Below are 165,918 nucleotides of genomic sequence, written 5' to 3' on the forward strand. Positions count from 1 at the left end.
GCTGAGACTATGATTTGCCATGAGAGCAGTGGTTTAGTTTTTGGGTTTGGTCGCACAAACACAATAACTCTTCCTTACTGCTCTCTTGCGTTTACGGCATGCTCATCCCGGCAATCCGTGAAGAACCTTATTTTTTCGCGCTCAGGCACGTCTTCATGAAGGCTTTGCGGTCGTCGCCTTTCATGCCTTCCGCATCCTTGTTGCAGGACTTCATCTTGTCCTGCTGCGTGGCCGGGGCGGAAGCGGCTGCCGAGGCGGGTTTGTTGCTCAGGCACTCTTTCATGAACGCTTTGCGTTCATCGCCTTTCTTGCCTTCCGCATCCTTGTTGCAAGTCACCATCTTGCTTTGCTGGGCAGTTTTCGGCGCGGAGGCGGCGGCCGACGCGGATGCCGAAGCGGACGCGGCGGCAAAGACCGACGACGAACACAGGGCGGCAACAGCGGTCAGCGCGGCAAGGGCGGATACGGCGATCAGTTTTTTCATGGCAAGAATTCCTGTTCTGTAAAAGGTGCGATCCGAATTACTATACGACAAGTTTGATCTCTGTCATGTCCAGAAACGCCTGCCCGTTGCTGCCGGTTGACATGGGTCAACTACGGATTGACGTCAACTGCCCCGGTATGTCGAATACGCCCACGGCGACACCACCAGCGGCACGTGGTAGTTTTGCCCCGCATCGGCAATGCCGAACGCAATCGTCACCTGGTCGATAAAGCGCGGCTCCGGCACGCTGGCGCCCTGGGCGGCAAAGTAATCGCCGGCGTCGAACACCAGTTCGAATTTGCCTGTTCTCATGGCGGCGCCTTCCAGCAGCGGCGTGTTGCAGCGGCCGTCACTGTTCGTCACATCGTTTTTCACCAGCACGCGGCCTTGCGGCAGGATTTCATACAGCGCGACCTTGACGCCGGCGCCGGGTTTGCCGGCCGTGGTATCCAATACGTGGGTACTGAGTTTGCCCATTGGAATACTCCTATATAGGTTGGGAAAGAGACGATATCGTGCAAATCTTATACTGACGTCGTTATCGACATATATTATTGGAGAAATAAACATCTAAAGAGACATGATGAGCACTTACGATAACTACCCACGCGACATGATCGGCTACGGCCGCACTCCACCCCACCCGCAATGGCCGAACGGCGCCCGCGTGGCGTTGCAATTCGTGCTCAATTATGAGGAGGGTGCGGAAAACAACGTGCTGCACGGTGATCCCGCGTCGGAAACCTTCCTGTCGGAAATTATCGGCGCCCAGGCATTCCCGACCCGCCACCTGTCGATGGAAACCATTTATGAATATGGTTCCCGCGCCGGGCTGTGGCGTTTGATCCGCATGTTCGAAGACCGCAAGCTGCCGCTGACTATCTTCGGCGTATCGATGGCGCTGAAGCGCAACCCGGAAGCCGTGGCGGCCTTCATGGAACTGGGCCACGAAATCGCTTGCCACGGCTTGCGCTGGATTTCGTACCAGAATGCCGATGAAGCCACCGAACGCGCCCACATGAAGGAAGCGGTGGAAATCATCAAGGAACTGACGGGGGCCAACCCGCAAGGCTGGTACACGGGCCGCGATTCCCCCAATACGCACCGCCTCGTGATGGAACACGGCGGTTTCCGCTACGACGCCGACCACTATGGCGACGATTTGCCGTTCTGGATGCAGATCGAGCACAAGGACCCTGAAAGCGGCCTGACGGTCGTGAAGCCGCAGCTCATCGTGCCTTACACGCTCGATACCAATGACATGCGCTTTGCTGCCATGCAAGGTTTCAATTCCGGCACGCAATTCTTCGATTACCTGAAGGATGCGTTCGACACGCTGTACGCGGAAGGCGATCCGGAAGGCTTGAATGCACCGAAGATGCTGTCGATCGGCTTGCACTGCCGCCTGGTCGGCCGTCCCGCCCGCGCCGCAGCGCTGGCCCGCTTCCTTGATTACGTGCAGAGCCACGACAAAGTCTGGATCACGCGCCGCATCGATATCGCGGAACACTGGCATAAACATCATCCCTTTGTAGAATGAAGTAAGCTGCGAACGACCTGTCCGGTTTTTCTATTGACAATGGCTGATGTAGAACATCAGCCATTTCATATATGGGCCGTGATGGGGAACTGATAGTCTTGTATGTACTCAGGGGGGGCGAGGCTACAATGTCAGAACCGATTCGTTTTTACTATCGCGGCGCCGTACACACGGTGGACGGCGTCTCCCCGACGCAAACGGTGCTGCAGCATTTGCGCGAAGACTTGCATTGCACTGGCACCAAGGAAGGTTGCGCGGAAGGCGATTGCGGCGCCTGCACGGTCGTGCTGGGCGCGCTGGTGGATGGCCATGTCGAACTGAAAACAGTCAACTCCTGCATCCAATTCACGCCCACCCTCGATGGCAAAGCCCTGTTCACGGTTGAAGACGTGCAGCAGGCCGACGGCGCCTTGCATCCGGTCCAGCAGGCGCTGGTGGAATGCCACGGTTCCCAGTGCGGGTTTTGCACGCCGGGGTTCGTCATGTCGCTGTGGGGGCTGTACCTGAACCACGACGCGCAACCGTGCAGCCGCAAGCAGATCGACGATGCGCTGTCCGGCAACCTGTGCCGCTGCACCGGCTACCGCCCCATCATCGAAGCGGTGCAGCGCATGACGGAATTGCCGCGCGCGCCATTCGACCGCGCCGCGCTGGCCACGGCGCTGCAAGGCTTGCAGCGCAGCCAGGGCATGACCTACAGCGTTGAAGGCCGCCATTTCCACGCACCCCGCACGCTGGCCGAACTGGTCGAACTGCGCACCAGCCGTCCGCAGGCGCTGATGCTGGCCGGCTCCACCGACGTCGGCCTGTGGGTCACGAAGCAGATGCGCGAGCTGAATGACATCATTTACCTCGGTAACGTGGCGGAACTGCAAGCCATCACTACCGATGGCGCCATGCTGGAAATCGGGGCCGGCGTTACGCTGAACGATGCCTATGGCACGCTGTGCCGGCACTACCCGCAGCTGGGCGAAATGCGGCAGCGCTTCGCGTCGCTGCCGATCCGCAATGCCGGTACGCTGGGCGGCAATGTCGCCAACGGATCGCCGATCGGCGACTCGATGCCGTGGCTGATCGCACTGGGCAGCGAAGTCGTGCTGCGCTCGCAGGCGGGCCGCCGTGTGCTGGCGCTGGACGCGTTCTACCTCGATTACATGAAAAAGGATTTGCAGCCGGGCGAATTCGTGGAAGCCGTGCGCATCCCGCTGCCGCGCGCCAATGTACTGTTCCGTACCTATAAACTGGCCAAGCGCTTCGACCAGGATATTTCCGCCGTATGCGCCGCCTTTGCCTTTGAGCTCGACGGCGGTACGGTCAGACAGGCGCGCATCGCGTTTGGCGGCATGGCGGCCACGGCCAAACGCGCACCGCAGGCGGAAGCGGTGTTGAACGGCCAGCCATGGGACGAAGCGCACCTGGCGGACGCGATGGCGGCGCTGGCGCGCGACTATACGCCGCTGTCCGATATGCGCGCTTCCAGCGATTACCGGATGACGTCCGCGCAAAACCTGTTGCGCCGATTCTGGTTTGAAACGCGGGCCGATGCGCCGCTGGCAGCCCGCGATGTGAATGTGTGGGAGGTGGTATGAACTATCCTGCTGCATCGGAATTGCAAGCCATGGCGTGGAGCGGCGTGGGGCTCGGCAAACCGCACGAATCCGCGGAATTGCACGTGCTGGGCCAGGCCACGTACACGGACGATATCCCTGAATTGCAGGGCACCTTGCATGCGGCGCTGGGGCTATCCGCCAAGCCGCACGCCAGGCTGTCCGCCATCGACCTCGACGCCGTGCGCGCGTCGCCCGGCGTGCAAGCGGTCTACCTGGCGCGGGACATCCCCGGCGTCAACGATTGCGGCCCCATCATCCACGATGATCCCATCCTCGCGGACGGCAAGGTCGAATACGTGGGCCAGCCGATATTCATCGTCGTGGCCGATACGCACGACAATGCGCGCCGCGCGGCCAGGCGCGCTGCCATCACCTATGACGAATTGCCCGCGATCCTGACGCCGCAAGCGGCCAAGGCGGCGCAATCGTACGTGCTGCCGCCGATGCATTTGAAGCGGGGCGATTTCCAGGCCGCGTTCGACGCGGCGCCCCGCAAGCTGAAAAGCACGTTATACGTAGGCGGCCAGGAACAGTTTTATCTCGAAGGGCAGATTGCCTATGCGATTCCCAAAGAGTCCAACGGCATGCACGTCTACTGCTCGACGCAGCACCCCAGCGAAATGCAGCACGTGATCGCCCACGCATTGCACGTGCGTTCGCACCACGTGCTGGTGGAGTGCCGCCGCATGGGCGGCGGTTTCGGCGGCAAGGAATCGCAATCGGCGCTGTGGGCGTCGTGCGCCGCGATCGCCGCAAAAAAATTGAACCGCCCCGTGAAGTTGCGGGCCGACCGCGATGACGACATGCTGGTCACGGGCAAACGCCACTGCTTTTACTATGAATACGAAGTGGGCTACGACGACGAGGGCCGCATCCTCGGTGCGAAAGTCGACATGGTGTCGCGCGCCGGCTTTTCCGCCGACCTGTCCGGCCCCGTCGCCACCCGCGCCGTGTGCCACTTCGACAATGCGTATTACCTGTCCGACACGGATATCCGCGCCTGCTGCGGCAAGACCAATACGCAATCGAACACGGCGTTCCGTGGCTTTGGCGGTCCGCAAGGCGCGATCGCCATTGAAAACATCATCGACGAGATTGCCCGCGACCTCGGCAAGGATGCGCTCGATGTGCGCAAGCTGAATTTCTATGGCAAGCATGACCGCAACGTCACGCCGTATGGCCAGGTGGTGGAAGACAATGTCATCCACGAGTTGGCGGCGGAGCTGGAAGCGTCCAGCGAATACCGCGCGCGCCGCGCCGCCATCAATGCGTTCAATGCGACCAGCCTCGTTCTGAAGAAAGGCCTGGCGTTCACGCCCGTGAAATTCGGCATCGCGTTCAATGTCACGCACCTGAACCAGGCGGGCGCGCTGGTCCACGTCTATGTGGACGGTTCCATCCTCGTCAATCATGGCGGGACGGAAATGGGGCAGGGCATCAATACCAAGGTGGCGCAAGTCGTCGCGCATGAACTGGGCCGCGATTTGTCATATGTCCGGGTGACGGCGACCGATACCAGCAAGGTGTCGAATACGTCCGCCACCGCCGCATCGACGGGCGCGGACTTGAACGGCAAGGCGGCGCAGGATGCGGCGGGCCAGATCCGCAACCGCCTGGCGCAATTTGCCGCCAGCCTGCATGGCGGCACGGCGGAGCAGGTGCAGTTTTACGACGACAAGGTGCACGTCAACGGCCACGCGGTCCCGTTCGAAGAACTGGTGCAAAAAGCTTACCTGGCCCGCGTGCAATTGTGGTCGGACGGTTTTTACTCGACGCCGGGCTTGTCGTGGGACCCGAAAACCATGACGGGCCACCCGTTCTTCTACTATGCGTACGGCGCCGCTGTCGCCGAAGTGGCGGTCGATACCCTGACGGGCGAATGGAAACTGTTGCGCGCCGATGCGCTGTATGACGCGGGCAATTCGCTCAATCCCGCCATCGATATCGGCCAGGTGGAAGGCGCGTTCATCCAGGGCATGGGCTGGCTGACCACCGAGGAATTGTGGTGGAACGCGGGCGGCAAGCTGATGACGCATGCGCCGTCGACGTACAAGATCCCGGGCGTGTCGGACTGCCCGCAGGATTTCCGCTGCAAGTTGTTCGACAACCGCAACGTGGCCGACAGCATCCACCGTTCGAAAGCCGTGGGCGAACCGCCGCTGTTGCTGCCGTTCTCCGTGTTCTTCGCCATCCGCGATGCGGTTTCCGCGGCGGGCAACCATCAAACCCAGCCGCCGCTGAATGCGCCGGCGACTTCCGAATCCATTTTGAAGGCCATTGCCGCTGTAACAGGCGCGATGCAATAACATGACTGACTGGCTCACTGACCCCGCGGCGCCTGCCGTTTTGATCACCGTTGCGAAAGTGGAGGGCTCCGGCCCGCGCGAAACGGGCGCGAAGATGCTGATTACCGCAAACGGCGAATTCGACACCATCGGCGGCGGCCACCTGGAAATGCGCGCCATCGATATCGCGCGCGACATGGTGAAGCAGCACAGCGGTCCGGCCGTGCGCTATGAGCGCTTTGCGCTGGGCCCCAGCCTGGGCCAGTGCTGCGGCGGTGTGGTCTACCTGCTGTTTGAAAAAATCGACGCCCGCCTGGCGCCCGTGATGGACCAGTTGCGCAAGCGTTTGCGCGAGGATAGCTGGCGCCTCACGGCCCTCGATGGCCCGGCCGCATCCGCGCTGTTCGACGCGCAGGGGCAGCCGCTGACGGTGTCCGAATTCGGCGCGCCCAGATTCGACAGCAAGCAGCCGGCCCATTTGATGACGGACGACGCGGGCCGCCGCTGGCTGGTCGATCCGGTGCTGGCGCCCCGCGCGCATTTGACGCTGTTCGGCGCCGGCCACGTGGGCGCCGCCATCGTGCGCGCATTGGCGGACTTGCCGTGCACCGTCACGTGGGTCGACGAGCGGGAAGACATGTTCCCGGCAGATATTCCCGCCAACGTGCTGGTGGAAGCATCCGAAGTGCCTGAAATGTGCGTGGCCGACGCACCTGCCAATTCCAGCTACCTGGTCATGACGCACAACCACGCGCTGGATCAGCGCCTGACGGAAACCATCATGCGCCGCAACGACGTGTACTGGTTCGGTTTGATCGGCTCGAAAACCAAGCGCATGCAGTTCGAACACCGCTTGCAGGCCAGGGGTTTCGAGCAGGCCCGGATCGACGCCATGGTGTGCCCGATCGGCATTGCCGGCATCACGAACAAGGCGCCGGCCGTGATCGCCGCGTCCGTCGTGGCGCAATTGCTGGGCGTATGGGAACAGCAGGAAATGGAGCGCATGCCGCGCAAACTGTCGCAAACCATGACGATGCTGCGCGCGGCGGGCAGTTCCCGCTGACCATGGCGTGCATGCGTCACCGCAGCATCAGCATGGAGGAACCGCCGCATGCCAGCCAATATCCAAGCCTTCCGCAGCAGCCTGCTGCACTTCACCGCCGACCCGGCCGCCAGCCCGGACGCCCACCACTGGCACCAAGACGGCCTGCTGGTCGTGGAAGGCGGCAAGGTCAAGGCGGCAGGCGACTACGCCGCGCTGCACCCGACCCTGCCGCCGGACACCCCCGTCACCGATTACCGGGGCAAACTGATCACTCCCGGCTTCATCGACACCCACATCCACTACCCGCAAACCGACATGATCGCCTCGCCCGCCCCGGGCTTGCTGCCATGGCTGGATAATTTCACGTTCCCCACCGAACGCCGTTTCGAAGACCCCGCGCACGCGGCGGCGGTGGCGGAATTCTTCCTCGATGAATTGCTGCGCAACGGCACCACCACCGCCCTCGTGTATTGCACCGTCCACCCGCAATCGGTCGATGCGTTTTTTGACGCCAGCAGCAAACGGGGTTTGCGCATGGCGGCCGGCAAGGTGCTGATGGACCGCCATTGCCCGGACTTCCTGCAGGATTGCGCGGAGACGGGAGGGCGCGACAGCGAAGCATTGATACGCCGCTGGCATGGCAAGGCGCGCCAGCTTTATGCGCTGACACCCCGTTTCGCTCCCACGTCGACCGAAGCGCAATTGCAGGTGGCGGGGGAGCTGGCGCGCGCTTATCCGGACGTCTATGTGCAGAGCCACGTGTCGGAAAATCAGGATGAATGCCGCTGGGCGATGGACCTGTTCCCCGGCGCCCGCAGTTACCTCGACGTGTACGACCGCTATGGCTTGCTGCGTCCCCGCGCCGTCTATGGACACTGCATCTGGCTCGATGACGACGACCGCGCGCGCATGGCGGCCACCGGGACGGCGGCGGCCATCTGCCCGACGTCGAACCTGTTCCTCGGCAGCGGCCTGTTTGATTTTGCCAAAGCGGACCAGGCCGGCATGCTGCTGTCGCTGGCAACCGACGTTGGCGCCGGCACGTCATTCTCGATGTTGCAAACGATGAATGAAGCCTATAAAGTAGCGCGCTTACAGGGCAGCTACCTGCCGGCCCTGCGCATGTTTTACCTCGCCACGCTGGGCGCCGCCCGCAGCCTGCAGTTGCAAGGCACGATCGGCAATTTCGCCACCGGCGTGGAAGCGGATTTCATCGTGCTCGATCCCCAGGCGACGCCGCTGCTGGCGCGCCGCACCAGTCATTGCAACAGCCTGGAAGAATGGCTGTTCGCGCTGGCGCTGCTGGGCGACGACCGCGCCGTGGCCGCGAGCTATGCGCAGGGGCGACTGGTGCATGAGCGCGTAGCGGAGGCTGCCCCGGACTAACTTACCAGGGCTCTCCATGCACAAGAATTTCCCGAAACTGTTGATCGCGGCAGCCGCCGTGGCTGCCACTCTCGCGACGCCGGCCCGCGCGGCGGGCAATGAAGATATCGTCAAACGCCATTTCGCGTCGCTGGTGGCAGGTGGCCAGCCGAAGCTGGCGGAACTGACGCTGTTCTTCACGATGATGCCGAAGGGCGGCGACCTGCACCACCACTATTCGGGCGCCATCTATGCGGAACAGTTCCTGGACTGGGTCGACCGCCAAAAGTATTGCGTCAACAAGGCCACGTTCCGCATCGAGACCGATGCCGCCCTCAACGACGCGCAGCGCAGCCTGGCGGTGAAAGACCGCACGTGCCTGACGGGCGCCGATACGCTGCTGGACAACACGGTGCTGGCGGAAGTGCTGCAGCGCTGGGCGACCAAGGATTTCTACAACCACAGCGGCCAGCAAACGCCGCCGGACCGCACGTTCTTCGACACCTTCCCGTATTTCGGCCCGGTATCGTCCACCAACACGGCCGACGGCTTGCGCACGCTGAAGCAGCGCGCCATCAATGAAAACGTCGCGTATATCGAGACTGTGTTCGAGATCGCGCCGCTGGCGCAATATGCGGACTTCGACAAGGCGGTGCTGGCCCAGGGGACGGACCTGGACACGCAATTCGAATCGCTGATGGCCGCGCTGGACAAGGATGGCGCCTGGAATGGCTGGATTGGCGCGTATGACACGAACGTCAAGACGGCCAGCGCCGGTATCGACGATGCGCAATTCACGATGCGCTACCAGCCGTTCGTGCTGCGCTTCCTGTCGCCGTCGCAAGTGTTTTCCGGCATGGTGTCCGGCTTCAAGCTGGCGCGCATGAACCCGAAAGTGGTGGGCGTAAATATCGTCGGCCAGGAAAGCACGTATGTATCGATGCGCGATTACACGCTGCACATGCAGATGTTCGCTTTCCTGAAAAAGAAATTCCCGGACGTGAAACTGTCGCTGCACGCCGGTGAACTGTCGCTGGGCATGGTGCCGCCGGAAGGCCTGCAGTCGCATATCGCCGAAGCCATTAATACCGCGGGCGCCGCGCGCATCGGCCACGGGATGGATATCGCGCATGAACGCAACGCGCCGGCGGTGATGAAGGCCATGCGCGACAAGGGCATTCCCGTCGAAGTGAACCTGACCAGCAATGAATTCATCCTCGGCATCAAGGGCGAACAGCATCCTGTCACCTTGTACCGCAAATACGGCGTGCCGTTCGTGCTGGCCACGGACGATGCGGGCGTGTCGCGCAATAACCTGTCGAATGAATACGTGCTGTTTGCAAGCCGTTACAAGACCGATTACGCGGAAGTGAAACGACTTTCTTATGACAGCATCCGCTATGCATTCCTGGCCAGCGACGACAAACAACGCCTGCTGAAAGCGCTGGATGCACGCTTTGTGAAATTCGAAGCCGATGTTGCGGCTTTGCTGCATTCGGCAAAAAAATAACAGCTCATCCATGCGCCGGCGGCATGGCCGCCGGCGCGATGTTTTTCGTATAATTGTGTGGCTGGCATGCTACAAGAGCAAAATTTTTGTGCGTTTAGTATGCTTTTTCCACATGAATCCTATTCAAGCACTCTTATAATCCCGCCTTAATCCCTCATTCCGGCCAACCTCGGTCGACTAAAACTAGCGGATTTATACATTTAGCGTCTCAATTCGAGAAGAAAATCGAATTTGTCATGCATTTTTGCTTCGTGCATAGTGGTTTTCAACGTCGCAAAATGTTGGTTTTGCAATTGGATTCCGTCGGAATTCAGTAGTTTCTTGTGTGTCACTGTATTGAAACATTGCAAAGTTAGACTCATTCGTAGCTCAGCAGAATAAAGTACGGCGCCACGTTCGCTTTACAACAAGTTTGCAGCAAAAGTAAAAGAGGAAGCACGGATGGCCGGCCAGGTGGACGGCCGCCAGTGCTTTCATGAATATTTGTCTTTTTTGGGGTTATACAATGATGAATCATCCACGGCTCCGGTTGACGCAGATTGCGCTCAGCCTGTCTATCGCGCTTGCGGCAGCACCGTCGTTCGCACAGAACACCACCTCGGCAATCGGCGGCCGCATCTCGGGCGCGGACGGCAAGCCTGCCGCCGGTGCTACCGTGACGATCGTGCACAACGAATCCGGTTCGGTCAGCAATGTGACGACCGATGCGGATGGCCGCTATGTGGCCCGCGGCCTGCGCGTAGGTGGTCCGTACACGATCACCATCACGAAAAACGGCGTGTCCGAAAAGCGTGAAGACGTCTACACGAACCTGGCGGAAACGTCGAGCGTGGATGCAACCCTGGGTGCGCCGGCAGCCATCCAGACCGTGACGATCGCGGGCGTGGCCGGCGGCCGTTCGGAAAAATTCTCCAAGACGTCGATGGGCGCGGGCACCAGCGTGTCGGCCACCGAACTGGCGATCCAGGGTTCGATCAACCGTAACCTGCAAGACTATGCCCGTTCCGACCCACGCGTTTCGCAGACCGACAAAGAGCGCGGCGAAATGTCCGTGGCCGGCCAGAACAGCCGCTACAACTCGCTGACCATTGACGGCGTCTCCGTCAACGACACGTTCGGCCTGGAAGCCAGCGGCTCGCCAACGTCGAAACAGCCCATCTCGATCGAAGCGATCCAGTCGGTACAGGTCAACGTCGCCAACTACGACGTGACGCAAAAGGGCTACACGGGCGGCAACATCAACGCCGTGACCAAGTCCGGCACCAACAAGGTCAAGGGCAGCGTCTACTACGTGTTCCGTAACGACAGCCTGGCCGGCGAACGCTTCAACTCGACCAACAACACGTACTTCGACCCGGCCCCATTCAGGGAAACCACCAAGGGCTTCACCCTGGGCGCGCCGCTGATCAAAGACAAGCTGTTCATCTTCGCCAACTACGAAAAACTGCAATCGACCCGTACCGCGCCTGCGTTCGGCCCGATCGGCAGCGACAAGACCAACGTCGGCGTGACCACCGGCGCGATTGCTGCCGCAACGCAGATCGCCAAGGACCGTTACGGCCTCGATATCGGCACGTCCGAAGTGCCGGCCGGCACCAAGCTGGATGTGACGGACAAGCTGGTCAAGCTGGACTGGAACGTCAACGACGACCACCGCGTGATGGTGCGTTACGCGAAAACCGAGCAAGCGGACCCGATCTTCCCGCTGCTGAGCGCAACCGGTGTTTCGCTGAACTCGACCTGGTACAGCCAGGAAAAAGCCATTGAGACCAAAGTCGCGCAGTGGACCGCCGACTGGACCCCGAACTTCTCGACCGAATTGAAATTCTCGCAGCGCAATTATGATTCGGTACCGCGCGTGAATTCGCAGATGCCGCTGGTCGGCCTGCAATTCTCCGGCGCCCTGCCGGCCGGTGCGCCAGCCGGCCTGTCGACCGGTAACCGCTTCATCAACTTCGGTACGGAAAACAGCCGCCAGCGCAACATCCTGGGCACCAAGACCGACGACGTCTACCTGGGCGCGAACTGGAGCCATGGCGACCACGAAATCAAGTTCGGCGGCGACTACCAGAACAACAAGATCTACAACGCGTTCCTGCAAAACGTCTACGGCAACTACACGTTCGCGTGCCTCCCGAACATTGGCTACAAGACCGTGACCGGTTTCGCCACGGATGCCGCCATCCCGGATTGCAGCAAGTTGACGGCTGCCCAGCATGAGCAAGCCGTGCTGGAAAACTTCAGCCGCGGCCGCCCATTGTCGTATCAGACCCAGATTGCCAATGCCGGCAAGACGATGGAAGACGCGGTGGCCAAGTTCAGCATGAAGAACACCGGCCTGTTCCTGCAAGATACGTGGACTGTCAACCAGCGCCTGACCTTGAACGGTGGCGTGCGTATCGACATGAACACGATGGATGACCGTCCACTGGCCAACGCGGCCGTGCTGGCGCCGACCGTCGCGCGCACCACGGCAACCGGCCGCCAGACCGGCGGTTATGGCCTGGACAACACCAACACGTTCGACGGCCAGAAACTGTGGCAGCCGCGTGTAGGTTTCAACTACCAGTTCGACAGCGCACGTCCAATGCAGTTGCGTGGTGGCGCCGGCCTGTTCCAGGGCGCGGCAGCGACCGTGTGGGTATCGAATGCCTTCTCGAACCCGGGCGTGGTCACCAAGACTGTGGGTTGCGGCATCAGCGGCTATTCGGCTTGCAACAACGCTGCCGGCCAGCCTGCCATCTTCAGCCCGGACATCAACAACCAGCCGACTTTCAGCGGTACGCCGCCGGCAGCCAACGTCGATATCCTGGCGCCAGGCTTGCGCCAACCATCGGTATGGAAAGCCAACATCGCGTTTGACCATGAATTGCCATGGTACGGCGTGGTATTCGCTGCCGAGTTCCTGAAGCTCGACGTCAAAGACGGTATCTACTACCAGAACTTGAACCTGGGCGCGCCAACCCGCATGGGTAGCGATGGCCGTGAGCTGTACTACACGGATCAGGCTTACCTCCAGGCATGCTGGAACGCCACCGGCGGTTCCATTACGTCCGGCGCCACTTGCACGGGCCTGCGCGCGAAATCCGGCTCGAACTCCGCGTTCAACAACGTGATCCTGGCGCAAAAGACCAGCAAGGGCGGTTCGAACCTGATGACGCTGTCGCTGTCGCGTCCGCTGACCGCCGGCTTCGGCTGGTCCGTGGCGTACACCTACACGGAAGCGAAGGAAGTGTCGCCGCTGACGTCGTCGACGTCGAACTCGAACTGGTCCGGCCGTTCCGTGTTCAACCCGAACGAAGAAGTCAACGCGAACTCCAGCTACCTGGTGAAAGACCGTATCAATGCGGTGGTCAACTTCCAGAAGAAGTTCTTCGGCACGTATAACACCCGCTTCGGCCTGTTCTACGAAGGCCGCTCCGGCAAGCCATACAGCTGGACCATCAACAATGACTTGAACGGTGACGGCCTGGCCGGTAACGACCTGATGTACATCCCTTCGGCGCCAGGTTCGGGCGAAGTGGTCTTCAAGGGCGATACCGCGACCAACCACGCCAACGAAGACAAATTCTGGTCCATCGTGAACCAGAATGGCGTGTTGAAGCGTGCTGCCGGCAAAGTGGTGGAGCGTAACAGCGACTTCGCTCCATGGACCAACAGCTTCGACGTGCGCGTTGCCCAGGAAATCCCAAGCTTCTTCAACGGTCATAAAGCCACCTTCACGCTGGATATTTTCAACGTGGGCAACCTGATCAACAAGAAGTGGGGCCGTATCAACGAAGTGGGCTTCCAGTCCGCTGGTGCGCAGGCACGTAGCTTCGTGGACTACGCCGGTATGCAAGATGGCAAGTACGTCTACCAGCTGCGCGACAAGGTGGAAGACTTGAACGTGCGCCAGGAAAAAGGCGAGTCCCAGTGGGCGATCCAGGCTACCCTGAAGTACGAGTTCTAAGCGTTCTCGATTTGAGCTAGCCATATCAAGCGGCCGGTGGCGACACCGGCCGCTTTTTTTTGTAACGCACCGTTTCGCCGGTGCGGCTGTGCGCCGGATGGCAGTTGCCCGGCGCTACAATAACGGCACTCGTAACAATCAACCTGCAATGAAGCCACATCTGATTTTTCGCTCGGTCCTGCTCGCCGCACTGCTGTCCGGCTGCGCTACGCAGAAGCCAACAGACCAGGCCATCGCCACCATCCAGTTGGCGACGCTGAACGATTTCCACGGCCACCTCGAACCAAGCAAGGTGACGTATACCGATCTCGCGGGCAAAGAGCGCACGGTGACAGCCGGCGGCGCGGCCATGATTGCCGGCGCGCTCAATACGTGGCGCAGGGAAGATCCGGAATTGCTGCTGGTGGCCGCCGGCGACCTGATTGGGGCCAGCCCCGCGCTGTCGCTGATGTGGGCCGACGAACCGACCCTGGCGGCGATGGACCGCCTGGGCCTGCGCGCCAGTTCCGTCGGCAACCATGAATTCGACGCGGGCCGGGTCGAATTGCTGCGCCAGCAAAAGGGCGGTTGCGCATCGCCCCGTCCGGACAAGGCTTGCCGCTTCGATGGCGCGTGGCCGGGCGCGAAGTTCCAGTACCTAGCGGCCAACGTGTTCGACATGGTCACCAATAAACCGTTCCTGCCCGCGTACCACATCGAGCAGGTGCGCGGCGTGAAAGTCGCCTTTATCGGCGCCGTATTGAAAGACGCCACGTCCACCATCCTGGCGTCCGGCGTGGCGGGCCTGAATTTTGCCGATGAAGCGCAATCGATCAACCGCGTGCTGCCGGAATTGCGCGCGCAGGGCGTCAATGCCTTCGTCGTGCTGATTCATGAAGGCGGCCGTACGCCGTCGGCGCCGCAAAAGACCGACTGCGCGGACTTGCGCGGCCCCATCGTCGACGTGGTGAGAAAGCTCGATCCCGCCATCCGTGTGGTCATCAGCGGCCATTCGCACAAGGGCTACCTGTGCCGCGTGGACGGGCGCCTGGTGACCCAGGCGGAAATGGGCGGGCACGTGATGTCGCGCATTGCCATCGATATCGACCGCGCCACCGGCAGGGTGGTGGGCGAGCGCGCCAGCAACGTGGTGCTGGAGCAGGGGACGTTCCAGCCAGACGTCGCCATGGAATCCTTCCTCCAATCCGTGCGCGCGCGCAGCGACCAGGCGCTGGCGCGTCCCGTGGCGCGGCTGGCGGTGGACACGCTGGAACGGCCCACCGATGACTATGTCGACGAATCCGCGCTGGGCGATCTGATCGCCGATTCCATGCTGTATGGCGCCCGCTCGTATGGCGCGCAAATCGCGTTCATGAACCGGGGCGGCATCCGCACGTCGCTGCGCACCGGCGCGGGCAATGTGGCGAACCTGGGCCACCTGCAAGCCGTGCTGCCATTCGGGAATACGCTGGAAATCGTGAACATGACGGGCGCGCAAATCTACGCCGTGCTGGAAGAACAGTTCATTGCCAACCGCCGCGTCACGCGCGGCTTGCTGCAAGTCTCGGACGGTTTTACTTACCAGTGGAACCCGGCCCGCCCGGAAGGCATGCGCGTGGTGGACAAGAGTGTGCTGCTGCATGGTGTGCAGATCGAAAAGGACAGCACGTACCGCGTCGCCATCAACCACTTCCTGGCCGAAGGGGGCGACTCCTTCCCGACGTTCACGCGCGCGACCAATGCCGCGCCGACCAATATCCGCGACATCGATGCGCTGGTCGATTTCCTCACCAGCCGCGACCGCGCAGGCAAACCCGCCGGCGCCGCATCGAATGCAGGCCGGATCACCCGGACCGGGCCAAGCAAATAACCTGAGGTGCTTATCATGCGCAAACTGCTACTCGTTTCCCTGCTCGCCGCATCGACCTGCGCGCGCGCGGACTTTTCCATTCCCGGCTACGAGCTGGTGCTGACCAACCCGTCGGAAACCGCGCTGCCGAATCCGGATTTGCGCGACCCCGCCACCGTGTGGAGCGAATTGTTCGACAACGCGAAAAAGGAAATCGTCATCGGCCAGTTCTACGCGGTGGTGAAACCCGGCTCGCCGTTCGAGCGCGTGTTCGAGCGGCTGGAAGCGGCTGGGAAGCGGGGAGTGAAAATCCGCTTCCTGCTCGACAAGAAGGGCATCAACCTGTCGGAGGCGCCCACCATCGAACGCCTGAAAGCCATTCCGAACCTGGAGCTGCGCATCCTCGATTACAGCCAGCTGACGGGCAACGGCATCATCCACGCCAAATACCTGGCGGTCGATGGCCAGGTGGCGTACATGGGCAGCCAGAACTTCGACTGGCGCTCGTTTACGCACATCCATGAAACAGGCCTGCGCATCACGGACCCGAAAGTCGTGGCGAACATCCAGGCGATCTTTGACCAGGACTGGCGTGCGCAGGCGCAGCTGGCGCAAGGCAAGTCCGTGGCGCCCATCGCACATGCGTCCAGCAGCGCCAACTACGCGCCCGATGCGTTCCTGATGGCCAGCCCGTATGCCTACAATCCGGTGGGCGTGGCCGATTCCGAGCGCGGTTTGCCGGCCATGCTGGCGGAAGCGCAAAGCGAAGTGCGGGTGCAATTGCTTGACTACGCGCCGCTGTCGTATGGTCCGAAAGGCACGCGCCCGTATTACCCGGTGATCGACAACGCGGTGCGCGCTGCCGCGCAGCGGGGCGTGAAGATCAAGTTGATGGTGTCGAACTGGAATACGGAAAAGCCCGCCATCGATTACCTGAAAAGCCTGGCCATGGTGCCGAACGTGGAAATCCGCGTGGTGACGTTGCCGCAATCGTCGGAAGGGTTTATTCCGTTTGCCCGCGTCATCCACAGCAAGACCATGAGCATCGATGGCAAGCTGGCGTGGGTGGGGACCAGCAACTGGGCGGGCGGTTATTTCGACATGTCGCGCAACCTGGAAATGGTGCTGCGCAATCCCGCCATGGCGCAGCGCGTGGCGGCCTTGCATGAACAATTGTGGACGTCGCAGTATGCGGCGCCGCTGGACGTCAACAAGCAATACCCGAAACCGGTCAAGGCGAAAGAAGAATGACGCGGCTGAAGCGGTTGACCAGGGCGGCGGTGCTCGGCGCCGCCTCGCTGTGCGCATCGTCCGCGGCCTGGGCGTGGGGCTATGACGGCCACCGCACGGTGGGCGCCATCGCCGACCAGCTGCTGCGTGGCAGTAACGCGGAAATGCAGGTGCGCGCCTTGCTGTTGCCGGGCGAAAGCCTGGAAAAGGCGGCAGTGTGGATGGATTGCGTGAAAGGCGATGCATGCGGCCCGCAAACGCAGGAAATGCTGGCGTACGTGCAGGCCAATCCACAGCACATCGAATATCACTTCACCAACGTGCCGTTCCAGGCGCTGGAATACCAGCAGCGCGCAGTGGGCGCCAGGGGGCACGACATCGTGCAATCGATGCGCCAGGCGGTCTGGGTCTTGCAGGGCAAGGATGGCGCGGCAGTCAATCCGCACAAATTCACCAGGCGGCAAGCCTTGCTGTTGCTGGCGCACCTGGCGGGCGACGTGCACCAGCCGCTCCATGTCGGTAATGCTTACCTGGACAAAAATGGCGCGTACGTGGTGCCGGTGAAGGCGGAGCAGGTCGATGACGTGGCCGTGTTCAGCGCCGTGGGCGGCAATGCGCTGCTGCTGGAAGCGAACCGCTCGCTGCACAATTACTGGGACTACCCGCTGGTCGACTATGCCATGAAGCGCGTGGAAGCACAGACGCCGGAGCAGTATGCGCGTATGGCGCTGGCGGGCAAACCGGTGGTGGCGGAATTCGATGGCGACCCCGCAGAGTGGGCGCCGTTGCTGGCGGCGGAATCGCTGGCTGTGTCAAAGCGCGCCTATGCCGGCCTGAAGGTGGGGGCAATGCAGCCGGTGCCGACCAAGGAATCGAAGGTGTCGTGGCCGGTGACGGCGCCGGACGATTATGCGGTGACGGCGTCTGCTATCGCCAAAGAACAGCTGGCCAGGGCGGGGATACGGCTCGCTGCCATCTTGCAGGCCATCTGGCCATAGTTCTATTTTCCGCCCGGTGAATACCATAACTCCGGGCGGTTCAGCGGCGTATCGGGTAAGCCGGGATTGGCCAATGTCAGCAGGCGCCGCCGGTCCAGGTGCAGTGGTTCGATGACACCGCTTTTGTGCTGCCGGAACAGCGCATCGAGCGTCCCATCCTGCACCATGGTTTCCAGTCCCGCTTTCAGGCGGCGTGCCAGCGATTCGCCTTCCGCGTCGCGCCGCACGAACAGGTAGCGGGGCAGCGGATAGCGCAGCAGCAAGGTCGGCTCGATGGCCATCTGCGGATAGCGCGCCCCGTATTCCTTGATTTCCCACTGCGCTTCATCGACGCCCCGCGCGAAATAATCAAAGCGCTTGGCCATCAGCATCGCATACAGGTTTTCGTGGGCGGAACCCTCCACCACGGGCAAGCCCGCATGGGCCAGGATGGCGACATCGGCCCAGCCCTTGCCCATGCCGGCGCGCAGCTTGCGCAAATCCTGCAGGCTGCGCACCTGGGCGAAGCGGGACAAATCATCCTTGCGCACCAGCAGCACGCGGTAGCCCAGCAAGCCCTTGTCGATGGGAATGCGGATGGTCAGGAAATCGCGTTCGAAAGCCGGCGCGGCGGCGCGCGCCATGACGTTGACTCGGCCATGGGGCAGCGCCAGTTCCTGCGCCACGCGCTGCGGCGACATGGCTTCGGAAAACTGCTTCATCTCAAACGGGCCGTGCGACGCGGCGGTTTTTTCCAGCGCCGTGCGCAGCACCAGCCAGTCGTAGTCATAGCGGGCGTCATACGTGCCAAGGTGCAGAGGGTAAATGACGGTGGCGCCTTTGGCCGGCGGGGATTTGGATGCGGCCGGGCGCGCCACGCCGCAGGCTGCAACAGACAGCGCGGCGGCGAGGCAATATCGGCGGGTGGGGGCCATGATGGAGCCAGTGTGCCACCGGCATCCGATTGCAGCAAGCTAGTGTTGTTGTATGGCTATGCGCTGGCGAGGTGGACGCCAATCAGCAACCACAGCACGGCAAGCATGCCATTGCTGATGGCAAACGCCGTCAGCCGGTGCACGACATGGTTGTACGTCAGGTGAATGATGCTGTGGACGATGCGCAGCGCGACGTAGAGCCACGCCAGCACGACGGCAACATGCGTGACGCCGGCCGTCACAAACAGCACGAGGCACGCCACATAAAACAGCATGGGCGCTTCCAGCAGGTTCATGTAATTGCGGTTCGGAATGCACACGTCCGGCGGCACGGCGGGCGATTCGCCGTACTTGAAATCCTCCACCTGGATCTGGCGCCGGGCACCGGCGCGGAAACGGGCGAATGCAATGGCGATCTGGACCAGCAGGGTCCATAGGGTGAGGACGATGACGGGGTAAAAGATGGACTTCATGGCCTGACTGGCGTGCGTGGCAAAGCGCGCAGTATAGGCCAAAAACCATGCTATGCCGCAGCCGGCCGTATGACCACGTCGTCCGCCGAGCGCGTGAACGGGCCGTGGAAGACGGCTTCGATGTTATTGCCGTCCGGGTCGATGACAAAGGCCGCGTAATAGCCGGGGTGGTAAGGACGCTCACCCGGGGCGCCATGGTCCGAACCGCCCGCGCCCAGCGCCGCCTTGTAAAACGCTTCCACCATCGCACGGTCCTTGGCCTGGAACGCCACGTGCACGCGCGTGACGTAATCGTCGGCCGCGTTGACATACAGTTCATCGACGTAAAAGAAGTCCGGCCCTTCGACCAGCGCTTCGGGCATGCCCAGCGCGGTGAGGACCGCTTGATAAAATCGCTTGCTGGCATTCAAGTCAGCCACGCGCAGATGCACGTGGTCGATCAGCCGGCCCCGGTGAAATTCCATCGCCATCGCCATAGCTGGCCTCCTTGGTCGTGGGAAGAGGCGAGTATAGGACGGGATACGGCGTGGCGGCGCACCATAGGTGACTGCCGGGTTCAGTCGCCGCCACCGCCGCCGCAACCGCCGCCGCCGCATCCACCGCCGCCATCCGAGCCGCCACCGTCAGCGCCGCCGTCTGAACCGCCATCGCTGGACGAGTCGCCGCCGCAGCCGCTGCCGCCACCCCCGCAGCCGGACAAGTCGGCGCCGCAATACACGGTGCCATCGACGCCGCGCAGGGTGGCGCAATCGAGCGCATAAATGAACCCGCCGGCGATACTCAGCTTGGCGTCCAGCGCAAACAGCAGCGGCAGGCGGGTCGGCGATTTCGGGTTGATATTCTCTTCCAGGCACGCATAGCGCCAGCAGCGGCGGATACCCGCGTTATTGCGTTTGGCCTTGTCCAGCACTTCGGCCGGCGTGTGGTGCAGGAAGCGGCCAAAGGCGTGGTGGCAGAATTGTTCGTAATTCTTCGTGTACAGGATGAATTCGTGCCACAGGTCATCCGCCGCCTGTGACGGCATCGATACATACTGCCGTCCCGACTTCAGGTGCGCGAGGAAGAATTGCCGCAAGCCGTGCGAGACCAGTTGGCAGTCGCGCAGGGTCAGGTGCGGGTGGCGCTTGGTGAGTTTGTCGAAGATGCCTTTGGGCAGGTCGAACGTGCGGATATGGCTTTCCCGCTTCAGCCGTACATTGCGGCGCCAGAAGTGGAGACTGATGCCCGCAAACAGCAGGCAGGCCAGCAGGGCAGGGAAAGCCATGGGAACACCTCGCTTAAGGTTTTGCCGCTTCCATCACCGTCAGTTTGCTATCGGCCACGCCAGTGTAAACCACCACCAGCTTGACCGGTCCGGCACCCACATTGCGGCCATTGTGCAAGGTGTTGACCACTTCCGCCAGCATGTCGCCCGCCTTCAGCCGCTTGACGGAACCGTCTTTCAGGTGCACTTCCAGGTCGCCCTCAGTCACCATGGCAAACGACGGCACCGTATGCAAATGCCAGCCGGTTTCGCCGCCGGGCGCGATTTCAATCAGCATGCCGGTCACCTGTGCCTGGCCTTGCGGATAAGCCAGCGCTTTGCCATCCCAGCTGTTCTGGGTCTTCAGCACGGTGCTGGCCTTGACGGCGGCGGATTGGTCGAGCGCGTACGCTTGCGGCAGCAGCAGGGCGGCCAGCAAGGCGGCGGTGATTTTTTTCATTGGTTTGGTCTCCGTGAACGATGCCGCAGGGCGCGGCGCGCGGCCATTATGGGGGGCATGGGTAAGACAAGGCAATGCCTCCTCCGCATGGCGGATATCAGCGCACCCGGGGCGCAGGTCAGGTCGGGGAAGCAGCAACGGAGTCAAACTCTCCCATCGCAGGAAATTTTGAGCGCATAATCCAGCAATTATTACCGGTTCTGCGCTGGGAAAGGAGGATGCTTGAAGCTGATGCGGTTGCTGCGACTGGCCAGCCTCTGGGCCGGCATGGTACTGGGCGCTCCGGCATTTGCCGCCGACCGGCCCGTGATGCATTTTGCCACCGAGGAATGGCCGCCGTTTTTCAGTAACGCATTGCCGGGTAACGGCTTGACGGGGGCGCTGCTGGAGGCAGTGCTGGGCCAAATGGGTTATGGCCTGAAAATCGATTATTTTCCCTGGAAGCGCGCCATGGAGGTTGGTTTGCACGATCCCCGCTATGTCGGTGTGGTGGCGATGTTTCGCACGCCGGAGCGCGAAGCGCTGTGCCATTTTTCCGATCCCGTCGGCAGCCGCCAGACCATCGTGGCCTTTTTGGCGGACAAGCCGGTCGCTGCCGCCACGCTGAATGAATTACACGGCATACGGCTGGGGACTGTCAGCGGCTATTCTTATGGCGAGCAATTCGATGGCATGGTCCGTTCCGGCCAACTGAAGGTCGAAGCCGGCGTCAATGACGAGGCCAATCTGCGCAAGTTGCTGCATTTGCGCTTCAGCGCCATCGTCATTGAAAAGCGCATGCTGAGCTACCTGCTGGCCAGCGGCCGCTATACGCCGGCCGAGCGCCATCGCATTGCCATCGCCGATCACTTGTTCAGCGAGCGCGCCGTGCACGTGTGCTTCCAGCACACGGCGGAAGGCTTGCAACTGCAGCAAGCGTTCAGCAAGGCGGCGCGCGGCGTCGACCTGGCCAGGATCGAGCGTGACTACTGGCGCGGCATCGGCGAAACGGGACTGCCGCTGGCCCGGCCCTAAAACGTCACATAGGCGGACAGGTACGCGGCCCGGCCGTCGCCCGGCGCATGGCGCGTCTGGTCATTGATCCACACGTATTCATAGTAGCGGTTCGCGAGGTTCTTCAACTGCAATTCCAGCCGGACAGCGGGTGACAACTTCCAGCTTGCACTGGCGTTCAGCAATACAAACCCCCCGTATTTACCGCCGCTATTGGCGCTGGTCAGGTAATAGTTGCCCTGGCCATTGCCCCAGGCAGAGAATTTCAGCGCCGGCGTGGCCTGAAAATCCAGCCCCGCCGAATACACATGGCGCGGCACATGGTCGATCTCATGGTTGATGGTGGCTGGAGCGGCAGGGTCGGGCCGGACGATGGCCGCCCGTTGCCACGCATAAGCCAGCCAGGTGACGATGCGTTGGCCCGGCCTCAGGTTGACTTGCACATCGACGCCGCGCCGCAGCGTCTCGCCGACGTTTTCAGAGTCGCCGGTCGGGTCATTGAGGCGCCGTTTGACTTCATCCGAAGCGCGTTGCCGCCACAGCGCGATGCGGCCATCGATCCAATCGGCCGGCGCCAGTTTGATCCCGGCTTCCACACCATTGTTGACCGATGGACGCAGCCTGGTAAGCGTGGATTGAAACGCGGCGGCGCCGGCCCCGACCTGGAACGTCCTGCCCCAGTTTGCATACAGGCTGGCCTCCGGCGATGGTGCATACACGGCGCTGAATTTCGGTTGTTTGATGAGTCCATAATCCTGGACCGGATAGGCGACGCCCCTGGATGGATCGGTAAAGTGGCCGTCGATCTTGTCGACCCGGAATCCCGGGATGATCTTCAGCGATGGAACCGGGCGGATGACCGCTTGCACGTAAGCGCCCAGCGTGTCGAACCTGAAATGATGGTCACGCGTGGTGGCCACCCGGACCTGGCCGGCCGTGTTGTAGCGTGGGCTGTGGTCGTGCTGGCGCTCGGCACTGACGCCGCCTTCGATCGCATAACCGCCGCCCGGCGCGGCAGGTTGCGGCCGGTAGGTCAGGGTGCCAAGCACACCGACGTGGGTTTCATGGATGATCCGTTCCTGTTGCGACGCGGTGACGGCAAAGCGCAGCCAGCGCTGGTCGTCGATGGTGTTGGCATAGGCTTTGGCGGACAGCGATAAGCCGTCAACTGGTTCGCTGTCCAGATGCAGTCCGGCCTGGGTCAGCTGGCGGTTGCCGCCATCGCTCTGCGCGTAGGGATAGGAAGCGGCAGGCGTGCGATAAGCGTCGGCCGCCACCAGGTAGCCTGGTTCCTGCGCCTTGCTTTCCGCGTGACGCGCACTCAGGCCAATGCGCGTGCGGCCATCGCCGGTGGTGTAGAACCATTTGCCGGCCAGTGTCAGATTGTGGCTGCGGGCATGGTCGCGGTAGCCGCCGATATCCTGGTAGGCGAACACATAATTCTGCGACCAGTGGCCATCGTCCATGCCCTTGACCAGCTGGAGTTGCCTGGTGTCGAAGCTGCCGTAGGCCAATCGCGCTTCGCCGTCATTGCCGCCGGTGCGGGTGACGATATTGGCGTTGCCTGCGATATTGTGCAGGCCAAAACGCGGGTCATTGGTGCCGCGCACCACTTCGATCCGCTGGATTTCCAGCGGCGCGACGGCAACCAGCATCGGCATGCCGCCGGCATTGTCATTGGAGGGGATGCCGTCGATCAGCAGCTTGACGGCATTGACTTCGCCTTCGCCATTAAATCCGCGGAACGATAATTTGCCGGATTCATTGCCTTGCCCGAATGGGGTCAGCATGACGCCAGGAGCGCGGGCAAACAATTCCCATGCATTCCTGACTTGCTGGCTGTGCAGCAAGTCGGCGCCGATCATGTCGACGGAACTCAGTACATTGCGGGTGGAAAGCTGGCCGGTACGCTGGCCGGGAATTTCTATGATGGTGCCGACGGCCAGGGCGGCGTCGCCTGGCGCATCGGTTTGTGCGGAGACCGGCCCACAGCAGGTGGCGCCGATGAGGGCGGCTGCGACAACGGCATTTGCGGGAAGGGGCACTTTGCCTCCGTTGTAAATGCCGCCAGCGGCGGCGCTGAGCCATTATGCGGGGACGCTGGCCCGGAAGACAATGCGCCGGCTTAGGCGGTCCTGCGGAATGCTTCGATCTGTCTGAAAACGTCGACAGCGGCGCGCTCCGACAAACCGGAGCCGAATCGCACCTTGCCAATGCGGGTTACCAGCAGCAATCTACCGTCATCAATGCCCAGCCACGCCATTTTTCCGTCAAAGGAATGCAGGTCCGGGCTGGGTAGCAGCCGGATCGCCGTCAATTCGCGACAATCGATGATGGCGCCATCGGTTGCCGATATCTCGGCGCCGTGTTTGACCAGTGTGAGCACCTCTGTGCCGAACAGGTTGCGGTAAAGGATGCAGCCGAGCAACAATAGCATGAGCAGCGCGATGCCCAGATTGAACAACGCGCCCGGTTGCAGGACAAACCATCGTTCGGGATGGTTTATCCATGACGTCAGCACAACTGCGGCGCCAAACAGCGACACGCCGATGGCTCCCGCCCGCATCGGGGCAGGCGAACGGATCGTCAGGCTATACGCCGGCTGATCCATCCGCTCAGCGCGACTTCACAAACGGTACACCGATGGCTTTCGGCGCCACCGACTTGGCCATCAGGCCGGCCAGCACCACCACGGTCACGACGTACGGCACCATCTGGATCAGTGCGCCCGGGATGCGGCCGATCACCGGCAAGTCAACGCCTTCCAGCTGGATTTGCACGGCGCCGAAAAAGCCGAACATCAGGCACCCGAGGAAGGTGTACACGGGACGCCAGTTGCCGAACACCATGGCGGTCAGCGCCAGGTAGCCGGCGCCGGCCGACATGTCGCGCAGGAAGAAGCCGCTTTGCACGATGGCGAGATAGGCCCCCGAGAACGAGCACAGGACGCCGGCAATGATCATGGCGCGGTAGCGGGTCCATTCCACCGATACGCCGGCGGCGTCCGCCGCGTGCGGGTTTTCACCGCACGCGCGCAGGCGCAGGCCGAAACTGGTGTGGTACAGCACCCAGTGCACCAGCGGCACCAGCGCGAACGCCAGGTACACCAGCACGGAGTGGCCGCCGATCAATTTCGTATAAAACCAGCCCAGGAATGGGATATCGGCAACCGCCGCGCTGCCCGGCAGCACCACGTCGAACAGGCGCGCTTCGCCCAGGTCCGGCGTGCGGCCGCCTTGCTGGAAGAAGAACTGCGCCACCACGAACGTCAAGCCGCTCATCGCGATATTGATGGCAATGCCGCCCACCAGCTGGTTACCCTTTTGCGTGATGGCCACGTAGCCTTGCAGGGTGGCCAGCACGACGGACACCGCCACGCCCGCCGCCACGCCGGCCCACGGGTTTTTCGTGGCGAACGCCACCGCGGCCGACACGAACGCGGACGCCAGGATCTTGCCTTCCAGTCCGATGTCGATGACGCCGGAGCGTTCGGCAAACAGGCCGGCCATGGCGGCGAAAATCAGCACCGGCGCATTGCGCACGGTCGATACCAGGATGCTGCCGATATGCAAGTCTTCAAAGGTCATGGCGTTACCCCTTCTTGGCCAGTTTGACGATGACGGGCGCGTACAGGTTTTCCATCGCGCCGCAGAACAGGATGATCAAGCCCTGGATGAAGATGAACGTCTCGGTCGGGATGTTCGGTTTTTCCAGCGACAGGTCGAAGCCGCCCTGGATCAGCGCGCCGAACAGCACGGACGACAGGAAAATGCCGACCGGATGCTGGCGGCCCATCAGGGCAATCGCGATACCGACGAAGCCCGCGCCGCCGACAAAATTCAGCGACAGATAGTGCGTCGAACCCATGATGGAGTTGACGGAACCCAGGCCCGCCAGCGCACCGGAAATCGCCATCACGGCGATGATCATGCCGGAGATTTTCACGCCCGCGTAGTGCGCCGCATGTTTATTGAGGCCCGTGGCGCGCAGCTTGTAGCCCCACGGCGAACGCCACACCATGACGCCGTAAATCGCCAGCGCGGCAATCGCGAACAGGAAGCTGACGTTGAGCGGCGTGTCGCCCAGCACGGGGAACCACGTGTTCAGGCGCGGCATCTCGGCGGCGGCGGAGAATACGCGCGACGCCGTGTTTTGTTCGCCTGGTGGAATCAGGTATTTGACGATGATGAAGTTCATCAGCGATGCCGCGATGAAGTTGAACATGATCGTCGTCACCACGATGTGGCTGCCGCGCTTGGCCTGCAGATAGCCGGGCAGGAAGGCCCACAACGCGCCAAACACTGCGGCGCCGAGGATGCCGACCGGGATCAGCAGCCACCACGGCAGCGAAGCGTCCAGCGCCAGCATGGCCAGGGTCAAACCGAGGCCGCCGAAATACATCTGGCCTTCCGAACCGATGTTGAACAGGCCGGCCTGCATGGCGATCGACACGGACAGACCCGTGAAGACAAACGTCGATGCGTAGAACAGCGTATAGCTCAAGCCTTCCGGATTGACGATGGCGCTGTTGACGAGGATGCGCATCGAATCGACCGGGTCTTCGCCCAGTAAATGGATCACCAGCGCGGCCACCAGCAGCGCGGACAACAGGTTCAGGACGGGCAGGACAAAGGCAGTCGCCCAGCGTGGCATATCGTTAGTCGTCATGATTTATGCATGCCCCCCATCAGCAGACCGATGCGAGTCGTGTCGAATTCGTCGATTTTCAATTCCCCCGTGATGCTGCCGCCGCACATCACGAGGATGCGGTCGGCCAGCGCGCGCACTTCTTCCAGTTCCACGGACACCAGCAGGATGGCCATGCCGGCATCGCGCAGCGCCAGCAACTGCCGGTGGATCGCTTCGATGGTGCCGATGTCCACGCCGCGCGTGGGCTGGCCCACCAGCATCAGCTTGGGATTGGCCAGCACTTCGCGGGCAATCACCACTTTTTGCTGGTTACCGCCGGACAGCAGGCCGATACGCAAGTCCGGATTGGCCGGGCGCACGTCGAATGTCTTCAGCAAGCCGGCGCAGCGCTCGGCAATGCCCTTGAAGTCGATCAGGCCCCAGCGGTTCTTCAGCGCCTTGTCGTCCTGGTGGCCGAAGAATGTGTTGTGCATGACGGAGAAACCCTTGATGACGCCGTCGCGCAAGCGGTCTTCCGGCACATGGCCGATGCCCAGTTCGCGGAACGTGCGGGGCAAGCCGTCGGCATCGCTCCGTCCCGCGAAGGGCAGGGCCTTGCCTTCGAAATCAATTTGTCCCGAGGTCGGCAGGCGCATACCGGACAGGATTTCCATCAATTCGCTTTGGCCATTGCCGGACACGCCGGCAATGGCGACGATCTCGCCCGCGCGCAGCGTGAAATTGAGCTTGTTCAGCAGGGCGACGCCGTTGTCGTCCCGGAGTTCCAGGTCGCGCACTTCCAGCACCGGCTTGCCGGGGTTATAGGCGGCGCGCGGCAGGTTGTTTTCGATCGGGCGGCCCACCATCATGTTGGCCAGTTCTTCCTTCGACGTTTGCGCCGTCTGCACCGCGCCCACGACTTTCCCGCCCCGCATCACGGTCACGGTATCCGTGATGTCCATGATTTCCTGCAGCTTGTGCGTGATGAGGATGATGGTTTTGCCCTGTTCCTTAAACAGGCGCAGGATCTCGAACAGCGACTCGGTTTCCTGCGCCGTCAGCACGGCGGTCGGTTCGTCCAGGATCAGGATATTGGCGCTGCGGTAAATCTGCTTGAGGATTTCCACGCGCTGCTGCGCACCCACCGACAGATCCTGGATGGTCGCCAGCGGATCGACGTCGAGCCGGTAGCGCGTGCAGATGTCGCGCAGCGTCGCTTCCACGCCCGCGCGCTGGCCGGCCAGCTTGAAGCCGCCTTCGGCGCCCAGCATCACGTTGTCCAGCACCGTCATGTTTTCAACCAGCATGAAGTGCTGGTGCACCATACCGATGCCGAGCCGGATCGCTTCGTGGGAACTGTGGATGGACTGGACTTGCCCGTCGAGCAGGATATCGCCGCTGTCGGCGCGGTAGTATCCGTACAGGATGCTCATCAGGGTCGATTTGCCGGCGCCATTCTCGCCCACGAGGCCGTGGATGGCCCCCTTGGCAATCGAAAAGCTGACGTCCGTGTTCGCTTTCACCGCCCCAAATTGCTTGGAAATGCCGCGAAATTCTACTGCTGGGTGCATAGGATCACTGGAATGGGTTGGGGATTAAAAAACGCGCCGAACGGGAAGACCCCGCCGGCGCGTTCTCTTGTGTTACATGATCAGGCTGGGCAGTTGGCGCCAGTGCGGATGTCGATGACCTTGACTTTGCCATCGATAATATCCTTGCGTGCAGCCGTGACCTTTTTCTCGATCTCAGGCGTGATCAGCTTGCGGTTGTGTTCGTCGAGCGCCCAGTCCACGCCGCCTTCCTTCAAGCCCTTGGCGGTGACGCCCGCTTGCCACGTGCCATTCTTTTGCTGCATGAACGAGTCGTACACCGCGTTACCGACGTTCTTGACCATGGAGGTCAGCACGGAACCTGGATACAGGCCGTTCTGGTTCGAGTCCACGCCGATCGACAGCTTGCCTTTTTCCTTGGCCGTTTGCAGCACGCCGTTGCCGGAACCGCCGGCCACGGCGAACACCACGTCGACGCCGCGTTCAAATTGCGAGCGCGCCAGTTCGCCGCCCTTGGCCGGGTCGTTCCAGGCGGCGGCAGTGGTGCCGACCATGTTCTGGATGACTTCGGATTTCTTGTCGACGGACTTCGCGCCCTGCGCATAGCCGCAGGCGAACGTGCGGATCAGCGGGATGTCGATGCCGCCGATGAAGCCCAGCTTCTTGGTTTTCGACGCCATGGCGCCGGCCACGCCGGCCAGGTACGAACCTTCTTCTTCCTTGAAGGTGATCGAGTTGACGTTGGCGCCTTGCGCCACGCCGTCGATCAGAACGAAGCGTACTTTCGGGAATTCCTTGGCAACCTTTTGCACCGCCTGGGTTTGCGCGAAACCGATGGACGCGATCAAGTCCAGGTTCTTGCGGGCCAGGCCGCGCAGTACCTGCTCAGCCTGCGTATCGCTGCTGGCCTGTACTTCGATGAATTTGATACCGGTTTCTTTCTGGAAGCGCGACGCACCTTCGAAAGCGGACTGGTTGAACGACTTGTCGAACTTGCCGCCAGCATCGTAGACGATGCCCAGCTTCGGGTCTGCGGCGAATGCGCCGGCAGTCACGCACAAAGCGGCAACGGCTACGGAGAGTTGTTTGATTTTCATGATCATGAGTTGGCTCCCTGGAAGTTCGGTATTGTATATTTTTTGGGGCTGGAAAAATCTCTTTTAAGAGCTTTTGCCACGCCAAACGCCTGATTTATAGTGATTTTTTTATCTATTTAGCACGCCCGTGCCAAAGTTGCGGATTTGGCTGCGGTTACCGCGGTTACGTAATATCTACTTTTGGTTAAATTGTTTCAGGGGCATGTGGTGCCGATGCAACAATTTTGAAACAATTTTTATTCCAGTGTTTGTGGCTTTTTTACAAATCCCCTATTTTCGTGATAGTAAATCGACACGAAAAACAGGTGCATTATTGTCGCCACCTGCGCCGCTTTTCCCGCCCTCACAAGCCGTTCTCCTCTGAGGAAACTTCCATCTAGCATTTTCCGGGCGCGCTGCATAGCGCTTGGGCAGTCCCTTACTATGCATGAGCGCATATATGTATGGCAAATACGTTTTTCGTTAGTTATTTATATGTTGAAAATATAAATAAGAAAGGGATTTCCGTAATTTTCCGTCAAAACATTTCGTGCTAGGATGCGCCCTTACGTCGTTTTTTCTTTGCTTTTTGCAAAGCTTTGCGAGGTATTGAACGGAACACCCAACGTTTCGCATGCCGCACACCGCCGAAGGTGTGGTTTGCGGCGGCAGCGTTATCGGACCCACGAAGTCCGCTTACAGAATTTTTAAAAACTGGTGTTGCACCCCCCACAAGGAGTTGGTTTATGACGAAGACGTACACGTACGCGAGCCGTACGCTGATCGCACTGGCAGTCGCCGCTGCATTCCCCCTGCACGCCGCTTACGCGGATGAAGGACAGGGCCAGGAAGCCACCGCGCCGGCCGCCGCACCTGCTGCCGCGAAAAAGACGGACGGCCAGCTGGAAACTGTGATCGTGACGGCGCAGCGCCGCGCCGAAAATATTAAAGACGTGCCGATGGCCATTGCTTCCGTCAAGGGCGAGAAGCTGGAGGTGTTGACTTCCGGCGGCCAGGATATCCGCTTCCTGGCGGGCCGTTCCCCATCGCTGAACGTGGAATCGGACTTTGGCCGTACCTTCCCGCGCTTTTACATCCGCGGCCTGGGCAACACCGACTTCGACTTGAACGCATCCCAGCCTGTGGGCTACGTGATGGACGACATCGTGATGGAAAACCCGATGCTGAAGGGTTTCCCCGTGTTCGACGTGGACCAGGTCGAAGTGCTGCGCGGCCCGCAGGGCACGCTGTTCGGCCGTAACTCGCCGGCCGGCGTGATCAAGCTCGATTCCGCCAAGCCCGTGTTCAAGACCGAAGGCTACGCCAACGTCGGCTTCGGCAAGGATAGCGTGCGCAACATCGAAGGCGCCTTCAACGTGCCGCTCTCCGATACCGTGGCCATGCGCTTCTCCGGCCAGACCCAGCACCGCGACGACCGCGTGCACAACCCGCGTCCGACCGGTACCCAGGATTTCGAAGGCTATGACGACAGTGCGGCCCGCATCCAGGTGCTGGTCAAGCCGACCAAGGACTTCAGCGCCCTGTTCAACGTGCATGCGCGCACCATGAACGGCAGCGCCACGCTGTTCCGCGCCAACATCCTGAAAAAAGGCACCAACGACCTGGTCGATGGCTTTGACTACAACAGCTATCCAACCGACGGCGTCAACGAACAGTGGCTGCGCACCCGTGGCGCCAACGCTCGCCTGCGCTGGGATCTGCCGGGCGTGACGCTGCACTCGATCACCGGCTATGAAACCCTGAAGCTGTTCAGCCGCGCCGACGTGGATGGCGGCTACGGCGCGTCGTACGCGCTGCCGATGGGCCCGGGATTCATCCCGTTCCTGGTTGAAACCGCCGACCTGATGCCGAACCACCGCCAGTTCTCGCAAGAGTTCCGCGCCGAATCGCAGATCGCCGGCCCGCTGCAGTGGATCGCAGGCGCCTACTACTTCAACGAAGGCATCCAGATCGATTCGATCAGCTTCGACTCGCTGGGCAAAGGCAATCCGCAGAACCCGTACTATGCGCGCCAGTTCCAGAACACGGAATCGTATGCGCTGTTCGGTACGCTGAACTACACCGTGTCCGACCGCCTGAAAGTGCGCGGCGGCCTGCGCTACACCAAGGACAAGAAAGACTTCCTGGCGCTGCGCGTGGAAAACCGCACCGCATCGCACGGCTTGAACAGCGACTCCACCAACCTGAGCTGGGATGTCAGCGGCACCTACACGGTGGACAAGGACACCAACGTGTTCGCCCGCGTAGCGACCGGCTACCGCGCCCCTTCCATGCAGGGCCGCCTGTTCGGCCTGGACAGCCTGCCAACCATGGCTGGCGCGGAAAAAGCGCTGTCGTTTGAAGCGGGTGTGAAGGAAGACTTGTTCGACCGCCGCGCGCGCCTGTCGGCCACCGTGTTCCACTACCGCGTGAAAGACAAGCAGCTGACCGCCGGTTCGGGCAGCGTCAACCAGAACGTGCTGGTCAACGCCGACAAGGCCATCGGCCAGGGTATCGAACTGGATATGCAGGCTAACCTGGGCGGGGGCTTCACCGGCAGCTTCGGTTCCAGCTACAACGACACCGAGATCAAGGACGCCGGCCTGTTCGTATCGCCATGCGGCGCTCCATGCACCGTGACCAATCCGACCGCGATCCGCAACGGTTCGACCGTGGCTTTCGTCAACGGCAACCCGCTGCCGCGCGCACCGAAGTGGCAGCACAACTTCACGCTGAAGTATTCGACCGACCTGGGTAACGGCGAGCTGTATGCGTACACCGACTGGACCTACCGCAGCACCTACAACATGTTCCTGTACTCCGCCAAGGAATACACCGCCAAGGCCCTGACCGAAGGCGGCCTGCGCGTGGGCTACAAGTGGGACAAGTATGAAATCGCTGCTTACGGCCGCAACATCACGAACCGTATCCAGTCCGTCGCCGCGATCGACTTCGACAACCTGACCGGTATCGTCAACGAACCGCGCACCTACGGCGTGCAGTTCAAGGCAACGTTCTAAACGTGTAGTTGCCGCCATGCGTGCACGATGGCGGCAGTTGAACATAGTCGCGCCGCGCGCACGACCGCATTCCGAGCCTGCACATCGCAACATGTGCAGGCTTTTTTTATGCGCAGGCTGCGTTACCATATGCGCTCCCCACATAAGGAGACGTCATGCAGTCAGCAGTGAACTTATGGCCCTTGCTGGGCGTGGCCGTGATCGTACTGGGATTCGTGCTGCGCGCGCATCCGATCCTGGTGGTGGTGGCCGCCTGTTTCACGACGGGACTGGCGGCGGCCATGCCGATGGAGGCCCTGCTGGCGTCGCTGGGCAAGGCGTTCATCAAGACCCGCAATCTCCCCCTGATTTACTTATTGCCGCTGGCGGCCATCGGCTTGCTGGAGCGGTTCGGCTTGCGCGAACATGCGCAGGCCGTGATCGCCAAAGTGCGCGGCGCCACGGCGGGCCGTATCCTGATGGTCTACCTGACCGTGCGGGAAGCGGCCGCCGCGCTGGGGTTGACGAGCCTGGGCGGCCACCCGAACATGGTGCGTCCGCTGGTGGCGCCGATGGCGGAAGGGGCGGCCGAATTGCGCCACCCCGGCATCAGCGAACGGCTGCGGTTCAAGGTTCGGGCGATGGCGGCCGCCACCGATAACGTGGGGCTGTTCTTTGGCGAAGATATCTTCGTCGCCTTCGGCGCCATCGTGCTGATGCAAACCATCCTGCGCGGCGAGGGTATCGAAGTCAACCCGCTGCACATCGCCGTCTGGGGCATTCCGACGGCCGTCTGCGCGTGGGTGATCCACGCGTGGAATTTGCGGCGGCTGGACCGGGAACTGGAGCGGGAAATGGTGGCCGCCGCCCAGTCGGCCGTGGCCGGCGCACAGCAAGGGAGCGCGCTGTGATCTTCAAGCTCGATTACTTTTATGTGCTGCTGGGCGCCATGCTGGCGTTGCTGTCCGTGTTGACCGTGCTGGATAAAACCAATCCCCGCCGCTGGAGCACCGCGCTGTTCTGGGTGCTGTACGCCACGGCGTACCTGGGTGGCGAAGTATTGCCGCCCGTGTGGGCGGGCGCGCTGATGGTGGCGATGGCGCTGCTGGCGGGGTTCGGCGGCGTGCGCATGGGCAAGCCGTCCGTGTTGCCCGAATCCGAGCGGCGCGCCAGTGCGCAACGCCTCGGGCACAGGCTGTTCATCCCGGCGTTGATTATCCCGGCCGTCACGATGGCGTGTTCGACCCTGCTGAAAGACGTGAAAATCAATGGCCTGTTCCTGTTCGACCAGAAGCACCTGACGTTGGCCGCGCTGGGCGTGGCGTCCGTGATCGCGCTGGCCATTGCGTGCCGCACCTTGCGCACCACGCCGCTGCAGGGCGCGCGGGAATTCCGCCGGCTGGTCGATGCAATGGGCTGGGCCATCGTGCTGCCGCACATGCTGGCGGTACTGGGGTTGCTGTTTTCCGAAGCGGGCGTGGGCAAGGCCGTGGCGCACGTCAGCACGTCGTACATCAACATGGACTGGAAACTGGTGGCGGTGTCCGTCTATTGCGGCGGCATGGCGCTGTTCACGATCGTGATGGGCAATGGTTTTGCCGCCTTCCCCGTGATGGCGGGCGGTGTCGGCATTCCCGTGCTGGTGGGCGTCTACCATGGCAATCCCGCCGTGATGGCGGCGATCGGCATGTTTTCCGGTTATTGCGGAACCCTGATGACGCCGATGGCCGCCAATTTCAACGTGGTGCCGGCGGCGCTGCTGGATTTGCCGGACCGGCATGCCGTCATCAAGGCGCAAATCCCCACGGCGCTGCCGCTGCTGGCGGCGAATATACTGCTGCTGTATTTCCTGATGTGATAGCGAGCCTGCCATGACGAAAAAGACTGTATTGCTGACCGGTTTCGAGCCGTTCAATAAAGAACCCATCAATCCCGCGTGGGAAGCTGTGCGGTCGCTGGCTGGCTGGGGAGAGGAGGGCTTCACGGTGGAAGCGCGCCAACTGGCCTGCGTGTTTGGCCAGTCGATCGCGGAAATGGCGGCCGCCGTCAATGAATACAATCCTTCCATCGTGATCGCGGTGGGGCAGGCGGGCGGGCGCTGCGACCTATCGGTCGAACGCGTGGCCATCAATGTCGACGATGCGCCGATCCCCGACAACCTGCAGCGCCAGCTGGTCGACCAGCCGGTGATACCGGATGGTCCGGCGGCCTATTTTTCCACGTTGCCCATCAAGGCTATCGTGCATGAATTGCGCGCGGCCGGCTTGCCGGCCTCCGTGTCGCAGACAGCCGGCACGTTTGTCTGCAACCACGTGTTTTATGGCTTGATGCACATTGCCGCCACGCGCCAGAAGGCGGGTGGCTTTGCGCCGATGCGGGGCGGGTTCATCCACATTCCCTACCTGCCACAGCAGGCGGCGCGCCATCCGGGCGCGCCCAGCATGGCGCTGGACGATGTGGTGGAGGGATTGAAGATTGCGGTCAAGACCGCGCTGACGGTGGATTTGGATGTGCGGGAGTTTGGCGGCGCCACGCACTGAGCGTATCAGGGCCGGGTGGTGGTGGTTTTCGTAATCGGCTCCGCAGCGGTTGCATCGCTGACCAATTTTCCGTTCAGGGAGTACCAGTTAGGGATACCTAATTGACGATTTCTGGCCTGCGCCTCCCGGACCGCTTCGTTGCCTATACGGGCGAAGTGGGCTGACCATCGTTCATTCTTATTAGTCTTCATGACTTACTTCCTCGGTTAGTGCTGAGAATTTTGCCCACATGTTAGCATCATAAATCTCCCAGTTATCGTTTTCTGACTCGGCAACGATCAGGAAGGATTCACCGCCATTAAAAACGATTAAGCTGCGGTCTGAAAGTGGACGATAATGTTGCCAAAAAACGGGGAACACACGGCGAAATCTTCTGCGCACGTCAGCTTCCGGCACATCGTGTCCTCCTTGAGCAACTCGCTCACTGATTCTTCGAAGGCATAGCTCTTCGCTATCCAGGAAAACCAGAATGCTGGTGGTTTCGTATCCGGTTGTGCGTGCCTTGGCAAGGCTACGGGCCAAGCTCGCTCCCGCCAATGTCGATTCAATAACAAGTGACTGCCTGCTTGCCAACGCATGAGAAAGTCGGCGGCTGAATTCTCGTCCGGCTGCGACTCTTACCGTAAATGGATCAGCTGGAGATAGTTCAAATGCAATGTCGTCAGCGCCGAGATACGGGATGCCTACCTTTTCCGCATAGCTGCGAGCAAACGTTGATTTTCCAGATCCGTTTGGTCCGCCTACGACGACCAGTTGAGGATGAGTATCCATAGGGTGTCGAGCAGTGAATCGCTAAAACGACATCATAGCAGGCAGCCCTAAATTAAGGCGCTTGTTGGTGTTATGCCGTCGGCGGCTTCAGGATGTTCAGGAATGCCCGCACCACCGGCGCATCGTCCAAGGTGGTGTACGTGATGTAGAGGTTGGCGGAAGGCGGATCGGTGCGGATCGGTACGAACACCACGCCCGGCCAGCCGATGCGGCTGGTGGTTTCCGGCAGCAGCGCCACGCCCAGTCCCGCGCCCACCATGGCCAGCAAGGTTTGCGGCTCGTTGGCTTCCTGGAAGATTTGCGGCTGGAAGCCGGCTTTCACGCAGCACTGGATCAGGTAGCGGGGGAAGGCCGACTTGTCCAGCGCCAGGGTCAGCATCGGTTCGTCCGCGATGTCCATCATCTCGATGGCGTCCATCTTGGCCAGCGGGTGGTGCTCGTTGATGGCCACGCAGATGTTTTCGCGGAAGCACAGTTCCTGGCGCAGGTTATCGTTTTTGAGGTCGTCTTCGTCCAGCTTGGGTTCGCGCCAGAAGCCGACGTCGATCTGCTTGGCGCGCAGCGCGTCGTACTGCACGGTGGGACCGTATTCGTGGATGGTCCACGTGACGCGCGGGTATTTGCTCTGGAATTCTTCCAGCATGGTGGGGATCGGGCCCCACATGGCCGAACCCACGATACCGACCCGCAGGCGGCCCACTTCGCCGCGGTCGATCTGGCGGATGGTGTCGATCGTCATGCGCATTTTCGACAGCAAATCCGCCGCTTCATTCATCAGCGCCTTGCCCGCCACGGTCAACTCGAATGTGCGCGTGGTGCGGGCGAACAATTTCACACCCAGTTCGCTCTCGAGTTTCATGATCTGTTGCGACAGCGGCGGCTGCGAAATGTGCAGCCGTTCCGCGGCGCGGCTGAAACTCTTTTCTTCTGCGACGGCGAGGAAGTAGCGTAACTGTTTCAGGTCGATGGACATGATGGAACTCGGCTTATGTTACGGGATGCTCCAGCAGGGCTCGGGCCAGTTCCGCACCCACCCTGGCATTGTTTTTCACCAGCGCGATATTGGTGGCCAGGCTGCGGCCCGACGTCAGCTGCTTGATACGGGCCAGCAGGAACGGGGTGACTTTCTTGCCCGCCACGCCCTGGTCGCGCGCTTCGTTCAACGCCTGGGCAATGATGGCGTCGATTTCATCTTTCGGCATGGCTTCGTGGGCTGGAACCGGGGCGCTGACGACGATGCCGCCCTTCAAGCCCAACTGCCACTTGGTGTGGATGAAGGCTGCCTGTTCGGCCGGCGTATCGAGCTGGAAGTCGCCGTGATAGCCGCTTTCGCGCGTGAAGAACGCGGGGAAGCCGGGCTGGCCCACGGTCACCACCGGCACGCCATGCGTTTCCAGGTATTCCAGGGTCAGGCCGATGTCGAGGATGGATTTCACGCCCGCGCACACGACGGCGACGGACGTTTGCGCCAGTTCCTGCAAGTCGGCGGAAATATCGAACGACGTCTCGGCGCCACGGTGCACGCCGCCGATACCGCCCGTGACGAACACGGGAATGTTCGCCAGTTCCGCGCAAATCATGGTGGCGGCCACCGTGGTGGCGCCCAGCTTGCCGGTCGACAGCACGTACGGCAAATCGCGGCGCGACACTTTCATCGCGTCCGGTGAATTGCCCAGCGTTTCCAGTTGGTCGTCCGACAGGCCGATGCAGATCTTGCCGCCGATGATGGCGATGGTTGCCGGCACGGCGCCCGCGTCGCGGATCAGTTGTTCCACTTCGCGCGCCGTCTGCACGTTTTGCGGATAGGGCATGCCGTGCGAAATGATGGTCGATTCCAGCGCGACGATCGGCTTGCCGGCCGCGCGGGCATTGGCGACTTCGGGCGAGAACAAAAGGAACTGGTGCATGGCGTTAATCCTGGAGCAGGGGTGTGAATTCGTTGATTTCGTCGAGGATGTCGGCGGCCAGCAACGGCGACACGGTATCCGGGCTTTCCAGGGTCATCGCGGCGACTTTCAGGCCACGGCGGCAAGCCAGCGACAAATCGCCGTTGCCCTGGTACAGCGACCAGCATACGCCGGCGGAAAACGCATCACCGGCGCCGGTGACATCGATGACGTCCACTTGCGGCGCAGGCAGCCAGGCCACGCCATCTTTGTGAGTGTAGTACACGCCTTCGCCGCCGCACGTGACGATCACGTCCTGCGCGCCTTGCGCCTGCACGTCGCGGCACGCCTGGCCGACGTCGTTTTCATCGGCCAGCTTGCGCCCCACGCGGGTTTCCAGTTCCGCGCGGTTCAGGATCAGCAGGCGGCAGCCGTGCAAATCCTGCGGCAGGCGCGCCATTTTCGGCTGCGAAACGGCGACGATGACCAGCGGCGCGGCGCCGACACGGGCGTCTTCCAGCAAGGTGGCGACACTGTCGACCGGCAGGTTCAGGTCGGCGACCACCATGGCGGCGGCGGTGCGCTGCGGTGCGCGGCTGGCAATGAAGCCGGGCGTCAACTGGTCGAACAGCGCCATATCGGCCAGGCCGAGCAGCAGTTCTCCACGTTCGTCGAGCACGGCGGTATAGGTGCCGCTGTACGTATTGGCGAGTTTCAGCGTGCCGCGCGTATCGATACCCGCATCTTCACCATGTTGTAACAGAGACAGTCCGGCGCCATCGTCGCCAATGGCCGTCAACAGGGAAGAGGGCAAGCCCAGGCGGGCTAGATTTTCTGCGATATTGCGCGCCACGCCGCCAAATACTTCTTCAGCGGTGGCAGGGTTGGAAGTCCCCATTTGCAGGGGGGCAATCGAGCGGAGTTTGCGGTCCAGGCAGGCGGCGCCGATGCACATGACCGGACGTTTGTCCGGCAATACGTAGGCACGGCCAAGCAGGCGGCGTTCACGGATAAGGCTGGCAATGTGGCCTGCCACGGCGGACCGTGACAGGCGCAGTTCGACCGCCAGGTCTTGCTGCGATACAAAGGGGTTGGCCCGTATCAGCTCGTATAACTGTTCCTTTTTGGATAGGTCGTTCACGGCAGTCTTCATGTTGGGTAAACATTTGTCGATCATTGTGGACAAATGTCCGCCGCGTGTCAATCGGTGTCTAATTGAGTATTTCCACTAATACGGTACCACCTATTTATACTTCGTTCGTATAAATGATGAAGAAAAATGGTATTTGCCATACATATAGCCAATACTGCATAGTAACGCTTCACTCGAAATCCATGCTGGCGCAAGCCGTTGCGCGCAACAGCACGTATATACCAACATCCATAACGAGGAACCCATGTCTAACAACGCTCCATTCCAGGCCGCCGCCCTTGTCCGTTCCCGCATGCCGGCGAACTTCCAGCCACGTCTCGCACTGGTGCTGGGCTCCGGCCTTGGCGTGCTGGCCGAGCAGATGCAGGATGCGGTGACGATTCCGTTCGATGAATTGCCAGGTTTCCCGATCAGCACCGTGCACGGCCACGCCGGCGCGATGGTGCTGGGCACCCTGTCCGGTGTACAAGTCGTGTGCCTGAAGGGCCGCGGCCACTTCTACGAAGGCTATGGCCTGGGCGTGATGACGTCCGCCGTGCGGACCCTGAAACTGCTGGGTGTGGACTTCCTGTTTGTGACCAATGCCGCCGGTTCGCTGCGTCCGGAAGTGGATGCGGGTTCGCTGGTGGCGCTGACCGACCATATCAACCTGTTGCCGGGCACGCCGATGATCGGCCCGAACGACGAGCGTTTCGGCCCGCGCTTCTTCTCGATGTCGAATTGCTACGACGCCGACCTGCGCAACCAGCTGAAAGCCACGGCGGCGGAAACCGGCATCACGCTGCACGACGGCGTGTACATCGCGTACTCCGGCCCGAACTTTGAAACCGCTGCGGAAATCCGCGCCTTTAAAGTACTGGGCGCCGACGTGGTTGGCATGTCCGTGGTACCGGAAGTCATTCCGGCCCGCCACTGTGGCCTGAAAGTCATGGGCGTCTCCGTGGTGACCAACCTGGCCGAAGGCATGTCGCCATTCCAGCTGTCGCACGAGCAAACGCTGAAATACGCGGCCATCGGCGCGGAAAGCCTGGTGAAACTGATCCTGGCCTTCCTGGCCAACGTGGCGAAAACGCCGCGCGCATAACGCGGCAGCAAGCAGAAAAAGAGCGGCTCGACCGCTCTTTTGCATTGCATGGCCTACACTGAATTCTCTTAACTTAACCGACGAGCACCATCATGTCACGCGCCTTCATTCTCCTGCTGGATTCCTTCGGCCTCGGCGCCACGCCGGACGCCGACAAGTATGGCGACGCCGCCACCAACACCTTTGGCCATATTGCCGCCTGGGCGGCAAAAGAAGGCAAGCCGATGGACTTGCCGAACCTGGAAAAACTGGGTCTGGCCGCCGCCGCCCATACCGCTTGCGGCGAATGGGCCGCGGGTTTCAGCCGGCGCGATGGGTTTACCGCTGCCTATGGCGCCGCACGCGAGCAATCGACGGGCAAGGATACGCAATCGGGCCACTGGGAAATCGCCGGCGTGCCGGTGCTGTTCGACTGGGGCTACTTCCCGAAAACCGTGCCGTCGTTCCCGCAAGAGTTGACGGACAAATTGCAGGCGCTGACCGGCGTGCCGGGCTTCCTCGGCAATTGCCACGCTTCCGGCACCACCATCATCAATGAGCTGGGCGACGAGCACGTGGCGACCGGCAAGCCGATCCTGTACACGTCGGCCGACTCGGTCTTGCAGATCGCGTGCCACGAACAGCACTTCGGGCTGGAGCGTTTGTACGACATGTGCGAAAAGGCCTATGAACTCGTCAAACCGTACAACATCGGCCGCATCATCGCCCGTCCGTTCGTCGGTGAAAACGGTAACTACAAGCGCACGTCGAACCGCCACGATTACGCGGTGCCGCCGCATGCGCCGACCCTGCTGGACCACGTGAAAAACGAAGGCGGCGAAGTGATCGCGCTGGGCAAGATCAGCGATATCTATGCGGGGCAGGGCGTGTCCCGCGTCGTCAAGGGCCCGGACAATATGGCGCTGTTCGACGCGCTGCTGAAAGTACAGGACGAAGCGGGCGACAAGTCGCTGACGTTCGTGAACTTCGTCGACTTCGACCAGGCGTTCGGCCATCGCCGCGACGTGGCCGGCTACTCGAACGCGCTGCATGAAATGGATGCGCGCCTGCCGGAATTCTTCGCGAAGATGAAGGACGGCGACCTGTGCGTCATCACGGCCGATCACGGCTGCGATCCGACGTCGCCAGGCTCCGACCATACGCGCGAACATATCCCCGTGATCTTCTTCGGCCCGGGTGTCCAGGGCCGCGCCCTCGGCATCTCCGACACGTTCTCGGATATCGGCCAGACCATTGCCCACCACCTCGGCGTGCAACCCCTTTCCAACGGAAATAATCTCTTATGACCATCGATCATTTCAAGCGCAATGAGGCGATGCCGCTCGACCTGGGCTGGCTGAACCATATCCACGTGAACAAAGCCGCGGCCGACCGCCGGGCTCAATCGCTGGCCAACCGCCGTACCGTCAAGAAGGAATACCAGGCCGCGTGGCTGGTCAAGGCGATCGAACTGATCGACCTGACCACGCTGGCCGGCGACGATACGCCGGGCCGCGTCGAGCGCCTGTGCATGAAGGCCATGCGTCCGCTGCGCAGCGACCTGGTGGAGGCGTTGGGCCTGCAGGACCGCAACCTGATGACGGGCGCCGTGTGCGTGTACCACGAAATGATCCAGCACGCCGATAAAGTGCTGAAAGGCCGTTTGCCGATCGCCGCCGTGTCGACCGGCTTCCCCGCCGGTTTGACCAGCATGGAAACCAAGGTGCGCGAAATCGAATTGTCGGTGGCGGCCGGCGCGAAGGAAATCGATATCGTCATCACGCGCCAGCACGTCCTGACGGGCAACTGGCAAGCGCTGTACGATGAAATGCTGGCTTACCGCAAGGCGTGCGGCGAAGCGCACGTGAAAGCCATCCTGGCCACCGGCGACCTGGTGACGCTGGAAAACGTGGCGAAGGCATCGTGGGTCTGCATGATGGCCGGCGCCGATTTCATCAAGACCTCGACCGGTAAAGAGGGTGTCAACGCCACCATCCCCGTGTCGCTGGTGATGGTGCGCGCGATCCGCGAATACCATGAACGCACGGGTTTCCAGATCGGCTACAAGCCGGCCGGCGGCGTCGGCACGGCCAAGGCCGCGCTGCAATACATGACCGTGATGAAAGAAGAACTGGGCAATGAATGGCTGGAACCGCATCTGTTCCGTATCGGCGCATCGAGCCTGCTGACTGACATCGAGCGCCAGCTCGAACATTATGTCACCGGCAATTACTCGGCCGCCCACCGTCACGCGCAACCCTAAGGATCCATTCATGCCAACTATCAACGACATCCTGAAGACCATGGAATACGGCCCCGCACCAGAAAGCCAGAAAGAAGCGCAAGCATGGCTGGACCAGCAAGGCCGCAAATTCGGCCTGTTCATCGACAACGCGTGGAGCGAGCCGGGTGAACTGTTTGCTTCGAACAATCCCGCCGACGGCAAGCAACTGGCGGAACTGACGCAGGCCACGACGGACGACGTGAACCGCGCCGTCGACGCCGCGCGCCGCGCGCAACCGGCATGGCAAGGCCTGGGCGGCCACGGCCGCGCAAAAATCCTGTACGCGATTGCGCGCCTGATGCAAAAGCATGCGCGCCTGTTCGCCGTGCTGGAAACGCTGGACAATGGCAAGACCATCCGCGAAACCCGCGATGCCGACTTGCCGCTGGTGGCGCGCCACTTTTACTACCACGCGGGCTGGGCCCAGCTGCAGGACGAGGAATTCGCAGGCCACCGCCCGGTCGGCGTGGTGGGCCAGATCGTGCCATGGAACTTCCCGCTGCTGATGCTGGCATGGAAAGTCGCGCCGGCACTGGCTGCCGGCAACACCATCGTGTTCAAGCCGGCGGAATTCACGTCGCTGACCGCGATGCTGTTTGCGCACATTTGCGTGCAGGCCGGCGTGCCGGCCGGTGTCGTCAATATCGTGACCGGCGACGGCCGCGTGGGCGAAGCCATCGTCAAGCATGAAGGCATCGACAAGCTGGCATTCACCGGCTCGACCGAAGTGGGCCGCATCATCCGCGAAGCCACCGCCGGTTCGGGCAAGAAGCTGTCGCTGGAACTGGGCGGCAAGTCGCCGTTCATCGTGTTCGAAGATGCGGACCTGGACGCGGCGGTCGAAGGCCTGGTCGATTCGATCTGGTTCAACCAGGGGCAGGTCTGCTGCGCCGGTTCGCGCCTGCTGGTGCAGGAATCGGTCGAGGAACGCTTCCTGGCGAAGCTGCGCGCCCGCATGGATAACCTGCGCCTCGGTTCGCCGCTGGACAAGTCGATGGATATCGGTGCGCTGGTCGACCCGATCCAGCGCCAGCGCATCGCCGGCCTGGTGGAAGCGGCCCGCTGCGAAGGTTGCGACGTGTACCAGCCGGCCGGCTGCGTGATCCCGACCGATGGTTCGTGGTTCCCGCCGACGCTGATCACGGGCGCGTCGACGTCCGCCGCCGTGGCGCAGGCTGAAATCTTTGGCCCCGTGCTGGTGGCGATGAGCTTCCGTACCCCGGCCGAAGCCGTGCAACTGGCCAACAACACCGTGTATGGCCTGGCATCGTGCGTGTGGACTGAAAACATTTCGCTGGCGCTGGACGTCGCGCCCGCCATCAAGGCCGGTGTGGTGTGGATCAACACCGCCAACCAGTTCGACGCCGCTTGCGGCTTCGGCGGTTACCGCGAATCCGGCTATGGCCGTGAAGGCGGCCGCGAAGGCATGTATGAATACCTGGTACCGCTGTCGGAAGACCAGCGTCCGGCCGCGCCGATCGCGGCAGACAAGGGCAAGGCGAAAGCCGCCGCGCCGTCGGCCGATCCGTTCGCCATCGACCGTACCGCCAAGCTGTACATCGGCGGCAAGCAGGCCCGCCCTGACGGCGCCTACAGCCGCGCGATCACTGGCTTTGATGGCAAGTTCCTCGGCGAAGTCGGCGAGGGCAACCGCAAGGATATCCGTAACGCGGTAGAAGCTGCGCACAAGGCCACCGGCTGGACCAAGGCCACGGCGCACAACCGCGCACAGGTGCTGTTCTACATCGCTGAAAACCTGGCGGCGCGCGGCGCGGAATTCGCCGAGCGTATTGCGGCGCAGACCGGCGCGAAGAATGCTGAAAAAGAAGTGCAGGCCGCCGTCGAGCGCCTGTTCTACTGGGCCGCGTGGGCCGACAAATACGACGGCTTGGCGCACCAGCCGCCGATGCACGGCATCACCGTGGCGCTGAACGAAGCGATTGGCGTGATCGGCATCGTGGCGCCGAATGAAAACCCGCTGCTGGGCTTCATTTCGCTGGTGGCGCCGGCCATTGCCGTGGGCAACCGCGTGGTCGTGGTGCCGTCGGAAGCGCATCCGCTGACGGCGACCGACCTGTACCAGGTGTTCGACACGTCCGACCTGCCGGGCGGCGTCGTGAACATCGTGACCGGCTCGGCGGACGAACTGGCGCGCACGCTGGCAACGCACTCGGACGTCGACGCCATCTGGCGCCACGACGGTTCCGCCGCCGGCTGCGCCGAAGTGGAACGCCTGTCGGCAGGTTCGCTGAAGCGCACGTGGACCGGCGGCGCAAAAGGCCGCGACTGGTTCAGCACCGCGCAAGCGGGCGGCCGCACGGTGCTGGCGCATGCCTCGCAAGTGAAAAACATCTGGATTCCATACGGCGTATAAATAACGCCATACGGGAATTGCAATAGCAGGGGCCGCATGTCCGTATCGGACATGCGGCCCGAATACCTTACAAGACAACACTCCAAGAGACCGACAATGTTCCTGACCCAAGAAATCATCCGCAAAAAACGCGACAAGGGGGCGCTGACGCCGGAAGAAATCCAGTTCTTCGTGCGCGGCATCACGGACGGCAGCGTCAGCGAAGGGCAGATTGCCGCGCTGGCCATGGCCGTGTATTTCAACGACATGAACATGGACGAGCGCGTTGCATTCACGCTGGCCATGCGCGATTCCGGCGCGGTGCTGGACTGGTCGGGCCTGAACCTGCCTGGTCCGGTGGTCGACAAGCATTCCACGGGCGGCGTGGGCGATGTGGTGTCGCTGCTGCTGGGCCCCATGGTGGCGGCCTGCGGCGGCTATGTGCCGATGATTTCCGGCCGTGGCCTGGGCCACACGGGCGGCACGCTGGACAAGTTCGATTCCATCCCCGGCTACAACACGGTGCCGGACAATGACTTGTTCCGTAAAGTGGTGAAGGAAGTGGGCGTGGCCATCATCGGCCAGACGTCGAACCTGGCGCCGTCGGACAAGCGCTTCTACAGCATCCGCGACGTGACGGCGACGGTGGAATCGGTGGCCATGATCACCGGTTCCATCCTGTCGAAGAAACTGTCGGCGGGCTTGCAGGCGCTGGTGATGGATGTGAAAGCCGGCACCGGCGCCTTCATGCCGACCTACGACAAATCCGTGGAACTGGCGGAATCCATCGTCAAGGTGGGCAATGGCGCGGGCATGATGACGTCCGCCATCCTGACGGACATGAATGAATCGCTGGCGCCGTATGCCGGCAACGCCGTGGAAGTGCGGGGCGCGATCGATTACCTGACGGGCAAATCCCGTCCCGCGCGCCTGCACGAAGTGACGATGGCGCTGTGCGCGGAAATGCTGGTGCTGGGCAAGCTGGCGGCCGACGAAGTGGAAGCGCGCCAGAAGCTGCAGGCGGCGCTGGACACGGGCGCGGCCACCGAACGCTTTGCGCGCATGGTGGTGGCGCTGGGCGGCCCGGCCAACCTGGTCGAGAATCCGGACCAGTACCTGGCGAAAGCGCCGATTCTGGTGCCGGCGCCCGCGCTGAAATCCGGCTATGCGGCGGCCACCAATTGCCGCGGTATCGGCCTGTCGGTCGTGAGCCTGGGCGGCGGCCGCCGCCGTCCGACCGATGCCATCGATTTCGCCGTGGGCCTGACGGACCTGGCCGGACTGGGCGACCGCATCGAAGCGGGCCAGCCGCTGGCCATGGTGCACGCACGCACGGAGGCGGCCGCCGCGCAGGCGATCGCGGAAATCCAGGCGGCCTACACCATCGCGGAAGACAAGCCGGCTGCCAACCCGGTCATTTACCGCACGATCCGTCCATAACGGGAGCAACATGAACAATGAACAACTGATCGCCGAAGCGGCTGCCGCGCGGCTGAAGGCGTACACCCCTTACTCGAACTTCAAGGTCGGCGCGGCCTTGTTGTGCAACGATGGCCGCGTGTTCCACGGCTGTAACGTGGAAAACGCATCGTATGGCTTGTGCAATTGCGCTGAACGCACGGCGTTTTTCAGCGCGGTGGCGCACGGCTACAAGCCGGGCGACTTCGACCGGCTCGCCGTCATCGGCGACACCGACGGTCCCATCGCACCCTGCGGCGCATGCCGCCAGGTGGTGCTAGAACTGGGCGGCAATGAATTGCCCGTGGTGTTGTCCAACCTGAAGGGCGACGTGTTTGAAACCACTGCGGCCGAGCAGCTTCCCAACGCGTTCGGCGGCGCGGACTTAAAAAAGAAGTGAAGAAGGTCATCGATGTGCAGGCGGCGGTGGCGGTCGCCGCCAGTGAAGCCATTTCCGCCAAGGCGCAGGGCACGTTCGGCGTCGGCGGCATCATGGTGGACGCCTCCGGCGCCGTGCTGAAAGCGCTGCACAACAATGTGATCCGCGACGGCCTGGTGTTCGATCCCACCGCGCATGGCGAGCGGCAATTGATCGACTGGTACTTCGAAGAGCGGGCGCAGGGTACCGAATTGCCCGAGCCGCACGAGATCACCATCGTCACGTCGCTGGACCCGTGCTGCATGTGCACGGGCGCCATCCTGGCGTCCGGTTTCAATGTGGTGGTTGCCGCCACGGACGCCAACGCCGGCATCAATTACGATGGCAGCGCCACCTTCGATGCGTTGCCGGCAGGCTTGCGGGAACAGGCCCGTTCCACGTTTTCCTATCCGGCCGTGCTGGGCCAGTCGGCTTATGCGCGGGAAGCCAGGGGCGCGCCGGTCAAACCGTTCTTCATCGGTAAAAACATTGCCGAACCGACGGAAGCATTGTGTTCGCTGGTGTTCGAAGCGACGTCGAAAGGCGCGATGGCGCTATTCGATGCGGACCCGCCCCGCGACCAGTTGAAAGACCCGGCGACGCTGTCGTCGCGCCATGCGATTGCCGTCGCCTTGCGCAAGGCGTTTCCCGAAGCGCTGACGGCGCGCTGCGATCCGCAACGTCCCGACGCCAGCCTGGCGCCCGCGCTGTTGCAGGCGATCGCGCGCGACAAGGTGATGGGGGGCGACGGCGATGCCGTGGCCTTGCTGGATGCGTTCGGCAACCTGTTGCTGTGCATGCCGGGACGGCGCAACAAATCCGGCATCCGTACCGCCTTCATGGAGTGCACGCGGGCCTATGCGCAATTGCGCTACAAGCTGATGGAAGGCGCCACGCCGCAACCGCGTGACGAAATCCGCCAATACCTGGGACATCCGAAAGATGGCACGTTTGTCTTTGCCCGGGGACCGGCCAGCGGTGCGCTGAGCTTCATGGAACTGGGCGCGTACGGGTCGACCATGGAAGGGCCGTTGCCGGCATCGAATCCGCGCCAGTTCCAGTACGTGCTGCCGTCGCAGCCGCAGAACGAACTGGAGGCAATGTGCGCGGCCATGCCGCCGCTATACCGCCACACGATCCGCATCGGTCCCACGCAGGTCGATGACGAGGAATTGATCGCGGCGCTGGCGGCGCAGGCATAGGAGCCGCTCAAATTTTTTCACGGCTCCTTAACCGTCGCTCATCGCGTCGGTGACGGGCGCCAGCAGATTGGCGTCGCGCGCCAGTTGCCACTGGCCTGCGCCATTGCGGCGGAACACGGACAAGGTGTGGCCCGCGCGCCGCACCGCCACGCCGCCACCCAGCGGCTCCACGCGGATTTCCAGCCGCGTTCGGCTATAGGCGAGGTCGCCGGAAACGACGACTTCCTCCACCACGCTGTCCGGCATGACGCGGTGCGTGTGCGCCATGCGGCGCATGCCTTCGGCAAAGCTGTCGCGCCCCGTCATGGGCGCTTGTCCCGGTAACAGGAATACCACGTCTTCCGTCATCAGCGGCAGGATGGCCGCGACATCGCCCTGGCGCGTCGCCTCCAGCCAGCGCGCGATCACGCCGCGGATCGCCTGTTCATCGTTCGTGTTCACCATGGATCGTACGTTCCTATACTCCAGAGATTGCCTTCCGGGTCGCGGCACGTGAAGCCGCGCCCGCCGTAGTCTTCATCTTGCAATGGCATTTCTATCACAGCGCCGGCCTCGACCGCGCGCGCATGGACTGCATCGGCATCGTTGACGACCAGGTAGCTGCACTGTGTCACACGCATGCCGGTTTCCGACGGATGCGCCATCAGGCGCCCGAATTCCGTATCAAAAATGGAACTGAGCATGATCATGCCGTTACCGTAGCCGAGCTGGGCGTGGGCGATGGTGCCGTCGTCGTTCGGCACCACCAGTATTTCGGAAAAGCCCAGCGTATCGCACAGCCATGCAATGGCGGCCGGCGCGTCTCGGTAGCGCAGGCAGGGAATGATGGTGGCGCGGGTATCCTTCGGTATGCTCGTCATCTGCCCCTCCTGTCGATGTCATCCCGACAATATAGTTCAGCACACCGGCAGGGGCAAGCTGAGCTACATCTGCTGGAACAGGTGGGTGTTGCCCCGGCTGACTTCCAGCTCTTCGTCGAAGTTGCGCACGCGTACCATTTGCCGTCCCCGCAAATCGCGCCGCACTTCGGCAATCGCATCGACCCGCACCAGGGTGGAGCGGTGGATGCGCCAGAATTCATCGGGATCCAGTTCGTCTTCCAGTTCCTTCAAGGTCTTGCGGATCAATACTTCGCCTTGCAGGGTTTGCACGCGCGTGTATTTTTCATCGGCGCGGAAGAACAGTACTTCTTTCGTTGAAATCATGCGCAGGCTGTTGCCCACCATGGCCTGGATCCAGCGCAGGTATTCCTGAGGCCTGGCGGCCGGCGAACCACGGTTGGCGCCGCCGACGCCTTGCAGCAATTGCGCCAGCTGGCGTTCGATGTTGGCGGGCGATTTGCCCAACCGTTCCTGCAGGCGCGCACACGTGGTCTTCAGGCGCTCGCCGCCCGCCGGTTTCAGCAAATAATCCAGCGCCCCCTGTTCGAACGCTTCAATCGCATATTGGTCGTAAGCCGTGACGAACACGATATGGCAGCGGTTGAACAGCATGCGCGCCGCCTCGATGCCGGACAGGCCCGGCATGCGGATATCGAGGAACACGATGTCCGGCTGGTGCAGGCCCGTCAGCGCGATGGCTTCGATGCCGTTGGCCGCTTCCGCCACGATCCGCAATTGCGGCCACACTTCCTGCAAGCGTGCCCGCAGCAACTGGCGCATCGGTTCTTCATCGTCCGCGATCAGCGCGGTGGGACCGGCCGCAGGGGTTTCAGTGCTCACAGTTTGCTCCCTGCGAAAATATCCGGTGTGAAGGGCAGGCGGATGATGACCCGGGCGCCCCCATCATGGGGTGTTTCGATGATCAGTTGCGCGCGGTTGCCGTGCAGTAGGCGCAGGCGTTCGCGGATATTGGCCAGTCCCACGCCTTCGCCCGCATGGACATCGAAACCGATGCCGTCATCGTGCACTTCCACGTCGAGCATGTTGCCGCCGGGGCCGGTCGACGTGGTGGCGCGGATATCGATGCGGCCGCCCTCGATCTTCGGTTCCAGCCCGTGCTTGATGGCGTTTTCAATCAGGGTTTGCAGCATCATGGGCGGGAACGACGCGCTCAGCAGTTCCGGCGCCACGTCGATGTAGACGGCCAGCCGTTCTTTCATGCGGGCTTGCATGATGGCCAAGTAGGCGCGCGACATTTCCACCTGGCGGCCCAGCGTGTTATTGCTGCGCGAACGCATTTGCGGCATGGTGGCGCGCAGGTAATCGATCAAGTGCGCATGGACCTTGGCGGCCTGCTGCTGGTCCGTCTCGATCAGTTGCCCGATCAGGGCCAGCGTGTTGAACAGGAAATGCGGTTCGACCTGCGCCTGCAGCGCCGCCAGTTGCGCTTCGGCCAAGCGGCGTTCCAGGCTTTCCGTGCCCGCGTGCGCGGTGGCTTCCTTGGCTTCGACTTCCGCGCGCCGCTTGCCGCCGGCGAGGATTTTCAGGCAGAACGACAGGAAGACAAACCACCCGCCCACCTGGCCGGCCCGGAACATGCCCAGCACGATCAGCACCAGGATATCGATGACCACCAGCTTGCGCCATTCGACCATGGCCAGCCAGTCGAAGAATTCCCACCACAAGGTGCGGGCGGTTTCCCCGATTTCGCGGACGAAGGCCAGGGCGCTGCGGGTCCCCTGCTTGGTGCGGGCAAAAGCCATGTCAAACGTCCTTGTGCGGGGTGTAGTCGCCGCGGCGCTTCTTGTACTGGTAGCCGGCCACCAGCGCAATGGCGATCTTGGCCAGCAGGAATACGGCAAACAACGTCAGCGCCAGCGGCAGGATGGTCAGCAGGATCGCCAGCATGATGCAGCTGGCCAGCAGCGCAGGCCACGACATGCGCGACAGCGTGCGCATGAAGTAGCGGCCGATATGGCTGGCGGCGGCGCCGACTTCGCGGAATACGTCGCCGATGCTGTGATTGACGGTTTTCATTGATGCCTCCGAGAGTGTGGATGGCGCTAATGTACCAAGCGCTTTCCCGGCAGGGGAGTGCTATCCGACGAATTGCCGTTTATCGGGGGCAAGCTGCATTTGAGCGGCGTCAATGGTATGCGCCGATTGTGCATGATGCACCACAATGTTTTTTCTTAAGCAACTTTTTGCTGTCCGGCTTCCCAGTCGGCGCGCAGCAAGCCAAAGAAATCCGTGTCGCACACTTCGCCCGCCACGATCCAGCGCTGCCGCAGGTGGCCTTCATGCACAAAATGCAAGCGTTCCAGCAACTGGGTGGAGGCGCTGTTGCGCGGGTCGACATCGGCCTCGATGCGCAGCATGTCGAGGGCGCCGAAGGCGTGGCCGATCAGCGCCGCCAGCGCTTCCCGGGCATAGCCTTTGCCCCAGTGGGCACGGTCCAGGATATAGCCGATTTCACAGCGGCGGTTTTGTGCGCTGAATTTCGACAGGCGGCATTTGCCGATCATCTCGCCGCTGCCGGCCAGCGTGATGGCGAAGGTCAGCACGCTGCCGTCGGCGTAGGCCGCCAGCGTCTCGCGCACGTTTTCTTCGGCCTGGGCCACGTCGGTCCAGGGCGCAAAACTCCAGTAGCGCAATGCTTCCGGGTCGGTAAACAGGCGGTAAATCGCGCCGGCGTCATCCGGCTGCACGAAGCGCAGGACCAGCCTGCCGGTTTTCAAGGTAACAGGTGTAAAGGTGTTCATTTGAACAATACTATCCCACTTTCTGTCTGTTTGCCTGCGCCAGGGCCACGCAGCGCCGCGCCAGGATATCGGTCGGATCGAGCAGCGCGACGCTTTTGCCGGCAATGGCGAAGGCGCGATGCTGCGGCAATAGCAGCGGCAATTCCGTGCAGCCCAGGATGATGACCGTGGCGCCCCGTTCAGCCAGGTGGGCGGCGGCGCGCAGCAGGGCCGCTTTACCCGGTCCTTCGGTATGGCCGGCCTTCACGCCATGTTCGCCATAAATCGCTTCCATCACGTCTTGCTGGTGGCGCGCGTCCGGCACGATCAGGCTGAAACCGCTGCCCTGGGCTGCCGCATGGTAGACGCCGCTGCTGACGGTGCCGGTGGTGGCCAGCAAGCCGACGGTAGCGTGACCCGCATGGTGGCGGCCGATATGGCGGATGGTCTCTTCCAGCATGTTCACGATCGGCACCGCCAGGTTGTCCTGTATCCGCGCAATATAGGCGTGGGCGGTGTTGCATGGCATCGCGATCAGCGCCGCGCCATTTTCTTCCAGCCGCTTGCAGGCGGAATACAGCGCCAGTGTCGGATCGTCGCCATTGCCGACCAGGTTGGCGGTACGGTCTGGAATTTGCGGATTGTGCTCGACAATCAGGCGCACGTGTTCCTGGTCGCGCGCCGCATCCGTATTGCGGACGATCTTGTGCATGAAGTCGACCGTGGCGGCCGGCCCGATGCCGCCCACGATGCCCAGCTTGAAGGGCGCCTGGTGCAGCGCGGCGTCCTGCGCCAGCACATGCATGGCATAGATGTGGTGGCTGTCGACCACGGCATGGCCGGCAACTTGCAGCGGCCTGGCCAGCGCGGCAAATTCACTGGCGCCGGGGATGATCAGTTGGGCGCCTTGCCGCTCCAGGTCCGCGCATGCCTGGCGCAAGTGGGCGCACACCTGGTGGTCCGCCTGCGCCAGCACGTTGCCGTCGGCGCCATACAGTGCGCGCATGACGCAGTCGCGCTGGATGGCCGGCTGCGGATAAACCAGTTCCGCATGGGGGAAGTAGCGTTCGAACAGGCGCTGTTCGCGCACGTAAGTGGAGCACAGCACGCCGATGCGCAGCGGCGCATCGCCCACATGGGCCGCCAGTGCCGCCATCATGTCAAATACCCGTACGCCCAGCTCCGCCTGCAATTGATCGAGGAACGTGTGGCTGATAAAGCAAGGCAGCAGGACGCCGTCGGCGCGCGTTGCCTCGAAGCGGTGGATACGGTCATACAGGTACAGCTTGCGCGGCAGCAGCGCGTCGCCGCCGGCGCGGGTGCCGCACGGCTGACGGTCCAGGCTCAGGCGATAGCGGCCCAGGCCGTCCGTGGTTTCTCCGCGCGCTTCGATTGCACCGGCCAGCTTGCTGTACAAGTCCTGGCTGGCCAGTGTCCCCAGGCCGCCGATGATGGCGAGGTGCCGGACGGGCCGCTGCGGTGCAATGGTGGATGGCATGGCGTGAATTCTCCGTGGACGCGTATCGATGGCGTTACGATAAGGCGGCGCTGCGGCGCCGTTATGCGGATTTGCACTGGAACCATGCGTTTCCGGTATAGGCGCGGATGGCTGAACTACTTAGAATGAAGTAACACACGATACTTGGGGGAAAAATGGACATCAAATGGCTGGATGATTTCCTGAGCCTGGCGCAGACCCGCAATTTTTCCCGGTCGGCGGAAGACCGCAGCGTGACGCAATCGGCGTTGAGCCGCCGCATCCAGTCACTGGAAGCCTGGGTGGGCGCCGACCTGGTGGACCGCAGCACGTATCCGCTGGTGTTGACGCCGGCCGGCAAGATGTTCAGCGTCGCGGCCAGCGAAGCCATGCGCTTGCTGAACGATGCGCGCGCCATGCTGCGGGTACAGGAAACCAGCGACCAGGTATTGCGGGTGTCGGCCGGCCACGCGCTGTCGCTGAATTTTTTCCCCGGCTGGCTGGCGGGAGTGCAGGCGCGCATCGGCCCCCAGGCCATGCTGAGGGCGCGCATCCTGCCAGCCAACGTGCACGATTCCGTGCTGTCGCTGATTGAAGGTAATTGCGATTTACTGCTGTGTTACCACCATGCCGACTTGCCGATCGAACTGGACGCCTCCCGCTTCGAATATGTGCACCTGGGGGATGAAGTGGTGATGCCGGTATGTACCCCCAACCGGGCCGGTTCGCCCGCCTACAGCCTGCCCGGCAGCAAGGCGCAGCCATTGCCATGCCTGGCCTATACCGCCACGTCGTATTTCGGCCGGGTGGTACAGCGTATCGTGTCGCGCATCGGCCAGGCCGGTTGTTTCCAGAATTGCTATGAAAGCGATATGGCGGAATTGTTGAAGACCATGGCGCTGGCAGGCCAGGGCCTGGCCTGGCTGCCGGAAAGTTCGATTGCACGCGAACTGGCGGAAGGAAAACTGGTGCGCGCCGGCAGCGAGCAATGGACGATGAAGCTGGAAATCCGCCTGTTCCGCGCCAGGGGCAACGACAAGCCGATGGTCGACATGTTGTGGAATGCGCTGCAGTGAGGCTCTTGCACCGATCGCATCAATCTATGTGTGATCGGAATAGTTTGCGGTAGCCCTGTTTCTAGAATGAATCGGTCGTTTCTGACACCCATACATTCTACAAGGACCTACCATGCCAACCTCCATGCCCGGCGAGCGCACGCTGCTCCCGGAAAACTTCCCCGTCAATGGCGTTCCCTCAAGCCGCCGCGCCAGCCTGCTTCCGAAACACAGGATACTCATGGCCGCACTGTTGGCCGGCAGTTCGTCGTTCGCCTGTGCCCAATCGTCGGTCACCATCTACGGCGTCGCCGACGCCGGCCTCGTGCTGGAGCGGGGCGGCGCCGCCGGCAACGTGACCGCCGTCAGCAGCGGCGTCGCTTCCGGCAACCGCCTCGGCTTCAAGGGCCGCGAAGACCTCGGGGGCGGGCTGGCCGCCATCTTCAACCTGGAAAACGGTTATGGCATCGACACCGGCGCGGCCGGGCAGGGCGGTTTGCTGTTTGGCCGCCAGGCCTATGCCGGACTGGCGGGCGCCGCAGGCACAGTGACGCTGGGCCGCCAGTATTCGCCGTGGTACAAGGCGATCCGCGACGTGGCCGATCCGTTCGGCATCGGCATGGCGGGCAATGCCATCAATGTCATGGTCGGTAATACGCGGGTCGACAACATGGTGGAATTCCAGAGCGTGCGTTACGCCGGCTGGTCGGCCGACGTGGCCTATGGCGCGGGTGAAACCGCGGGCGGCGCGGCGCGCAACCGCAGCCTGGGCGCGGGGCTGTCGTACCAGCATGGCGCGCTGCAAGCCGTCCTGGTTTTTCACCGGCGCGACAATGCCGCCGCAACCGATCACGCTGCCTATGGGATGGCGGTGGTGAAATATGATTTTGGCGTGCTGTGCGCCAGCCTGGCGCATGCGCGCAATCGCGGCCTGGCCGGCGCCGACAGCCACGACACGTTGCTGGGCATGACGGCGCCGCTGGGAACCGGCAAGTTGCTGGCATCGGTGATTTCCCACCGGGATGAAAGCAGCGCCGCACGCCACGCGCTGCAATGGGCCGCCGGGTATTCGTACACGCTGTCGAAGCGCTCCGACCTGTATGCGGCATATGGCCACATCATCAATGACAATGGCGCCGCGTTCAAGGCCGGCAATGGCACCGATGCCGGCAGCGGACCGACCGCCATCAACCTGGGCTTGCGCCACGTGTTCTGATATTACGCGGTACAAGGGGCGCCGCGGCGCCCCTTGCTGTATCAATAATTTGGCGTGTTGTTCGGCGCCTTCAGCAATTTCTTCATGGCGTCCCCCATCGGGAATTTCATTTTGGAGGACAGGAACCACCTGGCATACACCTTGTCGAATTCGCCGCTGGCCGCCAGGCTGGCCAGCGTGCGGTTGGCAATCGCGTGCAGGCGGACATCCTGCTTGCGCATCATGATGCCGAGCGGATCGACCGACAGCGCTTCGCCCACCACCGCATAGTCTTGCGGGTGGCTGGACCTGGCGAGAAATTCCGCAAACTGGATATCGTCGCTGACGAATGCCGCCGCGCGTCCGCTTTCCAGCGCGTCAAATCCCTCTTTGAAATCCTTGACGCGCACGTACTGGATGCCGAGTGCGCGCTCACGGTCGATGCCGCTCAGCAGCGGCGCCACGCTGGCGCCCTGTGCGATGGCGACTCTTTGCCCCTTCAGCGTGGCGATATCGCGCACGGGCGAATCCACGCGCGCCAGGATGCGGCTGGAGGTGACGAAAATCGTGTTGGAAAACGTCACCTGCGCCGCGCGTTCGCGCGTGTTGGTGGTGGAGCCGCATTCGATATCGATTTCGCCATCCGTCAGCTTTTGAATCCGGTCGCTGGATTTCACTTCCACGTAGGCGACGGCGAGGTCCGGCATGGCCAGTTCCTTGCGCACGCTGTCGATGATGCGGGCGCACAGGTCCAGGGTATAGCCGGTGGGCGGCGCGCTGCCTTCACGCATGGAGAATGGCACGGAGGCGGCGCGGTAGCCCACCTTGATGGGCGTGCCGGCCTTGATTTTTTGCAGCGTGTCGTCGTGCGCCTGCGCGTGGCAGGACAAAGGGAGCAGGGTGCACAGCAAGGTTGCCAGGGTGGTTTTGGTGATCATGATGAACTCCATCGGTTAAAAAAAAGCGCCGGTACAGGACCGGCGCATCAAGGGGAGAGGGCAAGCGGGAAAACCGGTGACGTCAGGCGGCGGCGCGTTCGCCGTGCAGCGGGGTGGCATGGCTGGCGCCGGCGCCCTCCCATTTCGCCACCACCGCGGTGGCGATGCCGTTGCCCAGCACATTGGTGCCGGTGCGCGCCATATCGAACAACTGGTCGACGCCCATGATCAGCAACAGGCCCGCTTCCGGCAGCCCAAACATCGGCAAGACGGCGGCCACTACCACCAGCGAACCGCGCGGCACGCCAGCCATGCCTTTGCTGCTGACCATCAGTACCAGCAGCATGGTCAATTGCTGGGTCAACGACATGTCGATGTGGTAAGCCTGCGCAATGAACAGCGCGGCGAACGCCTGGTACAGCATCGAACCATCGAGGTTGAACGAATAGCCCAGCGGCAGCACGAAGCCGGCGATCTTGTTATTGACGCCAAATTTCTCCAACTGCGTCAGCAGTTTCGGATACGCGGATTCGCTGCTGGCGGTGGAAAATCCCAGCATGATGGGTTCGCGCAGCAACTTCAGCAGCGTGAATACGCGCGGCCCGAGGAACAGGGCGCCGGCGCCAATCAGCACGGCCCACAGCGTCGCCAGCGCCAGCACAAAGCTGCCCAGCAGCTTGCCATAGGTGGTCAGCACGCCGAAGCCTTGCACGGTGATGGCGGCGGCCAGCGCGGCGAATACGCCGACCGGGGCGAAGCGCATCACGTAGCCGGTGACGGTCAGCATGATGTGGACCAGTTCATCGCACAGGTTGACGACGTTGAGCGCACCGCCGCGTCGCGCGGCGGCTGCCGCCACGCCGAAAAACAGGGAAAACACGAGGATTTGCAGGATTTCATTGTTGGCCATGGCTTCGGCGAAGCTCCTGGGGACCAGGTGCGTGATGAAATCCTTCAGGCTGAAACTGCCGGTGGCGAGCTTGGTGGCGGCGCCGCTGTCAGGCAACGCCAGTCCCAGCATCTGGCCGGGCTGGAACAGGTTGGAAAACAGCAGTCCGAGGAACAGCGAAATGAACGACGCGGTGACGAACCAGCCGAATGCCTTGACGCCGACGCGTCCCAACGTGGCGCCGTCATTCATGCTGGCGATGCCCGACACCAGCGTCGCAAACACCAGTGGTGCGATGATCATTTTGATCAGCCGCAGGAAGATATCGGTCAGCAGTGAAAAGTAAGCGGCGATTTCCTTGGCAGCGGCGGGATCGGGCGCTTGCGCATGGCATAGCGCGCCGACTGCGACCCCCAGGACCATGCCGGCCATGATCCAGGTGGTGAGTTTGATGTTGCGCATTGTGTCTCCTTGAGAGTTTGGGAACTCTCCGGAGTCTAGGCGCGCGTTGCCGGGCGTTTATGCGGCTTTGGTATGACCCTATTCCGTTTGCGCATGATGATGCGGCCAGGCCTGCAGGCTGATGGCCGCCATCACCATGCGCACGATGGTTTCCTCGCCGTCGTCGTAATCCTTGCGCGTCAGTTGCTTGCGCCCCAGCACCAGCGCCATTTGCGCGGAAAAATCCGCATACGATTGCGTCATGGCCCAGATCATGAAGATCAGATGCGTGGCGTTGACGGGCGCGATGCGGCCGGCCGCGATCCACTTTTCAAACACGTCGATATCCTTGCGCAGCAGCGGCACCACGCGGTCGTGGATCTGTTCCCCATACAGCTTGGCGCCGCCGATGACTTCCATCGCATACACGCGCGACGCCCACGGGTGTTCGCGCGAAAAGCGCACCTTGGCCTGGATATAAGCGCGCAGCACGTTGTGCGGGTCTTGCTCTTCATGGGCCAGGCTGTCCATGCGGGCCAGCCAGTCGTCCAGCACGTCGTCCAGCACGCGCTCATACAGCGCCTGCTTGGTGGGGTAGTAATACATGAGGTTTTGCTTGGACAGGCCGGCCGCTTCGGCAATCGCGGCGATCGACGTGCCTTCATAGCCGCATTCGGCGAAGATGCGTACGGCCACTTCCGCGATGTCCGCTTCCAGCCGGTCGCGGTTGATGACGCGCCGCTTGATGCGCGTGGGGGCGGCGGCCAGTCCGATCTTGGGAGGCATCTTTAGCTCCTTCAGCGAGGTCGTACGGATTGCAGGAAAGTGCGCAACTGCGGGCTGTCGCTGTATGCGCAATTGAAGCGGAACCAGACGGTGTCGCTGGGGCGCAGCATGAAGAATTCGTTCGGCGACAGCAGGATGCCCGCCTTCAGCGCCTGATCGGCAATCGCCTTGCCATTGAATTCCGCCGTCGGCGCCGCATCCCACCCGGCTGACACGAACATGCCGCCCCGGGGCGTGGCCAGCGGTTTTAATCCCGCCAGCGCCAGGTTTTCCATGGTACGGGCGCGGCCCGCTTCCAGCTGCGACGCCAGCCGTTCCACCATGCGTTTATAGGGCCGCGCGGTAATCGCATGGAACACGGCCCGTTCATTGATTTCCGACGTGGTCAGTCCCGCCAGCATCTTGACGCGCAACAGTTCCGGCAACAGGGAATTCGACGCGGAAATCGATCCCACGCGCAGCACCGGCGACAGGGTCTTGGAAAAACTGCCGACGCGGATCACGCGCCGCAAGCCATCCATGGCGGCCAGCGACGGGAAGCTGGCCCCGTGCGGCGCCAGTTCGCGGTAGATGTCGTCTTCCACCAGCCAGAAATCATATTGCTCCGCCAATGCCAGCAAGCGGTGCGCCTGCGCGTGCGTCAGCGACGTGCCCAGCGGGTTTTGCAGCACCGTGTTGACGAACATGAGCTTGGGCTGCATGGCCTTGGCCCGCTCCGCCAGCACCTCCATATCCAGTCCGTTTTCGCCACGGGGGATGCCGACCGGGATGCAGCCATGGTGGCGGATCAGCGACAGCAAATTACTGTAGCCCGGGTCTTCCACCAACACCGCGTCGCCCGGTTTGGTGAGGGTGCGCAGCACCAGGTCGAAAGCGTGCGTGGCGCCATGCGTCAATACGATCTGGTCCGGCTCCACCGGGTACAGGTCGCCCGTCAGCAGGGCGGCCATGTGCTGGCGCAGCGTGGGGAAACCCATCGGATGGCCATAGCCGCGCAAGCGGTTGGCGGGGATGCGCATCGCCTGCCGCACCGCATCGAGGATCGTGTCTTCGCCATACCATTCGGGCGGCAGCCAGCCGGCGCCCACGGGCAGCGCTTCGGACACGCCGGAATACAAGTCCGGCGTCAGCGCATCGATGGCGGCAGGCGCGGCGGTGTGGGTGTGGGGCGGCAACAACGTCGCCGGCACTTCCTGGCGCGCGACAAAATAGCCGGAACCGCGCCGCGAGGACAGCAAGCCCAGCGTGACAAGGCGGTCGTAGGCTTCCACAACTGTAAAGGTGGACACGCCATTACACTTGGCGAACTGGCGCACGGAAGGCATTTTTGTGCCGACACGCAACTCACGGCGCGCCACTAGGCCCGTAATGGCGGCCACGATCTGGTCGACCAGGCGGATTTTGCCCGCCGTCCGCTCGATGGCCAGCATGGGCCAGCCACCCTGGCCACATTCCTGTTCGACAATTGCCGCTGCCTGTTGCATACCCCTGAATCCTCTGAAAAGCCAGCCAGCCAACTGTATCGTTTTTGTTACCTGTACGGTTGGTGAGTTTTGCTATTTGTGTATCTGTGCCATAGTGGAACCGCTGTCTATTATTGCATCATCATTTTGCCAACTGGTAAAGATTTTTACGGGTTGTAAAAAAAGGAGAGTTGCATGAACGAGTCCAGGCCAGCATCCATGAATTCCTTCTGGATGCCGTTTACGAATAACCGCGACTTCAAGGCCAACCCACGGCTGCTGGTGTCCGCGGAGGGCGTGTACTACAAGGACGTGGATGGCAATCCCATCCTCGACGGTACCGCCGGGCTGTGGTGCGTCCCCTGCGGCCACGCGCAGCCGAAGATCGTCGCCGCCGTGCGCGAAATGATCGGCCAGCTCGATTTCGCGCCGACCTTCCAGATGGGCCATCCGGCCGCCTTCGACCTCGCTGAAAAGCTGATGGAGTACAGCAACCACCGCTTCGGCCACGTGTTCTATACGAACTCGGGCTCGGAAGCCGTGGACACGGCGCTCAAAATCGCGCTGGCGTACCACAAGGCGCGGGGAGAGGCGAGCCGCACGCGCCTGATCGGCCGCGAGCGCGCTTACCACGGCGTGGGCTTTGGCGGCATTTCCGTTGGCGGCATCGCAGGCAACCGCAAGCCGTACGGCGTGATGCTGCCAGGCGTCGACCACCTGCCGCACACGCACAATCCGGAAAAGAACGCCTTCACCAGGGGCGAGCCGGAACATGGCATGAACCTGGCCGACGAACTGGAACGCATCGTCGCCCTGCACGACGCTTCCACCATTGCCGCCGTCATCGTCGAACCGGTGGCCGGCTCCACCGGCGTGCTGGTGCCGCCCAAGGGCTATTTGAAGCGCTTGCGCGAACTGTGCACCAAGCACGGCATCCTGCTGATCTTCGATGAAGTCATCACCGGCTTCGGCCGTTTGACGACGCCATTCGCGTCCGATTACTTCGACGTGGAACCGGACATGATGACCACGGCCAAGGGCCTGACCAACGGCGTGATCCCGATGGGCGCCGTGTTCAGCAAGAAGTTCATCCACGATGCGTTCATGGAGGCGCCGCCCGGCATCGAACTGTTCCACGGCTACACGTATTCCGGCCACCCGGTGGCGTGCGCGGCGTCGCTGGCCACGCTGGAAGTGTTCAGGGAGCAGAACATCCTCGACAACGCGAAAGCCATCCAGCCGTACTGGGAAGACGCGGTGCATGCGCTGAAGGGATTGCCCCACGTGATCGATATCCGCACCATCGGCCTGGTGGCGGGGATCGAACTGGCGCCCATTGCCGGCAAGCCCGGTGCGCGCGCCTACGCCGCGTTCAAAAAAATGTTCGCGGACGGCGTGTTGATCCGCGTGACGGGCGACATCATCGCGCTGTCGCCGCCGCTGACGTTCGAGAAGAAGCACATCGATGAATTGTTCGGGAAATTGACGACGGTATTGAAGACATTGGAGTAGGGCAGCTTTTACAAAGCCGCCACGCCGGAGCAGCCCACAAGGCTAACCTGCACCACATAACAAGGAGACCCACCATGTTAGTAGGCGTACCGAAAGAGATCAAAAACCAGGAATCGCGCGTCGGCATGACCCCGGCCAGCGTCAAGGAACTGACGCTGCGCGGCCACAAGGTCATGGTGCAGAAAAACGCGGGTGCGGCCATCGGCCTGACCGACGCGATGTATATGGCGGCCGGCGCCGCCATCGTCGACACGGCGGAGGAAATCTTCGCGACCGCGGACATGATCGTCAAGGTCAAGGAACCGCAGCCGCAGGAATGCGCGATGCTGCGGGAAAACCAGATCCTGTACACGTACCTGCACCTGGCGCCGGACCCGGAACAGACGGCGGCGCTGGTGAAATCCGGCGCGGTCTGCATCGCCTACGAAACCATCACGGGCCCGAACGGCGGCTTGCCGCTGCTGGCGCCCATGAGTGAAGTGGCGGGCCGCATGTCGATCCAGGCGGGCGCCGCGCACCTGGAGAAATCCAAGGGCGGCATGGGCTTGCTGCTGGGCGGCGTGCCGGGCGTGGCGCCGGGCCACATCGCCATCATCGGCGCCGGCGTGGTCGGCACCAATGCGCTGCAAATGGCGGTCGGCATCGGCGCGCGCGTCACCATCATCGACAAGAACGTGGACCGGCTGCGCCAGCTGGACCTGGTCTATGGCAACCGCGTGACGACACTGTATTCGAATGCCGCCAGCATCGAGGAAACCGTGCTGGATGCGGACCTGGTGATCGGCGGCGTGCTGGTGCCCGGCGCGGCGGCGCCCAAGCTGGTCACCAGGGACATGATTTCGAAGATGAAGCAGGGCGCCGTGGTGGTCGACGTGGCGATCGACCAGGGCGGTTGCTTTGAAACCTCGCATGCGACCACGCATGAAAAGCCCACCTACGTGGTCGATGGCGTCGTGCATTACTGCGTGGCCAACATGCCGGGCGCCGTGGCGCGCACGTCCACCTTTGCATTGAATAACGCCACCATCGGCCACGCGGTGGCGCTGGCCGACCGTGGCTGGAAAGCCGCCATGAGCAATCCCCATTTGAAAGCGGGGCTGAACGTTTGCCAGGGCAATGTCACGTATGAAGCGGTGGCCCGCGACCTGGGCTACCCGTATGTCTCGGCCGACTCGCTGTTGGCCTCACCGGAACAAGGACGATCCTGAACATGAGCAATTTAGACACCATCACACATTTCATCAACGGCGAAAAAGTCGACACGCGCGGCGGCCGTTATGGCGATGTGTACAACCCGGCGCTGGGCGAGCCGGTCGCGCGCGTGGCGCTGGGCACGACGGACGAAGTCGACGCGGCCGTGCAAGCCGCCGCCGCCGCGTTCCCCACCTGGTCCGCCACGCCGCCGCTGACCCGTGCGCGCGTGCTGTTCAAGTATCTGCAGCTGTGCCAGCAGCATACCGACGAATTTGCCGCGATGCTGACGCGCGAGCACGGCAAGACGTTTTCCGACGCGCAGGGCGAAGTGGGACGCGGCATCGAGATGGTGGAATTCGCCGTCGGTATCCCGCAAATGCTGAAGGGCGAATTCACCGATCAAATCGCGCGCGGTATCGATGCGTGGTCGATGCGCCAGCCGCTGGGCGTGGTGGCCGGCATCACGCCGTTCAACTTCCCCGTGATGGTGCCGATGTGGATGTTCCCCGTCGCTATCGCGTGCGGCAACACCTTTGTATTGAAGCCTTCCGAGCGCGATCCGTCGCCATCCTTGCTGCACGCGAAACTGTTGAAGGAAGCCGGCTTGCCGGATGGCGTGTTCAACGTCGTACAGGGCGACAAGACCGCTGTCGATGCCTTGCTGGATCACCCGGAAGTGCAGGCCATCAGCTTTGTCGGCTCGACCCCGATTGCCGAATACATTTATGCGCGGGGCAGTGCGCACGGCAAGCGGGTGCAGGCATTGGGCGGCGCGAAGAATCACATGGTCGTGATGCCGGATGCCGACATGGACATGGCGGTCGATGCGCTGATGGGCGCCGCGTACGGTTCGGCCGGCGAACGCTGCATGGCAATCTCGGTGGCCGTCGCCATCGGCGATGCGGGCGACAAGCTGGTGGCTGCACTGAAAACGCGCGCCGCCGCACTGAAAGTATGCGACGGCATGGAAGCAGGCGCTGAAATGGGGCCGGTGGTGACGCAGGCTGCCAAGCAGCGCATCGAAGGCTTGATCGGCACGGGCGTGGAACAGGGCGCGACGCTGGTGGTCGATGGCCGCAACTACAAGGTGGCAGGCCGTGAAAACGGCTTCTTCATTGGCGGCACCCTGTTCGACCACGTGACGCCGGACATGACGATCTACAAGGAAGAAATCTTCGGCCCCGTGCTGTGCGTGGTGCGCCTGCCGGACATCGGCCACGCGGTGGAACTGATCAACGCCAATGAATTCGGCAATGGCGTGGCGGTGTTTACGCGCGATGGCGGTGTGGCGCGCGAATTCGTGCGGCAAATCCAGGTCGGCATGGTGGGCGTCAATGTACCGCTGCCGGTGCCGATGGCGTTCAACAGTTTCGGCGGCTGGAAGCGCAGCCTGTTCGGCGACCACCACGCTTATGGTCCCGAAGGCGTGCGTTTCTACACGCGCCATAAGGCCGTGATGCAGCGCTGGCCGAATACGGCAAGCGCTGGTGCGGAATTTGCATTCCCACAGATGAAATAAACGTAGGGCGGATTGGCACAGCCAAGCCGCCGGCATGACCAAGCGAACCAAGCCAGGGATAAAAAATGATAGCCTCACTCCAGCACCTGCCACAGCCCAAGGCGTCCAGCGCCGAGCTGGGCGAACAGTTCACCGACCTGGCTCCGCCACTCAATGCGCGCCAGGCTGCCATTGAAAGCGCGCGCTGCCTGTATTGCTACGATGCGCCCTGTACCCGCATCTGCCCGTCGGAAATCGACGTGGCCAGCTTTATCCGCAATATCCACGAGCAGAATATCAACGGCGCGGCGGCCGGCATCCTGAAACAGAATATTCTGGGCGGCAGCTGCTCGCGCGTCTGCCCGACGGAAATCCTGTGCGAAGACGCGTGCGTGCGCAACCACGATGCGGAAGGCCAGCCGGTGAAGATCGGCTTGCTGCAGCGCTATGCGCTGGACCACATGACGTTCACCGAACATCCCTTCCAGCGCGCGGCGTCCACCGGCAAGAAAATCGCCGTGGTGGGCGGCGGTCCGGCAGGCCTGTCGTGCGCGCACCGTCTGGCCATGCTGGGCAACGACGTGGTGATTTACGAAGCGCTGGAAAAAACCGGCGGCCTCAATGAATACGGCATCGCCAAGTACAAGCTGACGGACGACTTCGCGCAAAAGGAAGTGGACTTCCTGCTGGGTATCGGCGGCATCGAAGTGCGCCACGGCCAGCGCCTGGGCGACAACCTGCAGCTGAAAGACTTGCATGCGCAATATGACGCGGTCTTCCTCGGCATCGGCCTGGGCGCGTCGCGCCGGCTGGGCCTGACGGGCGAAGATGCGCCCGGCCTGATGGCGGCCGTCGACTACATCGCGGAATTGCGCCAGGCATCCGACCTGGCCAAGCTGCCGGTGCCGCGCCGCGCCGTCGTGATTGGCGCGGGCAATACCGCCATCGATATGGCCGTGCAAATCCAGCGCCTCGGTGCGGAAGAAGTCACGCTGGTCTATCGCCGCGGTTTCGGCGACATGAGCGCCACCCGCCACGAACAGGACATCGCCAAAGCCAACCAGGTGCGCATGCGCACATGGGCCGCGCCGAAGCAGGTGTTGCTGGATGACGGAGGCAAGGTATGCGGCATGCGCTTTGAAAACACCAAGCTCGATGGCGCGAAACTGGTGGGGACTGGCGTGACGTTCGATATCCCCGCCGACGCGGTCTTCAAGGCCATCGGCCAGGGCATGGACGATACCAGCCTGTCCGATGCGATGGCTGCCACGGTCCAGCGCGACGGCGAAAAGATCCACGTCGACTCGCATTTCCGCACATCGGTGCCCGGCATTTATGCGGGCGGCGATTGCGTGGCGCCGGGGCAGGACCTGACGGTGCAGGCGGTACAGCACGGCAAACTTGCCGCACTGGCCATTCATCAAGACATCCTTTCCAAAGTGGAGGCTGCATAATGGCCGATCTGAGCATCAATTTCTGCGGCATCAAGGCGCCTAACCCGTTCTGGCTGGCCTCCGCGCCGCCGACCGACAAGGCGTATAACGTGGTGCGCGCATTCGAAGCGGGATGGGGCGGCGTGGTCTGGAAAACCCTCGGCGAAGACCCTCCCGCCGTCAACGTGTCGTCGCGCTATTCCGCGCACCACGGCAAGAACCGCGAAGTCCTGGGCTTCAACAATATCGAGCTGATCACGGACCGCGACCTCGACATCAACCTGCGCGAAATCACGGAAGTCAAGAAAGCATGGCCGGACCGCGCCATCGTGGTGTCGCTGATGCTGCCATGCGAAGAAGCCGCATGGGCAGACATCCTGCCGAAAATCGAGGCGACCGGCGCCGATGGCATCGAACTGAATTTCGGCTGCCCGCACGGCATGCCGGAGCGGGGCATGGGTTCCGCCGTGGGCCAGGTGCCGGATTACGTGGAAATGGTGACGCGCTGGTGCAAGCAGCACACGAAACTGCCGGTGATCGTCAAGCTGACGCCGAACATCACGGACATCCGCATGCCGGCCCGCGCCGCGCACAAGGGCGGCGCCGATGCGGTGTCGCTGATTAACACGATCAACTCCATCACGCACCTGGACCTGGACCGCATGGTGGCGTTCCCCGCCGTGGGCAACGCCAGCACGCACGGCGGCTATTGCGGCTCGGCCGTGAAACCCATCGCGCTGAACATGGTGGCGGAAATCGCCCGCGATCCGCAAACCAAGGGCTTGCCGATTTCCGGCATAGGCGGCATCGGCAGCTGGCGCGACGCGGCGGAATTCATTGCGCTGGGCGCCGGCTGCGTTCAGGTGTGCACGGCGGCCATGTTGCACGGCTTCCGCATCGTCGAAGAAATGAAGGATGGCTTGTCGCGCTGGATGGATGAAAAGGGCTACAAGTCGCTGGACGATTTCATGGGCAAGGCGGTGCCGAATACGACGGACTGGAAATACCTGGACATGAATTACAAGGTCATTGCCCAGATCAACCAGGACGACTGCATCAAGTGCGGCCGCTGCTACGTGGCGTGCGAAGACACGTCGCACCAGTCGATTGCGCAAACCATCGACGCGGCCGGCGTGCGCACCTATGAAGTCATCAAGGATGAATGCGTGGGCTGCAACCTGTGTGAAATCACGTGTCCGGTGCAGGGCTGCATCACGATGGTGCCGCAGGATACCGGCAAGCCGTACATGAACTGGACGCAGGATCCGCGTAATCCGCGCAGGGAGGTCAAGGCGGCTTGATCCAGCAGCATGTTGGCAAGTGCAATCCCGTCGTCATCCCCGCGAAAGCCGGGATGACGATCGCGTTTGCGGCAGTTGGCAAGTTCATTCCCGTTCCACCCGATATTGGAGAGATGCAGTGAATAACGACCTGTCCGGCAATACCCAGCTCTGGAACGAAGACCTCGCGCCCACCAGCGCTGCCCAGCGCACGTGGCGCTGGTATCACTTTGCCGCCCTGTGGGTCGGCATGGTGATGTGCATCCCCGCTTACACCTTGTCCGCCAGCTTGATCGAGGGCGGCATGTCGGCCTGGCAAGCCGTGTTCACGGTCTTCCTCGCCAACGCCATCGTGCTGTTGCCGATGCTGGCCATCGGCCACGCGGGCACCAAGTACGGCATTCCGTACGCGGTGCTGGCGCGCGCGTCGTTCGGCACGTCCGGGGCCCGCTTGCCTGCGCTGATGCGCGCGATCGTGGCGTGCGGCTGGTATGGCATCCAGACGTGGTTTGGCGGCCAGATGATTTACACGCTGATCGGCGTGATGCTGGGCGGCGAGATCGGCGGCGCGAAGATTTCCGGCCTCGGCATCAATGGCATGCAATTCCTGTGCTTCCTGGCGTTCTGGGGCATCCAGTTCTGGTACATCGTGCACGGCATGGATGCGATCCGCAAACTGGAAACCTACACGGCGCCGCTGAAAATCATCATCTGCTTCGTGCTGCTGGGCTGGGTCTACCAGAAAGCCGGCGGCTTCGGCCCGCTGCTGGAGCAGCCGTCGCAATTCGTCGACGGCGGCAAGAAGGCCGGGCAATTCTGGAATACGTTCTGGCCATCGCTGACGGCCATGGTGGGTTTCTGGGCCACGCTGGCGCTGAACATCCCCGATTTCACCCGCTTTGCCAAGTCGCAGCGCGACCAGGTGCTGGGCCAGACCGTCGGCTTGCCGGTGCCGATGGGTTTATTGGCCGCGCTGGCCGTGATCGTGACGTCCGCCACCGTTGTCCTGTATGGCAAGGCGCTGTGGGATCCGGTCGACCTGGCCAGCCGCATGACCGGCGTGGCGGTGCTGGTGGCGCTGGTGATCCTGCTGATCGATACCGTCAGCGTCAACCTGGCGGCCAACCTGGTGGGGCCCGCGTATGACTTTTCCGCGCTGGCGCCACGGCACATCAGCTACCGCATGGGCGGCTACATCACCGCGTCGATCGCCATCCTGATGCTGCCATGGAAACTGCTGGAATCCACGCAGGGTTACATCTTCACGTGGCTGATCGGCTATTCCGCGCTGCTGGGTCCCATCGCGGGCATCCTGATCATCGATTACTACCTGGTGCGCAAGACGGAACTGAACGTGGAACAGCTGTACCGCAACGACGGCATCTATTCGTACGGCAGCGGCTGGAACGTGGCCGCCATCGTGGCCTTCGTGGTGGGCGTGGCGCCGAATATTCCGGGCTTCCTGAATGCGGCATTCCCGGCGTCGTTTCCCGGCGTCGCCGATGGCTTTAAAACGATTTATACCTATGCGTGGTTCGTCGGCATTGCGATTTCCGCGCTGGTGTATGGCGTCATGATGAAAGGGAAGGCGGCGCCCGCGCTGCGTCCCGCCACGCAACGATAATCAATCCGGAGACATACAGCATGAGCATACTTATCCGTGGCGGCACCGTCGTCAATGCAGACCGCGCGTTCCGGGCCGATGTGCTGACCGATGGCGACAAGGTGGTGGCGGTCGGAACCAGCCTGGAGGCCCCTAGCGGCGCGAGGATCATCGACGCGGGCGGCCAGTACGTGATGCCGGGCGGGATCGATCCGCACACGCACATGAATTTGCCGTTCATGGGCACGGTCACGCAAGACGATTTCTTCACGGGCACGGCGGCGGGCCTGGCCGGCGGCAACACGACCATCATTGATTTCGTCATCCCCAACCCGCAGCAAAATCTGATCGAAGCGTACCAACAATGGCGCGGCTGGGCGCAAAAGGCGGCGGGCGACTACACCTTCCACGTCGCCATCACGTGGTGGGACGACACCGTGCACCGCGACATGGGCATCCTCGTGCGCGACCATGGCGTCAACAGTTTCAAGCACTTCATGGCGTACAAGAACGCCATCATGGCGGACGATGAAACCCTCGTGAAAAGCTTCCGCCGCGCGCTGGAACTGGGGGCAATCCCCACCGTGCATGCGGAAAACGGCGAACTGGTCTACCAGCTGCAGCAGGACTTATTGAAACGGGGCTTGACGGGACCGTCGTCGCACCCGTTGTCTCGGCCGCCGATGGTGGAAGCGGAAGCGGCCAACCGCGCCATCGCCATTGCCGGTGTGTTGGGCACGCCCGTGTATATCGTGCACGTGTCGTGCGCGGAATCGCTGGAAGCCATCACGCGCGCGCGGGCCAACGGGCAGCGCGTGTATGGCGAAGCGCTGGCGGGCCACCTGATCGTCGACGACAGCGTGTACGCCAGTCCCGACTTCGACTTCGCGGCGGGCCACGTCATGAGCCCGCCGTTCCGCAGCAAGCATCACCAGGATGCGCTGTGGCACGGCCTGCAGGGCGGCAACCTGCACACGACGGCCACCGATCACTGCACGTTCTGCGCGGAGCAAAAGGCGGCGGGCAAGAACGACTTCACGAAAATCCCGAATGGCTGCGCCGGCGTGGAAGACCGCATGGCCGTGATCTGGGATGCGGGCGTCAATACGGGACGCCTGACGCCGTCGGAATTCGTCAAGGTCACGTCCGCCAACGCGGCGCAAATCTTCAACATTTATCCCCGCAAGGGCGTGGTGGCCGTGGGCGCCGACGCGGATATCGTCGTGTGGGACCCGGAAGGTTCGCGCACGATTTCCGCCAGGACCCAGCACAACAAGGGCGGCTTCAATGTCTTCGAAGGCCGCACCGTGAAGGGGATTCCCACGACGACCGTCGCCGCCGGCAAGGTGGTCTGGCGTGGCGGCCAATTGATGGCGGTGGAGGGCGCGGGCCGGCATATCGACCGCCCCGCATTCGTCCCCGTCAGCGCAAAATAAGCAGGAGCAGCGAACATGAACGATTTACATATCAACGGCGACCGCCTGTGGTCATCCCTGATGGAACTGGCAAAGATCGGCGCCACGGAAAAGGGCGGCGTCAAGCGCCTGACGCTGACAGACCTCGACAAGCAGGGCCGCGACCTGGTCACCGGCTGGGCGCGTGACGCGGGATTGAGCATCACGATCGACCAGATCGGCAATGTCTTCATGCGCCGCGATGGCGAAGACAATACGCTGCCGCCCGTCATGACGGGCAGCCATATCGACACCCAGCCCACGGGCGGCAAGTTCGATGGCAATTACGGCGTGCTGGCCGGGCTGGAAGTGGTGCGCACGCTGAACGACAAGGGCATCAAGACCCGGGCGCCGATCGAAGTGGCGTTCTGGACCAACGAGGAGGGATCCCGCTTCGTGCCCGTGATGATGGGCTCCGGCGTGTTTTGCGGCGCGTTCACGCTGGACCATGCGTATGCGGCCAAGGATGTCGAAGGCAAGACCGTCAAGGGCGAGCTGGAACGGATCGGCTACAAAGGCGACCAGGTGCCGGGCCAGCATCCGATCGGCGCGTATTTCGAAGCGCACATCGAGCAGGGCCCCGTGCTGGAGGATGCGGACAAGGTGATCGGTGTGGTGCCTGCCGTGATGGGTTTGTCGTGGTACGACTGCACGGTGACGGGCATGGAAGCCCACGCGGGTCCCACGCCCATGCATTTGCGCAAGGATGCGATGCAAGTGTCGACCCGCATCATCCAGGAAGTGGTGGCCATCGCCAACCGCTATCCGCCCTATGGCCGAGGCACGGTGGGCATGATGCAAGTGTTCCCCAACAGCCGCAACGTGATTCCCGGCGAAGTAAAATTCAGTATCGACCTGCGTAACGTCAACGATGCGTTGCTGAATACCATGCACGAGGAAATGCTGGCGTTCGTGGAAAAAACGCGCCAGGAAACCGGCTTGGGCATCCAGATCGAGCGCGTGTCATATTACCCGCCATGCCCGTTCCACCCGGATTGTGTGGATGCCGTACGCAAGGCCACGGCGAAGCTCGGGTACTCCACGATGGATGTGGTGTCCGGCGCCGGCCACGACGCGATTTACGCGGCCCGCGTGGCGCCGGCCGGCATGATTTTCGTGCCGTGCAAGGATGGCATCAGCCACAATGAAATCGAAGATGCCAAAGCGGAACATCTGGAAGCCGGGTGCAACGTGTTGCTGCATGCGATGCTGGAGCGGGCGGGCGTGGCATAGCGTCGCGTAGCGGCGACGGCGCATGGGTATAATCGGTTATCGCAGTCCGACTACCCATGGGCACAAACCGATGAGCGACGACACACGCGTGCAGCAACTGGAACAGGATGCACAGCGGTTGGGCGCGCGCCTGACCGCCACCTTGGAAAGCATTTCCGATGCTTTCCTGATGCTGGACCGTGACTGGCGCCTGACGTTCATCAACCGCGAAGCGGAACGCTTGCTGCACTGCCAGCGCGCGCAAGTGCTGGGTGTCAACGTCTGGGACGTTTTTCCGGAAGCGGTGGGCGGGCCGTATTACCGTGCCTACCATCAGGCCGTTGAAACAGGGCAAGTAGCGTGGTTCGAGGAATATTACGAACCGCTGAACTTGTGGACGGAAGTGCGGGCCTACCCCGGCGACGATGGCCTGGCGATTTATTTCCTCGATATCAGCCAGCGCAAGGCGCAGGAAGCGGAGTTGCACCGCCTGGCATTCCATGACCGCCTCACCGGTCTGCCCAACCGCCAGTTGCTGGCCGAGCGTATCGGCCATGCGCTGCAGCGGCACCGGCAATCGGGCGAAACGGGCGCCATGCTGTTTCTCGACCTCGATCACTTCAAGATCGTCAACGATGCCCATGGGCATGAAAAAGGCGATCACTTGCTGCGCCTCGTGGGCGAACGCTTGCAAGGCCTGGTCAGCGAAGCGGATACCGTGGCGCGTTTTGGCGGCGATGAATTCGTCATGTTGCTGGAAGACCTGGGGACGGATGTGCAGGCCGCCGCGCAGCGTGCGCAGGCAGTGGCGTCCCGGGTGCTGCAATCGTTCAGCGCACCGTTTGTCATGGACGGCATCTACCAATACAGCACGCCCAGCGTGGGGCTGACGATGCTGGACGGGAGCGGCGCCAGCGTCGACCAGCTGGTCAGGCGGGCCGACCTCGCGATGTACCATGCCAAGGCGGCAGGGCGGAATATGGCGTGCTGGTTCGAACCGGACATGGAGCAGCGGGTCGCCGTGCGGGCGGCGCTGGAAGCGGATTTGCGCCACGCGCTGAACCAGGGCCAGTTTGAACTGTATTACCAGCCCCAGTGCGATATGCAGGGACGCATGACCGGTGTGGAAGCGCTGGTGCGCTGGAATCACCCGCAACGGGGCCTGGTGCCGCCAGTGGAATTCATCCCGGTGACGGAGGAAACGGGCTTGATCGTGCCGCTGGGACGGTGGGTGCTGGAAACCGCGTGCACGCTGCTGGCGCAATGGGCGGGCGCGCCGCGCACGGCGGGTTTGCGGGTGGCGGTCAATGTCAGCGCGCAGCAATTCCAGCGGCCTGATTTTGTCGAGCAAGTACTGGCGGTGCTGGCTGCGACCGGGGCGCCGCCGCAGCGGCTGATGCTGGAATTGACGGAAAGCCTGCTGTTGACGGATGTGGAAGGGACGGTCGGCAAAATGGCGCGGTTGCGCGACGCGGGTGTCGGCTGCGCGCTGGATGATTTCGGCACCGGCTATTCATCGCTGGCGTACCTGCACCGCCTGCCGCTGGCGGAATTGAAAATCGACCGCTCATTCATCTGGGACGCGGACAATGAGCGCCATGGCGGCGCCATCGTGCACACGATCGCGGGACTAGGTAAGGCCATGTGCCTGGATGTGATGGCCGAAGGCGTGGAAACGGAACGCCAGCGCGCCTTCATCGCGGCGGCGGGCTGCCATGGCTACCAGGGGTATTTGTACTGCAGGCCGATGCCGATGCCGCAACTGGCGGAATGGATGTCAAAACACCAAGCTCCACTCAGTTGAGCAACTTTCACGTATCATGCAGGCTGACCCAAGCCAGCGTGACACCGTGTACCGATATGACCTGATCAGCTGCCATGATTGCGGCGTGCTGCATCGCCGCCGCCTCCTGGCTCCCCGCGACAAGGCGCGCTGCGTGCGCTGCCGCTCCGTCCTGTACCGGGGCGTGGATCCCGACTTGAACCGCATCGCCGCCATTACGCTGGGCGCGCTGATTATCTTTATCATTGCGCAGCTGTCGCCCATCGTGCGGCTGGAAATGAATGGCAACAGTTCCACCTCCACGCTGCCGGGCGCGATTGCTATCATGTGGGGGCAGGGCATGCGCGCGGTTTCCGTGTGCGTGGCGCTGTTTACCATTGTTTTCCCCGCCATCGAACTGTGTTCCGTGCTGTACGTGGCGCTGGGTTTGCGCGGCGGGGTTCGTCCGCCCGGCATGGACTGGCTGCTGCGGGCCGTGCGCAAGGCGCGCGAATGGGGCATGACGGAAGTGCTGATGATCGGCATCCTGATTGGCCTGATCAAGATGACCAGCATGTCGAAGGTGATCATCCAGCCCGGATTGCTGGCGTTTGGCGCATTGACCCTGATGATGGCGGTGGAAGCGTCGCTCGATCCGCGCCTGCTGTGGAATGCCGGCGACCGGCTGGGCGCCGGCGTGCCGCTGGCGCAGGCCGAACGCGATGCGCTGGACAACAAGGCGCCCATGCTGGCTTGCCACGATTGCGGGCTGGTGGCGGCCGACCGTGGCCGCGATGGGCAGCGCTGCCAGCGTTGCGGCTGCAAGCTGCATCGCCGCAAACCGGACAGCATCATGCGCACCTGGGCCTACCTGATCGCCGCCGCCATCCTGTATATTCCCGCCAACCTGCTGCCCGTGCTGAACACGGATTCCCTGTATGGCAACAAGGACGACACGATTATTTCCGGCGTGGTGTATTTCTGGGATACGGGGGCGCCGGAACTGGCCGTGATTATTTTCGTGGCCAGTATCGTGGTGCCGATGCTGAAGCTGGCCGCATTGTCGCTGCTGGCGTGGACCGCGCAGCGCCGCTCGCACTGGCGGCCCATGCAGCGCACGGTGCTGTACCGGATGGTGGAATTCATCGGCCGCTGGTCGATGCTGGATATTTTTGTGATTACCGTCAGCGTGGCGCTGGTGCGCTTCGATGCCATGGCGATGATGACGCCGCGCCCCGGTGCGCTGGCGTTTTGCTCCGTGGTGGTGCTGACCATGTTTGCGGCGCTGGAATTCGATCCCCGCCTGATCTGGGATCCGATCAAGAACAAGAATGGAGTACGACATGTCTGAACAGGAAGGCTTGCCGGAGCCGAACGTCGATAAAAAAGGCCGCTACCTGCCGTCGCTGGTGTGGCTGGTGCCGCTGCTGGCCGCGCTGATCGGCCTGGTGCTGGTGGTGCAGGCGGTATTGGACCAGGGCCCGACCGTGGTGGTCAGCTTCCGCAGCGGTGACGGGCTGGAAGCGGGCAAGACGCGCGTCAAATACAAGGACGTCGACATCGGCCTGGTGCGCTCGATCGCGCTGGACCCGGATTTGTCGAAGGTGCTGGTCACCATTGAAATGAGCAAGGAAGCGAAGCGCTTCACGGCGGCCGATACGCGTTTCTGGGTGGTGCGTCCGCGCGTGGGCGCAAGCGGTGTGTCGGGGCTGGGCACCTTGCTGTCGGGCGCCTACATCGGTGTCGACGCCGGCAAGGGGGCGCTGGGCCATACGCAATTCACGGGGCTGGAACGGGCGCCGCCGGTCACGGTGGACCAGAAGGGCACGGTCTTCAGCCTGCACGCGGAAAGCCTGGGATCGGTCGACGTGGGGGCGCCCGTGTTTTACCGCCGCATCCCGGTGGGGCAGGTGACGGATTACGTGCTGGACCCGGAAGGAATGGGCGTGTCGATGCGCGTTTTTGTGAATGCGCCATATGACCAGTACGTGGGCAGGAATACGCGCTGGTGGCACGCGAGCGGTGTCGATGTCCGGCTCGACTCCAGCGGCTTCAAGGTCAACACGCAATCGCTGGCGGCGCTGCTGGTGGGCGGCATTGCCTTTGAAACGCCGGGCGGGCGCAAGCCGGAAGCGGCGGCATCGGCCGGCGCGCATTTCCTGCTGGCGGAAGACCAGGCCAGCGCGCTGCGCGAACCGGATGGCGAAGCGATTACCAGCGTGTTTTACTTCGACCAGTCGCTGCGCGGGCTGGCGGTGGGGGCGCCGGTGGACTTCCGGGGCATCGTGCTGGGCGAAGTGCGCTCGGTGGGCGTGGAATACGACCCGGCCAAGAAGAGTTTCCGCATGCCGGTCACGGTGGACATGTATCCGGCCCGCCTCGGCAAGCGCTTCCGCCAGGCGCTGGCGGCGGACCCGGACAAGGTGGGGCCGGAAGTACTGGAGCGCCTGGTCAGCCGTGGCTTGCGTGCGCAACTGCGCACCGGAAACCTGTTGACGGGACAGCTGTATATCGCGCTGGACTTCTTCCCGAATTCGCCGTCCGTCAAGCTGGACATCGAGCAATCGCCGCTGGAGTTGCCGACCATCCCGAACAGCCTGGACGAATTGCAGACGCAGCTGGCCAGCATTGCGCGCAAGCTGGACAAGGTGCCGTTCGACCAGATTGGCGACAACCTGAACACCACGCTGAAAAATGCCAATGCGCTGCTGCGCCAGCTGGACAAGGAAACCATGCCGGAAATGAAGTCGACGCTGGCGTCGGCCAAGCAAACGTTCGCGGCGGCCGAGCAATTGCTGCAAAAGGATGCGCCGGTGCAGGCTGACTTGCGCGAAGCGCTGCAGCAACTGACGCAAACCATGCAATCGCTGAATGCCTTGTCCGATTACCTGGAGCGGCATCCGGAATCGCTGTTGCGCGGCAAGAAAGGGGACAACAAGTGAAATCGATATTGACCATGCTGTTATCCGCCGCCGCGCTGGCGGGCTGCGCGCATTCGACGCCGCCGGAACGTTTTTACAGCCTCAGTTCCGGCATGCCTGCGGCGGCGCCGGCGAGTGCCGCGTCGCGCGCGCCGCTGTATTTCGAGCTGGCTGCCGTGGCCGTGCCGCAGCAGGTGAACCGCAGCCAGCTGGTGGTGACGGTGGGCGAGGGACGGGTGGAATTGCTGGAACAGCAGCGCTGGTCCGCGCCGCTGTCATCGGAAATCGGCCAGGTGCTGTCGCTGGGCATCACCACGGAACTGGGCGCCGTGGACGTGTACCGCACGGCGGCGCCGGACGCCGCTCCCGTCTACCGCATCAGCGCCAGCATCCAGCGCTTCGAATCGGCGCCGGGCAAATCGGCATTGATCGACGCCGTCTGGAGCGTGCGCCGCGCGGGACAGACCAAGGTACTGGCGTGCCGCACGGTGGCGGAAGAGCCGGTGCCCGACAACTATGACGCGCTGGTTGCCGGTCACCGCCGCGCCATGGCGCGCATCGCGGCCGCCGTCTCGAAGGGCGTGCTGGCACTGGCCGCCGGCGGCAACGCCTGCCCCTGAGCGGCAACCCCTACGGGGTTTTCAGCGATTCGACCAGCTCGCGCGCGTAGCCGGGCAGGGCGTCGACTTCCCGTACGCAGATCAGTAATTTGCGGACGGCCCAGGCGTCCGTCAGCTTGACGTGGCGGATCGTCATCGCGCCCTGCGCGCGCAGGACCGCTGATTCGGGCAGGACCGCCACACCGGCGCCGCCGGCCGCCATGCGGCAGACAGCGTCCAGGCTGCGCAGGCGGACGCGGTAGGCCAACCGCTTGCCGGTCTTCGCCGCCTGTTCCGCCACGTATTTTTGCAGCGCGCTGTCGCCCGCCAGACCGATGAATTCATACCCCAGCGCTTCTTCAAAGGCGGCGCTGCGGCGGCGCTTCAGTTGCAGCGCCAGCGGGTGGCCGGGCGACATGGCCAGCACCAGCTGGTCGTCGCGGAACGGGAACGTTTGCAATCCGCTGTAGTCGACCGAGTCGGCAATCACGCCGATATCGGCCAGGCCGTCGCGCATGGCCTGCACGATGTCGTAGGACAGCCGCTCTTCCAGGTCGATATTGACTTGCGGGTGCGACGCCATGAAACCCGCCAGTGCCTCGGGCAGGAATTCGGCCAGCGCCGACGTATTGCACAGCACACGGATCTGCCCTTTCAGCCCGGAGGCATGCTGCCCCAGGTCGGCCCGCATGCGCTGCATTTGCTGCGTGATGACGCGTGCATGGTGCAGCAAGGTGCGGCCCGCATCGGTGGGTTCCACGCCGCGCCGGTCCCGCTCCAGCAGCGGCACGCCCAGCACGTCTTCCATGCCCCGGATGCGCGCACTGGCCGACGCCAGCGCCAGGTGCGTCAGCTCGGCCCCGGCCGTGATGCTGCCGCTTTCCGCCACGGCCAGGAACAGTTTCAAGTCGGTGAGATCGAACCGCATGGATGGCCTGCCTTCGGATAATACGAAACCAGCCTGAGTATATGCCACATTTCCACGGCTTGTCCCGCATGCCAGACTGCATCCATGGACAACATCATCTACATCACGCTGGTTTTCGTACTGGCAGGCGCCGTCAAAGGCATGACCGGCATGGGCTTGCCCACGGTCGCGGTGGCCTTGCTCAGCCTGGTCATGCGGCCGATGGAGGCGGCGGCGCTGCTGGTCGTGCCTTCGCTTTTAACGAATGTATGGCAATTGCTGTCCGGCGCGCCGGTGTTGCCGCTGCTGCGCCGGCTGTGGCCCATGATGGCGGGCATTTGCATCGGCACGCTGCTGGCCGGCGCCGCGGCGCTGGATGCGCCGTGGGCGGTGGGCGCGCTGGGAATGGCGCTGGTGGCCTATGCCTTGCTGGGATTGACGGCGGTGCGCTGGCGCGTGGCGCCGGCCATGGAAGGCGTGCTGTCGCCGTTGGCGGGCGCCATGACGGGGGCTCTGTCGGCCGCCACCGGCGTGTTCGTGGTGCCGGCCGTGCCATATTTGCAGTCGCTGGAACTGGACAAGGATGAATTGGTGCAGGCGATGGGGCTGTCGTTCACGGTGTCGACGGTGGCGCTGGCCGTGGCGCTGGCGGCGCGCGACGCGTGGCAGCCGGCCATGGCGGGCATGTCGTTCCTGGCCCAGTTGCCGGCGCTGGCGGGCATGCTGATCGGCCAGCGGTTGCGCGACCGCATGCGGCCCGCGCTGTTCCGGCGCTGCTTCCTGCTGGCGCTGGTGGTGCTGGGCATGCACCTGGCGCTGCAGTGGGCGTGGCACTAGGGCGTCAGGGCGGCAGCAGGCGGATCACGTCGGCGATCCGTTCCCGCAGCCACATGTGGGCGGGATCGTGATCCACGTTGGCGTGCCAGTATAAATGGTTGTCGATCGACGGCAGCGGCAGCGGCAGCGGCAGGATCTGGTGATTGAATTGCTGGTTCAGCACGCGGCCATAGCGGGCCGGCATGGTCAGCAGAAAATCTGTCTGACTGACCACGCTGCACGCCGTGAAATAGTGCTGGCAGCGCATGCGGATGCGGCGCTGCAAGCCGCGCCGCGACAATTCCACGTCTTCCAGGCTGGGGCCGCTGCGCCGCGCGCTGACCTGAATATGCTGCTGGCGCAGGTACAGGTCCAGGTCCAGTTCACCCTGCACTGACGGGTGGCCTCGGCGCGCAAAGACCACGGTGTCGTCGCCTGGCAGGCGCAGCATGCGGATGTGTTCGGACAGCGGCAACAGCACGTCGATGCCCGCATCCACCGTGCCGGCCGCCAGTTCACTTTCCAGTTCCGTACGCGCCATGCGCAGCACGTTGACGCCCACCATCGGCGCCTGCGCGGCAATGGCCGCCATCAGCGGCGGCAGCAGGTTCGGTTCCACCACGTCGCGCATGGCCAGCGTGAAGGTCCGCTCGCTGGAGGCGGGATCGAAGCGTTCGGCACTGTTGACCGTCAATTCCAGCCCCCGCAGCGCGTTGCGCACCTGGCTGACGATATTGCGCGCCAGCGGCGTCGGCGCCATTTCGTGACCCTGGCGCTCGAACAGGGGATCGCCCAGCAACTGGCGCAAACGGCCCAGCGCGTGGCTGACGGCGGGCTGCGTCAAGTTCATTTTCTGGCTGGCGCGCGTCAGGCTGCGTTCCGTGTAGATCGCGTCAAACACGACGAACAGGTTCAGGTCAACCTTGGATATATGCATGGCATTAATTCCGTCGCATAAAAACTATTCATTTGATGAATTCTACAGTGCGCGATAAGCTGGAAGCTAATCAATTGCAGTCGGGAGCACAGCATGGGACAGATTTACCTGGTACGCCACGGACAGGCATCGTTTGGTTCCGCCAATTACGACCAGTTATCCGCGCTGGGGTTCGAGCAGGCGCGCCTGCTGGGCCAGTGGTTCGGCAATAACCACCAATCGTTCGGGCGGGTGGTCTGCGGCGGCATGGTGCGCCACCGGCAGACCGCCGACACGTGCCTGGGCGCGATGCCGCGCCAGGCGCTGGTGGACACCGAATGGGTGACCGATCCGGGTTTCGCGGAATTCAATCACGTGGAAGTCATCGTCAAGCATTGCCCGGAGTTTGCCAGCCCGGAGCAATTCAAGGCATATGCCGCGCAACAGCCGGACCAGAAGCGCGTGTTTGAACAGGTGTTCGTGGCGGCCATGGAGCGCTGGATGAGCGGCCGGCACGATGGCGATTACTCGGAAACGTGGCAGGGCTTCCAGGACCGCTGCGTGGCGGCGTTGAAGCGCTTGACGGACGAAGCGGAAACCGCGGAATCGTCGACCATCGTGTTTACGTCCGGCGGTGTGATTTCCGTGCTGTGTAAGGAATTGCTGGGACTGCCGGATCGCAAGACCATGGAGCTGAACTGGACCATTGCCAACGGTTCCGTCACCAAGCTGCAGCACCGCCGCAGCGGCACCAGGGTGTCGTACTTCAATAACTTCGCGCACCTGGAGTGGCTGGGAGAAAACGGCAGCGTAACCTATCGCTAACCACGCGAACGATAGTGCTTTTGGGGCCAGGCCCCAAATTGTCGAGTGCTTTGTTGCAGGCGAAAAAAAACCGGACCTCTGTCGAGTCCGGTTTTTTGTTGGGGAAGCAGAAACTTACGCTTTGGCCTTGAAGTTACGCAGGAAGTGCAACAGCGCCAGCGCGCCCAGTTCCGCGTCGTCGGCGGTCATGGTTTCCAGCGGGTTGTGGCTGATGCCGCCATTGCCGCAGCGGGTGAACAGCATGGCCTGGTCGCACAGGTGGGCGATCGCCATTGCATCGTGGCCGGCGCCGGACAGCAGGTCGAAGCGCGGCAAGCCCGTGGTTTCCACCGCGGCGCCCAGTTGGTCCATCAGCCATGGCGCGCACGGTGCGGCGTTGGCTTCCACGACTTTTTCCAATTTGACTTCGATGAAACGGCGTTCGCAGATTTCGTTGATGCCGTCCAGGATGTCTTTCACGGCGGCTTCGCGCACCTTGTCGTCGGCAGCGCGGATGTCCAGCGACAGCTTGCAGGCGCCAGGAATCACGTTGACGGAACCGTTCGGTACTTGCAACTGGCCGACGGTGCCCACCAGCGATTCGATGTTGGCGCAGCGTTTTTCCACCAGCAGCACGATTTCCGCGGCGGCGGCGGCAGCATCCTTGCGCATGTACATTGGCGTGGTGCCGGCGTGCGATGCCAGGCCTTTCAGTTCCACCAGGTAGCGCGAGCTGCCCGCAATCGCGGTCACCACGCCCAGCGGCAAGCCTTTACCGACCAGTACCGGACCCTGTTCGATGTGCACTTCCACGAACGCGGCAATTTTCGAAGGATCGCGCGCGATGCCGGGAATGTTGGCGACATTGTGGCCGGCAGCTTCGATGGCTTCACGCATGGTGACGCCGTCCGCATCTTTCGCGTCCAGCAGGTTCAGGTCGAAGCGGCCGGTAATCGCGTTGGAGCCGAGGAAGGTCGAACGGAAACGCACGCCTTCTTCTTCCGCGAAACCAATGATTTCAAAGTCGAACGGCAGTTTTTCGCCTTGCTGGTTCAAGTGCTTGACGATGGCGATCGGCAGCAGGATGCCCAGACGGCCGTCGTACTTGCCGCCATTGCGCACGGTATCGTAGTGCGAGCCGGTCAGCAGGGTCTTGGCGTTCGGGTTGCCGGACAGGTAGCGGCCCACCACGTTGCCCACGTCGTCGATGTGCACTTGCATGCCCGCTTCGCGCATCCACGACGCCAGTTGTTCCGCCGATTTGCGGTGCGCATCGGTCATGTAGGCGCACGTCAGGCCGCCGTCCTCGTCGCTCCACTGCGCCAGGTCTTCCGACCATTGCATGATGGTGGGGCCGAAGTCCAGCTTGTTGCCGGTCAGGTCGTTGATGCGCATTTCCGCGATGCGGTGGATCTGGCGCAGGCACTCGTGCAGCTCGTCGTCGCGCTGGTTGCGCGAACGGCGCGTGAACGTGGCGATGATTTGCTGGCGGTTCAAGCCTTTGCCGGTCGGGCCTTTGACGGCCAGGATGAAGGGGAAGCCGAACTTCGCGTTGTAGTCGGCGTTGAGCTTTTGCAGCGTGGCGAATTCTTCCGCGCTGCACTGGTTCAGGCCGGAAGTGGCCTGTTCGTTGGTCGATTCCGCCGTCAGTTCACCACGGACGGCGGCCTTGCCTGCCAATTCCGGGTGGGCGCGGATCAGGCCCAGTTGTTCGTCCAGCGAGGCGTTCGTGACTTCCGCCTGCAACGCCTGCTTCAGCGCGGTCACAGTGGCAAACGGACGCTTGGCCGCCGCACGCTGAGGAATCCATGGCGAATGTTCATAGATGCCGTGCAGGCGTTCGGTGAAGGTGCTGACGTCGCAGCTATTCAGTTCGGAGAGTGTAGTCATCGTTATATCCATCCTTGGAGCTTCGATGATATAACCGCCCGTTTAAGCGAGATATAGTTACTTTCCTATGAGCTTTATACGTACAGTCATACCGACCGTGTGCGTTACTTGCCGAGCGCCTTGGCGGCCGCGCTGACCTGGTCGCGCAGCCATTTGTGTTCCGGCGCCTGGTGCACCCGCTCGTGCCACAACTGGTAAAAGCGCAGCGGCGGGAATTTGATCGGCACATTGTAGATCTTCAGCGGCAGCGATTTTTCATGGAAGCGCAGGAACTGGCGGCCGGTGGTCAGCACCAGGTCCGTTTGCGTGACCATATACGGAATCAGGCCGAAATACGCGGATTCCACCAGCACATTGCGGCGCATGCCCTGGCGCTCCAGGAATTCATCGATGACGCCATGATAACCCGGCAGCAATTGCGACGGCGCCACGTGCGGCAGCGCCAGGTAGTCTTCCACCGTCATGGCGTCGTTTTCCGTGCGGCGCGCATACGGGCTGTTGGCATTCATCGCGCACACGATCGGGTCTTCGAACAGCTTCGACATGTGCAAGTGTTCCGGCGGTTCTTCCCAGTTGGCGATCACCAGGTCCATGTCGCCGTCGGACAACAGCCGCACGTAATCGACGTCCGGCCCCAGGTTGTGGATCACCACGCGGCTCAGCGGCGAACCGCGGCGCAGCATGCAAACGATGCTGGGCAGGAATTGCGTGTCGAGGTAATCCGGTGCGGCAATGTGGAAAGTGCGCGCTTCTTCCTGTGGCACGAACGGCGTTTTCTTGACGAACAGGCTCTCCGTTTCATCGAGGATGCGCTTGGCCGGTTTCAACAGGCTTTCGCCGTGCTGGGTCGGCACCATGCCGCGCGCACCGCGCACCAGCAGGGGATCGCCCGTCAATTCGCGCAGCTTGCGCAGCGACGCGGAAATCGATGGTTGCGGCTGATTCAGTTTGAGGGCCACCCGCGAAACATTTTTTTCCACCAACAGCAGGTAGAGGATGCGGATCAGGTGGAGGTCGAGGTTTTTTGGCAAGCTGTTCATGCGCACCCCTTTATATCGGATCGAATATGTTAAATATACGATATATTTCACGGACGTGGCACGAAAACCGTTTATTGTCGGTAAATTGCCGCTAATCCATATCTGAGGAATCCATGGACGCCTTCGCCTATCTGATCCCTTACGGCCTTGAATGGCTGAACTTGATCGTCCGCTGGCTGCACATCATCACGGGCATCGCATGGATCGGCGCATCGTTTTACTTCGTCTGGCTGGATAACTCGATCCGCCCGCCATCGCCCGGTTCCGAACTGGCCAAGAAAGGCGTGTCCGGCGAACTGTGGGCCGTGCACGGCGGCGGCTTCTACAACCCGCAAAAATATCTCGTCGCCCCCAAGGAATTACCGGCCGAACTGCACTGGTTCAAATGGGAAGCGTATACCACCTGGCTGTCCGGCATCGCACTGCTGACCATCGCGTATTACTTCAACGCGGAAGCCATGATGGTCGACAAGAGCGTGGCGAACCTGACGGGCTTGCAGGCGGTCGGCATCGGCATCGCGTCGCTGGTGATTGGCTGGACCGTATATGACGTGCTGTGCCGCTCGCCGCTGGGCAAGCACGACGCGGCGTTCGGTGTTGTGATTTTCCTGTTGCTGACCTTTGCCTGCTGGGTGCTGACGCACTTCCTCAGCGGCCGCGCCGCTTACATCCACGTGGGCGCCATGATCGGCACCATCATGGTGGGCAACGTCCTGATGTCGATCATTCCCGGCCAGCGCCGCATGGTGGAAGCCATGCGCGCGGGCGGCTTGCCGGACCCGGTGCATGGCATCAAGGCCAAGCAGCGCAGCGTCCACAATAATTACTTCACGCTGCCGGTGCTGTTCATCATGATCAGCAACCACTATGCGATGACGTACCGCAGCGACAAGGCGTGGCTGGTGCTGGCGCTGATCATGGCTGCCGCCGTGTTCATCCGCCACTTCTTCAACCTGCGCCACAAGGAGCGCATCGAACCGATCTACCCGCTGATCGGCGTGGCCCTGCTGCTGGTGGTGGCCGTCATGATCGCGCCGCAAAAGCCGGCCGCTCCCGCCGCCGGCGCCGACCCGGCCGCGCAATTTGCGAAAGTGCAGGGCGTCATTGCACAGCGCTGCGCCACCTGTCACTCCGCCACGCCGACCCAGCCGGGATTCGCCACCGCGCCATCGGGCATCACGCTGGATAACGAAGCGCAAATCCGCCAGAACGCGGAAAAAATCTACAAGCAAGCCGTGCAACTGAAGGCCATGCCGATCGGGAATCTCACCAATATGACCGATGCGGAACGGGCTGTCGTGGCCACCTGGTATGAAGGCGGAGCCAAATAAGCGGCGCCAAATAAGGAGAAAGCTCAATGAGCAATGAAGAAAAGCTGATCAAGTGGATCGACGACCACTTCGACGAGGAAGTGGCGTTCATGCAGCAAGTGCTGCGCGTGCCGACCGACACCCCGCCCGGCAACAACGCGCCGCATGCCGACATGATCGCGGAAGCCGTCAAAGCCTATGGCTGGACCGCGGAAAAACACGTGGTGCCGGAACAGGTGGTGCGCGACTATGGCATGGAAGCCATCACCAACCTGATCATCCGCCGCCCGTATGCGGAGAGCGGCCCGACCGTGGCGCTCAACGCCCATGGCGACGTGGTGCCGCCCGGCGATGGCTGGACCTATCCACCCTATGGCGGCGTGATCGACAATGGCTACATTTATGGCCGCGCGGCCGCCGTGTCGAAATGCGACTTCGCGACCTACATCTTTGCCGTGCGCGCACTCGAAGCGCTCGGCGTGCCATTGAAAGGCAAGCTGGAACTGCATTTCACGTATGACGAGGAATTCGGCGGCTTGCTGGGGCCGGGCTGGATCCTGCAACAGAAATTGACGAAGCCGGACTTCGTGATCGCGGCCGGTTTCAGTTACGCCATCGTCACGGCGCACAACGCGTGCCTGCAATTTGAAATCACGGTCAATGGCAAATCCGGCCACGGCGCCATGCCGGAAACGGGCCACGACGCGCTGCAAGCGGCGGCGAAAATTCTCAATGCGCTGTACGGCCAGTTGCCGGAACTGAAAAAGATCAAGTCCAAGGTGCCGGGCATCGACAGCCCGACCATGCTGGTGGGGCGCATCGATGGCGGCACCAACACCAATGTGGTGCCGGGCAAGGTCGTCATGAAAATGGACCGCCGCATGATCCCGGAAGAAGATCCGGTGGCGGTGGAAGCGCAAGTGCGCGCACTGATCGAAGACGCGGTGCGGGGCGAACCCGGCATCACGGTCGACATCCGCCGCATCCTGCTGTCGCATGCGCTGCGCCCGCAACCGGGCACGGACAAGCTGGTCGCCAACCTGCAGAAAAACGCGAAAACCATCCTGGGCGAAGATATCCCGGCGGTCGGTACGCCGCTGTATGCCGATGCGCGCCTGTATGGCGAGCAGGGCATCCCGGCCGTGCTGTATGGCGCGGGACCCCGCTCGGTGCCGGAATCGAATGCGAAGAAGGCCGACGAGCGGTTGGCGCTGGATGATTTGCGCAAGGCTACCAAGATTGTGGCGATGACCTTGGCGGATTTTTTGGCGTGACGAGAGATGTGGAAGCTTTAAGGATCAACTAAGTTGCATCGACGAAAGTTGCCATATCTGAACTTTGCGGAGTGGCAATGCTTTCTTCGATCCTGCAGCGCCTGGCGCTGGCTGCCATCCGTGTTTACCAGCGCTGGCTGTCGCCCCATAAAGGGTTTGTCTGCGCATTCCGGGTCCATACCGGACGCGACAGTTGTTCCGCATATGGTTACCGGGTGATCAGCCGGTATGGCGTGCCGGCCGGCATGGCGTTGTTGCGGCGGCGGCTTGCTGATTGCGGTACGCAGCACCGGTTGCATGCTCCGGCCCGCCTGCCGCAAAAAGGGTTGCGGCAACAGCACGGGTTTTGCGATCTGCCGTGCGATGTGCTGGCGTGTGACTTGCCGTTCAATGCGGTGCCATTGGACTTGGCCTGCAGTACCGCGGAGTGCGGTTGCGATATTGCCCGGATATGGGACAGAAGGAAGAATGAACGCTCGTAGCAGAGGTCGCGCTCCCAAAAACAAACGGCCGGGCCGCTTGAGGGCAGTCCGGCCGTTCTGCTGAAAGCGGTGCGTTACTTCTTCAGCGTGCTTTCAAACAGCTTGTAAATGCGGCGGTACTGGTCATACCAGCTCTCCGGCTGCACGTACGCGTGGCGCTCGAGCGGGTAGCTGGCCAGTTCCCAGTTGTCTTTTTTCAGCTCGATGAAGCGCTGCGCCATGCGCACGGAATCCTGGTAGAACACGTTGTCGTCCACCATGCCGTGGGCAATCAGCAGGTTGCCTTTCAGGTTTTCCGCATATTCGATCGGCGACGATTTTTTATACGCTTCCGGGTCCACGTCCGGGGTGTTCAGGATGTTGGCCGTATATTCGTGGTTGTACGTGGTCCAGTCCGTCACGGGACGCAGCGCCGCGCCGGCCTTGAACAATTCCGGCTGGCGCAGCAGCGCCATGAACGTCATGAAGCCGCCATAGCTGCCGCCATAGATGCCGACCTTGTCGATGTCGCCCTGGTGGTTGGCCGCCATCCAGTGCGCGCCATCGACGTAGTCGTCCAGTTCCGGGTGGCCCATCTGGCGGTAAATCGCCGTACGCCAGTCGCGCCCGTAACCTTTCGATGCGCGGTAATCCATGTCCAGCACGATGTAGCCTTTTTCCACCAGCAGGTTGTGGAACATCTGTTCGCGGAAATAGTTCGGGAAACGGTTGGTGGTGTTTTGCAGGTAGCCGGCGCCATGCACGAACAGCACGACCGGGTATTTCCTGCCCGGCTCCAGGTTCGCAGGGCGGTACAGCTTGGACCAGATCGGACCGCCGCCATGCGTGGATGGCACGGCCACCATTTGGGGTTCGATCCACGTGCGCGCCTTGTAATCCGGCGTACGGGTGTCGGTGAGCTTGACGGTCGCGCCGCCCTGCACGGCTACCGTGGCCAGCTGCGCCGGCGTGTACGACGACGAATAATGCACCAGCAGCTTGCGCTCGTCCGGCGACAACGTGAATTGTTCGACGCCGCCATTGAGCGCCGTCGCTTCGCGCACGGCCGCGGTTTTCGCCTCGACCGCGCACACTTCATAGGTACCCGGCGTCTTGCGGTTGCACAGCAGGTAAGCGGTGGCGCCGTCGGCCGACCATTTCACGGCGGATGCTTCCCAGTTGCCGGACGTCAGCGCGCGCTGCTTGCCGTCGGCGCCCAGCGTGTACAGGTGCGAATAGCCCGTTTCCTCGGACAGGAACCACAGCGTCTGGTTGTCCGGCAGCCAGCCGAATTCGTTGTAGCTGTAATTGGTCCAGGCCACATCCGACAGGCGGTGTACCGGCTTCAGCTTGCCATCGGCCAGGCCGACGGTGGCGATCCAGCGGTCCTTGTTGTCGACCGCGCGCAGCATGACGGCGACCTGGGCGCCGTTGTCGGTCCACGCGATATCGTCGTCCACGCGCACGGCGCGGTTGCCTTTCAGCGCCGGCAGTTTCTGCGCCTCGCGCAGCGCCGCCAGCGGATCAACGGTGACGCCAGGCAAAACGTCATAGCTCAGATCGGTAATCTTGCGGGTTTGCAGGTCCACCAGTTTCAGCGATTGCTGCTTCGGCAAGTCGCGGCCCACGCGGGTGCGCTCGTCGTCGAACTCCTCGTAACCGGATTCCGTCACGTAACGGGGCATCTTGCCGACGCGGCCCTTGTCGCCCTTGGGCGACGTGATGACCAGCAGGTAGCGGCCATCCGGCGACAGCGACGTCAAGTCGATGCCTTCCTTGTCGCCCAGGTATACCGGGCCCGGCGCGCGCGTGGCGTCGGCGCGGCGTTCCTGCTCGGCGCGTTCGCGCAACGCTTCCTTGTCATCCTTTTGCCGTTTCAGCGTGGCGATCAGGCGCAACTGCATGTCGCGCAGCGCATTGTCTGACTGCGCCGCGTCCGGCGTGGCGGCCGGGTCCTTGGCTGCCCGCACCAGCGCCAGCGGCGTCACCAGGCGGTCCGTGCGGTTCCAGCCGTACCAGTCCGTACCCTGGCGGAATTGCACGGATTTGCCATCGGCCGCATAGCGGGCGAACGACGCGGGCGGCGTGGCGCCGCGCGTAATCTGCGTCAGCGCGCCGGTTTTCAAATCGCGTTCGAACAGGTCGCCGCTGCGGAACAGGATGGCGCGCGTATGGTCGCGGTTGTAGATGACGGTCGCCGAGTCCTGGCTGGCCAGCTCCGCGTCGCCCACCTGGCGTGCCTTGGCGCTGGCCGATGTGCCTGCTTCAAAGGTATCGCGCAGCGGCGAACCGGTGCGCTTTTGCTTGTAAAACACGCGCTTGCCGTCCCAGCTCCACCAAGCGGTTTCAACGGGATTGCCGATCCAGTCCGGGTGGGACATGGCCTGGTCCAGCGTGATCGGAGTTTGTGCCGCGGCCGGGATCGCCAGCGCTGCGCACAGTGCCGCGCCCAGCGCGGTAAGGGAAAAAATTCGCATCGGAAGTATGGTTCGTTACGAGGAGGGGGCGAGGGGTGCCGGCCCGGATCGGGCATTCTAGCGCAAGAGCCTGCCGGCAAATGTATAAGCATGTAACAGCGTGGTGTCGGGAATTTTCGCAATCCGGCCGGCGCGGATGCCGGCGCCGGAGTGGAGAAGCAGGCTTTACGGGGGAAATACGGGATGGCATGCGAAATGCACCGTGACGGGAGTTGTCACCACCACGGAAAGGAACCGTCATGCGTACCATCCCGTTCACCCTGGCTGCCATGTTGCTGGCGCTGCTGGCGTCCACGCTGGCCTTGCCCAGTTGGGCGTTTTGCCCGAAAAATGGCTTGCTATGCGCCGTCACGGCCAAGTCGTCCGGCAGCCTGACACACCAGGACATTACCCAGCGCGCCATCGAAGCGCTCGACAAACGCTACTTCGGTGTCGGAAAACTGACCAAGCCGATGCAGACCGCGCTGGACCAGATCATCGAAGCCAACGCCAAGGTCGACGATGACCAGGTCACGTCCGCCAAGCATTTCGATGGTGAAAATGGCGCGGGCGGCCAAGCGCGGCTGGCGATCCTGAAGGCCAACGTGATTGCCGCCCTGCAGGCCGATCCGATCAACGCCACCGGCGCGCGCGCCAACCTGGGCAGTGCGCTGCACACCATCCAGGATTTTTATTCGCACAGCAACTGGGTCGAGCAGGGCAATGCCGGTGCGCATCCCGGTGTCGGCCGGCCCGGCGCGCTGGCGTTTGCCGGGCCGCTGGCCACCACGTGTTCCGGTTTCACCAATCCGGGCGCCTTCTGCGCGAATTCGTCCAACCTGGCGACGGATTTGCTGACCAGCGGCTATTACGGCGGCGAAGACCGCATCAAGCCGGGCGCCTTCAAGTGCAGCCATGGCGGGCCGCTGGATAAAAGTTCGCCGTCCAGCGATCCGCTCGGCTACTTCAGGGAAGGCATCAACAAGGACACCCGCTATTGCGACATCTCGCCGCACAGCGGTTTCCACAACGCGGCTGCCACCGCCGCCATTGCGGGCACCCAGCAATTCGTCGAAGACATCAAGGCGATGATCACCGTGACGCAACTGAAAGCGCTGCTGGGCGCCGGGCCGACGCTGGCATTCGCCATCGACACCACAGGCAGCATGGGCGGCATCATTGCCGGCGTCCGCAACTCCGCCATCAACATCGTCGACCGGCGGCTGGGTACGGATGAAGAACCGCTGCAATATGTGCTGGCGCCATTCAACGATCCGTTCACGGGCCCCACCACGTCCACCACGGACGCCGCCGCGTTCAAGGCATCGATCAGTGGCCTGGGCGCGTCCGGTGGCGGCGATTGTCCGGAACTGGCCATGACGGGCATGTACAACGGGCTGTCGCTGTCCAATCCCAGCGGCAGCCTGTTCATGTACACGGATGCGTCCGCCAAGGATGCGGGACTGGCGGGCGCCGTCATCGGGCTGGCCAAGGCCAAGGAAATCAAGGTCTTCGCCATCCTGTTCGGCAGTTGTTCGCCGATCGAACCGGGCTACCTGCAACTGGCGACGGAAACGGGCGGACAGGCGATTTCCCTGTTTTCGTCGGAAGCGGAAAGCGTGACCACCCTGGCCGATTTGCTGGGACGGAACAATGCCGTGCAAATCCTGTCCGTCAACGACAGTTATCCGGCGTTGAAAACGCATACCTTCCCCGTCGACGCCAGCATGACGAGACTGACGGTTTCCGTCAGCAGCATCGATTACATGACGCCGGCCGTGACGCTGATCCGGCCCGACGGCGTCACGGTGCAGCCAGCCGATGCGTCGACTTACCTGACACTGACAGGCGGCGTCATCATTTCCATCGATACGCCGATGCGGGGCCGCTGGCAATTGCAGGTGGCCGGTTCGCCCGGCTTGACTTATGTGAATGTGGGCGGCACGGCGGACCTGGCATTCAGCTCGTTCAAACTGGCCACCTTTGCGGGGCAGCCGCCGCACCAGGGCTTGTTTGCACTGGATGGCGAACCGGGGCCGGGCCAGAAACTGTATGCACTGGCTTCGCTGACGCCGGGCGCCGCCGATGCCGCCTTCACACTGCGCCGCAAGGATTACACGTCCGTCATGCCGCTGCCATTGGAGCGCGACGAAACGGATGCGAATAAATGGTTCGGTCCGCTGACCGTGCCGGCCGAACCGTTCCTCGCGTACGTGACGGGCATGGACAGCGCGGGCACGGAATACCAGCGTGTCGTCAGCCTGATGGTGTCGCCGCAACAGGTCGCGATCCAGGCGCCGCCACCGCAAGACTTACGGCCCGGCATCCTGACATCGCTGGTGTTCCAGGTGCGTAACCTCGGGGCTCCTGATACCTTCAACTTTGCCGCCACGGATGACCAGCATTTCATCGTCGGGGTCTCACCGGCGTCGCTGACATTGGACACGGGCGCGACCGCCAACGTCATGGTGCAGGTGCAGCCGCCGGCCGGCACGGCGGCGGGCGTGGCCGACACCATCACGGCCGCCGTGCAAAGCGCGTCCAACGCACTGTCGCGCAACAGCGCCACGCTGACCAGCTTTGTCACGGGCGAAGCGCAGGTGGCGGGACGGCCTGACTTCATTGCCGATATCGTGGGGCAGGAAACCGTGGCGCCCGGCGTCACGGCGGTCGACCTGCGCTTTACCAACACCGGTGTCGGCACGGCGCGCAGCATGACCTTGTCCGCACTGCGGCTGCGCACACTGGCTGGCACGGGCACGGCGACACTGAATACGGCCTTGTCGCCGCCGTTGCCGTTCGTGACGCCGAACGTGGACGTGGGTAATTACTTCACGGTGCGGCTGACATTCAATACGCCGCCGGGCTTGCAGCGTTTTTCCATCAATGAAACCGGCACGGTGTCGGATATCAACGGCGCCACGTATGCGTATTCGCATGCGCAGGCTGTGACGCCACGCTGAAGGGGAGGACAACTCATGAAATCCATCAAATCATTGCTGGCGGCGGCACTGTGCGCCTTGCTGCTGTCGCCCTCCGCCCATGCGCTGCCATTCACCTTCACTTTCGGGTTGTTACCGCCCGGTGCTGTCGTGACCGGTGCGCCGGGCCAGCTGGTCGGCTGGGGTTACGAGCTGGCCAATACCGATGCCGCCAACTGGTTCGTGCCGACGCAATTGAGCGCGTCGTCGTTCGCGCTGGGCGCCCCCGATGCGAGTTATTTCGACTTTCCCATTCTGGCGCCGGGGCTGGGCGCGGCATTGGCCTTCAACCCGGGCACGGGACAAGGCTTGTTGGGCTTGCAGTTGCATCCGGGTGCACTGCCGGGGCAAAGCGAAAGCGGGCAATTTACGCTCGCCGGTGAATGGTGGAACGGCGATCCGCTGGGTGGTGGCGTGTTGCTGCAGCCCAGCGACCGGGTATCGGCGCCCTTTGTGGTGCAAGTGACGGGCGGCGCCGTGCCGGAACCCGCGACCTTGCCGTTGCTGGGGGCCGGGTTGCTGTGGCTGTTGCTGATGTTGCGGCATTTTCGGCCGCCATCGCATTTCACTGGCGAGTAACGGGAGGTGAATCGCCCTCAAACGATGCGGCGCACGGCGGGCAGCCACTGCGCCAGGTCGTCGGCCAGCGCGGCGGCGGCCGATGGCGATGGCGCTGACGGCCGGATGTCCCAGTAAAAGCCGGGGCCGGTGCGGCCCAGCAGGCGAAATGCCTTGCCATGGCGGCGCCGCGCATGGACTTGCACGATGGCCAGCGCGGTACCAGCCGCATGGGCAGCCAGGTGCACGAGGAATTGCGTGCTGTACTCGCCGGCGCCGCCATCGGGCCAGTAATAATCTTCATCTGGCAGCAACAGCACGTCATGGCGGCGCTGGCTGCGCGGCAGCGCCAGCCATGCCTCCAGCTCCCCGCCAGGCGCGTCGCGCAGCATATCGTCCGGCGGGAACAGCGGCGTATCGAACGGCACCGCCAGCCGGTAGCGGCGGCGGCGCGGGTGCGCATGCGGCAGGTGTCCAATCGCGGCCATCAGCGCTTGCTGCACGGCTGCCGGCGGCATGGCCACCGCCAATATGTCCACCATCATCGGCACAGCCGGAGGCATGGCTTGCGCCAATGCCGCCGACAGGAATACCGGCGCGTGCATGGCCACCGGCAATGCGGCAATGAGGCGCAACAGTGTGCGGCGGCAATTTGTCCTGGCCAGTTCCATACCGCCATGCTACGCCGGCGCAGCGAAGGCGCTTGTCCGCAGCGCAGAGTCCCACGTAATTGCCTAAGGCAAAGTTCAAGTGACTAGCATGACGGCAGCGTGGTGTTGCTTTTGTTGTTGGGCAACAGTTGGCGTTTGCCCGGCGTATTGATTTTGTGTAACCTTGAACGGTTCATTTCCCGCAAGTTAACTTACTTGCGAGTTGCATGCTACATGGGGAGGGCCGTGTGCTGGACAGGACCCTGCAACGCCGGTTGATTTCGCTGGTGCTGGCTGCCGCCGTGGCTGCCGCTGGTATCTACGCATGGCGGGAAGGCGGGTCTTCATCCCTGCCGCCGGAAACCGTCGTCATTGCCATCAGCGCCAGCTATGTGGGCAGCTGTCCCGTGGTGGCTGCGCAGGAACGGGGTTTTTTTTCGCGCGCCGGTGTAAACGCGCAATTGCAGCCGCATCCCAGCGGCAAGTCCGCACTGGCGGCATCCATGCAGGGCAAAGCCCAGCTGGCGACTGCGGCAGACATCCCCATCATGTTTGCCATCATGGAGCAAGAGCCCGTGTCGGTGATTGCCACCATTTTCAAGTCGGACCGGGACCATGGCTTGCTGGCGCGGCCGGGCAGCGGTGTTACCGGACCGGCCAGCCTGAAAGGAAAGCGCATCGGCGTCAGTTTCGGCACGTCCGCGCACTTCGTCCTGAATGCCATACTGAACCGGCAGTTGCTGGCGACCACCGATGTCACATTGCGCAACATGCAGGCCGACCAGTTCGCCGCCGCGCTGGACAAGGGGGAGGTCGATGTGGTGTCCACGTGGGAACCGTACCTGGGCACGGTGCAGAGCCAGTTGGGCGGCAAGGGCACGGTGTTTTATGCGGAAGACTTGTATGAAATTCCCTATAACCTGGCGGGCAGCCGCGAATACGTGGTCAGCCACCCGGAAACGCTGAAAAAGGTATTGCGCGCGGTGATACAGGGCGCCACGTGGTGCCGCGACGAACCGGCTGCCGCCCAGGCGCTGGTGGCCAAGCTGATGAAACCGCAGGGCGAGCAATGGCGGGCGCTGTGGCCCACGTACCGTTTCGGCGTCAGCCTGGACCAGGGTTTGCTGCTGGCGCTGGAAGATGAAACGCGCTGGGCGCTGGCCAACAAGCTGGCCAGCGGGCCGATGCCGAATTACCTGAACGCCATTGATTTCAAACCGTTGAAAGCGGTCGCTCCCGGCGCCGTCACCATCATCCACTAGCGGAGACACTATGCGGCTGGCGACGCGCTTCAAGCTGATGGGCCTGCTGTCCGCCGCGATTGTCGCCATGGCTGTGGCGATCTTGTTGATTAGCGCCCAGCGCGTGCGGCAGGAATTGCAGCGCAATGAAATGGCTGGCGAGATGGTCAGTGCGATTACCGGCCTGCGCTTCCTGACCATGGAATATGTATTGAAGCACGAGGAGCGCACGCGCACGCAGTGGCGCATGCGCTGTACGTCATTGGCGCAGTTGCTGGCTGACGTGGCAGCCATGGACCATCGGAGCGACGCCGCCGTGGTGGCCGGCTTACAAATCACGCTCAGCAGTATCGACAACCAGTTTGGCGTGTTGTCGGCGCCGCGTTCTTACACGCGCAATGGGGCCGAGCAAGCCGTGGCGGCGGAGTTTGAAGCGCGCCTGTCCGGCCAGATCACCAACCGCATGCAGGGCATGATCGCGGATGCCATGCGGCTGTCCGCCGCCAGCCGCGAAGGCGTGCTGGTAGCGCAGCGGCAGGAACAGGCGGCAATGCTGGGCTTTGGCGGCCTGGTGATGCTGGTGGTGGCGGCAACGGCGTGGCTGGGTTACCGCAGCGTGGTGCAGTCGCTGCAACGTTTACGCGAGGGCACGCAGCGGGTTGGCGCGGGCGACCTGGCCTACCGTGTCGACATTATGGAACGCGACGAAATCGGTGACCTGGCGCGGGCGTTCGACGGCATGACGGCGCGGCTGATGGAGACCAGCGTCTCGCGCAACGAATTGGCTGCCAGCAATGCCGCCTTGCAGTCGGAAATCCGCGAACGCCAGCAAGCCGAAGCGCGCAACCTGGAACAATTGGCGCGCCTGCGCTTGTTGCATCAGATCACCCGGTCCATCGGCGACCGGCAAGATTTACGCAGCATTTTTCAGGTCGTGCTACGCTGCCTCGAAGACCAGTTGCCTATTGCGTTTGGCTGCGCGTGCCTGTATGACAGGGACAGCGGCCATTTGATGGTCAATTGTATCGGCATGCACAGTGCTGCGGCGGGGCATCCGCTGCATGAACGGACCATGATCGAGCTCGACGGCGCCGCGCTGACGCGCTGCGTCCAGGGAGAATTCGTGTACGAAACCGATATCGCCGAAGCGGATACGCCGTTTGCCAGGTCGCTGGCCGCCTGCGGCTTGCGCTCGCTGGTGCTGGCCCCGTTGCCCGTGGATGGGCGGGTGGCCGGTATCCTGGCGGCGGCACGGCGCGCGCCCGACGGCTTTTCCAGCGGCGAATGCGATTTCCTGCAACAGTTGAGCGAACACGTGGCGCTGGCCGTGCACCAGGGCGAACTGTATGCGGCGCTGCAACGCGCCTATGACGATATGCGCCAGGCCCAGCAAAAATTCCTGCAACAGGAACGCTTGCGCGCACTGGGGCAGATGGCCAGCGGTATCGCGCACGACATCAATAACGCGATTTCTCCCGTTGCGCTGTACACGGAATACTTGCTGGAAGGTGAGGCCGGGCTGAGTCCCCACGCGCGCCATTGCCTGGAAGTCGTTCGGCGCGCCGTCGATGACGTGGCGGCCACCGTGGCGCGCATGCGCGAGTTTTACCGCATGCGCGATGCGCACCTGGCGCAGGCGCCGGTGGCCGCCGGGGAAGTGCTGCAACAGGTGGCGGACCTGACGCGCGCCAGCTGGAACGACATGCCGCAGCAGCGTGGCGCGACGATCCGCCTGACAGTGGAAGCCATGCCGGATTTGCCGCCGTTCATGGGAGTGGAAAGCGATATCCGCGAAGCGTTGACCAACCTGGTGCTCAATGCCGTCGACGCGATGCCGGATGGCGGCCACCTGACCTTGCGTGCCCGCCAGCTGGAATTGGGCGAGCAGGAAGGGCAGGGGGTGCGCCGCATCAGCATTGAAGTCAGCGATACCGGCATCGGCATGGATGAAGCGACCCAGCGCCGTTGCCTGGAGCCATTCTTCACCACCAAGGGGGAACGGGGCACGGGACTGGGGCTGGCCATGGTGTATGGCATGGCCGAGCGCCATGGCGGTTATATTGATATCGTCACCGCACCGGGCAAAGGCACGACGGTGCGCCTGGGATTTGACGCCCCGTCCGCGGCGCCGGCGCCGGTGGCCAGCAAGGCTGGTACGCGGGCAGGGCAATTGCGCATTCTTGCGGTGGATGACGACCCGCAACTGCTCGATTCGCTGCGGGTGATCCTGGAGCGGGATGGCCACCGCGTGACGGAGGCCGATGGCGGCCAGGCCGGCATCGACTTGTTCCGCGACGCGCATGCCAGCGGCGAGCCATATGGGCTGGTGGTGACGGACCTGGGCATGCCTTATGTCGACGGGCGCAAGGTGGCGCAGGCGGTCAAGGCATTGTCGCCCGCCACACCGGTGTTGCTGCTGACCGGGTGGGGGCAGCGTATGGCGGCGGAAAACGACGCTCCGCCGTACGTGGACAAGGTGTTGGGCAAACCGCCCAGGCTGGAAGAATTGCGGATGGCGCTGGCGGAGTGTTGCGGCGAGGAGGCATGAATGACTGTACGGATCTTGATTGTCGACGATGAACCGGCGCAGATGCGCGCGCTGTGCGACACGCTGGGCGCGCATGGCTATGAAACCATCGGACGCAGTTCCAGCGAGGCGGCGTTGCAGGCGTTGCGGGCCGATTCGTACCACCTGCTGCTGGCCGATCTGATGTTGCCTGGCATGGACGGCATCGCGCTGGTGCAGGCCGCGCGTGCGCTGGATCCCGACCTGGCGTGCGTGATCATGACGGGAGAGGGTTCGATTTCTTCCGCGGTGCAGGCCATGCAGGTGGGGGCGCTCGACTATATTTTGAAACCGTTCCGCGTGTCCGTGATCTTGCCGGTTTTGTCGCGCGCACTGGAAACGCGCCGCCTGCGCATCCAGAATGTGCTGCTGGAAGCGCGGCTGCGCGAACATGCGGTGCAGCTGGTCCGGATGAACGACGATTTGCGCACGGCGCAGCAGCAGGCCGACCGCGCCAACCAAGCCAAGTCCGCCTTCCTGTCGCACCTCAGCCATGAGTTGCGCACGCCGCTGAACGCCATCCTGGGGTTTGCGCAAATCCTGCTGTCGGAAAAACTCGCGTCGACGGAGGCGCAAAAAAAGCAATTCGTCGGCAATATCCTGACGGGCGCCCGCCATTTGCTGAAGCTGTCCAATGAAGTGCTGGACCTGGCCAAGATCGAATCGGGGCGGCTCGAGCTGCACCTGGAAGCGGTGCCGGTGGGCGACGTGCTGGAAGAGTGCCGCACGCTGGTGGATCCGCAGGCGCGGCTGCGCGGCATCGGCATGCGCTGTACAAGTGCCGAGCACCTGTGCGTGCGGGCCGACCGCATGCGGCTCAAGCAGGTGCTGATCAATTTGCTGTCGAACGCCGTCAAGTACAACCGCGACCACGGCGCCATCAGCGTGCAATGCACGGAATCCGGGCATGACACGGTGCGTATCGCCGTGCAGGATACCGGTTGCGGGCTGTCGGCGGAACAGCAGGCCGCGTTGTACCAGCCGTTCAACCGGCTGGGGCAGGAGAGCGGCAGCCAGGATGGTTGCGGCCTGGGCTTGGTGCTGACCAAGCATTTGGTGGAAAAGATGGGCGGTGAACTGGGCCTGGTCAGCACGGTGGGATTGGGCAGTACGTTCTGGCTGACCTTGCCGCTGGCCGTGGCGCCGGTCGTGATTCCGTCACTGGCGGTCTTGCCCACGACCCATGAGGAACCGGCGCAGTCTGTCACGCCGGCGGCAGGCAGTACCGCCGTTGCCGACTGAGCCGGTGCGCTGCCCGGGCGGGGGGAATATTGGCTGGTTATACATACAGTATAATGCCAGCCGACGTTCCCAACTTTCCCTGGCAAACCCGTGTCATCCACTGCTGGCTTTATCCTGACCCGCCATTGGCGCGACATTTGGCACAACGGCCGGCAAGGCACGGAAATCGAGTTCTGGGTGGCGACCGATGACGGTCCCCGCAAGATCCGCCTGACGGAACAGGTATCGGTGGCGTTTGCCGAAGCGGCGCTGCGCGGCGCCATCGAAGCGCAACTGGCGCCCAATGCCGCCATTGCGCTGCGCGAGCTGCCGCTGAAAACCTTCAGCGGCGAACCCGTGGTCGGCCTCTATGCGAGCCAGTACCGCCAATTGACCGCGCTCGAACGCACGTTGCGCGATCACGGCATCAAGCTCTACGAAGCGGACGTGCGCCCGCCGGAGCGCTACCTGATGGAGCGCTTCATTACGGCCGGGGTGCGCATCGAGGGCGGAACGGTGCAAGGCCAGGTCATCACGGATTGCAAGCTGAAGCCGGAACCGGATTACCGTCCCGCCCTGAAGCTGGTGTCGCTCGACATTGAAACCAGCGCGTATGAAGACCTGTATTCGATTGCGCTGGAAGGTTGCGGCCAGCGCCACGTGTACATGCTGGGGCAGGCCCCCGAGCAGCAGCCGGAACTGGATTTCACGCTGGAATACTGCGCCACGCCGCGCCAGCTGATCGAACAGCTCAACGCGTGGTTCCAGCGCCATGACCCGGACGTCATCATCGGCTGGAGTGTCGTACAGTTCGACTTGCGCGTGCTGCAAAAGAATGCGGACAAATACAAAGTACCGCTGCTGCTGGGCCGCGAAGGCAAAGCCATCGACTGGCGCACGCACCAGGCTCGCGACGGCTATGTGTTTGCCTCCGTTCCGGGGCGTATCGCCATCGACGGCATCGAAGCGCTGCGCGCGGCATCGTGGACGTTCCCGTCGTTCAGCCTGGAAAACGTGGCGCAAACCATGCTGGGCGAAGGCAAGGACATCGGCGACGCGTACGACAAGATGGCGGAAATCGAACGACGTTTCCGCGACGACAAGCCGGGCCTCGCGTATTACAACTTGCGCGATTGCGAACTGGTTACGCGCATCTTCGCCAAGGCGCGGCTGATGGCATTCATGCTGGAGCGGGCCCACGTGACGGGCTTGCAGGCCGACCACATGGGCGGTTCCATTGCCGCGTTTTCCCACCATTATTTGCCGCGCATGCACCGCGAAGGCTACGTGGCGCCGAATACGGGCGACGTGCCGTTCAGCCCGTCGCCGGGCGGCTTCGTCATGGATTCCAAGCCGGGCCTGTATGACTCGGTGGTGGTGCTGGACTATAAAAGCCTGTATCCGTCCATCATCCGCACGTTCCAGGTCGACCCGGTCGGCATGATCGAAGGCCTGGCGGGCGATGCCGGGGCGGCGATCCCCGGTTTCCGCGGCGCGCTGTTTTCGCGCGAGCACCACTGCCTGCCCGCCATCACCACGCAATTGTGGCAAGGGCGCGATGCGGCCAAGCGGGAAAAAAACGAGCCGCTGTCGCAGGCGCTGAAGCTGCTGATGAATTCGTTTTGCGGCGTGCTGGGCTCGCCGGATTGCCGCTTTTACGATCCCCGCCTGGTGTCATCGGTGACCATGCGCGGCCATGAAATGATGCGGCTGACGCGGGAACTGGTGGAAGCCGAAGGTTACGACGTGATTTACGGCGACACCGATTCGATTTTCATCTGGCTCAAGCGTTCCTATGCCAACGAGGAAGCCATCGCCATTGGTGACGGGCTGGCGCGCAAGATCAATGCGTGGTGGCAGGCGCGGTTGCGCAATGACTTTGGTCTCGACAGTTGCCTGGAAATCGAATTCGATACGCACTTCCAGCGTTTCTTCATGCCGACCATCCGCGGCACGGACATGGGCAGCAAGAAGCGTTATGCGGGCTTGATGATCAACGGCAAGGGCAGCGAGGAAGTGATTTACCGGGGGCTGGAAGTGGCCCGCAGCGACTGGACGCCGCTGGCCCAGCAATTCCAGCAAGGCTTGTTTACCCGCATCTTCAAATCCGAGCCGTATGAACAATATGTGCGGGATTACGTGCGCCGCACCGCCAGCGGCGAGCTCGATGAGTTGCTGGTGTACCGCAAACGCCTGCGGCAGCGGCTCGATGAATACCAGGTCAATGTGCCGCCGCAAGTGCGGGCGGCCCGCATTGCGGATGAGTTGAACCGTTCATTGAAACGGCCGCTGCGCTACCAGAATGGCGGCTGGATCAGCTATGTGATGACCGTGAACGGTCCGGAACCGCTGGAAGCGCTGCGGTCGAAAATCGATTACGACCACTACCTCGGCAAACAATTGCAGCCCATTGCCGATTCCATCCTGCTGCCGCTGCACAGCAGCTTTGCGCGGCTGACGACGCGCCAGGCGGACCTGTTCTGACAGGCCCGCCCGTTCAACCTCTTATTTGCCCAGCGCAGCTTTTTCTTCAGCGGTCAGGCGCTTGGCGCTGACGACCACCACAGCCGGGATATCGTCTTGCTGAATGGTTTCGATGTAAGCCGTTGGAGCCAGCGGAGCCATCAAAGCAGGAACGGCTGCGGTTGCCGCGGCGGAAGCACCGATCAGTGCCAGGGCGCCGAGGAAGATGAATTCCATGTGTTTGCTGAGGTTCATGCTGTTCTCCTTTTGAAAATGTTCTCTGTTGAAAACATTATGCGGCGACGCAGCATATAACTCCAATTTTAAGTTTCGATAAATATGATTCACAAATCATATTTCTTATGCAAAAACTTTAATATGAGTTATGCGATTATGAAATATCTTTGTATGTCAGGCGGGGCCGGTTGGCCGCAGGCGGAACGAATTGAGCATGTCATCCCACAGCTTGATGGCTTGCTGGTCGGTCAGCGTGGTTTGCTGCGGATTGCCATTGCTGTCCTGGTGACCGGTGGTCAGTTCGATCTTGATGGCCGGCGTATCCAGCGTGCCATCGCCCTGCGTTTCCCAAACGAAGGCGTGGCCGCGCATGCCGCCGCTGTCCGGCGCGGACGCCAGGTGTTCCTGGCCTTTATACGGGCCGATCTGGCGGTCCCCTTTGCGCAGCACACGCACCGATGTGACGAGGTTGCCCAGCGCCTGCGCGATCCCGCCCATGCGCTCCAGCAGCGGCCGGTCTTTCTTGTGGCTGGCGAGTGGATAGATCCAGACCGACACGAAGGCGTCGGGGTGGCCGGCGATATCGATGTCGACTCCGGCCTCTTCATTGCGCCAGCGTGAATTCGCGATGAAACCGCCGGCGAAGCAGTAGCCGGGGGCGGTGGGGATTTCGGTGTCAGCGCGGGGGCGGAGACGAGATAAAGCGTCTTGCATGCGGCTCAAACCTGATTCTTGCCTGTTATTGGATACCTCGCCTTTTAGCTGGAAGCCATTGCCGTTGATCCATCGATACCCTTCAATATTGACCACGCTCGTAACGACATCCTCTTCCCAGAATGCCAGTATCCTCGTGTCTTGTTGCGGTCGAAGACTCGACCGCAACAGACTCGGATCAACCTCGTGTTTTGTTGTACCGAGCTTCGTTTCCTTCCCGTCGACATCTTCCTCAAACTCTGCACGACTCGTCGCTTTTACCGGTTCTATGCCAAGAAAATCATATTTGTAATTCCCGCCACTAAGCTTTGATCCAGCCGGTACGTCAACCAGGAAACGGCCTATGCAGAACGTGGAGATGGTTGGGGAAGGCGCCGCATGGGCGCTGGATGCCGTCATAATTGATGGTTCTGCAGTGGAGGGGGCCGCTGTGCCGATACTCCATCCTGCTGACAGGGCTGCACACAGGGCAAATTTCCCAAAACTGCCCCTTGCCGACGGTTGAATCATTTTTGGACGTCTGCTGCCAAGCCGCGCCAATTCATTACTCAACGAAAGTCCCTATCGTCGCAATCAGCGTGGCGCCGCAACTGGTTTTATGTCCCGCGTACGCCACCGGGATGCCATCGATGGTGTGGACTGCACTGCCTTCTGCAATCACGCATATGTCGTGGCCTTTCACCGGGCAAATGCAGGTATCGCCCACCCGCGCGACTGCGATGCCATCGACAGTAAAGTGAGAGGCGGAGACACTGACGACTTTGCCGCCGTGCGAGGTAGGATCGCCTAAGCGAATGACATTGGGCATGAACCGACTTTCGTATCCTGATGGTTGATTGCGTTATCCGTCGCGGCGCGCATCCGCGTTCACGTTATGGCCAGCCTTGGCCACGGCCGGATTTGTGTCGGCCTCGTCGTAGTCGACCAGTTTCCATAGTGTCGCTGTGCGGTGGGATGGCCGTTCGCCTTTGAGTTTTTGCCACACGGACGATGCACCAAGCAACACGACGTCGGGCATTTGGTCGCCAGCTGTAAAGCGCTTCCGGCGGCCGCCCGCTATTTCTCCGGCCTCGACTGTCTGCCACCATCCGGTCTGCGGGCACGCGCGGCCGGTCGCGACCAGTTCGCCGAGCGGAAGCAGCGGTTGTGGTTCGGGCGCCAATGCGCTGGTTTTGACGGGGCCGGTCGGCCGCAGGCGGAACGAATTGAGAATGTCGTCCCACAGCTTGATGGCTTGCTGGTCGGTCAGCGTGGTTTGCTGCGGATTGCCATTGCTGTCCTGGTGACCGGTGGTCAGTTCGATCTTGATGGCCGGCGTATCCAGCGTGCCATCGCCCTGCGTTTCCCAGACGAAGGCATGGCCGCGCATGCCGCCGCTGTTCGGTGCGGACGCCAGGTGTTCCTGGCCTTTGTACGGGCCGATCTGGCGGTCCCCTTTGCGCAGCACATGGACCGACGTGGCGAGATTGCCGAGCGCCTGCGCGATCCCGCCCATGCGCTCCAGCAGCGGCCTGTCTTTCTTGTGGCTGGCGAGTGGATAGATCCAGACCGACACGAAGGCATCGGGGTGGCCGGCGATATCGATGTCGACTCCGGCCTCTTCATTGCGCCAGCGCGGGTTGGCGATGAAACCGCCGGCGAAGCAGTAGCCGGGGTCGGTGGGGATTTCTGTGTCAGCGCGGGGGCGGAGATGTAAGAGTGTGTCACGCATGCCCTCAATTCCCAAATCTCGCTTGTCGTCGTCAACAATGTCTTCCAATAGGAATTGACTGCTATCGATCCAACGATAACCAGAAATCTTGATCTGAGCGGTGCTGGCTTCTACTTCCCAGGAAGCTAATATCCTGGTGTTCTTATCTGGTTGAACCGATCGCAGCAACATGCTTTGTTTTGTGCGATTGTTTCTGGCCGAGTTCAACTTCGATTCGTGTTTTGCCACTTCTTTCTCAAATTCCTCGAAGGCCATCGGCTTGGAGGGAGCGATGGAGGCGAAGTCGTATTTGTAGTTTCCTCCGCTAAGCTTGGAACCTGACGGAGCTTCAATCAGAAAGCGTCCCACGCAAAACGTCGATATGGTTGCAGAAGTCGCGATTTGGGCAATGTGATTCGTCATAGTCGGTAATCCGGAATGATTGGGGGCTGCAACGCAGGCACTCAATCCCAGCGTCAGGGCTGTGAGCGCGGTAGGCAGCGAGCAATACGGTTTCATGTTCTTGATAAATTTTGTTGCAGCCAATCTGATTCAGCTACGATTTTAACGATGGAGTATAGCGTCGCCGCCTGGGCGATTTTTGCGTTGTACGAGTTCTGGTGGTCGTAGCTCTCATGTCCTTTATCCTTGCCTTCGTGTCGGAAGATCTGGACCACATGAGGAGTAGGCGCCGAGCCGGACTCCTCAGGTACCGTGCCGTCACCCGGGCCTTTCGCCTTTTGAATTTGGAAACGATACTTGCTCTTTTCCTCAAAAGATCGATTTAACCGCCCGTTAACCTGGACGACATTGGGTTCAATAAATGAGTCAGGTGTGCTGTGGATTGGTTCTTGGTGCGGTTGAACACGTAACTTGTCCGAACCCGTTTCGACAACGGTTAGCTTCACTGTGCCGTTGGAATCATCGTCGCTCAGAAGGGCCGCTTTGATGTCACCGCCAATCGCTTCATCGCTCTTCCAGTGAACTTCATTCCAAGCTTGTTGCTTAGGGTCGGCTGCGTAGTATGCGTAGGTGTTGGCGTGATATTTATCCTGAATCAAATCATGAAGCTCGTTGGCCACATCCATATTTCTCTTAAATTTCTTGAAATCAGATTGCTTTCTATTTTCCTCAACAACTTCCTTCCCCTCCCGCTTCGCCTTCTCCCGCTCCGCCCGCGCCGCCGGATCAATCAACTCCTCCTTCACCAACTTCCACCAGCTCTCGCTATTGTTCAAATAAATATCCGCATAAGGATCGCCATCGCCCAGCAACACGTCCTGCTCCTGCTGCTGGCCTTCCGAATTCATAGCCGTATAGCTGGCGCGTAACCAGTGGCGGGTTCCCTGGCCGGTTTTTGTTTTGTACTGCGCCGTGGGGAGCAGTTCCAGCGGTCCCGGCGCGTTCGCCATGACGGCCGTGCAGTCGGCGGCGTTGCGTCCCAGGATGACTTGTTCGGCGCCTTCGAAGCCGGCACGGATGCGCTTGTACGTTGCCGGTGCGCCGATTGCGGGCATGACGCCGTGCACGATGCCGAGAATGCGGTCGGCCATGCCGGGCACTTGCGCGCACGCGCGTCCCACTAGCCCGCCCATGCTGTGCGTGACGATGATGACTTTATCGCAGGTCTTCCCTTTGCTGCGGTAATGGGCGGTAATCCGTTCGATTTCCCGCGCCAGCCGTTCGCCGGAATTCTTGTTACTTTGCAGCCAGTTGTAGCCGACTCCGTGCACCGGGTACAGCACATCGGCCGCATTGCGCAACTGGGTTTCCTCCAATGGCGCAAAGGGCTTTTGCGCGCCGAGTTTGGCGGCGTCCTGCTGCGCCATGACTAACGTGGACCAGGTGGTGGACAGTTGCGTTCCCTGACTGGCCGGGTCGAATATCAATGCCAGTGTGTTCTCCAGCAAGGAAAGAATCCCGCCGTAGCTGGCGCCGTACACCTGGCCCCAGCCACGCCACTTGGCGCGTTCGGCGTCGGTCTTGCCCTCGGCGATCGCCAGCAGCGCCTTGCTGGACTCATCCGGATGTGCCGGGCCATTGTCGTCAACCTCGGTATTGTTGGGATCCAGCAGCTTTTGCCGTTCCGCGGCGGATTTGTTCAGATGCTTCAGCAGCAGCACGATGGCGTCCCATTTTCCTTCCGGAGGAAACCATGCGGAGCCCTTGTCGCGGTTTTTGATCTTCAGCCGCGTTCCCATGATGCCCGGCACAAACAAGAGCGGCACCACCAGGTCCGGTGCGGTCAGGCACAATGCGCGCACCTTCAGGTTGGTGCTGGTGAGGGCGGACTGCGCCGTTTCATTGCCGTGTTCATTCCAGCCCATGCCCACGAGGCGGGTGGCTTCCGCCGCAGGGGCGGTAATTGTTTCCGTGTCGCTCATGCTTTACTCTTTTAACAGCGTCAGGCGCGCGATCCTCAGCGCCATGTCTTGTGTCAATTCCGTGTGTCCCTGCTGGTTCGTCACGCCTTCAATGGTGCGGCCATCATCCAGTTCGATCCGGTAGCGCTGATTCGCGTGGGGACGGCCGCTGCCCCGGCGCGCCAGGATGAATTTCTCGTCGGTCTGCATGGCGCTGGTCGGCAGCTCCAGCCCCGGCACGTTGCCGCCGCCCGGGCCGAGATGCGCGAATTTCGAGGATTTGATGGTGTGCGCGCCGCTGCTTTGCTGGGTGATGGCGCCGCCGCCCAGGTCGACTTGCGCGCCTTGCGCCACCACACGCACTTTTGGCGCTTGCAGCACGATTTCATCGGCGGCAGAGAGCACGATGCGTTTGGCGGACGTGACCTCGATGTCGCCGCCGTGGGTTTGTATGTCGAGCTTGCCACTGGCGGCGATCAGTTTGATGCCGAGCGTGTGGGCAAACAGGCTGATGCCTTCCGAGACCCGCGCCTTCAGTTTTTTGCCGACCGACAGCTGCGTGTTGCCGATACTGACCAGGTCGACATGGGTTTGCGCACCGATCGCGATGTTTTCCTGGCTGGTGACGGCAATCCCGGCCGGGGCGGACAGCGCCATGACAGGTTTTCCGCCGTCGGTGGCGCTTGCCTCGCCGGCATTGGCGCCCGCGTCCCACTGCCGCAAATAGCCGATCAGTTGGCTGAGCGCCTGGTCGTCAGTGTCGTCGGCCAAGTGTTTAACGGACAGCTCTGATAATTGTTTCTGCACGCCTTGCAGCGCTTCGGCCAAGCCCATCAGCTCGGCGCGATCAAGTTGCTTGCCGCTTGCTTGCGGGCGCGCGTCTGCGCTGATCAGCACGCCTTGCCCGCCGCGCACGGCAACGGCGCCGTCGCTGCGTAGTTCCGCCCCTTCGCCACGCGCCTGGCCCCGGCCTTCGCTGCGCGGATGCGTCAGCCAGCCCAGGTTCAATTCACTGTGGCCGTGCTGCGAAGATAATTGCGCATTGATCTGTGCCGGCGTGTCGTCGAACCGCAGCTGGTTGTAGCGGTTCCCGTGCACTTCCTTGCTCTTCATGCCCGCCAGGTACTTGTTTCCAGGCAGGGCGCCGGCATGGCTGAACGTCGGAGGCGGCGCTTTGCCGCCATAGACCTGCGATACGATGATGGGCTTGTCGGGATCGCCGCCAAGGAAGTCCACGATGACTTCGTCGCCCACGCGGGGCAGGGTAATCGTGCCCCATTGATTGCCGGCCCATGTGCTGGCGACCCGTACCCAGGCGGAGTCGCGGTCGCTGTCGCTGGCGCCCGCGTCCTGGGCATGGCGATGGTCTTGCGCCCGCGTGCCGGGAAAGCGTACCTTGACCCGTCCATATGCGTCGCAGTGCACTTCTTCGCCGGCCGGACCGACCACCAGCGCGCTTTGCAGGCGCGGCTGCGGCAGGTCGGTACGGGGATCAAACGCGGGGACGATCGGGACGCCGCGGCGGACGCACGAAAAACGATTGGTGTAGCGCATGCCGCGCTCGTCGCTGGCTTGTTTCAGCACGTTGGCGGCCGGCGCATCGTCCCACCGGCTGAGCTCAAACAGGCGCCGGATGCGGTCGTCGAGCGCCTTGGGCAAATTGTTTTCCGCATCGACCTCCAGCCGCGTGATGACAAATTCGCGTTCCTGGCCAGGGTGGGTATCGATTTCGGGATGGCCGGCCAGGCCGATCCATTGCCCGACACACAGCGTGCGCACGCTGCCTTCGCCGACAAAACACTTGGATTCGTATTCATGGCGTTTCATGCGCAACTGGCCCAGCGTGCGGTAATCGTCGCCATCATCGCCGGCATGCGGCATGTCGATCTGGTAATCGTCCAGGCTGGCGGCAAACAGGTTGCCCATGGTTCCCTGGTCCATCAGGGCCGGCACCTCGCTGGTCATCGGCTGGCCTTGCAGGTAATCCCAGCTGTGCCGCGTTACGGCGCCTGGCTTGAGCACGCGCACGGGACTCCAGGCGGTAATGCTGTCCCGCTGTTCGGTGCCGCTGTCCCGGTGGTAGCGGACCGTACCTGCGGCGTTCCGCGGCAGCGTAAAACCATCGTCGAACAACACCAGCGCATGGGCCGGCGTGTCGGAACTGTTGGGTTCGCTGGCTTGCCCCGGCCGCATGAACCATGCAATGCCGCGCCGCTTCCATAAGCGGCGCAGGAAGCCGGCATCGGATTCATTGTGCTGCATGGTGAATTCGCGTGGCGGATAGGTTCCCGTCACATGCGACCAGTCGGCGTCGAATGCCTTGGCCAGCACGGGATTGTGCTGGCGCCACTCGCTCACGATGGTCTCGGTGATTTCCAGCTCGTTCTGATTGCGGAAGACGCGGGTATTGGTACGCTGTTCCATCAGCGCCAGCGCATCGCGAAGGACCAGCTGGTACGTGGCCAGGCCGCCATCGCTCTGGCCGGCCGCCGCTTGCGCAACGATGCCGCACACGGCGCGCAGGTCGCCGCTGTCGGTGACGAATTGCAGTTCGGCCGGCAGCGCCATGAATTCCTTCAACGGAAGGTCGGCGCGCGCCGATACGCACAGCAACCGGTATTCGAGGCCACCGCACAGTGTTTCATGTCCGGTGACACGCTTTACCATCAGCACGTCATCGAGCACGCCATCTTCCCCAGACAGCCGCAACCGGATAGGGCGATTCACCTCGGACAAGCCAGTCACGATGTGCGTCAAATCCTCGAAGTTCATTCCGCCGTCCTTGCTGCATCTGCTCGCATTGCGCCTCGATTTCGTAGTTGCTTATTTTGCATGAAATTATTATATCGAAACATTTACAACAGGTCGGCGCGATTGAATCGGCGGAAAAGTTCTTGCAATCAGCATGCGATCGTCTTATAGTTTCTGTACCGATCGGTACATTGTGTTCCGATGGGTACACAAGAGGAGAATGCGATGTCTACCCGTCCACCACTGCCACCCTTTACCCGTGAAACCGCAATCGAGAAAGTACGCCTGGCTGAAAACGGCTGGAATACGCGCGATGCTGAAAAGGTCGCGCTTGCCTATACCGAAGACAGCTGGTGGCGCAATCGTGGCGAATTCGTGCAGGGCCGCGAAGCCATTGTTGGACTGCTCAAGCGCAAATGGACGCGCGAACTCGACTATCGCCTGATCAAGGAGTTGTGGGCTTTCGACGGCGCCCGCATTGCCGTGCGCTTCGCCTACGAATACCACGACGATTCGGGCCAGTGGTATCGTGCTTACGGCAATGAGAACTGGGAATTCGACGAGCGTGGCTTGATGCACCACCGTCACGCCAGCATCAACGAACATCCGATCAAGGCGGAAGACCGCAAGTTCTTCTGGGATGCGAGCGGCCCTCGTCCCGCTGATCACCCGGGCCTGAGTGATTTTGGTTTTTAAGGAAGCGACATGGCAAGAATCGTTGCGGAACGGGAGGATGTGGTCCCGCTGTTGGCGGAAGTTTTCCGCACCTATGGTTTCGAAGGCGCCAGCCTGGCCCGGATCACGGAAGGCACGAAACTGGGGAAGGGCAGCATTTACCACTTTTTCCCGGGCGGCAAGGAGGAAATGGCTGAAGCCGTGTTGGCCCACGTTGATGCGTGGTTCAAACGAAACGTGTTTGAATCGCTCAGCGCACATGCGGATCCTCACGAAGGTATCAACGCCATGTTCGACGAAGTCGGGCGCTATTTCCGCTCTGGCCGCAGGGTCTGCCTGGTCGGCGTATTCGCGCTTGGAAATGAGCGCGACCGATTTGCCGCCAGGGTCCGCGATTATTTTGCCGCCTGGATTGATGCGCTTGCCGCCGCACTGGTGCGCATTGGGCGCGAACCGAAGGAGGCCGCCGCCTTGTCACACGAAGTCGTGGGGGGAATCCAGGGTGCCCTGGTCTTGGCGCGTGCTTTCGATCGAACCGATGTTTTCGAGGAGACTCTACAGCGTCTCCGCAAGCGCGCGTTGGGTTGATTGGGCCTGATGGTCGGGGTGAGAGGATTCGAACCTCCGGCCTCTACGTCCCGAACGTAGCGCTCTACCGGGCTAAGCTACACCCCGACGGTGTACATAGGCTCATGGATGCACATTGTAAGCAAAACTGATTTTCGTTGGCAAGTTGACAGTGTTAATTGTTGCTCAGCCAGCGCACCCCCTCACTTCGATTTAACAAGCCGTGGCTTTTTATGGACAGGACAGTCGATATTGCAAACCGCCAATTTCTTTTTGAGTAGAATGAACTGGCAGCGTCAGAAGGTTCTTACCCTACGAAAGAAGATTCCCATTGAGCTCACTTCTGGACAGTTCTGGCGGCCGTCTTTACCCGGCCGCTCTCGCAATCGCAGGCGCTTTGATGGCGCTGTTCTGGCCCGGCGCAGGTTGGCTGGGGATGTTGGGGGCCCTCGCATTCATCGGTGTCGGCGTGGCCGCGTGGCTACAGCTGGGCGTGTCGGCGCCGGCGGGGCGCGACGATATTCCGGCTTATCTCGAACAACGCCAGGCGTTCAGTGAAGCGGTGACGCCGGTGTGGTGCCGCCATATCGAATCGTCACGCAGCCAGATGGAAGACGCGGTGGCGGAACTGGCCACGCGCTTTTCCGGCATCGTCGACAAGCTCGATGCGGCGCTGCATTTGTCGAGCGCGACCGACCACGGCGAAGCGTCGTTGTCGCAAGTGTTTTCCCACAGTGAATCCCAGCTGGGCGAAGTGGTCGCCACCATGAAAGCGGCGCTGCAATCCAAGCACGCGATGCTGGCGCGGATCCGCGAGCTGGAACAATTTACGCGCGAATTGCGCGACATGGCGGAAGGCGTGGCCAGCATTGCCGCGCAGACTAATTTGCTGGCGCTGAACGCGGCCATTGAAGCGGCGCGCGCCGGTCCGGCCGGACGCGGTTTCGCCGTGGTGGCGCAGGAAGTGCGGCACCTGTCGAATCGCTCGGCAGAGACCGGCCGCAGCATCAGCGATCGCGTCGGCAAAATCAGCACAGCCATTGTGTCGGCATGCCATGCCGCGACCGAATCGAGCGCCGCGGAAGATGAAGCTATGCGATCTTCGGAAGGCACGATCGACAACGTGTTGCGTGAATTCCGCAACCTCACGGATGCCATGGCACAATCGTCTGAATTGCTGAAACAGGAAAGCGTGGCCATCAAAGGGGAAGTGGGCGAGGCGCTGGTACAACTGCAATTCCAGGACCGCGTCAGCCAGATGCTGGGGCACGTGCACCACAACATGGAAATGCTGCCAGTGGTGCTCGACGAAAACCGGCGCAACTATGAAGCCGGCGCCGGATTGCAGGCGCCCGATGCGCAAGTGCTGCTGGGCGAGCTGGAAAAAACGTATGCAATGGCGGAGGAGCACGCCATCCACCGTGGCGAAATGGTTACGGCCAAAGCCTCCGATGAAGTCACCTTTTTCTAGGAATACACTATGGCCAAAACCATCATGGTGATCGACGATTCCGCTTCCCTGCGCCAGGTCGTCGGCATCGCGCTCAAAGGCGCGGGCTACGACGTGGTTGAAGCGATGGACGGCAAGGATGCGCTGTCCAAGCTCACCGGGCAAAAAATCAACCTGGTCGTGTGCGACGTCAACATGCCGAACATGGACGGCATCACCTTCGTCAAAGAAATCAAGCAACTGCCGAACTACAAGTTCACGCCGGTGATCATGCTGACCACGGAATCCCAGGAAGGCAAGAAGAAGGAAGGCCAGGCCGCTGGCGCCAAGGCGTGGGTGGTCAAGCCGTTCAAACCCGAAGTCTTGCTGGGCGCCGTGGCGAAACTGGTGCTGCCATGAGCACGGGCCGTGTCGCCATCGACGGCGAACTCAACATTTATCGCGCGGCGGATTTGAAGACGCTGCTGCAAGGCGAACTGGCGCGCAGCAATGTGCTGGAAGTGGACCTGGCGGGCGTGACGGAAGTCGACAGTGCGGGCTTGCAGGTACTGATGCTGGCCAAGCAAACGGCCCGCGCGGAAAACCGCGAGCTGCGCCTGGTCGGCCATAGTCCGGCCGTGCTGGAAGTGTTTGAATTGCTGGATCTGGGCGCGTGGTTTGGCGACGCCCTGGTGATCGGCCCCCGGGCTGCCTGAACAGGCTGTAATCCCGACTCTGGAGGAATGCGATGGATCTGGACCTGGCGCTGCAAACATTTATCCTGGAAAGCCGCGAACTGCTGGAAGACATGGAAAACGCGCTGCTCAATGCCGAGCAGGCGGGCGGCCATGAATCCGTCCACGCGATCTTCCGTGCCGCCCACACCATCAAGGGCTCGGCAGGCTTGTTCGGGCTGGACCATATCGTCGCGTTCACCCACGTGGTGGAAAGCTTGCTGGACGATGTGCGGGACGGCAAGCTGGCCATGACGGATGAGTTGATCGTGCTGCTGCTGTCGTGCTGCGACCATTTGTCCGGCATGATCAATGCGATCGATGCGGGGCAGACCGAGCCCGACCCGGACATGCAAGCCGCCGGCGCACCGCTGCTGGTGCAATTGCGCGCATACATGGGCGAGTCGGAACAGACCAGTCATGGCGCCCAGTCCGCCAGCGCGCTGGTGGCGGAACCCGAGCATCCAGGCGTGGAGCGCATCGGCGAACCCGGTGGCGGTTCCAGCGATGCGTGGCACTTGTCGCTGCGCTTCGGTCCCGACGTGCTGCGCGACGGCATGGACCCGTTGTCGTTCATTCGCTACCTGGGGCAGATTGGCCGCATTGTCGGCATCGTCACCCTGGCGGACGCGATTCCGGCGGCGGACAAGATGGACCCGGAAACCTGCTACCTGGGCTTTGAAATCGCGCTGGAAACCGAAGCCGACAAAGCCGCCATCGAAGGCGTGTTTGAATTCGTGGCCGACAATTGCACGCTGCGCATCTTGCCGCCGCGCAGCCGTATCGATGAGTATGTGCGCCTGATCCGCGAGTTGCCTGAACAAAAAGCCATGCTGGGCGAAATGCTGGTGCGCTGCGGCTGTATCACGCAGCGCGAACTGGACAATGCGCTGCAAGCGCAGGCCCAGGCCAGCGCTACACCAGCCGCCACGCCGCCGCTGGGTGCTGTGCTGGTGGGGCAGGGCGCGGCCGAACCCGCCATCGTGGAAGCGGCGCTGACCAAGCAAAAGCAATCGGTGGAAACCGCCAAGCCGGCGGAAAGCCGTTCGATCCGTGTCGATGCCGACAAGCTGGATTTGCTGATCAACCTGGTGGGCGAATTGATCATCGTTGGCGCCTCGGCCAATTTGATCGCGCGCCAGGTGCGCAACAGCGAACTGCTGGAATGCACGTCGATGTTGTCCGACCTGGTGGAGCAGGTGCGCGATTCAGCGCTGCAGCTGCGCATGGTGAAAATCGGCGCCACCTTCAACCGCTTCCAGCGCGTCGTGCATGACGTGGCGCGGGAAATCGGCAAGGACATCGGCCTGGCTGTCAGCGGCGAAGATACCGAGCTGGACAAAACCGTGGTGGAAAAAATCGGCGATCCGCTGACGCACCTGGTGCGCAATGCGATCGACCACGGCATCGAACCGGCGGAAGTGCGCGCCGAACGGGGCAAGCCGCTGCGTGGCACCGTGCGCCTGAACGCATTCCACGATTCCGGCAGCATCGTCATCGAAGTGTCCGACGATGGCGGCGGCTTGAACCGCGACCGCATCTTTGCCAAGGCCGTTGAGCGTGGGCTGGTCGAGCCGGACCGCAAGATGTCCGACACGGAAATTTATGGCCTGATCTTTGAGCCGGGGTTCTCGACGGCGGAAAAGATCACCAACCTGTCCGGCCGCGGCGTCGGCATGGATGTGGTGAAGAAAAATATCACGGCGTTGCGCGGCACCGTATCGGTCGACAGCGCGCCCGGCCTCGGCACCACGGTGACGGTGCGCCTGCCGCTGACCCTCGCCATCATTGACGGCTTCCTGGTCGGCTTGGGCACGTCCACCTTCGTGGTGCCGCTCGACATGATCGACGAGTGCATCGAATTCGCTTCCGAAGCAGGCCACGACTATACGAACCTGCGTGGGCAAGTGCTGCCGTTCATCCGGCTGCGCGACCTGTTCGGCGTCGATACGCCGCCGCCGCGGCGCGAAAGCATCGTGGTGGTCAAGCATGCGGGCCACCGCGTCGGCCTCGTGGTCGACAGCCTGCAAGGCGAATTCCAGACCGTGATCAAACCGCTGGGCCGCATGTTCAGCCAGTTACGCTGCATCAGCGGTTCCACCATCCTTGGTAACGGTGAAGTGGCGCTGATCCTGGACGTGCCGGCCATTGTCGGCCAGGGATCCGGCAACCCGGCCGAAGTGCCTCAGTTGGCCGCATGAGTTGGCTGCATCAATCGACTGTATATTCAGGAGAATGTTATGACCGCAGTAGCCCAAGTCAATCGTGGCGCCGTAATGGCCCCCACCGTGGAAGATAGCCAGCAATTTCTCACCTTCATGCTGGGTGGCGAAGTATTCGCCATCGGTATCCTGGCGATCAAGGAAATCATCGAGTACTCGGGCCTGACCACGGTGCCGCTGATGCCGGAATGCGTGCGTGGTGTGATCAACCTGCGTGGCGCGGTGGTGCCGGTGATGGACCTGGCGGCCCGCTTCGGCCGTCCCGCGACACAGATCGGCAAGCGCACTGCGATTGTGATTGTCGAGATCGATGCGGATGGCGAGCAGCAAGTCGTCGGTGTCATGGTCGATGCCGTGAACGCCGTGATCGATATCGCGCCGGCCGACATTGAAAAAGCGCCCCAATTCGGCGCGCGGATTCGTAGTGAATTTATCTCGGGCATGGGCAAGGTGAACGGCAAGTTCGTCATCCTGCTCAATACCGACCAGGTGTTGTCCGTTTCCGAACTTGAAGCCATGGCTGGGGTCTCGAACCTCGCCGGCGCGGAAACCTAAACCTAGCGGCAACATCGATCTCCCGCCCCAGGCCCACCTGGGGCGCGGTCTTCCATTGTTTTGCGTGAACAAGGAGTTGTTGCCATGACTGTTGTCCAGCGTCTTTCCATCCTGATTGGCGCCGTCGTGCTGGGGCTGTGCACCCTGGCCGGCGTCGGCCTGTACCAGACCGACAAGGTCTACACCACCACCAATTACACCAACGTCAATGTCGTGCCCAGCATCCTCATGCTGGACAAGGGCTTTGCGTCGCTGGCGCTGCTGCGCACCCAGTTGTGGCAATACATCATGCTGACCGATCCGGCCAGGATCACGGAGTGGGAAGGCAAGATGGCCACCAATGCGCGCGGCGTGGAGTCGGCGCTGGCCGAGTACGAGCGTACCATGGTGTCCGACGACAAGGACAAGGCGCTGCTGGCGGCCGACAAGGCTGGCTTCGTGGAATATGAAGCTGTCCGCGCCCGCGCGATGGCGCAGGCGCGCGCAGGCAAGCCGAATGACGCACGCGACCTGATCTTGCAAAACCAGGCGCTGCTGGCCAAGGTCTGGGACGCATTTGAAGCGCACCGCCAGTACAACGCGGACAACGGCAAGAAGTCGGCGGAGGAAGCGGCAGCCGCGAAAACCCACGCCACCACGCAAGCGATGATCATCGGGCTGATGACGCTGCTGGCGGTGCTCGGCATCGGCATCTACATCATCCGCTCGCTGATGCGCCAGCTGGGCGGCGAACCGGCTTATGCGGCCAAGGTCGTGGAAGAAGTCGCCCATGGCAATTACGCGGTGGACGTGAAGTTGCGTGAAGGTGACCAGGCCAGCTTGCTGTATTCGATGAAAACCATGGTGGACAACTTGCTGGCGCAAATTGGTGGTGAGCCGAAATATGCGGCCGGCATTGTGCAGGAAGTGGCCAAAGGAAATTACGACATCGATGTCCGCCTGCGCGATGGCGACAAGGGCAGCCTGCTGTATTCGATGAAGCAAATGGTCGACCAGTTGCTGGCGCAGATCGGCGGCGAACCGGCGTACGCGGCCGGCGTGGTGCAGCAGGTGGCGCAGGGTAATTTCGCGGTGGACGTGAAACTGCGCCCTGGCGACCAGGCATCGCTGCTGTATTCCATGAAGCACATGGTCGACAAGTTGCTGGAGCAGATCGGCGGCGAGCCGGCGTACGCGTCCCGTATCGTCAGTGAAGTGGCCAAAGGTGACTTGACGGTGCAAGTGCAACTGCGCCCCGGGGACCAGGTCAGCCTGCTGTTTGCGATGAAAAACATGGTCGATAAACTGGCGTCCGTGCTGAGCGAAGTCAGTTCCGGCGCCGTGTCGCTGGCCAATGCGTCGGAAGAGATTTCCGCCACCGCGCAATCGCTGTCGCAGGCGGCGTCCGAGCAGGCGTCGGGCGTGGAGGAGACCAGCGCGTCGATCGAGGAAATGACGGCGTCGATTGCGCAAAACACGGAAAACGCCAAAGTCACCGATGGCATGGCGGGCAAGGCGGCGCTGGAAGCCAATGAAGGCGGCGCGGCGGTCAAGTCCACGGTGGAAGCCATGACGCAGATCGCGAAAAAGATCAGCATTATTGACGACATCGCTTATCAAACCAATTTGCTGGCGCTGAACGCCGCCATCGAAGCGGCGCGTGCCGGTGAACACGGTAAAGGGTTTGCCGTGGTGGCGGCGGAAGTGCGCAAGTTGGCGGAACGTAGCCAGGTGGCCGCGCAGGAAATTTCCGAAGTGGCGAGCAGCAGCGTGGACCTGGCGCAAAAGGCCGGCAAGCTGCTCGATGAAATGGTGCCGTCGATCAAGCGCACGTCGGACCTGGTGCAGGAAATCACGGCGGCCTCGGAAGAGCAATCGTCGGGTGTCGCGCAAATCAATTCCGCCATCAGCCAGTTGAGCCAGACCACCCAGCAAAACGCGTCCAGTTCGGAAGAACTGGCCGCCACTGCCGAAGAGATGAGCGGCCAGGCCGAGCAGTTGCAGCAGGCGGTCGCATTCTTCCGCGTGTCCGGCAATGTGCAACGCCGGCCTGTCGCGCCCGTCAAGCCGGCACGCGGCGGTGGTCACAGTAAGACCATCAACAGCAATCACCGTCCGGTGATGCACGATGAGGCGGTGGAAGACGGCAGTTTTGTGCGGTTCTGATTGCAAGTCGAAGCGGCCGCGATGGATGGCCGCCGTGATCCCAGGGGAGAAAGATGATGAACAACATGACAGTGCGCGCCAAGCTGATGTTGCTGATCGGTGTGGGCCTGGCGGCCCTGGTGCTGGTGATGGGCGTCGGCATCTATGGCATGAAGCAGGATGCGGAATCGCTCAGGGATATCGGCAAGGATAAATTGCCGTCCGTGCTGAACCTGATGATCATCCAGAATGCGCAGGGTTCGCTGCGTTCGGCCAACCGCGTGATCGACAGCATTGCCGCCTATCCCAGTGAAATGAATGAAATCGAGCGCCAGTTGAAGCGCAAGAAGGAATTCTGGGCGGATGCGGAAAAGTCGTGGAAGATTTACGACGCGCTGCCGCAGGATGGCGAGGAAGCCGCGCTGTGGAAGCAATTCATGAAGGACTGGGATGCGTGGAAAGCGCTCGACCAGAAGATCGATGCGATGGCCGAGGAAATCGTCAAGGCGCCGGAAGACAAGCGCGATGAGTTGTTCAAGGCCATGCACAAGGCGCTGTTCAACTTGCGTACGCAATTCCTGGCGGCCGAGGCGGATATCGACAAGCTGGTCGAGCTGAACCAGAAGAACAGCGATGCGTCGGTGGCCCATGCCGAAGAGGTGTCGAACCGTTCGCTGCTGCTGATGTACATCTTTGCCTTCATTGCGCTGGTGGGACTGATTTCGCTGGGCTATGCGATCTTGCGGGGCATCCTGCGCCAGTTGGGCGGTGAACCGGCCTATGCGGCTGGCATCGTGCACGAAGTCGCGCAGGGCAATTTCGCCGTGGAGGTGAAACTGGCGCAGGGCGACCAGTCGTCGCTGCTGTATTCGATGAAAGTCATGGTCGACAAGTTGCTGGCGCAAATCGGCGGCGAACCCGCCTATGCGTCGCGCATTGTCAACGACGTGGCGAAGGGGGATTTGACGGTGGATGTGCAACTGCGTCCAGGTGACCAGTCCAGCCTGCTGTTTGCCATGAAGACCATGGTCGACAAGCTGGCGTCCGTGCTGACGGAAGTGTCGAGCGGCGCCGTCTCGCTGGCCAATGCATCGGAGGAAATTTCCGCCACGGCGCAATCGCTGTCGCAGGCGGCGTCGGAACAGGCGGCCGGCGTGGAGGAAACCAGCGCATCGATCGAGGAAATGACGGCGTCGATTGCGCAAAATACGGAAAACGCCAAGGTTACCGATGGCATGGCCGGCAAGGCGGCGCACGAAGCGGCGGAGGGCGGCTCCGCCGTCAAGTCGACGGTGGAAGCCATGACGCAGATCGCGAAAAAGATCAGCATCATTGACGACATCGCGTATCAAACCAATTTGCTGGCGCTCAATGCCGCCATCGAAGCGGCCCGCGCCGGCGAGCACGGTAAAGGGTTTGCCGTGGTGGCGGCCGAGGTGCGCAAGCTGGCCGAACGCAGCCAGGTGGCGGCGCAGGAAATTTCCGAAGTGGCGGGCAGCAGCGTCGACCTGGCGCAAAAAGCCGGCAAGCTGCTCGACGAGATGGTGCCGTCGATCAAGCGCACGTCGGATCTGGTGCAGGAAATCACGGCGGCGTCGGAAGAGCAATCGTCGGGCGTGGCGCAAATCAATTCCGCGATCGGGCAACTGAGCCAGACCACGCAGCAAAACGCATCCAGTTCGGAAGAGCTGGCGGCCACCGCCGAGGAAATGAGTGGCCAGGCCGAGCAGTTGCAGCAAGCGGTGGCGTTCTTCCGCGTCAATGGCGCCGAAGCGCGCCGCGCCACGTACCGCAAGCAGGCGGCGGCCGCCCGCAACGTGCGGCCGCAGGTACGGCAGCGCCCGGCCAATGAAGAAGATGAAGTGGACGACGCCAGCTTCGTGCGCTTCTGAACCTATAGGGGGAACCGGGGGGATGCGGCTTGCACGCGCCGCCCGGATCGCCTAGCATGGCGGCCTTCATCCAGGAATTGCCATGGCCATCACCATCTACCACAACAATGCATGCAGTAATTCGCGCGGCGCGCTGGCGCTGATCCGCGAAGCCGGCATCGAGCCGGAAATCATCGATTACCTGAACAACCCGCCGACCCGCGAACGTCTGGCTGCGCTGATCAAGGCGGCCGGCCTGACGGCGCGTGGCGCCATGCGCGACAAGGGGGACTTGTACGAACAATTGAACCTGGCAGACCCGTCGCTGTCCGACGATGCGCTGCTGGACGCCATGATGGCGCATCCGGCGCTGATCAACCGGCCCTTTGTCGTGACGGACAAGGGCGTGCGCCTGTGCCGTCCGCCGGAAACCGTCAAAGAGATCCTCTGAAAAACCAACGGCGCCATCGGCGCCGTCGTTGTCTGGGGAAGGGACTGCTTAGTGGTTGCGGTCCAGCGCGAAGCGCGCCAGTTGCAGCAGCGCGGTTTTGTACGCGCTTTCCGGCAGATCCTGCACGGCGTTCAGTGCGCGCTCACCCGCTTCTTCCGCCGCGCGGCGCGTGTAATCCAGCGCGCCGCTGTTGGTAATGGCGGACAGGATCGCATCGAAATGCTGTTCGTCGCCATTTTCAATGCACGAGCGCACCAACTCGCGCTGTTCGCTGGTGCCATGCGCCATCAGCCAGATCAGCGGCAACGTTGGTTTGCCTTCACGCAAGTCGTCGCCCACGTTCTTGCCGATTTCCGCCGCGTCGCCCGTGTAATCGAGGACGTCGTCGATCAGCTGGAATGCCGTGCCCAGTGAGCGGCCATATTCGCCCGCCGCGGCGATCTGGTCGTCGTTGGCGCCGGCCACCAGCGCGCCCAGTTCCGCGGCCGCTTCAAACAGCTTGGCCGTCTTCGAGCGGATCACCTGCAGGTAGCGCTCTTCCGTCACGTCCGGATCGTGCATATTCAACAACTGCAGCACTTCGCCTTCGGCGATCACATTGGTGGCGTCCGACAGGATGCTCATCACGCGCATGGAATCGAGCGACACCATCATCTGGAAGGCGCGCGAATACAGGAAGTCACCCACCAGCACCGAGGCGGCGTTGCCGAACAGTGCGTTGGCGGTGGCGCGGCCGCGGCGCAGCGACGATTCATCGACCACGTCGTCGTGCAGCAGGGTCGCGGTGTGGATGAATTCCACCACGGCGGCCAGTTCGTGATGGGCCGCGCCTTTGTATGAATAGGCATTGGCCATCAGCAGGACGAGGACAGGGCGGATGCGCTTGCCGCCAGCGCTGATGATGTATTCCGCGATCTGATTTACCAGCGGCACGTCCGAGTGCAAACGCTGGCGGATCACCCCATTGACCGCTTCCATGTCGGTCGCGATGGTCTGGATGATGGTGTTTTGGTTGGCGTGTTGGGTAGCGGCAGACAAGGCAAACCTGAAGGGGCTAGTAATAAGTGCCGCGATTATACGTCAAGCCAGTTGCCGCTGGCGATCAGGGGAGCACGCAGTCCGCGGTCTGGCTCCGGGGGCCTGTTGGCGACATACCATGGCGGTGGGAATTTTGGAATAGTCTTTGACGTAAATTTTCAATCTGTGTATAATCGCAGGTTCTCCCCGTTGTGTATCGCTTTGCATGCAGTTTGTTTGGCCATGCACGGAGAGGTTTTTTCAACATTTGATGAGGTTTCAAATCATGTACGCGGTCATAAAAACCGGTGGCAAACAGTATAAAGTTGTCGCTGGCGAAAAACTCAAAGTAGAACAGATACCTGCTGACATCGGTTCCGAACTCACCATCGATCAAGTTCTCGCGGTAGGCGCGGGCGAAGCCATTAAATTCGGCACGCCACTGGTCGCAGGTGCAACGGTTCAAGTGAAAGTAGTTTCCCAAGGTCGTCACGACAAAGTGCGTATCTTCAAGATGCGTCGTCGTAAGCACTACCAGAAACACCAGGGTCACCGTCAGAACTACACGGAAATCCAGATCGTTTCGATCAACGGCTAATCTGCCTATTTTTTAACCATTAAGTCATATTTAGGAGTATCTAAATGGCACACAAAAAAGGCGGCGGTACTACCCGCAACGGCCGTGACTCGGAATCAAAACGCCTGGGCGTTAAAGTTTACGGCGGCCAATCGATCAACGCTGGCGGCATCATCATCCGTCAACGTGGCACCCCAGTGCGCGCCGGCGAAGGCGTAGGCACCGGCAAGGATCACACCCTGTTCGCTCTGGTGGACGGCAAGGTGAAGTTCGTGGTCAAAGGCCCGAGCAATCACCAGTACGTGACCGTGGTAGCTGCTTAATCAGCCACCCCAAGGTCGCAAAGTAAGGCGCAAGCCTTCGATCGAAAGGCTCTGCCATCGGTAGGGCCTTTTTTAATTTAAGGCGGCACATATTATGAAGTTTATCGACGAAGCACGAATCGAAGTGATTGCCGGCTCTGGCGGCAACGGTTGCGCGTCCTTCTGCCGGGAAAAGTTCCGTCCATTCGGCGGTCCTGACGGCGGCGACGGCGGCAAAGGCGGCACCATCTGGGCCGTGGCAGACCGTAACGTCAACACGCTGGTCGACTACCGTTACTCGAAGGTCCACCGCGCCAAGGATGGCGAAGCGGGCCGCGGCTCGGACTGCTATGGCAAAGGCGCGGAAGACATGATCTTGCGCATGCCGGTCGGCACCCTGATCATCGACGAAGTCAATGGCGACATCATCGCCGACATGACCGAACATGGCCAGATGGAAGTGCTGGCGCAGGGCGGCGAGGGCGGCTGGGGCAACATCCACTTCAAAACGTCGACGAACCGTGCGCCGCGCCAGAAAACCGAAGGCCGCGAAGGCCAGCGCCGCGAACTGCGCCTGGAACTGAAAGTGCTGGCCGACGTCGGCCTGCTGGGCATGCCGAACGCGGGCAAGTCCACCTTCATCACGGCCGTGTCGAATGCACGTCCGAAAATCGCGGATTACCCGTTCACCACCTTGCACCCGAACCTGGGCGTGGTGCGCGTGTCGCATGAAAAGAGTTTCGTGATCGCCGATATTCCCGGCCTGATCGAAGGCGCCGCGGAAGGCGCCGGCCTGGGCCACCAGTTCCTGCGCCATTTGTCGCGCACCGGCCTGCTGCTGCACATCGTCGACCTGGCGCCGTTCGAGGCGACGGTCGATCCGGTCAAGGAAGCCAAGGCCCTGGTCAAGGAATTGAAGAAGTACGACCCTGCGCTGGCGGACAAGCCGCGCTGGCTGGTGCTGAACAAGCTGGACGTGATCCCGGAAGACGAGCGCGAACAGCGCGTGAAAGACTTCGTCAAGAAGTTCGGCCACAAGGGCCCCGTGTTCCAGATTTCCGCGCTGAGCCACGAAGGCACGCAAGACCTGGTCAACGAAATCTACAAACACCTGGAAGCCAAGCGCCACGCGGAACAGCGCAGCGAAGAAACCCAGATGACGGAAGAAGCGCGCGGTATCTCGTCGATCGATCCGAACGACCCGCGCTTTAAAGTTCTGGAATAATCTTCCCACCACTCTGCAACACCGGCATAATCCGCTAAGCGCTGATTTGCCTTTCGCACAACAGCATCGGCCCGCCATCCGCGGGCCGATATTGTCTGCGGCAAGCTGGGTCACCCACCCTTCGAATCAAGCATGGCAACCCCCGCGCGGGCATACCGGATGCGCCGCCGATTGATTAGAGAACTGCCGCACAAATGAATTCCGTCATACAGAAAGCCACCCGCGTCATCATCAAGGTGGGTTCGTCGCTGGTCACCAACGATGGCCGTGGCCTGGACCATGCCGCCATTGCCCGCTGGGCCGCCCAGATCGCGTCGCTGCGCGCATTGGGCAAAGAAGTCGTGCTGGTGTCGTCCGGCGCCATTGCCGAAGGCATGCTGCGCCTGGGCTTCGACAAGCGTCCCACCGACATCCATGAATTGCAGGCGTGCGCCGCCGTTGGCCAGATGGGCCTGGCGCAAATCTATGAAACCAGTTTCCGCGCGCACCAGCTCGGCACGGCGCAAGTGCTGCTGACGCACGCCGACCTGGCTGACCGCGAACGCTACCTGAATGCGCGTTCGACGCTGACCACCTTGCTGCGCATGGGCGTGGTGCCGATCATTAACGAGAACGACACGGTGGTCACCGATGAAATCAAGTTCGGCGACAACGATACGCTGGGCGCGCTGGTCGCCAACCTGATCGAAGCCGATGCGCTGATCATCCTGACCGACCAGCGTGGCTTGTACAGCGCCGACCCGCGCAAGGACCCGCAGGCGTACCTGATCACCCATGGCCGTGCCGGCGACGAAGCGCTGGAAGCCATGGCGGGCGGCGCCGGTTCGTCGCTGGGCCGTGGCGGCATGCTGACCAAGATCCTGGCCGCCAAGCGCGCCGCGAAATCCGGCGCGCACACGGTGATCGCATTTGGCCGCGAAGACAATGTGCTGCTGCGCCTGGCCGAGGGCGAAGCCATCGGCACCGAACTGGCGGCGCAAACGGGCCACCTGACGGCCCGCAAGCAGTGGATGGCGGATCATCTGCACACGGCGGGGCAGGTGGTGCTGGATGCGGGCGCCGTGAAGAAATTGAAAACCGAGGGCAAGTCGCTGCTGCCGATCGGCGTGACCGACGTCAAGGGCGAGTTTGGCCGTGGCGCCGTCATCACGTGCATCGGCGAAGACGGCGCAGCGGTGGCGCGCGGCATGTCGAACTATACCAGCGCGGAAACGCGCAAGATCATGCGCCGCCCCTCGGCGGAGATCGAAGTGATCCTGGGCTTCCTCGAAGGCCACGAACTGATTCACCGGGACAATATGGTCTTGCTCTAAACATTGTAAGAAATATTTACAATTTAGATAATTTCTTTCTAGACATCCCTGTTTCCGCGTGATTGAATCGGATGCCGCATGATGCTGCACAAGCGCAGCGTCATGCGGCATTCGTTTAATCAGGCCCATAAGGCCGAAACAGGAGACTCCATGCGTTTGCAGCCCCTTGCACTGACCCTTGCCATATCCCTCGCTTACGGCGCCCCGGCGCTGGCTTCCGACGCTGCGCCGCAACCGGCGGCGCCCGCCACCGCTACCGCCAACACTGGCGCAGCCGCCAGGGCAACCAAGCTGAGCACGGTTGAAGGCATCACTGAATACAAGCTGCCCAACGGCATGCGCATCCTGCTGGCGCCGGACGATTCCAAGCCCACCACCACCGTCAATATCACGTACCTGGTTGGCAGCCGCCACGAGAACTATGGCGAGACGGGCATGGCCCACTTGCTGGAGCACATGGTGTTCAAGGAAACCACCAACCAGGGCCCGATCTTCCAGGAGCTGGGCAAGCGCGGCATGCGCTTCAATGGCACCACGTTCATGGACCGCACCAATTACTTCGAGACGTTTGCAGCTTCCGAGGAAAACCTGGCCTGGGCCCTGTCGATGGAAGCGGACCGCATGGTCAACAGCGTCATCGCCAAGACGGAACTCGACAAAGAGTTTTCGGTGGTGCGCAATGAAATGGAGATGGGCGAGAATGATCCGCGCCGCGTGCTGTGGAAGCAATTGACTGCGGTCACCTACGACTGGCACAACTACGGCAAGAACACCATCGGCGCCCGCAGCGACGTGGAAAACGTCAAGATCGACAACCTGCACGCGTTCTACCGCAAGTACTACCAGCCGGACAATGCCGTGCTGGTGGTCACGGGCAAGTTCGATCCGGTGAAAACCCTGGCGCTGATTGAAAAGCATTTCGGCGCGATCGCCAAGCCTTCGCGCGTGCTGGAGCCGACTTATACGCAAGATGCGCCGCGCGATGGCGCCCGTGAACTGACCATCAAGCGTATCGGCGATACGCACCTGGTTGCCGCGCTGTACCCGACGGCGGCCGGCGCCCATGCCGACAGCGCTGCGATTGCCGCGCTGGGCGAAATCCTGGGCAACACCCCGAATGGCCGCCTGCACAAGAGCATGGTCCAGGCCAAGAAGGCGGTCGGCACGGATTCATGGACGCTGGACCTGGCCGAGCCGGGTTATATCCTGTTCTGGGCCGAGCTGTCGAAGTCCCAGTCGATGGGCGAGGCCCGCAAGCTGTTGCTGGAACAGGTCGAAGGCTTCGCCAAAAAGCCTGTGACGGAAGCGGAACTGGCGCGCGCCAAGGCATCGATGCTGGCGGAAATCGACAAGACCATCAATGACGCGCAAGGCTTGGCCGTGCAACTGTCCGAATCGATCTGCAAGGGCGACTGGCGCCTGTTCTTCCTGCGGCGCGACCGCGTCGAAGCGCTGACGGTGGCGGACGTGCAGGCTGCGGCAGTGAACTATTTCAAGGAAACCAACCGCACCTTCGGCCAGTACGTGCCGATCAAGGAAGTCGACCGCACCGTGATCCCGGCCACGCCGGACGTGGCCAAACTGGTGGCGGACTACAAGGGCCGCGCCGCCGTGGCCGAAGGCGAAGTATTCGACGTCAGCCCGGCCAACATCGACAAGCGCACGGTGCGCAGCACGCTGCCCAACGGCATGAAGCTGGCGCTGGTGCCGAAGAAGACCCGCGCGAATGCCGTCAACGGCAATATCGTGCTGGAATTCGGCGATGAAAAGACCTTGTTCGGCAATCAGGTCAACGCGGACCTGGCGGCGGACATGCTGATGCGCGGCGCCGGGAAGTTGAGCCGTTCGGATATTTCCACCCAGCTCGACCAGCTGAAAGCCAAGGTGCACATCAACCAGTCCGGCCAAGCCGTCTACATTCATTTCGACACGGTGCGCAAGAATTTGCCGCAACTGCTGGCCTTGCTGAAGGACGTGCTGCGCGCGCCCACGTTCCCGCAAGCGGAATTTGAACAATTGCGCAGCGAGAACCTGACCGCGCTGGAAGCGAACCGCAACGAGCCGCAATTCATTGGTTCGCGTGTGCTGGAAGCGGCATTCAACCAGTTCAAGAAAGGCGACATCCGTTACAAGGCGACCATCGACGAGGCTGTGGACGCCTACAAGCAAGCCAAACTGGCCGACGTCAGGAAGTTCTATGACATCATGTACGGCGCCAACAACGGCAGCGTGGCGCTGGTCGGCGACTTCGATGCGGCGGAAATGCAAGAGCAAATCAAGGCAGTGTTCGGCAACTGGAACAGCAAGGCGAAGTATGCGCGCCTGGCTGATCCAAGCCCGGCCGCCAAGGCGGGTGTCGAACAGCTGGAAACGGCCGACAAGGCCAACGCGTTCTATGCCGCCGCGCTGCCGGTGGCCATGCAGGACAATGCGCCGGACTATGCGGCGATGCTGGTGGTGAACCGTGTCCTCGGCGGCGGCGCGCAGTCGCGCCTGAACGCGCGTTTGCGCCAGAAGGATGGCCTGAGCTATGGCGTCGGCAGCCAGTTCAACGCGTCGGCATTTGAACCGAACGGTAAAGTCGTGCTGTTTGCTATCTATGCGCCGCAAAACCTCGACAAGCTCAAGCTGGGCTTCAAGGAAGAACTGGCGCGCATCCTGGCCGACGGCATCACGGCGCAGGAACTGGACGATGCGAAAAAGGGGCTGATGCAGCAGCGCGAGACCAACCGTGCGCAAGACAATGCCATGGCGGGCACCCAGACCTATAACCTGCGCGCCAACCGCACCATGGCGTACTATGGCAATGTCGATGCGGCCATCCAGGCATTGACGCTGGACCAGGTCAATGGCGCATTGCGCAAGTACATCGACCCAAGCAAGCTGTACCACGTGTACGCGGGTGACTTCGCGAATGCCGCGAAGAAGGCGGCAGCGGCGGGTGCGCCGGCGACCGGCAAGTAAATCCGGTGGTGTAAGCGAACTGCATGGCCCGCGGTTTTGCGGGCCATTTTCTTAAGCGTTGGCCGGCGCCGGTGTCTTTTGCCTGAAGTCGCACAGGTCCGCAATGATGCAGTTCCAGCACTTCGGCGTACGGGCCACGCACGTATAGCGGCCGTGCAGGATCAGCCAATGGTGTGCATCCTGCAAGAATTCTTTCGGCACGAATTTCAGCAGCTTTTGCTCGACGATGTCGACGTTCTTGCCGGGCGCCAGGCCGGTGCGGTTCGAGACGCGGAAAATGTGCGTATCGACCGCCATGGTCGGTTCGCCAAACGCGGTGTTCAACACCACGTTGGCGGTCTTGCGCCCCACGCCGGGCAAGGCTTCCAGCGATTCACGGTCGCGCGGCACTTCGCCGCCGTGCTGGTCGACCAGGATCTGGCAGGTGGCCAGCACATTTTTTGCCTTGGTCTTGTACAGGCTGATGGTCTGGATATAGCTCATCAATTCGTCGAGCCCCAGGTCCAGCATGGCTTGCGGCGTATTCGCCACTGGGTACAGGCGTCGCGTGGCCTTGTTGACGCCCACGTCGGTCGCTTGCGCGGACAGCAGCACGGCGATCAACAGTTCAAAAGGCGTCGTGTATTCCAGTTCCGTGGTGGGGTGGGGGTTGGCTTCCCGCAGGCGGGAAAAGATTTCGTAGCGTTTGGCGTTATTCATCGGTGTTGTTCTTGGCAGCGGCTTCCGCTTCTTTTTTCAGGCGCGTGCGTTCCATCGCCGCCGCGATAATCGCGCGCTTGCGCTCTTTCTCCGCGGCTTCCGCATCGGTGGCCGGATCGAGGGCTTCCACGGCTTTCAGCTTGTCCTGCGCCTTGGCGGCCAGCCGCGCATCGTTCTCTTCCTTGTCGCGCTTCAGGCGCACCAGCCGGAAATCGTGGCGTTCGCGCGCCGCGTCGGCGTCGGCCTGCGTCCAGGCCTGCCAGCCCGTCGCATCCGTGACGGGATACATGACGATGCAATCGACGGGGCAGGGCGCCAGGCACAGGTCGCAGCCCGTGCATAGCGAGGGCGCGACGGTGTGCATGTGCTTGGCCGCGCCGATAATTGCATCGACCGGGCAGGCCTGGATGCACAAGGTGCAGCCGATGCACAGCGATTCATCGATATACGCCACCGCGCGGGGGCGCTCGGCGCCATTGGCGGGGTTCAGTGGAATGACGGGATAGCCGGTCACGCGGGACAGGCGCGCGATGCCTTCCGCGCCGCCGGGCGGACACTGGTTGATGCCGGCGGTACCAAAGGCAATCGCTTCGGCATACGGGCGGCAGCCGGAATAGCCGCACTTCGTGCATTGCGTCTGCGGCAGGACATCTTCAATGCGGTCTGCAAGGGATGGGGACACGTTGACGTCGTTTGTAACAGTAAAGCCACATTATCCGCCATCTGCGCCCTTCAGGGCGTGGAAATCCTGCATTGATCGTGTCTAATTTTGCAATTAATTTGGCGACAATACGGATTTATGGGAGCATGTGCGGGTTTGCCGAACGTGCCGCATGAAATGAAAAACGCTTTGAACAAGTTGCGGCTGCTGGGATGGAGTGTGCTGCTGGCCGCGCCGGCCGGCGCCGCGTCCCAGGGCGCCGCCGCGCTGAATTTCGCTTCGAACGAATGGCCGCCATTCGTTACCAGTACCCTGCCTGCCAATGGCATGGCTGGATCGCTGCTGACCTCTGTGTACGAACGCATGGGCATGACGGCCCACATCGAATACTTCCCGTGGAAGCGCACCATGGAACTGGGCCTCAACGATCCCCGCTATGCGGGCTTCCTGGCCGTGTGGCGCACGCCGGAACGGGAAAAGGTCTGCCACTTTTCCCATTCCATCGGCAACACCGTGACGGTGCTGGCTTACCTGAAGGATGCGCCGATACAGCCCGCCACCCTGGCGGACTTGCAGGGCATCCGCATCGGCACCGTGGCCGGTTATACCAACGGCGACCAGTTCGACGCGATGGCGGCGGCCGGCGTGCTGCACACGGAAGAGGCATACAGCGATGAACTGAACTTGCGCAAGCTGTTGACAAAGCGCTTTCCCGCGATGGTGATAGAAAAGCGCGTGCTGCGCCACTTGCTGGGCAGCGAACGTTTTACGCGTGAAGAGCGGGAACGCATCGGCTTTGCGGAAGGCTTGTTCCGCGAGCGTTCCATCCACGTGTGCTTCAAGCGTACGCCGCAAGGGCTGGCGCAGCAGCGCGCGTTCAACGACGCCGTGCGCGACATCGATTTGCAAAAGGCGGAGCGCGATTACTGGCGGCGCATCGGCGTGGAGCTGGCGCGGGCGCAGGCGCGCACGTTGCAGCAGCCATAAAAAAACCCCGGGAGTGCCGGGGTGTTGATGTCGGAGCGGCTTGCTTATCCGTGCTTGCGGATGAATTCACCGATTTTCGGGCAAATCATTTCGCGCCAGCGGCGGCCCGAGAAGATGCCGTAGTGGCCCGCACCTGGCGCCACGAAGTCTTGCTGCATGTCGGCCGGGATATTGCAGCACAGTTCATGCGCGGCCTGGGTCTGGCCCGCGCCGGAAATGTCATCCAGTTCGCCTTCGACCGTAAACAGCGCCACGTTGGTGATGTCCTGCGGGCGCACCAGTTGGCCGCCGACTTTCCACGTCCCTTGCGGCAGCGAGAAGTCCTGGAACACGGTCTTGATAGTGTCGAGGTAGTACTCGGCCGGCATGTCCAGCACGGCGTTGTATTCGTCGTAGAACTGGCGGTGGCTTTCCGCGCTCTCGTCGTCGCCTTTCACCAGGTGCATGTAAAACTCGCGGTGGCTTTGCGCATGGCGGCCCGGGTTCATGGCAATGAAGCCGGCGTGCTGCAGGAAGCCAGGGTAGACCTTGCGGCCAAAGCCCGGGTAATTCGGCGGTACGGAATAAATCACCGTGTTTTCAAACCACGAGAATTTCTTTTCCGTCGCCAGGTTATTCACGGACGTCGGCGATTTGCGGGGATCGATCGGACCGCCCATCATCGTCATGGTTTTCGGCAGTTTCGGATCCTTGGCAGACGCCATCAACGAAATTGCGGCCAATACCGGGACGGTTGGCTGGCACACGGAAATCACGTGCAAGTCCGGACCCAGGTGGCGGATGAATTCCTGCACGTAGAAAATGTAATCGTCCAGGTGGAACGGGCCGGCCGACAGCGGCACCATGCGCGCATCGGTCCAGTCGGTGATGTAGACGTCGTGTTCCTGCAGCAGCGCCGACACCGTGTCGCGCAGCAAGGTCGAATGGTGGCCCGACAGTGGCGCCACCAGCAGGATGGTGGGCTGTTCCAGCGCGCGGATTTCCTTGTCGCTCAAGTCCTTCTTGAAGTGAATCAGGCGGCAGAACGGCTTGGTGATGACGACGTGCTCGATGATACGGACATCTTTGCCCTTGACGGTAACGCTATCAATCTCGAATGCCGGTTTTTCGTAATCTTTGCCGAGGCGATACATCAGTTCATATCCTGCTGCGATCCGCTGCGAGAATGGCGTGTGCGCCAGCGGAGAGACGGGATTGCTGAACAATTTCGCTGACGCGTCGGCCCACTGCATCAGCGGCGTCAAGAGGGTGCGTTGCATTTCATGCAGTTGGTAAAGCATAGTAATTCCCGGTCGTTATCTCGATGTCAAGGGTCAATTGCCATCGAATTGATCAAAATCATGAGCTCATTATAGGTTATTTGTACATGACGTAAAGCACTTTGCGGTAACCAACAGAAAGGTTGTTTTCCTTTCGGAATAGTTCGACTGAGCCCGTCCTGATTCAAACGATAATACTGGAAGAGCCACAAGAAAAGAGTGTTTCGGCTGCATTTGTGTAGGACGGTTCCGAGGTGTGGCGTCAGACGAACACTGCGGTTTTCCCCAGTTGCGCGACGCACAAACTTGGTGAGTATTTTTCATGCGAAGTCGCTTCTTATGCGATTTTCCGCATTATGCGCCTGCAAAAAAACACAGCCCCGCATAAGGCGGGGCTGTGTCTTATAGATGATGCAAGAGTTGCTTAGCGCACCAGCAGTTTCAGCTTGTCTTTGACGTCGCGGAACTGGTCGGCGTCCGGCAGCGGAGACTTGGTCTTGGTGATCGACGGCCAGTTGCGGGACAGGTCGGCGTTGATCTTGATGTACTGCTGCTGGTCGGCCGGAGTGTCTTCTTCGGCAAAGATGGCGTTGACCGGGCATTCTGCTACGCACACGGCGCAATCGATGCATTCGTCTGGATCGATCGCCAGGAAGTTCGGGCCTTCACGGAAGCAATCCACAGGGCACACATCCACGCAATCGGTAAACTTACAGCTGATGCAGGATTCGGTAACTACGTGGGTCATAACAGTCCTTATAGATGATTTGCGGCGCCGATGGTGCTGCAAAACTGCCAATACACCTACAGCAAAGCTCTGATTTTAAGGCAATTTGCACGTGAGAACAATTCGCCCTTATATACAATCCACATAAGCAAATACGCAGGCCGGCTTGCGCCGGCCGCTTTGGCTGAGGACTGTTGACGTGCGCCTACGTGTTATTGCGGGCTGTGTAATGCTGCTGGCACCAGTCGGCCAGTGCTTTGCGCTCTTCATCGAGCACGTCTTCCAGCTCGAAATACTCGGCGTGGTTCATGGTGCCGCAGCAACTGCGGCGGTCTTGCGGCAGGGGACTGTCCGCCGCCAGGGCCAGCGTATTCGGGTCTTCCGCCACATTCACGCCGCGCACGGTGAAGCGGTGCTGGATGAATTCGCGGTATGCCTGCGGTTTGCCATCGCTGACGGCCAGCAGCATCATGTGGCTGGCCACGTGCGCATAGGTGGCGCCAAAGTCGGGTGCGGCCATCAGCGCGCGCAACACCAGGCCGCACAGGTATTCGCCGGTGCGGTACAGCAGCGCCGCATCGTCCAGCAGGCCGGGACTGCGTTCGAAGGCGAACATGTCGGCCAGGATGTCGTACACGGCGCCGGTAAACACCTGCGACAGCGCGTGCACTTCATTGCCGGCTTCCGCCAGCGTCAAGTCATTGTCGGCGTTGCGCAAGCCGTTGGGCCGGCCCAGCGCCAGGCCGAATTGTTCCGCCATGTCGGCCAGGAAGGTCTTGTCGTGCAGGTCGGCCTTGGTCTGGGCAATGACGGCTTCGGCCTGGTCCAGTTGCGACAGCGCCAGGAATATCGCCGTCAAATCGCCGAAGGCTTCGTGCAGGCCGCCCGTTTGCGGCGGATTGCGGCGCAACAGCCAGCGCGGTTTCAATCCATCGAGTACGGCATGGCCCGTTTCATGGGCCACGATGTCGAACGAGCGGCACGTGAAGACACGGCCGGCTTCGCCACTGGGGACGAAGTCGCCGAACTTCAGCGCCCGCTCGCTGCGGCTGTAATACGCGTTCATGACGTCCGGCAAACCGTGGGGGAACACTTTCAGGGGATCGGTATTGCGCTGCGAGTTCCACTGCCATGGCAGTTGCGCCGGGGCCCCGCCGGACGCCTGCGCCAGCGCGCGCTGGTACAGGGTCAATGTCTGGCGCACCACGGCAAAGGTGTGCACGGCGTCGAATTGTTCCGTGTCGGGCGGCAGGATGAAGTCGCCAAAGGCATTGGGACTGACGGGAGCGATGCCGGGCGCGCCGTTGGCGATGCGGGCGTCGCGCGGACCGGCCAGGATCACGCCCGGCAGGAACGCTTTGCGCGTGCCCAGTTCCGTCACGGACGGATCCTGCTTCCAGATCAGGACACGGGCGCCCAGTGGGGTGGTGGCCGCGGCATCGCCGAGGCGGGGCTGTCCCGGCTGCTGCGTCAGTTGCGCGGCTTTGCGGTGGGCGCGGTAGGGGGCGGATGGCGTGGGAACGTAGCTGACGGGGGCGGTGGCGGGCGAAGAACACAGCGGAATGGACATGTCGGTTTTCATGGTTTCTCCGGGGCGGTGGCGCTGGCGGCATGCCGGCGCCGGTATGCCATGGTCGCCTTGCCCGCGCGGGTGTTGCTTGCGCGTGCGCAAAGCATGTTGCTGCGTTCCATGGAAACGGGCTCGGGCGTAGAATGGTTCGCAGCGGCCTGCGGGGCCTGTACAATGGCGCCCGCTAAATGAGGAGAGAGGCAATGCCCAACGTACACATCGTCCAGGAACATACCTTGACGCCTAAAAAAGCCCGGGAAGCGGCGGAAAAGGTCGCGATCAAATTGGCCGAGGAATTCGAAATGGAATATGCATGGGACGGCGACGTGCTGCATTTCGAGCGCAGCGGTGTCAACGGTTCGCTGACCCTGACCAAGCACAAGGCGGAAATGCTGATCAAGCTGGGATTTTTGTTTGGCGCGTTTGCGCCGGTGATCCAGGCCAAAGCGTCGGAAAAAATGCAGAAAATATTTGGCGGCGGTAAGGCTGCATAAATAAAAAGGGGCGGATATTGCATCCGCCCCTTTTTGTTTTCAGCTTGATCAGCCTTTGAGTTCTTCGATCAGGTCGATGTACTGCTGTTGCGCGTCTTCTTTCGAGGTGCCTTTCAAGTTGGCCCACGCGTCGTATTTGGCGCGGCCGACCATGTCGGTGAAGCCTGGACGGGAACCTTCGACGTCGCCGGTGGAACCTTGCTTGAACAATGCGTAGATTTTCAGCAGGGTCATGTTGTCCGGGCGCTCCGGCAGGTTTTTCGAATCGGCCATTGCTTGGTCGAATTGTGCTTGCAGGCTCATGTGTCCTTCTCCTCGTGCTAGAGTGATGTCACTAAAGAAACTTTGCGCACGTCTGTGCGATAACGAGATAATACATTTCTATAAACGGTAGGCCCAACTGGAACTATAGAGGAGAAGCTCGAATGTTGTCGAAAGCGTTGTCGGCCCTGGGCCGCAGAAAAATGTCCGCGGTCGACACAGCCTGGCTGCGCATGGATTCGGACAGCAACCAGATGATGATCGTCGGCGTGGCCATGATGGCGCAGCCGATCGCACCGGACGGCTTGAAAGAAGCGCTGGAAACCCGCTTCCTGGCTTACCGCCGCTTCCGCAGCCGCGCGGTGACGGATCTGGCGGGGGCGTGGTGGGAAGAGCAGGAAGTCGACCTGGACGACCACGTCATCCACACCCGCATCGATGGCCACAATGGCACGTCGAACAAGGCGGCGTTGCAGCGGCTGGTGGGCGAGCTGTCGCAGCAGCCGCTGGATCCGGACAAGCCCCTGTGGCAAATGCACCTGGTCGACAATTGCATCGGCGAAGACGGCAAGCTGCGCCAAGCGCTGGTCGTGCGCATCCACCACTGCATCGCCGACGGCGTGGCGCTGGTGCGGGTCTTCATGTCGATGTTCGGCCAGCATCCTGACGAACACCCGAAACAGCCGCCCAAAGCCGCGCTGGAGGCGGCGGAAGCCAATCCGTGGGACCAGATCCTGTCGCCGATCACCGCCACCAGCGTCAAGGCCATCGACCTGTCGTCGACCATGTTCGTGAAATCCATGTCGATGTGGGCGGACGTGGACAAGATGGCCGAGCGCCTGGCCACCTATGGCCATACGGCAGCCCAGTTGACCACGGACGCCGTCAAGCTGACCACCATGGCCGACGACAGCCATACCCTGTTCAAGGGCAAGCCGAACGGCAAGAAGCACGTGTCGTGGAGCGAGCCGCTGCCGCTGGCGGATGTCAAGGCCGTCAGCAAGGCGTATGGCTGTTCCGTCAACGATATCCTGATGTCGGCCGTGGCGGGGGCGCTGCGCGGTTACTTGCAGGCGGCCGGAGGCAGCGTGGCGGGCGATTGCGAAGTGCGGGTCATGGTGCCCGTCAACTTGCGCAAGGACAGCCCGCGCCAGCGGCTGGGCAATGCGTTCGGGCTGGTGCCGCTGGTGCTGCCGGTCGGGATCGAAGATCCGGTGGCGCGCCTGGCCGAGGTGCAGCGCCGCATGAATGAACTGAAGGGCAGCTATACGGCGCTGGTGGCGATGTCGGTGCTGGGCGTGCTGGGCGCATCGCCGAAGCAGGTGCAAAACGAAATCCAGAACTTCTTTGCCCGTAAGGCGACGGCCGTGATGAGTAACGTGCCGGGACCGCAAACGCCGCTGTACCTGGCCGGCAGCCAGCTGGACCAGATCATGTTCTGGGTGCCGCAATCGGGCGATATCGGTGTCGGCGTGTCGATCCTGTCGTATAACGGCGGCGTGCAGTTCGGTATCGTCACGGACGATGCACTGGTGCGCGACCCGGACAACGTGATTGCCCGCTTTGAACCGGAATTTGAAAAGCTCGTGTTATTGGCTTTGATGGACGGCTGCCCATAAAAAAAGCGGCGGTTCAAAACAGGGCATGGCGCCTTGCCTTGAACCGCCGCTTCCGAAGAAGCGAATGTCGATTACTTCTTCTTAGGCGGGTTCACTGCTGCTTTCAGCGTGGCGCCAGCCGAGAATTTAGGGGTTTTCGACGCAGCGATTTTGATCGCTTCGCCGGTGGCAGGATTGCGGCCTTTGCGCGCAGCGCGTTTGGCGACGGAGAAGGTGCCGAAGCCGGTGATGCCAACCGTATCGCCTTTTTTCAGGCGCTCGGTAATGATGGCAATCAGGGTGTTCACTGCATCGTTGGCGGCAGCGCCGGACAGTTCGGTGCGCTTAGCAAATTCTGCGATCAGTTCGCCTTTTTTCATTACTACCTCCTTGGTTAATAGAGCGCGCAGATTAGCACAGAATTATTGCCGGATGTGAGTTTCCTTGATCAGAATTTGTGGAAGAAACCCATATACCGTATGGCTTGCGAGGATTTTGCGCCACGCTGATACAAACGCAGGCTGCACCTTTGTCGCGCGCGGAGTTATGATCGATGGTAGCGAGGACACAGACATGGGCTTTTCCGATGACATCCTGATGGCATATGCCGGCGGCGGCCTGGACCAGGCAACCCGCGCCGAGATCGAATCCGCCATGGAGCGCGACGCCGTGCTGGCGCAGCGCGTGGCGGCGCACCAGGCGCAATTGCAGCGCCAGGCGCAACCGCGCATGGCCGTGCCCCGGCGCGGCGCCACGGTAGTGCAACTGGCGGCGGTGCGGGCCACGCGGGCGGCGACACAGCAGGCGGCCCGGCGGGCGCGCAAGGTCCAGCACTGGTCGTGGCTGGAGTGGAGCGCCGTGTTCATGGCGATGGCGCTGGGCGCGGCGGCGGGGAAGTTCCTGCTGACCGACTGGCAGCCGGAAGCGCAGGCGCCGGCCAGCGTCGCGTGGCGCGACGGCGCGCTGATCGCGCAGGGCCGGCTGGCGCTGGCGCTGGACCAGGCGCCCGGCGGCGCGGCCGGCGTCTACGGCGGCACGGTGCGCATCGCCTCCAGTTTCGTGGCGACGGATGGCAGCTATTGCCGTGGCTTTACCGCCACCAGCAGCGGGCAGGAAATGGCGGGGCTGGCGTGCAAGAGTGGCGGCGCGTGGAAATTACCGATCTGGATGCAGACCACGAAGCCGGCGCAGGCTGGCGCCGTGAAAGCAGGATTGGACTTGCCGGCCGCGGTACAGGCCGTGATGGAACAGCGTAGCGGGGGACAGTTGCTCGACGCGGCGGCGGAGCACGATGCCCTGCAGAAGGGATGGGTGCGGTAGGGCGGATTAGCCGGCCAGGGCCGGCCATCCGCCTGTTGCCCCATCGTACAATCGTCACTCCTGCCGGAGTGACTTAAGAGCGGGCGAAGCCCGCGTCATCCACCACAAGCGGGGGGAACTTATACAGCCAGCAGTTCCACGTCGAAGATCAGCGTGGCGTTTGGCGGAATCACGCCGCCCGCGCCGCGCGAGCCATAGCCCAGGTCGGACGGGATGATCAGTTGGCGGGTGCCGCCGACTTTCATGCCTTGCACGCCTTCATCCCAGCCGCGGATCACCATGCCTGCGCCCAGCGCGAATTCGAACGGGTCGTTGCGGTCTTTGCTGGAATCGAATTTCGCGCCTTTGGAGCCGTCGTCGTTGCGCAGCCAGCCGGTGTAATGCACGGTGACATTCTGGCCAGCTTTCGCCTCGGCGCCGTCGCCCACTTTGATTTCGTCGTATTGCAGGCCGGAGGCCGTGGTAATAATGGACATGATGTTCCTTTTTGATTGACAGGTAAGCCATTTATTGTAGACGCTGCGCAGCACATCCGCCATTTTTGTCCTGACCTAAGTCAAATTTAAGTATTTTCCCCGCCATGCCCCACCATTTATGTCGGCAATTGGCCGTCGTCCAGTCCGGTTTGCACTTAAAATAGGGTTTTGCTTTTACCCGCGCTTATCAACCGCGATTCCCGTCATGTTCCGCAGTCTCCGCCGTATCGTTTTTTCCACCGTATGTCTTGCCGCTGCCAGTGCGCAAGCCAATGTCGTCGTGGTGCTCAATTCCCGTGACGCGACCGTCCAGCTGCTGGACCAGGCTACCCATAAAAGCTTGCAGACGTATTCGGTCGGCAAGGAACCGCACCACCTGATGCCGACGCCGGACAACAAGTCGCTGATCGTGGCCAGCGCGGTGGGCAATGAATTGATTTTCCTGGATCCGAAATCGGGCCAGATCCAGCGCCACGTGAAAGACGTGCTGGATCCTTACCAGATCGGCTTTTCGCCGGACCAGAAATGGTTCGTCGCCACCTCGCTGCGCCTGGACCGCGTCGATATCTATAAATACGACGGCAGCAACGTGACGCTGTCCAAGCGCATCCCGATGCCCAAGCTGCCGAGCCACATTGCCTTCGATGCAAAAAGCACGATGGCGTTCATTACGCAGCAGGGCAGCGACCAGGTCAGCGGCATCGACTTGAAAACCCAGCAAGTCAAATGGACGATACCGGTCGGCAAGCTGCCGGCGGGCATCACCGTGACGCCGGACGATAAATACCTGCTGGTCGGCATCATGGGCAGCGATTACGTGGAAGTGATCGACTGGCGCACGCAAAAAACCGTCAAGCGCATCAAGGCGGGCGACGGCACGCACAATTTCCGCGCGCAGGGCGACAACCGCTATACGTACGTGTCGAACCGCGTATCGAACACGATTAACATCATCGACCAGAAAACCCTGGAAAACGTCGGCACCATCAACGTGCCGGGCGGCCCGGATTGCATGGAAATCACCGATGACGGCAAAACCATGTGGGTGACCTTGCGCTGGATCAAGAAGGTCGCCGTGATCGACCTGCCCAGCCGCAAGGTCGTCAAGCTGATCCCGGTTGGTCGTTCGCCGCACGGCGTGTTCTTCGCCAACTCGGCGCCGCGCATGTGAGGTCGGCCATGCGCGGTTGGGCGGTCATCGGCGTCCTGCTGGCGGCGGCGCCGGCCGCCACGGCATTGGCGGGCGACGCCGCCTGCCATGGCACGATTTACCTGACGTTCGACACGGGCAGCCAGTCGCAGGCCGACCTGATTGCCGCTGTCCTCAACAAGCACCACGTCAAAGCCACGTTCTTCCTGGCCAGTGAAAAAACCGTGCGGGGCGACTATTCGCTCGATCCCGCGTGGGCGCCATACTGGCAGGCGCGCGTGGCGGAAGGGCATGCGTTCGGTTCCCATACGTTCGACCACGTGTACTGGCTGAAAGACTTGCCGGGCGGACGCATGCGCGTCAAGCCGCAATTCGGCGCGCAGGCCGGCAAGGCGCAGGACTGGAGCGCGCAGCAGTATTGCGCCGAGATCCGCCGCGTGGATACGCGCTTCGTTGAATTGACGGGGCGCCACCTGGACCCGCTGTGGCGCGCGCCGGGCGGCAAGACTTCGGCCAATACGCTGGCCGCGGCCAAAACCTGCGGCTATGCGCACGCGGGCTGGGCGCCGGCCGGCTTTTCCGGCGATGAAACGTCCAGCGACACCTGGCCCAACAAGGTCTTGCTGGACAAGGCGCTGCGCGATTTGCGCGGCGGCGATATCTTCATGGCCCATATGGGCATCTGGTCGCGCAAGGATCCGTGGGCGCCCGCCAACCTGGACCCGCTGATCACGGGGCTGAAACAAAAGGGCTTTTGCTTTGCCACGCTGCGCGACCATCCTGATTACAAAAAACACCCATGATGCAATTGTTTATCGACTGGCTGGGAACTGCGCAGGGCTGGCTGTTCGAAACCCTGGTGCAGCCCCTGTTGTTCCACCTGGGCTGGGGCGACATCACCGAAGAAGCGTTTGAAGGCACCGAGTGGCTGCTGATCGGCCTATGCGAACTGGTGGTGCTGTTCATCGTGCTGCGCCCGCTGGAGGCGCTGATTCCCGTGCACCCGTTCACCGACAGGCGTGCGCGGTGGAATGACTTTATTTATACGGTGCTGCAGCGTGTCGGTGTGTTCCCCGTGCTGATCTTCTTTACGCTGGATCCGCTGCTCGATGCGCTGATGGGCTGGTTGCGCCTGGAAAATGTGCAACCCATCAGCCTGGAGACCCTGTTCCCCGATATTTCTCCGCTGGCCAGTTTCGCCTTGTATTTGCTGATCCTGGATTTCGTCGATTACTGGTACCACCGGGCATCGCACCAGTTCAACTGGTGGTGGGGCTTGCACAGCCTGCATCACAGCCAGCAAAACATGAACTTGTGGAGCGATGACCGCAACCACGTGCTCGATGACCTGTTGCGCGACACCGTCATGGGCCTGGTGGCGATCGCCATCGGCGTGCCGCCGGCGCAATACGTGCTGCTGGTGTCGGCGTCGCGCATGGTGCAAAGCTTGCAGCACGCGAATGTGCGCATCCATTTCGGCAAGATCGGCGAGCGCTTGCTGGTGTCGCCCCGCTACCACCGTTTCCACCACGCGATCGGCGTCGGCCACGAATCGCACGGCAAGGGCACGCTGGGCGGCTGCAATTTCGCCGTCCTGTTCCCGATCTGGGACATCCTGTTCGGCACCGCCAACTTTTCGCCGGAATTCGCCCGCACGGGCGTGCGCGACCAGTTGCCGCAAACGGCGCCGGACGGCACCGTGACGCCGGGCCGCGATTACGGCAAGGGCTTCTGGCGCCAGCAGTGGCTGGGATTGAAGCGCATGATTGAATTTTTCGGCAAGGAACCCACGTAGGATGAGAGCTGTACTGAGTGCTTATGGCCGCGCGCTGCGTTCGCAGGTGCGCGGCAAAATGCTGTTGCTGTCGATCGTGCCGACGGTGCTGTCGCTGCTGCTGTGGGCCGCCATCCTGTATTTCAGCTGGGATCCCGCGTTCAATTACGTACAGGGCCAGTTCTTCGAGCATGAACTGTACCGTTACAGCAGCAGCTGGCTGGCCACACTGGGCCTGGAAGCCGTGAAAAACATCATCGTGCCGCTGGCCATGATCCTGGCGCTGGTGCCGCTGATGATCCTGACGGCGATGATCTTCATTGGCGTGGCGGCCATGCCGGCCATCGTTCGCCACGTGGGCGGCCAGCATTATCCGCAGCTGGAAATGAAGAAGGGTGGCAGCCTGGCCGGCAGCGTCGGCGTGGCGCTGGGCGGCTTTTGCGTCTTCGCGCTGATCTGGCTGGTGACCTTGCCGCTGTATGCTTTCCCGCCGGCCGCGCTGGCGCTGCAGGTACTGCTGTGGGGCTGGCTGACAGCGCGCGTGATGGCGTATGACGCGCTGTCCGATTACGCCAGCCCGGAAGAGTTGCACGCGCTGCGGCGCGAACACCGCTGGCGCCTGATCGCCATCGGCATCGTATCCGGCGCCGCCGGCGCGATTCCCGGCGTAGTGTGGCTGGCCGGCGCGGCCATCAGCATCGTGCTGTTCCCGTTCCTGGCGGCGATTTCCATCTGGCTGTATGTGCTGATCTTTATCTTCACGGGCTTGTGGTTCCAGTACTATTGCCTGGAAGCGCTGGCGAAACAGCGCGCGGCATAACGACACCGGGGAGACGGACGTGGCGATAGGCTTGATCATCATTGGCGACGAAATCCTGTCCGGCAAACGGGCGGACCAGCATTTCCCCAAAGTGGTGCAAATGCTGGCGGCGCGGGGCTTGCAACTGGGCTGGGCGGAATTCCTCGGCGATGACCGCGCCCACATCACGGCTACCCTGAAGCGCACCATGGCCAGCGGCGACATCGTGTTTTGCTGCGGCGGTATCGGCGCCACGCCGGACGACCATACGCGCCAGGCCGCCGCCGATGCGCTGGGCGTGCCGCTGGTGCTGCACGAAGAAGGCAAGCGCCTGATCCAGCAGCGCATCGTGCAACTGGCGTCCGAGGCGGGACACGCGGCGGACCTGGATTCGCCGGAAAACCAGCACCGCCTGCACATGGCGGAATTCGCCGCCGGCGCGGCGCTGATCCCCAATCCCTACAACAGCATCGCCGGCTTTGCGCTGGGCACGCATTATTTCGTGCCGGGCTTTCCCGTCATGGCGTGGCCGATGCTCGAATGGGTGCTGGACACCCATTACGCGGACCTGTTCAACCGCGAACCCCGTGCCGAACATGCGCTGTTTGTCTACGAACAGGCGGAATCCGCGCTGACGCCGCTGATGGAAGCGCTGGAAGCGCAATTTCCCCTGATTAAAGTCTTCAGCCTGCCCAGCGTGGGCGACGCCCACACGCGCCGCCATATCGAACTGGGCGTCAAGGGCGAACCGGGCCAGGCCGCACTGGCCTTCGCGGAAATGCGCGCGCAGCTGGACCGCCTGTCTGCGGAATACCGTCTCGCCTGACGCAATGCCCGCCGGAACGGTGCGCGCGCAAGCGACCCTTATGACAACAGGATGACGGGAGAAGCGGGGGGCTTTGGGACTGACGTTGTTTTTTTGCGAAAAAAGTCTGCGACTACATCAAAATTTCTGCCGGGCGACCCGTGCACAGGCTGCCGATGTGGTGCAATGTAACTCAGGCGAGTCGCCCTGATTCACGACGGTTTGAGCAATATGTTAAGCAATCGACGTTTCCGCAAACCCCGCCTTGTTGTGCGGGCCGTGCGCACCTTACGCAACATCCGGGGTGCCGGCGCCGCCGCGTTCGGCATCAAGCGCAAGCCACGGCTGCGCGTTGTCAAACCGCAGACTGCCGTGCTGCTGCACGCGCAACCCGCAGCGCCGGAGCCGCCCGCGCCCAAGAGCCGGCGGCCGCGCAATGCCTTCGTCCTGGTGTTGCTGGTGCTGTTGTCGCTGGCGGTGTGGTGGGGCGTGCATGAAATGCGCACGTCCGCCATGCAGGCGAAATTCTTTTCCGAACTGATGGCCAACGTCCACTACAAGGTGGAGCCAGGGCCCAGCAAATCGATCCGCTTCCCGCACGACAGCCCGTACGACGAACGGCTAGGCTACGCCAACATGCCGGATTACCTGGGCAAGTTGAAAGCGCGCGATTACGAAGTCACGGCGCAGGCGCGGTTCTCGCCGAAAATGGTGGAACTGTCCGACATGGGCGTGTTCACCACGTACCGCGAAAAAACCCGTACCGGCCTGAATATCGCGGATTGCCGCGCACAGACGCTGTTCTCCGCCAAGTATCCCGAACGGACGTACGATAATTTCAAGCAAACCCCGACGGCGCTGGTGCAAAGCCTGCTGTTCATTGAGAACCGCGAATTGCTGGACAACACCTATCCGAAGCGCAATCCCGCCGTGGAGTGGGACCGCCTGTCCAAGGCCGTGCTGGAAAAAACCGTCAGCACGGTGGCTGGCGGCGCCCGTGCAGCCGGCGGCAGCACGCTGGCCACGCAGATCGAGAAATACCGCCATTCGCCGGAAGGGCGTACCGGCTCGATGAAAGACAAGTTGCAGCAAATGGTGTCGGCCACGCTGCGCGCCTACCAGTCGGGCGAGGATACGACCGAAGTGCGGCGCCAGATCGTCGTCGATTACCTCAACACCGTGCCGCTGTCGGCCAAGCCGGGCTATGGCGAAGTCAATGGCATCGGCGACGGCATGTGGGTCTGGTATGGCCGCGATTTCAATGAAATCAACAGCCTGTTGTCCGGCAAGATGGACCAGCCGGGCAGCGCGCTGGCGTTCAAGCAGGCGCTGTCGCTGCTGATCGCGCAGCGCCGCCCCAGCTATTACCTGGGCGATGGCGACGCCGACCTGGAAAACCTGGCCAACAGCCATTTGCGCGTGCTGACGCAGGCGGGCATCATCTCGCCGCAACTGCGCGACGCGGCGCTGAAGGAACGCTTGCATCCGGCGCCCGGCAATGGCCTGGCTTCCGCCGCGTCGATGTCGTTTGTCGAACGCAAGGCTTCGAATTCCGTGCGTAACCACCTGGCCAACTTGCTGGGTGATAACCGCATGTACAACCTGGACCGCCTTGACCTGAACGTGATCAGTACGCTGGATTCGCAGGCGCAGCGCAACGTCACGCAAGTGCTGCAGGATTTGCGCACACCGGAAACCGCGCAAAAGGCGGGCCTGACGGGCAAGGGCATGCTGGGTAACGGCGATCCGGCCAACGTGGTGTACAGCTTCACGTTGCTGGAAAAGGGCAAGGACGTGAATTACCTGCGCCTGCAAACGGATAACTATGACCAGCCGCTGGACATCAATGAAGGCGCCAAGCTGGACCTGGGTTCCACCGCCAAGCTGCGCACGCTGGTGACGTACCTCGACATCGTCGACCAGTTGCACAAGCGCCTGTCGCCGCTGAGCGCGGAAGAGCTGAAAAAAACCGTGGTGGCGCCGCAGGATAAGCTGAGCCAGTGGGGCGTCGAATATTTCCTGGCCAAGCCGCAGGACATGAGCCTGGAAGCCATGCTGCAGGCCGCGCTGGACCGCAAGTATTCCGGCAATCCCGGCGAAGCCTTCTTCACGGGGGGCGGCGTGCACACGTTCGGCAACTTCTCGAAGGAAGACGACAGCCGCATCATGCCGGTGCGCGAAGCGCTGCGCCGCTCGACCAACCTGGTGTTCGTGCGCCTGATGCGCGACATCGTCAAGTACTACATGTTCCAGGCGCCCGGTTCTTCCGCGTCGCTGCTGCAGGATGCGGACGATCCCCGCCGCGCTGCCTACCTGGCCCGCTTCGCGGACAAGGAAGGCAAGGAATTCATGTACCGCTTCTGGGCCAAATACAAGGGCAAACCGGCGGCGGAACTGGACAAGGTGCTGGTGGGGTCGATCCGCCCGACGCCGGTGCGCCTGGCCAATATCCACCGCACCGTGTTCCCGAAAGCCACGCTGGCCGAGTTTTCCGCGTACCTGAAGGACAACCTGCCGTCGCAAAACGAAGTGCCGGATGAGCGCCTGGCGAAAATGTACGACCAGTACGCGATGGACAAATGGTCGCTGGCGGACCGCGGCTACCTGGCCTCGGTGCACCCGCTGGAACTGTGGATGGTGGCGTACATGCGCGCCAACGAAGGGGCGACCCTGGCGCAGGTGGTGGCGGCGAGCGAAAAGGAACGGCAGGAAGTGTACCAGTGGCTGTTCAAGACGCACCGCAAGCACGCGCAGGACAAGCGCATTGCCGGGCTGGTGGAAATGGAAAGCTTCATGGCGATCCACCGCCAGTGGAAAAAGATGGGCTATCCGTTTGAATCGCTGGTGCCATCGTATGCGACGACCCTGGGTGCATCGGCCGACCGTCCCGCCGCGCTGGCTGAAATGATGGGCATTATCATCAACGATGGCGTGCGCCAGCCGACGCAGCGTATTTCGTCGCTGCACTTCGCGTCCGGTACGCCGTATGAAACCATGGTCAAGCGGGGCGGCACCACCACCAAGGAACAGGTGCTGTCGCCGGAAGTGGCGCACGCGGTGGCCGCCGCCATCCGCGAAGTGGTGTCGGACGGTACCGCCAAGCGGGCGCGCCAGGCATTCGTGAAATCGGATGGCACGGTGATTCCGGTCGGCGGCAAGACCGGTACCGGCGACCAGCGTTTCGAAGTGTATGCCGCCGGCGGCCGCGTGATCGAGTCGCGCTTCGTGAACCGTTCCGCCACGTTCGTGTTCAACATCGGCGAACGCTTCTTCGGCAGCATGACGGCCTATGTGCATGGTCCGGAATCGAAGAATTACGATTTCACCAGCGCACTGCCGGTGCAATTGCTGACGGTCCTGGCGCCCAGCCTGATGCCGCTGATCGAACCGGATGCGCCGCCGAAGGGCAATGTGATCGCCGTGTCCCACAATCCCGCCAAGCAGGCGGCAATGCCGAAAGCCCCGCTGGCCGCCTGCGGCGGTTAATCCCGGGACGCAAAACCCGTAGGGCGGTTTCCGCGCAGCGGAAGCCGCCACATGCCAGCACAGCCCCCGGCGCGCGCAGCATCGGCGCGCAAAGATAACCCGCCTTGCATCTTTTGCCATTTGTTGGCATCGTGTCGGCATGAAACCCATGCGCCACCACATGAGCAAGATCCTTGCCTTTACCCGTTTTTCCCTGCGTGATCTGGTTGTGACAGCGGCGCCGGCCGTACTGGCCGTGGCAGCGGTGTGCCTGCTGGCGTACTGGCTGGTCGATCCGATGCCACCCCGTGTCGTGACCATGTCGACCGGGCAGGAAAACAGCGCCTATGAAGTCTTCGGCAAAAAGTATGCGCAGGCGCTGCTCAAGCATGGCATCACGCTCAAGCTGGCGCCGTCGCAGGGCTCGCTGGACAATTTACAGCGCCTCAACAGCGGCAACACGGATATCGCCTTCGTGCAAAGCGGCTCCACCAGCGAAGATGAAGCGGGGCGGCGCGGGCTGACGTCGATCGGCAGCCTGTTCACGGAACCCGTGTGGCTGTTCCTGCGCGACAGCGTGAAGGCGAATGAGCTGAAACAGTTGAAAGGCTTGAAGCTGAACCTGGGACCGGAAGGCAGCGGCGTGCCGCGCCTGTTCCGCCAGGTGCTCGATGCCAATGGCGTGGCGCCCGGCGACATTACTGCCGGCGCGCTGGAAAATACGCCGGCCACCGTGGAATTGCTGGAAGGGCGCATCGATGGCCTGGTCTTCAGTTCCGCCCCGGATGCGCCGCTGGTGCAAATGCTGCTGATGACACCGGGAATCCGGCTGTTCGACTTTGCCCAGGCCGAAGCCTACACGCGCCGCCTGCCGTTCCTGTCGCACGTGGTGCTGCCGCGCGGCATTGTCGACCTGGGACGCGATTTGCCGCCGCATGACGTGCACCTGATCGCGCCGACGGCCACCTTGGTGGCGCGCGACGATCTGCATCCGGCGCTGGTGGACTTGCTGGTGCAGGCCGCCGCGCAAATCCACGGCGGCGCGGGATGGTTCCAGCAACAGGGCCAGTTCCCGTCACCGCGCTACACGGAAATCCCGGTGGCGCACGAAGCGGCCCGCTTTTACAAGGATGGCCCGCCGCTGCTGCAGCGCTACATGAGCTTCTGGCTGGCGAATTTCTTTGACCGCATGTGGGTGCTGGTGGTGGCGCTGGGCGCGCTGATCCTGCCACTGTCGAAAATCGTGCCGCCGCTGTACGTGTGGCGCATCCGGTCGCGCGTGTTCCGCTGGTATGGCCAGTTGCGCGCGGTGGAGCAGGCCCTGGCCGCCGCGCCGCCGGACCGGCGCGATGCCGTCCACGCGGAACAATTGGCGCACCTGAACGACATCGAAGACAAGGTCAACCAGGTGTCGATTCCACTGGCATTCGCCGACGAACTGTACGGCTTGCGCAGCCACATTAATCTGGTGCGGCAACGCATGCCAAATAATCAACGGTCTTCGGATTGATAGGGTAAGTATTAATACGTAATTTCCGTCGATAAATGTTGTTTATCGATGCATATGACGGAATTTACTTTGACTTGGCATTTACGACCTCGCAATATTGTTAAACGCTTACGCAGAGAAGCGGACGTTCTTTCATATTGCAGCCATAAGAAAAGAGGTAGTAATGCAGAGAAACGCTATCCCCAACAAGCGCAGCATGGCACTGGCCATTGCCGCAGTCTTCATCACTGGCGCGACCAGCGTCACCACCGTACAAGCTCAGCAGGACGAAGCCGTGACCGTGGTGGTGACCGGTACCCGGGTTGCCAACCGCACCGCCACCGACACCGCCGCGCCGGTCGACATCATCAGCGCGGAAACGCTGAAAAACACCGGTGTCTCGGAAGTCTCGCAAGCACTGTCCGTCTCGTTGCCATCGATGAACTTCCCCCGTCCCGGTTTGTCGGACGGCACCGATACCGTGCGCCCCGCATCGCTGCGCGGCCTGGCGCCGGACCAGTCGCTGGTGCTGGTCAATTCCAAACGCCGCCACAGCTCGTCGCTGGTCAATACCAACCAGACCATCGGCCGCGGTTCGTCGTCGGTGGACTTGAACACGATCCCCAGCGCGATCATCAAGAACATCGAAGTGCTGCGTGACGGCGCGTCCGCACAGTATGGTTCCGATGCTATCGCCGGCGTGGTCAACTTGCGCCTGCGCACGGATAAAACCGGCGGCGAAGTCACGGCCAGCTATGGCGAACGCCGCACGGAATATGACTTCATTGCCGGCGCGCTGCCGGCCGGCGCCACGTGGGATGCGAAGACGTCGCGCAAGCGCCATGACGGCGGTACCGCCAACATCAGCGGCTGGAAAGGCCTGGAACTGGGCGAGGGCGGTTACCTCGTGATCGCCGCCGAATACAAGGACCAGGACCACACGGAACGCAGCGGCTACGACATCCGCCAGCAATATCCGCTGGTGTCGGGCGGCTTCGATCCCCGCGAAAAAACCATCAACCGCTTCAACGCCTGGTATGGCGAGCCTGAGCTGCAGCAATCGACGGTATTTGTCAACGCGGGCATCCCGCTGGCAGGTGGCGCCAAACTGTATGGCTGGACCAGCTACCAGCGCCGCGAAGCCACGTCGGCCGGTTTCTTCCGCCGCGCACTGCAAGACCAGAACATCATTTCGATTTACCCGGACGGCTTCCTGCCGCTGATCGCGCCGGACGTGAACGATTTTGCCGCCACCGGCGGCGTCACGTGGACGGTGGGCGAGTGGGACTTCGATGCGTCGCTGGGGTATGGCAAGAACCGCATGGAGTACACGATCAAGAACACGCTGAACCGTTCGATCGGCCCTGCCAGCAAGACGGAATTCGATGCGGGTGGTTACTGGTACGACCAACTGGTGGCCAACCTGTCGGCCGTGCGCAGTTTCGAGGCGGGACTGGCGTCGCCGCTGAACGTGGCGGTCGGTGCGGAAGCGCGCCGCGAAGGCTATAACCTGTTTGCCGGCGAACCGGATTCGTGGCGCTACGGCGGCCAGGTGCTGGCCAACGGCACGCCGGCGGCGCCGGGCGCCCAGGTGTTCCCGGGCTTCCGTCCCGCCGATGCATCGAAGACGCACCGCACCGCGGTATCCGCGTATGTCGACCTGGAAGCGAACCTGAGCAAGAACTTCCTCGGCTCCGTCGCGATCCGCGGCGAACACTACTCGGACTTCGGTAACAGCCTGTCCGGCAAGCTGGCGGGCCGGTATGACTTCGCGCCGGAGTTTGCGCTGCGTGGCTCCGTGCAAAACGGTTTCCGCGCACCGTCGCTGCAACAGCAGAACTTCACCACCACGTCGACCAATTTCATCAACGGCGTGCCGTTCGAAATCACGACGTTCAAGCCAAGCGCACCGGCAGCCATTGCGTTGGGCGCGAAGCCGCTGGACGCGGAAAAGTCGGTGAACTTCTCGCTTGGTTCCGTGATCAAGGCGGGCAAGGGCACCATCACGGTCGATGCCTTCCACATCAAGATCAAAGACCGCATCGTGCTGTCTGAAAACTTGACGGCGGCCAACGTGCGCGATTACCTGACCAAGCAGGGCTTCATTGGCGTGGGCGGCGGTCGCTTCTTCATCAACGGCGTCGACACCACCACCAAGGGCGTCGATGTGGTCAGCAGCTGGCCGATCAATACGGGCGGCTACGGCAAGCTGGACTTCACGCTGGCGGCCAACTACACGAAGACGGACGTGGACAAGGTGCCGACCACGGCGCAGCTGTCGGCGTTGTCGCCGGCGCCGGTGCTGTTTGACCGCATCAACGTGCTGACCTTCACGGATGGCACGCCGAAAACCAAGTTCATTGCCAGCAGCACGTGGAGTAACGGTCCGTTCGGCCTGACGGCGCGCGCCACCCGCTACGGCAAGGTGCTGGCGCCTGGCACCACGGCGGCGCTGGACTTCTGGCTGGGCGCGAAGACGCTGGTGGACCTGGAAGGCCGCTATGCGTTCACCAAGAAGCTGTCGCTGGCGGTGGGGGCGGACAACCTGTTCGACCAGTATCCGGACGCGTTCCCGGCAAGCCTGAACACGACGGGCAATGCGCCGTTCTCGAACTACTCGCCGTTCGGGCGTTCGGGGCGGTATGTGTATGCGCGCTTGAACTACACGCTGTAAGACACGCAACAAGCTGCAAAGCAAAACCCCGGCAAGCGCCGGGGTTTGTCGTTACGGGGTCAGGCTCCCATCCAGGGCAAGCCGGCCTTGCACCAGCCGCCCACCGTCTTGCGGTGTCCCGCCGCATCCTTGTCGCCTTCAAACCCCTCCAGGATGTCGTAGCACTGTGCATAGCCGTGCTCGGTGGCCAGCTTGGCCGAGTGGCGCGAGCGGACGCCGGAGCGGCACAGGAACAGCAGCACCTGGTCTTTCGCCGCCACCGCCTCCAGCTGCTCGACGAATTGCGGGTTCGGCACGCCGCCGGGATAGGTACTCCATTGGACTGCACCATGCTGGCCCTCCGGCAGTACTACGCGGCCCACCCAGTCCCGCTCCGCGTTAGTGCGCACGTCGATCAGCTTCACATTCGGATCGGCTTGCAGCAATTCAAACGCTTCCTGCGGCGTCACCGCACCCGCGTAAGGCAGCGACGTGTCGCGCTGGCGAGCGCGTTCCAAAATGATAGCAATAGTACTCATGGAGATTTTCCCACTGGAGATGACAATATTGCGTTTATTATAGTGCGCGAATCGGCTGCGCCTATCCATTGCAGATATCGCTGAAATGTGTTGCACCATATTGATGCATTTTTCGATGGCTATGAATTTTCGCACTAAACTTGTGCAATTTTTTGAAGTTGCACTGTTTTGGTGCTATGTTGAGGATGTGCAAAAGTAGTGCGTTTTTGCGCGGTTCGATTCCGGAAGTCGTTGTTTGCAGAATGAAAGCAGTCTGTTCGGCAATCAAATCCTTAATGCTGGCACGCTTCCTGCTTATACGTTTTACGAGTTTTAAGTCGCACGCACTACTGACCAGCGTGGGCTGACCCACTTTTTCACTAGGAGATACGCATGGCAATTACCGCCGCAGAAGTCTTGAAAATGGTTGAAGAACACGAAGTCAAATTCGTGGATTTCCGCTTTGCCGATACCCGTGGTAAAGAACAGCACGTCACCGTGCCGGTGTCGCACTTCGACATCGACAAGTTCGAATCGGGCCACGCTTTCGACGGTTCGTCGATCGCCGGCTGGAAAGGTATCGAAGCTTCGGACATGATCCTGCTGCCGGACCCGAACACTGCCCGTATCGACCCATTCTTCGAAGAAACCACGCTGTTCATGCAGTGCGACGTGATCGAACCGTCGGACGGCAAGGGCTACGACCGTGACCCACGCTCCATCGCCAAGCGCGCTGAAGCCTACCTGAAATCGTCCGGCCTGGGCGACACCGCTTACTTCGGTCCAGAGCCAGAGTTCTTCATCTTCGATTCCGTTAAATGGAAAATCGATATGTCGGGTTGCTCGGTCAAGATCGATTCCGACGAAGCTTCGTGGTCGACCGACAAGGATATCGAAGGCGGCAACAGCGGCCACCGTCCAACCGTCAAAGGCGGCTACTTCCCAGTGCCACCAGTGGATTCGTTCCAGGACATGCGTTCGGAAATGTGCCTGATCCTGGAATCCCTGGGCATTCCAGTCGAAGTGCACCACCACGAAGTGGCCGGCGCCGGCCAGAATGAAATCGGCACCAAGTTCTCGACCCTGGTTGAGCGCGCCGACTGGACCCAGAACCTGAAATACGTGGTGTGGAACGTTGCTCACTCGTATGGCAAAACCGCCACCTTCATGCCGAAGCCTATCGTTGGCGACAACGGTTCCGGTATGCACGTGCACCAGTCGATCTGGAAAGACGGCAAAAACCTGTTCGCCGGCGACGGCTATGCCGGCCTGTCCGACTTCGCGCTGTACTACATTGGCGGCATCATCAAGCACGCCAAAGCACTGAACGCGATCACCAACCCAGGCACCAACTCGTACAAGCGTCTGGTTCCAGGCTACGAAGCTCCAGTGAAACTGGCGTACTCGGCACGTAACCGTTCCGCATCGATCCGTATTCCACACGTGGCCAATCCAAAAGGCCGCCGTATCGAAACCCGTTTCCCTGACCCACTGGCCAACCCATACCTGTGCTTCGCAGCACTGATGATGGCGGGTCTGGACGGCGTGCAGAACAAGATCCACCCAGGCGAAGCAGCATCGAAAGACCTGTACCACCTGCCACCAGAAGAAGACGCACTGATCCCAACCGTCTGCGCATCGCTGGAAGAAGCGCTGGACGCGCTGAACAAGGATCGCGAGTTCCTGACCCGTGGCGGCGTGTTCACCGATTCGATGATCGATGCCTACCTGGAACTGAAGATGACGGAAGTGACCCGCATGCGTCAAACCACGCACCCGGTCGAATTCGACATGTACTACTCCGTATAAGAAACGGAAGCAGGCGCCCATCCCGCTACGCACACGGATGGGCACCACAGCAACGCGAGGACAGCCCGGCTCTCCTCGCGTTTTTTTTACCGGATGTTGTATAGTCGGGGCATGACTACCTGGATTCGACCCGTCATTGCCGCCGTCTCATTGTTGTTGATGCAAGCAGTGCAGGCGCAGCAAATTTTTCTGTGTGTGGATGCGAGCGGCCACAAAGAGCTGACCGATACACGCAAGGGGCCGCATTGCCGGCCGCTCGACGTGCCTGGCGCGCAGATTGCCGCACCGAAGGCCCGGGCGGAAGGTTCGCAGCGCACCCGCGTGCCGGCCCCGGTTGCCACGGCGCCGTCGGACTTCCCCCGCGTCGACACCAGCGAACAGCGCGCGCGCGACGCGGACCGCCGCCAGATCCTGCAGGATGAATTGACAGGGGAATTGAGCAAGCTGGCCGAGATGAAGCGCGAGTACAACAATGGCGAACCGGAACGGCGCGGCGACGAGCGCAATTTTGCGAAGTACCAGGAGCGGGTCGCCAGCCTGAAAGACAGCATCAGCCGGTCGGAAAAAAATGTGGAAGCCTTGAGGCGGGAAATTTCGAATATTCGCTGAAAGTGGCGGCGCGCGGCGCGGGCAACGCGCACGCAATCCGCCATGCAAGGCGGAGCCGCATCCCATGCAGAAAGAAGGCACAGCATGAGCCTAGTTTCCAATCTCGCCCGCAGCGGCGGGCTCCCATCCTATGCGGGACTGGATTTGCTGGCATCCGGCGTCATCCTGCTCGATACGGGCGGGCATATCGTCTATGCCAACGCGGCGGCGGAAAATTTGCTGGAAAGTTCGCTGAAGGCGCTGTCGCGCCAGAAATTGTCCGCACTGTTTTCCAATCCCGACGAACTGGCCAACATCATCACCCAGGCGCGCCAGCATAAATATTCGGATTTGCGGCAAGACTTGACCCTGGAGCGGATCGGCAAGGAACCGCTGCAAGTGCATACCATCGTTGCCGCGCTGGATGACGATGACCTGGTCCTCATCGAGTTGCGTGAAAATGTGCAGCAACTCAAGCTGGACCGCGAGGAGCGCATCCTCGACCAAAGCCAGGTCAACAAGGAGTTGATCCGCAACCTGGCCCATGAAATCAAGAATCCCCTGGGGGGCTTGCGGGGCGCCGCGCAATTGCTGGAAATGGAATTGCCGCCGCGGCACCTGGCGGAATTGCGCGAATACACGCAAGTGATCATCAAGGAAGCCGACCGCCTGCAAACCCTGGTCGACCGCTTGCTGGCGCCGCACCGCCGCCCCCACATCGTGGGCGACGTGAATATCCATGAAGTGTGCGAACGGGTGCGCAGCCTGATCCTGGCGGAATTCCCCACCGGGCTGACGATCCGCCGCGACTACGATGCATCGATTCCCGAATTCCGGGGCGACAAGGAACAGTTGATCCAGACCGTGCTGAACATTGCGCACAATGCCGCGCAAGCGCTGTCCGAGCGCATCGCGCAGGGCGACGCGGAACTGATACTCCGCACGCGGATCGGTCGCCAGGTCACCCTGGCGAAGGTGCGCTATAACCTGGCATTAGATTTGCATATCATCGACAACGGACCGGGCATTCCACCCCAGATCCGCGACCGCATTTTTTATCCGCTGGTATCCGGGCGGGATGGCGGCAGCGGTTTGGGGCTGACTCTGGCACAAACCTTCGTGCAACAGCACCTGGGGGTGATCGAGTGTGAAAGCCGGCCCGGACTGACGGATTTCCGGATTTTGCTGCCATTGCCATAAACGGTTGCAGCACAGTCCATTGACGATCGATATTGCGGGAATAAAACACTACATGAAGCCAATCTGGATAGTAGACGACGACGAATCGATCCGCTGGGTATTGGAAAAAGCGCTGGCGCGGGAAAATCTCGCCACCCGCAGCTTTGCCAACGCGCGCGATGCGATCGCCGCACTGGACCGCGAGACGCCGCAAGTGCTGGTGTCCGATATCCGCATGCCGGGCGATTCCGGCCTGGATTTGCTGGCCGTGGTCAAGGAACGCTTGCCGGCGCTGCCGGTGATTATCATCACGGCGTTTTCCGACCTGGATTCCGCGGTCGCCGCGTTCCAGGGGGGCGCGTTTGAATACCTGGCCAAGCCGTTCGATATCGACAAGGCGGTGGAGCTGATCCGGCGCGCGCTGGAAGAAAGCTTGCGGGAAACCAGCGTCGAGTCGGGCCCTGCGGATACGCCGGAAATCCTGGGCCAGGCGCCCGCCATGCAGGAAGTGTTCCGCGCCATCGGCCGCTTGTCGCAATCGAATGTCACCGTGCTGATCACGGGGGAATCCGGGACCGGCAAGGAACTGGTGGCGCGCGCGCTGCACAAGCACAGTCCCCGCGCGGCGCAACCATTTGTCGCCATCAATACGGCCGCGATCCCGAAGGATTTGCTGGAATCCGAATTGTTTGGCCACGAGCGGGGCGCGTTCACGGGCGCGCAAACCACGCGCCGGGGCCGCTTTGAACAGGCGGAAAACGGCACGCTGTTCATGGATGAAATCGGCGACATGCCGTTCGATCTGCAAACCCGCTTGCTGCGCGTGCTGTCCGACGGCCACTTTTACCGCGTCGGTGGACACCAGCCATTGAAAGCCAATGTGCGCGTGATCACGGCGACGCACCAAAATCTGGAGCAGCGTGTCCGCGATGGGCTGTTCCGGGAAGACTTGTATCACCGTTTGAACGTGATTCGCCTGCGGCTGCCCTCTTTGAGGGAGCGTCGCGAGGATATCCCCATTTTGGTGCGCCACTTCTTGGTGCAAAGTGCGAAACAGTTGGGCGTGGAAGCGAAACGCATGAGCGATTCCGCGCTGCAATTCCTGTGCAGCCTGGAGTTGCCCGGCAACGTGCGCCAGCTGGAAAACCTGTGCAACTGGATTACCGTGATGGCGCCCGGCCAGACGGTGGAAATCAAGGATTTGCCGGTCGAACTGTCGCAAGAGCAGGGCGGCGGCGCCCACGCGCCCAGCGCGCCGCCCGCGCCGACGGCGGCCTGGCACGCGCAGGAGCATGGCGGCCTGACGCACCATGGCACAGTGCATCCGATGCCGGTGTCCGATGCGGCCAACGGCAGCCATGGCAGCCACGCCAATGGCGGCCCGGACGGCTGGCTCAACTTGCTGGAATTGCAGGCGGCGGGCATGCTGGCCAGCGGCCAGCAGGACGTGATGGATGTGCTGGGTCGCCAGTTCGAATCCACGCTGATCCGCACGGCGCTGCGCCACACGCACGGGCGCAAGAACGATGCGGCCGTGCGGCTGGGCATCGGCCGCAACACCATTACCCGCAAGATTGCGGAGCTGGGTATCGACGGCGCCAAGGACGATTGATTGGCATGCATGGCGGTTGCATGGCCCGGGGCTGTCATCCCGTAGGGCGGCTTTTACAAAGCCGCCATGCGCTGTGATAAGCTCCCGCTTTTGCCTCAGAATTCCCCATGCTGATCAACTGCGTCGCCTACAAGGATGGCCACAAACTGGCCGATATCGATGTCGAAGCCATCAGCGACTACGTCGAGCGGGGCGATTGCTTCGTGTGGGTCGCGCTGCGCGATGCGGAGCCCGCGGAACTGGCGAAAATGCAGGAGGAATTCGGCCTGCATGCGCTGGCCGTGGAAGACGCCAGCCGCGGCCATCAGCGCCCTAAAATCGAAGAATATGGCGATTCGCTGTTTTCCGTCGTCAAAGTCGTGGAACAGCACAATGACGAATTGGTGGTGGGCGAAGTCGATATCTTCGTCGGCCCCAATTATGTGCTGTCGAACCGCCAGAACAGCCGCCAGGATTTCCTGGGCGTGCGCGCCCGCGCCGAACACGAACCGCACTTGCTGAAACAGGGCCCGTCGTTCGTGCTGTATGCGCTGATGGATGCCGTGGTGGACCGCTATTTCCCGCTGGTCGATGCGATGGAATCGGAAATGGAAGCGCTGGAAGAGCGCATCTTTTCCAAATCGGCCCAGCGCGACAATATCGAACGGCTGTATGCGCTGAAACGCAAAGTCATGACCTTGCGCCACGTGGTCACCCCCATGCTCGATGCGGTGGGCAAGCTGCATGGCGGCCGCGTCCCCTCCATTTGCGACGCCACGCAGGATTACTTCCGCGACGTGCAAGACCACTTATTCCGCATCAGCTCATCGCTGGACGCCATCCGCGACACCATCGTGACGGCGATCCAGGTGCACCTGTCGATGGTGGCGCTGGAGGAGGGCGAAGTCAACAAGCGCCTGGCCGCCTGGGCCGCCATCTTTGCCGTGCTGACGGCGTGGGCGGGGCTGTGGGGCATGAATTTCAAGTCCATGCCGGAGCTGGACTGGAAATATGGCTATCCGATGGCGCTGACCCTGATGTTTTCGACTTCTTACGCGCTGTACCGCCGCTTCAGGAAGGCTGGCTGGCTGTAGCGCGGCAGCTGTTGTCGGGGGCAACAATCTTGTTGCCAGCTAGTGAAAACGACCAGTTGGCGGATGTACAATTGTGACATTCCGTAGTCCCATCCCGAGTGCCCGCCAAGAGGCCGCCATGAGCCATGACGACGATGACATGCTGTTCGACGACGATGCGCCGTCGCAGGGGGCTGCCGGCGGTCCGGCGCCGTGGGATATCCTGGTCGTCGACGATGAGAAGTCCGTGCACCAGGTGACGGAACTGGTGATGGGCGACTTCACGTTCGACGGCCGGCCGATGCGCTTCACCCATTGCTATTCGGCGGCCGAAGCGCGCGCCCTGTTGGACCGGCCGAACCAGTTTGCGCTGATCCTGCTCGACGTGGTGATGGAAAGCGATCACGCGGGCCTGGAGCTGGTGCGCCACATCCGCGAAACGCTGGGCAATTCGACCGTGCGCATCGTGCTGCGCACCGGCCAGCCGGGGCAGGCGCCCCAGGCTTATGTGCTGAAATCGTTCGATATCAACGATTACCGCGAAAAGACCGACCTCACGCACGCCAAGCTGTCCACGGTGTTTTATTCCGCGCTGCGCGCCTACCGCGACCTGATGCGCCTGGAGCGCGCGCGCAGCGGCTTGCGGCGCTCGATCGACGCGATTACCCATGTTTGCGATTCCGACAACATGCGCAGTTTTTGTTCGGCCGTGCTGGAACAGGCCAGCGCGCTGCTGGGCCATGACGGCGAAGGCTTGTGCGCCAGCCGGGTCAACGCCTATGCGGCCGCCAGGCAGGGGGAAAACCTGAAGGTGCTGGCCGTCACGCCGGCCTTCGCGGGATTGAAATCGGAAGAAACGCTGGATCATTTGCCGGTGCCGGTGCGCCACGCCTTCATGCGTTGCATGCGGGAACGGCGCGACCACCATGGCGATTGCTGGTACGCGTGTTATTACCGCACGCGGGAAGGCAATGAAAGCCTGCTGTACATGACGTTCTCCGAACCGATCGGCGACGAGGAGCGCGAATTGCTGGCGCTGTTTTCCGCCAACGTTGCCAGCACCTATGAAAAGCTGGTGCAGCGCGAAGAGAGCGCCGCCACGCAGGACGCCATCATCGGCATCCTGGGCGAAGCGCTGGAGCGGCGTTCGGCGGTGGCGGGCGCCCACGTGGTGCGGGTCGGTGAAATCGCCGGCATGCTGGCGTGCGCGGCGGGCTTGCCGCCTGCATTGGTGCGCCAGTTGCGCCAGGCGGCAGGCTTGCACGATATTGGCCACAGCGGCGTGCCGGACACGGTGCTGCATATGGCCGGTTCCCTGAACGACGAGCAATGGGCGCTGATGCGCAGCCATTGCCAGACGGGCCGCGACATGCTGGCCCGCTCGACCCAGCCGGTGCTGCAACTGGCCGCCACTATCGCCTACGAACACCACGAACGGTGGGATGGCAGCGGCTATCCGCGCGGCTTGCCGGGAGAGCGTATCAGCATTGCCGGCCGCATCACGGCGCTGGCCGATTTTGTCGACGCCATGGTCAGCCCCCGCTGTTACCGGCCCGCCTGGCCGCTCGAGCACACGCTGGAACAAGTGCGGCAGGAAAGCGGCCGCCGTTTCGACCCTGCACTGGTCCAGCTGTTGCTGGCCGAAGCCGATGCCTTGCGCGCCCTGTATGCGCGCCTGCCCCCTGCCTGATGGAGTCTTGCATGGAAACCCCTGCATTATTTGACGAACACGATGGCCGGCTGCTGGCGGAAGCGGCATTGCGCGGCATCACGGCATCGACGTCGCGCCTGCGCGGCGAAGAGTTCATGCGCACATTGGTCAAGGACCTGGCCGAAGTGCTCGATGTGACGTACGTGATCGCGGGCCGGGTGATCATGATGCCCGACGGGGGCGAAGGCATTCGTACACTGGCGGTATGGGCGGGCGACCAGCACATCGCCAACATGGAATACAGCCTGATGCACACGCCCTGCCAGGATGTGACGGACCAGACCATGTGCTTCCATGCGTGCGGCATCCAGGCCGATTATCCGAAAGATACGCTGCTGGTCGACATGCGCGCGGAAAGCTATGTCGGCATGCCGATGATCGATACGGAAGGCAAGACGCTGGGCATCCTGTCGGCCATCGACACCAAGCCGATGGATGAAAGCAAGCGCTTGCTGGCGCTGTCGCTGTTGTCGATTTTTGCCGCCCGCTGCGCGGCGGAATTGCAGCACCAGGACCGCGAAGCCTTGCTGGAGCACAAAGTGCAGCAGCGCACGGAAGCGCTGCGCGCGGCGCAGGCCAGCATGGTGGAGCAGGAAAAGATGGCGGCGCTGGGCACCCTGGTGGCGGGCGTTGCCCATGAAGTCAATACGCCGATCGGCGTGGCTGTGACGGCCGCGTCGGGCATGAGCGCCTACGCGGAGCAAATGGTGGAGATGCTCAACGGTCCCAAAGTCAGCCGTTCGGAACTGGTGTCGCTGGCCACGCGGTTGCAAGGCGCGGCCGCGCTGATCGAGCAAAACCTGGCGCGTGCCGCGGAATTGATCGGCAACTTCAAGCAACTGGCGGTGGACCAGGGCTCCGAACACGTGACCGACCTGGCGCTGCATGACTATGTGCACAGCGTGGTGTCCGCGCACAGCCCGGAATTGCGCAAGGGGACCATCACGGTGGAACTGGATATCCCCGCGACATTGCGTCCCCGCCTGCCGGCCGGCAAGGTCTCGCAAATCCTGTCGAATTTCCTGATGAATTCAGCCAAGCACGGCTACCCGGATGGCGGGCCGGGCACGGTCACCATCTCAGCCCGTGAAGGCTCGGCGGACGGTGTGCGCTGGCTGAACCTGGAATTTGCCGATGATGGCGTCGGCATGGCGCCGGACATCCGCGAACGCGTGTTTGAACCGTTCTTTACCACCAAGCGGGGGCAGGGCGGTTCCGGGCTGGGCATGCATATCGTTTATACGATCGTGCACCAGATGGGCGGCAGGGTGTGGGCCGATGCGGACGTGGAAAAGGGGTGCCGTTTCCATGTCCGCTTGCCGTTGAACCGGTAGGGCGGTTTCCGCAACGCGGAAGCCGCCATTGTGCGCAGCCCGGCGGCACATAAATGTAGTTTGCCGTTACAGGCTCTCCGCAGCCTGCATGGCCAGCGCCACAGCCTCTGCCACCTTGATGCCATCGACACCCGCTGACAAGATCCCGCCCGCATAACCAGCGCCTTCACCCGCCGGGAACAACCCGCGCGTATTCAGGCTCTGGAAATCGTCATCGCGGCGCTTGATGCGGATCGGCGACGACGTGCGCGTTTCCAGCCCCGTCAGCACGGCGTCCGCCTTGAAGTAACCCTTGATTTGCTTGTCGAACGCGGGGAACGCTTCGCGCAGCGCCGTCACCGCGTAGTCCGGCAAGATCGTGGCCAGGTCGGTCAGCGTCAGTTGCGGCTTGTACGACGGCACCACGGCGCCGAATTCCGTCGACGGACGGCCCGCGACGAAGTCGCCCATCAACTGGCCCGGCGCGTTGTAGTTGGAGCCGCCCAACACGAATGCCTTTTCTTCCAGGCGGCGCTGGAATTCGATACCGGCCAGCGGGTGGCCCGGGTAATCTTCCGGCGAAATCGACACCACGATGGCGCTGTTCGCATTGCGTTCCGCGCGCGAATACTGGCTCATGCCGTTGGTGACGACGCGGCCCGGTTCCGATGCGGCCGCCACCACGGTGCCGCCCGGGCACATGCAGAAGCTGTACACGGCGCGCCCATTGGATGCGTGGTGCACCAGCTTGTAGTCGGCCGCGCCGAGGATAGGGTGGCCGGCGTTCGGGCCGAAGCGGCACTGGTCGATCAGCGATTGCGGGTGTTCGACACGGAAGCCGATCGAGAACGGTTTCGCTTCGATATACACGCCCCGTTCATACAGCATCTCGAACGTGTCGCGCGCGCTGTGGCCCACGGCCAGCACCACGTGGTTGGTGGCCAGCTTTTCGCCGCTCGCCAGGTGCAGGCCGCGCACGTGGCGCTCGCCATTGATTTCCTCGACGTCGATATCGGTGACGCGCTGTTCGAAGCGGATTTCACCGCCCAGCGACGTGATTTCCTCGCGCATCGCTTCCACCATTTTCACCAGGCGGAATGTGCCGATGTGCGGCTTGCTGACGTAGACGATTTCTTCCGGCGCGCCGGCCTTGACGAATTCCGTCAGCACTTTGCGGCCGTAATGTTTCGGGTCCTTGATCTGGCTGTACAGTTTGCCGTCCGAGAACGTGCCCGCGCCGCCTTCGCCGAACTGCACATTCGATTCCGGGTTCAGCACGCGCTTGCGCCAGAAGCCGAACGTGTCCTTGGTGCGCTCGCGCACGGTCTTACCGCGTTCCAGCACGATGGGTTTCAGTCCCATCTGGGCCAGGATCAGTGCGGCGAACAGGCCGCACGGGCCCATGCCGATCACGACGGGGCGGGGCTGCTTGCCATCCGCGTTGACGCCGTGCGCGACGAATTTGTATTCCATGTCCGGCGACGGCATCAAATGCGTGTCGCGCTGGTTGCGTTTCAAAATGCCGGCGTCGTCCGTGGTTTCCACGTCCACCGAGTAGATCAGGACGATATTGGCCTTCTTGCGCGCATCGTAGCTGCGCTTGAAGACCGTGAAGCTCTTCATTTGTTCGGCGGTGATGCCCAGGCGGGCCAGGATCGCGGCCGGCAATTCTTCTTCGGTGTGGTTGAGGGGGAGTTTTACTTCATTCAGTCGCAGCATAAGGATTCCGGTCCGTAGTTATCGGGCTAAACCGGTCATTTTACCGCTGCATGCGCGTCCAGGCCAGTGGGGGCTGGAAATGTGAAGCAACGTCAACATTAAGTTTGTCTAAATTTTGAGAAAATTTCTACTATGTAATAACAATGTTTCTGATTTGTTATTTATACTGTCGGATTGTCTGCCGCGCGCCTACCTGCCTGCGGCAACGAAACGGTAACGGCTTTGAACTGAAGCTGATTCCATCATTACTACACCTTCTACCCGGAGTATTACGTGCAAAAGAAATTGATTGTGCAGGCGCTTGCATTGATTGGTTGTGCAGGCTTCAGTTACGCGGCATTCGCCGCCGATGCGGACGAGCCGCAACGTGTTGTCATTACCGGCTCCAACCTGAAACGTACGCTGACGGAAAGCCCGGCAGCGATCCAGGTGCTGAGCCGCAAGGATATTGAAAAAACCGGCGCCACCAGTGTTGCCGACCTGATGGCCAAACTGCCGGCGCTGGGTTCCAGCCAGCAGGTTGACAACCGTGACGGCGGCTTTTCCAAAGGCCTGGCCACCGCATCGCTGCGTAACCTGGGTTCGGCATCGACGCTGGTGCTGATCAACGGCCGTCGCATTTCGCCGGCCGCTTACGCTGACCCGAACGCCGGTCAGTCGACCCAGTACGACTTGAACTCGATTCCCCTGTCGGCGCTGGAACGCGTTGAGATCCTGAAAGATGGCGGTTCGGCCGTGTACGGCTCCGACGCTATCGCGGGTGTGATCAACTTCATCACCAAGAGCAATTACAAGGGCGGCGACATTTCCGCGCAATACAGCAGCGACGGTTACGGCAATTTCGGCCGTGAAAACGTCAATGGCAGCTTCGGTTTCGGCGACCTGGAAACGGACCGCTTCAATGCTTTCGTGGCATTCGACGTGTCGCGCCGCCAGCGCGCCAGCCTGGATGACGCCCGCGCGACGCATAAAGAAGAATCGCGCATCATGGACGGCCGCCTGAGCAACTTCTACAGCGGCACCAGCCAATATCCGGTGTTCTACCGTGAAGCCACCAAAGGCAGCGGCAACTTCAACCGTTATGTTTCCGCCGACCTGAGCTGCGACCCGTCGCAGATCCGCACCGGCTCCACCGCCCTGGCACCAATGCTGGCCTCCGATCCGCTGATCGGCAAGCAATTCTGTAACTACGACGGCTGGCAGCTGGAGGATGCGCAAGGCAAGAGCCAAAGCAGCAACCTGCTGGCGCGCGGCGAGTTCAAGGTCAATGCCGACATCACCGCCTTCGCGGAAGCGTCGTACAGCAAGTCGGAACTGGAATACAGCGGCGTGTCGCGCACCATGACGCGCTCCAAGACCACCGTGTTCCCGAAAGAAGGCGCCGGCATCAGCTTCCAGCCTATCCTGGGCGTGAACCATCCGGACAACCCGACCCGCGGCACCGCATCTCCGGTACCTGTGGCGGTCAACTACCGCTTCACCGACGCCAAAGGCGGCAGCTCGAATGAAAACACGGCGACCCGCTTCCTGGCCGGCCTGAAAGGCTCGACCATGGGCTGGGACTGGGATTCCGGCCTGCTGTACAACGAATCGAAGCGCCACCAGCTGTCGAATGGTTTCCTGTATCTGCCGCTCGTGCAAAAGCTGTTCACGGAAAACATGCCGCTGAAACAAGTTGCTGCGCAGCCTGGCGTCACGCGCGACGTGACCCTGGACGGCAAATCGAGCATCACCCAGTTTGACGCCAAGGCGTCCACGGAACTCGGCCGGCTGCCTGGCGGCGCGATCGGCCTGGCGGTCGGTGGTGAGCTGAAGCAGGAAAAAATGAACATTGTGCCGGACCAGTTGACCGTAGACGGCAAGATCATTGGCCTGGTCAACACCTTCTCGAACGCCAAGCGCGATGTGCGTTCCCTGTTTACCGAGGTGCGCTTGCCCGTGCTGAAGACGGTGGACGTGGAAGCGGCCGGCCGTTACGACAAATATGACGGCTTCTCCGGCAGCTTCACGCCGAAAGTCGGCGTGAAATTCACCCCGACCCCGGAATTCGCATTGCGCGGCACGTACTCGGAAGGCTTCCGCGCGCCATCGCTGACCCAAATGGTGGACGGCGGCACTCAGTACTTCCTGAACAGCTTCAACGACAAGCTGCGTTGCGGCAAGCCTGGCGCGGACAACACCGACTGCGCGAAGAGCCTGTCGGGCGTGGCTGCATCCAACAAGGACCTGGTACCGGAAAAATCGAAGAGCTACACGGCAGGCGTGATTTTCTCGCCAATGAAAAATGTCGACATCTCGATCGATTACTACGATATCCGCAAGGAAAAGGAAACCGACCTGATGTCGGCAGTGGCCGTGATCCAGGACCCGAAACTGGCTTACCGCGTCAAGCGTGACCAGAACCAGGGCACGTGGCTGCGCGACGCCAACGGCAACCTGATCCCGAACTCGGGCCCGCTGATCAGCATTGAAACCCCATACATCAATGCCGGCGGCACCCGCACCAACGGTATCGACCTGGACGTGGCGCTGCGCAACTCGCTGGGCGCCTATGGCAAGCTGGATTCCCGCCTGATCGCGTCGTACACCCTGCACTACAAGAAAGCGCAGGCCGATGGCGACCCAATGATCGACCTGGTTGGCACCAATGGCGGCTACTACAATGACACCACCAGCGTGGGTGAAATCCCGCGCGTACGTGCCTCGCTGTCGTCGACCTGGAGCATTGCAACCCACAGCCTGACGGCGACCGTCAACTACGTGTCGTCGATCAGCTACAGGAATGCGTACACCACGCAGGACGATGGCAACGTGGGCTTGAACGATCCGGTGGGCTGCTACTACGGCGACGTGATCACGACCAATCCGAAGTACACCACGTACTATCCGGATTGCAAAACGAAGGCATGGACCACGCTGGACCTGGCCTATGCCTTCACCGGCATCAAAAACACCACGATCAACTTCAACATCGCCAACGTGTTGAACACCAAGGCGCCATACGATCCTTCGTACGGCACTGCTGGCTACAACTCGGGGCTGCACAACGCGCGTGGCCGTTACTTCACGCTGAAGGCCAACTACAAGTTTTAATGTAGTGTGACTGGAGCGAAAACGGCGGATTCTTGCGAATCCGCCGTTTTTTTATCTGGCTGTATATCTGCTGCCTTACATCCCGCCCCACGCCGCGTTAAGCGCGGCAATGGCCGCCAGCGCCGCCGTCTCGGTCCGCAGCACGCGCGGCCCCATCGACAATGCCAGCGCCCCGCGCGCCATGGCCGCATCTTCTTCCTCATCGGAAAAGCCGCCTTCCGGCCCCACCATGATGGTCAGCGCCTGTGGCGGCTGGTGGCGCGCCCAGTCGGCCAGCGATTGCGTGGCGCGCGGCGTCAGCAGCACGCGGCGGTGCAAATCCTGCTGGCTGATCCAGTCGCGGAAGTCCGCCACGGGCGCCAACTGGGCCACGCGGTTGCGGCCGCACTGTTCGCTGGCGGCAATGATGATGCCTTGCCAATGCGACAATTTTTTCTCTGCGCGGTCGCCCGCCAGTTTCACCACGCAGCGCCGCGCGGCCAGCGGCTGCACGGCCGCGGTGCCCAGTTCCACGGCTTTTTCCACGATCCAGTCCATTTTCGACCCTTCGGGCAAGGCCTGAGCGAGGGTGATGGCATAGGGTAATTCCGTATCGAGCGGGGTGTAGGCCTTGATGGTGGCGCTGGCGCGGCGTTTTTCCACGGTTTCCAGCACTGCCGTGTATTCGCCGCCTTCCCCGTTGAACAGGGTGATGGCGTCACCGGGCGCCAGTCGCACCACGTTGACATGGTGCGCGACCGTGTCCGGCAAATCGAGGTGCAGGCCGATGGCCAGGGGCTGGGGACAGTAAAAACGGGGCATGGGAGAGCTCGAAAGTAATAAGTAAATGCGCGGGTGAACGCGCAATTTTAAGCCTCGGCCCCCGCCTCTGGTAAAATACTTGGTTATTGCCAGCAGGCTTGCAAGTAAGCTCGCCCCTGCGGCAGAGATTTCCAACCTTCCGCACTCATTCAACGATGACGACTACGCTCCCCACCACTCAGATGGCCAATGCGATCCGCGCACTGGCAATGGACGCTGTACAAAAAGCTAATTCCGGCCACCCTGGCATGCCGATGGGCATGGCCGAGATTGCGGTGGCGCTGTGGAGCGGCCACCACCGTCACAACCCGACCAACCCGAAATGGGTGAACCGCGACCGCTTCCTGCTGTCGAACGGCCACGGCTCGATGCTGCACTACGCGCTGCTGCACCTGGCCGGCTATGCGGTGACGATGGACGACATCCAGTCCTTCCGCCAGATGCATTCGAAGACCCCGGGCCACCCGGAAGTCGACATCACGCCAGGCGTGGAAACCACCACCGGCCCGCTGGGCCAGGGTATCGCCAACGCGGTCGGCATGGCACTGGCTGAATGGCTGCTGGCAAACGAATTCAACAAGCCAGGCTTCGACATCGTCGACCACTACACCTATGCATTCCTGGGCGACGGCTGCCTGATGGAAGGTATTTCGCACGAAGTGTGCTCGCTGGCCGGCACCCTGGGCCTGAAAAAACTGATCGCCCTGTACGACGACAACGGCATTTCCATCGACGGTAAAGTTGAAGGCTGGTTCACCGATGACACGCCGAAGCGCTTCGAAGCGTATGGCTGGAACGTGATCCGTGACGTCGACGGCCACGATGTGGCTGCCGTGGACGCCGCCATCGCCGCCGCGAAAAAGGCCGACAAGCCGACCCTGATCTGCTGCAAGACCGTCATCGGCAAAGGTTCGCCGAACCTGCAAGGTGGCGACAAAGTGCACGGCGCCGCGCTGGGCGACAAGGAAGTGGCCGCCGTCCGTGAATACATTGGCTGGGACGCCGCACCGTTTGAAATTCCTGCCGGCGTGTACGCCGCATGGGACGCGAAAGAAGCGGGCGCCAAGCACGAAGCTGAATGGGTTGCCAAACTGGAAGCCTACAAGGCGCAATTCCCTGCGGAAGCCGCCGAACTGGCGCGCCGCATGGCGGGCGACCTGCCGGCCAACTTCGATGACGTGCTGAAAGCCGCCATCGCAGCCTGCGTGGAAAAGAAAGAAACCATCGCCACCCGTAAAGCCAGCCAGAACGCCATCCAGGCGCTGGCGCCGGTGCTGCCGGAATTCCTGGGCGGCTCGGCCGACCTGACCGGTTCGAACCTGACCAACTGGAAGGAAATCGTTCCAGTGCGTTCCGGCCAGCCTGGCAACCACATCAACTACGGCGTGCGCGAATTCGGCATGTCGGCCATCATGAACGGCGTGGCCCTGCACGGCGGCTTCATCCCGTTCGGCGCGACCTTCCTGACCTTCTCGGATTACAGCCGCAACGCATTGCGCATGGCTGCGCTGATGAAACAGCGCGCGCTGTTCGTCTTCACGCACGACTCGATCGGCCTGGGCGAAGACGGCCCGACCCACCAGTCGGTGGAACACGTATCGTCGATGCGCCTGATCCCGAACCTGGACAACTGGCGTCCTGCCGACACCGTGGAATCCATGGTGGCGTGGGGCGAATCCATCAAACGCAAGAACGGTCCAAGCACCTTGATCTTCTCGCGCCAGAACCTGCCATACCTGGAGCGCAGCCAGGCCGTGATCGACAATATCGCCCGCGGCGGCTATGTGCTGAACGACGTGGCGGACGCCAAAGCCATCCTGATCGCCACCGGTTCCGAAGTGGAACTGGCTGTCAAAGCCGCCAGCGCGCTGGCCGCCGACGGCATCAATGTGCGCGTGGTGTCAATGCCGTCGACCGAAGTATTTGACCGCCAGGACGCCGCTTACAAGGCCAGCGTTCTGACCAAGGGTGTACCACGCGTGGCCATCGAAGCCGGCGTGACCGATTTCTGGTACAAGTACGTCGGCCTGGAAGGGGCCGTCGTCGGTATCGATACGTTTGGCGAATCGGCGCCTGCAGGCGTGCTGTTCAAGCACTTCGGCTTCACGGTGGACAACGTCGTGGCCAAGGTTAAATCTGTAGTGGTTGCATAACAATATTTTTTATTCAATCAGGAGCTAAGTATGACGATCAAAGTTGCAATCAATGGCTATGGCCGTATCGGCCGTAATGTACTGCGCGCTTTCTACGAAGGCGGCAAGAAGCATGACATCCAGATCGTTGCGATCAACGACCTGGGCGACGCCAAAGCGAATGCGCACCTGACCCGTTATGACACCGCACACGGCAAATTCCCGGGCACCGTGACCGTCGAAGGCGACAACATGATCGTCAACGGCGACAAGATCCGCGTGTTCGCGCAGCGTAACCCTGCTGAAATTCCATGGGGCGAGCTGGGCGTGGACGTGGTGCTGGAGTGCACCGGTTTCTTCACCACCAAGGAAAAAGCGTCGGCCCACCTGAAAGGCGGCGCCAAGAAAGTCATCATTTCCGCACCAGGCGGCAAGGACGTGGACGCAACCGTCGTGTACGGCGTGAACCACAACGTGCTGAAGGCTTCGGACACCGTGATCTCGAACGCATCGTGCACCACCAACTGCCTGGCCCCGCTGGTCAAGCCGCTGCATGACGCGATCGGCGTGGAAACCGGCCTGATGACCACCGTGCACGCTTACACCAACGACCAGGTGCTGTCCGACGTGATGCACGAAGACCTGCGCCGCGCCCGTTCCGCCACCCAGTCGATGATCCCGACCAAGACCGGCGCCGCTGCCGCTGTTGGCCTGGTGCTGCCGGAACTGAACGGCAAGCTGGACGGCTTCGCCATCCGCGTTCCGACCATCAACGTATCGCTGGTTGACCTGTCGTTCATCGCATCGCGCGACACCACCGTGGACGAAGTCAACGCGCTGATGAAAGCCGCTGCCGAAGGCGAGCTGAAAGAAGTGCTGACCTACCAGACCGAACCGCTGGTTTCCGTCGACTTCAACCACAACCCGGCATCGTCGAACTTCGATTCGACCCTGACCAAAGTATCGGGCCGCCTGGTGAAAGTATCGTCGTGGTACGACAACGAGTGGGGCTTCTCGAACCGCATGCTGGACACCACCGTGGCGCTGATGAACGCCAAGTAATCGGCTTCAGCAGTAACGAAAAACCCGCCGGTATCTGAACTGAACCCCAAAAGTTGGACATCAACTTTTGGGGTTTTTCATTGGCGAAGTACTCAGAGCAATTCAAACTGGATGTGGTCCAGCAATACTTGGCTGGCGACATGGGCTTCAAAGCCATCGCA

137 protein-coding genes, 1 tRNA gene and 1 pseudogene are annotated in these 165,918 nt (G+C 62.0%); 84 read left to right on the forward strand and 55 right to left on the reverse strand.

Going from position 1 to position 165,918, the window contains the following annotated elements; translation table 11 throughout:
• Positions 1-127: 127 nt before the first annotated feature.
• Both GJ700_RS26200 and uraH read right to left on the reverse strand, forming a co-directional pair.
• On the reverse strand, positions 128-484 hold the full coding sequence (locus GJ700_RS26200) for a PsiF family protein (protein ID WP_154379559.1): 357 nt from the start codon (positions 482-484) through the stop codon (positions 128-130).
• A gap of 123 nt (positions 485-607) precedes the next feature.
• Complete coding sequence (uraH, locus tag GJ700_RS26205) at positions 608-961, reverse strand: hydroxyisourate hydrolase (protein WP_154379561.1); 354 nt, start codon at positions 959-961, stop codon at positions 608-610.
• 106 nt (positions 962-1,067) lie between these two features.
• Between uraH and puuE the strand changes: the two genes are divergently transcribed.
• The 10 genes from puuE (at position 1,068) to GJ700_RS26255 (ending at position 17,847) form a co-directional block, all read left to right on the forward strand.
• Positions 1,068-2,024, forward strand: a complete 957-nt coding sequence (gene puuE / locus GJ700_RS26210) for an allantoinase PuuE (protein ID WP_154379778.1) — start codon at positions 1,068-1,070, stop codon at positions 2,022-2,024.
• A gap of 128 nt (positions 2,025-2,152) precedes the next feature.
• The gene (gene xdhA / locus GJ700_RS26215) at positions 2,153-3,613 is read left to right on the forward strand and encodes a xanthine dehydrogenase small subunit (protein WP_154379563.1); all 1,461 of its coding nucleotides are present in this window, start codon (positions 2,153-2,155) and stop codon (positions 3,611-3,613) included.
• Positions 3,610-5,940 (forward strand): xanthine dehydrogenase molybdopterin binding subunit, encoded by a 2,331-nt coding sequence (gene xdhB, locus GJ700_RS26220; RefSeq protein ID WP_154379565.1) that lies wholly within the window; start codon positions 3,610-3,612, stop codon positions 5,938-5,940. Before xdhA ends, xdhB begins: the two co-directional genes overlap by 4 nt.
• A 1-nt stretch (position 5,941) precedes the next feature.
• Positions 5,942-6,982 carry a xanthine dehydrogenase accessory protein XdhC gene (gene xdhC / locus GJ700_RS26225; protein ID WP_154379567.1) on the forward strand — a complete coding sequence of 347 codons (1,041 nt, stop codon included), beginning with the start codon at positions 5,942-5,944 and terminating at the stop codon, positions 6,980-6,982.
• A 48-nt stretch (positions 6,983-7,030) separates the two neighbouring features.
• Positions 7,031-8,350, forward strand: a complete 1,320-nt coding sequence (gene guaD / locus GJ700_RS26230) for a guanine deaminase (protein WP_154379569.1) — start codon at positions 7,031-7,033, stop codon at positions 8,348-8,350.
• 16 nt (positions 8,351-8,366) lie between these two features.
• Positions 8,367-9,839, forward strand: a complete 1,473-nt coding sequence (locus GJ700_RS26235; RefSeq protein WP_154379571.1) for an adenosine deaminase family protein — start codon at positions 8,367-8,369, stop codon at positions 9,837-9,839.
• Positions 9,840-10,344: 505 nt separating this feature from the next.
• Positions 10,345-13,791: a TonB-dependent receptor gene (locus GJ700_RS26240; protein ID WP_154379573.1), complete on the forward strand. Its 3,447-nt coding sequence runs from the start codon at positions 10,345-10,347 to the stop codon at positions 13,789-13,791.
• A gap of 148 nt (positions 13,792-13,939) precedes the next feature.
• A complete protein-coding gene (locus tag GJ700_RS26245) occupies positions 13,940-15,640 on the forward strand; it encodes a bifunctional metallophosphatase/5'-nucleotidase (RefSeq protein WP_154379575.1) in 1,701 nt (566 codons plus the stop codon).
• Positions 15,641-15,655: 15 nt separating this feature from the next.
• A complete protein-coding gene (locus tag GJ700_RS26250) occupies positions 15,656-16,870 on the forward strand; it encodes a phospholipase D-like domain-containing protein (protein ID WP_154379577.1) in 1,215 nt (404 codons plus the stop codon).
• Positions 16,867-17,847 carry a S1/P1 nuclease gene (locus GJ700_RS26255; RefSeq protein WP_154379579.1) on the forward strand — a complete coding sequence of 327 codons (981 nt, stop codon included), beginning with the start codon at positions 16,867-16,869 and terminating at the stop codon, positions 17,845-17,847. Before GJ700_RS26250 ends, GJ700_RS26255 begins: the two co-directional genes overlap by 4 nt.
• A 2-nt stretch (positions 17,848-17,849) precedes the next feature.
• On the opposite strand, the gene GJ700_RS26260 is transcribed toward GJ700_RS26255, so the two are convergent.
• From GJ700_RS26260 to GJ700_RS26280, 5 genes are all read right to left on the reverse strand, one after another.
• The gene (locus tag GJ700_RS26260) at positions 17,850-18,761 is read right to left on the reverse strand and encodes a substrate-binding periplasmic protein (RefSeq protein WP_229507257.1); all 912 of its coding nucleotides are present in this window, start codon (positions 18,759-18,761) and stop codon (positions 17,850-17,852) included.
• Positions 18,762-18,817: 56 nt separating this feature from the next.
• Positions 18,818-19,234, reverse strand: a complete 417-nt coding sequence (locus GJ700_RS26265; RefSeq protein WP_154379581.1) for an MAPEG family protein — start codon at positions 19,232-19,234, stop codon at positions 18,818-18,820.
• Between the two features lie 50 nt (positions 19,235-19,284).
• On the reverse strand, positions 19,285-19,710 hold the full coding sequence (locus tag GJ700_RS26270; protein ID WP_229507258.1) for a VOC family protein: 426 nt from the start codon (positions 19,708-19,710) through the stop codon (positions 19,285-19,287).
• A gap of 80 nt (positions 19,711-19,790) precedes the next feature.
• A complete protein-coding gene (locus tag GJ700_RS35065; protein WP_195764021.1) occupies positions 19,791-20,498 on the reverse strand; it encodes a glycine-rich domain-containing protein in 708 nt (235 codons plus the stop codon).
• Positions 20,499-20,511: 13 nt separating this feature from the next.
• Positions 20,512-20,937 (reverse strand): cupin domain-containing protein, encoded by a 426-nt coding sequence (locus GJ700_RS26280; protein ID WP_154379586.1) that lies wholly within the window; start codon positions 20,935-20,937, stop codon positions 20,512-20,514.
• A gap of 231 nt (positions 20,938-21,168) precedes the next feature.
• On the opposite strand from GJ700_RS26280, the gene GJ700_RS26285 reads away from it, so the two are divergent.
• A complete protein-coding gene (locus GJ700_RS26285; RefSeq protein ID WP_154379782.1) occupies positions 21,169-21,951 on the forward strand; it encodes a substrate-binding periplasmic protein in 783 nt (260 codons plus the stop codon).
• Here GJ700_RS26285 and GJ700_RS26290 read toward each other — a convergent pair.
• From GJ700_RS26290 to GJ700_RS26315, 6 genes are all read right to left on the reverse strand, one after another.
• Positions 21,948-23,975, reverse strand: coding sequence for a TonB-dependent receptor (locus tag GJ700_RS26290; protein WP_371868131.1), 2,028 nt, complete (start codon positions 23,973-23,975; stop codon positions 21,948-21,950). The genes GJ700_RS26285 and GJ700_RS26290 overlap by 4 nt on opposite strands.
• An 80-nt stretch (positions 23,976-24,055) precedes the next feature.
• On the reverse strand, positions 24,056-24,541 hold the full coding sequence (locus tag GJ700_RS26295; RefSeq protein ID WP_154379588.1) for a hypothetical protein: 486 nt from the start codon (positions 24,539-24,541) through the stop codon (positions 24,056-24,058).
• A 4-nt stretch (positions 24,542-24,545) separates the two neighbouring features.
• Complete coding sequence (locus GJ700_RS26300; RefSeq protein ID WP_154379590.1) at positions 24,546-25,517, reverse strand: ABC transporter permease; 972 nt, start codon at positions 25,515-25,517, stop codon at positions 24,546-24,548.
• A 4-nt stretch (positions 25,518-25,521) separates the two neighbouring features.
• Positions 25,522-26,598 carry an ABC transporter permease gene (locus tag GJ700_RS26305; RefSeq protein ID WP_154379592.1) on the reverse strand — a complete coding sequence of 359 codons (1,077 nt, stop codon included), beginning with the start codon at positions 26,596-26,598 and terminating at the stop codon, positions 25,522-25,524.
• Positions 26,595-28,130: an ABC transporter ATP-binding protein gene (locus GJ700_RS26310; RefSeq protein ID WP_154379594.1), complete on the reverse strand. Its 1,536-nt coding sequence runs from the start codon at positions 28,128-28,130 to the stop codon at positions 26,595-26,597. The genes GJ700_RS26305 and GJ700_RS26310 overlap by 4 nt, the downstream gene beginning before the upstream one ends.
• A gap of 80 nt (positions 28,131-28,210) precedes the next feature.
• Positions 28,211-29,206: a BMP family lipoprotein gene (locus GJ700_RS26315; protein ID WP_154379786.1), complete on the reverse strand. Its 996-nt coding sequence runs from the start codon at positions 29,204-29,206 to the stop codon at positions 28,211-28,213.
• A 725-nt stretch (positions 29,207-29,931) separates the two neighbouring features.
• On the opposite strand from GJ700_RS26315, the gene GJ700_RS26320 reads away from it, so the two are divergent.
• From GJ700_RS26320 to pcp, 4 genes are all read left to right on the forward strand, one after another.
• A complete protein-coding gene (locus GJ700_RS26320; RefSeq protein WP_154379596.1) occupies positions 29,932-32,205 on the forward strand; it encodes a TonB-dependent receptor in 2,274 nt (757 codons plus the stop codon).
• A 155-nt stretch (positions 32,206-32,360) separates the two neighbouring features.
• Entirely contained in the window at positions 32,361-33,095 is a 735-nt protein-coding gene (locus tag GJ700_RS26325) for a DUF969 domain-containing protein (protein ID WP_229507260.1), read from the forward strand.
• Positions 33,092-34,042, forward strand: coding sequence for a DUF979 domain-containing protein (locus tag GJ700_RS26330; protein ID WP_371868134.1), 951 nt, complete (start codon positions 33,092-33,094; stop codon positions 34,040-34,042). The genes GJ700_RS26325 and GJ700_RS26330 overlap by 4 nt, the downstream gene beginning before the upstream one ends.
• A gap of 13 nt (positions 34,043-34,055) precedes the next feature.
• The gene (pcp, locus tag GJ700_RS26335) at positions 34,056-34,724 is read left to right on the forward strand and encodes a pyroglutamyl-peptidase I (protein WP_154379600.1); all 669 of its coding nucleotides are present in this window, start codon (positions 34,056-34,058) and stop codon (positions 34,722-34,724) included.
• Positions 34,725-34,729: 5 nt separating this feature from the next.
• On the opposite strand, the gene GJ700_RS26340 is transcribed toward pcp, so the two are convergent.
• From GJ700_RS26340 to GJ700_RS26360, 5 genes are all read right to left on the reverse strand, one after another.
• Positions 34,730-34,915, reverse strand: coding sequence for a hypothetical protein (locus tag GJ700_RS26340; protein ID WP_154379602.1), 186 nt, complete (start codon positions 34,913-34,915; stop codon positions 34,730-34,732).
• Positions 34,905-35,495 (reverse strand): ATPase, encoded by a 591-nt coding sequence (locus GJ700_RS26345; RefSeq protein WP_154379604.1) that lies wholly within the window; start codon positions 35,493-35,495, stop codon positions 34,905-34,907. The genes GJ700_RS26340 and GJ700_RS26345 overlap by 11 nt, the downstream gene beginning before the upstream one ends.
• A 70-nt stretch (positions 35,496-35,565) precedes the next feature.
• Entirely contained in the window at positions 35,566-36,468 is a 903-nt protein-coding gene (locus GJ700_RS26350) for a LysR family transcriptional regulator (RefSeq protein WP_154379606.1), read from the reverse strand.
• A 13-nt stretch (positions 36,469-36,481) separates the two neighbouring features.
• Entirely contained in the window at positions 36,482-37,402 is a 921-nt protein-coding gene (locus GJ700_RS26355; protein ID WP_154379608.1) for a pseudouridine-5'-phosphate glycosidase, read from the reverse strand.
• 4 nt (positions 37,403-37,406) lie between these two features.
• Entirely contained in the window at positions 37,407-38,522 is a 1,116-nt protein-coding gene (locus tag GJ700_RS26360) for a carbohydrate kinase (protein WP_371868135.1), read from the reverse strand.
• 256 nt (positions 38,523-38,778) lie between these two features.
• On the opposite strand from GJ700_RS26360, the gene xapA reads away from it, so the two are divergent.
• The 7 genes from xapA (at position 38,779) to GJ700_RS26395 (ending at position 47,312) form a co-directional block, all read left to right on the forward strand.
• On the forward strand, positions 38,779-39,618 hold the full coding sequence (gene xapA / locus GJ700_RS26365) for a xanthosine phosphorylase (protein ID WP_154379612.1): 840 nt from the start codon (positions 38,779-38,781) through the stop codon (positions 39,616-39,618).
• Positions 39,619-39,710: 92 nt separating this feature from the next.
• Positions 39,711-40,904, forward strand: coding sequence for a phosphopentomutase (locus tag GJ700_RS26370; protein WP_154379614.1), 1,194 nt, complete (start codon positions 39,711-39,713; stop codon positions 40,902-40,904).
• A complete protein-coding gene (gene deoC / locus GJ700_RS26375) occupies positions 40,901-41,860 on the forward strand; it encodes a deoxyribose-phosphate aldolase (protein WP_154379616.1) in 960 nt (319 codons plus the stop codon). Before GJ700_RS26370 ends, deoC begins: the two co-directional genes overlap by 4 nt.
• Before the next feature lie 10 nt (positions 41,861-41,870).
• Positions 41,871-44,255: an aldehyde dehydrogenase family protein gene (locus GJ700_RS26380; protein WP_371868136.1), complete on the forward strand. Its 2,385-nt coding sequence runs from the start codon at positions 41,871-41,873 to the stop codon at positions 44,253-44,255.
• 96 nt (positions 44,256-44,351) lie between these two features.
• Positions 44,352-45,674 (forward strand): thymidine phosphorylase, encoded by a 1,323-nt coding sequence (deoA, locus tag GJ700_RS26385; RefSeq protein ID WP_154379618.1) that lies wholly within the window; start codon positions 44,352-44,354, stop codon positions 45,672-45,674.
• 10 nt (positions 45,675-45,684) lie between these two features.
• On the forward strand, positions 45,685-46,092 hold the full coding sequence (locus GJ700_RS26390; RefSeq protein WP_154379620.1) for a cytidine deaminase: 408 nt from the start codon (positions 45,685-45,687) through the stop codon (positions 46,090-46,092).
• Entirely contained in the window at positions 46,089-47,312 is a 1,224-nt protein-coding gene (locus GJ700_RS26395) for a nucleoside deaminase (RefSeq protein WP_371868137.1), read from the forward strand. The genes GJ700_RS26390 and GJ700_RS26395 overlap by 4 nt, the downstream gene beginning before the upstream one ends.
• Positions 47,313-47,339: 27 nt before the next feature.
• Here GJ700_RS26395 and GJ700_RS26400 read toward each other — a convergent pair whose 3' ends face one another.
• The 7 genes from GJ700_RS26400 to cuyB form a co-directional block, all read right to left on the reverse strand.
• Positions 47,340-47,756, reverse strand: coding sequence for a YybH family protein (locus GJ700_RS26400; RefSeq protein WP_154379622.1), 417 nt, complete (start codon positions 47,754-47,756; stop codon positions 47,340-47,342).
• Positions 47,750-48,172: a VOC family protein gene (locus GJ700_RS26405; protein WP_154379624.1), complete on the reverse strand. Its 423-nt coding sequence runs from the start codon at positions 48,170-48,172 to the stop codon at positions 47,750-47,752. Before GJ700_RS26405 ends, GJ700_RS26400 begins: the two co-directional genes overlap by 7 nt.
• Before the next feature lie 63 nt (positions 48,173-48,235).
• Positions 48,236-49,033 (reverse strand): LytR/AlgR family response regulator transcription factor, encoded by a 798-nt coding sequence (locus GJ700_RS26410; RefSeq protein ID WP_371868139.1) that lies wholly within the window; start codon positions 49,031-49,033, stop codon positions 48,236-48,238.
• Entirely contained in the window at positions 49,030-49,956 is a 927-nt protein-coding gene (locus GJ700_RS26415) for a sensor histidine kinase (protein ID WP_154379626.1), read from the reverse strand. The genes GJ700_RS26410 and GJ700_RS26415 overlap by 4 nt, the downstream gene beginning before the upstream one ends.
• Before the next feature lies 1 nt (position 49,957).
• The gene (locus tag GJ700_RS26420; RefSeq protein WP_154379628.1) at positions 49,958-50,230 is read right to left on the reverse strand and encodes a hypothetical protein; all 273 of its coding nucleotides are present in this window, start codon (positions 50,228-50,230) and stop codon (positions 49,958-49,960) included.
• Positions 50,231-50,385: 155 nt separating this feature from the next.
• Positions 50,386-50,955 carry a GNAT family N-acetyltransferase gene (locus GJ700_RS26425; RefSeq protein WP_154379630.1) on the reverse strand — a complete coding sequence of 190 codons (570 nt, stop codon included), beginning with the start codon at positions 50,953-50,955 and terminating at the stop codon, positions 50,386-50,388.
• Positions 50,956-50,965: 10 nt separating this feature from the next.
• Complete coding sequence (gene cuyB, locus GJ700_RS26430; RefSeq protein WP_154379632.1) at positions 50,966-52,432, reverse strand: cysteate racemase; 1,467 nt, start codon at positions 52,430-52,432, stop codon at positions 50,966-50,968.
• A gap of 155 nt (positions 52,433-52,587) precedes the next feature.
• Between cuyB and GJ700_RS26435 the strand changes: the two genes are divergently transcribed.
• Together GJ700_RS26435 and GJ700_RS26440 are read left to right on the forward strand one after the other, a co-directional pair.
• Positions 52,588-53,487, forward strand: a complete 900-nt coding sequence (locus tag GJ700_RS26435) for a LysR substrate-binding domain-containing protein (RefSeq protein WP_154379634.1) — start codon at positions 52,588-52,590, stop codon at positions 53,485-53,487.
• 220 nt (positions 53,488-53,707) lie between these two features.
• The gene (locus GJ700_RS26440) at positions 53,708-54,682 is read left to right on the forward strand and encodes a porin (protein ID WP_154379792.1); all 975 of its coding nucleotides are present in this window, start codon (positions 53,708-53,710) and stop codon (positions 54,680-54,682) included.
• Positions 54,683-54,723: 41 nt separating this feature from the next.
• Here GJ700_RS26440 and GJ700_RS26445 read toward each other — a convergent pair whose 3' ends face one another.
• The 4 genes from GJ700_RS26445 to GJ700_RS26460 all read right to left on the reverse strand — a co-directional run bounded on the left by GJ700_RS26445 (position 54,724) and on the right by GJ700_RS26460 (position 59,199).
• On the reverse strand, positions 54,724-55,599 hold the full coding sequence (locus tag GJ700_RS26445) for an amino acid ABC transporter substrate-binding protein (protein ID WP_195764022.1): 876 nt from the start codon (positions 55,597-55,599) through the stop codon (positions 54,724-54,726).
• A gap of 82 nt (positions 55,600-55,681) precedes the next feature.
• Positions 55,682-56,950, reverse strand: a complete 1,269-nt coding sequence (locus GJ700_RS26450; protein WP_154379637.1) for a dicarboxylate/amino acid:cation symporter — start codon at positions 56,948-56,950, stop codon at positions 55,682-55,684.
• A gap of 78 nt (positions 56,951-57,028) precedes the next feature.
• Positions 57,029-57,715: a TetR/AcrR family transcriptional regulator gene (locus GJ700_RS26455; RefSeq protein WP_154379639.1), complete on the reverse strand. Its 687-nt coding sequence runs from the start codon at positions 57,713-57,715 to the stop codon at positions 57,029-57,031.
• A gap of 11 nt (positions 57,716-57,726) precedes the next feature.
• Positions 57,727-59,199: an aminotransferase-like domain-containing protein gene (locus tag GJ700_RS26460; RefSeq protein ID WP_154379641.1), complete on the reverse strand. Its 1,473-nt coding sequence runs from the start codon at positions 59,197-59,199 to the stop codon at positions 57,727-57,729.
• Between the two features lie 174 nt (positions 59,200-59,373).
• Here GJ700_RS26460 and aptA point away from each other — a divergent pair, with 174 nt between their 5' ends.
• The 12 genes from aptA to GJ700_RS26520 all read left to right on the forward strand — a co-directional run bounded on the left by aptA (position 59,374) and on the right by GJ700_RS26520 (position 75,667).
• Positions 59,374-60,690, forward strand: coding sequence for an omega-aminotransferase AptA (aptA, locus tag GJ700_RS26465; protein ID WP_154379643.1), 1,317 nt, complete (start codon positions 59,374-59,376; stop codon positions 60,688-60,690).
• 74 nt (positions 60,691-60,764) lie between these two features.
• Entirely contained in the window at positions 60,765-61,898 is a 1,134-nt protein-coding gene (gene ald, locus GJ700_RS26470) for an alanine dehydrogenase (protein WP_154379645.1), read from the forward strand.
• Positions 61,899-61,900: 2 nt separating this feature from the next.
• Positions 61,901-63,403 carry a CoA-acylating methylmalonate-semialdehyde dehydrogenase gene (locus tag GJ700_RS26475; RefSeq protein ID WP_154379647.1) on the forward strand — a complete coding sequence of 501 codons (1,503 nt, stop codon included), beginning with the start codon at positions 61,901-61,903 and terminating at the stop codon, positions 63,401-63,403.
• Between the two features lie 65 nt (positions 63,404-63,468).
• Entirely contained in the window at positions 63,469-64,836 is a 1,368-nt protein-coding gene (locus GJ700_RS26480) for an NAD(P)-dependent oxidoreductase (protein WP_154379649.1), read from the forward strand.
• On the forward strand, positions 64,836-66,116 hold the full coding sequence (gene preA, locus GJ700_RS26485; protein ID WP_154379652.1) for an NAD-dependent dihydropyrimidine dehydrogenase subunit PreA: 1,281 nt from the start codon (positions 64,836-64,838) through the stop codon (positions 66,114-66,116). Before GJ700_RS26480 ends, preA begins: the two co-directional genes overlap by 1 nt.
• Before the next feature lie 118 nt (positions 66,117-66,234).
• On the forward strand, positions 66,235-67,719 hold the full coding sequence (locus GJ700_RS26490; RefSeq protein ID WP_371868140.1) for an NCS1 family nucleobase:cation symporter-1: 1,485 nt from the start codon (positions 66,235-66,237) through the stop codon (positions 67,717-67,719).
• A gap of 20 nt (positions 67,720-67,739) precedes the next feature.
• The gene (hydA, locus tag GJ700_RS26495; RefSeq protein WP_154379654.1) at positions 67,740-69,134 is read left to right on the forward strand and encodes a dihydropyrimidinase; all 1,395 of its coding nucleotides are present in this window, start codon (positions 67,740-67,742) and stop codon (positions 69,132-69,134) included.
• A 15-nt stretch (positions 69,135-69,149) separates the two neighbouring features.
• Complete coding sequence (locus GJ700_RS26500) at positions 69,150-70,385, forward strand: Zn-dependent hydrolase (protein WP_154379656.1); 1,236 nt, start codon at positions 69,150-69,152, stop codon at positions 70,383-70,385.
• Positions 70,386-70,455: 70 nt separating this feature from the next.
• Positions 70,456-72,168, forward strand: coding sequence for a putative bifunctional diguanylate cyclase/phosphodiesterase (locus tag GJ700_RS26505; protein WP_154379658.1), 1,713 nt, complete (start codon positions 70,456-70,458; stop codon positions 72,166-72,168).
• Between the two features lie 16 nt (positions 72,169-72,184).
• Positions 72,185-73,477, forward strand: a complete 1,293-nt coding sequence (locus GJ700_RS26510; RefSeq protein WP_154379660.1) for a paraquat-inducible protein A — start codon at positions 72,185-72,187, stop codon at positions 73,475-73,477.
• On the forward strand, positions 73,470-75,068 hold the full coding sequence (locus GJ700_RS26515) for a PqiB family protein (RefSeq protein ID WP_371868141.1): 1,599 nt from the start codon (positions 73,470-73,472) through the stop codon (positions 75,066-75,068). The genes GJ700_RS26510 and GJ700_RS26515 overlap by 8 nt, the downstream gene beginning before the upstream one ends.
• Positions 75,065-75,667, forward strand: a complete 603-nt coding sequence (locus tag GJ700_RS26520; protein WP_371868142.1) for a PqiC family protein — start codon at positions 75,065-75,067, stop codon at positions 75,665-75,667. Before GJ700_RS26515 ends, GJ700_RS26520 begins: the two co-directional genes overlap by 4 nt.
• Positions 75,668-75,677: 10 nt before the next feature.
• Here GJ700_RS26520 and GJ700_RS26525 read toward each other — a convergent pair whose 3' ends face one another.
• The gene (locus GJ700_RS26525; protein ID WP_154379664.1) at positions 75,678-76,574 is read right to left on the reverse strand and encodes a LysR family transcriptional regulator; all 897 of its coding nucleotides are present in this window, start codon (positions 76,572-76,574) and stop codon (positions 75,678-75,680) included.
• Between the two features lie 84 nt (positions 76,575-76,658).
• Here GJ700_RS26525 and GJ700_RS26530 point away from each other — a divergent pair, with 84 nt between their 5' ends.
• Positions 76,659-77,390: a sulfite exporter TauE/SafE family protein gene (locus GJ700_RS26530; protein WP_154379666.1), complete on the forward strand. Its 732-nt coding sequence runs from the start codon at positions 76,659-76,661 to the stop codon at positions 77,388-77,390.
• A 4-nt stretch (positions 77,391-77,394) separates the two neighbouring features.
• Here GJ700_RS26530 and GJ700_RS26535 read toward each other — a convergent pair whose 3' ends face one another.
• Complete coding sequence (locus tag GJ700_RS26535) at positions 77,395-78,306, reverse strand: LysR family transcriptional regulator (protein ID WP_154379668.1); 912 nt, start codon at positions 78,304-78,306, stop codon at positions 77,395-77,397.
• 93 nt (positions 78,307-78,399) lie between these two features.
• Here GJ700_RS26535 and GJ700_RS26540 point away from each other — a divergent pair, with 93 nt between their 5' ends.
• Positions 78,400-79,110 carry a histidine phosphatase family protein gene (locus GJ700_RS26540; protein WP_154379670.1) on the forward strand — a complete coding sequence of 237 codons (711 nt, stop codon included), beginning with the start codon at positions 78,400-78,402 and terminating at the stop codon, positions 79,108-79,110.
• 114 nt (positions 79,111-79,224) lie between these two features.
• On the opposite strand, the gene GJ700_RS26545 is transcribed toward GJ700_RS26540, so the two are convergent.
• Complete coding sequence (locus GJ700_RS26545) at positions 79,225-80,979, reverse strand: allantoate amidohydrolase (protein ID WP_154379672.1); 1,755 nt, start codon at positions 80,977-80,979, stop codon at positions 79,225-79,227.
• 104 nt (positions 80,980-81,083) lie between these two features.
• Entirely contained in the window at positions 81,084-82,019 is a 936-nt protein-coding gene (locus GJ700_RS26550) for a LysR substrate-binding domain-containing protein (protein WP_154379674.1), read from the reverse strand.
• A 113-nt stretch (positions 82,020-82,132) separates the two neighbouring features.
• On the opposite strand from GJ700_RS26550, the gene GJ700_RS26555 reads away from it, so the two are divergent.
• The 3 genes from GJ700_RS26555 (at position 82,133) to yidD (ending at position 85,085) form a co-directional block, all read left to right on the forward strand.
• A complete protein-coding gene (locus GJ700_RS26555) occupies positions 82,133-83,350 on the forward strand; it encodes a urate hydroxylase PuuD (protein WP_154379676.1) in 1,218 nt (405 codons plus the stop codon).
• Positions 83,351-83,376: 26 nt separating this feature from the next.
• Positions 83,377-84,603 carry a M20/M25/M40 family metallo-hydrolase gene (locus GJ700_RS26560; protein ID WP_154379678.1) on the forward strand — a complete coding sequence of 409 codons (1,227 nt, stop codon included), beginning with the start codon at positions 83,377-83,379 and terminating at the stop codon, positions 84,601-84,603.
• Positions 84,604-84,680: 77 nt separating this feature from the next.
• Entirely contained in the window at positions 84,681-85,085 is a 405-nt protein-coding gene (gene yidD, locus GJ700_RS26565) for a membrane protein insertion efficiency factor YidD (protein WP_229507262.1), read from the forward strand.
• 74 nt (positions 85,086-85,159) lie between these two features.
• On the opposite strand, the gene GJ700_RS26570 is transcribed toward yidD, so the two are convergent.
• Positions 85,160-87,541, reverse strand: a complete 2,382-nt coding sequence (locus tag GJ700_RS26570; RefSeq protein WP_229507263.1) for a S9 family peptidase — start codon at positions 87,539-87,541, stop codon at positions 85,160-85,162.
• A 239-nt stretch (positions 87,542-87,780) separates the two neighbouring features.
• Here GJ700_RS26570 and GJ700_RS26575 point away from each other — a divergent pair, with 239 nt between their 5' ends.
• Positions 87,781-90,483 carry a vWA domain-containing protein gene (locus GJ700_RS26575; RefSeq protein ID WP_154379680.1) on the forward strand — a complete coding sequence of 901 codons (2,703 nt, stop codon included), beginning with the start codon at positions 87,781-87,783 and terminating at the stop codon, positions 90,481-90,483.
• A gap of 15 nt (positions 90,484-90,498) precedes the next feature.
• On the forward strand, positions 90,499-91,080 hold the full coding sequence (locus GJ700_RS26580) for a PEP-CTERM sorting domain-containing protein (protein WP_154379682.1): 582 nt from the start codon (positions 90,499-90,501) through the stop codon (positions 91,078-91,080).
• 17 nt (positions 91,081-91,097) lie between these two features.
• Here the strand turns inward: GJ700_RS26580 and GJ700_RS26585 are convergent, their stop codons facing one another.
• On the reverse strand, positions 91,098-91,730 hold the full coding sequence (locus GJ700_RS26585; protein ID WP_154379684.1) for a hypothetical protein: 633 nt from the start codon (positions 91,728-91,730) through the stop codon (positions 91,098-91,100).
• A gap of 227 nt (positions 91,731-91,957) precedes the next feature.
• On the opposite strand from GJ700_RS26585, the gene GJ700_RS26590 reads away from it, so the two are divergent.
• The 4 genes from GJ700_RS26590 to GJ700_RS26605 all read left to right on the forward strand — a co-directional run bounded on the left by GJ700_RS26590 (position 91,958) and on the right by GJ700_RS26605 (position 99,221).
• Positions 91,958-92,971, forward strand: a complete 1,014-nt coding sequence (locus GJ700_RS26590; RefSeq protein ID WP_371868144.1) for an ABC transporter substrate-binding protein — start codon at positions 91,958-91,960, stop codon at positions 92,969-92,971.
• A 10-nt stretch (positions 92,972-92,981) separates the two neighbouring features.
• Positions 92,982-95,498 (forward strand): ATP-binding protein, encoded by a 2,517-nt coding sequence (locus GJ700_RS26595; protein ID WP_154379688.1) that lies wholly within the window; start codon positions 92,982-92,984, stop codon positions 95,496-95,498.
• Positions 95,499-96,758 carry a hybrid sensor histidine kinase/response regulator gene (locus GJ700_RS26600; RefSeq protein WP_154379690.1) on the forward strand — a complete coding sequence of 420 codons (1,260 nt, stop codon included), beginning with the start codon at positions 95,499-95,501 and terminating at the stop codon, positions 96,756-96,758. It begins immediately after the preceding gene.
• 90 nt (positions 96,759-96,848) lie between these two features.
• Complete coding sequence (locus tag GJ700_RS26605; protein ID WP_371868145.1) at positions 96,849-99,221, forward strand: DNA polymerase II; 2,373 nt, start codon at positions 96,849-96,851, stop codon at positions 99,219-99,221.
• Between the two features lie 21 nt (positions 99,222-99,242).
• On the opposite strand, the gene GJ700_RS26610 is transcribed toward GJ700_RS26605, so the two are convergent.
• From GJ700_RS26610 to GJ700_RS26635, 7 genes and pseudogenes are all read right to left on the reverse strand, one after another.
• Positions 99,243-99,455 carry a hypothetical protein gene (locus tag GJ700_RS26610; RefSeq protein WP_154379692.1) on the reverse strand — a complete coding sequence of 71 codons (213 nt, stop codon included), beginning with the start codon at positions 99,453-99,455 and terminating at the stop codon, positions 99,243-99,245.
• A 156-nt stretch (positions 99,456-99,611) separates the two neighbouring features.
• Complete coding sequence (locus tag GJ700_RS36290) at positions 99,612-100,151, reverse strand: T6SS immunity protein Tli4 family protein (RefSeq protein WP_229507270.1); 540 nt, start codon at positions 100,149-100,151, stop codon at positions 99,612-99,614.
• 27 nt (positions 100,152-100,178) lie between these two features.
• A pseudogene (locus GJ700_RS36295) lies at positions 100,179-100,661 on the reverse strand (Tli4 family immunity protein); the annotation flags it as partial.
• Positions 100,662-100,695: 34 nt separating this feature from the next.
• Positions 100,696-100,959, reverse strand: coding sequence for a PAAR domain-containing protein (locus tag GJ700_RS26620; protein WP_154379694.1), 264 nt, complete (start codon positions 100,957-100,959; stop codon positions 100,696-100,698).
• 33 nt (positions 100,960-100,992) lie between these two features.
• The gene (locus GJ700_RS26625) at positions 100,993-102,264 is read right to left on the reverse strand and encodes a T6SS immunity protein Tli4 family protein (protein WP_229507264.1); all 1,272 of its coding nucleotides are present in this window, start codon (positions 102,262-102,264) and stop codon (positions 100,993-100,995) included.
• Between the two features lie 92 nt (positions 102,265-102,356).
• Positions 102,357-104,225, reverse strand: a complete 1,869-nt coding sequence (locus GJ700_RS26630) for a lipase family alpha/beta hydrolase (RefSeq protein ID WP_154379696.1) — start codon at positions 104,223-104,225, stop codon at positions 102,357-102,359.
• A gap of 3 nt (positions 104,226-104,228) precedes the next feature.
• Positions 104,229-106,976 (reverse strand): type VI secretion system Vgr family protein, encoded by a 2,748-nt coding sequence (locus tag GJ700_RS26635; protein ID WP_154379698.1) that lies wholly within the window; start codon positions 106,974-106,976, stop codon positions 104,229-104,231.
• Positions 106,977-107,180: 204 nt separating this feature from the next.
• Between GJ700_RS26635 and GJ700_RS26640 the strand changes: the two genes are divergently transcribed.
• Together GJ700_RS26640 and GJ700_RS26645 are read left to right on the forward strand one after the other, a co-directional pair.
• Positions 107,181-107,651, forward strand: coding sequence for a nuclear transport factor 2 family protein (locus GJ700_RS26640; RefSeq protein WP_154379700.1), 471 nt, complete (start codon positions 107,181-107,183; stop codon positions 107,649-107,651).
• Between the two features lie 9 nt (positions 107,652-107,660).
• Positions 107,661-108,218 carry a TetR/AcrR family transcriptional regulator gene (locus GJ700_RS26645; RefSeq protein ID WP_154379702.1) on the forward strand — a complete coding sequence of 186 codons (558 nt, stop codon included), beginning with the start codon at positions 107,661-107,663 and terminating at the stop codon, positions 108,216-108,218.
• 10 nt (positions 108,219-108,228) lie between these two features.
• Here the strand turns inward: GJ700_RS26645 and GJ700_RS26650 are convergent.
• A tRNA-Pro gene (locus tag GJ700_RS26650) sits at positions 108,229-108,305 on the reverse strand.
• A gap of 292 nt (positions 108,306-108,597) precedes the next feature.
• Here GJ700_RS26650 and GJ700_RS26655 point away from each other — a divergent pair.
• The 8 genes from GJ700_RS26655 to arsC all read left to right on the forward strand — a co-directional run bounded on the left by GJ700_RS26655 (position 108,598) and on the right by arsC (position 117,583).
• The gene (locus GJ700_RS26655) at positions 108,598-109,668 is read left to right on the forward strand and encodes a methyl-accepting chemotaxis protein (protein WP_154379704.1); all 1,071 of its coding nucleotides are present in this window, start codon (positions 108,598-108,600) and stop codon (positions 109,666-109,668) included.
• A 9-nt stretch (positions 109,669-109,677) separates the two neighbouring features.
• Complete coding sequence (locus GJ700_RS26660; protein WP_154379706.1) at positions 109,678-110,046, forward strand: response regulator; 369 nt, start codon at positions 109,678-109,680, stop codon at positions 110,044-110,046.
• Positions 110,043-110,342, forward strand: a complete 300-nt coding sequence (locus tag GJ700_RS26665) for an STAS domain-containing protein (RefSeq protein WP_154379708.1) — start codon at positions 110,043-110,045, stop codon at positions 110,340-110,342. The genes GJ700_RS26660 and GJ700_RS26665 overlap by 4 nt, the downstream gene beginning before the upstream one ends.
• Positions 110,343-110,374: 32 nt before the next feature.
• Entirely contained in the window at positions 110,375-112,561 is a 2,187-nt protein-coding gene (locus GJ700_RS26670; RefSeq protein WP_154379710.1) for a chemotaxis protein CheA, read from the forward strand.
• A 39-nt stretch (positions 112,562-112,600) separates the two neighbouring features.
• A complete protein-coding gene (locus GJ700_RS26675) occupies positions 112,601-113,137 on the forward strand; it encodes a chemotaxis protein CheW (protein ID WP_154379712.1) in 537 nt (178 codons plus the stop codon).
• Positions 113,138-113,221: 84 nt separating this feature from the next.
• Complete coding sequence (locus tag GJ700_RS26680; protein ID WP_154379714.1) at positions 113,222-115,282, forward strand: HAMP domain-containing methyl-accepting chemotaxis protein; 2,061 nt, start codon at positions 113,222-113,224, stop codon at positions 115,280-115,282.
• Between the two features lie 53 nt (positions 115,283-115,335).
• The gene (locus tag GJ700_RS26685) at positions 115,336-117,153 is read left to right on the forward strand and encodes a HAMP domain-containing methyl-accepting chemotaxis protein (protein WP_154379716.1); all 1,818 of its coding nucleotides are present in this window, start codon (positions 115,336-115,338) and stop codon (positions 117,151-117,153) included.
• A gap of 82 nt (positions 117,154-117,235) precedes the next feature.
• Positions 117,236-117,583, forward strand: a complete 348-nt coding sequence (arsC, locus tag GJ700_RS26690) for an arsenate reductase (glutaredoxin) (protein WP_154379718.1) — start codon at positions 117,236-117,238, stop codon at positions 117,581-117,583.
• A 48-nt stretch (positions 117,584-117,631) separates the two neighbouring features.
• Here the strand turns inward: arsC and ispB are convergent, their stop codons facing one another.
• A complete protein-coding gene (gene ispB / locus GJ700_RS26695) occupies positions 117,632-118,561 on the reverse strand; it encodes an octaprenyl diphosphate synthase (protein ID WP_371868150.1) in 930 nt (309 codons plus the stop codon).
• Between the two features lie 325 nt (positions 118,562-118,886).
• Between ispB and rplU the strand changes: the two genes are divergently transcribed.
• The 5 genes from rplU (at position 118,887) to GJ700_RS26720 (ending at position 124,981) form a co-directional block, all read left to right on the forward strand.
• Positions 118,887-119,198: a 50S ribosomal protein L21 gene (gene rplU / locus GJ700_RS26700; protein WP_154379722.1), complete on the forward strand. Its 312-nt coding sequence runs from the start codon at positions 118,887-118,889 to the stop codon at positions 119,196-119,198.
• 44 nt (positions 119,199-119,242) lie between these two features.
• Positions 119,243-119,500: a 50S ribosomal protein L27 gene (rpmA, locus tag GJ700_RS26705; RefSeq protein ID WP_154379724.1), complete on the forward strand. Its 258-nt coding sequence runs from the start codon at positions 119,243-119,245 to the stop codon at positions 119,498-119,500.
• Between the two features lie 94 nt (positions 119,501-119,594).
• A complete protein-coding gene (obgE, locus tag GJ700_RS26710) occupies positions 119,595-120,704 on the forward strand; it encodes a GTPase ObgE (protein ID WP_154379726.1) in 1,110 nt (369 codons plus the stop codon).
• Between the two features lie 194 nt (positions 120,705-120,898).
• On the forward strand, positions 120,899-122,017 hold the full coding sequence (proB, locus tag GJ700_RS26715) for a glutamate 5-kinase (RefSeq protein ID WP_154379728.1): 1,119 nt from the start codon (positions 120,899-120,901) through the stop codon (positions 122,015-122,017).
• 150 nt (positions 122,018-122,167) lie between these two features.
• The gene (locus tag GJ700_RS26720) at positions 122,168-124,981 is read left to right on the forward strand and encodes a M16 family metallopeptidase (protein WP_154379730.1); all 2,814 of its coding nucleotides are present in this window, start codon (positions 122,168-122,170) and stop codon (positions 124,979-124,981) included.
• A 51-nt stretch (positions 124,982-125,032) separates the two neighbouring features.
• On the opposite strand, the gene nth is transcribed toward GJ700_RS26720, so the two are convergent.
• Positions 125,033-125,680: an endonuclease III gene (nth, locus tag GJ700_RS26725; protein ID WP_154379732.1), complete on the reverse strand. Its 648-nt coding sequence runs from the start codon at positions 125,678-125,680 to the stop codon at positions 125,033-125,035.
• Positions 125,673-126,362: an electron transport complex subunit RsxB gene (gene rsxB, locus GJ700_RS26730; RefSeq protein WP_371868148.1), complete on the reverse strand. Its 690-nt coding sequence runs from the start codon at positions 126,360-126,362 to the stop codon at positions 125,673-125,675. Before rsxB ends, nth begins: the two co-directional genes overlap by 8 nt.
• A gap of 156 nt (positions 126,363-126,518) precedes the next feature.
• Between rsxB and GJ700_RS26735 the strand changes: the two genes are divergently transcribed.
• Positions 126,519-127,328, forward strand: coding sequence for a substrate-binding periplasmic protein (locus GJ700_RS26735; protein ID WP_154379734.1), 810 nt, complete (start codon positions 126,519-126,521; stop codon positions 127,326-127,328).
• 44 nt (positions 127,329-127,372) lie between these two features.
• Here GJ700_RS26735 and GJ700_RS26740 read toward each other — a convergent pair whose 3' ends face one another.
• The 3 genes from GJ700_RS26740 to GJ700_RS26750 all read right to left on the reverse strand — a co-directional run bounded on the left by GJ700_RS26740 (position 127,373) and on the right by GJ700_RS26750 (position 130,896).
• Complete coding sequence (locus tag GJ700_RS26740; protein ID WP_154379735.1) at positions 127,373-128,608, reverse strand: polyhydroxyalkanoate depolymerase; 1,236 nt, start codon at positions 128,606-128,608, stop codon at positions 127,373-127,375.
• 403 nt (positions 128,609-129,011) lie between these two features.
• On the reverse strand, positions 129,012-129,335 hold the full coding sequence (gene fdxA, locus GJ700_RS26745) for a ferredoxin FdxA (RefSeq protein WP_154379736.1): 324 nt from the start codon (positions 129,333-129,335) through the stop codon (positions 129,012-129,014).
• A gap of 184 nt (positions 129,336-129,519) precedes the next feature.
• On the reverse strand, positions 129,520-130,896 hold the full coding sequence (locus GJ700_RS26750; RefSeq protein WP_154379737.1) for a gluzincin family metallopeptidase: 1,377 nt from the start codon (positions 130,894-130,896) through the stop codon (positions 129,520-129,522).
• A 191-nt stretch (positions 130,897-131,087) separates the two neighbouring features.
• Between GJ700_RS26750 and GJ700_RS26755 the strand changes: the two genes are divergently transcribed.
• A complete protein-coding gene (locus tag GJ700_RS26755) occupies positions 131,088-131,378 on the forward strand; it encodes a polyhydroxyalkanoic acid system family protein (protein WP_154379738.1) in 291 nt (96 codons plus the stop codon).
• A gap of 48 nt (positions 131,379-131,426) precedes the next feature.
• On the opposite strand, the gene GJ700_RS26760 is transcribed toward GJ700_RS26755, so the two are convergent.
• Positions 131,427-131,681: an acyl-CoA-binding protein gene (locus tag GJ700_RS26760; RefSeq protein ID WP_154379739.1), complete on the reverse strand. Its 255-nt coding sequence runs from the start codon at positions 131,679-131,681 to the stop codon at positions 131,427-131,429.
• Between the two features lie 122 nt (positions 131,682-131,803).
• Between GJ700_RS26760 and GJ700_RS26765 the strand changes: the two genes are divergently transcribed.
• Positions 131,804-133,258 carry a wax ester/triacylglycerol synthase family O-acyltransferase gene (locus GJ700_RS26765; RefSeq protein WP_229507265.1) on the forward strand — a complete coding sequence of 485 codons (1,455 nt, stop codon included), beginning with the start codon at positions 131,804-131,806 and terminating at the stop codon, positions 133,256-133,258.
• A gap of 71 nt (positions 133,259-133,329) precedes the next feature.
• On the opposite strand, the gene GJ700_RS26770 is transcribed toward GJ700_RS26765, so the two are convergent.
• Positions 133,330-133,617 (reverse strand): HU family DNA-binding protein, encoded by a 288-nt coding sequence (locus tag GJ700_RS26770; protein WP_154379740.1) that lies wholly within the window; start codon positions 133,615-133,617, stop codon positions 133,330-133,332.
• A 193-nt stretch (positions 133,618-133,810) separates the two neighbouring features.
• Here GJ700_RS26770 and GJ700_RS26775 point away from each other — a divergent pair, with 193 nt between their 5' ends.
• Complete coding sequence (locus tag GJ700_RS26775; protein ID WP_154379741.1) at positions 133,811-134,557, forward strand: RT0821/Lpp0805 family surface protein; 747 nt, start codon at positions 133,811-133,813, stop codon at positions 134,555-134,557.
• A gap of 119 nt (positions 134,558-134,676) precedes the next feature.
• On the opposite strand, the gene GJ700_RS26780 is transcribed toward GJ700_RS26775, so the two are convergent.
• Positions 134,677-135,033: an FKBP-type peptidyl-prolyl cis-trans isomerase gene (locus tag GJ700_RS26780; protein WP_154379742.1), complete on the reverse strand. Its 357-nt coding sequence runs from the start codon at positions 135,031-135,033 to the stop codon at positions 134,677-134,679.
• 205 nt (positions 135,034-135,238) lie between these two features.
• Between GJ700_RS26780 and GJ700_RS26785 the strand changes: the two genes are divergently transcribed.
• The 8 genes from GJ700_RS26785 to GJ700_RS26820 all read left to right on the forward strand — a co-directional run bounded on the left by GJ700_RS26785 (position 135,239) and on the right by GJ700_RS26820 (position 147,189).
• Positions 135,239-136,204 carry a YVTN family beta-propeller repeat protein gene (locus GJ700_RS26785; protein WP_154379743.1) on the forward strand — a complete coding sequence of 322 codons (966 nt, stop codon included), beginning with the start codon at positions 135,239-135,241 and terminating at the stop codon, positions 136,202-136,204.
• A gap of 8 nt (positions 136,205-136,212) precedes the next feature.
• A complete protein-coding gene (locus GJ700_RS26790; RefSeq protein WP_154379744.1) occupies positions 136,213-136,986 on the forward strand; it encodes a polysaccharide deacetylase family protein in 774 nt (257 codons plus the stop codon).
• Positions 136,983-137,978, forward strand: coding sequence for a sterol desaturase family protein (locus GJ700_RS26795; RefSeq protein ID WP_154379745.1), 996 nt, complete (start codon positions 136,983-136,985; stop codon positions 137,976-137,978). Before GJ700_RS26790 ends, GJ700_RS26795 begins: the two co-directional genes overlap by 4 nt.
• A gap of 1 nt (position 137,979) precedes the next feature.
• Positions 137,980-138,777: an EI24 domain-containing protein gene (locus tag GJ700_RS26800; RefSeq protein WP_154379746.1), complete on the forward strand. Its 798-nt coding sequence runs from the start codon at positions 137,980-137,982 to the stop codon at positions 138,775-138,777.
• Between the two features lie 19 nt (positions 138,778-138,796).
• A complete protein-coding gene (locus tag GJ700_RS26805) occupies positions 138,797-139,582 on the forward strand; it encodes a competence/damage-inducible protein A (RefSeq protein WP_371868149.1) in 786 nt (261 codons plus the stop codon).
• 351 nt (positions 139,583-139,933) lie between these two features.
• Positions 139,934-143,047, forward strand: a complete 3,114-nt coding sequence (locus tag GJ700_RS26810) for a transglycosylase domain-containing protein (protein WP_371868151.1) — start codon at positions 139,934-139,936, stop codon at positions 143,045-143,047.
• A 160-nt stretch (positions 143,048-143,207) separates the two neighbouring features.
• Positions 143,208-144,536 carry a TAXI family TRAP transporter solute-binding subunit gene (locus tag GJ700_RS26815; RefSeq protein WP_154379750.1) on the forward strand — a complete coding sequence of 443 codons (1,329 nt, stop codon included), beginning with the start codon at positions 143,208-143,210 and terminating at the stop codon, positions 144,534-144,536.
• Positions 144,537-144,699: 163 nt separating this feature from the next.
• A complete protein-coding gene (locus GJ700_RS26820) occupies positions 144,700-147,189 on the forward strand; it encodes a TonB-dependent receptor plug domain-containing protein (protein ID WP_229507266.1) in 2,490 nt (829 codons plus the stop codon).
• Between the two features lie 59 nt (positions 147,190-147,248).
• On the opposite strand, the gene GJ700_RS26825 is transcribed toward GJ700_RS26820, so the two are convergent.
• On the reverse strand, positions 147,249-147,707 hold the full coding sequence (locus GJ700_RS26825; protein ID WP_154379752.1) for a rhodanese-like domain-containing protein: 459 nt from the start codon (positions 147,705-147,707) through the stop codon (positions 147,249-147,251).
• A gap of 372 nt (positions 147,708-148,079) precedes the next feature.
• Between GJ700_RS26825 and glnA the strand changes: the two genes are divergently transcribed.
• From glnA to GJ700_RS26860, 7 genes are all read left to right on the forward strand, one after another.
• Positions 148,080-149,495, forward strand: coding sequence for a type I glutamate--ammonia ligase (gene glnA, locus GJ700_RS26830; protein ID WP_154379754.1), 1,416 nt, complete (start codon positions 148,080-148,082; stop codon positions 149,493-149,495).
• A gap of 111 nt (positions 149,496-149,606) precedes the next feature.
• Entirely contained in the window at positions 149,607-150,104 is a 498-nt protein-coding gene (locus tag GJ700_RS26835; RefSeq protein WP_154379755.1) for a DUF4124 domain-containing protein, read from the forward strand.
• A gap of 84 nt (positions 150,105-150,188) precedes the next feature.
• Positions 150,189-151,283, forward strand: a complete 1,095-nt coding sequence (glnL, locus tag GJ700_RS26840) for a nitrogen regulation protein NR(II) (protein ID WP_154379757.1) — start codon at positions 150,189-150,191, stop codon at positions 151,281-151,283.
• A 52-nt stretch (positions 151,284-151,335) separates the two neighbouring features.
• Positions 151,336-152,874 carry a nitrogen regulation protein NR(I) gene (gene ntrC / locus GJ700_RS26845; RefSeq protein ID WP_154379759.1) on the forward strand — a complete coding sequence of 513 codons (1,539 nt, stop codon included), beginning with the start codon at positions 151,336-151,338 and terminating at the stop codon, positions 152,872-152,874.
• 107 nt (positions 152,875-152,981) lie between these two features.
• A complete protein-coding gene (corA, locus tag GJ700_RS26850) occupies positions 152,982-153,947 on the forward strand; it encodes a magnesium/cobalt transporter CorA (RefSeq protein ID WP_154379761.1) in 966 nt (321 codons plus the stop codon).
• A gap of 118 nt (positions 153,948-154,065) precedes the next feature.
• Positions 154,066-155,616, forward strand: a complete 1,551-nt coding sequence (locus GJ700_RS26855; RefSeq protein WP_154379763.1) for a DUF3369 domain-containing protein — start codon at positions 154,066-154,068, stop codon at positions 155,614-155,616.
• An 11-nt stretch (positions 155,617-155,627) separates the two neighbouring features.
• Positions 155,628-156,971, forward strand: coding sequence for a GAF domain-containing sensor histidine kinase (locus GJ700_RS26860; RefSeq protein ID WP_229507267.1), 1,344 nt, complete (start codon positions 155,628-155,630; stop codon positions 156,969-156,971).
• A gap of 66 nt (positions 156,972-157,037) precedes the next feature.
• On the opposite strand, the gene GJ700_RS26865 is transcribed toward GJ700_RS26860, so the two are convergent.
• The gene (locus GJ700_RS26865) at positions 157,038-158,669 is read right to left on the reverse strand and encodes an NAD(P)/FAD-dependent oxidoreductase (RefSeq protein ID WP_154379767.1); all 1,632 of its coding nucleotides are present in this window, start codon (positions 158,667-158,669) and stop codon (positions 157,038-157,040) included.
• A gap of 273 nt (positions 158,670-158,942) precedes the next feature.
• Between GJ700_RS26865 and GJ700_RS26870 the strand changes: the two genes are divergently transcribed.
• On the forward strand, positions 158,943-161,762 hold the full coding sequence (locus GJ700_RS26870) for a TonB-dependent receptor (protein WP_154379769.1): 2,820 nt from the start codon (positions 158,943-158,945) through the stop codon (positions 161,760-161,762).
• A gap of 75 nt (positions 161,763-161,837) precedes the next feature.
• On the opposite strand, the gene GJ700_RS26875 is transcribed toward GJ700_RS26870, so the two are convergent.
• The gene (locus tag GJ700_RS26875) at positions 161,838-162,563 is read right to left on the reverse strand and encodes a 16S rRNA (uracil(1498)-N(3))-methyltransferase (RefSeq protein ID WP_154379771.1); all 726 of its coding nucleotides are present in this window, start codon (positions 162,561-162,563) and stop codon (positions 161,838-161,840) included.
• A gap of 155 nt (positions 162,564-162,718) precedes the next feature.
• On the opposite strand from GJ700_RS26875, the gene tkt reads away from it, so the two are divergent.
• Positions 162,719-164,716: a transketolase gene (tkt, locus tag GJ700_RS26880; protein ID WP_154379774.1), complete on the forward strand. Its 1,998-nt coding sequence runs from the start codon at positions 162,719-162,721 to the stop codon at positions 164,714-164,716.
• Between the two features lie 30 nt (positions 164,717-164,746).
• Entirely contained in the window at positions 164,747-165,757 is a 1,011-nt protein-coding gene (gap, locus tag GJ700_RS26885) for a type I glyceraldehyde-3-phosphate dehydrogenase (RefSeq protein WP_154379776.1), read from the forward strand.
• Positions 165,758-165,918 lie beyond the last annotated feature (161 nt).

Source organism: Pseudoduganella rivuli, from assembly GCF_009674485.1.
In the GTDB taxonomy this organism is placed as follows: Bacteria; Pseudomonadota; Gammaproteobacteria; order Burkholderiales; family Burkholderiaceae_D; genus Rugamonas; species Rugamonas rivuli_B.

Bases quoted from the DNA above. Each gene is read 5' to 3' on its own strand.
- GJ700_RS26610 (WP_154379692.1), bottom strand. From the start codon at position 99,455: ATGAACCTCAGCAAACACATGGAATTCATCTTCCTCGGCGCCCTGGCA.
- GJ700_RS26755 (WP_154379738.1), top strand. From the start codon at position 131,088: ATGCCCAACGTACACATCGTCCAGGAACATACCTTGACGCCTAAAAAA.
- GJ700_RS26280 (WP_154379586.1), bottom strand. From the start codon at position 20,937: ATGAAAAAAATCACCGCCGCCTTGCTGGCCGCCCTGCTGCTGCCGCAA.
- GJ700_RS26795 (WP_154379745.1), top strand. From the start codon at position 136,983: ATGATGCAATTGTTTATCGACTGGCTGGGAACTGCGCAGGGCTGGCTG.
- GJ700_RS26475 (WP_154379647.1), top strand. From the start codon at position 61,901: ATGAGCAATTTAGACACCATCACACATTTCATCAACGGCGAAAAAGTC.
- pcp (WP_154379600.1), top strand. From the start codon at position 34,056: ATGACGAAAAAGACTGTATTGCTGACCGGTTTCGAGCCGTTCAATAAA.
- glnL (WP_154379757.1), top strand. From the start codon at position 150,189: ATGAGCCTAGTTTCCAATCTCGCCCGCAGCGGCGGGCTCCCATCCTAT.
- GJ700_RS26740 (WP_154379735.1), bottom strand. From the start codon at position 128,608: ATGCTTTACCAACTGCATGAAATGCAACGCACCCTCTTGACGCCGCTG.
- GJ700_RS26720 (WP_154379730.1), top strand. From the start codon at position 122,168: ATGCGTTTGCAGCCCCTTGCACTGACCCTTGCCATATCCCTCGCTTAC.
- GJ700_RS26540 (WP_154379670.1), top strand. From the start codon at position 78,400: ATGGGACAGATTTACCTGGTACGCCACGGACAGGCATCGTTTGGTTCC.
- GJ700_RS26415 (WP_154379626.1), bottom strand. From the start codon at position 49,956: ATGGCTTTTGCCCGCACCAAGCAGGGGACCCGCAGCGCCCTGGCCTTC.
- GJ700_RS26310 (WP_154379594.1), bottom strand. From the start codon at position 28,130: ATGCACCCAGCAGTAGAATTTCGCGGCATTTCCAAGCAATTTGGGGCG.
- GJ700_RS26620 (WP_154379694.1), bottom strand. From the start codon at position 100,959: ATGCCCAATGTCATTCGCTTAGGCGATCCTACCTCGCACGGCGGCAAA.
- GJ700_RS26680 (WP_154379714.1), top strand. From the start codon at position 113,222: ATGACTGTTGTCCAGCGTCTTTCCATCCTGATTGGCGCCGTCGTGCTG.
- GJ700_RS26440 (WP_154379792.1), top strand. From the start codon at position 53,708: ATGGCCGCACTGTTGGCCGGCAGTTCGTCGTTCGCCTGTGCCCAATCG.
- GJ700_RS26595 (WP_154379688.1), top strand. From the start codon at position 92,982: ATGCGGCTGGCGACGCGCTTCAAGCTGATGGGCCTGCTGTCCGCCGCG.
- GJ700_RS26790 (WP_154379744.1), top strand. From the start codon at position 136,213: ATGCGCGGTTGGGCGGTCATCGGCGTCCTGCTGGCGGCGGCGCCGGCC.
- GJ700_RS26255 (WP_154379579.1), top strand. From the start codon at position 16,867: ATGACGCGGCTGAAGCGGTTGACCAGGGCGGCGGTGCTCGGCGCCGCC.
- GJ700_RS26200 (WP_154379559.1), bottom strand. From the start codon at position 484: ATGAAAAAACTGATCGCCGTATCCGCCCTTGCCGCGCTGACCGCTGTT.
- GJ700_RS26390 (WP_154379620.1), top strand. From the start codon at position 45,685: ATGAACAATGAACAACTGATCGCCGAAGCGGCTGCCGCGCGGCTGAAG.
- GJ700_RS26545 (WP_154379672.1), bottom strand. From the start codon at position 80,979: ATGACTACACTCTCCGAACTGAATAGCTGCGACGTCAGCACCTTCACC.
- corA (WP_154379761.1), top strand. From the start codon at position 152,982: ATGCTGATCAACTGCGTCGCCTACAAGGATGGCCACAAACTGGCCGAT.
- GJ700_RS26655 (WP_154379704.1), top strand. From the start codon at position 108,598: ATGGCGCTGTTCTGGCCCGGCGCAGGTTGGCTGGGGATGTTGGGGGCC.
- ntrC (WP_154379759.1), top strand. From the start codon at position 151,336: ATGAAGCCAATCTGGATAGTAGACGACGACGAATCGATCCGCTGGGTA.
- GJ700_RS26235 (WP_154379571.1), top strand. From the start codon at position 8,367: ATGCACAAGAATTTCCCGAAACTGTTGATCGCGGCAGCCGCCGTGGCT.
- GJ700_RS26345 (WP_154379604.1), bottom strand. From the start codon at position 35,495: ATGGATACTCATCCTCAACTGGTCGTCGTAGGCGGACCAAACGGATCT.
- GJ700_RS26400 (WP_154379622.1), bottom strand. From the start codon at position 47,756: ATGGTGAACACGAACGATGAACAGGCGATCCGCGGCGTGATCGCGCGC.
- cuyB (WP_154379632.1), bottom strand. From the start codon at position 52,432: ATGCCATCCACCATTGCACCGCAGCGGCCCGTCCGGCACCTCGCCATC.
- GJ700_RS26350 (WP_154379606.1), bottom strand. From the start codon at position 36,468: ATGTCCATCGACCTGAAACAGTTACGCTACTTCCTCGCCGTCGCAGAA.
- GJ700_RS26660 (WP_154379706.1), top strand. From the start codon at position 109,678: ATGGCCAAAACCATCATGGTGATCGACGATTCCGCTTCCCTGCGCCAG.
- nth (WP_154379732.1), bottom strand. From the start codon at position 125,680: ATGAATAACGCCAAACGCTACGAAATCTTTTCCCGCCTGCGGGAAGCC.
- GJ700_RS26420 (WP_154379628.1), bottom strand. From the start codon at position 50,230: ATGAAAACCGTCAATCACAGCATCGGCGACGTATTCCGCGAAGTCGGC.
- GJ700_RS26800 (WP_154379746.1), top strand. From the start codon at position 137,980: ATGAGAGCTGTACTGAGTGCTTATGGCCGCGCGCTGCGTTCGCAGGTG.
- GJ700_RS26370 (WP_154379614.1), top strand. From the start codon at position 39,711: ATGTCACGCGCCTTCATTCTCCTGCTGGATTCCTTCGGCCTCGGCGCC.
- GJ700_RS26270 (WP_229507258.1), bottom strand. From the start codon at position 19,710: ATGGCGATGGCGATGGAATTTCACCGGGGCCGGCTGATCGACCACGTG.
- GJ700_RS26460 (WP_154379641.1), bottom strand. From the start codon at position 59,199: ATGCAACAGGCAGCGGCAATTGTCGAACAGGAATGTGGCCAGGGTGGC.
- GJ700_RS26325 (WP_229507260.1), top strand. From the start codon at position 32,361: ATGCAGTCAGCAGTGAACTTATGGCCCTTGCTGGGCGTGGCCGTGATC.
- GJ700_RS26670 (WP_154379710.1), top strand. From the start codon at position 110,375: ATGGATCTGGACCTGGCGCTGCAAACATTTATCCTGGAAAGCCGCGAA.
- GJ700_RS26560 (WP_154379678.1), top strand. From the start codon at position 83,377: ATGAGCAATGAAGAAAAGCTGATCAAGTGGATCGACGACCACTTCGAC.
- GJ700_RS26245 (WP_154379575.1), top strand. From the start codon at position 13,940: ATGAAGCCACATCTGATTTTTCGCTCGGTCCTGCTCGCCGCACTGCTG.
- GJ700_RS26575 (WP_154379680.1), top strand. From the start codon at position 87,781: ATGCGTACCATCCCGTTCACCCTGGCTGCCATGTTGCTGGCGCTGCTG.
- guaD (WP_154379569.1), top strand. From the start codon at position 7,031: ATGCCAGCCAATATCCAAGCCTTCCGCAGCAGCCTGCTGCACTTCACC.
- GJ700_RS26425 (WP_154379630.1), bottom strand. From the start codon at position 50,955: ATGAACACCTTTACACCTGTTACCTTGAAAACCGGCAGGCTGGTCCTG.
- GJ700_RS26770 (WP_154379740.1), bottom strand. From the start codon at position 133,617: ATGAAAAAAGGCGAACTGATCGCAGAATTTGCTAAGCGCACCGAACTG.
- GJ700_RS26240 (WP_154379573.1), top strand. From the start codon at position 10,345: ATGATGAATCATCCACGGCTCCGGTTGACGCAGATTGCGCTCAGCCTG.
- uraH (WP_154379561.1), bottom strand. From the start codon at position 961: ATGGGCAAACTCAGTACCCACGTATTGGATACCACGGCCGGCAAACCC.
- gap (WP_154379776.1), top strand. From the start codon at position 164,747: ATGACGATCAAAGTTGCAATCAATGGCTATGGCCGTATCGGCCGTAAT.
- aptA (WP_154379643.1), top strand. From the start codon at position 59,374: ATGAACGAGTCCAGGCCAGCATCCATGAATTCCTTCTGGATGCCGTTT.
- GJ700_RS26665 (WP_154379708.1), top strand. From the start codon at position 110,043: ATGAGCACGGGCCGTGTCGCCATCGACGGCGAACTCAACATTTATCGC.
- GJ700_RS26775 (WP_154379741.1), top strand. From the start codon at position 133,811: ATGGGCTTTTCCGATGACATCCTGATGGCATATGCCGGCGGCGGCCTG.
- GJ700_RS26530 (WP_154379666.1), top strand. From the start codon at position 76,659: ATGGACAACATCATCTACATCACGCTGGTTTTCGTACTGGCAGGCGCC.
- xdhC (WP_154379567.1), top strand. From the start codon at position 5,942: ATGACTGACTGGCTCACTGACCCCGCGGCGCCTGCCGTTTTGATCACC.
- GJ700_RS26260 (WP_229507257.1), bottom strand. From the start codon at position 18,761: ATGGCCCCCACCCGCCGATATTGCCTCGCCGCCGCGCTGTCTGTTGCA.
- GJ700_RS26865 (WP_154379767.1), bottom strand. From the start codon at position 158,669: ATGCTGCGACTGAATGAAGTAAAACTCCCCCTCAACCACACCGAAGAA.
- GJ700_RS26435 (WP_154379634.1), top strand. From the start codon at position 52,588: ATGGACATCAAATGGCTGGATGATTTCCTGAGCCTGGCGCAGACCCGC.
- GJ700_RS26625 (WP_229507264.1), bottom strand. From the start codon at position 102,264: ATGACGAATCACATTGCCCAAATCGCGACTTCTGCAACCATATCGACG.
- GJ700_RS35065 (WP_195764021.1), bottom strand. From the start codon at position 20,498: ATGGCTTTCCCTGCCCTGCTGGCCTGCCTGCTGTTTGCGGGCATCAGT.
- GJ700_RS26380 (WP_371868136.1), top strand. From the start codon at position 41,871: ATGCCAACTATCAACGACATCCTGAAGACCATGGAATACGGCCCCGCA.
- GJ700_RS26340 (WP_154379602.1), bottom strand. From the start codon at position 34,915: ATGAAGACTAATAAGAATGAACGATGGTCAGCCCACTTCGCCCGTATA.
- GJ700_RS26750 (WP_154379737.1), bottom strand. From the start codon at position 130,896: ATGAAAACCGACATGTCCATTCCGCTGTGTTCTTCGCCCGCCACCGCC.
- GJ700_RS26295 (WP_154379588.1), bottom strand. From the start codon at position 24,541: ATGGATCAGCCGGCGTATAGCCTGACGATCCGTTCGCCTGCCCCGATG.
- yidD (WP_229507262.1), top strand. From the start codon at position 84,681: ATGCTTTCTTCGATCCTGCAGCGCCTGGCGCTGGCTGCCATCCGTGTT.
- GJ700_RS26640 (WP_154379700.1), top strand. From the start codon at position 107,181: ATGTCTACCCGTCCACCACTGCCACCCTTTACCCGTGAAACCGCAATC.
- GJ700_RS26355 (WP_154379608.1), bottom strand. From the start codon at position 37,402: ATGCACCAGTTCCTTTTGTTCTCGCCCGAAGTCGCCAATGCCCGCGCG.
- GJ700_RS36290 (WP_229507270.1), bottom strand. From the start codon at position 100,151: ATGCAAGACGCTTTATCTCGTCTCCGCCCCCGCGCTGACACCGAAATC.
- fdxA (WP_154379736.1), bottom strand. From the start codon at position 129,335: ATGACCCACGTAGTTACCGAATCCTGCATCAGCTGTAAGTTTACCGAT.
- GJ700_RS26825 (WP_154379752.1), bottom strand. From the start codon at position 147,707: ATGAGTACTATTGCTATCATTTTGGAACGCGCTCGCCAGCGCGACACG.
- obgE (WP_154379726.1), top strand. From the start codon at position 119,595: ATGAAGTTTATCGACGAAGCACGAATCGAAGTGATTGCCGGCTCTGGC.
- GJ700_RS26445 (WP_195764022.1), bottom strand. From the start codon at position 55,599: ATGATCACCAAAACCACCCTGGCAACCTTGCTGTGCACCCTGCTCCCT.
- GJ700_RS26455 (WP_154379639.1), bottom strand. From the start codon at position 57,715: ATGCCTCCCAAGATCGGACTGGCCGCCGCCCCCACGCGCATCAAGCGG.
- GJ700_RS26265 (WP_154379581.1), bottom strand. From the start codon at position 19,234: ATGAAGTCCATCTTTTACCCCGTCATCGTCCTCACCCTATGGACCCTG.
- GJ700_RS26510 (WP_154379660.1), top strand. From the start codon at position 72,185: ATGCAGGCTGACCCAAGCCAGCGTGACACCGTGTACCGATATGACCTG.
- GJ700_RS26645 (WP_154379702.1), top strand. From the start codon at position 107,661: ATGGCAAGAATCGTTGCGGAACGGGAGGATGTGGTCCCGCTGTTGGCG.
- proB (WP_154379728.1), top strand. From the start codon at position 120,899: ATGAATTCCGTCATACAGAAAGCCACCCGCGTCATCATCAAGGTGGGT.
- GJ700_RS26405 (WP_154379624.1), bottom strand. From the start codon at position 48,172: ATGACGAGCATACCGAAGGATACCCGCGCCACCATCATTCCCTGCCTG.
- GJ700_RS26450 (WP_154379637.1), bottom strand. From the start codon at position 56,950: ATGCGCAACATCAAACTCACCACCTGGATCATGGCCGGCATGGTCCTG.
- GJ700_RS26300 (WP_154379590.1), bottom strand. From the start codon at position 25,517: ATGACCTTTGAAGACTTGCATATCGGCAGCATCCTGGTATCGACCGTG.
- ispB (WP_371868150.1), bottom strand. From the start codon at position 118,561: ATGGAAGCGGTCAATGGGGTGATCCGCCAGCGTTTGCACTCGGACGTG.
- GJ700_RS26735 (WP_154379734.1), top strand. From the start codon at position 126,519: ATGAAAAACGCTTTGAACAAGTTGCGGCTGCTGGGATGGAGTGTGCTG.
- GJ700_RS26835 (WP_154379755.1), top strand. From the start codon at position 149,607: ATGACTACCTGGATTCGACCCGTCATTGCCGCCGTCTCATTGTTGTTG.
- deoA (WP_154379618.1), top strand. From the start codon at position 44,352: ATGTTCCTGACCCAAGAAATCATCCGCAAAAAACGCGACAAGGGGGCG.
- GJ700_RS26760 (WP_154379739.1), bottom strand. From the start codon at position 131,681: ATGAGCCTGCAAGCACAATTCGACCAAGCAATGGCCGATTCGAAAAAC.
- GJ700_RS26480 (WP_154379649.1), top strand. From the start codon at position 63,469: ATGATAGCCTCACTCCAGCACCTGCCACAGCCCAAGGCGTCCAGCGCC.
- GJ700_RS26820 (WP_229507266.1), top strand. From the start codon at position 144,700: ATGCAGAGAAACGCTATCCCCAACAAGCGCAGCATGGCACTGGCCATT.
- glnA (WP_154379754.1), top strand. From the start codon at position 148,080: ATGGCAATTACCGCCGCAGAAGTCTTGAAAATGGTTGAAGAACACGAA.
- preA (WP_154379652.1), top strand. From the start codon at position 64,836: ATGGCCGATCTGAGCATCAATTTCTGCGGCATCAAGGCGCCTAACCCG.
- GJ700_RS26685 (WP_154379716.1), top strand. From the start codon at position 115,336: ATGATGAACAACATGACAGTGCGCGCCAAGCTGATGTTGCTGATCGGT.
- GJ700_RS26550 (WP_154379674.1), bottom strand. From the start codon at position 82,019: ATGAACAGCTTGCCAAAAAACCTCGACCTCCACCTGATCCGCATCCTC.
- GJ700_RS26675 (WP_154379712.1), top strand. From the start codon at position 112,601: ATGACCGCAGTAGCCCAAGTCAATCGTGGCGCCGTAATGGCCCCCACC.
- rpmA (WP_154379724.1), top strand. From the start codon at position 119,243: ATGGCACACAAAAAAGGCGGCGGTACTACCCGCAACGGCCGTGACTCG.
- rplU (WP_154379722.1), top strand. From the start codon at position 118,887: ATGTACGCGGTCATAAAAACCGGTGGCAAACAGTATAAAGTTGTCGCT.
- ald (WP_154379645.1), top strand. From the start codon at position 60,765: ATGTTAGTAGGCGTACCGAAAGAGATCAAAAACCAGGAATCGCGCGTC.
- deoC (WP_154379616.1), top strand. From the start codon at position 40,901: ATGACCATCGATCATTTCAAGCGCAATGAGGCGATGCCGCTCGACCTG.
- GJ700_RS26515 (WP_371868141.1), top strand. From the start codon at position 73,470: ATGTCTGAACAGGAAGGCTTGCCGGAGCCGAACGTCGATAAAAAAGGC.
- GJ700_RS26600 (WP_154379690.1), top strand. From the start codon at position 95,499: ATGACTGTACGGATCTTGATTGTCGACGATGAACCGGCGCAGATGCGC.
- GJ700_RS26875 (WP_154379771.1), bottom strand. From the start codon at position 162,563: ATGCCCCGTTTTTACTGTCCCCAGCCCCTGGCCATCGGCCTGCACCTC.
- GJ700_RS26635 (WP_154379698.1), bottom strand. From the start codon at position 106,976: ATGAACTTCGAGGATTTGACGCACATCGTGACTGGCTTGTCCGAGGTG.
- GJ700_RS26570 (WP_229507263.1), bottom strand. From the start codon at position 87,541: ATGCGAATTTTTTCCCTTACCGCGCTGGGCGCGGCACTGTGCGCAGCG.
- GJ700_RS26285 (WP_154379782.1), top strand. From the start codon at position 21,169: ATGCGGTTGCTGCGACTGGCCAGCCTCTGGGCCGGCATGGTACTGGGC.
- GJ700_RS26250 (WP_154379577.1), top strand. From the start codon at position 15,656: ATGCGCAAACTGCTACTCGTTTCCCTGCTCGCCGCATCGACCTGCGCG.
- arsC (WP_154379718.1), top strand. From the start codon at position 117,236: ATGGCCATCACCATCTACCACAACAATGCATGCAGTAATTCGCGCGGC.
- GJ700_RS26505 (WP_154379658.1), top strand. From the start codon at position 70,456: ATGAGCGACGACACACGCGTGCAGCAACTGGAACAGGATGCACAGCGG.
- GJ700_RS26555 (WP_154379676.1), top strand. From the start codon at position 82,133: ATGGACGCCTTCGCCTATCTGATCCCTTACGGCCTTGAATGGCTGAAC.
- GJ700_RS26780 (WP_154379742.1), bottom strand. From the start codon at position 135,033: ATGTCCATTATTACCACGGCCTCCGGCCTGCAATACGACGAAATCAAA.
- hydA (WP_154379654.1), top strand. From the start codon at position 67,740: ATGAGCATACTTATCCGTGGCGGCACCGTCGTCAATGCAGACCGCGCG.
- GJ700_RS26525 (WP_154379664.1), bottom strand. From the start codon at position 76,574: ATGCGGTTCGATCTCACCGACTTGAAACTGTTCCTGGCCGTGGCGGAA.
- GJ700_RS26765 (WP_229507265.1), top strand. From the start codon at position 131,804: ATGTTGTCGAAAGCGTTGTCGGCCCTGGGCCGCAGAAAAATGTCCGCG.
- GJ700_RS26860 (WP_229507267.1), top strand. From the start codon at position 155,628: ATGGAAACCCCTGCATTATTTGACGAACACGATGGCCGGCTGCTGGCG.
- tkt (WP_154379774.1), top strand. From the start codon at position 162,719: ATGACGACTACGCTCCCCACCACTCAGATGGCCAATGCGATCCGCGCA.
- xdhA (WP_154379563.1), top strand. From the start codon at position 2,153: ATGTCAGAACCGATTCGTTTTTACTATCGCGGCGCCGTACACACGGTG.
- GJ700_RS26785 (WP_154379743.1), top strand. From the start codon at position 135,239: ATGTTCCGCAGTCTCCGCCGTATCGTTTTTTCCACCGTATGTCTTGCC.
- GJ700_RS26585 (WP_154379684.1), bottom strand. From the start codon at position 91,730: ATGGAACTGGCCAGGACAAATTGCCGCCGCACACTGTTGCGCCTCATT.
- xdhB (WP_154379565.1), top strand. From the start codon at position 3,610: ATGAACTATCCTGCTGCATCGGAATTGCAAGCCATGGCGTGGAGCGGC.
- GJ700_RS26500 (WP_154379656.1), top strand. From the start codon at position 69,150: ATGAACGATTTACATATCAACGGCGACCGCCTGTGGTCATCCCTGATG.
- GJ700_RS26855 (WP_154379763.1), top strand. From the start codon at position 154,066: ATGAGCCATGACGACGATGACATGCTGTTCGACGACGATGCGCCGTCG.
- GJ700_RS26305 (WP_154379592.1), bottom strand. From the start codon at position 26,598: ATGACGACTAACGATATGCCACGCTGGGCGACTGCCTTTGTCCTGCCC.
- GJ700_RS26315 (WP_154379786.1), bottom strand. From the start codon at position 29,206: ATGAAAATCAAACAACTCTCCGTAGCCGTTGCCGCTTTGTGCGTGACT.
- GJ700_RS26815 (WP_154379750.1), top strand. From the start codon at position 143,208: ATGAGCAAGATCCTTGCCTTTACCCGTTTTTCCCTGCGTGATCTGGTT.
- GJ700_RS26630 (WP_154379696.1), bottom strand. From the start codon at position 104,225: ATGAGCGACACGGAAACAATTACCGCCCCTGCGGCGGAAGCCACCCGC.
- GJ700_RS26535 (WP_154379668.1), bottom strand. From the start codon at position 78,306: ATGCATATATCCAAGGTTGACCTGAACCTGTTCGTCGTGTTTGACGCG.
- xapA (WP_154379612.1), top strand. From the start codon at position 38,779: ATGTCTAACAACGCTCCATTCCAGGCCGCCGCCCTTGTCCGTTCCCGC.
- GJ700_RS26320 (WP_154379596.1), top strand. From the start codon at position 29,932: ATGACGAAGACGTACACGTACGCGAGCCGTACGCTGATCGCACTGGCA.
- GJ700_RS26580 (WP_154379682.1), top strand. From the start codon at position 90,499: ATGAAATCCATCAAATCATTGCTGGCGGCGGCACTGTGCGCCTTGCTG.
- puuE (WP_154379778.1), top strand. From the start codon at position 1,068: ATGAGCACTTACGATAACTACCCACGCGACATGATCGGCTACGGCCGC.